Raw genomic sequence first — 223,738 nt, forward strand, 5'->3', positions numbered from 1 at the left:
GGCCGCCGGAGAGTTCCGAGGGGCGGTGGTGGAGTCGGTCGCGGAGGCCGACGATGTCGATGAGCTCGTCGATCCAGTCGTGATCGCCTCTGGCTCCGGAGAGGTCGAGGGGGAGGGTGATGTTCTCGGCGACGGTCAGGGTCGGGATCAGGTTGAAGGCCTGGAAGACGAAGCCGACGCGGTCTCGGCGCAGGAGGGTGAGGCGCCGGTCGTCGAGGGAGCCGAGTTCCGTGTCGCCGATGTGGGCGGTGCCGGAGGTGAGGGTGTCGAGTCCGGCCGCACAGTGCATCAAGGTCGATTTGCCGGAACCCGAAGGGCCCATGATCGCGGTGAAGCGGCCGGCCGGGAAGTCGACGCTCACCCCGTCCAGGGCGCGTACGGCGGTGTCGCCGACGCCGTAGACCTTCACGGCGTCGACGACCCGCGCGGCCGTGCGGGTGGTGGTCGCGGTGGTCATGCCGGGCCGCCTCCCTTGCCGACCCGGCCGAACTGCTCGTCCAGGACGGACAGGCGGCGCCAGTACTCGTCCTCGTCGATCTCGCCGGAGGCGAAGCGGCGGCCGAGGACGGCCAGTGGGGAGTCACCGGTGGGGCGGGGGTCGGCCATCGCGGGCCACGGTCCGCCGCGCCCGCGTCCGCGCCAGGCGGTGCGGCGCAGGACCGTCACCACGCCGATCACCACGGCCGCCCAGATCAGCGGGAAGAACAGGATCCACGGGCCGGGGCCGCCGCCGTTCCAGTTCGCCAGAGTCTGCATGTCGATTCATCTCCAAGGAGCCTTGAGCCCTCGATGGGCTTTCTCGCCGCGCTGTCCTGCTGTGACGTCTTGTTGTGACGTCTTGCTGTGATGTACCGAGACTGGCTCCGAGGAGGGGCGCGGGTCGTCGTACGGCCAGCGGCAGTGTGTGTACCTCCCGGGGAGTACGAGGGGTCGTTCCGGCTGCTCCCTGCGCCCTCGACTTCTGTAACTACTAGTATGTACAGTGGCCGCATGAGCACCCCGGAGCGACTGATCGAGTCCACTCGCGAGCTGTTGTGGGAGCGCGGCTACGTCGGCACCAGCCCCAAGGCGATCCTGGAGCGGGCGGGCGCCGGGCAGGGCAGCATGTACCACCACTTCAAGGGCAAGCCGGAGCTGGCCCTTGCGGCGATCCGGCGGACGGCCGAGGAGTTGGCGGCCACCGCCGTGGGGGTGCTCGACGGGCCGGGAACGCCGTACGAGCGGATCGAGGCGTATCTGCGGCGCGAGCGCGATGTGTTGCGCGGGTGTCCGGTCGGGCGGCTGACGATGGATCCGGACGTGATCGCGAGCGCCGAGCTGCGCGAGCCGGTGGACGCGGCGCTCGACGCGATCCGTGAGCGGCTCGCCGGAATCGTCGAAGAGGGCAAGGAACAGGGCCAGTTCGGGCCGGAGCTGGACGGCGAGGAGATCGCCGCGACGATCCTCGCGACCGTGCAGGGCGGTTATGTGCTGGCCCGCGCTTCCGGGTCACCGGGCGCCTTCGACGCGGGCGTCCGGGGACTGCTCACCCTCCTCTCCCCCATGTCTCCCACCTCTCCCATGTCTTCCATGTCCTCCCGATAGGAGTCCAGGTTCGTGCGGATCACCAGGAAACACCCCGACACCCGGCAGGGTCCGGCGGAGAACTTCACCGGCACGGTGTGGCTCGACGAGCTCGCCGCGCCCGAACCGCCTTCCCGGATACGGGTGTTCAGCGTGCACTTCACGCCGGGCGCGCACACGGCATGGCACACGCACCCGCACGGCCAGGTCCTGCATGTGACCGAGGGCGAGGGGCTGGTGCAGCGCAAAGGGGGTGCCGTCGAGTCGATCCGGGCGGGCGACACCGTGTGGATAGAACCGGACGAGTGGCACTGGCACGGTGCCGCGCCGCGCACGTTCATGACACACCTCGCGGTCGTCGAGGCCGCCGAGGACGGCACCACCGCCTGCTGGTACGAGCATGTCGACCCCGCGAACTACCCGTCCTGAGGAGGCACTTGATGCACGCCATGCAGTACGGACTGACCCTGCCCGGCGATTACGACATGGACGTCATCCGGGGCCGGGTCGCGCGGGTCGGGCATCTGCTCGACGACTGGGACGGGCTCGGCTTCAAGGTGTATCTGCTGCGTGAGCGCGGGGTGCACGGTTCGCCGGTCAACCAGTACGCGCCGTTCTATCTGTGGAACACGGTGGAGGGCATGAACCGCTTCCTCTGGGGCGGCGCCTTCCAGCGGCTCGTCGACGACTTCGGGCGGCCCGAGGTGGCGCAGTGGACGGGCCTTGCCTACGAGGAGGGCGGCAGTGCCGGTTCGCCCGCCGCCTCTGTCGCCGTACGCCGGCGTCAACGGATCCCGGAGGGTGGGGAGTTGAGCGCGGTCATGGAGGAGGCGGTGGACGAGACCCGGCGGCTGGCCGGGGAGGATGGTGCGGTGTTCGCGGCGGCGGCCGTCGATCCGCACAGGTGGGAGCTGGTCCACTTCTCGCTCTGGGAGCACGATGCGCCCAAGGCCGACGGAGATGTCTTCCAGGTGCTGCATGTCTCGGCGCCGGGGCGGGACGCGTTGCCGCGCGGTCGGCAGTGGTGAGTGGCGTCGGCGTCGTCCGTACGGTGCTGGGGGATGTGGACCCCGGGGAGCTGGGGGTGTGCGACGCGCACGACCATCTCTTCCTCCGCAGCCCTCGACTCCCGGGCCAGGAACTGGAGGACGCCTCGGCCGCGCGGGCCGAGCTGGCCGCGTTCCGGGCCGTGGGCGGGGGCAGCGTCATGCAGTGGACGCCGTACGGGATGGGGCGGCGGGTCGCTGATCTGCCGTCGCTGTCCCGCTCCACGGGGGTGCATGTGGTCTGCGCGACCGGGTTGCACCAAGCGGCGCACTACAGCCCGGAGTTGCTGGCGAGCCTGCGGGGCGGGCTGGCCGGGACCTTCGTCGCCGAACTCACGGAAGGCGTCGGCCCGTCCGGGGTACGCGCCGGTTTCATCAAGGTCGCGGGCGGCTTCCACGGCCTCGACGCCCATGCCCGCTGGACGATGACCGCCGCGGCCGAGGCCCACCGCGCGACGGGCGCGCCGATCGCCGTCCATCTGGAGCTGGGCACGGGCGCGCTCGACGTACTCGACCTGCTCTGCGGTGAGTTGGGAGTCGAACCGCACCGGGTGATCCTCGGCCACCTCAACCGCTCCCCCGATCCCGTGGTCCACCGACAGGCAGCCGTGGCGGGCGCCTACCTGGCCTTCGACGGCCCGTCCCGCGCCCACCACGCCACGGACTGGCACATGCCGGACGCGGTCCGCGCCCTTGCCGACGCGGACTTCGGCGACCGCCTGCTGCTCGGCGGCGACACGGTGGTCGCCGGCGCGCGCTCGGTGGACGGCGGCCCGGGAATGCCGTATCTGCTGCGACGGGTGGGGCCACGGCTCGCGGTGGAGCTGGGCGAGGAGCTGGTGGGGCGCGTGTTCAGGGAGAACCCGGCGCGGGCGTTCGCCGTGGAGTGGCGTTGAGGGCAGTCGTCGGAAAGGCCTGCTCCCCTGTGTCGAAGTGACCCACCGCACTCGCTCCCCGGAGCCGGTCGCCGAAGGCTGACGGGAGCCCGATATGTTCGACGCGGACATCGAACATGTGGAGCTCGTGTGCAGACGACAGTGGAGCCGCCCAGAGCGGCGGAGGCGGACGTCGTGGCGGCCGGGTGGCCCAGGTCGTGGCCGCTGCTGTTGCTGGGGGCGGCTGTCGTTCCCGGGCTCCTGCTCTTCTCCGTCGGGCGGTGGCTGGACTCGCCGGCCGTGCAGGCGTGGCGGACCGTGTGTCTCGCCATCACCACGCAGGCGCTGCCCTTCCTGCTGTTGGGTACCGCGCTGTCGGGCGCGATCAACGCGTTCGTCCCGGCGCGGGTGTTCACGAAGGTGCTGCCCAAGCGGGCCGCGTTCGCCGTGCCGGTCGCCGGGATGGCGGGAGTCGTGCTGCCGGGCTGCGAGTGCGCGTCGGTGCCGGTCGCGAACAGTCTGATCGGGCGTGGGGTCACCCCGGCCGCCGCGTTCGCGTTCCTGCTCTCCGCGCCTGCGATCAACCCCGTCGTCCTCACCGCCACCGCGATCGCGTTTCCCGCCAGCCCGATCATGGTGCTGGCCCGGCTGCTCGCCTCGCTCGCGACCGCCGTGGTGATGGGCTGGCTGTGGCTCTGGCTGGGGCGTGAGGAGTGGCTGCGGCCGGTCGCGCGCCACACCGGACACGAGCCGGGGCACAGCCGCTTCACGGAGTTCCGCACCGGCTTCCAGCACGACTTCCTGCACGCGGGTGGGTTTCTGGTCGTCGGGGCCATGGCGGCGGCGACCTTCAACGTCGCCGTACCGCGCTCCATACTCGACACCTTCGCCGGTTCGCCCTGGCTCTCCGTGCTGTTCCTGGCCGCGCTCGCGATCATCCTCGCGGTCTGCTCCGAGGCCGACGCCTTCGTGGCGTCCTCGCTCACGGGCTTCTCCCCCACCGCACGGCTCGCTTTCATGGTGGTCGGCCCCATGGTGGACCTGAAGCTGATCGCCCTCCAGGCGGGCACGTTCGGCAGGGCCTTCGCGGCCCGCTTCTCCGCCGCCACGACGGTCGTCGCGGTGCTGTCCAGCGCGCTGATCGGAGCCGTACTGCTGTGAGACGCCCTCTCCAGGTGACCCTGCTCGTCCTCAGCGGCCTGGGCCTGCTGCACGCCTCGCTCTTCACCGACCTGTGCCTGCGCTACGTCAAGGCGAGCATGCGCCCGATGCTCGTCGTCTCCGGGTTCCTGCTGATCCTGCTCGGCATCGCGGAGGCATGGTCACGGTCACGGCAGCACCCGGGCGCGGACGACGACCACATGGACCACCACCACATGGACCCCGGCCACATGGACCCCGGCCACACAGGTCACGACCACACCGAACCCGCCGAAGAACACGTGGGCCACAACCACTCCAAGGTGCCCCGCGTCGCCTGGCTGCTCTTCCTCCCCGCCCTCAGCCTCCTCTTCTACGCCCCACCCGCCCTCGGCGCCTACACCGCCTCCCGCGCCGCCCCCAAGGCCGTCGCCCAGCAGGACTCCTTCGACCCGCTGCCCGCGACCTCACCGCTGCCGATGACCCTCACCGACTTCACCACGCGCGTGCAGCAGGACCGCAAGGGGGTGATCAAGGGCCGCACCGTCCAGATGACCGGGTTCGTCACGCCCGACAAGGGCACCACCTACTGGGATCTGACCCGGATCATGATCTCGTGCTGCGCTGCGGACGCCCAGTCCATCAAGGTGCGGGTGTACGGCATCCCCGCCCTGGCCGCCAACACCTGGGTGACGATCACCGGGACCTGGCACGCGAGCGGAACCCTGGGCACGAGTTCCGCCACGGCCGCGCTCGACGGCGTCACCGTCGAGAAGGTCGCCAAGCCGGTGAACGCCTACCAGGACGCCCTGCCGTTCCCGACCTCGCGCTGAGCCTGAGCCTGAGCCGGTCAACGGGTTCGTCAGACCACCGAGATGTCCACGGACGGCCGCAGTTTCGCCGCCGCGGCCAGGGCCTCGTGCATGGGGTGGGTGTCGAAGGCCGCCAACAGGGCCTCGTTCGAAGGGAGTTCGGAGGCCGGGTAGGCGATCTGCTCGTAGGCCGCCTGGAATCGCGGTCCCCAACGGCGGGCGCCCAGACGGGCCGTGCGGGAGCAGTTGTCGACCATGTAGGCCACGTCCCGTGCGTGCATGTAGGGCAGCAGGGAGTCGACCGCCTCGATGACGGACTCGTTGACGATCTCCGACCAGGGGTGGCCGCGCTCGGCGAACTCGTCGATCTGCGCGGTCATCGTCGCCACGAACACTCCGGCGGTGAACGGCTCGACGGGCAGGGCCCGTTCGGCCCGGCGCGCCCGCACCTCCGCTCCCGCTGCCCACATCGGCGAACCGCCGATCCCGCTCATCTCCCGTGCGCCGAGCCGCCGTTCGGCCAGGACGACGCTGCGCAGCTCGGTGCCGTCGGCGACCTCGTCGTAGATCTCGGCGACGATCTCGCGGGCGGGGCCGTAGGTCGCCGAGTACGCGCGGTCGAAGACCTCCCGTCCGGCCGGGTCCAACTCCTCGCGGACGGCGCGGAGTCCGGCCTGGGAGATGGTGCGGGCGATGGGTCCGGTGACGTTCTCGCAGGAGCGCTCGTACGCGGTCACCGCGTCGTCGCCGGCCAGCCGGTGGCGCGTGTAGAGGCTCTCGACGATGCCGTGGACGGCACCGAGCAGGATGGCGCGTTCGCCGACGATGTCGGAGCGGTACTCGCTCTCCAGGGTGGTACGGAAGGTGTACGGCGAGCCGAGCGCGACCGACCAGCCGAGCGCACGGTCCGTGGCGTGTCCGTCGGGGTCGGCGTGGACGGCGTAACTGCTGTTGATCCCTGCGCCGTTGATCTCCGCGCCCTGCTCGTAGAGCCGGCGCACGGAGTCGCCCATGCCCTTGGGGCAGACGGCGATGACGCCGTGTCCGGGCGGGAACTCCCCACCCGTTTCCCGGAGATGGCCGAGCAGGAAGCCGTGCGAGAGACCGATGGTGGCGCCGGGCCCGAGGGCCGCGAAGATCTCCTCGTGGTGGGCTGCGAGGGCCGCGTCGGCGATGAGGAGGATCACCAGGTCGCTGTCGGCGGTGACGGCGAGCCAGTCGCCCAGCGTGCCGTCCTCCTCGGTGAAGCCGTGGGAGCGGGCGTCGGCCGCGGACGCCGAGCCGGGGCGCAGGCCGACGCTCACCCGGATGTCCGTACCGGCGAGGGAGTCGCGCAGGTTGCGGGCCTGGGCGCGGCCCTGCGGTCCCCAGCCGATGACGCAGATGCGGCGGACGCCGGCGAAGGCCTGCGGGAGCAGCGGGAAGAGGTGCCGGCCGCCGCGCAGGATGGTCTCCGTGCCGCCGGGCACGTCCATCGTTTCGAGGGCGAAGACGGCGGAGGTGTACGTGGTCGAGGTCATGGTGGAGTTGTAGGCTCCGGGCGGGTGTTGCGGCAAGCGCAACCTTCGCAGCGGCCTGTTGCGTGAGCTGAAAGGGCCAGGTCACGGTATGCGGGACGACCACCGGGAGCTACGACTCTTCCTGCATCTGGCGCAGACGCTGAACTTCGGGCGGACGAGTCTCGACTGCCATGTCAGTCCGGCGACGCTCACCCGGACCGTGCAGCGGCTGGAGGCCGACCTCGGTCACCGGCTGTTCGACCGCGGCGCGCGCGGGGTGTCCCTGACGGCGGAGGGGCACCGTTTCCGTGAATACGCCACCCAGGCACTGGAGTTGTGGCGTGCCTACCGCGAGGAGCATCCCGACCCGGCCGAACTCACCGGCAGGCTGGCCCTGTTCGCCACGGTGACCGCCTGCCAGGCGCTGCTGCCCGACCTGTTGGCGCCCTTCAGGGCCGCGCATCCGCAGGTACGGCTCGATCTGCGCACCGGCGACGCGGCGGCGGCGCTGGCCCGCCTCGACGAGGGCGAGGTGGACGTGGCGGTCGCGGGCATCCCGGCCCGGCTGCCGGAGCCGCTGGTGAGCCGGACGGTCGCGGTGACCGAACTGGTCCTGGTCACCGCCCGCGACCGCCCCGACCCGGGTCTCGACGGCCCGTTCGTCCTCCCGCACCGCGGCCTGGTCCGCGAGGCGGCCGACCGCTGGTTCCGCACCCGGGGCACGACACCGCACGTGGCCTGTGAACCGGACGGCCACGAGGGCCTGTTGACCCTGGTCGCCCTCGGCTGCGGAACGGGCGTGGTCCCCCGCCTGGTCCTGGACAACAGCGCCGTACGGGAACGCCTGACGGTGATCCCGGCAACCCCGACACCGGACCCGTTCCCGATCGGCCTGTGCGTACGACGGTCGGACCTACGCCGCCCCCTGGTGGCAGCCCTGTGGAGCCTGACGGCGCGCGTAGCGCCCTGAAGGGGCGCGGGGCTGTATTCGATTTGCGGCTACCGCCGCGCGGGCGCGCCCAGCCACGACGGCGCCGCACCAACCCGACAACGCACACCAACGCAGTCAAACGAAACGCTCAGTCGAGGTCCACAGGCCCATCGTTCTTCTTGTCGTCCTTCTTGGCCTGAAGCTGGAGCAGGTTCTTGACCTCCTCGCCGGGCCGACGCCCGTCGGGGTCCGCCCCGCTCAGGTTCCCGCGCACCGAGTCCAGGATCGTCAGCCCCTGCGAGACCAAGCCTGCCGCGATCTCGCCGAGGCCGTCCGCACCGTTGAGGACATTGACGTTGGCCCCCGCCAGACCCCCCGCCGCTTCCTTCACGATCTGCGGAAGCTGGTCGATCAGCATCCGGTCGAGCGCGACCCGGTCGTAGGACGCCGCCGCCTCGGCCTGGATCTTCATGCGCTCCGCCTCGGCGATGGCGAGCAGCTTGATCCGCTGGGCCTCGGCCTCGGCCGGCTTGACGATCTCGGCGACCAGCTGCTGCTGGCGCAACTCGGCCTGGCGCTGGGCCAGTTCGGTCTGCGCGGCCAGCACCTCCTGCTGGGCGTGCGCCTGCGCCAGCGGTCCGGCCTGCGCGGCCTGCGCCTGCGCGCGGTCCACCTCGGCGGAGTACTCCGCCTTGACGACGGCGGTCTGCCGGGCGTACTCGGCCTGGTTGCGGGCCGCGACCTGCTCCGCCTCGACGGAGGCCTGGGTGGCCTGGGCCTGGGCGATCTGGGCCTGCCGCTGGATGGCCGCCTTGTGCGGCGCGGACATGGCCTCGATGTAGCCGACCTCGCCGTCGTCGATCGACTGGATCTGCAGCGAGTCCACGATCAGACCGATCTTGGCCATCTCGACCTTTGACGTGTCCAGGACCTCGGCGGCGAGCTTCTGCCGCTCCGTGACGATCTCCTCGACCGTCATCGAACCGATGATGGACCGCAGGTGACCGGCGAAGATCCGGCCGGTCAGCACCGACATCTGGTCCTGGTCGGAGAGGAACCGCTGGCCCGCGTTGATGATGCTCTCGGTGTCGTTGCCGACCTTGAACGCGATCACGGCGCGGACGTGCAGCGCGATGCCCTGCCGGGTCACACAGGTCTCGGTGACCTCGGCCTCGCACATCGACAGCGTGAGGAAACGGGTCTTGCGGAAGACCGGGAGCACGAACTTTCCGTGCCCCGTGACCACTCGGAACGGCGCGCCCCCCAGTCCCCGCCTGCCACCCGAGATCAGCATCGCCTCATCGGGGGCGGGAACGCGGTAACCGAACATTGGTACTCCTCACTCAGCGCCGGCGGGGTCCCCGCCCAGCGCGTCCAATGGATCCACCCACTCGATGACGTGCACTTCACGCCGTCCACGCGACTCGATGACGAGCACCGTGGCCCCCGTGGGCAGAGGATCGTCCGACCAGGCGAGAAAGGTCTCGGAGCCGCCCCGGACGCTCACCAGGATCTCGCCGGGGCCCGCGCTCCCGCGGGTTCCGATGATCACCTTCCCCGTGCATCCGATCACGGCCTCGTCCTGCGGCATCACCGGCCGCCCTCCATCCTCTGGCCTTAGGTTTCCGACGATAGACCCACTTGTGCCGAGGTCCCAACGGGCTCGTCGATTCCGTCCGCCGGGCGTCACCGGCCAGGTCAGGAAAGGGCCGCCAGCGGATCGTCGAGCACCGGCTGCCACGCCAACTCGGCGGCGCCCACCAGGCTGTTGTGGTCGAGGGTGCAGGCGAGGATCGGAACGCCCCCGCTCTGCCCCCACAGGCTCCGGTCCGCGACGACCGCGCGCAGCCTCTCGGGGTCGGCGTCGAGGAGGGTGCGGTGGAGTCCGCCGAGGATGATCCGGTCGGGGTTGAGGATGTTGACCAGCCCGGCGAGGCCCAGCCCGAGCCGGTCGATGAGGGCTTCGGCGGCCTGCCGGACGGTCGGGTCGTCGTAGTGGTTGCGGATCAGGTCGTTGGCCTGCTGGAGCAGGGACACCTCGGGGCCGGGCTCGCGCCCGGCGGCGGTGAGGAAGGCGAGCGGGTCGGCCTCGACGTCCAGGCAGCCGCGGCTGCCGCAGTAGCAGGGGCGCCCCTCGGGGTTGACGGTGAGGTGCCCGACCTCCAGCGCGAGCCCCGAACTCCCCGTGTGCAGACGGCCGTCGAGGACGAGCGCGCCGCCCACACCCCGGTGTCCGGTCGCCACGCACAGCAGGTCGCGGGCGCCGCGGCCCGCGCCGTGCCGGTGCTCGGCGAGCGCGGCGAGGTTGACGTCGTTGCCCGCGAACGCGGGTCCGGCGATGCCGGCCGCGCGCACGCACTCGGCGAAGATCCGCCGCACCGGCGCGCCCGCGGGCCAGGCCAGGTGCAGGGGGTTCAGGGCCAGTCCCTCGGGCTCGGCGACGGCGGACGGCACGGCGAGCCCGGCGCCCACACAGCGCCGGCCCGTCTCGCGCAGCAGATCCGCGCCCGCCTCGACGACCGAGCCCAGCACCTTCGCCGGGTCGGCGTCCACGGTCTCGCAGCCGGGCGCGGTCGCCACGATCCGGCCGCCGAGGCCGACGAGCGCGGCGCGGAAGCCGTCGGCGTGGACCTGGGCGGCGAGAACGACGGGGCCGTCCTCGGCCAGTGCGAGCCGGTGCGAGGGGCGGCCCTGCGAGCCGGCTGCGGCACCGGGGCGTGCGTCGACCCTGATCAGGCCGAGGGCCTCCAGCTCGGCGGCTACCGCGCCGGCCGTCGCCCGGGTCACGCCCAGTTCTGCGGTCAGCACGGCTCGGGTGGGGGCGCGGCCGGTGTGCACGAGCTCCAACGCGGGGCCAAGCGCTCCGCGGCCCCGGTCCAGTCTTGCCCTTGAGGTTGTCCCTTCGCCGCTCATGAGGGGGAGTCTCCCATGATCCGTAGAGAGAGCCATTGGGGGTTGTGTTCACAGTGGCGGCCGGTGGGGGCTTGTCGCGCCCACGCGGCGGAGCCGCATATCGATACAGCCCCGCGCCCCTTCGAGACGCGCCCCCCGTTTAGAAGCCACTGACCCTCAGCGTCACGTTCAGTCTGCCCCTCAGACCCAACTTCTCCGGCCCTGTGCCCTCGTACACCCTCGGCACCCCGTGATACGCCGGCCTCGACGGGCCCCCGAACACGAACAGGTCCCCGCTCCTCAACTCCACGTCCGTGTAAGGCTTCGTACGGGTCTCGGTGTTGCCGAAGCGGAAGACGCAGGTGTCGCCGAGGCTGAGTGAGACGACGGGCGCATCGGACTTCTCGTCGCTGTCGCGGTGCATGCCCATGCGGGCGTCGCCGTCGTAGAAATTGATCAGGGCGATGTCGTACGACGCCGTCGGCGTCCCCAGTGCGTCGGTGACCGCCCGTCTGCCCAGGTCGTCGAGCCAGGCCGGGAAGGGTTTCACGGGGGTGCCGTCGCCGTCGGTCGTCGTGCGGGAGTAGGCGTACGGGTACCAGTGCCAGCCCAGGCACACCTGTCGGGCGGTCATCGTGCCGCCGCCCGGTGTGCGGACCGTGCGCAGACCGGCGGGCGGGCGGGCCCACTCGCGGCAGGCCGTCAGGAGGTCGCGCTGGCGGTCCGGGTCGAGCCAGTCCGGCAGGTGCACCGCGCCCGGCGCGACCTCCGTGCGGGCCCTCGGAAACAGCTCGGCGTCCATGGGTCCATCCTGCCCCGACCGGCCATGAGCTGGCACTCGGTTAGCCTTGGCGCACGATGGACGACCATATCGACCGAATGACGACTCCGTGGGGCGAGCACGCCCTGGCCCGCTTCCCCGAGGACCCGCGCGATCAACTGCGCGCCTGGGACGCCTCCGACGAATACCTTCTGCGACATCTCGCGGAACAGGACACCCCGCTGTCCGGCACGGTCGTGATCGTGGGCGACCGCTGGGGCGCCCTGGCCACGGCGCTCGCGGAGCACGGTCCGGTGCAGATCACGGACTCCTTCCTCACCCAGGAGGCGACGAAGGCGAACCTCGCGCGGGGCGAGGTCCTCTCCGACTCCGTACGGCTGCTCACCACCCAGGACCCGCCGCCCGAGCGCGTCGACGTGCTGCTGGTGCGGGTGCCCAAGAGCCTCGCGCTGCTGGAGGACCAGTTGCTGCGGCTGGCGCCCGCGGTGCACGCGGACACCGTCGTCGTGGGCACCGGCATGGTGAAGGAGATCCACACCTCGACGCTGAAGCTGTTCGAGCGGATCCTCGGCCCGACCCGGACCTCCCTGGCCGAGAAGAAGGCCCGGCTGATCCACTGCACGCCACGGTCGTCGGGGGCGCGTGCCGCAAACCCCTGGCCGCACAGCTACGCCCTGCCCGACGGCATCGGTGCGGTGTCGGGGCGGACCGTGGTCAATCACGCGGGGGTGTTCTGTGCCGAGCGCCTCGACATCGGCACTCGTTTCCTCCTCCAGCATCTGCCCTCAAGTCGTGGTCTGCGCCGGGTCGTCGACCTCGGGTGCGGCAACGGTGTCGTCGGTACGGCGGTGTCGCTGGCCGATCCGGAGGCCGAAGTCCTGTTCGTGGACGAGTCGTTCCAGGCCGTGGCGTCGGCCGAGGCCACGTACAAGGCCAACGGGGTACCGGGGCATGCCGAGTTCAGGGTCGGGGACGGGCTGGCCGGGGTCCCGGCCGACAGCGTGGACCTCGTGCTGAACAATCCGCCGTTCCACTCCCATCAGGCGACGACCGACGCGACGGCCTGGCGGATGTTCTCGGACGCGCGGCGGGCACTGCGTCCGGGCGGCGAGCTTCACGTGATCGGCAATCGCCATCTCGCCTACCACGTGAAGCTGAAACGGCTGTTCGGCAACAGTCAACTGGTCGCCAGTGACTCGAAGTTCGTGGTGCTGAAGGCCGTCAAGCGGTAGCCGGACGCCTTCCGTCGAGCACGGCGATGATGCGGGCCACCGCCTCCGCCATCGCCTCCCGTCCCGCGCTCAGGTAGGTGCGGGAGTCGACCGCCTCGGGGTGCTCGGCGAGGAAGGCGCGGATCGCGCCGGTCATCGCGAGGTTGAGGGCCGTGCCCACGTTGACCTTGGTGATGCCGCCGGCGACGGCCGCGGTCAGTTCGTCGTCGGGGACTCCTGAGGAGCCGTGCAGGACGAGGGGGACGTCCAGGGTGGCGGTGAGCCGCTCGAGGAGGTCGTGGTCGAGGGTGGCGGTACGGGTCGTCATGGCGTGTGAGCTGCCGATGGCTACGGCGAGTGCGTCCACGCCGGAGTCGGCGACGAAGGCGCGGGCCTGGGCGGGGTCGGTGCGGGCGCCGGGTGCGTGGGCGTCCAGGGGCGGCTCGCCGTTCTTGCCGCCGACCTCTCCCAACTCGGCCTCGATCCACAGCCCTTGGGCGTGTGCCCAGTCGACGGCGGCGCGGGTCGCGGCGAGGTTCTCGGCGTAGGGCAGACGGGCCGCGTCGTACATGACGGAGCTGAAACCGGCGGCCTGTGCCTGGCGTAGCAGGTCGTCGCTCTGGACGTGGTCGAGGTGCAACGCGACGGGTACGGCGGCCCGTTCGGCGGCGGCGACGGCCGCGCGGGCGAGCGGGAGGAGGCGGCCGTGGCGGAACTTGACGGCGTTCTCGCTGACTTGGAGGACGACGGGCGCGCCGGCGGACTCGGCGCCGCCGACGACGGCCTCGATGTGTTCCAGCGTGATGATGTTGAAGGCGGCTACGGCGGAGCGGGCCTCGGCGGCTCGGGTGACGAGTTCGCCGGTGGTGACGAGGGGCACGGCCTGTCCTTCCTGGAGTCTGGGGTGCCGGGCTTCAGGGGGCGAGGATCACCGAGCGGGTGAGGTGGCGCGGGCGGTCGGGGTCGAGGTCGCGGTGCGCGGCGACGGCTACCGCGAGGCGCTGGGCGCGGACGAGTTCGGCGAGCGGGTCCAGGCCGCCGTCGATCCACAACCCGCCGGTGGCGTCCACCTGTTGGGCGAGTCCCTCGGGTGCCTCGCCGAGCATCCAGGTGGCGGTGCCGCGCGTGGTGATGCTGATCGGGCCGTGCCGGTACTCCATCGCCGGGTAGGCCTCGGTCCAGGACAGTGAGGCCTCGCGCATCTTGAGCCCGGCCTCGTTGGCCAGGCCGACCGTCCAGCCCCGGCCGAGGAAGGTGAACTGGGTGCAGGCGACGAGCTGTTGCGGCAGTTCGGCGGCGAGCGCGGTGCGGGCGTCGGCGACCACGGTGTCGGTGTGCAGGCCCAGGTGGGCGCGGAGCAGGGTGACCGCGGTGGTCGCGAACCGGGTCTGCACGACGGACCGTTCGTCGGCGAAGTCGAGGACCACTGTCCGGTCGGCGGCCGTCATGACGGGGGTGTGCGGGTCGGCGGTGATCGCGGTGGTGCGGGTGCGGTCCTTCAACTGCCGCAGGAGTTCCAGCACTTCGGTGGTGGTGCCGGAGCGGGTGAGGGCGAGGACCCGGTCGTAGGAGCGGCCGTACGGGAACTCGGAGGCGGCGAAGGCGTCGGTCTCGCCCTGGCCCGATCCCTCGCGCAGGGCGGCGATCGCCTGGGCCATGAAGTACGAGGTGCCGCAGCCGACGATCGCGACCCGCTCCCCCGGCGCCGGCAGCGCGTCCCGGTGTTCCGGTGCCTGGGCCGCCGCGCGCGTCCAGCACTCGGGCTGACTGATCAGTTCGTCCTCGACATAGGTCATGCCGTACCCCTCCCCAAAGATGCTCGTTCATGCAAGATATAGCGAGCTTTCGAGCATAATCAAGCAATTCGGTGCGGGTGGGGTGCGTTAAGGCCACCGGAGAATCGAGGAACGGAGGGTGCGGATGTCGCGCGACGCCCGCTGGAAGGCGCTGCTGGAGCTGCTCGTGGAGCGCGGGCGGCTCGACGTCGAGGAGGCCGCGGCCGACCTCGCGGTGTCGGCCGCGACGATCCGCCGTGACTTCGACCAACTCGCCGAGCAGCAGATGCTGGTGCGCACCCGGGGCGGCGCCGTGGTGCACGGGGTGTCGTACGAACTGCCGTTGCGCTACAAGACCGCCCGGCACGCCTCCGAGAAGCAGCGCATCGCCAAGGCGGTCGCCGAACTCGTCGCACCCGGCGAGGCGGTGGGCCTGACCGGCGGCACGACGACCACGGAGGTGGCCCGCGCCCTGGCCGTGCGCGGCGATCTCATGAACGGAACTCCCGGGCCGACCGTCGTGACGAACGCGCTCAACATCGCCAACGAGCTTGCCGTACGGCCCCAGTTCAAGATCGTGCTGACCGGCGGGGTCGCGCGCCCGCAGTCGTACGAACTCGTCGGGCCGCTCGCGGACGGCGTGCTCTCGCAGATCACCGTCGATGTGGCGGTGCTCGGTGTGGTCGCCTTCGACGTGACGCACGGCGCGGCGGCCCACGACGAGGCGGAGGCCGCGATCAACCGGCTGCTGTGCGAGCGCGCCGAGCGGGTGGTCGTCGCGGCCGACTCCAGCAAGCTCGGCCGGCGGGCGTTCGCCCGGATCTGCTCGGCGGAGTCGGTGGACACGCTGGTGACGGACACGGCGGTGGGACCGGAGACGGTGCGGCGGTTCGAGGAGACGGGGGGCCGGGTCGTCGCGGTGTGACGTCCGGGCCGCCTCGCCCGCGCACCCGGCTCCGAGTCCGACGCCTTCTGTCAGTGCCCCCGCATAGCGTGGCCGCGTGACATCACTCTTACAGTCGTACAGCTACCTGCACCCGTCGGCCGTGCGCGAGTCCGCGGCGGGGCGCACCCTCGCGCTGGAGACCTCCGGCGGTGCCACGCCGGCCGGCGAGGCGGCCCATCCCCGGTTCTTCAGCGGCTTTCTGACCGCGCCGACCGCCGCGGCGGCGGCACTGCTGGCGGTCGCCGACGTGGCGGCCACCCGGTACCACCGGCCGACCGCGTCGGCCTCGTTGGACCCGGTGGTGACGGCCGACGGCGACCGGCTGCGGATGGAGTCCTTCTCCGGCTGCTGCGGCGTCTACGCCCGCTTCGACGTGCTCGCCCCCGGCCTCGACGGTGACGACGTCGGCCACGGCACCACGAACGTCGACATCAACCTCCCGCTGAGGCGGGCGCTCGCCGGACTCGGCGGTCTGGATCCGCTGCAACTGACCGTCGGGCCGGAGGAGTTGGAGGTCAGCACCTTCGACGGCCGGTTCGTGGAGAAACGGGTCCCCCTGCCGGAGCGGTGGCTGCGCGGTTTCGCCGAGGCCCAGGTCCTCGCGGCGGGTTTCGCCCTGCGCGCCGAGGTTCCGGCGGCGGAGGCGGCGACGGTACTGCGCGCGCTGCCGCGGCCGGGAGCCGCCGGCCGGACGACGCGCTGGCTGGTGCCCGCGGGCCGCACTCTGCGCCCGGCGAGCAGGCCGGTACCCGGAGCCGTATGCCTGCCCGGTCCCGACCGGCTGTCGGCGCTGCGTCAGGTGCTGCGGCACGCCACGACCCTGCGGATCTACGCCCCGGACCTCGCGGAGGGGCACGTCACGGCCAGCGCATGGGAGTTGGGGCTGCCGGGCATGCGGCTGACGCTGTTGCTCTCCCAGGACGCGGCACGGGGGTTCTCCGGCGAGGGCGGCGTGCTGTACGACCTCGCGGGCGGTCCGGCGGCGGACGACGCGAACCTCGTCTCGGTACTGCTGGCCTGGGAGCCGAGGATCGAGGTGTCCGAGCTGTCCCGGCTGGCCGATCTGCCTCCCGAGCGGGTCCGGGCCGCGCTGACGGTGCTGGGAACGTCCGGTCAGATCGGCTACGACCTCGCGGAGGAGGCGTACTTCCATCGCCGACTGCCCTACTCCGCGGGCGCCGTGGAGACACGCAACCCCCGGCTGCGCGGAGCGCGGGCCCTGGTCGCCGACGGGGCGGTCCGGGTCGACGGCGCCTTGACCCGGGTCGGACGAGGCGATCGGGTCCACCTGGTCCGCGCCGACGACACGGGCGGGCTCAGCTGCACATGCCTGTGGTGGGCGAAATACCGGGGCGGACGCGGCCCCTGCACACATGTGCTCGCGGCCCGCATGGTCCGGGACGAGACGGCGGAGGCCGCACTGTGAAACTGCTGGAACTCGTGGAGACCGGCGACATCGCCGCCGTGGTCGGGGAACTGCGCACGCTGACTCCGGAGGAGCGCGCCGCGTACGCCGAGGACACGGCGGCTCTTCGGGAGGCGATACAGGCGACCCGGTACGAGCGGCCAGAGGACGAGGTCGCCGCCCGGTACGTCGCGGACCTGGGGTGCCAGGTCACTCCTGACGCGGCGGCCGGCTGGCTCACGCGGCACGGGCACGCGATCAGGCCCGACGCCTGGGCGGTCGACGTCCTGGAGCTGTCGCCCGTCACCTGGCGGGCCGAACTGGTCGCGCGGCTCGTCGGCAAGGAGCCGGCCCTGCCCGTCGGCTGGCTCAGGATCGTGGAACACGTCGTACGCACCACGGGCTGCGCGGTCCCGACGACGGATCCGTTCCTCTTCTACTGGCTGCCCAACCGCTCCGGCGACCATGGCGAGCAGCCCGCGTACCTGCGGGGTGGCGCAGCGGGAGCGAGCCTGGCGGAGCGGCTGCGCGCCGATGACTTCACCCTGGTGCTGCTGCCCCTGATCGTGGCGCACCCGGGGCGTTTCGTCACCGGCCGGCTGTACTGGCTGCACATGCTGACCGCTCTGGCCACCGAGGGCCTGGTCGACCGCGAGGAGCTCGTCCGCAATCTCTTCGCGGACCTGGTCGATGCTCCGCTGCACCCGCACCACGGCTGGGAGATCCTGGAGTCGCTCGCCCTCACACCGCCCGAACACGCCCTGGTCGCCGCCGAACGCGCCGCACTCGTGGAGTCCCTGCTCGGCCGTCTCCTCCAGGACGGCACGCGCATGGTGGTGGCATCGCCCCTCGCTTTCCTGCGGGCCCTGGCGCCCACACCGGCCGAGAGCGCGTCCTTCGTCCGGGACCATGTGGCCCTGCTGGACGGGTCGTTGCCGGTGGCCGGCTACGCCCAGGAGATCCTGGCCGAGGTGAGCGACGCGGGGCTGTTGGAGCCGGACGTCCTCAGCGAGGTCTGCGAACGGGTCCTGCTGCGGCCGGAGAAGAAGCTCGTCCGTGCCCAACTGTCCTGGCTCGACCGGGAGATCAAGCGGGACCCCACGCGCGCCGCCCGCGTCCTGGCCGACGTGGCGATGACCTTCGGCCACCGGGACGCGTCCTTGCAGGAGCGCGCCCTCAACGTGGTCGCCCGACACCTCAAGAGCGCCGGGGGCCCCGTGTTGCCGGAGCTGCGGACGGCCGCCGGGCGGCTCGGCCCGGGCCTCGCGGAACGAGCCGCCGACCTGCTCGGCACACCCCGGGAATCCATCGTCGTCGAGCGGGTCGCCGACGTGCTGCCCGTCCTGACCGGCCCCCGACCGGTGCCCGGGCCCATCGAGACGGCCGTCGAGGTCGCACAGGAGGTCGCGGCGGTCGTCGCGAACGACTGGGACGTGGTGCCGTTCGAACGCGCCCTGGACGGGCTGGTCCGCCACGCCCACCGCGACCGGGGCGCACTGTCCGAAGCACTGGGTCCGGTCGTGCGCAGAACACCGCGCGAGAGGTACGACTGCACCCAGTCCGACCTCTACGACGTGGCGCGGGCGGTTCGAGGCGACGAGCCGAGGGAGAACGCCGTCCAACGGCGCGGGGGCAGCCCGTACGCCCGCGTCCCCTCCCTCGCCGGAGCCATGCTCACGGCGCGGCTGACCGAGGCGATGGACGTCATCGAGTCCGGCAAGCAGCCCTTCCTGCTGTCCGTGCCGACCCTCGACTCCGGCGGCCTGGATGCCGCCGAACTGGTGGCGCGGATCGGGGAGTTGGAGGATCTCGGCGTCACCCCCGCCCCGGTCGACCTGGCGCAGGCCCTGCTGCGAGTGACCCCCGACCCGGGCGAGGAGGTGCTGCGCTCGGCCGAGAAGCTGCGCTCGGACGCCGGACAGCGGCTGGCGCGGTGGCTGCGCGAGGGTGGTCTGCCGCGGCAGAGTTCGCATCGGGAGAGGTGGCGGGAGAGGAAGCCGGTCAGCTCGTGGGAGATGTGGTGCACGCCCATCCGCCTGGGGGTGAGCGTCGACCCCCCGTTCCCGCCCGCCGCGGCAGGCCTGTTCGGGCCGTATCAGCAGCGGAGGACCACGCTCGGGGAACCGGCCGCGCCCTTCTGGGTGGCTCAACTTCCGTACCACCGCGATGAGTTGATGGCACGTGATTACATGGAGTCGCCTCAGTCCGGACGGGGCAGGACCGGGATCCTGCCGCTCGTGGCGGAGTCCGGGGGTCCCGCCGAATACGCGGTGCACCTCGCGTTGGCGGCCGACATGGGGATGGATCCGGACGCGGTGGTGGACGCCCTGCTGGTGCTCGCCGCGCGGGGCCAGTTGGACAGTGGACTGCTCGGAGAACAGATCGAGGTGCTGATACGCGCCCAATGGGTGGAGTCGAACCGCGCGCACGACGCACTGCGCACCGCCGCCGACACAGGCGCCTACGCCACCGTGTGGTCCGTCCTCTCGGCCGCCCTACCGGGTCTGCTGCGGGACAAGCCGGTCCGGGGCGCGGGGGCGTTCCTCTCGCTCGGCGTCACATGCGCCTCGCACTGCGGCGCCAAGGGGGAGATCCCCGAGGTCTCGGTGGTGGCCGAGCGCACCGGATCGAGTCAACTGGTGAAGAACGCCCGGCTGTTGCGCGAGCTCTTGCGCTGACGGAGCAGGAGGCGGGCGGTCCGGAGAGCACGGATTCGGAGGGTGAACCACCTCTGCCGGGGCACGAGTTGCGGGACGCCGAGGCCGGCGTCCCGCATCCCGGGCCCGCTTGACGGTGTGTCAGCCGAAGACCTTGACGGCCTGGTAGTACGTCCACGCCGTGCTGGTGCAGGCGGTCGCGGTGGCACCGCTGTAGCTGTTGCAGACGCGCTTGAGGTCCTCGTAGAAGGCGCTGTCGAGCCGCGACTTGTTGGCGTCGAAGGCGCCGGCGGCCTTGTAGTTGCGATAGCCGAAGTCGTGGCGGGCACAGGACGTGGCGAAGGGGAAGCCGAAGGGGTTGTCGGGCGAGTCGGAGCAGTAGTCGGTGGACCAGTCGAACTCGTAGGCGGACCAGGCGGTTTGGTTGGCGCGGGCCGCGGCCCAGAGGTTGTAGCTCGACGCGCTGGTCTGGGTCCAGCCCGAAAGGATCTGGGGCTTGTCGGCGGGAGCGGCGGCGGCGGCTGTCGCGGTGGCGACGACGGCGACCAGGGCCAGAGTCGAGGCGGCGAGACCGGTGGCGAGTCTGCGGTGCATCCAACACCTCCATGAGACCGCGATCCGCCCGTCGGATCGCAGGTCCATGACAAGATGATTTACGCGTTGACCCCCTCTTCACACCGCATGTGCCCCAATGACCCGTTAACTCTCGGACATGCCAGGCGATCGGGACATGAACCCGACGGGACGAACCGAGTTAAGGACCGGCAGCGGGACGCCCGACATCCCTGCTGCCGGCCGGAGTTCGCGTGCTCAGGACGGGGTGAGGGGCAGGTCGTCCGTGAAGGCGTTGACGGGCTGGGCGATGTTCCGGGTGGCGTGGACGTCGAGGGCCGCCGCCGCGGTTCCGGTGCCGAGCGCACCTTGTGCGTGCCAGGTTCCGGTGACGGCCAGCCAGGTGTTGGCGGGCGGGGCCTGGGTGCCGTACATGTGGACCTTGACCGTCTGGGCGTCCGCCGCGCAGCAGGTGAAGACGATCCGGGTCAGGTCCCAGCCGCCGCCCCTGGCCGGCGTGGCGAACCCGGTCATCTCGACGCTGCGGCCCTTGATGGCCAGCTCCTTGTCCTGCTGGACCCGGGTGGTGAAGTCCGTCAGGGTCATCGGCAGGGGCGAGGTCGCGGGCAGTGCGGCGAACCCCTTCCGCTGCTTCACGGTCTCGCTGCCGGCGTGGGAGGCGGTGTAGGCGCCGAGGGCGGGTGGGGCGTAGAAGAGGAGGCTGAGGGCGGGGAGGAAGAGCAGCCAGGCGATGCGGGGGGCGGCGGAGTGGTCATGGCCGTGGTCGTGACCGTGGTCGTGTTCCTCCTCGCCTGCGGAGCGGTTGCGGTCGAGTGCCGCGTGGGCCAGGCCCAGCAGCAGGAGGAGGGCGCCGGAGATGATCAGGAGCGGGCACAGGCCCTCCTTGACGTAGCGCAGATAGAGGTCGGTGAAGAGGGCCGTGTGCAGGAGGCCCAGGCCGGTCAGGATCAGGAGCGTCACTTGCGCGGTGCGCTTCACAGGAGCGCGCCTCCGATCAGGACGCTGGCGGCCACGGCCACGACGGTGGTCGCGGTGGAGAAGCGCACCGCGAACGCCCGGCCGAAGGTGCCGGCCTGAAGGGCGATCAGCTTGAGGTCCACCATGGGGCCGACCACCATGAAAGCCAGCCGCGCTGTGGGTGAGAAGCCGGTGAGCGAGGCGGCGACGAACGCGTCGGCCTCGGAGCAGACCGCGAGGACGACGGCGAGCCCGGCCAGGAACAGCACGGACAGCCAGGGCGAGCCGGAGAAGGTGTCGAGCACGGAGCGCGGCACGGTCACGTTGAAGGTGGCCGCGGCCATCGCACCCAGCACGAGGAAGCCGCCGGCGTGCAGGAAGTCGTGCTGGAAGCCGAGCCGGAACTCCGTGAAGCGGCTGTGGCCCGACCGGTGTCCGGTGTGCCGGACGACCGGGCGCAGCCATTCCTCGCGGCCGAAGAACAGCCACAGCCAGCCCATCACGGCCGCGGTGGCGAGCGAGGCGAGCAGCCGGGCCAGCACCATGGCCGGGCTGCCCGGGAAGGCGACGGCCGTGGCGGTCAGCACGATCGGGTTGATCGCGGGCGCCGAGAGCAGGAACGCGAACGCGGCGGCCGGGGTGACGCCCCGGCGGATCAGGCTGTTCGCGACGGGCACGGACGCGCATTCGCAGCCCGGCAGGACCACGCCCGCGATGCCCGCGACGGGCACGGCGAGCGCGGCGCGCTTGGGCAGCACCTTGGTGAACAGGTCTGCCGGGACGAAGGCGTTGATGGCCCCGGACAGGGCGGTGCCCAGGAGGAGGAAGGGCAGCGCCTGCACGGTGATGGCCAGGCAGACGGTGCGCCAGGCCGCCACGGCGGGGCCGTTCAGCCATGGCGTGCCCGACAGCACGAGGACGGCTGCCGCCAGGCCGAGCGCGAGGACGAACACGGTGGGCGGGGGTCTGCGAAGTGCGCGGCGCCGTCGCTCGGGTGGATGGACGGCGGCCGGGATCGCCGTCTCCGTCACATCAAGCAGCTCATCCGTTTTTGGCATATTTGCTCCGAATGTCTGATGTTGCGACGAACATAGTACGGTTCTCGTGTGATCAGCCGACTGTCCGTCAGCATCGTCCGCGCGTGTCTGCGCGAGGGCACCGGCGGGAGTCCCACCGCGGTGCTGGACGAGACGCCGTTGAGCGACGACGAACGGTGCCGGGTGCCGGTCCTCGCGGGGACCTCGCACGCCGCGTTCGTGGCCGTGCACGGGTCCGAGGTGTCGCTCCGCTTCTTCACCGCCGGGGGCGAACTGCCCGCGTGCGGCCACAGCACGGTCGCCGCCCTGGCCTTCCTCGCGGCGCGCGCCGGAGGCTCGGAGTACCGGGGCGCTCTGCGTGCCGCCGGGCGTTCCTTCGCGGGCCGGGCCGTACGGGAGGGTACGCGGTTCCGTGCCGTCTTCGAGCCCGGCCCCGTCACGTTGCGCGACCCGTCGCCGGACGAATGCGCGCTCGTCCTGCCCACGCTCGGCATCTCCCCGGGCACGCTCGTTCCGGGTGCCCGCGTGGCCTCGGCGGGGCGGGCGCGGCTGCTCGTCCCGATCGCCTCGCGCTCCGAACTCGCCGCGCTCGCCCCGGACTTCGAGGCACTGCGCGCGGCCTGCGACCGCTTCGGACTCCTCGGTTGCCACGTCTACTCGGTGCCCACGTCCGCGGGCCGGATCGCGGCGCGGATGTTCGCGCCGTCGATCGGCGTCCTGGAGGACATCGCGAACGCCAACAGCACCGCGTGTCTCGCCGCCGACCTGGCCGGCCGGGGCGTCACCGGGATCGCCGTCGACATGGGCGACTCGCTGGGCAGCCCGGCCACCATCACGGCGACGGCGCGGCCCGTGGTGCGGGTGGGCGGTGTCGCCGAAGTCCCCGGTGCCGTACTGGAGTTGACCGGCTAGCGGGCCCGGACCCGTTCCAGTACGTCACGGATCAGGTCGGCGCTGATCGTGAAGTGGCCCCGGGCGATCTCCTCGGCGCGCTCGGGCTCGCCCCCGGCGATGGCCTCGTACAGGGCCTTGTGGTCCTCGCCGCCCCGGTGGAAGTGGGTCTGTTCACCCTTGCCCCAGGGCTCGACCGGGAAGCCGAGGCTGATGCGGGCCAGCAGGTCCTGGCTGAGCATGACGATCTGAGGGTTGCCGGTGGCGGCGCGGACGGCCTGGTGGAAGGCGCTGTCGGCGGTGTGCGCGTCGCGCTGGGTGCTCGCGGAGAGGTAGGCGGTGAGGGCGTCCCGCATGGGTTCGAGGTCCTTGGCGCTACGGCGCCTGGCGGCCGTGGCGGCGACCATGCCCTCGACCAGTCCCCGCAGGTCGAAGAGCTGCTCGAACTCCTCCCAGCGGGGCAGCAGGGTGTGCCGGACCGCGGCCGCCGTCGACTCGGTCCAGCTGTCGCGGACGTAGGTCCCGCCGTTGCGGCCGCGACGGATCTCGACCACGCCGACGGCCTGGAGGCGGGCGACCGCCTCGCGCACGGTGGGGCGGCTGACGTGCAGCAGCCCGGTGAGTTCGCGCTCGGCCGGCAGCCGCTCGCCGGGCAGGAAGTCGCCGACGGCGATCGCGGTGAGCAGCCGGTCGGACACCTCGTCGACCGCCGAGGCGACCCGCACCGGACGCAGCGCGGAGGACGGTGAGCCGCCACCGAGGAGGACGCGGTCGAGCACGCGGGAGAACTCGTCGCCCGCTTCGGATGCCTCAGGTACGGATGTCAGTTGTCCTCCCCCTTCAATGCCGCCGCTGTAAACGCGGACGGGCCGTGTGAACTCGCCGTTACGTCTTGCCCAGCCCCGCCTAAAAGGTCTTGTGCACTGACCTTTTACCCAATCACTATCGCAGCCATCCGTCACTTCCTTTTCCGTTTCAGCCGGCGGTCGGCTCGCGTCCGGCCCTACTGGGAGGCCCTCGCGTGGCGATTCCCGCACCACAGCACACCGGCACCGTCGACTTCGACGGCCGTTCCACCTGGTACCGGATCACCGGTGAGCCCGGCAGGACTCCCCTGGTCGTCCTGCACGGCGGACCCGGCGCCGGTCACAACTACACCCTCAGCATCGCGGGCATCGCCGAGCAGGGACGCCAGGTGGTGCACTACGACCAGCTCGGCACCGGGTTGTCCACCCATCTGCCCGACAAGGGCGCCGACTTCTGGACCGTCCAGCTCTTCCTCGACGAACTCGACAATCTGCTCAAGGAGTTGGGCATCGCCGATGCCTATCACCTGCTCGGCCAGTCCTGGGGCGGCATGCTCGCCGCCGAGCACGCGGTACGGCGGCCGGCCGGGCTGCGCGGTCTGGTCATCGCCAACTCCCCCGCGTCCATGGAGCTGTGGCTCGCGGCGGCGGCCGAACTGCGCGGCCAGCTCCCGCGCGAGGTCCAGCGCGCCCTGCTCGACCACGAGGCGGCCGGGACCACCGACCACCCCGACTACCTCGCCGCCGAGCAGGTCTTCAACGAGCGCCATGTGTGCCGGCTGAACCCCAACCCACCCGAGGTGCAGGCCACTTGGGAGAACATCGCGGCCGATCCGACCGTGTACCACACGATGAACGGGCCGAACGAGTTCCATGTCGTCGGCACGCTCAAGGACTGGTCCGTGATCGACCGGCTGCATCTGGTCGAGGCACCGACCCTGCTGGTGTCCGGCCGGTACGACGAGGCGACGCCCGAGACGCTGCGCCCTTTCGCGGACCACATCCCCGACGTGCGCTGGCACATGTTCGAGCGGTCCAGCCATATGCCGCACGTCGAGGAGGAAGAGCTCTACCTCCGGGTCGTGGGCACGTTCCTCGACTCCACCGACTGATCACCCGGCCCATCCCCCGGCCGACCCAACAGCCCTTCCTCCGACGGGAGTTCCCTGGATGTCCCGCAGTACGAGACGGAGCGCGTTCGCCGCCGCCACCGTCGCCCTCGCCCTGACCACCGCCGCCTGTTCGTCCTCCGACGACAGCTCTTCGTCCAGCCCGACCACATCCTCGTCCACGGCCGGCTCCACGGCCTTCCTGCCGCAGCACAAGGGCGGCACGCTGAAGCTGGTCGCCCACGCGGCCGCCGGCAGCTTCGATCCGCAGGTCAACTACACGCTCCAGTACTGGCAGTTGTACCAGTCGATGTACGACGGGCTGCTGTCGTTCAAGAAGGTCGGCGGCCAGTCGTCGTTCACGGTCGTCCCGGACCTGGCCTCGGCGATGCCCAAGGTCACCAACGGCGGGAAGACGTACACCTTCACGCTCCGCAAGGGCATCACCTTCTCCAACGGCAAGGCGCTGACCACCGACGACGTGGTGGCGTCCTTCCAGCGCGTCTTCAAGGTCTCCAGCCCCACCGCGGGCACCTTCTACAACGGCATCGTCGGCGCCACCGCCTGCCTGAAGACACCCGCGTCCTGCACGCTCAAGGGCGGTGTGACCGGCGACACCACGGCGAACACAGTCACGATCAACCTCACCGCACCGGACTCGGAGTTCCCGTACAAGCTGGCCGTCCCGCACGCCAGCATCGTGCCCAAGGACTCGCCGACGAAGGACGCGGGCACCAAGCCGCTGCCGACGACCGGCCCCTACATGGCGACCTCGTACGACCCGAACCGTGAGCTGAAGCTGGTGCGCAACCCGCACTTCAAGGAGTGGTCGCGGGAGGCCGAGCCGCAGGGCTATCCGGACGAGATCGACTACACCTTCGGGCAGACCGTCGAGTCCGAGGTCACCGCCGTCGAGAACGGCCAGGCGGACTGGATGTTCGACCCGCCGCCCGCCGACCGGCTCAACGAGATCGGCACCAAGTACACCGCCCAGGCACATGTGAACCCGCTGACCGCGTTCTGGTACGCGACGCTGAACGTCAACTCGGCCCCGTTCAACAACAAGTTGGCGCGCCAGGCGATCAACTACGCGGTCGACCGGTCGGCCGTGGTGCGGCTCTACGGCGGCACCAACCTCGCCTCCCCCGCGTGCACGATCCTGCCGCCGGGCTTCCCCGGGCACGTCGACTCCTGCGACTACACGAAGGGCGGCGGCAAGACCTGGACGGCCGCGGACCTGGCCAAGGCCAAGGCGCTGGTGAAGCAGTCCGGTACGGCGGGGCAGGAGGTCGGCATCGTCGTGCAGGACGACGACGTCAACAAGTCGATCGGGCAGTACCTCCAGAGCCTGCTCACCCAGCTCGGCTACAAGGCGACGCTGAAGCCGCTGTCGGCGAACATCCAGTTCACCTACATCCAGAACACCAAGAACAAGGTCCAACTCGCCCTGACCTCTTGGTACCAGGACTATCCGGCGGCCTCGGACTTCCTCAACGTGCTGCTGTCCTGCGCCGCGTTCCACCCCGGCAGCGACTCCAGCATCAACATCTCGGGCTTCTGCGACAAGGGCATCGACGCGAGGATGCGGACCGCGCTGACGACCGCGCAGACCGACCCGACGGCCGCCAACACCCAGTGGGGCGCGATCGATCAGGCGATCATGCAGCAGTCGCCGGTCGTCCCGCTGATCAACCCGAAGATCATCGACTTCACGTCGAAGCGCCTGGGCAACTACCAGTTCAGCAAGCAGTTCTACATGCTCGTCGGCCAGACGTGGGTCAAGTGAGCACCGCCGCACCCGAGTTGGCCACCGCGGAGGCCCGGCGCTCGCCGGGCCCCTGGCGGACGGCCAGCGCCGACCTGTTGCACAACAGGTCGGCGCTCGCCGCGGCCGTCGTCCTCTTCCTCGTTGTCCTGGCGACCCTGTGCGCACCGCTGTACGCACACCACATCGCGCACACCGACCCCTTCCAGTCCCATGTCTCCGGCTCCACGGTCGTCGACGGAAAGACCGTGCCGGTGCTCACCCCGAGCAGCACCGGCCTCGGCCTCGGCGTCACCCCGATCGGCCCGACCTGGGACCCCGCCCACTACTTCCTCGGCGCCGACAACCAAGGGCGAGACGTCATGGCCCGGCTGCTCTACGGCGGCCGGACGAGCCTGTTCATCGGGTTCACGGCGGCGCTGCTCACCTGCGCCCTCGGTACGGTCGTCGGAGTGGTCGCCGGGTACGCGGGCGGTGTCGTGGACGCCGTCATCTCCCGTGTCCTGGACGTCATTTGGGCGTTCCCGGTGTACCTGCTGGCGATCTGCCTCTCGGTCGTCCTGCTCACCGACGGGCTGCATCTCGGCCCGCTCACCGTCGAGGCGGGGAGTCTCTGGCTGCCCGTGGCGATCATCGCGGCGATCTATGTGCCGTACATCGCACGGCCGTTGCGCGGTCAGGTGCTGGTGCTGCGCAACAAGGAGTACATCCAGGCGGCCGTGGGCTCGGGGGCGCCGACCGTGCGCATCCTGCGCCGCGAGGTACTGCCGAACGTGCTGCCGACCGCGATCGTGTTCGTCCCTCTTATGACCGCGCTGGCGATGCTGACCGAGTCGGCGCTGTCCTTCCTGTCGGTCGGTGTCCAGCCGCCGGACGCCAGTTGGGGCACGATCATCGAGGACGGACTCGGGCTGCTCTACACCCGGCCCGCCGTGACGATCGCGCCCGGCCTGCTGATCGCGCTGACCACGGCGGCCCTCAACGTCCTCGGCGACGGCGTGCGCGACGCGCTCGACCCGGGCGCGCGGCTGCGCGGAGGGGTGTGAGAGCCGTGCTCCGGTTCATCGTCAAACGCTTCGCGTCCGCCCTGCTGGTGATGTTCGCGATCAGTGTGCTGGTCTTCCTGATCTTCTTCGCCACACCGGGAGTCGACCCCGCCGCGCGCATCGCCGGGCGCAACGCCGACCCCGCCACGCTCGCCCAGGTGCGGCACTCCTTCGGCCTCGACCGGCCCGTGCCCGTCCGCTACTTGCTGATGATGCGGCACCTGTTGATCGACCGCGACCTGGAGTCGTTCGTCAACCGCGGCTCCCGCGTGATCCCGCAGATCGTGCAGGCCACCCCGGTGACCCTGTCGCTCGTCATCGGCGCCGCGCTGATCTGGATGACGGCCGGCATCGTCATGGGCACCGCCGCGGCGGCCCTGCGCGGCAAGGCGGCCGACCCGCTGATCATGCTCGTCGGCGTGGTCGGGGTCTCGCTGCCGGCCTACTGGCTCGGCGAGGTCGTCAACCTCATCACCCAGAAGCAGCTGCACAGTTCGGTGTTCTCCTGGGTGCCACCACCGGGCTACGTCGACCTGAGCCACGACCCCGGCCAGTGGGCCCTGCACCTCCTCTTCCCCTGGCTGACCCTCGCGCTGCTGTACGCCGGGATCTACGCCCGGCTGCTGCGCGGCGAGGTCGTCACCGCCCTGAACGAGGACTACGTCCGCACCGCCCGCGCCAAGGGCCTCTCCGAGCGGCGCATCCTGATCCGGCACGCCCTGCGCTGCTCGCTGATCCCGATCGTGTCGCTGTTCGGCCTGGACTTCGGCGCGTTGGTCGGCGGGGCCGCGCTGCTGACCGAGGTGGTCTTCGGCCTCCCCGGCATCGGCAAGCTCACCTTCGACGCCCTGCAGAACCTGGACCTGCCCGTGATCATGGGCACCGTCCTGTACGCGGCGTTCTTCGTGGTCCTCGCCAACGCGCTGGTGGACATCCTGTACGCCCGACTCGACCCGAGGGCCCGCCATGCCTGACCAACCCCTGCTGGACGTACGCGACTTGAGGGTGTCCTTCCGCACCCGCCGAGGCTCCGTCACCGTCGTGGACGGCCTGTCCTTCTCCGTGGCCCCGGGCGAAATCCTGGGCGTGGTGGGCGAGTCGGGCTCGGGCAAGAGCGTCTCGATGCTGGCCGTGCTGCGCCTGCTGACGAGTCCCAATGTGACCGTCGAGGGCCAAGTCCACTTCCGTGGCCGGGACTTGCTCACGCTCCCCGACAAGGAGATGCGGGCGGTACGGGGCCGGGAGATCGCCATGGTCTTCCAGGACCCGATGACCGCGCTCACGCCCGTGTACACGGTGGGCTGGCAGATCGCCGAGCAGATCCGGGCGCACGAGAAGATCTCCCGCAAGGAGGCGCACGAGCGTGCCGTCCGGCTGCTCTCCGATGTCGGCATCCCGGACGCGGCCTCCCGGGCGAACGCGTACCCGCACGAGTTCTCCGGCGGTATGCGCCAGCGCGCGGTCATCGCGATGGCCCTCTCCTGCGGCCCCGCCCTGCTGATCGCCGACGAGCCGACCACGGCGCTGGACGTCACCGTCCAGGCCCAGATACTTGACCTGATGCGGGAGTTGAACACGGAGGGCTCGGCGGTCGTCCTCATCACGCACGACATGGGCGTCATCTCGCAGATCGCCGACCGGGTCCTCGTCATGTACGGCGGCCGGGCGGCCGAGGAGGGTCCGCGCCGGGCGGTGTTCCACGGACCGCGCCACCCGTACACCTGGGGGCTGCTCGACTCGGTGCCCCGGGTGGGCGGGCCCCGGCTGCGGCGGCTGCCCACCATCGCGGGGATGCCGGTCGCGCCGGGGAGCCTGCCGGAGGGGTGCGCGTTCGCGCCCCGGTGCCGGCTGCGGCACGAACGGTGCGAGGAGCGGCCGGTGTTGAGGGACTCCGGCGACGGCGCGCACCGCGATGCCTGCTGGCTGCCCGAGGACGAGCGCGGCTCGCTGCGCCTGACGGCACGAGCCGCGGCGACGGACGTACCGGACCTGCAACGAGAGGCGACAGCGTGAGCGCGCGACCGACGACGGCAGAGGTGCTGCTGCGCGCCTCGGACGTCACCAAGCACTACCCCTTGCGTGCGGACGGGCTCTCCACGCGCCGCAGAGTACTCCGTGCCGTGGACGGGGTGTCGCTGGAGGTGCGCGGCGGTGAGACGCTCGGCATCGTCGGCGAGTCGGGGTGCGGCAAGTCCACGCTCGGCCGCTGTCTGGTCCGGCTCACCGAACTCACCGGCGGCCGGGTCGAGTTCGACGGCCAGGACATCAGCACGCTGTCCACACGCCGACTGCGTCCCGTACGGCCGGGCATGCAACTGGTGTTCCAGGACCCGCAGGCCTCACTGAACCCGCGCCGTCGCGCCGGGGACATCGTGGCGGAACCACTGCTCGTGCACCGCTACGGCGACGGGGCCGCCGTGCGCCGTCGGGTCGCCGAGCTCTTCGACGTCGTAGGACTGGCGGCGGCCCATCTGGACCGATATCCGCACGAGTTCTCCGGTGGTCAGCGGCAACGCATCGGAATCGCGCGGGCGTTGGCGACGACCCCGAAGCTGATCGTCGCGGACGAGCCGGTGTCCGCGCTCGATGTGTCCATCCAGGCGCAGGTGTTGAACCTGTTCGCGGATCTGCAGGAGGAGTTCGCGCTCACGTACGTCTTCATCGCGCACGACCTCGGGGTGGTCCGTCATGTGTCGGACCGGATCGCGGTCATGTATCTCGGGGAGATCGTCGAACTCGCCGAGACGGAGGCTCTGTACAAGGAGCCCGCGCACCCTTACACGCAGGCGTTGTTGTCGGCGGTGCCGGACATCGACGACGGCACGCTCACCGACGAGGCGCCCCGGGAACGCATCGTGCTCACCGGCGAGGTGCCCAACCCGGTCGACAAGCCGACGGGGTGCCCGTTCCGCACCCGTTGCCCGTACGCGCGTGAGCTCTGCGCCACGGAGCGGCCCCGGCTGACGGTGACGGCCTCCGGTCGGCACACCGCCTGCCACTTCCCCCTGATCGACTGAGGGTACGGAGGGCGGACCCGGCATGATGGCCCGCATGCACCTCCGCATCGACGCCGTCGACCTGCCCGGCCGTACCTTCCCCGCCCCCGCCGACAAGCCCGTCGCGACGTACGACGACGTACACGTCGCCGTGCAGCGCAAGGACCGGCCGGCCGAACTCCTCGACCCGCAGCCGGGGGACGCCGCGTCCGCGACCTGGACGCTGGAGTGCACGACGGAGGCCACGCCGGACGGCATCGTGGTCACGGGTCCTTATGTGCAGCACCGGATGGGCCTGCGGTTCGTCTATCTGTCCTGGGGGACGGTCGACGCGGCCGGGCTCTTCACCATGTTCCGGCGCGCCAAGCTCATGCTGGACTCCGTGCCCGACGACGTCCTGGCCGCCGCCGCGCCCGACGGTCTGCTGGTCGGCCGGCTCGGGCTGACCGACGCGAACGGCGGCCCGCTGTGCGCGCGGGTCGATCCCCCGCACATCACCTGGACCGCCGCCGCCCGCTAGCTGTCGGTCAGGACGCCGAGTCCTTCTTGTTCGTCGCCTGCCTGTACGCCTGGGTCGGGGTCATCGGGACGCCGTTGAGACTGACCGTCTTGAAGGTGCTGACCTCGGCGCACTTCGACTGGTCGGCGGTCGCGGCCTTGGCATTGCTGGTGGCCGCCTTGGTGTCGGCGGGGGCCGGGGACGAGGTGGCGCCGGGGTAGGTCGTGCCGCTGGGCCAGTCCGTGCCGATCACCAGGGTCAGGCCGGTGCCGGTGCCCTGCTTGAGGTGCGAGGACGAGAGGCCGAGCGCGGAGGCCACCGTCTGGGCCTCGGCCTTCTGGTCCGGGCCGTAGGTGAGCTTGGTCGTGGTCGCGCTGACGGAGGCGTTGCCGGTCGTGGTGCCGGAACTGAAGCCGCCGTCTATCAAGGAGGTGGCGACCGTGGAGGCGCGCCCGCTGATGCTGGTGCCGTTCTCCACCGTCACCGCGATCTGCACGGCGGGTACGGCGACGGCCGTGGCGGTCGCGGTGGCCGCCGTGGACTTCTTGCCGGAGGAGGTGGTCAGCGACTGGTCGTTGGCGATGGTCGCGAACAGGCTCTTCGCCGCGGTGGCGGGGACGACCCGGTCGGCGTTGTTCGGGTCGGCGCCGGTCTGCATCGTGGTGAACGTCATGCGCTTGGTGGGGACCTTGTCCAGGTCCGCGGCGAGCCCGATGAGTTTCTTGACGGTGCCGAGGCCCGTGTCCACGGTGAGCGCCTTGGTGGCGGCGTCGGCGAGGTTGTAGACCGCCGTGGGGTTGGTGAGGGTGCCGGCGCTCTTGAACTTGCGGATCATCGCGCTCAGGAAGATGTGCTGGGAGACGGTACGGCCCAGGTCGCTGCCGTCGCCGAAGCCGTGCCGGGAGCGGACGAACTCGAGCGCCGCGTTGCCCTTGAGGGTGTGGGTGCCCTTGGCGAGCTTCAGGTGCGAGTAGGTGTCGTAGACGTCGGCGTCGACGCACACCGAGACGCCGCCGACCGCGTCGGACATCTTCACGACGCCGGAGAAGTCCATCTGCACGAAGTGGTCGATGGTGATGCCGGTGAGCTGGTGCACGGTCTTGACCTGGCACTCCTGGCCGTACTGAAGCGCGCTGTTGATCTGGCCGTAGTAACCGGCCGTCGACTGGCTGCTGTCCGGGTCCTTGCAGGCGGGGACCTGGGTCATGGTGTCGCGCGGGATGCTCATCACGGTGGCGTTGGAGCGGTCGGCGGAGATGTGGACCACCATCTCCACGTCCGCGTTGCCGTTCCCGGACTGCACGCCGGTGGTCGAGCAGCCGCCGCCGAGCTTGCAGTCCGTGGCGCTGGAGCGGGCGTCGCTGCCCATCACCAGGAGGTTGATCGGTGTGCGGCCGAAGGCGTCGGCCTTCTCCTTGCCGCCCGCGCCGTCGTCGATCGCGACGCTGTTGATGTTGCCGTTCAGGTGCTCGTAGAACCACCAGCCGACACCGGCGGTCGCCAGGATCATGACCGACAGGGATATCGCGCTGATCTTCAGCACCCGCTTGCCGCGCGGGGTCTCCTTGACGCGGCGGCGCGAGGCGGCGCGACCGCCGTGCGCGCGGGATCCGCCGCGCGGGGCCTGCCGGGCCGCGGCGCGGGCGGCTGCCCGGCCGCCGGTGGGCAGCGGCTCGTCGGCCTCACCCGCTCTCGGCCTGGGCACCCCTCGTGTGCGGCTGCGCGTGGCGTGGCCCACGGGGCCGTCCCCGAGGTCGGTCATCTGGCACTCCCACATAACGGTCGGGCCGTTCAGGCCGTTCGATGCTGCGGCCAGGGGCGCGCGGCCGTGTCGGGTCGAGTGAGGCGGGGTTCCCGTCTCTCTTGTGTGGTTGCGCAATATAACAATCTCAGATGAGAACCTCGCAGGCCCTTTCTCATTTACGGGATATCCTTTTACGTCAAACTCGGTCAACTGATCGGAATCCGTGCGGTGGTGATGGTCATCGGGGTACCGGTGACGGCGATGAGATAGAAGTGCGGATGCGAGCCTCCCGGCGCCCGCCGGACACCGCCAGGCGGTGTCACGACGTACGTCGTGGAGGCGTGCGGGGCGAGGGACGCGGGGCCGCCGGAGGCCGTCCACCAGTCGGAGGCGCCCTGTCCGAGACGGCTGGCGAAGTGCGGGGTGAGCCGGGTGCCGGTGATGTTGACGACCCGGACCACGAGACGGGTGATGTCCCGATGGCCGGACCGCTCCGCGAAGCTCGGTGTGACATTCATCCGCAGCGGCGGCGCACTGGCCGCGGCGACCGTCGCGCACACCACGGCGGGCGCGACGAGCCCCGCCGCGAGGACGGCCTTGGCGCGGTGTCCGGTCAGGTGCGGGACGCGGGGCTGCCAGGCCGAGGCGAACGCGGCGGCGGGGACGGTGGCGGCTGCCGCGAGCCACAGCGGGGTCATCATCAGGAAGTAACCGTCCTGGGACCTGGTCGCCAGGTAGAAGCTCAGCCAGGGCAGCACGGTGATCGCCGGGCCGAGCCGCCGTACGAAGAGCAGCGTGGCGGCGAGCAGGCCGAGCAGGAGCAGGATGCTGCCGTAGGAGTAGTAGTCGAGGTGTCGGCTGCCCGCGGTGAAGTAGTACGAGATCCCCATCAGGCCCTGGCCGTGCAGGATCGCCTTCTGGGTGAGCGGGAGCAGCAGACCGTGCAGCCAGGTGGGGAAGTCCTGGGTGGCGAAGTAGGCGTTGATCGCGGCCCAGGTGAGAGCGGCGGTGCCGGTGTAGCGGGCGACGACGCCCAGGGCGAGCCGGGGACCCAGGTCGCCGCGCCGGACGGCGTAGAGGCCGACGAGGAGGAACGGCGTGAGGAACCAGGCGAGTTGCTGGGTGGCGCAGGCCGCGCCGAGGCAGAGGGCCTGGAGCACTCCGGGGAGTCCGAGCCGGCCGCCGGCTCCGGTGTCGGGCCAGCGGACCACGACGGGGATGAGCAGGACGAGGGCGAGGACGGCGGGGTAGCCGGAGTAGGCGTAGCCGGGCAGGAAGCCGAAGCCGAGGCACACTGCGGTGGCGCCGGAGCGCCAGGGGGCCGGGAGCAGCCACCACAGCAGGACGGCGCCCGCGAGCAGCGCGCCGGTGGTGACGAGGGTGGCGGCGGCCGTCGAGTGGATCACGGCGTGGACGGGGGCGGCGAGCAGCGCGGTCAGGGGTGGATAGCCGTAGGTGTAGTCGGCGCCGCCCGACATGGTCTTGGTGATGCCGACCGACGATCTGTCGAACAGCCAGGGCCAGGGCTGGCCGTAGACGGGGTGTCCGTGCAGGATCTGGGTCGCGGCCTGTGCGGTGAGCACGCCCTCGTCGGTGCCGGCGTGGTTGAGCCAGTAGCCGCACAGGACCAGTGCGACGGCGAGCGCCAGGACGCCCGCGTCCACCCGGGTCAGGGAGCGCCGGGTGCGGGTGGTGAGGGCCAGGACGCCCGCGAGGAGGATCCCGGCGTAGCAGACGGAGATGACCGCGGCGACGGGCGGATGCGATGTCATCGCCCTGGTCCAGGCGTCTCGGGTGCCGATGAACAGGCTGATCGCGGCGATCAGCGTCATCCCCCGGTGCAGTTGCTGCGGCGCGGCCGGCTCGGTCGCGGGCGGCCGGGCCCACCGCGGTCCGGTTACGGAGGGCGGCGCGTCGCGCTGCCTCAGCGGGAGCGCAGCGCCGCCCCGGGGACCGTCGTCCATGCTGTCCTTCTCCTCGCTCCGTCCCCGCCGGTCGGCTGTTCGCGCCGGGGCAACCTCCACTCCATGTCGTAGAGGTGAAAGGAGCCGGTGAGGTTCACCAGGGGAAGGGAAGAACCGGGAAAGAAACCTCCTCCCGGCACCTCGGATGAACAGGGCGATGATTCCAGCCATCGCGGACGCACCGGAACTCCCCGACCTCTTCACACCGTTGACGACGGGCGGCGTCAACTCCCCTGCCCACAAGCCGTCTTGCAGGGCAAACTTTCCGGCCTCCGGAGACAACAGTCGTGCCAACTCTGCGTTTCCGGCATGTTGCGGGATGCGGCAAATAGGTCCTATGCCGCGTAAGCGAGCCCCGATTCCTTCATAGGAATCACCAGAGAACCGTTTCAGCAGGCCAGGTCGGGCGTCTGACGTGACGTGATTACGTCGCATTAAGGATGGTGGCGTAGGGTGGCTGACCGTTAACTGTCGCATTCCTTAACGGACTTGACGGTTAGTGAGCGCTGCGCGCCGTGTGTCCCACCCGGTTGATCGAGAGGACTCCGATGCCCGAAATCCCCTCCTATGCTGTGCCCTCGGAGCCCGATCGAACGACGGGATCGGGCTCCGCGCGAAACAGACACGCCCGGACCGTCCAGGACGGACCGTCGGATTCGGCCACTCGGTCGCGCACGGTCCGGCTCGCCGTACTGCCCGCCGCCGCGATGGCGATCCTCGCCGCCGCCGTCGTCCTGATCGTGCTGCGCACACAGAGCGGGTTCGCCGACGGGACGACCTGGACGGTGCTCGCCGCCGCCGCCGTCCTCGGCTGCGGCATCCTGGTCGCCGGCCTCCGGCTCGGGCGCTCCGAGGCCGCGGGGATCTCCCGGCAGTACGCGTCGCTGCGCCACACGGTCGCCACCGGACAGTCCGATCTGCAGGACGTGTTGCAGCGCCTGGAGCGGGGCGAGCCGGTGGAGCAGGTGCCGTTCACGCACCAGCCGCCGTCGCAGAACGACCCGCTCGGCCGGCTCACGTACGAGATAGGCGTGGGCCTGTGGCAGGCCCGTACCGTCGTCGCGCAGACCGCGCAGCTCGCCCGGGCCTCCGCGCCGGACAGCGAGGAGCGCGTCGAGGTCTTCGTCAACCTCGCCCGGCGTCTGCAGTCCCTGGTGCACCGCGCGATCAACATGCTCGACCAGCTGGAGAACGAGGTCGAGGACCCGGAGCTCCTCAAGGGCCTCTTCCACGTCGACCACCTCGCGACCCGTATCCGCCGCCACGCGGAGAACGTCGCCGTCCTCGGCGGCTCGGTGTCCCGCCGCCAGTGGACCCGCCCGGTGACGCTGACCGAGGTGCTGCGTTCCTCGATCGCCGAGGTCGAGCACTACTCCCGGGTCAAGCTGGTCCCCCCGATCGAGGGCACGCTGCGCGGTCACGCCGTGGCCGACGTCATCCACCTGCTGGCCGAACTCGTCGAGAACGCCACGACGTTCTCCGAGCCGCAGACCCAGGTGCTGATGCGCGCCCAGCGCGTCACCGCCGGTCTCGCCGTCGAGGTCGAGGACCGCGGACTGGGCATGCCCGCGCAGGAGCAGGCCCGTATCAACACGCTGCTCGCCGAGCCGGACCGGATCGACATCAGCAAGCTGCTCGCGGACGGCCGCATCGGCCTCTACGTGGTGTCCGCGCTGGCCCGCCGACACGGCATCGCGGTGCGGCTGCAGAGCAACATCTACGGCGGCATCCAGGCGATCCTGGTCATCCCGCGCGGCCTGATGGGCGACGAGCCCGGCGAGATCACCGCCCAGGCGCAGTACCAGGAAATCGCCGACATGTCCCGGCCGGCCCAGACCGCCCCGCCCCACCACCAGGCCGTACAGGCGCCGCCGGCCCAGCCCGCCGTCCCACCGCCCACGTTCCGCCAGCCGCTGCCCCCGGCCCGCTCCGGGAACGCGCCGATGCCGGTCGTGCACCCGCACCCCCAGCAGCCACAGCAGCACCCCAGGACCGTGGAGCCGTCGGCGCCCCGTGAGCGCGGGTCCGTGCCGTACAGCAGGGAGACCCGGGACGAGCGGCCGCGGCTGCCCCAGCGGCACGCCCAGGAGCACCTCGTACCGGAACTGCGGGAGGGTCCGGCCCCGCGCAAGACCGAGGGGCAAGAGGTCGAGCACGATCCGGGACTGATGGCCATGTTCCGGCGCGGAGTCAGCCTCGCCGACAACGAACCCGACGAGCCTCCCACTGACAGCGCTCGCTGACCGCAGGCTCCGTTACTCGCACGAAGGAGAAGAACGCCACCGTGAGCGACATGCACGCCGGCCAGCAGAACCTCGACTGGCTCCTGGCGGGACTCGTCCAGAGGGTCCCCTATACCCGCAGCGCAGTGCTGCTGAGCACGGACGGCCTCGCGAAGGCCGCCGACGGGCTGGATACGGCTGCCGAGGCCGAGCATCTGGCCGCCCTGGCGTCCGGTCTGCACTCGCTCGCCCGTAGCGCGGGCGCGCAGTTCGCCCAGGGCGCCGATGTACGGCAGGTGGTCGTGGAGCTGGACAGCGCCCTGCTGTTCGTCTGCGCCGCGGGCTCCGGCGCCTGTCTTGCCGTGCTGGCCGACCGGGAGGCCGACGCGGCCGTTCTCGGTTACGAGATGGCCATGCTGGTCAAGAGCGTCCGCCCGTACCTCGCCACGCCGGTCCGACAGCAGGGGGCCGGCTCGTCGATGGATCCGAGGCGCTGACCATGTCGGACATGGAGGACGGGTCGTGGCTCGACGACGAAGCAGGGCGGTTAGTACGGCCGTACACGGTCAGTAACGGTCGTACCCGGCCCTCTGCGCACTTCGACCTGCTCACCCTGGTGATGGCCACCGGTACCCGGCCACAGAGCTATCTGGGACCCGACTACGACCAGGTCCTCACCCTGTGCGACGCACCCATCTCGGTCGCCGAGGTGGCCGCGCATCTGCGGCTGCCCGCCGTGATCACCAAAGTTCTGCTCTCCGACCTCGTGACGCACCAGGCGCTCTCGCTGCGCTCACCGCGTGCCGTCGAGGCGGCCTCCCCGACCGATCGAAACCTCCTGGAGGCGGTGCTGCATGGACTACGTAAGCGGCTCTGACCCCTTTCCCACCGCCCTGAAGATCCTGATCGCCGGGGGCTTCGGGGTCGGCAAGACCACGTTCGTCGGAGCGGTCAGCGAGATCGAGCCGCTGAGCACCGAAGAACTCCTGACCTCCGTCAGTGCCCGCACCGACAGCCTGGTGGGCATCGAGGACAAGTCGACCACCACCGTGGCGATGGACTTCGGCCGGATGTCCCTGGACAAGGAGCACGTCCTCTATCTGTTCGGTACGCCCGGGCAGGAGCGGTTCTGGTTCATGTGGGACGAGTTGTCCAACGGGGCCCTGGGCGCCGTGGTGCTCGCGGACACCCGAAGACTGGACCACTGCTTCGCCGCCGTCGACTTCTTCGAACGGCGGGGCATCGGCTTCATCGTGGCCGTCAACGAGTTCGACGGCTCGTACCACTACGAGTCCGACGAGATCCGCGCGGCCCTCGACCTCAAGCCCGACGTACCCGTCGTGATGTGCGACGCGCGGCAGTGCAACTCCGGTACCCGCGTGTTGATCGCCCTCGTACAGCATCTGCTCGCCTCGACTCCCGGCACCCCGCCCGCGGAGCTTTACCCGTCGCGCTGAGCCCCGCTCGACGCGACCGAATGGAGCCTGCATGTCAGCCCCGGTTCCCTACTCCACCCAGAATTCGTACGACCCGACCAGCCATCTGCTGCTGACTCCCGAGGACCGCGAAGCGGCCGCCCGGGTGGCGCGGCTGCGTGAACTCGGCCTCGGGGACGCGCCGATCGCGGAGTTCGACGAGTTCGCCCGCAACCTGGCGCAGGTCACGGGCGCGCCCTTCTCGATGGTCAACTTCATCGACGAGAACCGTCAGTACTTCGCGGGTCTGTACGCCGGTGGCCGTCCGGGCGTCCAACTGGCGCCGGACGAGGTGCCGGAGGTCGGCCGGACGATGACGCGTGATCAGGGGTACTGCCCGCACGTCGTCGTGCGGAAGAAGGCACTGGTCCTCGAAGACGTCTGCGACTACCCGCGGTTCGCGGGGAACAGCGTCGTGGACGAGATAGGCATCCGCTCGTACATGGGCGCGCCGCTGATCGACTGGAAGACGGGCATGGCCCTGGGCACGATCTGCGTGGTCGACACGGACACCCATCCGTGGGGGCGCGAAGGGCTGGCGACGATCAAGTCGCTGGCGCAGCAGCTGGTCGACCGGCTCCACACGATGGAGACCCGGGGCGGGATCTGAGCCCGCGGCCTCAACGGACGGCGGGGCAGAGGAAGTTCGTACGGGAGCCGCGGGCACGACGCTGTGTCCGTGGCTCCCCGGTGTTCAGCCGACCTGACCGGCCGTCTCCAACTGCCCCAGACGGCGCTGGGGTTGGACGGTCCGCACCAGGTCGGCCAGTCGCTCGGACCACTGGCCCTTGGCGGTACCGAGGGCCACCTCGCCCAGCCTCAGCAGCTGGATGTCGGAGGTGCCGGCGGGGGCGTAGATGTGATGGGCGTCGCGCAGATAGCGCTCCACCGGGCGGTCGGTGAACAGACCGCTGGCGGCGTGGATCTCCATGCTGTCACGGGCGGAGTCGACGGCCGCCTCGACGTTGACGAGCTTGGCGTTCATCAACTCCGCGTCGCAGGACAGCCCTTGGTCGAGGAGATGGACGGCGTGGTAGGCGGCCAGCCGGGCCGTCATCAGCCGGGACTTCATTCTGCCCAGCTTGAGTTTGATGTTGGTGAGGTCGCCCAGCGGTGCCCCGAAGCGCTCGCGCTCGATGCACAGTGCCGTCGTCTCCTCGAAGGTGGCCTGGTGGATGCCGAGGGAGACGGCCGTGAGGTTGGGGCGGCCGTAGAGGATGCTCGACGAGTAGGCGACGGCCAGGCCCTTGCCCTCGCCGCCGAGCAGATTCGCCGCCGGTACCCGGCAGTTGTCGTAGATGATCTCGCCGAAGCTGAAGCCGTGCAGACCCATGGCGGGCTGCTGCTCGCCGAGCGAGAACCCGGGGCGGTCGGACTCGACGAGGAAGGCCGACAGTCCCTTCGATCCCTCGCCGGTCCGCACGACCACGCCGTGTACGTCGCCGACGTGGCTGTTGCCGACGAAGACCTTGCGGCCGTTGAGGATGTAGTCGTCACCGTCCCGGACGGCGGTGCTGCCCATCCCCAGCACATGGCCGCCGGACTCCGGTTCGGTGACGGCGATGGTCGGGAGGCACTCTCCGGCGGCGATGCGGGGCAGCCACTTCCGCTTCTGCTTCTCGCTCCCGAAGTGAATGATCTTGGCCACACCGAGCTGGGAGGCCTGAACCATGGCTCCCATGGCACCGCACACGCGGGCGAGTTCTTCGATGGTGATGGTCTTGGCCAGGTGTCCGGCGCCCATTCCGCCGTACTCTTTCCCAATGGTCACGCCGATCCAGCCCTGCCGGGCGATGAGCCTGGAGAGCTCGTGCGCCACGGTGCGCGAGGTCTCCATCTCCGCTATCCGCGGACGTACCTCGCGTTCGGCGAACTCGCGCACTCGTCGGCGCAGGTCCTCGTGCCACCCGCTGGTGAAATAGCGTTCCACAACCCCTCCTGCACGCTGCCTCCGTGTCCGGCTTGATCCGGAGGTCGTTCGTCGGGCAGTGGTTCGTCGCCCTTGGGCGCCTGCCCGAAATATTGTCTACTTGTCGATCCATCTCAGCCAAGATCACCTTACGAGGTTGACTGAAACCCGGCGCCTTGCAGGGACTCCCAAGTGTGCGATATGGGCCACGAGGTGGTCTCTTCCGGACACGTCACGAAGAGAAACCGACCAACGGCGAACAAGGCGCACCCAATACGGACAGAGGCCTGCCCATCAGGCACATGACGGTCGGGCGTAATACGGCTCACATCGACAATCAGTCACGTTCCGACTGACCGATAAGGGATCCCGCCCAGTTCGTTGACCTACGTTCAACCATCGAACATCAGCCACCGCCGCGGGCAGGAGTCGACGATTCCGCCGCAACAACCTGCGCTTACGTCACTCTGGCACCACGGATCACACCGGATCACTGGTAAGGGTCCGCGAGTTCGGACGCCGGAGAGGTCGGTCCTGGGCGGCAGCCGCGAGCATCTGTTCGGCGGATTGCCCCAGAACTTCCGTCAGGTCTGCTGCTCGTACCGGAGCTCCGTATACCGCCCGGCGGCCATGTCCTCCCGGGTGCCCACGATCAGGTTCATGGTGCACACCTTGTAGTCGACCGCCTGGCCGGCCAGTTGGGCGAAGAGCACGAGACCGCCCTCGTCCGGTGCCATGTCCCACGGGTCGGAGAAGCCACCGAGCTGCACGCACGCGCCGGGGCGACGCCCGCCGAAGGCCAGGTCGAGGAGGGCTTCCTCGAAGGCATCCAGTGAGTCCTCGGCCCCGTCGCCATCGCCGTCCAGGAACGCGTTGGTGTGCGGGCCCCCTTGCCAGTCGTTCTCGATGCTCAGTCCTGGCACGGGATAGAGGGTGCGTGGCTCATAGGTCCTCGTCTCCCAGGTCTCTCCTCTGCATGCGTACGTTGCGGAGCGCTCCGTGGTGCGTACCCCGGCGGGGACGTGCAGCACCGCGGACGACTCGGGCGGGTACGAGATCTCGGTGAAAACCAACAGGTGGCCGTCGGCGGGGAGTTCGATGTCCAGGACGTCGTGCGGCAGGGCCGCGCAGTCGACGCTCAGCACGAGCGGCTCGCGCCCTTCGGGCCAGTCCACGCCGTCCGGCAGTGCGGGGAGCCCGCCCGTTCGCGCGGCGGGGCGCAGGTGTTCCCGCAGGGACTCGGGCACTTCCTTGTCCTGCACCAGGTAGAGGCAGGGCCGACACCGGGCCAGCAACTCCCGTACGACGGGGCCGGGTACGCCGTGTTCGGCCGCTGCCTCAAGGAGGACCGCTTCGTCGATCGCTGTCATGCCCGGGATCGTCCCACGGGCCACTGACATGCCGTGGATCGTCGCCCTCGCCCCTCGTGGCAGCCGTCGCTTCAGCCGATGCGCGTTCCCGCGCCGCCGACCCGGACGCGAGAGTCGCCCGCGCGCAGCGTCACGGTGAGTTCGCCGGGGCGGCCCAGGTCCTCGCCCTGGTGGAGGGTGAGGACGGCGTCGTCGGGCACGAGGCCGAGTTCCCGCGCGTACGCGCCGAACGCGGCGGCCGCCGCCCCGGTCGCCGGGTCCTCGACGACGCCGCCGACGGGGAAGGGGTCACGGACATGGAAGACGGTCGCCGACTCCCGCCACACCAACTGGACGGTGGTCAGGTCCAGTTGGTGCATCAGGGCTTCGAGGCGGCCGAAGTCGTAGGCGAGATCCGCGAGTCGGGCACGCGTCCCCGCCGCGAGGACGAGATGGCGGGCACCGGCGAAGGCGATACGGGGCGGGAAGGCCGGGTCCAGATCGGCGCTCGGCCAACCGAGCGCCGCGAGCGCCTCGTCGAGGTCGGCACCGGTGATCTCGACGAGTTGCGGCTCGACGCTGGTGAGCGTGGCCCGGAGCGCCCCGCCCTCCTCGACCACCTCCACCGGCACGACACCCGCGCGCGTCGCGAACACCAACTCCCCCGGGCCCACCCGCTCGGCGAGCGCCACGGCGGTCGCGACGGTGGCGTGCCCGCAGAACGGCACCTCGGCCTTTGGGCTGAAGTAACGGATGCTGTAGGCCCGCCCCTCCTGACCACCGAGATCCTCCGGGGGCGTGGACAGGAACGCGCTCTCCGAGTACCCGAGTTCGGCGGCGATGGCCAGCATCTCGGCGTCGTCCAGGGCGGCGGCGTCCAGCACGACACCGGCGGGGTTTCCGCCGTCGGGGTCGCTGGAGAAGGCGGTGTATCGCAGAACCTCGGGCCGTGGCGCGTGCGTCGTCATACAGCACAGTGTTCCGGATGCGGCACGGTGATCCACCTCTGCCGGGCGAACGGCTCAGCGAGGCGTCTTGACGTAGGCGTACGGGGCGCAGACGTAGGTGTTGTGGTGATCGGCGGCACGCAGGGCGGCGGTGAGGCGCTCGCGCGGTTTGAGGCCGAGCTCGGCGGTGGCGTGCAGGGCGCCGAGAGCCACGTCGTCCCCGGAGCCCACAGCGGCGTATCCGTCGACGGGCTCACCGACTTGATAGTCGCCGTGGATCTCGAAGAGCCGGCCGTGTACGCCGACGAGGAAGACGCCCGCCTGCTCCTGCTCTGAGTCCTTGCGGGCCCATCCACCGTCCTTGAGGCAGGTGCGGACGGCGTTGATGAAACTCGTGGCCATGAATCGGTCGAGATCGCCCTCGGGCTGCGGCGCCGCGAACGCGTGATGCAGGAGCTGGCCCATACGGAACGACGAGGTGAACCCCAGTGCGTAGGGGCCGTTGGTGAAGACCTTCGGGTCGCGGCGGATGGTGAGCTGCGATCCGCTGCTGCCCGCGGAGTCTCCGGCGAGATGGACACGCCCGCGATGGACCAGACCGACGATGACGGTCAAGTCACCACCTCCAGAGGCTTGTTGGGTCCTTGGTCGTTCCGCATGGACCCGTTCTGCCCTCCGTCCGGGCGGAGTTACCCCTTCCGCATCGACAGCCCGCCGTCAGCCCGCCGCCAGCTCGGTCGCGGTGAAGCGCTCGAAACCCGCGTGGTAGGCCGTGCCCAGCGGGTCGGTCGCGCTGTAGTGGAAGGCCGCCACGCCGCAGCCCCGTGCGTGGAAGGCGGCGCCGGTGTACGAGGCCACCCGGGTGCCGTTGACGCCGAGCTCCACCTTGATCCGGCCCTGGCCGGCGGAGGAACAGGTCATCGTCATGTCGACCTGCTGCTGACTCCTCACCTTCAGGCCCATGTCCGCGAGGTTCACCTCGACGACCCGGTCGTGCTGGAACTTCCCCTTGAACCGGAACTCCCGCACGATCAGGGCTTCCTGGTCCGTGGTCAGGTAGGTCGCCCAGCGGGAGCCCTTCCAGTAGTTCCCCGAGCCGTTGCACCACAGCCCGACCCCGCCCTCGCCGCCGTACCACTCCGTCTGGGTGCTCAGCCGTACCGCGAACGAGGACGGTTCGAAGGGCGCCTGCGGCCACACCTCCAGCTCGGACCTGGGATCCACCAGCATGGTCCCGCCCTCGTGCGTGACCTTCGCCAGGGTCGGGTCCTTGTCCAGCCAGTCGCCCGAGTCGGTCAAGTCGTCGGTGTACGAGAGGAGTTGGGAGCCGGGGGTCTTCGGGCCGCCCTCCGTCGCCGATCCGCCCGAGGTGGTGCTGAGCACGACGGCGAGCAGCACGGCCACCGCGGCGCTACCGGCCGCGAACGCCCACAGCCGCAGTTGCCTGGCGCTGCGGCCGGAGCGCGTGCCGCCGCGCACGGGTCCGGGCGGCTGGGGTGGCGGTGCCGCCGACGTACCCGTCACCGTCCGCATGGCCTCCACCGCTTCCGATGCCCCGACCGCCCCCAACGCGCCTACCGCTCCCGCGAGTTGGGTGACGAGTTGGGCGGCGGTCGGACGTTGCGCCGGGTCCTTGCGCAGGCAGTCGGCGATGGCCGAACGGACCGGCTCAGGTACCTCCGTGAGATCCGCGTCGCGGGTGCACACGGCGACGAGCACCTCGTAGTCGCCCTCCCCCTCGAAGGGATGCCGTCCCGTGGCGGCGAAGTACAGCGTGCCGCCGAGGGAGAACACGTCGGAGGCACCGGTCACCGGGAGCGACTTGGCCTGCTCGGGCGACATGTACGCGGGCGAGCCGAGCACACCGCCCGGCGTGGTGAGCGCCGTCTCGCGCGAGCGTTCGTCGCGGGCGATTCCGAAGTCGATGATCCGCGGTCCGTCCGGGGAGAGCAGGATGTTGGACGGCTTGATGTCCCGGTGCACGACGCCCATCCGGTGCACCTGCGCCAGCGCGTGCGCGACGGCGAGTGCCAGGGACTGGAGCCGTCCGGAGGGCAGCGGGCCGTTGGTTCTCACATGCTCGTGGATCGTGGGGCCCGGGACGAACTCGCTGATGATGTACGGGTGTCGGCCGGACAGATCGGCGTCGAGGACCCGCGCCGTGGCCAGTTCACCGACCCGGCTCGCCGCGCCGAACTCCCGGCGTACGCGGGCGAGTGCGACCTCGTCGTACTCCTTGCCCGGCAGCAGGAACTTCACCACGGCCGGCCGGCCCGCCCCGTCCCGGGCGAACCACACCACACCTTGCCCGCCCCTGCCGAGCACCCGCTCACAGACGTATCCGCCCGCCGACAACCGCATCCGCGGATCCATGTCCCCGCCCCCAGCCCCGCCCCCGGTTCATGGCCGTATGTCAGCGTATCGGCATCGCCGGGCCGGGACAGGCCCCTTGACCAAAGCCACAAAGGGGGCGCCTTGGCCTCCGTCCAACTTCCCTTCCCCGCACACCACTTCACATTGATCGGCGTCCGGCAAAGGGCTGCCGATCAACTCCCGGCCTGGTGAACTCGGTGCTGTGGGGGGGAGGCCTTCCCGCGTTCTCCGGGGGGGGAGGGATCGCGGGACGTTCGGCCGGCCTCCGGTCGTGCGAGTGATGTGCCGGGGGCGGGAACGTCGGGGACGGGGGAGCCACGAGGCCGGCCGGGCGGGCCACGCGTCATCCAGACGCGTGGCCCCGTACGATCATCCAGTTTGCCGACGGACCGGAAATGCGGACCGGAAACAGGGAGAACGCACCGTGGGAAAGATCTCCGCAGCACAGGCCGACACGCTGCTCGACGGCGCCTGGTTCGACGGGTACACCAAAGTCGTCGACGTGTACGACGAGTTGGTCACCGTCGACGACTTCGACGCGGCGGCCCGGGCGGTCGCCCACGGCGGCACCGAGATGGTCCTCTTCGGCAACGGCCTCACCGTGCTCGGCACCCTCGATCTCAGCGACGGCGTCCATTCGATCTTCGCCGTTCAAGGCGTGCTCCGCGCAAGGCACTTGATCCTCGGGGACGCGCTCCTCGTCGTGCAGGGCACCGTGGAACTCGACGAGTGGCTGTTCGGCCCCGAGAGCGAAGGACTCTTCGCGGTCGGCAACCGGCAGATCGAGGGGGCGGACCAGGACGCCATGCTCGCGAACGTCCGAGCACCCGTGATCGCCCTGTTCGACCGCAACCGTCGTGAATTCGTGCTGCGCGAACATGGCGAACGACGCGAAACCGCGCAGCTGACACCCGAGTTGCTCGACGGCCTCGACCCCGACGAAAGCCCGGAACTGATCCTGGGCGACAGGCTGCGCGCACACCTCCTCGACGGACAACCGGTCTTCCGCTGAGCCGGGCCCGGTCCCCGTCCCTCCCAGCCCCAGCCCTTGCCGCTGCCCCTGCCCCTGCCCCTCCCTCTGCCGCTGCCCCTGCCTCTGCCCCTGCCTCCGCCTCTGCCCCTGCCCCTGCCCCTGCCTCTGCCTCTGCCTCTGCCCGGGACCTACTCCGGGCGGTACGGCCCCCACCACCCTCTGCGGCGATGAGCCACCTCAAGCCCAGGGCAACGCAACGCGTAGCGGCCCTCTTGCCCCCGCCCCGACCCCCACCTAGCCTCATTTTGTGCCGCAAATAAACAAACCCCGAACGCACAACGCCGTGCCGGGCACCTCCACCGACCTCACGCGCCTCCGGATCACCCTCACCGCGTTCTTCGCCCTCGACGGCTTCATCTTCGCCGGCTGGGTCGTCCGCATCCCCGCCATCAAGGAACAGACCGGCGCCTCCGCCAGCACCCTCGGCCTCGCCCTCCTCGGCGTCTCCGCCGGCGCCGTCATCACCATGATGCTCACCGGCCGCCTCTGCCACCGCTACGGCAACCACCAAGTCACCGTCGTCTGCGCCGTGTTGCTGTCCCTGAGCGTGTCCCTCCCCCCGCTCACCCACTCGCCGCTCGCCCTCGGCCTCGTCCTGCTGGTCTTCGGCGCCGCCTACGGCGGGATCAACGTCGCGTTCAACAGCGCGGCGGTCGACCTGGTCAGGGCCATGCGGCGGCCCATCATGCCCAGCTTCCACGCCGCGTTCAGCCTCGGCGGCATGGTCGGCGCCGGGCTCGGCGGACTGGTCGCCGGTGTCCTGACCCCGACCCAGCATCTGTTCGGCCTCACCGTGATCGGCCTGCTCGTCACCGCCGTGGTCGGCCGGAACCTCCTGCGCCTCAAGCCTCCGACACCGCCCGCACCACCAACATCACCTACGTCACCTACGTCACCTACGACACCCGCACCATCACGGAACTCGCCGCAGGACCCACCACAGAACTCCCCCAAGAACTCACCGCAGGAGAAGACCCCACCCCACCGCCTCAACCCCCGCACCCGCGGCCTCGTCCTCACCTTCGGCCTGATCGCCCTCTGCACCGCCTTCGGCGAAGGCGCCCTCGCCGACTGGAGCGCCCTGCACCTGGAGCAGGACCTCGACGCCACCGCCGGCGCCGCCGCGATCGGCTACTCCTGCTTCGCGCTCGCCATGACCGCCGGCCGGCTCACCGGCACCCGGCTCCTCGAACGCCTCGGCCGGACCCGCACCCTCGTCTCCGGCGGCACCACCGCCGCCCTCGGCATGCTGCTCGGCGCTCTCGCGCCCACCCTGTGGGCAGCCGTCCTCGGCTTCGTGATCACCGGGCTCGGCCTCGCCAACCTCTTTCCCGTCGCCGTGGAACGAGCCGGTACCCTCGCCGGCCCCGACGGAGTCGCGATCGCCTCCACCCTCGGCTACGGCGGCATGCTCCTGGGACCGCCCGCCATCGGCTTCATGGCGGACTGGTACTCCCTCCCCGCCGCGCTCACCAGCGTGGCCGTGCTGGCCGCCGTCGCGGCCGGCATCGGATTCCTCACCCGGCACGCGGCGGAGAACTGATCCCCGGCAGAGGACTGATTCCACGTCACCGACCGCAGCGAACAAGCCAACGAGCAGCCGTACAGGCGCAGTTGGGACCAAGGCGTCGCACGAGGCGAGCGGCGGAGGAATAACGTGGGAGTCCACGGCCGATCTTCGTCGGTTCCGTGGTTCTCACCGCGTACGCACAGGAGCGTCCATGACCGAAGCGGCAGACAACGAAGCGGCAGACAACTCCGAGCAGGATGCGCTCGCCAGGTTCGACACCACCGTGCCGCAGTCGGCCCGGATCTGGAACTACTGGCTGGGAGGCAAGGACAACTACGAAGTGGACCGTGTCGCCGGTGACGCGTTCCGCGAGATCTTCCCCGGCATCGAGACCGGCGCCCGTGCCGCCCGGTACTTCCTCGCCCGCGCCGTCCGTCATCTGGCCGCCGAGGAGGGCATCCGGCAGTTCCTGGACGTCGGCACCGGACTGCCCAGCGTGGACAACACCCACGAGATAGCCCAGCGCGTGGTCCCCGGGTCCCGCATCGTCTACGTCGACAACGACCCGCTGGTGCTGGCCCACGCCCGCGCGCTGCTCACCAGCTCCCCGGAGGGCGTCACCAACTACGTCGACGCCGACCTGCGCGACCCGGACACCATCGTGCGGGAGGCCGGCAAGACCCTCGACTTCGACAAGCCCGTCGCCCTCATGCTGATGGGCATCCTGGGCCACATCGAGGACTACGACGAGGCCCGCGCGATCGTGCGCCGGCTGGTGGACGCCCTGCCCGCCGGCAGCTACCTCGTGCAGTACGACAGCACCGACACCAGCGAGGCCTACGTCGACGCCATCCGCCAGTACAACGAGGGCGGTTCGATCCCGTACATCCTGCGCAGCCCCGAACAGATCGCGGGCTTCTTCGAGGGACTTGAGCTGCTCGAACCGGGCGTCGCGTCCTGCTCGCGCTGGCGCCCCGACGAGAGCGCCTGGGGGCTGCCCGCCGAGGTGCACCAGTACGGCGGTGTCGCCCTCAAACGCTAGGCCCCGCCCGGTGGTTCAGGTCTCCTGAAGGATGCGATGCAGGATCGTCGGAGTCTCCTCCGGCGATTCCGCCTCCACCACCAGGCGGTTCATGACGTCCCAGTAGCACTCGATCTCGGTCGGCCGGTCGGGATAGAGGGCGGTGACGCGCTGTTCGAGGTAGACCATGTCGGGCAGCCGGCCGCCGGGCAGCCGAAGGATGGTGACCGGACCGGCCTCCCCCGCGTGCCCGCCGGCGACGAACGGCATGACCTGGACGGTGACCTGCGGGAGCCGGCAGATCTCGATGAGATGCCTGAGCTGGGCGCGCATCGTGCCGGTGCCACCCACCGGGCGCCGCAGGGCCGCCTCGTCGATCACGGCCCAGAGCTGCGCGGCCGGCCGTCGGCGCAGGATCCGCTGCCGTGTCATCCGCAGCCTGACGCGACGGTCGAGTTCCGCCCCGTCGGCGCCCGTGTGGGCGAGCCGGAGAGAGGCGCGCGCGTAGTCGGGGGTCTGCAACAGGTGGGGAACGCGTTGGACCTCGAAGCAGCGGACGAGACTCGCCGCCTGTTCGGCCCCGAGGTAGGCCCGCGCCCAGGTGGGCACCACATCGTTGAAGTGCTGCCACCAGGCAGGGGAGTTGGCCTCCTCGGCAAGGGCCAGCAGGGTGGCGCGCTCGGCCTCCTCCGTGACGCCGTAGAGCGTGAGCAGGTCGGCCACGTCGCGCGGTTTGAAGCGGTGGCGGCCGGCCTCCAGTCGGCTGATCTTGGACCGGGAGGCGCGGATGGCCTCACCGGCGAACTGGCGGGCGATGTTCCGCTCCTCCCGCAGTTCGCGCAGCCGTGCGCCCAGCACCAGCCGCGGCACCACGGGGCCGGCCGACAGCCCGTCCAGCGGTGCGGTTAAGACGTCATCGGATCCCATGTGCAGTCTCCCTGCGGTGAACTTCCTTTGCACGCCCGCGAGTTGCCCCCACCACGACCTGCCCGCCCGCGAACGCCGAAGCCAGTCATCCTAGAGGGCCGCCGGGCGCGCGATCTTCGATTGGCGGGAATGATCTGCACCTTTACGGCCAGGCCGACACGCAGGCATTTCCTATACGATTTTGCGCACGGCCGGGCCAAGCAAGCCGCGAGAGCGCCGTCCTCCGGAGTCACAAACTCCCTACCCACCGCACCTGCTCGTGTCGAAAGCCTTGACGGGCCCAGGTTCCTCGCCCACGATCGCCGCATCGATTTCCTATCTGATTCCTCTCGGAATCCGCAGGGGTGGGTCATGCGCTTCCCAACCAGATCTGTCCTGCCCGGAGTTGTCGCGGTCGTGTTGCTGGCCTCGGGGACGGCGGCCTGTACCTACAAGAACTCCGGTGCCGAGTCCGGCGGTCAGGCCACGCCGGCCGCTCGCACCGGCGGCGGCGCCGAACTCGGGGATGCCTCCGGGACCAAGGTCGCCCTCGTGCCGGGTGGCGCCCATCCGTACTTCCAACCGTGGAAGACCGCGGGTGCCGCCGCGAAGAAGACGTACGGTCTCGGCGCCGTGGCCTTCGACGAGACGGCGGAGTGGGACCAGCAGAAGCAGAACAACCTGCTGTCCACGCTCGCGGCGCGCGGCTACAACGCGTTCGGGGTCTTCGGCGTCTCCCCCACCGACATCAACTCGACCTTCGCGGACCTGCGTTCGCAGGGATTCCCGGTGGCGTCGCTGGGGTCCTGCCCCGCCGGTGACAAGGACGACGCCGACTTCTGTCTCTCCACGGACGTCCTACTCGCCGCCTACAAGGCCGCGAAGGCGGCGATCGCGGCCATGGGCGGCAAGGGCACCCTGGTCCATCTGACCGGCAACAACGTCGACGCCAATACCCAGTTGAGGATCAAGGGCGTCGCCCAGGCCGTCAAGGAGTCGGGCGGCAAGGTGAAGCTCCTCCAGACCATCACCGACATCGACACGGACCTGCAGACCGCGCAGAAGGCGGTGTCCGACCTGATGGCGGCAAAGGGCAGTCAGATCACGGGCATTGTCGCCACCGCCTACAACCCGGCCGTCGCCGCGGCCGATGTCGTCAAGTCGTCCGGGTCGAAGGCGAAGGTCATCGCCATCGACGACGACGCCAAGATCCTGAGCGGCATCGAGCAGGGCACGGTCACGGCCACCGTGGTGCAGAACCCGGTCGGGCAGGCCGAGATCGGGACGTGGGCGCTGGCGCTGCTCCAGACGAAGCAGTGCACGGTGCGCTCGCCCGGGGTCGAGGTGGACTCCGGTTCGTTCGTCGTCACCAAGGCGAACGTCGCCGGCTACGACAAGGCGCGGCAGGCGAAGACCGCGCGGTTGAAGCAGGAGTTCGCCGACAAGGTCCTCTCTTGCGGCTGATCGCCGCCCCCCGACACTCACGACAGAAAACGGAATCGCTGGATGAGCAGCATCATCACGACCGCGACCGCCCGGCTGGTCGACATCGCCGTCGAGCAGGACCGTACAGACGCGGTGCAGTCCTTCGTCAAACAGGAGACGGTCCTGGTCGGCCTGGAGACGGCCGACGGCCTCGCGGGAACCGGCTACTCCTACACGATCGGCACCGGCGGCAGCTCCGTACTCGCCCTGCTGCGCGACCACTTGCTGCCCGCGCTCCTCGGGCAGGACGCCCGCAACGTCGAGGCGCTGTGGCAGCGGCTGTTCGCGCTGACCCGGGCGACCACCACCGGCGCCATCACCTCGCTCGCCCTCGCCGCCGTGGACACCGCCCTGTGGGACGTGCGGTGCAGGCGCGCGGGCGAGCCGCTGTGGCGGCTGGCCGGCGGCCACCACCGGGAGGTGCCGGTCTACGACACCGAGGGCGGCTGGCTCCATCTCGACACCGAGGAACTGGTCAAAGGCGCCCTGCGCGCCCAGGAGTTGGGCTGGGCGGGCGTCAAGATCAAGGTGGGCCGGCCGCATCCCGCCGAGGACGCGGAGCGGTTGCGCGCGGTCCGCGAGGCCGTCGGCCCCTCGCTGCACATCATGACCGACGCCAACCAGTCCCAGACGGCGTCCTCGGTCCTGCGGCTCGCGGCGGCGCTGGAGCCGTACGACCCGTACTGGCTGGAGGAGCCACTGCCCGCGGACGACATCAGCGGGCACGCCCGGCTCGCGGCGGCGACCCACATCCCCGTCGCCGTAGGCGAGTCGATGTACTCGCTCATGCAGTTCCGCAGCTACCTGGAGGCCGGCGCGGCCTCCGTCGTGCAGGTCGACGCGGCCCGGATCGGCGGCATCACACCCTGGTTGAAGGTCGCGCACCTGGCGGAGAGCCACAACGTGATGGTCTGCCCGCACTTCCTGATGGAACTGCACGTCAGCCTGGCCGCGGCCGTACCGAACGGCCAATACGTCGAGTACATCCCGCAGTTGAGGGCCGTGACCCGCACCGAACTGACTATCCGCGACGGCCTGGCGGTGGCCCCCGACACACCGGGCATCGGCATCGACTGGGACCCGGACGCGCTGGACGACCGGAGGGTGGCATGACGACCTCGATCAGCCCGCCGGACACCGTCCCGGAGGAGCGAACGGCACCGCACCGCCTGCCGTTCTGGGTCAACCAGCGGCTCGGCCTGCTGGTGCTGGTCATCGCGCTGAGCGTCCTGTTCGGGGTGCTGCGCCCCGCCTTCGTGGACCAGCGGCTGGTGCTCTTCCCGCTCCTGCGGGACATCGCCACCCTGACCGTCGTCGCGCTCGCGCAGATGGTCGCCCTGTCCGTGGGCCACATGAACCTCGCGGTCGGCCGGATGGCCGCCTTCGGCGCCCTGTTCGCGGGCCTCGGCTACGACCGTCTCGGCGTCCCGATGCAGGTCGGGCTGCTCATGTGTCTGACCGCCGGCGCGGCGATCGGCGCGGTCACCGGCTGGCTGATCGCCCGTACCGGAGTGAGTTCCTTCGTCGTCACCCTGGCCATGGACTTCGCCCTCCTGGGCCTCGTCTCCCTCCTCTACTCGGCCCTCACCGACGACGCCGCCTTCACCACCCACCCCGCCGGCATCGACGCCCTGCGCTCCTACTCCCTCGCCGACATCTGCGCGGGCCCGATCTGCGGCTCCCCCGCCGTCCCGCAGATAGCCCAGTTCACCGTCCTCGCGATGCTCGCCCTCGGTTTCCTCTACGGCGGTACGCGCATCGGCCGCGAACTGCTGCTCACCGGCGCCAATCCGGCCGCCGCGGAGCTGTCCGGCATTCCCACCGGCCGCCGGGTCCTGCTCGCGCACACGCTGTCGGGGCTGCTCGCCGCGCTGGCCGGGTTCATGGCGGCGGCCGGCACGGGCACGTTCCGCGCCTCCATCGGCGACGACTTCATGCTGCCGTCCTTCCTCGGCGCGGTGCTCGGCGGCACCCTCCTCACCGGCGGGGTGGTGTCCGTCCTGGGCACGCTGCTCGGCACCGCCCTGGTCGGTGTGATCCGCAAGGGCCTCGACCTGCTGGGCGTCGGTCTGGAGAGCCTGAACATCTATCTCGGCTGTGTCCTCCTGCTGGCCCTGTCGGCCGACCGGATCCGCACGGTGGTGTCCTATCGCAAGGTGGTGCGCTCGACATGAACCGCTTGAACACCCTCAGCGGGCAAGGGAGTTGGGTCATCGGCGGGCTGCGCCGGTTCTCCCGTTCCACGGCGGCGATGCTGCTGTGCGTGGTCATGGCGGGATACCTGGCACTGGGCATCGCCTCGTCCGGCTCGTTCTTCGAGGGTCCCTCGGTGCGGGTCTTCCTCCAGTATCTGGCCACTCCCATCCTCATCGGGCTGGCCCAGATGGTGGCGCTCTGCGTGGGCCAACTCAACCTCGCCGTAGGCGCGTTGGGCGGCTTCACCGCCTGCCTCATAGGCGTTCTCATGACCGATCACGGAATGCCCGCCGGACTGGCCGTGATCGTGGGCCTGTTGACGGCGACGGCCATCGGACTGGCGACCGGTGTCGCCATCGTCGCCACGCAGATCAACGGGTTCATCGTCACCCTCGCCACGATGACGATCCTGCTGGGCGCGCAGTACCGGCTCACCGGCACCCGTACCGTCGACGGCTACTCGCGCACACTGCGCGACTTCGGCTCGGCGGCGCCGCTGGACATCCCGCTGGTCTTCGTCACCGCGCTCGTCGCGGCGGCGCTGCTGGCCGCCTTCATGTACCGCACGGTCGCGGGCCGGCGGCTCCTCGCCGCGGGCGGCAACCCGCTGGCGGCCCGGCTGTCCGGTATCTCCACCGACCGGCAGATCGTGGCCGCGCACACCCTGTCCGGACTGCTGATCGGGGTGGCCGCGGTGACCGCCACGGCCTCGCTGCCCGGCGTCAACCGCAGCGTCGGCGGCGACTGGCTGCTGCCGAGCTTCGCCGCGCCGATCATCGGAGGCGTGGCGCTCACCGGCGGCTCGATCGCCGTGCTCGGAACGGTCCTCGCGGCCTTCGTGACGCGGCTGATCGACGCCGCGCGGGCGCAGTTCTCGCTGGACCCGAGCTGGGTGAACCTCCTCATCGGCCTGGTCGTCCTGGGTACGGTCGCCGGTGGCCGGCTGCACCAGACCCGCCTGGAGAAGTCCGGGACCCCCGACGGCGCCGTCCTGCCCCGGACTGGAGGTGCCCAGTGAGCGGCACGGTTCTTCTCGACTGCCACGACCTGGTCAAGGTCTTCCCCGGTGTCCGGGCCCTGGACGGCGTCGGACTGACGCTCACCGCCGGCACCGTGCACGCGCTGCTCGGTGAGAACGGCGCCGGCAAGTCCACCCTCATCAAGGTTCTCACCGGGGTGCACTCCCCCGACGGCGGCGAGCTGACCTGGTGCGGCCAACAGGTGCATCTGCGCTCGCCGTTGGAGGCGACCCGTACCGGCATCGGTGTCGTCCACCAGGAACGCAACCTGATCCCGGGCTTCTCGGTGGCGGAGAACATCACCCTGCAGAAGCCTCCTTCCCACCGAGGCCTGGTCGACCGCGAGGCGATGACCGCACCGGCCCTGGCCTGCCTCGCGGAACTCGGCGTCGAGCTCGATCCGCAGCGGCCGGTGCGTGAACTCTCCGTCGCCCAGCAGCAGTTGGTGGAGATAGCCAAGGCCCTCTACACCGAGAGCCGGGCCCTGCTGCTGGACGAACCCACCGCCTCCCTCTCGCCGCAGGAGACGGAGCGCCTCTTCGAGGTGATCCGGCGACTGTCCGCGCGCGGCGCCTGTGTCGTCTTCGTCAGCCACAAACTGGAGGAAGTCTTCGCGGTCTGCGACACGGTCACGGTCCTGCGCGACGGAAAGTCGGTCCTGGAGTCCTCTCCCCTGTCGGACCACACCCATGACGACATCGTCGGCCTCATGGTGGGCCGCGCCCACGCGGCGACCGAGATGCGCCCGCGCACGGTCGACCGCTCTGCCACCCCAACTCTCGTACTGGACAAGGTCTCCACGGCCGGCGGGCACCGTGACATCAGCCTGGAGGTACGGCCCGGGGAGATCGTCGGCCTGTACGGACTGGTCGGTGCCGGGCGCAGCGAGCTGGTGAAGGCGGTGCTCGGCCTCGACCGCGTCACCGGCGGCGAGATCCGGGTGCACGGCAGTCCGGTCCGCATCACCTCACCACGCCAGGCCCTGCACGAGTACGGCATCGGGTATGTCACCGAGAACCGCAAGGAGGAGGGCGTCTTCCTGGAGCAGCCCATCGTCCGCAACATCACGGTGACGGTGTGGAAGAGACTCGCCAAGGCACTCGGGTTCGTCTCGGCACGCGAGGAGCGGGACGTCGCGCAGGATCTCGTCGACCGGCTCGGCATCCGCGTCTCGGGGCTCGGGCAGAACGCCGGTGAACTCTCGGGCGGGAACCAGCAGAAGGTCAGCCTCGCCAAGTGGCTCGCCGCGGACACCCGGTTGCTCGTCATCGACGAACCGACGGTGGGCGTCGACGTCCGCACCAAGCGCGCCTTCCACGAACTGATCTGGGACCTCGCCCGTGACGGCCTGCCCATCCTCCTCATCACCAGCGACCTCGCGGAGATGGTCACCCTCGCGGACCGCGTCGTCGTCATGACGGACCACCGCATCCGCGGCGAGCTCGACAACGACCGCGACTACGACCGCATGAGCGGCCGGATCATCCGCCTGATCCACGACCGTGACGCGGTGCGCTCATGAGGCGCGTGGCTCAGGTCATCGCCGTACGCCCTGAAATGCTGGACGTGTACCGGGAGTTGCACCGCGAGGTGCCCGGGCCGGTGCTCGACCGCATCCGGCGCAGTCATATCTCCAACTACTCGATCCATCTGCTGGGCGACCGTCTGTTCAGCTATTTCGAGTACGACGGCGACGATCTCGCGGCGGACCTGGCGTCGATGGCCGAGGACGAGGCGACCCGGCGGTGGTGGGAGCTCACCGCCCCCTGTCAGGTGCGCGTGCCGGAGGCGGCGCCCGGCGAGTGGTGGGCCACGGCGGACCAGGTGTTCCTCATGGAGTGAGGGAACGGCCTCCAACTCCCGCCTCCGTGGGGGCCGTTCAGGAAGCGGGCTGCTCGCCGTCCTCGATCTGCCGTTCCAGGCTGCGCGTCAGGTGCTCCGTCATCGCCTCGGCCGCCCGCTCGGGGTTGCGGCGCAGCACCGCCCGGACGATCCGCTCGTGCTCGGCGACGGTCGGGCCCTCGGCGCCGACCACCTTGCTGAGCCGGAAGATGTGCAGATGCGCGTGGAGCCGTTCCACCGCGTCCGCCAGCAGCGGCCGGTGCGCGGCCTGTCCGATCGCCTCGTGGAAGCGCTGGTCGAGGGCGGCGAAGTCGCGGTAGGACGCGTACCGTTCGTTCGGGCTGGGGTGGGCCTGCATCTCCTCGACGATCCGCTCGAAGGCGTCGAGTTGGGTCTCGGTGGCGTTCACGGCGGCCAGCGCGGCGGCCCTGGGCTCCAACAGCAGGCGCATTTCGAAGAGTTCGTCGAGTCCCTGGCGGGTCAGCAGTTGTGTGGCCCGGTATCCGGAGAGCGCCCGCTTGACCACCAGGCCGTCGGACTCCAGCCGGGCCAGCGCCTCGCGGACGGGCGTCGGCGAGACCTTGAGGCCGCGGGCGAGCGCTTCGATGCCGACGCGGGCGCCGGGGGCGATCTCGTGGTCCATGACCATCGCCTTGATGCGCTCGTACACACTCTCCGAGAGCGCCTGCCGGACGGGCGGCCCGCTCCGCTCGTCGCCCGCGTCCGGAACCCCGGCCGCGGAAGGACTGTGCGGCGGCATCCCGGCTCCCCCTCAAGGCACTTGGCGTTCCCGACAGTTTACCCAGGTAGACGGGTTGAGGGACCCTCCCGCGGAACTTCCCTGGCCGATTCCGTCGGTCACCCCGCCTCGGCGGCGACCGTCGCCGTTCCCTCCCTCTCCTCGGTCAGGTCGAGGCTGCTGCGCAGGCTGACCGGCTTCAGCAGGATCGCGGCGACCACCGCGAGAACGGCAGCCCCGGCCGAGAGGAGGAAGATCTGCGCGGTGGCGTCGCCGTACGCGACACGGATGATCTCCTGTACGGCGGCGGGCTGCGCGCCGATGTCCGTGACCGCGCCCGTGGTCCGCAGTCCCGTCGAGGCGAGGCCGTGCGCGATCTGGTCCTGGACGTGCCGGGCCAGCACGGCGCCGAGGACGGAGACGCCGATCGTGCCGCCGAGGGAGCGGAAGAACGACACCGTGGAGCTGGCCGCGCCGATGTCCTTCAGGGGCACGGTGTTCTGCACGACAAGCACCAGGTTCTGCAGCGTCATGCCGACCCCCATCCCGACGCACAGCATCGCCACACCCAGCAGGAGCATGGACGTCCTGGAGTCGATGGTGCCGAGCAGGGCGAACCCGACCGTGAGGAGGACGGCGCCGGTGATGATGAACGGCTTGATCTTCCCGCTCCGGCTGATCATCCGCCCCGCGATCGTGGAGGCGATGAGAATGCCGACCATCATCGGGATCGTCAGCAAGCCCGCCTCGGTGGGACTGTGCCCACGGCTGAGCTGGAAGTACTGGCTGAGGAACACCGCGGCACCGAACATGGCCGTACCGACGGAGAGGCTGCCGACGATCGCGAGGGCGGTCGTACGCCGCTTCACGATGGCGAGCGGTACGACGGGTTCGGCGGCCCGCGACTCCACCCACACGGCCGCGCCGATCAGCACCAGCCCACCGCCCACCATGACCGCGGTCTGCCACGAGGCCCAGCCGAAGGAGTTGTCGACGAACGACACCCAGACCAGCAGCACGCTGACCCCCGAGGCGATGAGGGTCGCCCCCAAGTAGTCGATCTTGACGTTCTCACGCCGGAGGACGGGAAGGTTCAGCGTCCGCTGAAGCAGGAACAGCGCTACGGCCGCGATCGGTACGCCGACGAAGAAGCACCAGCGCCAGCCCAGCCACGAGGTGTCGACGATGACTCCGCCGAGCAGCGGCCCGCCGATGGTCGAGGTGGCCGTGACACTGCTCAAGTAGCCGCTGTAGCGGCCGCGTTCGCGGGGCGGGATCATCGCCGCGAGGGTGATCTGGACGAGCGCCTGCACCCCTCCCACACCGACACCCTGGAGGGCACGCGAGGCGATGAGCTGCCCGGCGGTCTGACTCACCCCGGACGCCACGGCACCCAGCACGAAGACGGCGATGGACACCTGCACGAGGGTCTTCTTGCTGAACAGGTCGGCGAGCTTGCCCCAGATCGGCGTGGTCGCCGTGGTGGTGAGCAGCGTCGCGGTGACCACCCACGTGTACTGCGTCTGCGATCCGTGCACCGCCCCGATGATCTTCGGCAGCGCGCTGGAGACGACCGTACTGCTGAGCGTCGACACGAACAGCGCGAGCAGCAGCCCACTGAGGGCCTTCAGCATTGTCCGGCTGACCGCGGGAGATATGTCCGACGGACCCGACTCATTCACTGCCGTGCTCATCAGAGGCACTCCAAGCCACCAGTTCGCTATACGCCATGTATAGCGACTTCGGCTCACCATACATGGCGTCCAGCGACAGGAAACAGTGCCGCCATGGCTGACCTGCCGGGACGCTCCGGTCCGGAGGAGGCGATGGCCGGCGTGCCGCGATGTCGGCAACGACACACACAGGCCACCGACGGAGACGTTCAGCGCCCGGGCGACGGTGGCCGGACCCAGGTCCGGGTCCCACAGCCGACTCGCGGCGTACGCGACGGCCGCCGCCCGCAGTGACTCACGACCCTCACAGCGGGCGGCACTTCGGGCTCCGACGCCTTCGAGCCGCGCGCGCGTCCGCTACGAGCAGCGAGATCTTCGACCATCCCCGCGTCCTCGGAAGAGGCACCCGCGTAACTCCCAAAACATATCCGTCGTTATGCGAGCGCACATCGCCAATCCGCCCAGAAACAAGGGGACTTGCTCCATGCCTCACGGCAGCGCACTGCGCAGCGCGATCGCCACGCCCCGCACCACGCCCCTGATCGGCGTGTACGACATGTACTCGGCTTCGATCGCGGCCCAGCACTACGACGGTTTCTTCGTCTCGGGATTCGGATTCGCGGCGTCCTACTACGGTCTTCCGGACATCGGCTTCATCGCCTGGCCGGACATCGTGGCCTTCACGGAACGGCTCCGCTGGGCCTTCCCCGACCACCACCTGCTGGTGGACATCGACGACGGCTACGGCGACCCGGAGGTGGCCTGTCATGTCGTACGGCGTCTGGAGCAGGCCGGTGCCTCGGGGGTGATCCTGGAGGACCAGAAGCGGCCGCGACGGTGCGGTCATGTGGCGGGAAAGCAGCTCCTGCCGCTCGACGAGTACCTCGACAAGCTCGAACGGGTACTGGACTGCCGGACCGACCTGACCGTCGTCGCGCGAACCGACGCCACCGACGACGCCGAGATCCTCACGCGCGCCAAGGCGCTCGCCGCCACCGACGCCGATGTGGTGCTGGTGGACGGCGTGCGTGACGTCGAGGCGATCCGCCGGATCCGCGACTCCATCGGCGACAAGCCCCTGCTGTTCAACCAGATCGCCGGAGGCCGCTCCCCCCGGTTGTCGCTGGGCGAGTTGGCGGAACTCGGGGTGGACGTGGCGATCTACAGCACCCCCTGCCTCTTCGCCGCGCACGAGGCGATGGACCGGGCCCTGACCGACCTCAAGGCGACGGACGGACGGCTCCCGGCCGGCGGCGACGACCGGATCGGTGTGCCCCAGTCCGTCGAGCTGCTCACCCGCAACCTCCGTACGGGAGCGCACGTCTGATATATCGCTGGTATGCGCACTGAATTCAACCCGGACCGGCTCGAACCCTTCGCGGTCTACCGTCTGCTCACCGCGACCGTCGTGCCACGCCCCATCGCCTGGGTCTCGACCGTCTCCGCCGACGGCGTCGACAATCTCGCTCCCCACTCCTTCTTCACCGTCTCCTCGGTCGCGCCGCCCGTCGTCCAGTTCACCTCGGTCGGCCGCAAGGACTCGCTGCGCAATGTCGAGGCCACCGGGCAGTTCGTGGTCAACCTCGCCCCGGAGTCGCTCATCGACGAGGTGAACAAGACCGCCACGGACTTCCCGGACGGCGTGAGCGAGTTCGACGCCGTGGGAGTGGAGCGCGAGGCCAGTGCGCGGGTGAAGGCACCGCGCGTGGCCCGTTCCCCCGTGGCGCTGGAGTGCGAACTGCACAGCACGCTACGGCTGGGCAACTCCACCGTGGTCTTCGGACGGGTGGTCCATCTCGCGATCGACGAGACGGTCCTGGTCGACGGCCACCCGGACGTCACCCGGCTGCGTCCCCTGGCCCGGCTGGGCAAGGACGAGTGGGGCACCCTCGGCGACGTCGTCGACCTGCGCCGCATCCGATACGCCGACTGGCCCCCGTCGAGTTGAGAGGGCGCTCGTAGACTCAACCCATGCAAGACACTGGGCCGATGGAGTCGACGCCCCGCAAGAACCTGCGCGAAGAACAGAAGATCCTCACGCATCGCCGACTGCTCGACGCGGCCGTCACGGTGTTCACCGAGAAGCCGTTCCTCGACGCACGGATGGAGGACATCGCCCAGGCCGCCGGGGTGACACGGGCCACGGTCTACGCCCACTTCCCCGGCAAGGCCGAGATCGTCGACGCCCTGGTGGAGCGGGTCTACGGCTTGATGGGCGAGGCCTACGCCGATCTGGCCGCGCTCCCGTGCTGGACCCGGGCCGACATCCGCACCTGGCTGGACGATGCCGCGGCCCGCTGGCGCGAGATGGCACCGATCCGCCGCGTCGCCAACGCGGCGGCCCCGGCGGCCCTTCGCAGCCTCGGTGAGGGCCGGGTGCAGTACGTCGAGGCGCACGAGCGGTATGTCGCGATGCTCGTCGCTCCCCCGGAGCGTTGGCAGGGCGTCGATCCCGCGGAGGCTCGGCAACGGGCGTTGATGGCCGTACTCCAGACCGAGTCGTTCTTCTCCGCCTGGATCGCCATCGAGTGGCCGCTCAGGACCGCCGACCCCCTGCACCTGCTGGCCGACTCCCTCTGTCATCTCCTCGCCCCCGCGCTGGAGAACGACAGCGCCCTCGACTGACCACACTCCCCAGGTCGACAACAGGACCTACCTCAAGGGCAGTTGTCCCTCGTCACTTGCGACCTGGAGGCAACTGCCCTTGAAACAACAGCCGTTGCTCAGCCGGTAACCGCCACCTCCGCCTCCTGCTCCACCTCGCCATGGGGCGCGCGTGCGCGGATGCCGATCGTGACGAAGGCGACGGCCGCGGCCACCAGCATGCCGATGCCGCCGAGCAGGGCGCAGGTGTGCAGCGCGTCGGTGAAGCTCGCGCCGTAGGCGGCCAGGGCCTGGCCCGTCGCCTCGCCGGTGCCCAGGTGGAGGAAGGCGCCCGCCTGGATGCCGGCGCCGTTGACCATGCCGATGACCTGGCCCTGGTCGGCCGGGGCGAGGCCGGACGCGGCGACGTGTGCGGGCAGGGTGTCCAGGGTGCGGTGGGTGAGAACGACGCCGAAGATGGCGGGGCCCAGGGCGCTGCCGATCTGCCGGAGGGCGCCGTTCGCGGCACCGGCGGTGCTGCCCAGTCGGCGCGGCAGGCTGTTCATCGCGATCGTGGTGACCGGGGCCATCGCCAGCGCGATGCCGATGCCCAACACCGCGATGACCAGGGCCGCTTCGCCGGTGCCGGTGGAGGCGTCGAAGAGGTTGACCAGCAGTGCCCCGATCCCGCCGACGAGCAGACCGGTCACCAGCACGAGGCCGGGCGAGAACCGGTGCATCAGCCGGCCGACCACCGGACCGAGGACGACGGTGAAGCCGTTGAGCGCGATCAGGCGCACTCCGATGTCCCAGGTGGAGGCGTGGTGGACGAGGCCGAAGTACTCGCTGAGCGAGAAGACCAGGCCGACCTGGGCGAACAGGGTGAGCGCCATGACGAACGCGGCCCCGGAGAACGCCGAGGACTTGAACAGCCGCATGTCCAACATCGGGCAGCGCGACCGCAGTTCGACCAGGACGAAGGCCGGCAGCGCGAGGGCGGCCACGACGAACGCGGTTACGACCTCCGCCGAGCCCCAGCCCGGAGCGCCGCCGCCCTCGATGACGCCGTAGACGAGGGCGGTGATGGTGACGACGGCGAGGAGTTGGCCGGGGAGGTCGAGGTGGCGTTCGCGGTCCGAGCGGGAGTCGACCAGGGTGAAGGCGCCGACCAGGACCGTGACGGCGCCGATGGCCAGGGTGGGCAGGAAGATCCAGCGCCAGCTCGCGTGCTCCACGATCACGCCGTTGAAGAGCGGGCCGAGGGTGAGACCGAGGCCGAGGGCGGCCGTCCACAGGGCTATCGCGGCGCCCCGCTTGCGATGGTCGGGGCAGACGTGGCTGATCAGGCCGAGGGTCGCGGGGAGGAGGGCGGCGGTGCCGACGCCGGTGAGTGCCTGGCCGACGCAGACCTGGACGACGCCGTGCGCGGTGAGCGCGACGAGACAGCCGAGACAGGACAGGGCGAGCCCGATCAGGTACATCTTCTTGCGGCCGAAGAGGTCACCGATGACACCGCAGGTCAGGAGCAGGGCCGCGGTCGGCAGGATGAAGGCGTCGGTGATCCACTGGAGCCCGGTGGTGGACGCGTCGAGCGCCTGCTGGATCACCGGCAGCGCGACCGACACACCGACGACCGGCAGGTAGGAGACGAAGACCCCCACACAGGCCAGCACGATGGTGGCGGTGGCGTTACGGGACGGGGCGTCCGGCTGCGGGGGCGGAGGCGAGACTTCGGAGACCAGGGTCGGCATGGCACCTCTAAACGTCGTCGTACAGGGGCGGGTTGACCAGGTGCGCACCGCGCGTGGCGGTGCGTGCGCGGCTACGGCGGGGGTGGCGGTGCCCCATTTCCTTTCCGGAAATCGCTTCGGACCGTATACCGGGGACCCGGTGCTGGAGATGCCGTTGGGACTGCAAACTAAGGTGAACAGCGGTGACGACACACTGCTCCGACAGCCATGAACGCGCAGGTGGCGGGGTGTTCAGCCGGCCGAGACGTTGGCGGTGATCAGCCGGAGGAGCTGCTTGGCCAGGGCGTCCTGATCGGGGGTCAGGCCCATGGCGTCACCGATGGCGAGGGGTACGGCGGCGGCCTGGTCGCGCATCCGGGCGCCGGCGTCGGTGAGGCGGATGGCGACCGAGCGTTCGTCGTCGCGCCGGCGTTCGCGGCGCAGCAGGCCGTTCGTCTCCAGCCGCTTCAGCAGCGGGGAGAGGGTGCTGGATTCGAGTTGCAGCGCGATGCCCAGATCCCGTACGGAGATCGAGTCCTGCTCCCAGAGGACGAGCATGACGAGGTACTGCGGGTAGGTCAGGCCGAGTTCTTCCAGCAGCGGGCGGTAGCGGGCGGTCACCGCGCGGGAGGCCGCGTACAGCGCGAAGCACAACTGGTCGTCGAGGAGCAACGATCCCTCGGCCGGTTCCGCGGCGGCTGGGCTCATGGTGCGACTCCTCGCTCCGGTGCTGCTCCGGGCGCTCTCTTCAGGGCAATCACCACCTTATCGTTCAGGTCCAGCCGATTCTATCGAGCACGCTTAAGTTGTGCACGACTTAGTAGCACGCTACTCTCCTTCTCGTGCCGCACCACCGGCCCGGAGCCGGGTCGGAGGCCGCCCAAATCGGCCTGCGGCACCCGTTCCACCTGCGGCATCCGTTCCGAAGGAGATCGTCATGACCGACAGCACCGCACCCCGTCCCGTCCTCGAACCCGCCGCCCAGGCGTTCGTCGAGGCGACCGCGAACCCGCCGTACCTCTTCGACCTCGCCCCGGCGGAGGGCCGCAAGGCCGTCGACGAGGTCCAGTCCGGCGACATCGCGAAGCCCGCGGTCGACGAGGAGTGGATCACCGTGTCCGGCGGGCCGACCGGACAGGTCAGGGCCCGTATCGTCCGCCCGGCCGGAGTGACCGGCACGCTTCCCGTGATCATCTACATCCACGGCGCCGGCTGGGTCTTCGGCAACGCCCACACCCACGACCGCCTGGTGCGCGAACTCGCCGTGGGCGCGCACGCCGCCGTGGTCTTCCCGGAGTACGACCTCTCCCCCGAGGTCCGCTACCCGGTCGCCATCGAGCAGAACTACACGGTCGCCCAGTGGGTCGTTTCGGAGGGCGCGAGCAAGGGCCTCGACGCCGACCGCATCGCCGTGGCCGGCGACTCGGTGGGCGGCAACATGAGCGCCGCGCTGACCCTCATGGCCAAGGAGCGGGGTGACGTGCCGCTGCTCCAGCAGGTGCTGTTCTACCCGGTCACCGACGCGAGCTTCGACACGGCGTCGTACGACCAGTTCGCCACCGGTTACTTCCTCCGCCGTGACGGCATGCAGTGGTTCTGGGACCAGTACACGACCGACGAGGCCGAGCGCGCGCAGATCACCGCGTCCCCGCTGCGCGCCACGACCGAGCAGCTCACCGGGCTGCCCCCGGCCCTCGTCATCACCGGCGAGGCCGACGTCCTGCGCGACGAGGGCGAGGCCTACGCCAACAAGCTCCGCGAGGCCGGCGTCCCCGTCACGGCCGTCCGCTTCCAGGGCATCATCCACGACTTCGTGATGCTCAACGCCCTGCGCGAGACCCACGCGGCCGAGGCCGCCATCACCCTGGCGACAGACACCCTGCGCAAGGCACTCGCGACCGGCTGATCCACGGCGAGCCCCTCTGCGCCTCGGATACGCGGGTCGGTGCTTGCGGGGGTTTGGGGCGCAGGGGGAAAAGGGCGCGACCGTTCGGCAGTTCGGCAGTTCGGCAGTTCGGCAGTTCGGCAGTTCGGCAGTTCGGGCCAACGTGCCGCTCCCTGCGAGCGCGACGCGCCCAACTGCGCACCGGCATCCGGGAGTTCGCGGCGGCCCGCCTCCCGGAGCGCGGGACGCGTGCCACGCCCCCGCAGGAGCACCGGGCACCTGGCGCCCCGCCCTCGACCACCTTCCGTACGGCACACTCGGCCCCATGGACACCGATACGTTCGTACGGACCCTCGACCGGGAGGGCGAGCTGCTGGCCTCGGCCGCCGAAGCGGCGGGGGTCGGGGCCGAGGTGCCGACCTGTCCGGGGTGGCGGGTGCGGGATCTGCTGCGGCACACGGGGATGGTGCACCGGTGGGCGGCCGGGTTCGTCGCCGAGGGGTACACCGCGTACCACCCCGACGGGGGTCTGCCGGATCTCGACGGGGCCGAGTTGGTGGCCTGGTTCCGGGCGGGGCACCGTTCGCTCGTGGACACCCTCGCCGCCGCCCCGCCCACCCTGGAGTGCTGGCATTTCCTGCCCGCGCCGTCGCCGCTCGCGTTCTGGGCCCGTCGGCAGGCGCACGAGACGACCGTGCACCGGATCGACGCCGAGGCGGCGCGTGGGGGCACGCCCAGCGAGTTCGCGGCGGACTTCGCGGCCGACGGCATCGACGAGTTGCTGCGCGGATTCCACGCCCGCCGCAAGAGCGGGGTCCGCAGCGAGGAGCCCCGGGTGCTGCGGGTGCGCGCGACGGACACGGACGACGCCGTGTGGACCGTACGACTGTCTCAGGAGCCGCCCGCCACCGAGCAGGGCGGCACAGCCGAAGCCGACTGCGAACTGGCCGGTCCCGCCGGGCAGTTGTATCTCGCCCTGTGGAACCGGGCGCCGTTCCCGACCGTCTCCGGTGACCCGTCGGTCGCCGCGCTGTGGCGGGAGAGATCCGCGGTCACCTGGAGCTGACGGGACGTCAGCCGCTCAGCATCTTCGTCAACACCGCGCGCTGCAAAGGGAGTACCTCGCCGTGCAGCGTGCGCCCCTTGTCCGTGAGGGTCACACGGACGCCCCGCCGATCCTCCGCGCACATGCCGCGCTCGACGAGACCGTCCTTCTCCAGCCGGGCGATCAGCCGCGACAGGGCACTCTGACTGAGGTGGACGCGCTCGGAGATCTCCTGGACGCGGAACGCGCAGGACTCGCCGGACAGCACGTCCAGCACCTCGAAGTCGCTGCCGCACAGGCCGTGTTGATGCAGAGCGCGGTCGAGTTCGCACTGTGTGCGGGCATGCAGCGCCAGCATCTCCCGCCACTGGTCCACGAGCGCCTGCTCGGCCTTCTTCGCCGCCATGACAGCGCACCGTAGCAGAGAAACGAGTTTGTTGCATCGGAATTAAATTCTCTTGCATTCGATGCATGTGCATGTAGTCTCTGCCGCATGACTTCTCCGCTCTCCCCTCCGGCGGCCCCCTCCTCGGCGGTCCGCTGGACTCCTCGGCTGTGGGGCACCCTGCTGGTGCTCTGCGCCGCGATGTTCCTGGACGCACTCGACGTGTCGATGGTCGGTGTCGCCCTGCCCTCCATCGGCTCCGAACTCGACCTCTCCACCTCGACGCTCCAATGGATCGTCAGCGGCTACATCCTGGGCTACGGCGGGCTGCTCCTCCTCGGCGGCCGGACCGCCGACCTGCTCGGCCGGCGGCAGGTCTTCCTGGTCGCCCTGGGTGTCTTCGCGGTGGCCTCGCTGCTCGGCGGCCTCGTCGACTCGGGCCCGCTGCTGATCGCCAGCCGCTTCATCAAGGGCCTCAGCGCGGCCTTCACCGCACCGGCCGGCCTGTCGATCATCACGACGACCTTCCCCGAGGGCCCGCTGCGCAACCGCGCCCTGTCCATCTACACCACCTGCGCGGCCACCGGCTTCTCGATGGGCCTGGTGCTCTCCGGCCTGCTCACGGAGGCCAGTTGGCGGCTGACCATGCTGCTGCCCGCGCCGATCGCCCTGTTCGCCCTCCTCGCCGGCCTGAAGCTGCTGCCGCGCAGCGAACGCGAGAAGGACCACAACGGCTACGACATCCCCGGCGCGATCCTCGGTACCGCGTCGATGCTGCTCCTGGTGTTCACCGTCGTACAGGCCCCGCAGGCCGGCTGGGCGTCGGCCCGAACTCTCCTGTCCTTCCTGGCGGTTGCCGTCCTGCTGACCGTCTTCGTCTACGTCGAGCGGCGCTCCGCGGGGCCGTTGATCCGGCTCGGTGTGCTGCGCTCCGGCAACCAGATCCGCGCCCAGCTCGGCGCGATGGCGTTCTTCGGGTCGTACGTCGGATTCCAGTTCCTCGTCACGTTGTACATGCAGTCGCTGCTCGGCTGGTCCGCGCTGCACACGGCGCTCGCCTTCCTGCCGGCCGGAGCGGTGGTGGCGGTGTCCTCCACGAAGGTGGGCTCGATCGTCGACCGCTTCGGCACACAGCGGCTGATCGCCACGGGCTTCGCGCTGATGGTCGTCGGGTACGCGCTGTTCCTGCGGGTCAGCCTCGATCCGGGGTACGCCGCGGTGATCCTGCCGTCGATGCTGCTGATCGGCGCGGCCTGCGCGCTGGTCTTCCCCTCGCTGAACATCCAGGCCACCAACGGGGTCGAGGACCACGAACAGGGCATGGTCTCCGGCCTGTTGAACACCTCGGTGCAGGTCGGCGGCGCGATCTTCCTGGCCGTCGTCACGGCCGTGGTCACCGCGCACGCGCCGACGGAAGCAACTCCGCAGGCGGTGCTGGACAGTTACCGGCCCGGGCTGGTCGTGGTGACGTTCATCGCGCTGGCCGGGCTGCTGATCACGCTGCCGGGGCTGCGCGGCCGTCGTGACCAACAGACCATCGTGGTCGCCAAGTCCACTGTGAAGGAGGCGGAAGCGGAGCGCGTGGCGGTCCGTGACTAGGGGGACGCCTCCCGCGTGTGCGCCCGGCGGAGCCGATTGCTCCGTCGGGGGCGCCCGTGTGAGACTTCCAGGATGAGCATGGCTGGGGGACGGCGCACGCAGGCCGAGCGGGACGCGACGACCGTGGAGATCGGGTACTCGCTGGTCAGCGCGGCGTTCGTGGCGGCGGTGCTCTTCGGGGCCGTCGCCGGACCGGCGCTGCTGTTCGAACTGCCGGGCCTTGTCGAGACGTTGCTGGTGCGCGGGGCACTCCTGCTCGTGCCGGTCGTGTTCCTCGTCCGGGTGGTGACGGTTCTCTACCGGTATCGGCAGGGAGCGAGTCAGCCCAGCCAGCCGGGGCGTACCAACCCCGACTCGTAGGCCAGCACGACCAGTTGGGCCCGGTCCCGGGCGCCGAGTTTCACCATCGTGCGGCTGACGTGGGTCTTCGCGGTCAGCGGGCTGACGACCAGGCGGCGGGCGATCTCGTCGTTGGAGAGGCCGATGCCGACCAGGGCCATCACCTCCCGTTCCCGCTCGGTGAGTTGGGTGAGCGCGTCGGCGGTCGCCGGTTCCTTGGAGCGCGCCGCGAACTCGGCGATCAGGCGGCGGGTCACCCCGGGCGAGAGCAGCGCGTCGCCCTCGACCACCGCCCTTACGGCGCGCAGGAGTTCGTCCGGTTCGGTGTCCTTGACCAGGAAGCCGGAGGCACCGGAGCGGATCGCCTCGAATACGTACTCGTCGAGTTCGAAGGTCGTCAGCATGACCACCTTCACGTCCTCAAGGCCGCCGTCCCCGGTGATCCGGCGGGTCGCGGCCAGGCCGTCGAGCAGCGGCATACGGATGTCCATCAGGACGACATCGGGGCGCAGTTCGCGCACCCTGCGCACGGCCTCCTCGCCGTCGGAGGCCTCGCCCGCCACCTCGATGTCCGGCTGTGCGTCCAGCAGCGCCTTGAAGCCGGCCCGGACCAGAGCCTGGTCGTCGGCGAGCAGTACCCGGATCACCGGTCGTCCTCCTTCGGCGTGACCTTCAACGGCAGTACGGCCAGCACCCGGAAGCCGCCGTCCGGGCGCGGGCCCGCCTCGATCGTGCCACCGAGCGCGGCGGCCCGCTCCCGCATCCCGGCCAGCCCGTTGCCGCTGCCGCCGGCGTCCGCGCCGGTCGCGGGACCGTCGTCGTCGACGCGCAGCCGTAGCGCACCGTCCTCGTGCCCGATGTGCACGCGCGCGTGCCGTGAACCGGAATGTCGTACGACATTGGTGAGGGCCTCCTGGACGACGCGGAAGGCGGCGAGGTCGGTGCCGGGCGACAGGCGGGGCGGTGTTCCGTCGACCGCGACCGCGAGGCCCGCGCTCGCCGCCTGCTGCACCAGTTCGGGCAGCCGGTCCAGGCCGGGGGCCGGGGCGCGCGGGGCGTCACCCGGGGCGCGCAGGCTGTCCAGCACCTGCCGGACCTCGCCGAGCGCCTCCTTGCTGGCGGCCTTGATGGTGGTGAGCGCCGTACGGGCCTGCTCGGGGTCGGAGTCGAGGAGGGCGAGGCCGACGCCCGCCTGGACGTTGATGACGGAGATGCTGTGCGCGAGGACGTCGTGCAGTTCGCGGGCCATCCGCAGCCGTTCCTCGTCGGCGCGGTGGCGGGCCGCCTGGGCGCGCTCCGCACGGTCCCGGACCCACTGATCGCGGCGGGTACGGGCCAGCTCGGAGATCGCCGCGACGGCCACCACCCAGGTGGCGACGGCCAGTTCACGACCCCATGGCATCGCGTGGTCGTGCTGCGGGGGCAGCCAGCGGTAGAGCCAGTGCGCGACCAGAAGGTGCGCCCCCCAGAGCACACCGAGCGCGGACCAGGCCGCCCACCGCCGTCCCGCGACGAGAGCGCTGAAGCAGGCCAGCGCCACGGGAAGGAAGACGGGTCCGTACGCGTACCCGGCGCCGAAGTAGAGCGCGGCGGCCAGCACGGTGCCGAAGGCCACCCCCACGGGATACCGGTGGCGCCACAGAAGCAGCACCGATCCCGCGACGAGCAGCACGCGCGCGTAGAGGTCCAGCGGGACCCGGTCGGGCTGACCGTGCGAGGCGAAGCTGCTGCCGACCAACACGAACAGGATCACCAGCAGCGTGGAGCGCCACGGCCAGCGGGTCGGGGCCGCCTCCCCACCCCACGGCGGCCCGTGGCGCCACCGTACGCGCTGCTCGTCCATACACGTCACGCTAGACGCAGGGCGGCGCCGGGGGCGTCAGCCGAGCGGGGTGATCACGAGTACTTCCCGGGGAGTACGAGCGGCCCCATGAACTCCGGCCCACCACAGCGCCCCTGAATGGGGCGCGGGGCTGTGTCAATATGCGGCTCCGCCGCGCGGGCGCGACCAGCCCCCACCGGGCCGCAGACAAAAAACCACTCACACATCCGCGAGCCCCACCCCCAGCGCAAGCCGTCGCACCGCATGCCGAAAGAACACCTCCCGATCCTCCACCACACGACGAAACTGACCGAACAGCTCAAAGCTGACCAGCCCATACAGCTCGGCCCACGCACCCACCAGGGCCACAGCCACCCCGGGAGGAAGGTCACCGGCAAAGTCCGCGACCATCCGCTCCGCCTCGGCGTGGAGATCGGTCGGCAACGGAGGCTCGGTCAGGGAGCCGCTGCGATGGGCGTCCCGCGCGATACCAATGAGGAGGAGAGCAACGCGGGCGGCCGGCGGGACGGTGGTCTCGGGGGCGACATACCCCGGAACCGGTGAGCCGTAGATCAGGGCGTACTCGTGCGGATGCGCCAGCGCCCACCCCCGTACCGCCTCGCACACGCTCGTCCAGCGCCGCAGCGGGCCCGCGTCGGCCACCTTGGCGTGGGCCGATTCCGCGCTCTCGCCGACTGAGTCGTACGCATCGATGATGAGAGCGGTCAACAGGTCGTCGCGGCTGGGGAAGTACCGGTACAGCGCGGAGGAGACCATTCCCAGCTCACGGGCCACGGCGCGCAGCGAAAGCTTCGCGGCGCCCTCGGCGGCGAGCTGTCTGCGTGCCTCGTCCTTGATGGCCGCGGTGACCTCGATCCTGGCCCGTGCGCGGGCGCCTTGTGTGGTGCTCATACAGGCGAGTGTCGCACGAATTCGGAGCGGTGCACACAAACGAGAGCAGCAGACAGAAAAGAGAGCATCGCTCTTGCACTGGCCCGCCGAGCCGATGCAGACTGTTCACGAGAGCGAGAGCAGTGCTCACAAATGGGAGCCGCGCTCTCCGCAACGAAACCCAGGAGTCGTCATGAGCACCCACGTCCAGAAGCCCGGCTGGTTCACCGTGAACGTCTTCAACCGCGCCGTCGCCTGGTTCACCCGCCGCGGACTCAGCGTCTGGGGTTCCCGGGTGCTGGCGGTCCGCGGCCGGAAGAGCGGCGAGTGGCGGACCACCCCGGTGAACCTGCTGACGGTGGACGGACAGCAGTACCTCGTCGCCCCGCGCGGGCACGTCCAGTGGACGCACAACATGCGCGCGGCGGGCGGCGGTGAGCTGCGGCTCGGCAAGAAGGTGGACACGTTCACCGCGACCGAGGTCACCGGCGACGACAAGGTGCCCCTGCTGCGCGCCTACCTCAAGCGCTGGAAGGCCGAGGTCGGGGTGTTCTTCGGAGGAGTCGGCCCGGACTCCTCCGACGACGAACTGCGCAAGATCGCCCCCGACCACCCCGTGTTCCACGTCACGGTCAGGAGCTGACCTCGCCCTCCTCGGGCTCCTCGGCCGCCACCACCGGTTCCGCGTTCCTGCGGTCGACCGCGGTCAGCGCGCGCTGCGCCATCGGATGGCTGCGGACCAGCTCGCCCAGTGTCGTCGAACCCCGGGTGATGTCCATGAAGGCCTTCCAGGCCGGCCGGAAGCCGGTGAGGGCGGCGTGGAACAGACCGGGGCGTCGCTCGAACATCGCCAGCATGGTCTTGCCGACGCTCATCTCGACGCCGAGTCCCGCCTTGATCGCGAACGCGTAGTTCAGCGCCTGGCGGCGGGTGTCCACGGCGTCGTGCGCCTCGGCGATCCGGACCGCCCACTCCCCCGCGAGCCGCCCCGACCGCAGCGCGAACGAGATGCCCTCGCGGGTCCACGGCTCCAGCAGGCCCGCCGCGTCCCCGCAGACCAGCACCCGGCCGCGCGACAGCGGCGAGTCGTCCGCCCGGCAGCGGGTCAAGTGCCCGGAGGAGATGCTCGGTTCGAAGCCGGCGAGACCGAGCCGGGCGATGAAGTCCTCCAAGTACCGCTTGGTGGCGGCGCCTTCACCGCGCGCGGAGATCACCCCGACCGTGAGCGTGTCCCCCTTGGGGAAGACCCAGCCGTAACTCCCGGGCATCGGGCCCCAGTCGATGAGGACCCGGCCCTTCCAGTCCTCGGCGACGGTCTCCGGCACCGGGATCTCCGCCTCCAGGCCCAGATCCACCTGGTCGGTCTTGACCCCGACGTGCGCCCCTATGCGGCTGGCACTGCCGTCGGCGCCGACGACGGCCCGCGCGAGGACCGTCTCGCCGCCGCTCAGCACCACGGCGACCGTACGCCGGTCCGGCACCGCGGAGCCGTGCTGCTCGACCCGGGTCACGGTGACGCCCGTACGCAGCTCGGCGCCCGCCTTCTGCGCGTGCTCGACGAGCTGCTGGTCGAACTCGGGCCGGTTGATCAGCCCGAACAGCATCTGCCGGGACCGACGGGTCCGGGTGAAACGCCCGTTGTTCGAGAACGTTATGGCGAACACCCGGTCCTTCAACGGCAGTTCGAAGCCGGGCGGAAGGGAGTCGCGCGAAGGTCCGATGATGCCGCCGCCGCATGTCTTGTAGCGGGGCAGCTCGGCTTTCTCCAGCAACAGCACGCGCCGTCCCGCGACCGCCGCCGCATAGGCGGCCGAAGCCCCCGCGGGTCCCGCGCCCACCACGACGACGTCCCACACCCGCTGTTCGTCGCCCGCCGAAGAGTTCTCGCTGCTCACGATGGTCTACTGCTCCCGATCAAGCCGCTGCCGCACCTGTCCCCCGCATCCTACGGCGGACATCGCCCCAGGCCGTTGTGGGAGGATCGACGGCATCATTCGTACAACGTCGCACCCACAAGGAGCGTGCCCATGTCGTCGAATCCGGTCGCCGAGACCGTCGCCTCGCTGATGCCCACGGCGAGGACCGAGCTCACCGAGCTCGTGGCTTTCCAATCGGTGGCGGACTTCGACCAGTTCCCCAAGAGCGAGAGCGAGGGCGCCGCGAACTGGGTCGCCGACGCGCTGCGCACCGAGGGTTTCCAGGACGTGGCCCTGCTCGACACCCCGGACGGCACCCAGTCGGTCTACGGCTGTCTGCCCGGCCCCGAGGGCGCGAAGACCGTGCTCCTGTACGCCCACTACGACGTGCAGCCGCCGCTGGACGAGGCCGGCTGGACGACTCCGCCGTTCGAACTGACCGAGCGCGACGGCCGCTGGTACGGGCGCGGTGCCGCCGACTGCAAGGGCGGCTTCATCATGCATCTGCTCGCGCTGCGGGCCCTCAAGGCCAACGGCGGGGTCCCGGTGCACGTCAAGGTGATCGCCGAGGGCTCGGAGGAGCAGGGCACCGGCGGCCTGGAGCGGTACGCCGAGGAACACCCCGAGCTCCTCGCGGCCGACACGATCGTGATCGGCGACACAGGCAACTTCCGGGTCGGTCTGCCCACGGTCACCTCGACCCTGCGTGGCATGACCATGGTGCGCGTGCGGATCGACACCCTCGAAGGCAACCTGCACTCGGGCCAGTTCGGCGGCGCCGCACCGGACGCGCTGGCCGCGCTGATCCGCGTACTGGACTCGCTGCGCGCCAAGGACGGCTCGACGGCGGTCGACGGGCTCGCGGCGCACGCCACCTGGGACGGACTGGCGTACGACGAGGAGCAGTTCCGCCAGGACGCGAAGGTGCTGGACGGCGTCGAGCTGATCGGTTCCGACGCGGTCGCCGACCGGCTCTGGGCGCGTCCGGCCGTCACGGTCCTCGGCATCGACTGCCCGCCGGTCGTCGGCGCCACCCCGTCCGTGCAGGCCGGTGCCCGCGCACTGGTCAGCCTCCGCGTGCCGCCGGGCGTCGACGCGGCCGAGGCGACCAAGCTGCTCCAGGCCCACCTGGAGGCCCACACCCCGTGGGGCGCCCGCGTCAGCACCGAGCAGATCGGCCAGGGCCAGCCCTTCAGCGCCGACACGACGAGCCCGGCGTACACGGCGATGGCCGACGCGATGGCGGTCGCCTACCCGGGCCAGGAGATGCAGTACGCCGGCCAGGGCGGCTCCATCCCGCTGTGCAACACTCTCGCGGCCCTCTACCCGCAGGCGGAGATCCTCCTCATCGGCCTCAGCGAGCCGGAGGCCCGGATCCACGCGGTCAACGAGAGTGTGTCGCCTGAGGAGTTGGAGCGGCTGTCGGTGGCGGAGGCGCTGTTCCTGCAGAACTACGCGGCCAACTGAGCGCGTTCTGAGGGGTGTTGGGGGGCACGTCATGCGGTTCGTCTTCACCGGCCGGGTGATCGAGTGGCGCGGCCCCTCGCCGTACTACTTCGTCCCCGTACCGGACGAGGAGTCGGCGGACATCCGTGAGGTCGCCACCATGGCCTCGTACGGCTGGGGAGTGATCCCCGTCGAGGCGCGGATCGGTGGGACGGTGTTCACGACGTCGCTCTTCCCCAAGGACGGCGGTTATCTGCTGCCGCTCAAGAACGCCGTGCGGACGCCGCAGGGGCTTGGCGCGGACGACACGGTGGTCGTGGAGATGACCGTCCGACTCGGCGCCGCCTGAACGAGGATGGGGGCATGTCCCGCACCGCGCGCGTCGCCGCCCACAGTGACATCGCCACCTCCCTCGCCCTCCTCTCGGACCACGAGCTCGCCGAACTGGTCGACGCCGGCACGCCGTTGGGGTCCGGTATCGGCGGTCGTTCGGCGCTGATCGAGGTGGACGGCAGAAAGGTGTTCGTGAAGCGGATGCCGCTCACGGACCTGGAGCGGCGAGCGGAGAACGTCCGGTCGACGGCCAACGTGTTCGGGGCGCCCGCCTACTGCCACTACGGCATCGGCGCCCTCCCCAGTCCCGGCTTCGGCGTCTGGCGTGAGCTGGCCGTCCACGAGATGACGACCAACTGGGTGCTGTCCGACCGCTTCTCGGGCTTCCCGCTGCTGCACCACTGGCGGGTCCTGCCCGACCCTGAGCAGCCGCTGCCCGACGAACTCGCCGACGCGGAACGGACCGTGGCCTACTGGGACGCCGGACGGGAGCACATCGAGGCCCTGCGCACGGCGTCCGCGAGCCTCACGCTGTTCATGGAACACCTGCCCCACACCGTCCACGACTGGCTCGCCGAACAGCTCCGCGCCGACGACCCCGACGCCGCCTGCGCCCTCGTCGAGCAAGGTCTCGACGCCGTCACCGGCTTCCTCCGCGAGCGGCAACTCCTGCACTTCGACGTCCACTTCAGGAACATCCTCACCGACGGGCAGCGGCTCTACCTCGCCGACTACGGCCTCGCACTCTCCCCGCGCTTCCGACTCGCGGCGGACGAACGCGACTTCTACGAACGCCACCTCCACTACGACCGCGCCTACGCCTTCTCCTACCTGGTGCACTGGCTCGTCGTGGACCGGTACGGATACGGACCGGACGAGCGCCTGGAGTTCATCCGCGCGTGCGCCGACGGCAAGCAGCCCGAGGGCATCCCCCGTGCGGCTGCCGCGCTCATCTCCCGGTACGCCCGACTCGGCGCGACGGTGGGCGACTTCAACCGACGGCTGAAGGACGAGAGCAGGCTGACTCCGTACCCGTCCGCCGAGGACCTCGGCCTCGACTACAGCAGCTCCACGCTCTCCGCGTAGTGACAGGCGACCGGGTTGCCGCCGCCCCGGTCGACGAGCGCCGGTACCTCCTCGACGCACGACGTCCGTTCGCTGTCGGTGAGTTGGTTCGCGAACTTCGGGCAGCGGGTGCGGAAGCGGCAGCCGCTGGGCGGGCGGACCGGGCTCGGGACGTCGCCCTGGATGGTGATCCGTTTCCGGGCGCGTTCCTTGCGCGGGTCGGGCAGCGGGATGGCGGAGACCAGGGCCTGGGTGTACGGATGTGCCGGGCGGGCGAAGAGCTGGCGGGCCGGGGCGATCTCCACCAGGCGGCCCAGGTACATGACGGCGACCCGGCCGGCCACGTGCCGCATCACCGACAGGTCGTGGGCGACGAAGAGAAAGGACAGGCCGAGTTCGCTCTGGAGGTCCATCAGCAGGTTGAGGACACCGGCCTGGATCGACACGTCGAGGGCCGACACCGGTTCGTCGAGGATGACGACCTTCGGGCGCAGGGCCAACGCCCTTGCTATGCCTATGCGTTGGCGCTGACCGCCGGAGAACTCGTGGGCGAAGCGGTTGCCGTGCTCGGGGTTGAGTCCGACCAGCCGCAGGAGTTCGCTCACCTCGCCGCCCGCCCCGGCCCCGTACCGGCCGTGGATGCGCAGCGGTTCGGCGACGATCTCGTGGACGGTCATCCGGGGGTCCAGGGAGGCGTACGGGTCCTGGAAGACGATCTGCAACTCGCGGCGCAGGGGCCGCATCTGACGTCTGCTCAGCTTCGTCAGATCGTGCTCCCCATAGCGGACCTGGCCCGCTGTGGCCCGTTCGAGGCCGAGGACGGTGCGGGAGATCGTGGTCTTGCCGGAGCCCGACTCCCCGACCAGGCCCAGGGTTTCGTTCTCGTAGAGGTCGAAGGAGACCCCGCACACGGCGTGCACGTCGCCGACACGGCGGCGGATGACTCCCTTGGACATGACCGGGAAGTGCTTGACCAAGTCCCTCACCTGGAGGACCGGTTGGCCGGTGCCGCCGTGGCCGGGCAGCGGCGGCAGGGGGGTGGCGGCCTGCGCGGGCGCGGTCATACGGGGTCCTCCTCGGGGTTCGTGGCGGGCGCCGCGTCGGCGAAGCGGGCCAGGGCCTCGGCGTCCGCGCCGACCGCGTCGAAGACCTGGTCGGCGCCGGTGTCGACGAGTTCGTCGGCGAAGTGGCAGGCGCTGAGGTGGAGGTCGCCGCCGGCCCTGCGCAGGGCGGGTTCGTCCGTGTCGCACACCTCGCGGCGCATGGGGCAGCGGGGTGAGAAGGGGCAGCCGGGTGGCAGGTTGAGCAGGCTCGGCGGTGATCCGGAGATGGGGGTGAGCCGTGCCTCCTCGCGGTCGAGGCGGGGCAGGGAGCCGAGCAGGCCCAGGGTGTAGGGCATGCGCGGGGTGTAGAAGATGTCCTCGACGGAACCGGTCTCCACGATCCGACCCGCGTACATGACGGCGACCCGGTCCGTGTGGCCGGCCACCACACCGAGGTCGTGGGTGATGAGGACGAGGGCCGCGCCGGTCTCGGCGCGGGCGGTCTCCAGGGCTTCGAGGATCTGTGCCTGCACGGTGACGTCGAGGGCGGTGGTCGGCTCGTCGGCGATGATCACGTCCGGGTCGTTGGCCATCGCGATGGCGATGACGACGCGCTGGCGCATCCCGCCGGACATCTCGTGCGGGTAGGTGTCGACGCGCCGCTCGGGGCTGGGGATGCCGACCGTGCCGAGCAGTTCGACGGCCCGTTTGCGGGCGGACTTGTGGGTCATCTCCGGGTTGTGGCGGAGCAGGGTCTCGCTGATCTGGTAGCCCACGTTGTAGACGGGGTTGAGGGAGGTCATCGGGTCCTGGAAGATCATCGCGATGCCGCTGCCGCGCAGGTCGGACAGGCGCGCGTCGGAGAGACCGAGGAGTTCCGTGCCCTCGAAGCGGACCGAGCCGCTCACCTTGGCGCCGGTCGGCAGCAGCCCCATCACGGCGAGGGCGGTCACCGACTTCCCGGACCCCGACTCGCCGACGATGCCCAGCGATTCGCCGCGGTCGAGCCGGTAGCCGACGCCGCGTACGGCCCGTACCGTGCCGTCCTCCGTGCCGAACTCCACGCTGAGGTCCTCGACTTCGAGCACGGCGGACGTCACGGGGACCTCGCGCACTCCATGACTCGTGGTCGTCACTGTCGCACCCTTTGCTGCCGGGGGTCGAAGGCGTCGCGCAGTCCGTCGCCGATGAAGTTGATGGTCAGGGCGATGGCGATGATGAACGCGCCGGGGATGTAGAAGAGCCAGGGCCGGGTGTCGACCGCCGTCTGCGCCTGGGAGACCAGCAACCCCAGGGAGGTGTCGGGGGGTTGGACGCCGAAGCCCAGGAAGGAGAGCGCGGTCTCGGTGAGGATGCCGGTCGCCACCAGGATCGTCGCGTTGACGATGATCGGGCCCAGCGCGTTCGGCAGCAGATGCCGGAAGATGATCCGGGTGTCCGAGGCGCCGAGCGCCCGCGCCGCCTCGATGAACTCCTTCTCGCGCAGCGACAGCACCGAGGAGCGCACCACACGCGCCACGTACGCCCAGGTCAGTCCGGCGATCACGATGGCGATCCAGTACCAGGAACCGCCGGTGCGGGAGGAGATGACCAGGGCGATCGCGAACAGGGGCAGCGTCAGCACCAGGTCCGCGATGCGCATCATGACGGCGTCGACGATGCCCCGGTAGAAGCCGGCGACGGCTCCCCAGATCGCGCCGAGCAGGGTGGAGCCGAGCGCGATCATGATGGCGATCTTCAGCGAGGTCTGGGTGCCGCGCATGACCTGGGCGTAGCCGTCGTAGCCCGAGGAGTCGGTGCCGAACGGGTGCTTCCAGGAAGGGGGTCTGGAGTTGTCCTCGGTGTACTTCGCGTACGAGTAGTGCCACAGGTGCGGGCCGATGAACGCCCACAGCAGGATCAGCACGAACACGACCAGGCTGACCATCGCGGCCCGGTGCCGCACGAAGCGGCGCAGCACCAGCTGGGTCTGGGTGCGCTGCCGTACGGTGAACTCGTGGTCTCCACGCGGTAGTTGAGTGCCCGCGGACCCCGGTGCCTCGATGTCAGTCATAGCGGATCCTCGGGTCGAGTACGGCGTAGAGCAGATCGGCGATGAGGTTGAACCCGATGACGACGACGGCGGAGAGCAACAGCCAGGCCATGGTGCGGTAGACGTCGAGCGTGGTCGCCGCCTGGACCAGCATCTCGCCCATGCCGTGCCACTGGAAGATCGTCTCCGTGATCACCGCGCCGCCCAGGATGATCGCGATGTCGAGCGCGGTGACGGTGGCCAGCGGGATGAGGGCGGTGCGCAGCGCGTGCCGTGTCATCACCTTGCCGCGTCTGAGGCCCTTGGCGCGGGCGAGCCGTACGTAGTCGCTGTTGAGGACCTCCAGCATGGAGGCGCGGGTGTAGCGGGTCCAGGACGCGAAGGAGACCAGCGCGAGGGTGATGGTGGGCAGGATGAGATGGCCCACGTGGTCGGTGAACTGGTTCCAGGTGGTGTCGACTTCGAGGTACGGCGACTTCTCGCCGATGGTGCCGAGGAACTGGCTGCCGGTCTTCTGGTTGAACCAGATTCCGGCCTGCTTGAGCAGGACCGCGAACCAGAACACGGGCATGGCGAGGAAGAGGAAGCCGAAGAAGGTGATGGTGTAGTCGGCGGCGGAGTACTGGCGGATGGCGCTGAACACGCCGAAGACGACGGCCATGATCAGCGCGAGGATCATCGCCGCGGCGACCAGGGTGATGGTCACCTTGAAGCGGGTGAACAGGTCGTGTCCGATGTTCAGGTTGGCCTGCACGGACGGGCCGAAGTCGCCGTGCAGGACGCCGGTGATCCAGTTCCAATAGCGTTCCATCACGGGCTCGTTGGCGTGGATGTGCCGGGCGAAGGCGGTCACCGCCGCCTTGCTGGGAGCGGGTTGCCGTGAGGTGGCGAAATTCGCCACCGGATCACCGGAGTTGATGACGACGAGGAACACGATGAACGTGGAGATGATGAGGACGGGGATGGAGACGAGGATGCGGCGCACGGTGTAGGCGAGCATGCGGTCTTCTCTCGGAGGCCGGCGGGTCGGTGATGCCGTCCGTGGTCGGGGCCCGGCCCCGGTGTTGCCGGGGCCGGGCTCGACGGGCGTGCCGGTGGAGCTGTTCCCTCGCGCGGTGGGGCTACTGCTTCAGGCCCCAGGCGCCGGTGTTGTAGGCCGGGCCCACGTTCGTGGCGTTGTTCCGCATGTTCACGAACCGCGTCTGCACGGCGAGGAACGTCGGCTTCTGGTACAGCGGCAGGACGTAGGCGTCGTTCACCATGAGCTGGTCGGCCTGGTTGAGGAGCGCGGCGGCCTTCGTCGCGTCGGTCTCGCCCACGGCCTGGGAGATCAGGGAGTCGGCCGTCTTGTCGCTGTAGCCGCCGAAGTTGCCGCCACCGCCGGTGAACCAGTTCTGCTGGGCGCCACTGCTCGGGAAGGGCGCCGCGACCCAGGCGAAGACGATGATGTCGTACTGGTGCCCGGAGAGGACCGTGCCGAGGTCGGCGGCGCCGATCGGCTTGATGGTGACCTTGATGCCGAGGCTCGCCAGGTTGCTCTGCAGGATCTGGCACTCGCTCTGCCGGATCTGGTTGCCGGTGGTGTAGCGGCAGTTGAAGGGTCCGACGGCCTTGCCGTCCGGAGTCTTCAACGCCGTGCCCACACCGGTGAACTTGGCGTCCGTGAGGTACTTCTTCGCCTTGGTCAGATCACCCGACCCCTGGCCGGTGCCGGTGACCAGGTCCTTGTAACCGGCCTGCCCGGGAACGAAGTTGTGGTTGCCCAGCGGCTTCACGGCCGGGTCGAACTGGCCGACCGTCTTGGCGATGATGTCCTTGATGTTGATCGCGGTGAACATCGCCTGCCGCAGCGCCAGATACTTGCCGATCACCGGGTTGTGCAGGTTGAGGTCGAAGTGCTCCCAGGTCAGCCCGTTGCCGATGGTGTAGGTGACACCGGGGATGTCCTTGACCTGGTTGACCAGGTCCACCTCGGGCTGCGGGTAGATGCCCTGAACCTCGTTGTTCTTCAGGGCCGTCGGCTCTTGCGTCGCGTCCGAGATCACCTTGAAGATCAGCCGCTGGAGGGTCGCCTTCTTCGCGCCGGTCCACTTGGGGTCGGGCACATAGGTGGCGTGGTCGTTGTCGACCCACTGCTGCATCTTGTAGGCGCCCGCGGTGGGGTACTTGGTGGGCGGCGTCTTCAGGAAGTACTGCCAGGCCTGCGCCATCTGCGTGGCCGTCATGGCGGCGGCGTCACCGGCCTTGGCGCCGGAGAGCTTCTCCGCGGTGTGGGCCGGGTAGAGCGGATAGCCCGCGCCGAACAGGGACTTCCAGTCCGAGAAGGGCTTCGACATCACCATGGTGACGGTCTTGCCGTTGTCGGAGGGGGTGAGGGACTTGATCCGGTCGTAGCCCGCGGTGCTCTGCGGCAGACAGCCCTTGGTCTGCGTGGAGTCGCTGGCGGGCGGCGGCGGGCAGTCCTTGCCGTTGTTGGTGCGCCAGTAGTAGGTGAAGTCGTCGGCGGTGATGGGCGTCCCGTCGTTCCACGCCGCCTTCGGGTTGATCTTGTAGACGATGGTCTGCGGGCTGGTGCTGGTCTGCGTCGCCGAGGTCACCAGGTCGGTGTTGAGGGCGACGGTGAAGTCCGGCTGGGGTATGAACACCTGCGGCAGGACGACCTCCAGGGCCTCCCCGTTCTCGAAGGTGTTGCCGTTGACGTCCTGGACGTTCCACTGCTGGATGTTCTTCTCCAGCACATAGGTGAACGTTCCGCCGGACTTGGTGGTGGCCGAGTTGCAGGTGTTGGCCTTGCCCACGGTGTTGCAGGACGTGAGCCCGGCCGAGCTGCTCTTGCCGGAGCCGCCGCCTCCGCCGCCACTGCTGCAGGCGGTGAGCACCAGGGCGAGCCCGGCGGCGAGTGTGAGGGCCCGGGTGAGGGCCGAGGATGGCACGCGCATGTTCCTCTCCTTCGACCGGCGAAATGTCCGGTCCCGTAGAGGCGGCCGGCGGCCGCGAGAGAACTGAGCTGCGCAAAGACGTTAGAGCTCCGATGTACCTTCTTCACGTTCTTGTTCATACCGGGAAGGCGACAATTCACCCTCGCTTTGTTATCGGAATGACCCACACCCCGCAAAGTCCCCAGGTGGTGTCCCCGAAAAGGCAAAGTCGCTTCCAACATCGTTGATCAGAGCGCAAATTGACAGGTCGTCAGCCGAGCGGTACGCCTGCCTCCAGATAGAGCGCCGCGCCACGCTCCCGGGCCCGGAGCGCCCACCGCAGCCGCTCGTAGCGGACCGGCGGCAACAGGTCGGCGGCCTCCTGCTCGCTGGCGAAGCACCAGCCGCGCAACTCCGGTCCGGGCAGCAGCAGTCGGTCGGCCACGGCGGCGTCCAGCCGGCCGCCGTCGAAGAGGAGGCGCAGCCCGCCGTAGCCGGGTGGTGCGGGCTGTTCCCAGTCGACGACGAGCAGTCGGGGTACGTCGTCGAGGACGATGCCGGTCTCCTCGGTGACCTCGCGCATGCCGGCCCGGGCGGGCGCCTCGCCGGGTTCGACGACACCGCCGGGGAACTCCCAGCCGGCCTTGTAGGTGGGGTCGACGAGCAGTACGCGGTCCTGTTCGTCGAAGAGGAGCACGCCGGCCGCGAGGGTCTCGGAGGTGGGCTCCGGGGTCTGCACGATGTCGCACACGGGCACGGCACCGCTGCCGACGGCCTCGGCGATCCGGCAGGCCGTCTCGTACGGGGTGAGGGCACTGGTGTCGACGAGATGCGCGTCGGCGGTGAGCCAGGAGGCGAGCGCGGTGCGGTACGGCTCGATGTGGTCGTACGCCCATTGCCGCATCCGGATCTCGCCGTCGGGGAGGTCGGGTGGGACCTCCCGGCCGGCTATTCGCTCGCGCAGGATCGTTTCCGCCGGGGCGAGGAGCACATGCCGGACCGTGACCCGGCGGGCCGCGAGACCGCCGAAGATCTCGTCGCGGTACTCCTGGCGCAGCAGGGTCATCGGTACGACGAGGGTCCCGCCGAGCTCGGCGAGCATGGCGGCCGCCGTGTCGATCACGAGCCGCCGCCAGATCGGCAGGTCCTGGAAGTCGCCGACCTCCGCGAGGCGCTTGGGCGGGAGCAGGTTCGGGAGTGCCCCGCCGATGATCTCGGGGTCGAAGAACGTGCTGTTCGGGATCAGGTCGATCAGTTCCCGTGCGGTGGTGGTCTTGCCTGCACCGAACGCGCCGTTGATCCAGACGATCACGGACAGTTCCCCCTCTTCTATTGGCCCCCTGAGGCTTGCCCGTTCCACCCTGCCACGGAAACCAGCCGCAGTTGAGGGCGTGCATACGACGGCGCCGGTGCCCCCTCCGACGGGGCACCGGCGCCGAGCTTTTGAGACCGGTATCAGCCGTTCTGCCCCAGGGCGTTCTCGTCGACGGCGAAGCTGCCGTCGCTGACGAGGTGATCCATGGAGCCCACGGTGTCCTTGACGTTCAGATCGCCGAGTACGTCGTGGTCGTGCGAGTGCGACGGGGAGATCGCGGCGACGACGAACCCGGTGGCGAGGGAGGCGATGGCCAGCATGCTGCGCTTCTTCATGCCCCGTTCAACTGACGAAGCGCGCCGGGGTCACGCCCGGACCGGCCGCCGGGTGGAACCCACCCCGTTCCGGGCCCGCCGCACGAGGTCGACGGCCGCTTCCGGCCACTGCGGATGGTTGAAGGTGAACCCTTCGGCCAGCAGCCGTCCCGGGACGACCCGTCGGCTCTTCAGGAGGAGTTCGGTGTCCGAGCGCAGCGCGAGGGCGCCCAGTTCCGCCATCCATTTCGTGGCGGGCAGTCCGACGGGGACACCTCGGGCGGCGCGCAGGACACGCATGAAGGCGCGCTGCGGAAGCGGTCCGGGGGCGGCGAGGTTCACCGGTCCGGCGATGTCGTCGCGGTCGAGCAGGAACTCGACCGCGCGGACGAAGTCCTGGTCGTGGATCCAGGAGATGTACTGGGCGCCGCCCGCGACCGGACCGCCGAGGCCGAGCCGGACCATCCCCGACAGGACGTCGAAGACGCCACCCCGGTCGGGGCTCATCACCATGGCGGCCCGCAGGGCGACCTTGCGGGTGTGCGGGGTGTCGGCCCGCTCCTGCTCGCGTTCCCAGTTCTTGGCGATCTCCACGCTGTAGGACCAGTAGTCCGGTACGTCGGGTTCGGCGCCGCCGATCACGCCGGTGGCCTCGTCGTTGGGGGCGTCGTAGCGGTGGGCGTAGACGGTGGCGGTGCTCATCTGCAGCCAGACGCGCGGTGGTTGGGCGGCGATGGCGATCGCCTCGCCGACCACTCGGGCGGAGTGCACGCGCGAGTCCATCATGGCCTTCAGGTTGGCCGGGGTGTAGCGGCAACTGACGCTGCGGCCCGCCAGGTTGATCACGGCGTCGCTGCCGTCGATCTCCCGGGTCCAGGAGCCCGGGGACTCGCCGTCCCACCACACCTCGCGGTCGCGCGTCGGCCGCCTGGTCAGGACGACGACCTCGTGGCCGGCCTCGGTCAGGGCGCGATCGAGGATCGCGCCCACCTGTCCCGTGCCGCCGGGAATGACGATCTTCACGGGGCTCCCCCTTCCGTTCGGACTGCTCGGGAGTGAGCCTAGCGCAGAAAGTTGAACGTGTTCAAAACTTGCCCGGTGGAAAGTCGAACAATAAATACGCAACTCTTCCAACAGAGTTCGACACGTCCTAACGTAATCGCGCACATGGCATGCACAGGAAGTGATCCCATCTCTCGCGAGTCCGGAGGAGCGTCACCATGCGTCACCCCCACACCCGCACGACCCGCCGAAGAGCGCTAGGAGCCCTTGCGGCAGGGCTGTTGTGCACGGCGGGCCTCGCCGTGCCCGCCGTCGCCACCCCCGCACAAGCCCCCGCCGCCCCCGCCCTGGCCGACGGTCAGGCGCTCACACCTCCGATGGGTTTCAACAACTGGAACTCCACCCACTGCCGCACCGAGTTCAACGAGTCCATGGTCGAGGGAATCGCGGACATCTTCGTCAACAAGGGCCTCAAGGCCGCCGGTTACCAGTACGTCAACCTCGACGACTGCTGGGCCCTGCCGTCCCGGGACGCCGACGGCAAGCTCGTCCCCGATCCGGTCCGCTTCCCGCACGGCATCAAGGCCGTCGCGGACTATGTGCACTCCAAGGGGCTCAAGCTCGGCATCTACACCAGCGCGGGCACCAAGACCTGCAACGACGCGGGGTTCCCGGGCGCCCTGGGGCACGAGTACAGCGACGCCCAGCAGTTCGCCGACTGGGGCGTGGACTACCTGAAGTACGACAACTGCAACAACCAAGGCGTGGACGCCAAGTTGCGCTACACCACCATGCGCGACGCGCTGAAGGCGACCGGCCGGCCCATCGTCTTCAGCATCTGCGAATGGGGCGAGAACAAGCCCTGGGAGTGGGCCGCGGACGTCGGACACCTGTGGCGCACGACCGGCGACATCAGCGACAACTGGGGCTCGATGCTGTCGATCCTCAAGCAGAACCTGCCGCTCGCGCCGTACGCAGGACCCGGGCACTGGAACGACCCCGACATGCTGGAGGTCGGCAACGGCGGCATGACGGACACCGAGTACCGCTCGCACTTCTCACTGTGGTCGATCATGGCCGCGCCTCTCCTCATCGGCTCCGACCTCCGTACCGCGACCGCCGCGACCTTCGACATCCTCGACAACAAGGAGGTCATCGCGGTCGACCAGGACCCGCTGGGCAAGCAGGGCAACGTTGTCACGTCCGAGGGCGGACGCTGGGTCGTCGCCAAGCCGATGCAGGACGGCAGCCGTGCCGTCGCGCTCTTCAACGAGTCCGGCAGCGCCCAGCGCATCGCCACGACCGCTGCGGCCGTCGGCCTCCCGAACGCCAAGGCGTACACCCTGCGCGACCTGTGGCAGCACCAGAGCTACAACACCGCGGGCACGATCTCCGCGACCGTACCGGCCCACGGCACGGTCCTCGTACGGGTCTCCGCCGACCGGCACGCGCTCAAGAACCCGCCCGCCGTCGAACTCGGCCTGGACAGCGCCCCGTTGGTCCAGGCGGCCAAGCCGACCGCGCTCACGACGACGGTCACCGACCTCGGCCGTACGACCGCCGAGCACGTCTCGGTGAGCCTGACCGGGCCCGCGGGCTGGAAGGTGCGCGCCAAGTCGTCGACGACCGCCAAGGCCGTAGCCACCGGCCGGTCGTTGCGCACCAAGTGGACGGTCACCGCTCCGGCGGGGACGCCGACGGGGTCGTACGACCTGACGCTGAAGGCGAGTTACCGTTCGCCGAGCGGTGCGCGCGTCACCCGTACCCTGCCGTTCGGCGCGTCCGTGGTGGTGGCACCGCCTGCGGGGGCCTCGTATCTCGGCGATCTGCCGTGGATGTCAACGGCCAACGGATACGGGCCTGTTGAGCGCAACACCAGCAACGGGGAGAGTGCCGCCGGGGACGGTCATCCGATCACCCTGGGCGGGGTGGTGTACGCCAAGGGGCTCGGCGCACACGCCGCGAGCGACATCGAGTACTACACCGGGAAGACGTGCGAGAAGGTCACCGCGGCCGTCGGTGTGGACGACGAGAAGGGCGCCAACGGGACCGTCGCCTTCGAGATCTGGGCGGACGGTACGAAGGTCGCCTCGACCGGCGTCCTCACCAACGCGATGCCCGCCCAGCCGATCACGGCGGACGTGACCGGCGCCCAGGTGGTCCGACTCGTGGTCACCGACGGCGGCGACGGGATCGACTCGGACCACGCGGACTGGGCGGACGCTCAACTCACGTGCTGATCCGGGACATTGGCCGCTGAACGAACGTTTCGGCCGGTCGGTTCCTCACACCACACCGGCCGCGGTCGTGCTCGCCTGTCCGGCGAGCGCGGCCGCGGCCGCTCCCACCAGCCCGGCGTCCGTGCCCATTTGGGCCGGTGTCACCGTCAGGCGCCGTACGAAGGACAGCGTCGCGTAGTCGCTCAACGCCTTGCGCAGTGGCGTGAACAGCACGTCGCCCGCCTTGCCCACGCCCCCGCCGATCACGGCGATGTCGATCTCGACCAGGGTCGCGGTGGCCGCGATTCCGGCGGCGAGGGCCTGCGCGGCCCGCTCGAAGGAGGCCACGGCGATCGGGTCGCCCGCGCGGGCGGCGGCGGCCACCGCGGCGGCCGAGGCGTCGCCGTCCGGGCCCGGCCGCCAGCCGCCCTCGACCGCCCGTCGGGCGATGTTGGGACCGCTGGCGATCCGCTCGACACAGCCGCGCGAACCGCACGGGCAGGCGTCGCCGTCCAGGTCCACGCTGATGTGGCCGATGTGACCCGCGTTGCCGGTGGGCCCGGGGTGCAACTGCCCGTTGAGGACGAGGCCGCCACCAACTCCCGTGGAAACAACCATGCACAGCGCGTTGGCGTGCCCGCGGGCGGCGCCCTGCCAGTGCTCGGCCGCGGTGATCGCCACGCCGTCGCCGATCAGCTCGACGGGCAGGCCCCCGGTCGCCGCGCGCACCCGCTCGACGAGCGGATAGTCGCGCCAGCCGGGCACGTTGACCGGGCTCACGGTGCCGGCGGAGGCGTCCACGGGACCCGCGCTGCCGATGCCGAGGGCGCTCGCGCGGGACCACGAGGGCGATGCGGTGAGCTCGGCGAGCACCTCCTCCACGGCTCGCATCACGGTGTCGCCGTCGTCCTGCGAGGGCGTCGGGCGCTGCGCGCGCACCAGGATCTTGCCGTGGCCGTCCACCAGCGCCCCGGCGATCTTGGTGCCGCCGATGTCGAGCGCGGCCACGAGGTCGGTGTGCATCACAGTGTCAGATCTCCCCGTCAAACATTTGAGAACCACCAGAAGGTGAGTTGGGCCGGTCTCGCGGTGGGGGCGCAGGCCGGAGATATCGGTGGACAGTCTCTCTCGCACATGACAACGTTGTCCAGGCTCTATGCTCGACGCCACATCCTCATACAAACCCATGGACCTATGCATCCCCCGTGGACGACAGGACAGGACAGCGCATCGTGCCAGAGACCGCCCGCCGCCCCGAGAACCGCTACGGCAACCGTCCGACCATGAAGGACGTGGCCGCTCGCGCCGGTGTCGGCCTGAAAACGGTGTCGCGCGTGGTCAACGGCGAACCGGGCGTGACTCCCGACACCGAGCGCCGGGTCCAGGAGGCGATCGACGCCCTCGGCTTCCGACGGAACGACAGCGCCCGCGTCCTGCGCAAGGGCCGCACGGCCAGCATCGGCCTCGTCCTGGAGGACCTCGCCGACCCGTTCTACGGCCCGCTCAGCCGCGCCGTCGAAGAGGTCGCCCGCGCTCACGGCGCCCTGCTCATCAACGGTTCCAGCGCCGAAGACCCGGACCGCGAGCAGGAGTTGGTGCTGGCGCTGTGCGCGCGGCGCGTGGACGGGCTGGTGGTGATCCCGGCCGGGGACGACCACCGCTATCTGGAACCGGAGATCAAGGCGGGCGTCGCGACGGTCTTCGTGGACCGCCCGGCCGGCCAGATCGACGCGGACGTCGTCCTGTCCGACAGCTACGGCGGCGCGCGGGACGGCGTCACCCATCTCATCTCCCACGGCCACCGGCGCATCGGCTTCATCGGTGACATGCCCCGTATCCACACGGCTGTCGAGCGACTGCGCGGTTACCGGGCCGCCATGGAGGACGCGGGGATACCGGTCGAGGACGCCTGGATGTCCCTCGGTGTGACCGACCCCGTGCGGGTGCGCCGGGCGGCGGAGGAGATGCTGACCGGCCCCTCCCCCGTGACCGCGATCTTCGCCGGCAACAACCGTGTGACGGTCACCGTCGTCCGGGTCCTCGCCGAACAGGCCCGCCGGGTCGCCCTGGTGGGCTTCGACGACTTCGAACTCGCCGATCTGCTCCAGCCGGGCGTGACCGTCGTCGCCCAGGACTCGGCGACCCTCGGCCGCACCGCCGCGGACCGTCTCTTCCGCCAGCTGGACGGCACCCTCATCGCCCCGGAACGCATCGAGTTGCCGACCCGGCTGATCACCCGGGGCTCGGGCGAGCTGCCGCCGTCGGACTGAGCGGCGGGTGAACGACCCTGTGGGCGAGCGTGCGGTGGGTGCGGTGCGTACGGTGCGTACGGTGGAGAAGCTGGGGCTGGCGCGGGCGCCGCGCGAGGATCCGCTCAGCTACCCGGGTGCGTGGCCCGTCACGTCCGGACTCCTCGTCGGGGACCGGCTGTTGCCCCTCGACGAGCGCGTCACGTACGAGGACCGCACCCCGGTACTCGCCATCGGCTCCAACGCCAGCCCCGGCCAACTGCGGCACAAGCTGGCGGAGTTCGGGATCACGTCTCCCGTCCCGATGGTGAAGGTACGGGTCACGGGCATCGACGTCGGTGTCTCGGCGCATGTGAGCCGCGTGGGGTATGTGTCGGCGTCGCCGGTCAATCGTCCTGGTGTCGTACGGGAGTTGTTCGTGACGTGGTTCGACGTGCGGCAGCTTGCCGTGGTGGACGCGAGTGAAGGGGCTTATGACCGGGCGTGGTTGGGCCCGGCCGAGTTCCCTGTCGCGCTTGGTTCAGGGGAGTTGCTGCGGGGCGCGTACGTCTACGTCAACCGGCATGGTGTCCTGCATGACGGCACGGGTGTGCCGCGTCGGCATCCGGGCGAGCGGGCGCTGCTCACCGAACTGCTGGGTGGCTCGGCGGAGTTGAGGATGCTGTTCGGGCGGACGCCAGAGGAGTTCTGTGCGCGGGTGCGCGGCGATCGGGGGTTGTGTGAGCGGGGTACGCGGTTGTTCCGGGAGGAGGGGCTGGTGACGGTGTCGGGGCTGGAAGGCTTTGTTGGGCCTCAACTGCCTTGATGTCCGGATGCCTTGATGCCTCCTGATGCCTTGATTCCTAGTGCCTTGATGCCTGATGCCTGATGCCCTGACGGCTTTAGCAGACCGGCAGACCCGGGACCGGATCGTCGTTGCCGCCGCCCTTGATGTAGACGTCGCTGACATAGACGTCGGTGTTGCCGCTGTCGTCGTCCGTCTTGGCCCACCAGACGTTGGTCCACTGGCCGTACGTCTCGCGGCGGCCCATGTTCTGTTGGCAGAAGAAGTAGTTGGTACCGGCGCCGAGGACACCGACTTCCGTGCCGGACGCGGTGTAGGACTTGGCGCTGCGCCACACCTGGCAGTTGTACTTGCCGCTGCCGATGGGCTGGCAGGCGGGGGTGGGGCTGGAGCTGGGACTGGGGGTGGCTCCGCCGGTCGTGGGGTCACTGCCGCTGCCGCCGCCGGCTTCGGGCTTGGTCGGGGCGGCGCTGGAATCCTGTCCCCCTGTCGCGTCCGCCCCCTTGCCCGTGTGCTGCTGGGTCGGCGCCTGGGCCCCGTCGTCGCCCTGACCTGTGGGCTTGGCGTCGGCCGAGCGGTGGGCGTCCGTGTGCCCGGTGGGCGAGGGGGGACCGACCACGTCACCGGCCGGGGCGGAGGGGCTGGGCCGCGAAGTGACCGTGCTGTCCCCGGAGTTACCCATCCGAGCGACGAACACTCCGGCACCGGCGAGGACGGCCGCGACTCCTGCGGCGGCTATCAGGATGCGGGCGTTGCGGCGGGGCGCGGCTGGTGGGCGGGTCATGGGGCCGGTCGGGTGGGTTACAGGGGTGAGGGGCGGGCCGAAGCCTTGGGGTGCGGAGGGGGGAAAGGGCGTGGACGCGGAGGTGTGAGCAGAGGCGGGAGCGGACGTGGAGTTGGGAGCGGTGGCGGAGTTGGGAGCGGTGGCGCGAGTGGATGGGAGGGCGTTGGAAGCTAGTCGCCCTGAAAGATCGGGGCGGTCCTGTCCTCCCGGTCCGGGCGCGCTTGCCTCGCCTGATCCGTACGGCGTTGCCCCAGCCCGCTCCGAAGAACCAAAGCCCAGCTCACCCGCTCCGGACGGGTCCGCCGCACCCGGTCCGTAAGGCGTTGCTTCAACCCGCCCCGGTGCCCCAAAGCCCCGCTCACCCGATCCGGGCCCGTCTACCGCACCCGCCCCGTACACCCTCGCCCCGGCCCGCCCCGAAGAACCAAGGCCCAGCTCACCCGCGCCGGGCATGCTTGCCGCACCTGATCCGTACACCGGCGCCTCAGCCCGCCCCGGCGACCCAAGGGTCTGCCCACCCGGTCCAGGCGCGCCTGCCGCACCCGATCCATACGCCACGGCTTCAAGTCGCCCTGGTGCCCCGGGTATTGGCTCTCCCGATCCGCGCAGCCCCGAGGTGGCGGCCACGGCGTTCTCCGATCCCGCCGCCTCGGGCGTACCGCCGGTTGCCGGTCCGCCGCCGTCACCGGCCGGCTCGACGGCACCAAAGCCATGCCCGGCCGGGGCTACGCGCTCCGTACCTCCGAGCCTCTGCCCGGCTGAAGCCACTCTCTGCGCACCCCCGATCCCCAGCCCCGCCGAACCCCCGCTCGCCGCACCCCCGATCCCCAGCCCCGCCGAAGCCACACCCCCCGCACCCCCGAGCCTCCGCCCAGCCGAAGCCACACCCCCCGCACCCCCGAGCCTCCGCCCAGCCGAAGCCTCAGCCCCCGTCGCCCCGATCCCCTGCCCGGTCTCCGCCGCCTCAGCGACACCCGCTTCCTCGGCTCCAGCTCCAGCATCGGCCCCCGCATTCGCATCGACACCGGCCTCGGCACCGGCACCGGCACCGGCACCGGCACCGGCCAGCGCCGCCCCCGATCCCCCAACCCCCGCTCCCCGAGCCCCCGTTACCCCCTCCGCTTCCGAACTCCCCGCCCCCGCGCTCCCCTTCGGCTCCACCGCTCCGAACCCCGGCGTCAGCCCAGGAGTCCTCCCACCGCTCGCCCGCAACATGGCCGTCGGCGCATCCACCCCCGCCGCCCCCGCCACCGCTTCCAGCAACTCCCGCGCCAAATCCGCCCCGGGTCGCAACTCCGGCCGCTTGTCCATCAGTTGGCGGAGGACCGGTCCCAGATGACCCGCCCGGTGGGGTTCCGGGAACGGCTCGGAGACGATCGCCGTAAGGGTGGAGTACGTCGAGGTGCGGCGGAACGGTGACGTGCCCTCGACCGCCGCGTACAGCGTGGCGCCCAGGGCCCAGACGTCGGAGGCCGGGCCGGGGTCGGCGCCCTGGGCCCGCTCGGGGGCCAAGTAGTCCAGGGAGCCGATGAGTTCGCCGCTCCGGGTGAGGTGCGTGGCGGAGCCGTCGCCCGGGTCGTCCATCGTCGCTATGCCGAAGTCCGTGAGGACGACGCGGCCCGTGCGGTCCAGGAGGATGTTGCCCGGCTTCACATCGCGGTGCAGGACGCCCACGGAGTGCGCCGCGGCCAGCGCCTCCATCACCTTCGCGCCGATCCCGGCCGCCTCGCGCGGGTCGATCGGGCCGCGCTCCCCCAGGATGTCGTCGAGGGACGGCCCGTCGATCAACTCCATGACGATCAGCGGGCGTCCGTCGACCTCGGCGATGTCGTGCACCACGACGACACCGGGATGGCGGACCCGCGCCGCCGCCCGTGCCTCGCGCTGCATCCGCAGCCGCAGGTCGGCCAGTTCGGGCGCGTGGGCGTCGGTGAAGGTGCGCAGTTCCTTGACGGCGACCTCACGGCCGAGGACCTCGTCGACGGCCCGCCAGACCACACCCATGCCGCCGCGCCCGAGTCGGGACACGACCCGATAGCGCCCCGCCAGCAGTCGGTCGACCCCGTCCACGCGTCCGCTCTCCCCCGAAGCCGAAGACACCGCCGCCGCCCCGTTCCTGTGGCTCTCCCCTGAACGCCGTACAGCCTACGGGGCGGCAGTGACAACAGAACCCGGCGCCAACACCTGTGACAGGTCCGCTACTTGGCGGACGCCGTGAGGTCACCGCGCCGGGGCGCGGCGAAGCCCTCCAGGTCCGTCCTGGTCAGCCCGGTCGCCCCGGCCACCTCGGCGAGGTCGAGCGCGCCGCAGTCCAGGCCGCGCAGCAGATAGCCGCTGAGGGCCTTGGCGGTGGCGGGCTCGTCCATGACGTCGCCGCCGGCGTGGTTGGCGTAGCGGGCGAGGCGGGCGGCGGCCTGCTCGAAGCCTTCGCGGTAGAAGGCGAAGACGGCCGCGTAGCGGGTGGGGATGTGCCCGGGGTGCATGTCCCAGCCCTGGTAGTACGCGCGGGACAACGCCCGCCGGGTGAGGCCGTAGTGCAGCCGCCACGCGTCGTGGACCTGTGCGGTGGGGCCGACCGGGAGGACGTTCGTAGAGCCGTCCGACACGCGTACGCCCGTCCCCGCCGCCGCGACCTGCATGATCGCCTTGGCGTGGTCGGCGGCGGGGTGGTCGCTGGCCTGGTAGGCGGCGGAGACGCCGAGGCAGGCGCTGTAGTCGAAGGTGCCGTAGTGCAGGCCGGTGGCGCGGCCCTCGGCGGCCTGGATCATGCGGGCGACGGTGGCGGTGCCGTCGGTGGCGAGGATGGACTGGCTGGTCTCGATCTGGATCTCGAAGCCGATCCGGCCCGGCTCCAGCCCGCGCGCCTCCTCGAAGGCCTCCAGGAGGCGCACCATCGCGGTGACCTGCTCGGCGTAGGTGACTTTGGGAAGCGTCAGGACCAGGCCGTCCGGCAGCCCGCCGGCCTCCATGAGCCCGGTCAGGAAGATGTCGAGGGTGCGGATGCCCCGGTCGCGGACGGGCGCCTCCATGCACTTCATACGGATGCCCATGTACGGCGCCGCCGTGCCCTTCTCGTACGCCTCGGCGATCAGGCGTGCCGCGCGGGCGGCGGCCTCGTCCTCCTCGGCGTCGGGGCGGGGGCCGTAGCCGTCCTCGAAGTCGACGCGCAGGTCCTCGATGGGCTCGCGCTCCAACTTGGCCCGCACGCGCGCGTGGACGGGTTCGGCGAGTTCGTCGGAGAGGCCGAGGACGGCGGCGAAGGAGGCCGCGTCGGGGGCGTGTTCGTCGAGGGCCGCGAGGGCGCGGTCGCCCCAGGAGCGGATCGTGTCGGCGGCGAAGACGTCACCGGGGACGTAGACCGTGTGGACGGGCTGGCGGGTGCCCGGGTCGCCGGGGTAGCGGCGCTCCAGTTCGGCGTCGACCGGTGCCAGGGAGGCGCTGATCTCCTCGCTGATCGCGCCCGCGAGGCTCGTCGCCACCTTCTCCTGCTCGCCCTGACCCATCCCACACCCTCCAGTTTTCCGCTCTACGGAATCAACAATCCGTAGAGCGAAGTTATCCATGGAGCTTCCCGCCGGTCAACACCCTGTCCACGCCGTGAACCCATGGCGTTCACTGCCGCCCCGAGGCCCTCTTCCGCCCAGCGCCCCGCACCTTCATCCTGACTCCCAAGGGGAGGGGACGCATATGCCGACTGTCGGAAAGATGACCCGCCGCGCGGGGCTGAGCACGCTGGTGGCGGCCGCCATCGCCCTGCCACTGATCGGAACCGTACGCTCCGGATCCGTCCGGCACGAGACCCGCCTGCTCGACGTGATGACGTTCAACCTGCGCTACGCGAGCACCGACGAGCCCAACAGCTGGAAGGTCCGCCGCCCGGTGATGCGCGACCTGCTGCTCCGCGCGGCCCCCGACATCATCGGCACCCAGGAGGGCCTCTACGCACAGCTTCAGGACATCAAGCAGGACCTAGCGCCGCACTACGACTGGATCGGCGGCGGCCGCAAGGGCGGCAGCTTCGACGAGGAGACGGCGATCTTCTACGACACCCGCCGCCTCGTCCCGGTCGAGTACGACCAGTTCTGGCTCTCCGACACGCCCAACGTGATCGGATCGAACACCTGGGGCGGCGCCCACGCGCGCATCGCCACCTGGATCCGTTTCCGCGATCTCGGCGACGAGGAACGGCAGTTCTACGTCCTCAACACCCACCTGGACAACGCGAGTCAGTACGCGCGCGAGCAGGCCGCCACCCTCATCGCCGAACGCCTCGCCCGTCTCGACCGCTCCCTGCCGATGGTGGTGCTGGGCGACTTCAACACCGCCGCGTACACCACCTCGGTCTACTCCACGATGCTGGGCGCCGGCCTCAGGGACACCTGGGACGCGGCGGCGGCGCGCGGGCAGCTCTACGGCAGCTTCCACGGCTACCGCACGCTCGTGCCGGGCGGTCCCCGCATCGACTGGATCCTGGTCTCCCCGGGCGTCACCGTGCGCCGGACGGCCCTCGACACCTTCTCCGAGAACAGCCAGTTCCCGAGCGACCATCTGCCCGTGACGTCCACGATCAGCCTGGGATGAACAGCCGAAGACGCGCGAAGGCCCCCGCGACCACGGGTCGCGGGGGCCTGATGACGCTCCGGAGGATCAGCCCTTGCGGGTGTTGATCTCCTCGGTGAGCTGCGGGACGACGTCGAAGAGGTCGCCGACCACGCCGTAGTCGACGAGGTCGAAGATCGGGGCCTCGGCGTCCTTGTTGACGGCCACGATCGTCTTCGAGGTCTGCATGCCGGCGCGGTGCTGGATCGCGCCGGAGATGCCGTTGGCGATGTAGAGCTGCGGGGAGACGCTCTTGCCGGTCTGGCCGACCTGGTTGGAGTGCGGGTACCAGCCGGCGTCGACGGCGGCGCGCGAGGCGCCGACGGCCGCGCCGAGGGAGTCGGCGAGGGCCTCGATGATCGCGAAGTTGTCCGCGCCGTTCACACCACGACCACCGGAGACGACGATCGCGGCCTCGGTCAGCTCCGGGCGGCCGGTCGACTCGCGCGGGGTGCGCGCGGTGACCTTGGTGCCGGTGGCCTTGTCCGAGAAGGTGACCGCGAGCGCCTCGACGGTGCCGGCGGCCGGGGCGGCCTCCACGGCGGCCGAGTTGGGCTTCACGGTGATGACCGGGGTGCCCTTGGAGACCCGGGTCTTGGTGGTGAAGGAGGCGGCGAACACCGACTGCGTCGCGACCGGGCCCTCGTCACCGGCCTCCAGGTCGGTGGCGTCGGTGATGATGCCGGAGCCGATGCGCACCGCGAGGCGGGCGGCGATCTCCTTGCCCTCGGCGGAGGACGGCACCAGGACGGCGGCCGGGGAGACGGCGTCGTAGGCGGTCTGGAGGGCGTCCACCTTCGGTACGACGAGGTAGTCGGTGTACTCGGCGGCGTCGTGCGTGAGCACCTTCACCGCGCCGTGCTCGGCGAGCGCGGCTGCGGTGTTCTCGGCACCGGCACCGAGGGCGACCGCGACGGGCTCGCCGATACGGCGGGCCAGGGTCAGCAGCTCCAGGGTGGGCTTGCGGACGGCGCCGTCCACGTGGTCGACGTAGACGAGAACTTCAGCCATGAGGTTGGTCTCCTGCGTGCGTGCGAAGTCTGAGGGGAGGTAAGCGAGTTGGGCCTTGAACCCTGGGGGCTCAGATGAACTTCTGGCCCGCGAGGAACTCGGCGAGCTGCTTGCCGCCCTCGCCCTCGTCCTTGACGATCGTGCCGGCGGTGCGCGCGGGGCGCTGGGCCGCGGAGTCGACAGCAGTCCAGGAGCCTTCGAGGCCGACCTCGTCGGTGTCGATCTCCAGGTCGGAGAGGTCCCAGGCCTGAACCGGCTTCTTCTTGGCGGCCATGATGCCCTTGAAGGACGGGTAACGCGCCTCGCCCGACTGGTCGGTGACGGACACGACGGCCGGCAGGGAGGCCTCGAGCTGCTCGGAGGCGCTGTCGCCGTCACGGCGGCCCTTGACGACACCGTCCTCGACGGAGACCTCGGAGAGCAGCGTGACCTGCGGAACGCCCAGTCGCTCGGCCAGCAGGGCGGGGATCACACCGGCGGTGCCGTCGGTGGAGGCCATGCCGGAGACGACCAGGTCGAAGCCGGCCTTCTCGATCGCCTTGGCCAGGACCAGGGAGGTGCCGATGGCGTCGGTGCCGTGCAGGTCGTCGTCCTCGACGTGGATCGCCTTGTCGGCACCCATGGACAGCGCCTTGCGCAGGGCGTCCTTGGCGTCCTCGGGGCCCACGGTCAGGACGGTGATCTCCACGTCGTCGCCTGCTTCTTGTCGTGCTTCGGAGATCTGCAGCGCCTGCTCGACCGCGTACTCGTCCAGCTCGGAGAGCAGACCGTCCACATCGTCACGGTCGACGGTCAGGTCATCGGCGAAGTGCCGGTCGCCAGTGGCGTCGGGCACGTACTTCACAGTGACAACGATCCTCAAGCTCACGCCGGCTCTCCTACTGCATCGTCATTTTCGGCTGCCTACTTCCAGGCAGCATAGGCGCCCTGAACGGCCGTTCCCGGTGGGGGCGACCGGTGCTCCGAGCGAAATATTACTCGCCAGTACGCACCACTACGCTCCCCCAAGGGGTGCCCGCTAAGCAAGCGCTTTGAACTGTGACCTGTGCAACGCAGCGTAATCGGAACTCGACGCTTCCGCAGGGTGGCCCGTCACCCACCGGGAGTGGTCTCAGTCACGCAGCCCGTTGAAGCGGCCCTGGTGGTAGAGGAGCGGGCGGCCGGAGCCGGCGTGCTCACCGAGGACGACCTCGGCCAGCACGATGCGGTGGTCCCCGGCCGGCACGCGCGCGGCGACCCGGCACACCAGCCAGGCGAGCACGCCGTCGAGGACCGGCACGCCCTCGGGGCCCTCGCGCCAGACGGTGGGCGCCCCGAAACGGTCGGCGCCGCTGCGGGCGAAGGTGGCCGCCAACTGCTCCTGGTGCTCGCCGAGTATGTGCACGCCGACATGGCCGGCCCCGGATATCGCGGGCCAGCTGGACGCGCCGGTGCTGATCCCGAAGGACAGCATCGGGGGCTGCGCCGAGACGGAACTGAGGGAGGTGGCGGTGAAGCCGACCGGGCCGTTCTCACCGCGCGCGGTGATCACCGCCACACCGGCCGCGTGCTGCCGGAAGACGGAACGCAGCAGGTCGGGAGAGGCGTGCTGAGGAGTACGGGTGCCGAGGTCGGGCGTGGCCGTCATGGACGTGTCCTTCTACGGAGGGGACGAACAGGGTCCGTTGCTGCTCAGCAGCCCGGACAGCGCGCGCTCGCGGTGCGGGCGAGGTCGACGTGCACCCGCCCGAAGAGAAGGAGTTCCGTAGGCATACGGTCAGGTTGACGATAGGTGATGCGCGCAGTCAAGTACGTTCCGGCATATGGGAGATGCCTCACCGAAGTCGTCACCAATGGCGTCACAACCGTCAGACCGCCTCCCCCAGAGCCGCGATGACATCCGCCTTGCGGGGGAGGCCGGTGGCACGCCGTACGACCCGTCCGTCGGCGTCGAGGACCAGCACGGTGGGGGTCTTCAGGATGTCGAGTTCCCGCACGAGGGCCAGATGGTCCTCGGCGTCGATCTCGATGTGCCGGACGCCCGGGACCATGTCGGCCACCTCGCCCAGCACCCGGCGCGTGGCGCGGCAGGGTGCGCAGAAGGCGCTGGAGAACTGCACCAGGGTGGCCTTCTCGCCGAGGTCGCCGCCCAACTCGGCGGCGCCGAGCCGTTTTCCGCCGTCGCGCCCGCGCACGCGTACTCTCCCGCTCCGCCGCCGATGCAGCACTCCGTAGGCACTCGCCGCCGCGAGCACCACCACGCACACCACAAGTCCGGTCATCGAATCCTCCAGCGTTCACGAGACTGCAAAGATTCCCGGTGCTCGGAATCCTTTCCGCTGCGGAATCCTTGATTCATGGACATCGACGTGAGAGGGCCGCGTTTCGGCGCGGCCTTGACGACCGTAGTACTGGCGGTCGTGCTGATCACCGGCAGCTTCTGGCTGCTGGCCTGGCAGACCCTGGCGTTCGCGCTGGGCGCGGCCGGCGGCGTGGGCCGCTCGCCGTACGGCTGGCTGTTCCGCAAGGCCGTACGGCCCCGGATCGGGCCGCCGACCGAGTTCGAGGCACCGGAGCCGCCGCGGTTCGCGCAGGCGGTCGGACTGGTCTTCGCCGGGGTGGGGCTGATCGGTTTCGGCCTGGGTCCCGACTGGCTGGGACTCGCGGCGACCGGGGCCGCGCTCGCCGCCGCGTTCCTCAATGCCGCGTTCGGGTACTGCCTGGGGTGCGAGATGTACCTGGTCGTGCGTCGAGTGACGGTACGCGCGTAGTAAAGGCGGCGTAAAAGGCCGAGGTGGATCAAGCGATGGACGTGACGAGGATCTCGCCGTTCTGCGGCACGAGGACTGGCCAGTCGTTCGTTCTTGGGGCACGATCTGCGCAATGCCGTAAACCTACGGCTGCGTAACTTTCCCGCCCGAAGAACCCCTTCAGGCAGAGAGAAGGGTCCACCCCGTCCATGGCTGAGCTTGTCTACCGCCCCGTCGTCGGTCTCGCCCAAACGTTGTTCAAGGCCTGGGACCTCAAGATCGACTGCAAGGGAACGGAGAACATTCCGCGCTCGGGCGGCGCCGTGCTGGTGAGCAACCACATCAGCTACCTGGACTTCATCTTCGACGGCCTGGCCGCCCTGCCCCAGAAGCGCCTCGTGCGCTTCATGGCCAAGGAGTCGGTGTTCCGGCACAAGATCTCGGGTCCGCTGATGCGCGGCATGAAGCACATCCCGGTGGACCGCAAGCAGGGCGAGACGGCCTACCAGCACGCGCTGGACTCGCTGCGGTCCGGCGAGATCGTCGGCGTCTTCCCCGAGGCGACGATCTCGCAGTCGTTCACCCTGAAGAGCTTCAAGTCCGGTGCGGCGCGCATGGCCCAGGAGGCCGGTGTCCCGCTGATCCCGATGGCTCTGTGGGGCACCCAGCGCCTGTGGACCAAGGGGCACCCGAAGAACTTCAAGCGCAGCCACACCCCGATCACCATCCGGGTCGGCGAGCCGGTGGAGGCCCCGCAGGACCAGTACGCGGGAGCGATCACCCGCCGTCTGCGCGAGCGCGTCCAGGAGCTGCTGGAAGCCGCCCAACGCGCCTATCCGGTACGACCCAAGGGTCCGGACGACACATGGTGGATGCCGGCCCATCTCGGCGGCACGGCCCCGACCGCCGAAGAGGTCAAGGCCGCCGAGGCCCGCTGAATCGTCACGCCGGGGCGTGGACGGTGATCCGCGCCCCGGGGCTGAACTTCTCGATGAGCTCGGCGAGTTCGGCACCGGCGCCGCTACGTCGGCCACCGCCATCGGCGCCAGACTCTCCAGCAGGAAGACGGCGGAGGTCGTTTGCTCCGTGAGCCTGGTCCGCGGCCCCTGCCGCCAGTTCCAGCGGCGGCAGGTGACACCCACCGCGTCCCGCCACACCACCTCGCCCGCGTCGGGGTGTTCGACGACCTCCTCGCCGCCCGCCACGGTGACGAACTCCTCGTCCCCCACGGCCCGTTCGAGGACCATCCCGCCCTGGATGCGGTCGGTGTCCTCACCGCCCACGGGGATCAAGTGGGCGACGCTGACGGCGTTGTAGAGGTCGACCAGCACATTGATCCGGGGCAGCCCAACATCCGAGAGCGCCCTCTTGGCCAGCGCCTCCGCCGAGTTGCGGGTCCGCGACGGCTTCGAACCGAACGCCGTGTACACCTCGCGCCAGGCCACCATGTGCGGGTCCTCGTGCGGGGCACGCCCGTCCAGTCGTACGGCGAGACGGCGTGCCGCGTCGTCGAGGAGCGCCGAACTCGCTTCGGTGCTGGGCCCGTTGACCAGTCCGTGGGCCTCGATCGCGACATGGGTGAACCCGGGGGCGAGGGCGCGGACTTCGTCGGACACGGTCAGGGTGAGGGTCATGGTCTGCCTCAGAGTGCGGTCGGGAGCGTCTTCCAGAGGTGCGGGCGGTCGGGGGCGGCCTTGAGGGCGCCCAGCACGACCGAATGCGGTTCAGCGTACAGGACCGGGTAGTCCAGCTCATTGAACTCTGGATCGGGTACGAAGGCCAGCCGCTCGCCGTCGAGGGAGAACTGCGCGTCCACACCCGGCTTGTTGCCGCGCGGATCCTGCCGGTGCCAGGCCCCGTTGAACCGCACGGCGACCAACCCGTGCAGCACGTCGAACTTCTGGTAGCAGAACGCCGTGGGGATGTCCTCGGCCCGCAGCAGCGCGGCCAGCGCGTGCGCCTTGGCGTAGCAGATGCCGGTGCCCTGCTCCAGGACGTCGGAGGCCCGCCACGCCACGCGCGGATCACCGGAGTCCTGCGAGTGCGAGATCTCGTCCCGCACGAACTCGAAGGCCAGCCGCGCATACCCATACGAGTCCGCGGCGCCCTTGGCGAGACGCGCGGCCGTCTCCCGCACGAGGGGGTGGTCATGGTCGATGACCTCGTCGGCGGCCAAGTAGGCGGACAGCTCAGGGGTGTTCTGGATCAGCTCCATGCCTGGAGAGCATAGGAAAGCGATCACCCGAGAGTCAATGACTTTTCGGATGACCGCATACCTATGCACTGTTGCGACGGAGCCGGCTAGCGGGCCATCTCCTCCTTGAGCGCCGCCACGAACGCGTCCACGTCGTCCTCGGTCGTGTCGAAGCCGCACATCCAGCGGACGTCGCCCGCGGCCTCGTCCCAGAAGTAGAAGCGGAAGCGCTGCTGAAGGCGCGCGCTCACGTCGTGCGGGAGGCGGGCGAAGACGCCGTTGGCCTGCACCGGGTAGAGGATCTCCACGCCGTGCACCGCGCGCACGCCCTCGGCGAGGCGCTGGGCCATCTCGTTCGCGTGGCGGGCGTTGCGCAGCCACAGGTCCTTGGCGAGCAGCGCCTCCAACTGCACTGAAACAAAGCGCATCTTGGAGGCGAGCTGCATGGACAGCTTGCGCAGGTGCTTCATGTGGCTGACGGCGTCCTGGTTGATGACCACGACCGCCTCGCCGAAGATCGCGCCGTTCTTCGTCCCGCCCAGGGAGAGGATGTCGACGCCGACCGCGTTGGTGAACGTCCGCATCGGGACATCCAGGGAGGCGGCCGCGTTGGCTATCCGGGAGCCGTCGAGGTGGACCTTCATGCCCCGCGCGTGGGCGTGGTCGCAGATCGCGCGGATCTCGTCGGGCGTGTACAGAGTGCCGAGTTCGGTGCTCTGGGTGATCGAGACGACCTGCGGCATCGCGCGGTGCTCGTCGTCCCAGCCGTAGGCCTGCCGGTCGATCAGTTCGGGCGTGAGCTTGCCGTCCGGGGTGGGCACGGTGAGGAGTTTGAGGCCGCCCATGCGCTCGGGTGCGCCGCCCTCGTCGACGTTGATGTGGGCGCTCTCGGCGCAGATCACCGCGCCCCAGCGGTCGGTGACCGCCTGGAGGGCGACGACGTTGGCGCCGGTGCCGTTGAAGACCGGGAAGGCCTCGGCCGTAGCCCCGAAGTGGCCGCGGATGACGCCCTGGAGGTGGTCCGTGTAGTCGTCCTCCCCGTATGCGACCTGGTGGCCGCCGTTGGCGAGGGCCAGGGCGGCGAGCACCTCCGGGTGGGCGCCGGCGTAGTTGTCGCTGGCGAAGCCGCGGGTCTCCGGGTCGTGGTGGCGACGGGCCTGCGTAAAGGGAGCCTTCGGAGGGTTCACGGCTTCTCGGTCAGCCACAGACGGTTTCCGTTCACTTCGGTGGCGGGCTTGTCCCAGACGCCCGCGATGGCCTCGGCGAGGTCCTTGACGTCGGTGAAGCCCGCGAACTTCGCGTTCGGGCGCTCGGCACGCATCGCGTCGTGCACCAGCGCCTTCACCACCATGACGGCCGCCGCGGAGGTGGGGCCGTCCTCCCCGCCGGCCTTGCGGTAGCCGTCGGCCATCGCGAGGGTCCAGGCCTCGGCGGCGGCCTTCGACGCGGAGTACGCCGCGTTGCCCGCGGTGGGCTTGCTGGCACCGGCCGCGCTGATCAGCAGGTAGCGACCGCGGTCGCTGCGCTCCAGGCCGTCGTAGAAGGCCAGGGAGGTGTGCTGGACGGTGCGGATGAGCAGCTTCTCCAGGAGGTCCCAGTCGGCGAGGTCGGTGTCGGTGAAGGTGGCGCCGCCGCGCCAGCCGCCGACGAGGTGGACGAGGCCGTCGACGCGGCCGAAGTCCTTCTCGATGTGCTCGGCCCAGTCGCGGGTGGCCTGCGGGTCGAGCAGATCGACCGTGTCACCGACGACGGTGGCGCCGCCGTGCGCGTAGCGGGCCGCGTCCACGGCCTTAGCCAGGCGCTCGGGATGCGCGTCCGCGCCGATGACGGTCGCGCCCGCCTCGGCCAGCCGCAGCAGCACCGCGTGGCCCGCGGGCCCGCCCGCTCCGGCCACCGCGATCACCGCGCCGTTGAGCGCCCCGTTCCCCATGGTCCTCGCCTCCTGAGCCACTTCTGTCGTGCGGTCGCTCACGCGGCGACCTGCTCGGCGCTCTCCACGCGGATGCCCTTGGTCGAGGCGATCACGTTCTTGAGCTTCTTGGAGAGTGCCTCATAGAACATGCTCAGCGGAAACTCGTCCGGAAGCACGTCATCCACGAGTTTCCGCGGCGGCTGGGTCAGGTCCAGGGCGTCGGGGCCCTTGGCCCACTTGGAGCCCGGGTGCGGGGCGAGGTAGCCGGCGACCAGTTCGTAGGCCTTGAACCAGTGGACGAGCTTGGGGCGGTCGATGCCCGCGCGGTAGAGGTCCTCGATCTCGGCGCACAGCCGGTTGGTGACCTCGGGGGCGCGCTGCCAGTCGATGTGCAGCTTGTTGTCGGTCCAGCGGACGACGTCGTGCTTGTGCAGGTAGGCGAAGAGGAGCTGGCCGCCGAGTCCGTCGTAGTTGCGGACGCGCTCACCCGTGACCGGGAAGCGGAACATGCGGTCGCAGAGGACGGCGTACTGCACGTCACGGGCCTGCGGGACGCCGTCGGCCTCCAGCTTCACGGCCTCCTTGAAGGCGGTGAGGTCGCAGCGCAGCTCTTCGAGGCCGTACATCCAGAACGGCTGGCGCTGCTTGATCATGAACGGGTCGAAGGGCAGGTCGCCGTGGCTGTGGGTGCGGTCGTGGACCATGTCCCACAGGACGAAGGCCTCCTCGCAGCGCTTCTGGTCGTCGACCATCGTGGCGATGTCCTCGGGCAGTTCCATGCCCAGGATGTCCACGGCGGCCTCGGTCACCCGGCGGAAGCGGGCGGCCTCGCGGTCACAGAAGATGCCGCCCCAGGAGAATCGTTCCGGCGCCTGGCGTACGGCGATGGTCTCCGGGAAGAGCACGGCCGAGTTGGTGTCGTAGCCGGACGTGAAGTCCTCGAAGGTGATCCCGCAGAACAGCGGGTTGTCGTAGCGGGTCGCCTCCAGCTCGGCCAGCCAGTCGGGCCAGACCATGCGCAGGACGACCGCCTCGACATTGCGGTCCGGGTTGCCGTTCTGCGTGTACATCGGGAAGACCACCAGGTGCTGGAGTCCGTCCCGGCGGTTCGCGGCGGGCTGGAAGGCCAGCAGCGAGTCGAGGAAGTCGGGCACCTGGAAGCCGTCGTCGGCCCATCGCGTCAGATCCCTGACCAGCGCGGCGTGGTAGGCCGCATCGTGCGGGAGCAGCGGGGAGAGGTCCTCGACGGCGCCCGTCACCCGGCGCACCGCGTACTCGGCGTCCGCGCGGTCCGGGGCACCCTCGGCCGCGAAGTCGATCGACCCGTCCTTGGACTGCCATGGCCGGATCCGCTCCACGGCATCCTTGAGCACGGGCCATGCCGGATGCTCGACCACCCTGGTCACGGGAGCAAGCCGCTCCTCGGCACCCACCCGCACAAGAATTTCCGTCATGTCCCACCCTCCACAGGAGAACCTCGCGTATGGACAGCGTATGCGTTCATGGTTTCTCCCAGCAAGGGGAGCCTCCGCAATTTATCCTGCGCCTCTCGACCGTCACCGCTATTTTTCCTGCCGGACACAGAGTCGGCGATTACTTCCGCTGTGGCGGGGTAGGCGGGCGAGCCCCCTCTCCAGAGGGCCGGTTTCGGTCAACGCCCGCGGGACTCGCCCACGGCCGGGTGACGGCGTCACGCCGTAGGCGCGAAGCGCACCCCGAATCCGCCGTGTACGCGCGGGTACAACGCCGGGCCCGGCCATTAGGCTGCGGCTCTGCCGCGTGGACGCCGATGTCCGGCCGCGCCACGCGCGCGTGTGCCGAGCCGCCGTCGACGGAAGCGAGTCGAACCTTGAACTTCCTCACCATCGGTCACCGCGGAGTCATGGGTCTCGAACCCGAGAACACGCTCCGCTCCTTCGTCGCCGCCGAGCAGGCCGGCCTCGATGTCATCGAACTCGATCTGCATCTGAGCAGTGACGGCGCCCTCGTCGTCATGCACGACGCCGACGTGGACCGTACGACCGACGGGACCGGTCCGATCGCCGAGCGGACCCTCGACGAGCTGCGGACCCTGGACGCGGGCCGCGGCGAGCGCGTGCCCGTCTTCGAAGAGGTGCTGGACGCCGTCAGGTCGCCGATCCAGGCCGAGATCAAGGACCTGGCGGCGGCGCGGGCGCTGGCCGAGGTCATGCACCGGCGGAACCTCGTCGAGCGGGTCGAGGTGTCCTCGTTCCACGACGAGGCGATCGCCGAGATCGCCCGTCTGGTGCCCGGTGTCCGCACCGCGCTGATCGCCAGCCGCTTCGGCCCCGACGTGGTGGAGCGCGCCACCGAGGCCGGTGCCGAGACGGTCTGCCTCAACATCCGCCGGCTGACCCTGGAGGTCGTAGAGGCAGCCCGCAAGGCGGACTTGAGGATCATCGGCTGGGTGGTGAACACCCAGGACCAGCTACGGCTCGTCCGCGCCCTGGGCCTGGACGGCGCGACCACCGACTACCCGGAGATCAAACGCACGGGCCGCTTCACCGCGTGAGGACTACGCGAGTTCCTTGACCAGCAGCTCGAACTGCAGGTCGTCGCGCTGCGGAACACCGAACCGCTCGTCGCCGTACGGGAACGGAGTCATCCGGCCCGTACGGCGATAGCCGCGGCGCTCGTACCAGGCGATGAGGTCGTTCCGTACGGAGATCACGGTCATGTGCATCTCCGCCACTCCCCAGGTCTCCCGGGCCGCGCGCTCCGCCTCCGCGATGATGACCTTGCCGAGGCCGCCGCCCTGGAGCTGCGGACTCACCGCGAACATCCCGAAGTAGGCGTGGTCGCCCCGGTGTTCGAGCTGGCAGCACGCGACGACCTGACCCTCGCGTTCGACGACCAGCAGTCGGCTGTCGGGCGACTTGATGACCGCCAGCACACCCTCGGGATCGGTCCGCTGCCCTTCGAGGATGTCCGCCTCGGTGGTCCAACCCGCCCGGCTGGAATCCCCCCGGTAGGCCGACTCGATCAGCACGACGAGGGCGTCCGCATCGGCGTCGGTGGCGTCGCGGAAGGTCAGTCCGGTGGCGGCGGTGTCCATGGTGCACAACTCCGATCAGGGCGCGGCTCAGGCAGAGACGAGGGTAACCCGGCCCCGACGACTAGGCTCCGGCCGCATGGTGCACGTACTGAGCAGCCGTATCCTCCTCCACCCCACCGATCCCGACCGCTCCCGCGCCTTCTACGGCGACCAGTTGGGGCTCCCCGTCTACCGGGAGTTCGGCACAGGTCCGGAACGCGGCACCGTCTACTTCCTCGGCGGCGGCTTCCTGGAGGTCTCCGGCCGCTCCGCCACCCCGCCCTCCCCCGCCGTACAGCTCTGGTTGCAGGTCCCGGACGCGAGCGCCGCACACGACGAACTGCGCGCCAAGGGGGCCGAGATCGTCCGACCACCGCTGAAGGAGCCCTGGGGACTGGTCGAGATGTGGCTCGCGGACCCGGACAGGACAAGGATCGTGCTCGTGGAGGTACCGGCGGACCATCCGCTGCGGTACCGGCCGGGGAACTAGGTCTACGGCGGGCAGGGCGCCCTTCCTTGCCGGATGGCCGGGGTCGCGGCCCGGGCTTAGCGTGCTGGGAGGGGAGCTTTCTGCGGAAGGAACGTCATGAAGCTCGACAGGCCGGTGACCGGTGGGCCCTGCTGGACCGAGCTCGGGACCAGTGATCTGGAGGCGGCCAAGCGCTTCTACTCGGCCGTGTTCGGCTGGCGCCCGGAGACCGATCCCCGGCCGGAGGCGGGCGGCTACACGGTCGCGCACGTCGGGGACGCGGCGGTCGCGGCGCTGACTCCGCTGTTCCAGGAGTCGCAGCCGGTGGCGTGGAACGTGTCGTTCGCCGTGGCGGACTCCGACGCGACCGCGGAGAAGGTGCGCGGGGCCGGCGGGACCCTGCTGATGGAACCGGTCGACGTGTTCGACATCGGGCGCTTCGCGGTCGCCCTGGACCCGGGCGGCGCCGCGTTCCAGATGTGGCAGGCGCGGACCTTCCCGGGCGCCGGGCTGTTCAACGCGCCCGGCGCGCTGGGCTGGGTGGAGCTGCTGACGCGGGCGCCCGAGCGGGCGGAGAGCTTCTACACGACGGTGTTCGGCTGGACCGTCCGCCCCTCGGAGCACTACCCGCAATGGGGCGTCGACGGCGCCGACTTCGGCGGCATGATGACGATGGACGCGAAGTTCCCGCCGGAGGTGACCCCGCACTGGCTGCCGTACTTCGCCGTGACCGACGTCGACGCGACCGCCGCCGTGGTGACGGAGGCGGGCGGCACGGTCCTCATGGAGCCCACGTCCATCGCCGACGTACGGCGGATCGCGGTGCTGCGGGATCCGCAGGGAGCGGTGTTCGGGGTGTACGCGGCGGGCGAGGAGGGCTGAGCCGAGCCCTCCCCACCGCCGCTCTTTCACGCCAGCGGTGTCACCGTCACGCGGTCGACCACCGGTGCGTACGCGGAGCGTTGACCGAACTGGTTCCTCGACTGGCCGTCGTGGTCCGGGAGTTCGTCCGCGGTGAAGGTGAGGGTGTTGGTGCCCTGGTCGAGGGTGACCGGGACGGTGAGGTCGTGGAAGTTGTTGAAGTGGAAGGTCGTGGGGAACAACACGCGTTGCGGGGCGGCCCCGTTGACCGCGATGTCCGCGTGGCGGCAGACCGGGTCCGGGTTGTAGTGGGTCGCGGGTGCCTGCTCGCCGTTGGAGTAGCGGATCGTGAGCGCGTGACGACCGGCCCGCGCCGCCGTCACCGTGAGGGTGAGCGCGTTCGCGGGGCCGGCGCCGATGCCGTCGACCGCCTTGCCGCCCGTGGCGAAGGTGTGGGCGCCGGTGACCCGGGCGCTGCCGGTCGTGATGCCTTCCTCGGCGGGGTGCGTCGAGGTGGGGAGAAGGCCGCGTGACGGGCCTGCCTGGAGGCGGTCCAGGACGAGGCGGTCCGAGGTGCCGGTGACGGTGATCTTGTTGATTCCTGATGCGAGAAACACGGCAAGAGAGGATCGTTCAACAATCCCCACGTTCTCGCCGTTGACCGTCAACTCGCCCTCCCCGGGGCCGATCCGGTCGACGGTCACGGTCGCCTCCCCGTCCTGCGCCGCGTGCACCCAGAAGGTGGCGGTGCCACCCCGTGGCAGTACGACGACACCGGGACCGGAGGCTCCGGGCTGCCCGTAGTCGACGCGTGCGCCGCCGCCCAGGGCCGCGAACTCGGCGTCGTACAGCGCGGTCGCGGTCACCTGGTCGTCGCGCAGGGCGAGGTCGAGCCGGTCGACGACCGCGTCGCCCCGCGTGACACCGAGGTCGGGGTCCTGGGCGGCGAGGGTGATCGTGTGCGGCCCGGCGGTCAGCTCGACCCGGGTGTCGGTGTGGCCCCAGACCGCCCACTTGTAGCCGAGCGGCAGCCTGAGTTCCCGCGGCTGCCCGCCGTCCACGCGGAGGAAGACATTCGTGGGTCCCTGCTCGCGCACCGCGTCGGCCAGGTTGTACGAGTTGGCGAAGACACTCACGTCGTACGTCCCGTCCTGCGGAACCTCCACGGAGAAGACGATCACACCGTCGGAACCGGTACGGAGTCCGCCCACGTGATAGCCGGTCGAACCGGCGAACTTGTCGACGTCGGACGGGGATCCCTCGGGCCCGTTCAGGGAGTGGCCGTCGCCGATGTAGGCCGCGGCCTCCGCCTGGTACGAGCGCCGCCAGCCGACCGAGGGAGGCAGCGCCACGGCACCGTTGCCGCCCGGGGACAGGGTCACCTGGTAGGCCGACATCTCTTCCAGGTCCGTCAGACGCAGCGTCACTTTGCCGTCCACGACGGGGAGTTCGTGATCAGCCAGCCTCAACGGCTGGGCAGACGCGCCGACTTGGCCCGTCCAGGGGATCTCCAGGAGCCGCGTGTGGACGGTCGTACCGAAGACCTCGGGGTCGACGTGCGCGAAGACGACGTCCGCCGAACCGCCCGCGCCGCCGAGCAGCAGCCGCGCCTGCCGCTTGGCCGGGTCGAGCGCGGCGACGCCCTGGAGCGTGTACTGGACGTTGGGGTGGGGCGCGGTGACCTGGACGGTGTGGCCCGTGAACTGCCCGTAGGCGTTGAACAGCCACCACTGGCCGTTGCCCTTGTTGGCCTCCACGACCGAGTCGTTGAGGTTGCCGTCGATGTTCCAGTACGCCATGTCGGCGTCGACCTTGGACTCCTCGATCGCCGCGATCCACTGGATCATCTGGCCCGGGACGGACAAGTGGTAGTTGTGCGCGTACTCGTTGATGTTGACGGGCAGCGGACCGATGCCCAACTCGCGCTCCAGCGCACGGTACTTGGCGACGTTCGTGCGGATCTCGTCCGGCGAGGACAGCTCGTGCCAGGTGATGACGTCGGGCAGGACGTCCTCGGCCTTGGCGAACTCAAGGAAGTCCTTGACCTCGTCGTACAGCTCGCAGGTGTTGGGGCCGGCGATGCGCGCGCCCGGGTCGAGTTCCTTGATGAGGCGGTAGAGGTCCCGCCAGGCTGCGAAGTAGTGGGTCGGGTCGGTGCGCCAGGAGGTCCCGTCATGGCTCCACTCCTCCGTGCCGTACATGTTGCCCTCGGGCTCGTTGAACGGGACGTACACGACATGGGACCGGTACGCGCCGAACGTCAGCACCTGGTCGACCTGCCGGTGGACGCTTGCCGTGAAGTCGGCGAGGCGCTCGGCTCCGGTGGCACCGGGCCATTCGTAGGGGAAGCCGCGGTAGATGTCGGTCATGTAGACGTAGACGTCCTGGCCGCCCGCCTCGACGAAGGGGCGCAGGATCTCCAGGGCGTCGGCGCCCGGGTGCTGGACGCCGTCCTGGGCCTTGGTGGAGACCGTGCGGACGTACATGCCCTCCACGGCGTTGCGGCTGGGGACGCCGTCGCCGTAGAGGCCGTAGAGCGTGCCGCTCGCGCCTCCGTGGAAGGGGCCCGTGTCGGTGCCGAGGTCGACGGTGAGGTTCCCCGGAAGAGGAGCGGCGGAGGCTTCGGCTGCCACGGCATCAATCCCTTGTTCGACATTTCGTACGCCAGTCGACTTCCCGAACTGACCGGGTCGAACGTAGGGAGATCACGCGACTCACGTCAACGGCGTGTCCGTGCCGCGCACGACGGCCCACGGCGCCTCAGACGCGGAGCATGCCCAGCCGGCCTTCCAGTTGGACCAGCAACTCGCCGAGCAGGGAAGCCAGTTCGCCCTGTCCGGGGGTGTCAAGACCGGCGAGCACGGAGGTCTCGTAGGCGAGTTGCTCGGGCAGGACGGAGTCCACGAGATCACGGCCCGCGTCCGTCAGGCGGACATGGGCGACGCGGCGGTCCCGGGTGTCGCCGCGGCGCTCGACCAGGCCGCGTTCGGTCAGCAGCTTGAGGCGCTTGGTGACGGCGGCGCCCGAGGAGAAGGTCTCCCGGGTCAGCTCGCTCGGCGTCAGTTCGCGCCCGGTGCGACGGAGCGCGCCGAGCAGGTCGAACTCGGGGCGGCTGAGCCCGGCCCGGCGCAGCGGCGCGTCCTCGGCCTGCTGGAGCAGGGCGGCGCACCGGTTGATCCGGCCGATGATCTCCATCGGGCCGGTGTCGAGGTCGGGGTGCACGGCCTGCCACTGCCCGACGACGGCGGCGACCGTGTCGTGCCGGGCCGCGCTCGGTGCGGTGGGGCTGGCCGCGCCGTCCACCGGCCGTCCATTGGTTGCCGTCATCCCCGTACGCCCTCCGTCTTCCTGCCCGTGCGCCGATCCTCGGTCGGCCAGGAGTGCGACTCCCGGCGTCGTACCGTCGCGGCGAGCGTACGGTGTCCCGACTGTTCGGCGAGCACGACCCGCTCCTGCGGCAGGGCGCGCTGCCACCACTCGCCGGACGCGGCGTCGACGGTGCCACGCAGTTCGACCAGTGCGGCGGCGAGCGCGCGGTGCGCGGATTCCAGGGTCCCGCGCGCGGGGGTCGGCTCCGCGAGCAGTCGTGCGGCCCGCGCGCGGGCCCGTTCGACCGCGGTCAGCGCCTCCTCGATACGGTCGGTCGCTCGCCGGTTGGTGACGACGGCGGCGGCGAGCAGGCCCACCGAGGCTCCGACCAACGTGTCGACGACCCGCTCGGTGATCAGCTCACCGGGCTGCTGCGCCCGGGCGAACTCCGTGATCAGCAGCGCCATCGGGGTCACACAGACGCTGCCGAGCCAGTAGTTGCGCCCGATCAGCGCCTCGGCACCGAAGTTGAGCGCGAGACAGCACAGCACGAGGGCCGCCGGGTGGGCATGGGCGAGCGGGACCAGCGCGGCGAAGACGAGCACCCCGGCGAGATTCCCGACGACCCGCTGCACGCCCCGCCCCCAGGTGAGCGTGATGTTGGCCTGGTAGAGGGACGCGGCGGTGACGAGCGCCCAGTAGGGGCGGCCGACACCGAGCGCGAGGGAGGCGTATCCGGCCAGCGCACAGCCGAGCGCCGTACGCAGCACGAGGGGGGTGAGCGGGCCGATCCTGGTCCACAACGGGCTTGCGGGGGCGGCGAGTTCGGCGTCCACACCGAGGAGCTCGGCCACGGCACCGGCCGGGTTGTCGGTCTGCGGGACCGGCCCCCTGCCGCGCAGTTCGCGGGCCCACGCGCGCAGCCGCTCCGGGTCGGCGTCGGCGGGCGCGGCGAGCGCGACCTCGGCGCGGACGACGAGGCGTTCGAGGGCGCGGCGGGATTCGGTGCGAACGCCGGTGGCGAGAAGGGTCTGCCAGGCGGCGTGGACGGCGGCCGCTGCGGTGGCACGCGCGCGTGCGTGGCCGTCGCCGGTGCCGTGGGTGGCGGCGTACGTCGCCGTCGCGTTCAGGGCCTGGGCGACGGCCCGGCGTTCGGGGCCGTGGGGCCGGACGAGTGCGGGGGCCATGCCGACGAGCCATGCCCACGAGCCCGCGACGGCGGCCAGGGCGAGGTGCGCGGGTACCTGGCCGAGCGTCTGCGGCGCGAAGAGCGAGGCCGAGCTGATGAAGGTGAGGACCACGTTGCCGGGCGGGCCGATCCGGGTCGCGTCGCACAGGCCCTTCTGTACGGCGGCCAGGGCGGCGCCGACCGTGACCAGCACGATGGCGTTCGTGGCGAGGGAGGCGGTCACCAGTGCGACGGCGAGACCGGCGATCATCCCGAGGACCACCCCGAACAGGGCGCGGGCCCGGGCGGCGTAGGGCTTGTTGTGGGCGTAGAGGGCGCACAAGGAGCCGGCCATCGTGTACATCGCCAGGTCGAGGCGGCCGAGGGCCAGCAGGGTCAGGTTGGGCGGGGCGACCGAGGCGACCACGCTGAGCGCGGGCTTGAACCAGATGTCCGAGGGCCGGCCCAGGCGCAGCACGCCGACGAGCTGGAGGCGTCGGACGCGCGGGGTGGTGGGGGCGGGGGTCGCACTGCTCATGGACATAAGATTAGCAGGTGTTTTACTCGTGAAATATTTACCAGGAAACCTGCGGTATGCCGCCGCCATGCCGCTGACCTGCCACGCTCCGCCGAGTGCTCCCCGTGTACACCGTTGCGCTCGGTTGCGCCCCGCGCGGCACGGGCATCCTGTGACCGAACGTCCACGGAGAGCGATGTCCAGCGGCGGAACGGGGATACGCGTGCACGGACCGGCTTCGCCCGGCTGGCTCCTGGTCGCGTTGTGCGCGGCGACCGGGGCCTACTGCCTGCTACGGATGCGCAGCCCCGTCGAGGAACAGCGCCGGGCGGCGGGGGGCGAGGCGCTGATGGGCTTCGGCATGGCCGCGATGGCCGTACCCGCCGCGGTGTTCACCCCTCCGGCCTGGGCGTGGCCCGTCTACGCGGCGGTGTTCGGGGCGGCGGCACTGCGCGCCCTGTGGTCGGCGCGCAGGAGTCCGCACCATGTGCACCATCTGCTGGGCACCGCGGCCATGGTCTACATGGCGCTCGCGATGGCCGCCTCGCCCGGGCACCACCACGAGCACGGCGACTCCGGAATCCCGCTCCTGACCGGCGCGTTGCTCCTCTACTTCGCCGGATACGTGCTGCTGTCGGGCATCCGGCTGATGCCCGCGACCGGCACGGCCGGTGGCAGCGGGAGCGTCGGCTGGGGCGACCGGCCGGAGTTGGCGCGCGCGTGCCGGCTGTCGATGGGGATCGGCATGGTCGCGATGTTGCTGACGCTCTGATGTACCGAGGAGGCGAGCCGGGGCGGGGCTGTACGAAATCGTGGTCTGCGTCACTTTGCCGTAACAAGCCGTACCCCTGATCACCGCGCCGCTCATAGGGTGCTCCCATGATGGTCCCCGCGGCACTGTTGCTGCTCGGCGCCTTGGCCGCCGTTGTCGCCCCACGGCTGCTCGCCCGGGCCGGCTGGCCGGACCATGAGCCGGTGCTCGCGCTGTGGGTGTGGCAGTGCGTGGTCGCGGCCGTCCTCCTGTGCTGTGCCCTGTCGATGACGCTCAGCGCCGCCGCCGCGTGGCAGGCGGTGCGCGGCCATGTGTTCGCCAGTGCTCCGCACGGGGTCATGGACGCCTATCCCCTTGTGGCGAACGGGCCTTGGGCCGCCACCACCGCGGTGGCCCTCGCGTGCGGCGGGGCGTGGACCGCGGCGATGCTGGTCCGGGAAGTCGTACGGGCCCGGTCGCGACGCCGACTGCGCAGGGCCGAACTCCTCGTGCGCGCACCGGTGTTGCCCGGCGAGGAGCCCGGTGCCGAGCCGCTGGTCATCCTGGAGGCGGAACGGCCGGACGCCTGGTGGATGTCCGGTACCGCGCCCCAACTCGTCATCACCACAGCCGCGTTGAGGCGCCTCAAGGGGCGGCAGCTCGACTCGCTGCTCGCGCACGAACAGGGGCACGCACAGGCCCGGCACGACTGGCTGCTGCACTGCTCGGGCGCGCTCGCGAACGGGTTCCCGCAGGTACCGGTGTTCGACGCGTTCCGGGACGAGATGCACCGGCTGGTCGAACTCGCCGCCGACGACATGGCCTCCCGGCGCTTCGGCCGTCTGACGACCGCGCTCGCACTGGTCGAACTCAACGAGGACCGTGGGGTGTTCGGGCCGTGCCCCACTCCGCACGCCCATGTCCCGCAGCGGGTGAACAGGTTGCTCACCCCCCCGGACCGGCTCTCGACGACGCGCCGCCTGGGGTTCACCGCGACGGCGGCGCTGGTGCCGGTGGTGCCGGTGCTGGTGGCGTTCGTACCGGGGCTGCGGGCGCTCGGCTGAGCAGAGGTCGCGGGAGAGCAGCGGTTGGCTCCGCACCCCGCGAGTCGGCGAGGATCGTTCCATGTCCTACCCGCACCACCCGCCCCGCCCGACGCTCCGGCAGACCGGCAGCGCCCTCGCCCTGTGCTCCGCGCTGCTGCTCACCCTGGTCGCGATCGAGTGGCGCCCGCTGATCGACCTCGACGAACGGATCGCCCGGGCCACGCACCGGTGGGCGGTCGAGGACCACGGGATCACGCGCGCGTGCCGCATCCTGACGGACTGGGTCTGGGACCCACTCACCCTGCGCCTTGTGTGTGCGGTCACCATGGTGTGGCTGGTCTGGCGGCGCTCTGCCTGGTGGACGGCCCTATGGCTGGCGGCCACATGTGCGCTCGGCACACTCCTGCAACAGGGCCTGAAGGCGCTGGTCGGCCGTCCCCGCCCGGTCTGGCCCGACCCTGTCGACTCGGCCCACTACGCCGCCTTCCCCTCGGGACACGCCATGACCGCCACGGTCGTCTGCGGCCTGCTGCTGTGGCTGCTGCACGACTACGGCGCCGGACGCGCTGTGTGGCGTACGACCATGTCCCTGGCCGTGATCTCCGTGACGGGTGTGGGGCTCACCCGTGTGTGGCTGGGCGTGCACTGGCCGTCCGATGTGGTGGGCGGGTGGGTCCTGGGAGCGTTCGTGGTGACGGTGGCCGTCGGGGCGTACGAACGGTGGCGGGTGTGAGCGCGGCCGGGCGGCGTCATCCGTATGTCGGACCGGCGGAGCTGCTGACCGCCGCTCGGCCGGGTACAGAGGGCCGGGTCGTGCGGTCGGCCGAGGACTTGAACACCTGGCTGACCGGACGAGAGAAGGCCGAGCTTGCCGAGCCCTTCACTTTCGTCGTCGGACTGGACGGACTCCTGCGCCTGGCACCGCGTCGGAGTGAGCACGTGGCGTGTGCCGGGGGCGCCGATGTGCTGGGCGCGGGCGAGATGGGATTCGGGCGTGCGGGAGGGGCCTGGGCCGTCATCGAGGTCAGCAACCAGTCCACCGGCTACTGCCCGCACCTCGACTCCTGGGACGCGGTGGCACACGCCCTCGACCTGGCCGGCGTCGGCCGTCCCGCCGGCTTCACGCACGCCGTGGTGTTCCGGCGCTGTGAACAGTGCCGGGAGATCAGCATCGTGCGCGAGGGCGACTTCGTCTGCGTGTTCTGCGGAAGCGATCTTCCCGGCGAGTGGAACGTGGCTGCGTAGGATCACCGCATGGATGCCGTCCTCTTCGACTTCTCCGGAACCCTCTTCCGCATCGAGTCCACCGAGTCCTGGCTGCGCGCCGTGTTGCGGGACGCCGAAATCGCACTGCCCGAAAGGGAGTTGGCCGAAGCCGCGCGAGCGCTGGAGTCGGCGGGCGCGATGCCGGGCGGGCCGCAACCGGAGCGGTTGCCCGAGGAGTTCGCCGAGGTGTGGGCGATCCGGGACGAGAGTTCCGCGCTGCACCGGGCCGCGTACACCGGCGTCTCCCGCCAAGTCCCGCTCCCCGACCCGGCGTTGCACGACGCGCTGTACGACCGGCACATGACGCCGGCCGCGTGGACGCCGTACCCGGACACGGAGTTCGTGTTGCGGACCCTGCACGAGCGCGGGGTCAGTGTGGGTGTGGTCAGCAACATCGGCTGGGATCTGCGGCCGGTGTTCCGCGAGCACGGTCTCGATCCGTACGTGGACGCGTACGTCCTGTCGTACGAACACGGCGTCCAGAAGCCGGACCCACGGCTGTTCACGGTCGCCTGCGAGGCCCTCGGCGTCGACCCGAAGGACGTGCTGATGGTCGGTGACGACCGGCGGGCGGACGGCGGGGCGACGGCCCTCGGGTGCGAGGTGCACTTCGTGGACCACCGGCTCGTGACGGAGCGGCCGGACAGTCTGCGCCCGGTGCTCGAACTGGCCGGGCGCGGGAAACAATCGTCAATTACAGATTGACGATGAGGGATCGTCAATTTAAAGTTGACGCATGAGCCCACTCGACATCAGCCTCGCCGACCTGATCGCCCGCCTCGACGAGGAACTCCCCGACACCGACGAACTGGCCCGCATCAGCGAAGCCCGACTGCGCGCCCAGACCCTGTCCGACCTCGGCGACCAGCTCATCGACCACTACGTCAGCAAGGCCAAGCAGGTCGGCGCGTCCTGGACCGAGATCGGCGACGCCATCGGAGTGTCCAAGCAGGCCGCCCAACAACGCCACGCGCCCGGCCCGTTCGAGCGGTACACCAACCTCAACCGGCACAGCATCGTGCTCGCACAGGAGGCCGCCCGCACCCACAAGCACGACTCCATCGGCACCGAACACCTTCTGCTCGGCCTGCTCGGCGAACCGAAGGGCCTGGCGTACGAGGTGCTGGTGGCGAAGACGGAGTCGGAGCAGCGCGTCCGTGACGCGATCGAGGAAGCGTTGCCGCCGGCCGGCGAGAAGGCGCTGCGGGGACACATCGCGTTCCGGCCGGAGAGCAAGGAGGCCATCGAGCAGGCCCGCCGCGCGGCGGCCGACCTCGGCCACGACTGGGTCGGCACGGAACACACACTGCTGGGCCTGATCCGCGTCGAGGAGAGCCCGGCCGCGCGGATCCTGCGCGACCTCGGCTTCACGCCGGACGAGTTGCGGGAGACGGTCAGGACGGAGATCGCCACCAGGCTCGCCGCGCGCGGCGAGGGGTGAGCGATGACGGGTGACGGGTGACGGGTGTCGGGTGACGGGTGAGCGGTGACGAAATCCGTCACCTCACGCCACCGCGCGTCACCTCACCCCTGATACCCCTCGACCTCGGACTCCGGCCGCACCCGCGCCTCGTCCGGGTTCTCCCCGAACTCCACCTTGGCGCGGCGCTGGCGCAACAGGTCCCAGCACTGGTCGAGTTCGCGTTCCAGTTGCCCGAGGCGCTGATGCTCGGTGGTGCTGTCGATCGTGCCGGACGCGAGGGCCTCCCGGAGCTTGCGCTCGTCGTCGACCATCTCGTTGATCCGCGCGAAGATCTGCTGGTCCTGCTCCATGCCCGTGCGCCTCCTCGGCTCGACATCCGTGCCCACTCTAGGGACGGTTCACGTGCCGTGCGACAGATGTGCGAGAAGGCGGTGCCGGGCATCGGGTCAAAAGTCGCCCAGGGAAACCATTGGGCTGAAAAGGAGCCGCCCGCCTGAGACGATCCCCCGCGTCGCCCCAGACGGACGGCAGCATGAGCCAGGCCCCCTCGACGGGAGACCCGGACGCCCTGAGTATAGTTGGCTGATAGCCAGTCAACGCAGGAGTTACAGCATGTCCCCGCGAAGCGCCTCGGTCAATGAAGAGTTGCGACGGCGTTCCCGGGAGCGGCTGCTGCAAGCGGCCGTCGAGCTGGTGGGCGAGCGTGGCTACGAGGCCACGACCTTGGGCGACCTCGCGGACCGGGCAGGCTCGGCGCGCGGTCTGGTGTCGTACTACTTCCCCGGAAAACGCCAGCTCGTCCAGTCCGCCGTGCACCGTCTGATGCACCGCACGCTGGAGGAGGCCCTGGAGCGCGAGCCCCGGACCGACGACGGGCGGGAGCGGATGGCGCGGGCCATCGACGCGATCTTGGGCCTCGCCCACGACCGGCCCGTGCTGATGCGCCAGCACATGGCGGGACTCCTCCAGGGCGAGGGCTTCGTGCAGTGCCCCGAGCAGCGGCGCCTGGCCGAGCTGCTCGGCGAGACGATCGCGCGGTACGGATCGGGGAACCCCTCCGACTACCCCATGCTGCGCGCCCTGCTCATGGGCGCGGTCTACGCGGCACTCGTGCCCGGGGTCCCCATGTCGATCCCGGTGCTGCGCACCGAGTTGTTCCAACGGTACGGACTCGAATGGGAGTTGGGGATCCCGCCGGAGTCCGGCGCACCGGCCGGGACGGCCGACACGGACCTGTCGCGGTTCTTCGCGACAGACGAAAGGTCCACGCCCATACCAACTCCCCCTCCGAAAGCCGCACTCACACCTGAGGGCCCGGCCGACGACCGCCCGGCCGAGCCCTCCGACATGTAACAGCCGTACTCAGCGCCGGGCATGACGAGGCGTCAGGTAACCCGCGTCCCGCGCCTGTGAGATGAGCCGCAGAGACCGGCGCCGACTGTGTCCGGTCGCGCACATCACCGCGAGGACGGGATCGACACCCTCCTCCTGCGCGGCGCGGTACTCCTGGGCGATCAGCCAGCGCCCCTCGATGCCGCGCGGCCAGGCCGGCCGCGCCCGACGCGCGCCGCCCGACTCCGCCTCCTCCCCCGCCTCGCCCGTCTCCAGCCCGCAGGCCTCGAAGAGCGGCCCCTCGATCCAGTCGGCCAGTACCGTCAAGTCATCGAGAGAGAGGGCGGGTTGGGCCCGTACGTCCTCGACGGAGACCTGCCCCTCGGACACCACGGCGAGGGCGTCGACCCGGGCGCCGTCGGTGAAGGCCAGCCGGACGTGGAACCAGGAGGTGGCACCGTCGTGCTCCTGCACCTCCCACGCGGGCCACACGGACACCGCTCCGTCCGCCGGGCAACGATCGGAAAGATTAACAAAGGATGCTTCTAGCACATACGCAACGTAACCGCATCATCACATTCCATACGAACGGACACGCACGCCCCCGGCGCGTACGGGTGCGTTCGGCACCCTGTCAGCGGAGCGCGGGTGGTGCGATCCTGGACCTGTCAGTGATCTGGCGAATCAGCGATCTCCTGCGTGCCTGACGGGTGAGGAGTTCCGCGTGCTGCGTGTCGCCGTCGTCGGCTCCGGGCCGAGCGGGGTCTACACCGCCCAGAGTCTGGTCCAACTGGAGCCCGGGGTACTGGTCGACGTCCTGGACCGGCTGCCGTGCCCGTACGGTCTGGTGCGCTACGGCGTGGCACCGGACCACGAGAAGATCAAGTCGCTCCAGAACAATCTGCGGACGGTCCTGGAGCACGACCGGGTGCGGTTCCTCGGCGGAGTGCTCGTGGGACCCGGCGGACTGTCGGCCACCCGCCTGCGGGAGCTCTACGACGCGGTCGTGTACTGCGTGGGCGCCGCCACCGACCGTCGGCTGGGGATTCCCGGCGAGGACCTGCCGGGCAGTTGGTCGGCGACCGAGTTCGTGTCCTGGTACAGCGCCCACCCGGACTCCACGGCCGACGGTTTCGTGCTCGGGGCGCGGGCGGCCGTGGTCATCGGCGTGGGCAATGTCGCGGTGGACGTCACCCGGATCCTGGCGCGCGGCGCCGCCGAGCTGAGCCGCACCGACATGCCGCAGGCGGCGCTCACCGCGCTGGCCGCGAGCGGGGTGACGGACGTCCACATGGTCGGCCGGCGCGGCCCCTCGCAGGCCCGCTTCACCACCAAGGAACTGCGCGAACTGGGCGGCCTCCCCGACACCGAAGTGACCGTGGATCCGGGCGAGTTGGCGCTCGACCCGGGCTGTCTCGACCTCGCCGCCCTGCCCGGCGCCCAGCGCCGCAACGTGGAGGCGCTGCGCACCTTTGCCGCGCTCCCTCCCCGGGACACCCCCCGCCGTATCCACCTCCGTTTCTTCCTCCGTCCCGTCGAACTCCTCGCCGACGCGGGGCGCGTGGGCGCGGTGCGCTTCGAACGCACCGCGCCGGACGGACAGGGCGGAGTGGTCGGCACGGGTCAATTCGAGGAGATCGAGGCGCAGTTGGTGCTGCGCTCGGTGGGCTATCGCGGGGTGCCGCTGGACGGGCTGCCGTTCGACGCCGAGCACGGCACCGTGCCGCACCTCGCGGGCCGTGTCCTACGCGAGGGGCGGACCGTACCCGGCGAGTACGTGGCCGGCTGGATCAAGCGGGGCCCGACCGGCGTCATCGGCACCAACCGCCCGGACGCCAAGGAGACGGTGACGTCCCTGCTGGCGGACGCCTCCGCGCTCGTACGACAGGAAGCACCCGAAGACCCGCTCACCGCGCTGCGCGCCGAGGGGATCGAGCCGGTCGAGTGGGCCGGATGGGAGGCCATCGAGCGGGCCGAGGCGGAACTGGGGGCCTCTCTCGGGCGGGGCGGTGTGGTCAAACTCCCTGACTGGGATGCTCTGCGGGCCGCTGTACGTGGCGCGCACACATAACAGCACCGCACGACACACAGCGGCAACAACCCAGACATCAACAAACTGTTCAAGGCGCCTACGGTCTCGTCCTGTTCGAACTCTTCCCCCCTCCTTCGCTCAGGAGTGCCCATGGCCACGACCACACCCGTGCATCCCGTCGACGAGGTCCCACCCGTACAGCAACTGGCCGCCTTCGGGCTCCAGCACGTGCTCGCGATGTACGCGGGCGCGGTGGCCGTACCGCTGATCGTGGGCGGGGCGATGAAGCTGTCGGCCGCGGATCTGGCGTATCTGATCACCGCGGACCTGCTGGTGTGCGGTATAGCCACGCTCATCCAGTGCATAGGTTTCTGGCGGTTCGGCGTGCGGCTGCCGATCATGCAGGGCTGTACGTTCGCCGCGGTGTCGCCGATGGTGCTGATCGGCACGACGGGCGGCGGACTGCCCGCGATCTACGGGTCCGTGATCATCGCGGGGCTCGCCATCGCGCTGCTGGCTCCCGTCTTCGGCAGGCTGCTGCGCTTCTTCCCGCCGCTGGTCACCGGCACGGTGATCCTGATCATCGGTCTGTCGCTGCTGCCCGCGGCGGGCAACTGGGCGGCGGGCGGGCAGGGTTCGAAGGACTTCGGTGAGCCGAAGAACATCGCCCTCGCCGCGTTCGTCCTCGCGGTCGTCCTCGGTGTGCAGCGGTTCGCGCCGGCCTTCCTCAGCCGGATCGCGGTGCTGATCGGCATGGCCGTGGGGCTCGTGGCCGCCGTGGTGTTCGGGTTCACGGACTTCGGCGGGGTCGGGGACGCGGACTGGGTCGGCATCAGCACGCCGTTCCACTTCGGTACTCCCATAGATAAGTTGGGACATGCAGACTGCTAGGCATGCCGATAGCCACAGCAGAGCTGGACGACCGCCTGGACGTCGACTACGCCCGGGTCAGCGACGACGACCGTGGGGCCGCCGAGGGCGTCGAATCCCAGCACGAGGAGAACACAGAATTCGGCGAGGGTATCGGGCGACCGGTCGTCGCCAGCTACATCGACAACTCTCTCAGCGCGTTCACCGGCCGGGTCAGGCCTGAGTTCCAGCGGCTCATGGCGGACGCCGCCCTGGACCGGATCGCCTGCGTCATCGTCTGGCATGCAGACCGCCTGACGCGTGATGTCGGCGAGGCCCTCCAGATCATCGACCTGTTCCGCAAGCACAAGGTGCGCTTGTTCTCCGCCCAGAAGGGCGGCGAGTACCTCCTGAACCGCGCCTCGGGCCGGGCCGAATTCATTGCCGACATCAACACCGCGGCGCGGGAGTCCGGCCACAAGGGCGAACGCATCAGCCTGGCCCGCAAGCGACAGGCCCGCACAGGTGCCCACGGCGGCGGCATCCGGCCCTTCGGCTGGGGCGCACCCACGGGCCGTGTCCGTAGCAAGTGCATCAACCCCAAGGCACCGTTGGACGAACGCGAGTACGTCGACGTGCCCGTACTCGACGTGGGTGCGCACCGCGAGGACGAGGCGGAGGAGATCCGCCGCTGGGCACGGGAGCTGCTCGCCACGAAGGGCAACGTGACCCAGCTGCTCGCAAGCATCCGGGAGCGTGGCGTGCCGACCGTGAGCGAGTCCAGCCAGCGCACCGTCAAGTACCGGGGGAAGCCGGCAGCGCACGCCGGTTGGAGAAGCGTCACCATACGGAAGATCCTCACATCGCCTCGCGTGTCCGGACACTCCGTGAACCAGGGCGGCATCATCAAGTGGAATGCGTGGCCGGCGATTCTTCCGGAGGAAACCAGGCAGGCGCTGATCACGCTGCTGGAAGACCCGTCTCGGATCACCAGTCCGGGCAACACCCCGAAGTGGCTGGTATCGCATTCGCGCGGCGCGACGTGCGGGCAATGCGATGCAGACGGCATCGTCACTGTGCGACACAACTCCAAGGGGGCGATCTACCGGTGTGACGTCTGCGGCCGCGGCAACCAACTCGCCGAAGAGGTCGACGAGTACGTGGCGGCGGTCGCCTGTGAGCGGCTGTCGCGCCCGGACCTGACGGAGCTCATCGCACCGCCGCGTCCGGGCATCGACGTGGCCGCATTGCGCGACGAGATCGCCGCCCTCCAGCAGCAGAAGACCGAAGCGAGTCTGGCCTACGCCCGCCGCTCGATCGACCTGTCGATGCTGGAGACCGTGAAGGCGGAGTGCGACAGGCAGATCTCGACGATCCGCACCCAGCTTGCCGAGGCCGTCTCGGACAGTCCCCTCGCCGCCTTCCTCGACGCCGGCACCGTGGAGGCCGCCGTCAAGCTGTGGAAGGCCAAGAGCATCGGTCAACGCCGCGAGATCGCGCGGCTCCTGATGGACATCGTCATCCTCAAGGGCGATCCTCACCGCCTCGACCCCAACACGCTGCTGATCACGCCGAGACGCACGGCCGAGGACATCAGTCGCGCCTGACTGGGCGATGCGTCCGCGCCACGGTGTCTGGCCGGTCCCCCAGAGGCCGGCACGCCTCGCTCGCCGGGACCGAGAGGGAACGTTTCCTCCCCGATCTCGGCGGGCGCGACACAAGCGTCAAGTGCGCTTTCGATCGCTTGACCTCGACCTCCGAGGTGGAATCGCGATCCGTCTCCTGGGCGAGTAAGGCGAAGCGGGCTGACGCCAGCCGGGCGACCTCCTCGACGGGATCCGGGTCGTCTCGCGCCGCAGGTTCTGGCTCCGACGGCTCATCGGCCCGGCTGTCCCCCCGACGCCCCTGTCTCAGGCGGTGCACCTCGACCGCCAGGAGTGCCGTGACCGGCAGCATCGCCCCCACCGCGATCGCCGCGACCACCTGCGCAAGGCTGATCATCATCTATGAACCCCCCAGTTCATGTCGATGACATATGCACGCATGTGCATGGAGTGATCAGCCTGTTACGCAAGCGATTACTTTGGCCGGAATATGGCCATCCGTAATCCAATCGTGACTAGCTGGCGCGCCCTGGATGGGCCTCGCCACCGCCACTCACTCGCGAAGCCCGACGTTCCTTCACCAGCTGGCGCGCCCGGGCGTAGGCCTCGTCCAACTGCTCGGGGGTCAGATCGAAACCCTCTGCCGCAGAGGCAACCATCTCGGCCAGCATTTGCTGCTCGCGTGTCGTGAGCACCTCGGGGCTCACAGATTCTTCGCCCTCGCCTCGCAGGATCTCCCGAAGGATCGCCGCGGCGTCGTCACGGCCGGCCTCAGTGAGCCTCTCTGGGGTTGCGCCGACCGTGTGCGCCATGTGAGCGAGGGTGAGCGCTGGTGCGAACGAGCGCTTGGGTGGGCTCTTCCGGTCGTAGCCGCTCTCGATCTGCCTCCAGCGGCCGCCCTTGATCTGGACCGGAGTCAAGTCCGCAGCAACTTCCGGGCTCATCCCTCGCGCTTGTCGCGCGAGCTTGATGAGCGCGCCCTCTGGCGTCGGTTGCAACTCATTGGCACCGCTCACGCCCTGGTCTCCGATCACTGAATACCACTGGACATCACTGAACTTTAGCGAATATCAGCGCAGGTCACAGCCGGGGCGCCACTGTCCCACGTTGGGTCACACTGCAACGCTGAGCATCAATGGATTGCAATGACTATCAATCTGTTCTAACGTTCGGGCATGAAGTCCTCGCCAAATCAGGACCCCTACCTCGTGCGGCGTCGGCGGGTACAGGCCGGTCTGACACAGGGAGAACTCGCAGTTCAAGCCGAGATCTCGCAGTCCTACATGTCGATGCTGGAGCGCGGGCACGCCAGCGCTTCTGCGCCAGTTTTGAAACGGCTCGCCGATGTCCTCAGGTGTGAGATCGCCGAGCTGATGCCGCCGCTGTCCGCCCCGCGCGTTGTCGGGGCTGCGGCGTGATTCGCCCGGAGTGGCAGGAGCGCATCCGACGGATGGTCGACGGCTGGCCGCCGGTCACGCCTGAGGCCTACGCCCAGCTCGCGCTGCTGCTGGCCCCGGAGTCGGGCCCGGTCTCCTCGCCCACCGAGCGCGAGCAGCAGGCCCGTCCGATGGCCGCCTGACCACATGAGAACGGGGCCGCTTCGGGATGGACCCCGGAACGACCCCTCGGCACAGCCCACCCCCGCACCTACTGAAGGAGTGGAAGACCGTGACCACATCATCCCAGACCCCGGGGCCCATGCCCCCCGAGACCGTGCCGGCCGCGACGCCGGCGCAGGCCGCCGTCGTGTTCGCCGCGTACGGCCAGGTCCTGCCCGGTCAGGTCGGCACGACGTATGCCGATCCGTGGGAGGGCAGCGACGTCCCGTACGCCCTGCGCTCGCCGTTCCCTGAGCCGCTGTCGGAGGGCCCGCAGTGCTGCATGTGCGGGGTGCCGGCGGGTGTCGAGGAGACGAGGCTGCGGCCGGACCCGAAGGGGCGGCGGTACCCGTCCGGTGCGCAGGTCTTCTACTGCCTGCCGCACCTTCCCCAGACCACGTCGGTGCGGGCGGCCGCGGGTGTGATCGCCGCGGCGATGACCCACGGTGCGGCGACCGCGCGGGAGTTGGCGCAGGCCGAGGCCGATGCCGGGCTGCTCTTCGACCCGCAGCGCGCCGAGGAGATCGCGGCCGCGGCCGCGCAGCAGGCGTACGCCGAGGACGACGAGGAGATGACTGAGCGCGGCCGCCGGCTCGCCGAGATGGCGGGCGCCCAGCGCCAGGTGGACGCGGTGGGCCGTCTGATCGAGGGCCGCCCCGGCTGGCATCTGCTGCCGGTCGCCGAGATCGCGGCGGCCGTCGAGTACGCCAAGACCGCGCACGACGGCAGCCCTCCGATGACGCTGACCTGGTCGGGCAGCGCCGAGGTGCCGGACGCGCACGCGGCCCACAAGCAGGTCGTCGTCGAGTGCATCTCCTCCTACGGCGGCCGCGCCGACCTCGTCGTCGACGGCGTGCAGCGGGCGGCCCTGGCGAGCCTGGTCGACGACGAGGTCCGCGACATCCACGCGAAGTGCCCGACGCCGGGCTGCGGGGAGGCGGCCGAGGCCGAAGCATCGGACCTGTTCGGCTGGTCCCGGCTGGAGATCGCCAGCCTCAACCTCGGGCCGCGCTGGTACTGCTGCGACGTGTGCGTGGTCGACGCCCTGGCCCGCGCCGGACACGAGATCGCGGCTGCGGACCGGGCCGCCGCCGTCGACCCCGGCGAGCAGGCGTACGACGAGGCTTCCTACCTCGACGGCCAGTACGGCCAGGGTGCGTCCGACGAGCACGCGCTGCAGCAGGCCGAGGCGACCGCGGCCGGGTTCGCGGACGAGCGCGGCGACGCCGACGAGGAGCGTGCGCTGTGAGCGGGGCGACCCAGGACAGGCCGCTGGCCGCGGTCCAGACGCTGGAGTCCACCGTGTTCCGCCTGGGCCAGCTGGCGCGCCGTCTGCTCGCCGAGTACCCGGACGCGGGGCTGATCGTGGACACCTGCCACGTGTTCGGGCACGACGACGGGGAGAGTTCGAGTCAGCTGGAGCTGAGGGCGCCCGACGTCGACGCAGTCCGGGCGGTGTGCGCGGCTCTGGGAGCCGAGGCGCACACCAAGACCGTCGACCACCACATCGTCATGGAGCACGTCCGCGGTGAGACCACGCTGGACGGCGTCTGTGTGAAGGTCCGCGCGTTCCGGCACTTCTCGTCCGAGGAGTCTGCCGTGTGGCGGGCCGAGCAGGACCAGGCGGCCACCGCGAGCGCTCAGGCGCCGGGCGGTGCGGAGTGAGCGCCAGAGACTACGACGAGATCGCCACGATCGTCGAGGAGACGAGCGCGGCGGCCGAGGCCAGGAAGAGCACCCACGACGGCAGCCGGCCGTCCGTGGGCGACGCCACCCGGGCCCTGATGGGCGTCCCTCAACTCCCGTACGCGGACGCCGTGCACGCCGAGCTCCTCGCGCAGTGCATGCCCCCGGCCGCCGTCGAGACCGGGGTGCGCGATAACCGGAGCGGCGCGCCGGAGTTGTTCCTGCGGGCGGTGTGGCCGGCGGGCACGGCGTTCCTCGGCGGCCTGGTTCGTGACCGTGGGCTGACGCTCGCGTGGTCGCACGTGACGGGCTGGAGTGCGCACGACGCCTACGGCGTGTGCCGCCTCCTGGACGTCGACGCGCTCGCCGATCCCCGGCTGATCGCCCACGCGGCCGTGCACCTGGCCAGGGAGCCTCTCGACGAGGGCGCGCTGTGGGCGCCGCTGCCCGGGCTGGGGCGCTGGTCCGAGGCCGTCTACCTGGACATCGCCCTCGCCCACTACGACGAGCGGGAGAACGACCGGTGAACGGCCCGATCCTGATCATCGGCGCGTCGCTGGTCATGCTGGCCCTGTTCGTGGTGGCCGGTGTGATCGACGACCTCGGTGAGCGGCAGCCGCCCGCCCGTGTCGTGCAGCCCCGGCGCAAGGTGCCGCTGCTGCCCCCGCCCCGTGACCGGCAGCCGGGACAGGCCGCGGCCGCGCTGACCCGCGGCCGCCACATCCGCGCGGCCCGCGCCCAGGCCCGGGCGCGTGATGCCGAGCTGGGCCGTCCACGGCCCGCGCCCCGGGACGCCGCCGTGCCCGCTGTCCCGCGCCGTCCCGGCGTCTGACCTCACCCTCTCCGGCCGGGCACGGCGTGCCCTGACAACCCCCGTGCCCGGCCGGGCACCAACCACCGAACGGAACACAGCATGCGCCGTACCGAGGCGTTGAAGATCATCACTCGTGTGCTCAGGCAGCCCGTCGAGGACGTGCCTGCGGCCGACCTGATCTACGGCCGCGCGCTGCCCCACATCGAGGCCCCCGGCCCGGACGCTCCGAAGCCGTGGGCCATGGAAGTCGGCGCCCTCGCGCTGCGGATCGTCGCGCAGCTGCCCCTGACCGACGACGAGCAGCTCAGCCCGCTCGCCCGGGCCGAGGACGCCAAGCGCGCCCGGGACCTGGTCGGGGAGGTCGGCATCCTGATGTCGGCCGGCGCCGACCTCGAGTCCGCGCCCTGGCAGCCGGTGCGCCCCGGCGACCTGGTCCACGTCCACTACGAGACAGCCGGGACGGCCGCCACGTTCGGCGAGACCTACATCATCGCCGCGGGCAAGCACGGCTTCCTGTCGATGCAGCTGCTCGCCCACACCCTGCCCGAGGACACCGAGTTCCTTGACGGCCTGGTCGGCAACTTCGCCGTCGAGGACGACCCCGACCCGCTGATGGAGCTGTGGTTCGAGGCGGGCCCGCACCGGCTGACGATCGTCCGCGACGGCCGCCCCGTCCACGTCGGCGGTGCCCAGTGACGCCGGCGGACGCGCGGGCCCTGCGCCGCCGCAAGGTGGCCGAACTGCGGACGGCCGAACCGGACCTGAGTCTGCGGCAGATGGGCGAGCGGCTGGGTCTGTCGCGCGACACCGTCACCCGGGACCTGGACGAGATCAGGCGCCGGGCGGCCGAGTCTGCGCCGGTGGCCTACACGGTGGCCGAGTCTGCGCCACCGGCCGGACGGCCTGGTGCGGCCGTGGCCGGGGTGGCGGCAGAAACTGCGCCGCCGCTGCCGGTGCGTGCGCCTGACCTGCTGGCCGGGATCGACGTGAGCGGGTCGCGTGCGCTGCGCCGGGATCTCGCGATCCTCACGCAGTCGGGCGCTCGGGCCGAGGCGCTGGTGCACCAGGCGGTGGTGGCGCTGGCGCACCAGTACCGGCAGGACCTGGCGGCCGGGCGGCTCAAGCCCGGCCAGCGGTTCCTCGTCCGGTCGGTCGACCTTCGGCCGGCGCGCCCGGCCGCTGCCCGCACGGCGGCCGACGAGCCGCCCGCGGCGGGCGCCTGAAAACCGGGTCCGGCCGCCCGGCCGCTCACCCCTCCCCCTGGGGCGGCCGGACCCACCCCCATCCCGAACACCCGTGCGGAAGAGGTTGCTGTGTACCGCTGGTGGCTCCTGCTCTCCGTGGCGCTCCTGCTCGCGGTCCTCGGCTGCAACCCCGCCTCCGGCCCCGTGCCGACGCCGAGCCCGGCCGCTGCACCCGGGGCCGTCCGATGACCGGGCCGTCCGCCCCGCCCCCCGCCCGGGGCGGACGGCCCTTCCCCGGCCGCCGACGTCGGCGCAGGCGCCGGCGGCCGGGTGAGTGCGGCGTTCTCCTGTGCCCGCACGACCTGACCTACGCCCGCCTGTACCCGTGCGGCTGGCGGTGCGACCGGCACAGCCCATCAGCACTGCCCGCCCTGCTCCAGTCCCTTCAGTGAGGAAACGATGCAGACGAGATCCACACCCACCCCCTCCGACCTCGTCGAGCGCCAGGCCGAGCCCGACGTCGTCGACCACCAGGCCGAGCCCGATGCCCCCTCATCTGCCCGGTCAGCCGCTCTGCCGTACGACCGGCGGCTGTGGGAGCAGGCCGTGCTCGCCAGCGACCTGTACGTCCCGACGCGGCTGATCGCCCTGGTGCTCGCCCATCACGCGGATGCGTCCGGGCACATCCCGGCCGGCGGCCCGCAGTCCGCAGGCAGCATGGCCCGGGAATGCGCCGTCGAGCCGAAGACCGCGCAGCGGGCCCTGGTCAAGCTGGAGAACGACGGTTACCTGACGCGGCCGGACATCCGCACGTGGACCCCGCGCTACATCCGCCCCATCACCCTCACCCTGCCGACCGCGGCCGCCCGTACGGAGCCTCCGCATACCGGCGAGGTACCCGAGTGAGCGCGCCTGAGCGGCAGTTAGCGCTGCTGCCCGACGACCCGCCCGCCTACGGCGGCCCCGCCGCCGCGCAGGTCGAGCCGATCCGTACGCAGGGCCGCACCGAGTACGCCGTGCACTGCGACGGCCCGGGCGGCTGCGGCTCGATGCACCGCCACATCTTCCCGGGCGTCCGCCAGGGCCCGTGCGGCGCCACCTACACCGTCCCCTCCGGCGACGGACCGCCTGACGACACCAGCTAGGACCCCGTGACCCACGTCCGCACGCCCGCCCCCGAGCCCCGCCGCACCTGCGGCGGGGCCGGTGGTGCTGTCTGCGGGCCGGACGGGCCGTCGTGGGTGCGGCAGAAGGTCAAGGTGCCCAGGCGGGTGTGGGGCAGCGGCCGGTACAGCGCCGGCGCGGTCGCCTACCACGCGCAGATCACCGCGCTCGCCCAGCGCCCGGACGGCTGCCGCGCCGGCGTGCTCACCCTCGCCGGGTACATGGGCGACGCCAAGCGCACCGCGGAACGTTTCCTCGCCGAGCTGTCCGCGCCCGGGCCGGACGGCATCCCCGAGCTGACCACGGTCCGCCGTACGGACGGCGCCGGCGACGGCGAGACCGCCGAGCGCCGCACCCGCGGACTCACCTCCCGCACCGAGCACTTCGCGTTCGTGGCCGTCCTCGCGGCCAAGGTCCTGAGGCACTCCCTGTTCGTCCTGTACTGCGCCCTCGCGCACGCCGTAGCGACCAGGACCGCGGTCACGGCCGCCGAACTCGGCGACCTCCTGGGCGTCACCAAGCGCTCGGCCCGCCGCATGACCGACGAACTCGAAGGCCTCGGCTGGATCACCGTCCACCGGCGCACCGGGGACCACGGCCGCCACGAGTACGACGTCCACGATCACCCGCTCCACCTCGTCACCGACGAGCCCCTGCCACCGGACACAGATGGCGGATCGGGTGCGGACACGACTGGCGGATCCCTCGCGTCTAAGGAAGACCCAGAACTGACTGACGAGAGAACCACGCAGGTGGGTGGGGCTTTCCGCCGTAGGCGAGATGACCGTAAGTGGGCCGGCGCCCCTGTGGACAACTCACCGCGGACGCCTGCGAGTTCAGCCGCCGCGACGTTCCAGCCCGCGCCTGTGCGCCCCGTAGAGCGCCCCGCGTACGCCGGACCCCAGCTCACCCTCAGCCCCCGCGTCTGGGCCGTCCTGGAGCCCGTAGCGGATCTCCTGCCCCGCACCACGACGTTCGCCGTGCGCCGCATCGCCCGGGAGGTCGGACGCCAGCTCGATTCCGGGACCTGGCCCGCCGAGATCCGCGACCAGCTCGCCCGCCTCCGCCGCTGGACACCCGACCGCGAGATCCGCGACCCCGCCCGCTGGCTCATCGGTGCCGTGCTGCCCCCGCGCTCCGACTGCGGGATGGCCGGCTGCCACTGGGGATTCCTCGCCCACACCGGCATGCCCTGCAAGGCCTGCGCCGAGATCCACACCGCCAAGACCACCCGGCGCCAGCGCTCCGCCCACCCACCCCATCCAGGCCACCGCTGCGACCACTGCCACCGCCCCGCCTGACCGGAAGGACACCCACCTGCCATGTACCCGAGCCCCACCCCACGCCGCACCACCACCGGCTACGGCAGATGCGACGACTGCGGCCGCAGCGTCCTCTACGCCCTCACCACGGCGCACCGGAAGATCATCGCCATAGACCCGGCCGAAGACCCCAAAGGCAACCAGGCCACCTCCATCCGGGACACCATCCACTGGACACGCCAGCTCAGCAGCGAGCGCCCCGCCGCCGAAGAACGCGAAGTCCTCCGCAAGCCGCACGTCTCCTCCTGCCCCATCGCCCTCGCCCGCGCGGCCGCCGCCAAACGCGCCAAAGCCGCCACCGCACGGCGCACCACCGGCCGCGCCCACACCGGCGTACGCCCCACCCCCTGGCGCACCCGATGAACCGCCGCCAGCAGCTCGACAACCAGATCGCCGCCATGCTCCGCGCCGGCGACACCCACCAGCACATCGTCAACACCCTCAACGTCGGCAACACCCGCGTCTGCCGCGTCCGCGACGAACACCACATCCCCCTGCCACCCGACCGGAGACGGCCCACCCCCGACGAAGTACGCGACCGCGAGGCACGAGCCGTCACCATGCTCCGCGCCCACGCCACCTGCCAGCAGATCCGCGCCACCACCCACGTCCAGTTCGACCGCATCAGCGAGCTACGCAAACAACACCGCATCCCCCTCCCCGACCGCACACCGAACCGGCACCCCGGAGCCACCCCATGACCCACCACGCACCACTGCCCGCCACCCCCAAGGAGGCGATCGCCGCAGCCCTCGACGCCTACTGGATCACCACCCCGCCCGGCGAGGACATCTACTGGACCATCGCCGCCGACCAGGTCGACGACTACCTCACCGCAAGCGGCTGGACCATCACCACCACGGCGGCCGCCGCACACCGCTGCACCTGCCCACCCCCCAGCCGCGCCAGCACCGCCTTCACCGGACTGCTCGCCCTCGCCTGCCTCCTCGCAGGCATCTTCTGCCTCGCGCACGGCGAACGGACCGGGGCCAGCCTCGCCTTCATCGGCGCCGGCCTCCTGGCCAACGAGACCGCCGTCGGCATCCACCACGGCCGGACTCACAGATGAGCACCGGCACCCTCTTCATCGAGGCCCTCACCACCCTCGCCATCCTCATCCACGCCTACTGGGCATGGGCCATCGCCATCATCGCCACCCTCACCGTGCTGCTCCTCGCCCTCGTCGGCGCCCTCAACCTGCTCTACGACCACCTCACCCGCACCCGGAAGGACCAGCCCGTGACCATCACCGAGTTCACCGGCGAGTACGGCACCGCCCACCGCGTCCCCGCGTCGAACTACCAGGCGGTCAGCCCCGCCGCCCTCGACAGCTGGATCATCACCGCCCCCTGCTGGCACCCGCTGTGGACGCAGTACGCCCTTGCCCTCGTCTCCCTCGTCCACCTCCCCGACGTCCCCGCGGCGCAGCTCCACCGGCCCGGCATGACCCACGAGATCAGCGTCATGGCCCTCAACCCCGAGCACGGCCCCTACGACGCCCGCACCCTCAGCGCCGGCCGCCTCCGCTACCTCACCCCCGCCAACGTGGCCGAGCAGTTCACCACCACCGACGAGCGGGCCCGCAACCTCACCCAGCTCTGCGCCCAAGGGGTCGTCGACGGCCGCCTCTGCCCCGAGACCGCCGACGCCCCCGAACGCATCCGCACCTACTGGCGCCAGACCATCCGCGACACCCTCGGCCACGACAACGACCCCCACCACGGCCACCTCACCTGACCCACGCCTCGCGCGCGCACGCGCCTGCGTTTCGCGCGCGCGAACGCAGGCGCGCGCGAGACCCGACCGTCATTACCAACCAGTAGCCATGGCCGCACGCCCCGGGCCGGAAAGAATGATCATGATCAAGGCCGCACTCCGCGACTCACTCGGCCGGCCCGTCATCCTCCTCGGCCTCTCCGGCGAGAACGTGACCCGCCTCATGGCCGACGAGCCAATCAAGATCAACCTCGTTGAACTCGGCCTGCCACCCCTGCAGATCGCCCTCGTCGGCGGGCGCACCGAGGCCCACATCGTCCAGCAACTCGAAGAGCACTACGGCCCGTTGCCCTTCCTGTGCCCACGCTGCCACCGCAGCTCCCACCACCCCGACGACAAGCGCTACGGCTACTGCGCCCACTGCCACACCTACACCGGAGCACCCTCATGACCGACCACGCCTGGGTCCGGTCGACCGTCGACCCCGTCACCCGCAAGGCCGCCTGCCTCCTGCGCTGGGGCCCGATCGAGGCCCTGATGACCCCCGAGGACACCCTCGCCACCGCCCAGGACCTCACGGCGGCCGCCGCACACGCCGAGACGGACATCGCCCTCCTCGCCTGGTGCCGCGACAAGCTCAAGGCCGACGCCACCACCGCCGGGCACATGGTCCTCGACATCCGCACGATGAGGACCCCGCCGTCCGGACCCGGGCGCAGCGCCCTGCGCATCGAGGCCGTCGCCGGAACCAAGACCGGCAAGCCCTACGTCAACATCGCCCGCGGCTCCATGAAGGGCCAACTCACCCCCGACGAGGCCCGCGAGATGGCCGGCCACTGGACCCAGGTCGCAGTCGCCGCACAGATCGACGTCCGCCTCCGCTACGCCCTGGGCGAGCACCCCGGCATCACCCCCGACGACGTCGAGCAGATCTTCGCCCGCCTCCAGGCCCTGCAACGATGACCGCCTGCGGCATCTGCCCCCGCACCGCGCCCGATCACCACCACCTGTGTCTGGTCCACGCCGGCGAGCTCCGCGGCTGGCTCACCGAGATCCCCGCACAGGCACTGCTGCTCGCCGAGGAGTTCGTCGCCCGCTCCGCGCGCCCCGCCCAGGGACGCGTGGGCGGCACCGGCCAGGCCATCGCACCCGTGCCCGTCGACCTCCGCGTCCTCGCGCTCCTCGGACCAGGCCGCTACGACCCCGTACCCGGCACCGACGACGACGGCCAGCCCCCCATCACCGCCGCCCTCGGCGCCTGGGCCGGCCACATCGCCTACCACCACCCCGCCACCCACCGCGACGACCACGGCACCGCCCACACCCAACCCTGCGAACAAGCCTCACCCCGCCACGGCGAAACCATCACCGGCTGGTGCACCTGGCTCACCGCCTACCTCCCCTACGCCCTCACACTCCCCCTCGCCCCCGGCCTCCACGACGCCCTCGACACCCTCGTCCGCCACCTCCGCAACCTCACCCACAGCCAGCCCCAGCAACACCCCCGCGCCGCACCCTGCCCCGCCTGCGACCTCTGCACCCTCGTCCGCACCGACGGCCGCTGGCACATCCACTGCCTCAACTGCGGCCACCAGACGACGCCTCGCCAATATGACGAATACGCCGCCCGATATCTCGCCGAGCACATCCAAGTCACTCCTAATGGCCAGGAAGTCTGACTAACGTCCGAAAATCATAGGAACACATTTTCGATATCCCGCCTGATCGGGTGAACATCGGTGTCTTTCCCCCTAAGGGCGCAGTTAGTCAGAGCACAATCGCCAGGCGAGCGATAAGTGCCCTTTGGCTCTGCGTGAGCCTTGCCTGAAGCAGGGTCCGCAAGGGTAGACATGAATTACCGGGTACCCGGTAATCGGAAATATCCCGTACCGGGTGGGCCCGGTACGGGGCTTGGAATCGAATGGAGGCGCGGCTATGAATTACTGGTGTCGGAACAGTTGCAGGCGCCTCCTTGCGGCCACACTTGCGTACAAGATGACTACCGCCGCGACTACAGCCGCAACGTGGGCAGTGAGCTGGTTGAGGTATCCGTGCGCGACCAGTGCATCCGTGACCTCCGGCAGTTCAAGCGCAAGAACTGTCGATACGATGGTCGCCAAATCACAAGATCCGCGATCCTGGGTGCAGGCCATGCAGATGCACCTTGCGGGGTCGCTCGAAGCGCGGTCGGCACTGTTGTGCTGACCGTTAGGGGTGCTGTCCATTGCATCCTTATTGAGGTGGTGCGGCATCGCCGCAATCACACAAATGCCCTGCTCGGCATTTGTTGCGGCGATGTCGCGCTGCTACGTGAACTCGTACATATCAACGGCATGGCCCGCCCGAAAGTCACCCGCCTCACGCTAACGAGTTCCGTGCGCTAATTCCGTGAGGCTTGATTCGAACGACAGCGCACCTGCGGAAGAAGATTTAGCCGCAGACCCCCGAGGCAGCCAAGGGCTCAGATCGCACCGTGGTGCCAGATGGTGCCCACCTCGACGCATCGCGGCCTCGATGCCGTATCCGAGGGCCCGGGCAAGCCGTCCCCGGATTCCGCGTGCCTGCGTGCCTGCGCGTCGCCCTGGCCCGGCTTGACGGGTAGGCGGCTGACAGCGCAGCCGTCGCCGCCTACCTCCAACTGCAGGGCATCGTCGTTGAGTTGCACCTCGGTGACTGAGAGGTCGCCGACCGTGCCGCCGACCTCTGAGATGACGACGAGGGCTACATCGCGTCACCCAATGGCCTCACCCCGTGTGCGATCTACTGCCCAATCTTCGTACTGGGGTTCGGCAAATACCCGGCGAGCGCGTTCCTGCTGGACAAAGATCGCTCCGTAGCGTGAACATGGAGCCAGTAGCACACCTGTGCCCATGACTACCCGTTGATGATCACCAGCGCCGCAACCGCCGGACCTCGCGCACCGGCCCGCAGCCCCGGACCACCCAGGCCCGGGGCTGCGGCACATCCCCGGGAGGTGCACGCGTGTCCCACGGCCTCTACACCGGCACCCAGGCCGCCGCCCTCGCCACCCGATGGCGCCGCACCCTCAGCGCCGACGCCGCCACCGTCACACTCCCCGCCATCTGCAACTGGCGCAGACGCGGCCACCTCCCCGTCGCAGGCCTCGACGAACACCACCGACCCCTCTACACCCTCACCGACCTCGCCCAGGCCGAGAAGAAGACACGCCCCCGCGCCCTGCGCCTCGTCGGCATCGGCGCCCCCTGACTCCCGCTGCCCGGCGAGGCGGCCGGAGCCCCCACGGGCGCCCCAACGCCCGAAGCGTGGGCCCGGAGCCGGGCAGCGGGACAGACGTCACGGAACGGCCACACGCTCATCACGCACCGCGTACGCCACGGCATGATGCCCCTCAGCCGATCGTCCTTGGGGGGACACCATGAGCAACTACAGAGACGTCCAGAGCGCCGTGCGCGTCGAGAAGTTCAGAGTCTGGTGCGCCTGGCTGTCCGGCAACATCATCATGCTGATCATCGCGGGCGCCACCCGCAGCATCGACGTCGTCAGCACCATCACGCAGATCCTCTTCACGATCTCCTTCTTCCTGCTCACCGTCACCGCCGTGCGGATGAGCAACGCCCTCGACCGCAAGGCCACCACCGCCCGCCGCCAGGTCCTCGGCGACGACCTGTAACCGCAGGAGGCGCCCGTGGCCGGCAACCCACGCAACGGGCGCCCCGCGCACTGCGCCTCGTCGGCATCGGTACGCCGTAGACCTGAGACCGGCCGGCGGGCGCACAAGCGAGTCAGGCCGACTCCGCCTTCGCCGCGGCCTGGCGGGCCAGCAGCTGCGCCTCGGGAAGTGCATCCGGCGTAGTCAGCGGCAGACGCACCGCATGCGCGTTGTCCTGCTGGACGTTGCGAGCGACCGCAAAGCGGCAACCGTCCGCCGCCTCGCCAGGAAGACGGAAGTCCAGATACGTGCGGTCCGGCCGCACGTAGCAGTAGGCGCCGACCCTGCGCGGCCCGGGAACGTACAGCTTCACGTAGCTGGTCTTCTCGGTACCGAGCTCCGCGACCGCCCCGTGATCGCGGACCTCGCCTTCCACGAACGCGATGAACAGGTCGGCATGCTGGGAAGGCGCCCGCGTGCGCAGCAGATCGAGCACATCGCGCTCCAGCACCGGCTCGGTCCGCACCTCGGCCGCCGGTGAGGTGCTGTGCAGACTGAAGTCCGCCCCGTGAGCGGCCAACACATCGATCAGCGCGGGCAGTTCCTCGCGGCTCGCATGAATGCTCACCTTGATCATTCGGATCAACTCCATCATCGAGTAGGGATGTCCTGCGGCTTCCGCCAGGGAACAGTATGCCATCAGTAGGCGGTCTGCTGCTAACAGTTCACGGAAAGCTTTTCGCCTTCTGTTCGATCCTGCCGTAACCGTGCACTCATGGCCGCCCCCTGCGCCTCGCCGGTACCAGTCCGGTCTGAGGGTCGCCACAGTCTCGTCACAAGCCCTTCACGACCGTGCGCCCCCGCCGCACCATGACCCCCACCGTCACGCACCCAGGGGGGAACCATGGGCTTCATCAACAACGCCAAGGCAGGTAAGGCCACCGACGAGGCACAGAAGGCCTACACCGAAGGACGCCAGGTCCTCGTCTACAAGATCATCGAGGCGAACAAGACCAGCATGGCCACCGCGCCCATGGCGGGCGTCGGCGAACAGATCGAAGCCGTCGAAGCCGTGGGCTGGCAGCTGTACAACATGGCGGCCGCGGAGAGTAAGACCCTCGGCGGGGAGCGCGTCGCCCTCGTGTGCCTCTTCCGCCGACGCTGACTCACACCCACCCACACGCGGCCCCGTACCCACCAGGTGCGGGGCCGCACCCATACCCGCCCGAGGTGCGCCGGGCGGTGAGGAGCGGCTGCCCGGGCGGCCTGAACGCCCGGGCAGCCCCCGCACGCAAGAGGGGGCGGACCATGGCGGACCGGTCCGAACTCACCGAGTACGAGTACCGCAAGATCCGCGCCCGCATCCTGGCCGCCTCCGACATCTGCATCATGTGCGGCCACGGCGCCGCCGACGCCGTCGACCACGTCATCCCCGCCGCCCGCGGCGGCGCCCGCAAGGACCCCGCCAACCTCGCCCCCATCCACGGCGTCGACGGCTGCCCCGTCTGCGGCCGCAAGTGCAACAACGACAAGGGCGACAAACTCCTGTCCGAGGTCAAGCGCCTCGTCACCTCGGTCGACTGGTACGCCGGCCCCTGACCCCACGGAGCACCATGACCACCGCCGAGGAGACCGCGGCCGCCGAACTCGCCGCCCGCCACGAGGACGCCCGCCAGAAGGCGTACGCCTGGGCCCTGCGAGCCACGACCGAGTACGCCCAGGCCGTCCGGCACGAGGACGACGCCCGCGCCCGCCAGAACCACGACAGCGTCTGGCAGCGCGACCGCATGGCCGAGGACCGCCGCCTCGCCGACTTCCACGGCGTACGGTCCACCGAGGCCCTCAAGCTCGCCGAGATGTGGGCCCGCGTCGCCGCCGTCCTCATCCCCCCGCTCGAACCCCTCTGGGCGGAAGTGGAGAACACCCATGGCTGATGCCCGCCTCGCCATCCGTTACTGCTTCGACTTCGGCGACATGATCCGCCAGCTGCGCGAGGCCGCGGACCGACTGGAAGACCTCCAGAACACCCACGCCTCCTCCTCGACCGATGCGCGGCCCACCCTCGACGACGTACCCGAGGCGACACCGCACCTCGTCAAGATCGACGGTTTCCTCAACGACGCCGACGCCGGCACCGCGCGCGAAGCGCTGCGCCAGATGAGCGCGGACCCGTACGGCATCAAGTCCGGCCAGGTAGTCCAGCCGTACACCGACCACGGCGAGCGCAAGTGGGTGTTCCGCTGCTGGGGCGCAGACAAGGAATGCGACGGGCTGCTCTCCCTCGGCCATTCCACCGAGTCCTCGGCCGAGGCGGCACGTGAACGCCACCGCGCAGAGTCCCACCCGCAGATGGCCCACCAGACCGCGGAAGGGACGCCATGACCATCAAGCTCGGCCCCGTCTCCGGCCTGAGGATCAACGGCGAGGACGTGACCCACTGCCTATCCAGCCTCGGCTTCACCGGGATCGACCCGTCAGCCGCCACGCCGCCACCGTGCGACTGGGACACGCTGACCGAGGTCTACACACGGATCGTCCGTGACGAGCTGGGCGAACCCGCACGCCGCGGTCCGCACGTCATCGACCAGGACGGCAACCAGGTCCGTCCGCCGAGCGGTCGGCTGCGCAACCTCGGATGGGGCTGACGTCGTGCCCGAGATCACCACTGAGCAGACCACCACCCACACGCTCACGCTCACCGACGCCGAGCTGACCCAGTGGCGCGAGGCCGCGCGCTGCGCCCTCGACCTCGGCGGTGACAACGACGAGCACACCGCCACCTGGCGCACCATCTCCCGCCTCGGCCTCCCGCCCACCAGGAGCACGCCGAGCAGCAGCGCCAGGGGAGCGGACTGGACCGCCGGCTACGCAGCAGCGCAAGCGGACCGTACGGGCAACGTGGCCGGACTGGCAGCGGAGCACACACCCACCCGCGCGGCAGATGGCGCGTGACCCGCTGCGGTTTGTCCGCCTGCTCTGCACATGGTGGGCGCGAGGCCAAACCGTACGCACGCCGCCGGAGTCGCAAGCCTTTGACCTGCATAAACGTGCAACTCCGGCGCAGGCCTCCGAGCGTCGGGCCGTGCCGGACCTGGTCGATCTGCTGACCGACCCCAGCCTGATAGGCACTGAACGCCGCTGACCTGCGACGATGCAGCGGGCTGCGTAAACGTGCAGGTCAGGGCACTGTCACTCCAGTGCGGACGGCATGATTTGCCCGGCGCCAGGCATCCGCTGCGGCCGGTACCAAACAGGACCCCCGGCATCCGGCATGCAAGCCTCTGACCTGCGCATATGTGCAGTTGCCGGTAAACGTACAGGTCAGCGGCCTGCGTCGTGGGGCTGCGGCCACCGCGCCGCGCCCACCCGGGCGGCCAGGCCCCTGACCTGCGACGATGCGGCGAACTACATAAAGGTGCAGGTCAGGGGGGTGTGACCCGCGCGCGACACGCACGATTTGCCACCGCCCCAGTAGATGCAGGCGCGCCCGCCAAATCGAGGGCCCCGCACGGCAGTCGCAACCCCCTGACCTGCACGTATGTACAGTCCCGCACAAACGCCCAGGTCGGAGGCGTGACGGCTGCCGGCCGACGCGCGGCACCAGGCTCGGCCGACACCGCAGGCCGCTGACCTGCACCTATGCGGGTAACTGTGCAAACGTGCAGGTCGGGGCGTTGCGACTCCCGTGAAGCGTGCGCGATTTGGTGACCACCTCGGTACATGCAGGCACGCCCGCCAAATCGTGACCCGTGCACGACAGTCGCAGGCTCCTGACCTGCGCATACGTGCAACTCCCGGCAAAGGTGCAGGTCAGGGGCGCGGCCAGTCCGGTCCGGCCGGAGCGCCCGCCCAGGCCGAGGTGATACCGCACCGCGCTGACCTGCGACGATGCAGCAGACTGCGTAGACATGCAGGTCAGACGGCTGTGGCCCGAGTGCGGCACGCATGGTTTGCCCACCGCCCCGGCACATGCAGGCGCGGCCGCCGAACCGGGGCGGCCGGCCCCGGCGCCCGACGCTGTGACCAGGCGCGATGCGCAACATGCGCGAGGCGGGCCATGAACTGTAAACATGCAGGTCAAAGGCGTGTGTACATGATCGATCCGAGATGATCATTTCGATTTGGCGCGGAGCTCCGGCCGATTTTTAGGGAAGATCGTCTTCTCAACCCCGCGACCAGCTTTCATTTTTCTCCCCGAGGTCTCCTGGACCCGCCGCGATCATGGCGGACCGGCCTTCGGCGTATAGGGGAGGCGATCATGGCGGCTCGGGCGATCCAGATCGGCGAGGCCGGCGAGCACGTGGCGGCCGCCGTCACGAAGCACCGCCAGCGCCGCGGCTGGGACCAGCGCTACCTGGCCGAGCTGGTCACCGCCGCCGGGCGGCCCATGAGCGCGTCGGTCCTCGGGAAGATCGAGTCCGGGGCCCGGCGCGTCGACGTCGGCGACCTGGTGGCGATCGCCGCAGCCCTCGACGTTCCGCCGGCCCGGCTCCTGCCCGGCGACGACACCGCGGAGTCCGATCCGTTCGCGGCGGCCGGCGCCCCGGGCCCGGTGCGTACCCAGGTCCTCGACGACATCGCGGCGCTCGGCGACCTTGAGGTCCTCGACGTCACCGCGCCCACGCTGGCCGCGATCGCCGTACGGCTCGCCACGGAGGTCGACGCGCCCGTCTCGCTCGGCTCCTCGCTGCAGGGACTGTCCAAGGAGCTGCGCCAGGTCCTCGCCGAGCTGCGCTCCCTCTCGCCGGAGGAGCCGGACGATGACGACGACCTCGACGATCTGGCGTCCCCCGACTGAGTTCGCCGAGGACCTGCGCGAGCGGTACGGGCTCACCTGCCCGCCGGTGTGGGGCACACCGCGCCGCCCGGACTTCCCCACGCTCGGCGGCAAGGTCGCCAAGGTCATGGAGCGCCTGGGCTACACGCCGATGCCATGGCAGCGGTACGTGTGGGACGTCTCCATGGAGCTCGACCCGGCCACCATGCGGTTCTGGTACCGGCACGTCGGCCTGTCCGTCCCCCGCCAGCAGGGCAAGACCCAGGGCCTGCTGGCCGTCAAGGTCCACCGGGCGCAGGCCTTCAAGCGGCAGCGGATCATCTACGCCGCGCAGAACCGCAGCATGGCGCGGGAGCGGTGGGAGGACGAGTTCTGGGCGACGATCGAGGTGTCCCGCCTCGCGCGCCGGTTCGTCATCCGCAAGGCCAACGGGCACGAGGCGATCATCAGCCGGGCGACCCGCTCGCGGATCGCCATCACGTCCAACACGGAGAAGGCCGGCCACGGCCCGCCGCTGGACCTCGGTGTCATGGACGAGCTGTTCGCGGCCGAGGACGACCGCCTGGAGCAGGCGTTCTCTCCGGCGATGCTCACGCGCCCGATGGCGCAGCTGTGGTGGGCGTCCGCCGGCGGCACCGAGAAGTCCGTGCCGCTGAACAAGAAGCGCCAGGCCGGGCGCGAGCTCATCGAGGAGCTGTGGCGCGCGGGCCTGCGGCAGCACGACTTCCCGCACACGGCGTACTTCGAGTGGTTCGCGCCCGAGGACCTCGACCGGACCGACCCGGCGACCTGGTACGCGACGCTGCCGGCGCTCGGCTTCACCGTCACCGAGGACGTCATCCAGCACGAGCTGGACACCATGGACCCCGCCGAGTTCGACCGGGCCTACCTCAACCGGACCCGCAAGAAAGTGCCGCCGCCGGACACGAACGTGCCCGCCGCGGCGTGGCCCGCTCTGGCCGAGGCGGAGTCGGTGCCGAACCGGGAGCTCCTCGCGTTCGCGGTCGACGTCTCGCAGGACCGCGCCTACTCCTCGATCGGCGCGGCCTCGCAGCGCGAGGACGGGCTCATGCACCTGGAGCTCGTCGACCGGCGCCCGGGCACGGACTGGGTGGTCCCCGCCCTGGTCCGGCTGTGCGCACTGTGGGACCCGCTGGTCGTGGCGATCGGGTCGACCGGGACACCGGCCGGCTCGCTCATCGACGACCTGGTCGCCGCCGGCATCACCACGCCGGAGGACAAGGACGAACCGCACCGCGGGCACCTGGCGGCGGTACGGACGAACGACTTCGTCGAGGCCTGCGGGCAGATGGCCGACGCCCTGAACCAGGCCACCGCGCGCCACCGCGACCAGGCCGACCTGACCGCCGCGGTGAGCGGTGCCCGCTCGCGGCGCGTCGGCGACGCGTGGGTCCTGGACCGCACGGCCTCGCTGACGGACGTCAGCCCGTTCGTCACCGTGACGCTCGCCCGCTGGGCGCTGGTGGCCAAGGGGCCGCACGTGCTCGACGACTACGACCCACTCGACTCGATCTACTGAAGGGGGCGCAGTGCGCGAGCGGATGACAACCGCGCTCGACACCGCCGGCCTGCTGCTCATCGCGGCCGGCGCGGGCGCCGGAGCGTACCGGTGGCTGGGGTGGGCGGCCGCGGCCGTCAGTGGCGCGGTGGTTCTGGCCGGTTCCTGGCTGGCCGCAGGACCCGGGAGGAAGGGCGGCAGGACGTGAGTCTCTTCCGACGCGACTACGCGGGCGCGAGCGCCGACCAGCTCATCCCGCCACGGCCCGCCACCGGCGGGGGTGCCGCGCTCGTCACGAACGAGACCGCGCTGCGCAACAGCGCGGTGTGGGCTTGCCTGCGGCTGCGCGCCAACCTCATCAGCACGATGCCCGTCGACCTGTTCCGCAAGGTCGACGGCATCCAGGTCGAGGTACCCAAGCCCACCGTCCTGGTCACCCCGGGCGGGGCCGAGGTCGAGATGCCCGAGTGGATGTACTCCAGCCAGTTCGACCTCGACCGGTCGGGCAACGGGGTGGGGCTGATCACCGCCAAGGACGGGCTGAACCTGCCGGCACGCATCGAGCTGGTGCCGTGCAGCGACGTCACGGTCCGGATGCGCAAGGGCAAGAAGACGTACCGCATCGCCGGCACGATCTACCAGCCGGAAGAGGTCTGGCACGAGAAGCAGTACACCGTCCCCGGCCTGCCGGTCGGCCTTTCACCGGTGGCGTACGCGGCGTGGTCGATCAGCGAATACCTGTCCATCCAGCAGTTCGCGATGGACTGGTTCCGCAACGGGGCCGTTCCCTCGGCGCACCTGAAGAACACGGCGAAGACGATCACGCCGGGGGCGGCCGACGAGGCGAAGGTGCGGTTCAAGGCGGCCGTGGCGGGCCGGGATCTGTTCGTCACCGGCAACGACTGGGACTACGAGATGATCCAGGCCGAGCAGGCGGGCGCCGACTGGATCGCCGCCAAGTCGTTCGGTATCGGCGACATCGCCCGGTTCTTCGACTGCCCGTCCGACCTGATCGACGCGTCGGTGTCCGGCAGCTCCGTGACCTACGCGAACATGACGCAGCGCAACCTGCAGTTCCTGGTCATGTCCCTGGGCCCGGCCGTCAGCCGCCGCGAGAACGCGCTCAGCCGCCTGTCCTCGCGGCCGCGGTTCGTGAAGCTGAACCGCAACGCGCTGCTCGCGATGGACCCGCAGACCCAGGCCAGCGTGATCAGCACGCGCATCACCTCGCGCACCCTCGCCCCGTCCGAGGCCCGCGCCCTCTACGACCAGCCGCCGTTCACCGAGCAGCAGATGGCGGAGTTCGACCGGCTGTTCGGCAAGGGCACCACCCCGACGCCCACCACCGCGACCCCGCAAGCAGGAGGCACACCCTCATGACCGACATGGCGACCCTGCGGCAGCAGGCTGCCCAGGCCCGCGCCGGCGCGGCGGGCTCGACGGCGATGTCCGTACCCCGCGACCGGCCCGAGACACCCGAGGTGCGGTTCAGCTCCCAGCTGCGCGCGAAGAAGGTGCAGCGCGACGACGGGATGGAGTGGTACCAGGTCGAGGGCTACGCGTCCGCCTTCGAGCAGGGCTACGAGATGTACGACTTCTACGGCCCGTACACCGAGATCGTGTCGACGGGGGCCGCCGACCGGACGCTCGGCGCGGACCCGGAGGTCGTGTTCCGCTTCAACCACGCGGGTACCCCGATGGCCAGCACCCGCAACAGCAGGCTGGAGCTGTGGGCCGATGCGCAGGGCCTCGGCGAGCGCGCCTACCTCAACCCGAAGCGGTCGGACGTGCAGCTGCTCGTCCAGGCCATCGAGGACCAGGACGTGCGCGAGCAGTCGTTCATGTTCCGCATCACCTCGGGCCAGTGGTCCCCGGACTACACCGAGTACCGGATCATGGAGTTCGACCTGGAGCGCGGCGACGTCGGCCCCGTCACCTACGGCGCGAACCCGCACACCTCCATCGCGGCCCGCTCCGGCGAGTTCCTCGACCTCATCCCCAGCCTGCCGCCCCTGCTGGCACGCGAGGCCCTCAGCCGCCTCACGCAGCGCGGCGACCTGAGCCTGCCCCCCGTCCCGCCCGCGCCGCAGATGCCCGCGCGCGCGGCGGCCGCGGCCGCCTCCGGTCGGTCGGTCTCCATGCTCCGCACTCGGCTCCTCGTCGGCCTCGACGAGGACTGAGTCTTTCCAGACACAGCGCGCTGTCCGGCAGATGCCCGGACGCGCAGCCCTGTGCCGCCCGGCAGATGACCCGGGTTGGGCCGTGGCCCCGCTGTAGCTGCACCCAACAACCCCATCTGCACGGAGGGAACACACCCATGCCCGGAACCATCGACGACCTGATCGCGAGCATCGAGGTCGAGCAGGAGGCCGCCCAGAAGCGGCTGAAGAAGTGCGGCGCCGAGGTCACGCTCATCCTCGACAAGGCGCAGCAGGAAGGCCGCTCCAACCTGAGCGCCGAGGAGGACGCGCGGGTCGCCGAGCTGTTCGCCGCGCGCGACCAGGCCCGCAACGACATCGCCGGCATCGAGAACAAGCTGGCCAACGCCAACAAGATCAAGACCGAGGAGATGGAGCGGGAGGCGAAGCAGAAGGAGGTCCGCGAGACGCAGACCCGCACGCCGTCCTACGACCAGGTCGCCCGGGTGGGCCGCGAGGAGCGGACCTACCGCAGCGACGAGGACCCGTATGGCAAGGGCTTCCTGATGGACGTCTCGCGCCAGTTCCTCTACCAGGACGTCGAGGCCTCCCACCGGCTCGCGCAGCACATGCGGGAGGAGCGCGTCGAGCGCGCCGAGTACATGCAGCGCGCGGTCGGCACCGGGGCGTTCGCGGGCCTGACGGTCCCGCAGTACCTCACCGACATGTACGCCCCGGCGACCGCGAACCTGCGGCCGTTCGCGGACGCCTGCAACCAGCACCCGCTGCCGGAGTCCGGCATGTCGGTGAACATCTCCCGCATCACCACGCCGTCCAGCGCCGCGCTGCAGGCGTCGGAGAACGCGGCCGTCTCCGAGACCGACATGGACGACACCCTGCTGACCGTCCCCGTGCAGACCGCGGCGGGCCAGCAGACCGTGTCCCGGCAGGCCATCGACCGCGGTACGGGCATCGAGGACGTCACGATGCAGGACCTGTTCAACCGGGTCGCCACCGTCCTGGACTCGACGCTGATCAACCAGGCCACCACCGGCCTGTCGGCGATCGCGCAGGCCGTCGCCTACACCGACGCCTCCCCGACCGGCGCCGAGCTGTACCCGAAGATCCTGGGCGCGGCCGCGGGCGTCGAGGCGAACCTCCTCGCGATGGGCCGCCCGTCGCACGCGGTCATGCACTCGCGGCGCTGGTACTGGCTGTCCAGCCAGATGCAGTCCGTGTGGCCGATGATCAACTGGACGAACCTGCCGGTGCAGGCCGCGGGCAAGGCCGACGCGGCCAGCTCCTACAACTCCGGCCCGCGCGGTGTCCTGCCGTGCGGCCTGGAGGTCATCGTCGACAACAACATCCCCACCGGCCTGGGTGGTGGCACCAACGAGGACGAGCTGTACGTCGTCCCGCAGTCGGAGTGCCACCTGTGGGAGGACGCCAACGCGCCGATGTTCATCCGCGCCGAGCAGGCCAAGGCCGCCTCGCTGGGCGTGCTGCTGGTCGCGTACTCGTACTTCGCCTACACCTTCGGCCGCTACGCCAACGGCATGCAGAAGGTCGGCGGCACGGGCATGGCCCAGCCGACGTTCTGACCCCGTCCGGGCCCGGCAGTCCCCTGCCGGGCCCGGCTGCGTCACACACCGAAGGAGATGGGCCGTGGGGCTCAGGAACGTACAGGCCGACGTCGCGCTGGTGTCCGCCTCGCGCGGTGCCGGCACCGTCACGAGCGGACCGGTCGCCGCAGCGGGCGGGGCCGCCGACGTCGTACTCACCGTGCACTGCACGGCGGTCACCGGCACCCCGACGCTCGACGCGTCGCTGGAGGAGTCGGCGGACGGCAGCAGCTGGACGGCGATCACGGGCAGCGCCATCACGCAGCTGACCGCCGCAGGCAACAGGGTCGCCTACGCGGCCGTCACGAAGAACTACGTCCGCGTCACGTCCACCGTGGCGGGCACCACGCCGACCGCCACCTACCGGGCGTCCGTCTGGATCCGCCCCGAGTAACAGGAGGAACCGCAGTAATGGCACGAGACGAGAACATGATCGCCGCACTGAAGCGGGAACGCGCCGTGTACGTCAGCCGGGGCGACGAGGACCGCGTCAGCCAGGTCGACGAGTCCCTCGCGCACTACGGCTACGGCACGGAGCCGGATGAGGCGGACGGTCCGCAGGGTCGCACGGCAGCGCCGCAGCAGACCGCCGACCAGGGCAAGGCGCCGACGGCGAGGAAGCCGTCCACCAGGAAGGCGACGGCGCCGGCCACGCCCCCGCCGTCGGACCCCTCGACCGGGGACCAGACCGAGTCGCCGGCCGGGTGATCTGAGGTGGCCCACGAGTACGGCACGGTGGCCGACCTGAAGGAGCGGCTGGGTATCGAGGCCATCGACACCAGCCGGGACGCCCAGCTCACCCGGGCGCTCGGGGCCGCCACACGGAGCATCAACAAGACGTGCGGGCGCCGGTTCTGGCTCGACGACACCCCGACCGCGCGGGTGTTCCGCCTCGCCGGGAAGGTCGCGTGCGAGCCGGACGGCGACCTGCTCCTGGTCGACGACATCGGCGACGTCACCGACATGGTGGTGGAGACCGGCAACGGTTCGACCTGGACGGCCCTGAGCGACTACGAGACGCAGCCCGACAATGCGCTGGCCGACGGCAACCCGGTCACCGGCCTGCTCCGCAACGGGAGCTGGGGCATCTATACCAGCCGCGTACGGATCACCGCCCGGTTCGGCTGGCCGGCCGTCCCCGACGACATCGGCGAGGCCACGGCGATCCAGGCCTCCCGGCTCTTCAAGCGCAAGGACAGTCCGGAGGGCGTCATGGGCTCCGCCGAGTGGGGCGTGGTGCGGCTCTCGCGCCGTGACCCGGACGTGTGGAACCTGATCGAGCCCTACCTGCTGCCGGGCTTCGGATAAGGGGGGCGGCCGTGCAGATCTCACCAGTCCGTGACGCCATCGCGGTCGCGGCCGCCGCGGTGGTGCTGCCCGAGGGAATCGGCAGGCTGACGTGCTCCGGCTTCACCCCCGACGCGATCGTGGCCCCGCACTTCTTCGTCGCCGAGTACACGCAGGACTACGACAAGGCCATGCGCCGCTCGCTGGATGAGCTGGAGTTCACGTGCCGCGTGCTGGTCTCCCGAGCGGACGACCGGGCCGCACAGCGGATCCTCGACTCGATGCTGTCCGGCTCCGGCCCGGCCTCGCTCAAGGAAGCGATCGAGGCGGCCCGCGGCGCCCCGGGCGAGTACGCCCTCGGCGGCCTGGCCCACGACCTGCACGTGATGCGCGTGCAGGGCTACCGCTGGTACGAGCACGAAGGCACGCAGTACGTGGGCGCCGAGCTGATGGTCAAGGTCATCGGAGAGGGGAGCAGCTGATGCGCATCCGCATGCTGGTGCAGATGCCGCCCGGCGGCCTGCGCAACGGGCAGCCGTGGCCGGACGAGGGCGAGGAGACCGAGATCCCGACCGGGGAGGCCCTGCACCTGGTCGCCGCCGGCATCGCCGAGGAGATCGCCGAGCAGAGCGCGGCCCCGTCGCGGCGCCGGCCCAAGAAGACGACGGAGGGCGCCGGATGACCAAGTTCGTCCTGACCAACGTGCGGCTGTTCACCGTGGGCGTCGACCTCACCTCGGCGAGCAACAAGGTCGAACTGACCGCGAAGGTCGAGGAGAAGGAGACCACCAACTACGGCAGCCAGGCCTACAAGGAGCTCATCGGCGGCCTGGCGTCCGCCGAGTTCGCCTCCGAGGGCCAGTGGGAGGCCGGAGACCCGGGCAAGGTCGACGACGCCGCATGGGCGCAGCTCGGCGGGGTGGGGGCCTGGTCGGTCGGCCCGGTGGGCGCCGCGGTCGGGAACCTCGCCTACCTCACCAAGGTGCTGCGCTGCGACTACAAGCTCGGGGACGCGGTCGGTGAGGTCGCCCCCTGGACGAGCAGCGGCAAGGGATCGTGGCCGCTGGCCCGGGGCCAGTTCGCCCACCCGCCCGGCACCGCCAGGACGGCCACCGGCACCGGCACCGGACTGCAGCTCGGCGCGGTCGCCGCCGGCAAGCGAATGTACGCGGCGCTGCACGTCCTGTCGGTCGCCGGCACCGCCACGCCGACCGTCACCGCCCGCGTCGAGTCGTCCGTGGACAACACGTTCGCCTCGCCGACGACCCGGCTCACGCACACCGCGGCGACCGCGGCGGCCGGCGAGATCCTGCGCACCGACGGCACCGCCATCACCGATACCTGGTGGCGCACCGCCTGGACCATCACGGGCACCACGCCCTCTTTCATGTTCGCGACAACCCTAGGGATCTGGTGATCACCCATGCCCAAGATGGTCCTGCTCGCCGAGTACGTGGCGATCAACGGAACCGACCTGTCCACCTACAACAAGAAGGCCGAGCTCACGACGAAGGTCGAGGAGAAGGACGTCACGACCTACGGGAGCCTCGGCTGGAAGGAACTGCTCGGCGGTCTGAAGTCCGGTGAGCTCGCTCTGGACTTCCTCCAGGACGTCGCCGCCGCGGCCCTCGACTCGATCATGTGGCCGCTGCTGGGCACCGTGGTGACCTTCGAGGTCAGGGCGAGCAACGCCGTGGTCGGCACGTCGAACCCGAAGTACACCGGGAGCATCCTGATCAACGGCTGGAACCCGATCCAGGGCTCGGTCGGCGACGAGGCCTCGGTGGGCGTCAGCTACCCGACGTCGGGGGCCGTGCTCCGGGCCACGGCCTGATGGCCGGCGGCCCGCCGTTCGAGCTGCGGGCCACCCACGAGGGCCTCGACGCCCTGGCCCGGGCCCTGAAGGCCGAGGCCGACGGCAAGCAGCTGCGCAAGGAACTCGCCCAGAATCTCCGTGAGGCCCTCAAGCCCGGCGCCGACCAGGCCAAAGGGGCGATCATGGGCATGATCTCCCTCAACGGATCGCAGCCCGCGCTGCGCTCCGCCATCGCCAAGAAGATCCGGCCCGAGGTCAAGCTCGGCGGCCGCTGGACCGGCGCCCGGGTGAAGGCCTTCAAGACCAAGAACATCCGGGGATTCCCCAACGCGCCCAAGCGCACCAACTCCGCCCGCGGCTGGCGCCACCCCGTGTTCGGCAACACGAACGTCTGGGTGCAGCAGCGCGGCAAGTTGGAGTGGTTCGACAAGGCCTTCCGCGGCCGCGAGGGCATCTACAAGCAGGCCGTCCACGAGGCCATGGAAGACATGGCCCGGCGCATCGCCGACCGGGCCGGGAACGGGAACTGACCGTGTATCTGATCTACCAGCCCGAGGGCACCGAGGAACCGCAGAAGTTCCTGTACAAGCCGCAGAAACTCATGTCGCCCGAGCGCGAGGCACTGGAGCGGCGCTCCCGGCAGGACTTCGCCGACTTCACCAAGGCCGTCCTCAACGGCAACGCGCTCTGCCGGCGCGCTCTGCTGTGGGTGATGCTCAAGCGGCAGCACCCCACGCTGAAGTTCGAGGACGTCGACTTCGCCTGGGACGAGCTGAAGCTGGAGTACTCCAAGCAGGAGTACGAGCTGATGCGCGCCCAGATGCTCGCCAAGGGCAACGTCGACCCCGAGCAGCTGGAGCAGCTCGACGCGGAGATCGCCACCGCCGTCGACGAGCAGGCCACCGAGGGAAAAGCGCTGCCGCCGATCGCCGTCTGAGGCACCTGGGCAACGCCGCTCACCTCCTGGGCGTGCGGCCCTGGGAGTGGGACCTCATGACGGTCGAGCAGGCCGACCGGCTCCTCGACTGGCTGGACGACTACAAGCAGCAGCTCGACGACGCCGAGGCCAAGGCCCGCGGCTGAGACGACAACTGAACATCGGGGAGGTGATCCGCTGTGTCCTCGGACACCTCTCTCGTGTTCAACCTGGTGGCCCGCGACCAGACCAGCGAGGAACTCGGCTCACTCAAGGAGAAGTTCAGCTCCGCCGGTACGGCGATCGGCGCGGCCCTGGGCGTGGGCATGGGGGCCTCGCTCGTCTCGTCCCTCGACGTCGACGCCGCCAACGACAAGCTGGCGGCGCAGCTGGGCGTGGGCCAGGCCGAGGCCGCCAGGCTCGCGAAGGTCTCGGCGAACGTCTACAAGAACGCGTGGGGCGAGTCCACCGAGGACGTCAACGAGTCCATCCGCGGCGTGTATCAGAACATCGGTGACACCTCGAAGGCCGAGGGCGGCCTGGAGGGCGTCACGACCAAGGTGATCGCCCTGCGCGACACGTTCGACCAGGAGTCGGGCGGGATCACGGCGGCCGCCGGGCAGATGCTCAAGACCGGTCTGGCAGGCAACGTCGACGAGGCCATGGACATCATCACGGTCGGCTTCCAGAAGGGCATCGACAAGTCGGGCGACTTCCTGGACACGCTGAACGAGTACGGCGTGCAGTTCCACAGCCTGGGCCTGAGCGGGCAGATGGCCACCGGCCTGCTCTCCCAGGGCCTCAAGGGCGGCGCGAGAGACGCGGACCTGGTCGCCGACAGCCTCAAGGAATTCAACCTGCGGGCACGGGACCTCACGAGCACCGCACCGGCCGGATTCCAGGCCCTGGGCCTGAACGCCAAGCAGATGGCCGCCGACGTCGCCGAGGGCGGCCCCAAGGCCACCGCCGCGCTCCAGGCCACCCTCGACGCGCTGCGCAAGTACCCCGACGACTCGAAGAAGGCCTCGATCGCGGCGAACATCTTCGGGACCCAGTCCGAGGACATGCAGAAGGCGCTGGCCTCCCTCGACCCCGCGCACGCCGTGCAGGCCCTCGGCAAGGTGGGGGGCGCCGCCGACAAGATGGCGAAGACCGTGGGCGACAACCCCAAGGCGGCGCTGGAGTCCTTCCAGCGCACGGTGACGATGGCGACCACCCAGGCCGCCGGCCACTTCATCGACTTCGCGATGAAGAACCAGGCCCTGTTCAAGCCGCTCGCCGGGATCCTCGCCGGCGTCGCCGTGGCCGTCCTGGCGGTGTCCGTCGCCCAGAAGGTGTACGCCACCTACACGGCGATCGCCTCGGCCGCACAGACCGTGTGGAACGCCGAGATCTGGGCGTCGACGGCGGCCCTGCTGGCCAACCCCATGACGTGGATCGTGATCGGGATCATCGCCCTGATCGCCGTGATCGTGCTGGTCGCGACCAAGACCCACTTCTTCCAGGACGCGTGGGCGGCCATGTCGCACTACGTGTCCGTGGCCTGGAACTGGGCCGTCGGCATGATCAAGCAGGGGTGGGACCTGCTGGTCACGCTGTTCATGAACTTCACCCTGGTCGGGCTGATCATCGGGCACTGGACGCAGATCAAGGACGGCACGGTCGCCGTCTGGCACGCGGTGACCGGCTTCGTCATGGGCATCCCCGGCATGCTCGTCAGCTTCTTCCTGAACTGGACGCTGCCCGGGCTGATCATCAGCCACTGGACCAGCATCAAGAACGGCACCGTCAGCGTCGCCACCTCCATGGTCAACTGGGTGCGAGGCCTGCCCGGGCGCACGATCGACGCCCTGGCGGGATTCGGCGGCCGCCTCTCCTCCGCCGGCAGCTCCGCCTTCAACAGCTTCAAGAACGCCATCGTCAGCCGGGGCACCTCGGCGATCGACTGGGTCCGCGGCGTGCCCGCCCGTGCCCGCAACGCCCTGGGCAACCTGGGCGGCTACCTCTACAACAGCGGCCGCTCCCTGGTGAGCGGCTTCGTCAACGGCATCCGCTCCCTGGCCAGCGCGCCCGCCGACGCCGTCCACAGCATGCTGTCCAAGGCCCGCAACCTGCTGCCGTTCTCCCCGGCGAAGGAAGGCCCCTTCTCCGGCAAGGGCTGGACGCTGTACTCGGGGCAGAGCGTGATGACCGCGTTCGCCGAGGGCATCCAGGACCGGGCCGCCCTCGCCCAGGCGGCGCTCGCCGACGCGGTCGGCACCACGGCCGCCGGAGGCCTGCAGGCCATGACCACCGCGGCGGGCCGTCCCGCGCAGGCCGCGCCGATCATCACCGGCGGCGGCCGCCGCCCCGAGGTCCGGATCGTGTTCGAGGGCCGCGAGCCGTTCATGGACTGGCTCAAGGAACGCATCCGTATCCAGTACGGCGGCGACGTCACCAACCTCAACGAAGGGCGGTGACCGATGCCCACCCTGCCCCCGCCCCTGTGGGCCGACCTGTACCTGAACGGGGCCTGGACGTCGATCACCAACGACGTCTCCACCGAGGCCGCCGTCACTGTCACCCGCGGCCGCAGCAGCGAGCGGGACTCCGCCGGCCCCGCACAGGGCAACCTCCCGATCATCAACACGGCTGCCAAGTACTCCCGCCGCAACCCGAATTCGGCCCTGTTCGGGGACGTGGGACTCAACACCCCTGTCCGCTACGGGGTCACCGCGGGCTCTCCGTGGGTCCTGTGCGAGGGCACCGGTGTCACCGGTTCCTACCTGTCCACCCCGTCCGGCACCGGTCTGAACATCACCGGAGACCTCGAACTCCGCTGGGAACTGTCGTTCGACGACCCCAACCCCAACCAGTCCTTCGGGGCCCGCTGGGGTGCGTCGGGCAGCTGGTCGTGGATCGCCGGGCTGAACTCCAGCAGCACCAGGGACGGCCGGCCGTTCCTGGTGTGGTCACCGGACGGCACGACCAACCTCGGATTCCTGGCCACCGCGCCCCTTCCGGCGATGCCCGGGCAGCGGCTGGCGCTGCGCATTGTCCTGGACGTCGACAACGGCGCCGGCGGCAACACCCTGTCCTTCTACACCGCCAAGAGCATCGACGCACCCGACGAGTACTGGCAGATGCTCGGGACGCCCATCGTCACCCCGGGCACCACCGCGGTGTTCAACCCGGCCAGCCAGGACCTGTGGGTGGGCCGCGGGCAGGCCGGCGGCTGGAACTGCCTCGACGGCCGCCTGTTCCGCTTCCGGATGTACAGCGGCGGCACGCTCAAGGCCGACCTGGACGCGTCGACCGCGACTGTCGGCGGCAGCTCGTTCACCGACTCCAAGGGCCTCACCTGGACCCTGAACGGGGCTTGCTCGCTGACCAACAAGCAGCGGCTGTTCTACGGCGAGATCCCCTCCTGGAACCCTTCGGTGGACAAGTCCGGCCGTGAGCGGCGCATGGCCACCACACCGGCCGGCATCATGCAGCGGCTCGGCTCGGGCAACAAACTGCTGCGCTCCCCGCTGTTTAGGGAGATGACCAACGCGGGACGGTCGGGCATCGTCGCGTACTGGTCGTGCGAGGAGGTGTCCGGCTCCACGGTCGTCTCCTCCGGACTCGGCCAGGACCCGATGGCGATCTCCGGCACCGGCGTGCCCAGCTTCGGCAGCTACAGCGGCCTCGCCGGGTCTGATCCGCTGCCGGACATGGCCACCTCGACGTTCACCGCGAACGTGGCCGCGTACACCGTCACCGGCGGCACGTCGCTGCGCGCCTGGATCGCGGTCCCCTCCGGCGGAGTCGGCGCGCAGGCCAACCTGCTGCGGCTCACCACCACCGGCACCGCCGCCGTGTGGGAACTGCTGCTGGAGACCGACGGCGACCTGACCATCAACTGCCGCGACGGGGGCGGCACTTCGCTGCTCGGCACCCGGGTCGACTTCAACACGAACGGGCAACTGATCGCCGTGGTGCTGGAGATGGCCCAGGACGGCGCCGACGTCGACTGGACGCTGCGCGTGGAGAACTACACCGGCGCCACCAGCATCAACGACACCATCCCCGGCTCGTCCACCTCCGGCACGATCACCTCGCGGACGGCCGGCCGCGTCACCCGGATCGTGGCCGGCACCGGCGGAGGCCTGTCCGGAGTCGCGCTCGGGCACCTGACACTGGCCAGCGCCCTGGCCGCCTACTCCCAGACCGCCAACGCGGCCCTGGGATGGCGCGGCGAGGGCGCCCGTGCACGCTTCAACCGGCTGTGCCGCGAGCAGAACGTGGCCGGAGGCGCCGGCATCGACACAACTACCCAGCCCTACATGGGCGCCCAGAAGAGCGGGAAGTTTCTCGACCTGCTGCGCGAGGTCGAGACCACCGACGGGGGGATCCTCGCCGAACGCCCCGACGGCCTGGGCCTGGGCCTCCGGGGCGCCTCCACGATGGGGGGCCAGCAGCCCGCCCTCGTCCTCAACTGGACGGCCGGCCTGATCGACGCCGTCACCCCCAAGGACGACGACAAGGCGGCCTTCAACGAGGTCACCGCCCGTCGGATCGACGGGAGCGAGTACACGTACACGTTGGACACCGGCGTCAACTCCGTCGCGGACATCGGCCTGTACGACACCTCGGTGGACCTGTCCCTGTACTCGGACACCGCGCTGCCCTCGCAGGCCTACCGGCGCGTGCAGCTCGCCACCGTCGACGAGATGCGCTGGCCGCTGATCTCGCTGTCCCTGGCCAACCCGCGGGTGTTCGCGATGATCGACAAGATCTACGGCGTGGACGTCGGCGACCTGATCCGCCTCACGAATCTGCCCGCGGACTACGGGGCCGGGTACGTCGACCTCATCGTCGTAGGCATCCAGGACGCCGAGGGGCCCCAGGACTGGTCCCGCAGCTTTGTGTGCGTGCCGGGGGAACCGTGGAACGCCCGCAACGCCGCCTGGGCGACCGTGGTGTACGAGGACTTCGAGGACACCACCTACGCGGTCACGATCACCAACGGCGGCACGCTGCCGTGGACGCGGACGGGCGTCCACTTCAACACCGGCGCCTGGTCGCTGCGTTCGGGGGCGATCAGCAACAACCAGACGAGCGTCGCCACGGTCACGGTCCCGTCCGGCGCGGTGTCGCTGACGTTCTGGTACCGCACCTCGTCCGAGGCCGCGGGCTCCGGGTTCCTCGGCGACCGGCTCACCGTCACCGTCGACGGGGTCCAGGTCCTCCTCGCCCAGGGCGAGACCGACTGGACACCGCTCACCGTGGACGTCACCGGCAAGGCCGCCGTGGCCTTCACCTACACGAAGGACAACTCGTCCGCCTCCGGCGAGGACGCCGTCAACATCGACGACCTCACCTTCGTCCTCACCACTGCGCTGGCTGCCGTGGCCCGCGCGGACACCGGCGGCTGCCACCTCGCCGCCGACCTCACCACCACGCAGACCTCGGTATCCGTCCTGACCACGGGCGTGTGCAGGTGGGTGGACTTCGCCGGCTTCCCCACCGACTTCCCCTTCGACGTCGAGGTGGGGGGCGAGGTCATGCGGGTCATCTACTGCACCGGCACGACCCTCACCCAGACGTTCACCGTGACCCGCAGCATCAACGGCGTCGTCAAATCCCACAGCACGGGCGACGGCGTCGGCCTGGCCCATCCCAGCTACGCCGCATAGGAGGCACCGATGGCCTGGTACGCCGGGATGAAGATCACCGCGGACCGCCTCAAGTACGGGTCCCCGTTCGTCGTCGCACAGGCGGCACTGACCTCGAACAGTGGCAACATCACCAGCGCGACCGAGGTCACGGTCCTCACCACCCCGTCCGCGACGTTCGAGGTGGGCCGCGCCTACCGAATCGAGTACCACGGACTGCTCCAGCACGGCACCGTGTCGATCACCGACCTCTGCTATCTGCGCTTCCGCCGCACCACCGGATCCGCTCTCATCCGCAACATCCAGGCGGTGCCCATCACCAACAAAACCACCGCCAGCCGCAACAACCCCGTCGACGTCGCGACCATCGTCACCCCCGCCACCGCGATCACCGACACCATCTACATGACCGGCTCCTACGACACCGGCAGCACCGCCACGTTCATGTTCGCCGGAACCTCCGGAACCCCCGGACTGCTCACCGTCTACGACGTCGGAGCCGCCTCCGACTACCCCGGCATCGCGACGTTCTCCTGAGCCCCGTTCCCGCCCGTCCCGTACGCCCCGAGCCGACCGGCCCGGGGCTCTGTCATGTCAGGAGTCCCTATGGCCATGCCCACCACCCTGGAATTCGCCGAGACCGCCTACACCGCCTACGGCGAATCGACGGGTCTGCGCACCCACGACGGCGGACCCATGCCCGACTGGGACGAGCTCACCGACCGAACCCGTCTCGCGTGGACGCAGGCCGCGGGCGCCGTCGCCCTGGCCGCGGTCGCCGGCCTGACCGGTGTGCCGACGGGCGGCACCGGGCCGGATGTCGGTGACGTCGTCCTGGTCCCGGTCGTCCCCGACGAGAACAACGGGGCCGCCGTGGCGCCGGCGATCGTCACCCGCGTCTGGAGCAGGAGCACCGTCAACGTCCGCGTCCTGGGAGACGGCAACGCCATCACGTGGCGGACCTCCCTCACCTACGTCGAGAGCCTCGACAGCGCGCTGCCGGGTGCCGCGGTGTGGACCTGGACGGGAGGCGAGAGCTGATGGCGACTTCCCGCGGCATGGACGTGTCCGCCTACCAGCCCGCCCAGGACTGGACCGCCCTGCGCAATGACGGCCTGGTCTTCGCGTTCGCCAAAGCGTCCGAGGGCCAGCACTCCCGCGACGCGAAATTCGACGTCCACATCGCCGGCATCACCAAGGCCGGCCTGATCCCGGGCGCGTACCACTTCGCGTGGCCCAACCAGTCCGTCGCGGCCGAGGCAGCAAACTACATCTCGGCCGTCAAGCCGTACGCCAAAGCCGGGTTCACGCACTGGCTCGACCTTGAGCGGTACTCCGACGGCCGCAACTACAGCGGACGGACCGCCGCTCAGATCAAGGCCTGGGCCACGGCGTGGATCGCCGCGGTGAAGACCGCGTTCCCCGGCCAGGCCGTCGGCATCTACACCAGCGCCTCCGACCTAGCGGCCGGGCACGTGCCCGACGGCGTCCCGCTCTGGTACCCCGCCTACCCCTGGGGCCCGGCCGCCTACAGCAAGGCCGAGGCCGCCACGCAGCCCAAGCCCAGCGGGCGTACCCCGCTGATCTGGCAGTTCACCAGCCAGCCCGTTGACCGCTCCATCGCCTACCTGTCCGAGGCCGCGCTCCGCGCCTGGGCGGGGAGCGACACCACCGAGGAGGACGACATGGACCTACAGGACAAGATCCTTCTGGGGGACTGGATCCCCAAGACGTGGCCCAAGGACACGGGCCTCGCCGACAAGCAGATCACCGTCAACACCGCGATCGGCTCCGGCTACGCCCACGCCCGCCGCGCCGCCGACAACACCACCGCGATCCTCGCGCAGCTCGGCGCGCAGCAGGCCACCATCGCCAAGCTCGTCGACGCCATCGGATCGGGCGGCGGGCTCACCGCCGCCGAGGTCCAGGCCGCCGCCGAGGCCGGCGCCAAGGCCGCACTCGCCACCCTCGGCGACAAGCTGCAGGAGGACTGAGCCGTGAAGGACACCACGAAGCGCACGCTGCGTACGGTCCTGCAGACCACGGTCGGTGTCGCCGTCGTACTGCCCGGGATCGTCGACGCCTCCGGCATCCCCGCATCCCTGCCGTGGGTGGCGGGCGCGCTCGCGGTCGCCGGCGGACTCTCCCGCGTCATGGCCCTGCCGAGCGTCCAGGCCCTACTCCCGGGCTGGCTGCGGACCGACACCACGGCGAGCAGGCAATGACCGTCCCCGAGGCCTCCGCCACGGTCGCGGTCGAGCTGGAGCGGCTCCGCGGCACGGTCGCGACCGGGTTCGCCCGCGTCGAGGGCTCGCTGTCCGTCCTCGTCGAGCGGTCGGACCGCAACGAGCGGGATGTCCAGCAGTTGCGTATGGACACCGCGCAGGACCTCGGCGAACTCCGCGCCGATGTCGAGTCCTTGAAGCGGGCCCGGTGGCCACTGCCCGCGATCGGCGCCCTCACCGGCATCGCCGGGGCGGCCGCGGGCTTCCTGGCTCTGTTCGCCCGCTAGCCTGTCGGCCGATTCCCGCCAAGAGGAAGTGATCCATCATGCCCACCACGGTTACCGGGCTTCTGCTGCTTGTGGTCCTGCTTCTGCCCGGCCTGGCCTACGCGGTGGTCCGGGAGCGGCAGGGCACCGAACGCGGGGTGTCGTCATTCAGGGAAACAGGTGCCGTCGTCTTCGCCAGCATCATCAGCGAGATCGTGGTTCTCGGTTTCTTCGCCATGGTACGAAGCCTGTGGCCCCGGGCGACGCCCGATATCGGCCGCCTGATCCGTGAGGGCAGCACCTACGCGAGGGCGCACTACGCCTCGCTGGCACTGTGGTCCGTGGCGTTGCTGCTGCTCGCCACCGCTCTTGCCGGTCTGGCCGCGTGCGCACCGGCTCTCGCGGCACGGGTCCGGCGGCCACGGTGGCTTGCGGCGTGGATCGCGGGACGGGCACCCGGATGGCGCCACCCCTCGACCACGTCGGCATGGTGGGTCATGTTCGAGAGGTGGTATCCCGGCGAGAATGCCCATGTGGGCTGCGTCCTTGAGGACGGCTCCTACGTGGAGGGTCGCCAGGCGTCTTTCAATATCAACGCCGATGATTCACCCGACCGGGATCTCATCTTGATCGAGCCCCTCCGGTACCGGCCGCCAGGGGCGGCCGCCGCCGCACCCTACCCGGCGGGCGCTGTCTGTATCTCCGCCCGCCGGATAGTGGCGATGTTCGTCAGCTATCCCCCTGCTGGGGCGGGGCCGGGGGCGGCGGCGGGACAGGGACCCGGTTCGGCTGCAACGTAGTCTTCTGGCCCCGCTTTTCCAGGTCCGCTGTCATCACAACCTCGATGCGGGAGCGCTGCTCCCCGCCAGAGTTTGTAGACTCGGCCACGTCGGTCTCCTCTTCAGGCCGTCCGCGCCCCGAGATCATGTCAGTGATCGTCGGGGCCTTACGCTGCGTCAGCCTACCCGCCGCCGCCTCGCACGCTGATACGACGATGCCCTCCTGTACGGCCCAACACGGGCCGTACAGGAGGGCATCGTCGCGCGTCCTGGGGTCGGTAGCCTCATGGCATGGCTGACTACTTGACCGTCTCCACCGCTACCGAGACCCGCGAGCAGGCCGTCGCACTCGCCCAGTCCGCGGTTCGGGCCCGGCTCGCAGCCGGGGCCCAGATCATTGGGCCGGTGACGTCTGTGTTCTGGCATGCCGGAGAGTTCGGCACCAGTGAGGAATACCAGTTGCTCCTCAAGACGAGCGGCCGCCGATACCCCGAACTGGAGGCACACCTCGTCGAGCATCACCCGTGGGGAAGCCCCGAGGTGTGCGCCACCGAGATCGTCCATGGAGCCGCCTCATGCCTGGACTGGATTGATCGCTCGACCGCCGACTAGGCCGTCCGCTCCACCGGCCGCCACGAGCCGTGCTGGGGGCATCTCGCGTGCGCCCGGGCGCTCAGCCGTCGAGCGGCTCCGCTCCGTGCGCTGCAGCGATGGCGTCGATACGGCGTGCGAGGTCGAAGTCCGCCTCGGTCAGTTTGTGGCCGGCATCGTGGGTGGTGATCCCGAACCGGACCTTCCCCCAACGCAGATCGATGTCCGCGTGGTGACTGATCAGCCGCTCAACATCAGCCACGTGCACGATCATCGCCACACCACCGTGATACCGGATGCCGAACGCGCGAGTGATCTCGTCTCCCTCGCGGCGCCACCCCGGCACGCCTTCCAGCGCGATCACGATCTCGTCCTCGGTCAACGGCACCGGTGCGTTTGCCACGCGTCAGCTCTCCTCGGTCACGGGCGGCCAGGACCCCGACGAGGTCCCTGCCGGACCGGGCTTCTGCCACGGCCATCGCCCGCTGTATAGCCCACCACGGACCGTACAGGGGGCATCGTCGTGTCTGGGGTCAGTGCAGTGACTCGATGGCCCTGATGATCAGCTCACGCGCCCCGGCGCCGTACACGGCCATGCTCCGTAGTTCCTCGAACGCCTTGATGTAGAGGGCGATCTCGGACGGCTGCGTGAGCTGAACGCGGGCCGCCAGGAGCTCCACCGAGACGAGGGATTCGTCGTACACGTGGAACACCTCTTGCGGCCACATGGGGCGCTCCGGAACGGCGCTGGGGATGATGCCTAGTGATACTTGCGGCAGTGCCCCAGCGGTCAGCAGATAGCCAAGCTGAGCCGCCATCGCGTCCGCGTCCCCCAACTGGTAGCGGAGCACCGGCTCTTCGATGACCATCGTGAACTGATGCCCGGGCTCGTGGATGATCCGAGACCGTTCGAGCCGCGCGGCGACCGCTTCCGTCACGTCATTGGGGATATCCCGGAAGCGGCTGATCGTGGTCATCAGCCCGCGCGCGTACCCGTCGGTCTGCAGGAGCCCCGGCACCATCGTGGGCGAGTAGACCCGGAACACCTGCGTCGACTTGAACAGCGGCACGTAGCTGTTCTGCAGCTGCTTCAGCCCGGTACGGGCCTTGCGCCGCCACTCCACGTACATGGACTCGGCGGTGCGGGACTGGGCGATGATGTCGTCCGCTTGGCCGGCCGCCCCGCAGGCTTCGCACCAGCGGCGGATGTCGTCGGCTGAGGGCGGTGTGCGAGCGCCCTCGATCCTGTACGTCTTCGGGTGGGACCAGCCACAGCGTGTGGCCAGCTCAGGCCCGGAGATCCCAGCATCGGCACGGAGTTCCTTCAGGCGGTGCGCGACGGCTGCGCGCGCGGCCTGCGCCGACGAGGACGGGGAGATGGGCATGAGCTGGCCGTGCACCTTCCGTGCTAGCTGATCTTGTAGTTGTCGTGGGAGAGGCCGCGATCCCACACCGCTTCGAAGGCATCGGCACACAGCTTCGCCACGGCCGGATCCTCGCTGATCTCCCCGCCTGCCGAGGCGCCGTCTCCGGTGAAGTGGTTCCACCGGATCAGACGGCCGTCGATCAGCCAGAAGTCGTTGCCGGGCAGCGAGATGTCCGAGGCCTGCCGACGGGGTAGCCAGCGGACCTGTTCGCCCGCGGCAACGTTGGTGAAGGTAGAGCTGTGCAGGAAGCGGGTGTACTCGCTGACCGGTTCGGACACGATGCGGGCCCGGCGCACGACGACGCCGCGGCCCACGGTCCCTTGGACCAGGTCGAGCCACGGCCTCCACCAGGACGCCCGGTCCGCCGGGTCATGGCGGAACCCCGCCCTCCAATCGGCGAATGGGCCCCTCTCGTAGTCGACGGCGTAGCTGTCCCGCATCTCAAGGTGGACGGCCGTACTCGTTGCGGAGCCGAGGAGTTCAGGAAACGTCGGCACGCTCGACGGCATCGCAAGCCTCCCTGATCATCGACACCATTCTGACGGGGATACGGATCACACCCTCGTGCTCCGGGATGCCCACCGCGTGGCCGGGAATCTCGAACCGTGCGCACTCCGCTTCGAGCTCGGGGCCCGGCTTCCATCCTTGGAGCACGAGTTCCTTCGCCTCTTGGTCGACCCACACGGTGGGGCTTTCGCCGTCGCCTGTGTTGGGGTCGATCCCGATGAACTGTAGGTCCACGGTTGTCTCCACTGCTCGTTGTGTTCAGGGATGTACACCACCGTCGTGCGGCATTGTCGGCAGGTCAAGACCGCAAACAAGACGTGTGTTCATTGGTGCACATTCCTGGCAGCGGCTCTGTTCACGCTCCTAGCGTCGGGAGATGCGACGAAACCCCGGCGAGGCGGTGGAGCCTCCCGGGGCATGGCCAACGCTGCTGAGGAGCGCGACGTGCACGAGACTACGCAGACCGACACTGCTCCGCCTACCCCCGCCGTAGGCGCGGTGGGGACCACCGACACCAGTCGGCCGGTACTGCGTGCCGTGGAGCCCGCAGCCGTCCACAGCAGCGCCGAAAGGCGGTTGGCGGTCGAGCAGTGGCTTCTCTCGTCGGTTCCGGGGGGTCGTGACCGGGCTCGGATGGAGTGGCAGGAACACGCGGTGACGATGCTGCCGCCGGGCACTCTGTTCTCAGCTGTCCGGCTGCCGGGAGACTTGGTGCTCGCTGCGGCCTGCAGCAGCTGGAACCCGGAGGTGATTGACCCGTTCCTCGACGAGACGCTCGAGGGCGGTCCGGTCATCTGCGATCTGCACCAACGCCGGTACTACGTCCTCGTCCCCGCCAGCATGCCGGCCACGTGGACGCAGGCGGCCGAGGAATGGCGCCCGCTGGGCGTCGAGTGCCTGGGCCGCGGAACCATCATCGGCGTGCCCCGGGTGGACGTCACCGAGTCCACGGTCCAGGGGATCGAGTCGTATTGGTCGGTGCCGATGTCCTCGGCCGCGATGCTGTGCTCACCCCTGCACGTCGCCCGGCTGATCGCGGCCGGCGTGCAACGGCTGGGCATCGGCGGTGAGGTGTGACCGCGCACCCCGACCGCACGGACGAGTCCGGCGGCGCCGTCGCCGGCAGTGCCGAGCACTGGCTGCTGGCCGCCCTCGACGCGAAGGACCGCGACGCCGCCCGTACGCGGTGGCGGACCGGCGAGTGCGTCCTGATGCCGCTCGGGCGTCTGTTCAGCGCCGTACGACTGCCTCAGGAACTGGTCCTCGGTCACATCGGCAGCCAGTGGGACCCGGCCGCCGCCGACCAGATCGTTGCCCAGGCGTTCGATGGCGGCCCGGTCATCTGTGACCCGTGCCGGATCGCCCGCTGGTACGCCCTGGTCCCCGCCGCGACGGCGGTGTGGCACACGGACCATGACGACTGGCGCGCCGCAGGTGTCTTCACTCTGGGCCTCGGGAACTACATCAGCGTCCCGCCCGTGGACGCGACCTCGTACGACCCGCGCACGGAGGCGCCGTACTGGTCGATGCCGGTGACGCTGCCTGGTGCTCTGTGCGAGCCCGGACACGTCGACCGGCTGATCACCACCACCCCCGACCGCCTCGCCCGCGCGGCACAGTCATGACCGGCGCCGACGTCCTGCTGTTGCCGGGCGAGCCGGACCCCAGCGTCGTGCGACTGATGATCTTCGAGGTGCCCGCCGCGCGTGCCCTGACCCGGCGGCAGAACAATGGCGACGAGTGCGTCTGGTGCAGTGCCGCCGAGGGCCTGCCGCCCCTCTGCGGCCCCTCCGCCTGGAGGCCGCACGGGTGCGCGCCCTGCCGGCAGATCCGGGTCACGTACCTGCGCGCCTACCTGGCCTGGAAGGGACACGCGCAGGACTGCGAGCCGTGCCGCACCGAGTGGTGCCCGGATGGCTGGGGGCTGGCCCTCGCGCACGGAATCGCCTACGAGGTCGCTGGGAAGGAGGAGCCGGTCTACTGCGCATGCGGGTGCCCTCTCTCGCGCACGTCGCGCAGGCTCCGGCCCTACGTCACGGACTGTCTCACCGGCCCGCGCTACAGCCACACCGGCCCCTGCACCAACCCCGGAGCGCCGGCCTCAGCCGACGAGGGGACACGTCGGTGACCAGACGCGAACGCGGAAAGATCATCTTGTACGTCGCCGTGCTCCTCGTGCTGCTGGCTGCGGTGGCCTGGGGAATCGCCGAGTCCGGGACGTCGTGCTGAACTATGTCTCAAATCATCTATGGGGACGCCCACCTTCCACGCCTCGGCGATCGTGTCGATGCTGGTGGTGGCGCTGGTGACCGTGTGTGTTCGGTTACACCATGATCCCTAAAAATTATCCGCTTGCCGCCTGACCAGCACGAACTTCAAGGCCCCTGCCCCCGGCGGAGGGCTTCGTCATGGGAGAAACCATGTCCGAGCGCGCCTGGACGGCCGATCTGCGCGGAACCTTGGAGGCCGTCACCGAGCGAGCCGCGGTCAGCGGCGCCAGCCTCACCGAGGCCGGGATGGATCTCGTCCTGGTCCACATTGAGGCCGCCTACCAGCGCGGCCTCATGGCCGGGCGCAGCCAGTCCGGCTACGCCGCCCGCCGCACGACGACGGAGGAGGGCTGATGGTCTGCCCGTTCTGCAAGAGGGCCTATCCCTGCATCCGTCCTCCCCGGAGGAGGCCGTGGACCTGCCGATCGCACACAAGGTGATCATCCTGGCCGCCCTCGTGGCGGCCTTCGTCATGAACGGAGTGCCGCATTGGCGGATCCGATCAAGTGCCTCAAGAAGGCGCTCCCGAGCCGTGGTCGGCTTCCGGCCCCAGGAACCGACCCATACGGGAACTTCCCGACCTCCTGCCGCCAGTGCTCCATCGCGCGCGCGGATCGCCTGAGCCCCTCCGGGCGTGGCGGCGACGTCGTACTCCCGGGCCGCAACGGTACGCAGGGTGCCGGTCTCGTACGGGGCGAGGGTCTGGTCGAGATTGCCGACGGTGTCCTCGATATCCGGCGCGGTGCCTGAGAGGTCGACGAACAGCCAGCCGCCCCAGCGGGCGCAGCGCACCGGGACGAGGCCAAGGTCGTCCGGGTCGGCGGAGTCGAAGCGGGGTGCGTTGCGCAGTGATCCGTCGAGACGGTAGACCCACGCGTGGTAGGCGCACCAGATGGTGCTCCTGCGGACCTCGCACCCGGGTTGGACGAGCTCGTGCCCGCGGTGACGGCAGGAATTGAGGAAGGCCCGTGGCTCTCCGGTGGCGTCCCTCACCAACAGGACTCCGACGCCAGCCACCTGCTCGGTGCGCTGGGAGCCCGGCTCGGCCAGCCGGCTTTCCCTACCGACACATACCCAGTCGGCTCGCCACAGTCTGCGTCCTTCCCACGCGAAGACCGAGTGACTCGTATACGCCTCGCCCGGAAGTCCACGGTCGTCCCCGCACGACAGCATGACCGGCTTGCTGGCGACCTCGATGCCACCATCATCACGTCCGCGTCCAAGAAGACCGGGGCAGCGGTCACCTTCAAAAAGACGTTCGGGTTTCATCCGCTGGCCCGCGCGTGCGCGAACACCACCGAATCACTGTCGATGCTCCTGCGTCCGGGGAATGCCGGAGCAAACACGGTGGCCGACCACATCACGGTGCTCACCGACGCCCTCGTCCAGATCCCCGGCTCCTCGGCCGCGAAGATCCTCGTCCGGGTGGACGGGGCCGGGGCCACCCACGGACTGCTCGAACACCTCGAAGCGCTGAACACGACGCGGCGCACGGTCCGTTACACGGTCGGCTGGAAGATCACCGAAGAGGACGAGAAGGCCATCGCAAAGCTGCCCGAGGCCGCCTGGGAGACCTCCATGGTGGACCGGCGCAGCCATCGGCTGTCGGATCCCCTGGCTGGGGCGGATCCAAGGTTGATCGACGCGATCGTCGCCCAGTACAACGTGACCGAGGCGGAAGACTCGACCGGCAGTCTGAACCGGCTGCGTCGCCGAGTGGAGCGCCGCCTGGTCGACACCAATGGGTCGGGCGCGGTGAAAATGCCGGCGTCCAAGACGTTCAACCGGTACGTCGCCGCTCTCCTGCCCGGCCGCTACACCACTGGGCCGGCCACGACACGGCAGTCGGTGGCGAACCGGCCGGGCGGCCACTACCAGCCGATCACCGCCGGCCGTCCCGGTGAACTGGTGATGATCGACACCAGCTGGCTGGACGTACGTGCTTATGACCCGGTTGAGGACGTCGTCTTTTCGGCGGATCTCAACATCGCGATCGACGTGTGCACCCGCAGCCTGCTGGGATGGCGTCTGGTGCCCAAGGGAACGAAGGGCGTGGATGCGGGACTGGTGATCGCGGATGCCATGATGCCGGAACCGATGCGTCCCGGATGGCCGGACGGGCTGCGCCACCGCATGCTGCGCCTGCCGTGCGAGCCCAAGCTCGCGCAGGACGAGCGGTTCGCGGCTGCTGCGGCCCGTCCTGTGGTGTTTCCCGAGAAGATCGTGATCGACCACGGCAAGGCGTTCGCCTCTCAGGCGGTGAAAAACGTGTGCCGCCGCTACGGGATCACCATCCAGGACACCCGGAAGTACCGGCCCACCGACAAGCCGCAGGTCGAGTCCGCTTTCAAGACCATCAGAACCCAGTTCTCCGAGCACATCGCCGGCTACAAGGGCAACCACGTGGTGCACCGCGGCCGGGATGTCGACTCGACCGCCCGGTGGACGATCGAGGAACTGGAAGAGTTCTTCGCGGAGTACGTCGTCTCCGTCTACCAGCGCCGCCGCCACACAGGGCTGGTGCTGCCAGGGTTCCCGGAGATCACCCTGTCGCCGAACGACGCCTACCGGCTGGCGGTGCACCGCTGCGGCTTCATCGCCGCCCCGCGCGATCCCAACCTGTTCCTGGAGCTACTGCCGATCCACTGGTGCGGCATTCACAACCGCCGTATCCAGAAGGACTACCTGTACTACAGCGCGCCCATCACGGGCACCTACAACGGGTCCAAGTCCCCCTACGCGCACGCCACGGGCGCCTGGCCTGTCCGCTATGACCCACGGGACATGACACAGGTGTACCTCCATGACCCCTATACCGGTGTCTGGCACACGCTGCGGTGGACCCACGCGCTGACCGGGCTCGAGCCGTTCACGGACATCACCCTGCGCCAGGTCAAGCAGGAACTGCGTGAACGAGGCCGCGACCCACAGGACCAGGAAGGCGTCCTGGACGCGTTGTTGGACCTGCAGAACCGCACGGATGCCGCCGAGGCGTCCACCGCCCGCTCCCGCCGGGCCCGGGCCCGGGACGCCGAGCGAGCCAGGGCTGCGGCGCGGGACAAATCTCGCACCGAACTGGTCGATTCCGCCGCCGATGTTCCGGTCAGGGATTCCCACCTGCGGGCCGTGCCAGCGCTGCCCGCGGACGACGAGGAAGAGGTCTCGATCGACTTCGATGCCCTGCCATCGTACGAAGTGTGGGGCGGTCGTCCAGACAAGGACGACGCACCGTGACGGCCCCACGACCGGAGGAGTCCGAAAGCCTGCACCCGGGCCTGGCCGAACCGCGCACCAAGGAGGACTGGTTCAACTACGTCTTCTACGAACCGCCACCCTGCCCCCGCCTCCCCCCGTACGACACCTACATGGCGATGGACAAAGAGGATCCTGAACGGCGTCGCCTGATCCACAGCCGCAACCGGTATCACAGCGCCTTGGTCCTGGCCTGGACCCCTGCCGTCAAATACTTCGAATCGGAGATCACGGAACTGCTGGCTGCCAATGAGATGGCTCCGCCCGGCGCCCGGCTCTCACTGCTAATCGACGGTCCGCCCACGGTCGGCAAGTCCACTCTGGCCAAGATGATCGGCCGGAAGGTCGAACAGGCTCTTCGCAAGGACTTCCCCGAACGGTTTGCCCCAGGGCGGGCGGGGGCTTACGTCCCTGTCGTCTACATCTCCCTCACGGACCAGGTCACCCCCAAGCAGATCTCCCTCGCGATCGCCCGCTACCTGAACGTCTCGATCAGCGGCTCCAAGGATGTCGTCGACGATCGCGTCCTGACCGCGCTCACGGCGTGCGGTACGCAGTTGCTCATCTTCGACGACCTCCATTTCCTGGACTGCTCCCACAAGGAGGGGCGGGCCTCCAACGACCACATCAAGTTCCTCGCCAACCACGCCGCCTGCACGATCATCGGCACCGGCGTCGACCTGGAGGAGAGCCCTCTGCTCAGCGAGGGACGTCCTACCGGACCCGTCAAGCGGAACACCCGCGTCAAGTCTCCGCCACGCAACGGCCCCAGGACCCAGACAGCCGGCCGGTTCAGCCGCCAGGAACTCACGCTCTTCACCCTGGACAGCGAAACCGAAATCCTGCAATGGGTCGGCGTCGTCAACTCCCTGGAGAACGCGCTGTGCTTGTACCGGCACGAAAAGGACAGCCTGACCCGTCGGCACTGGCGCTACCTTCACGATCGCACCAACGGCAGCATCGCCGGTCTCCACGCTCTCCTACGCCGCAGCCCTCTCTGTCATTCTTGGGTGAGTCAGGCATATTGGATGATTCGATGTATTGAGGGTGGAGAAGGAGTAGTGCCCAAGTGGCCAGCACCAACGACCACGGGACCCCTGATCCGCAGGTAGAGCCCCGTTCAGGCGGTCCGCGCCGGTATTCCGCGGAGTACAAGGCGAGGATCCTCGCCGAGTACGAGACGCTCGACAAGAAGGGCAAGGGAGCCCTCCTGCGCCGGGAGGGCTTGTACTCGTCGCTGATCGCGAACTGGCGGGAGCAGCGGGACGCGGGCGCGAAGGCCGCGCTGACCGCGCCGGCGGGGCGGCCGAAGGCCGATCCGCGGGACAAGGAGATCGCCCGTCTGGAGGCGAAGGTCACCCGGCTGGAGAACGAACTGGGCAAGGCCCAGACGGTGATCGAGGTCCAGTCAAAACTCTCGGCACTGCTGGACCAGTTCGCCACTGGCAGTGCGGCGAGCACGGGCGAGTCGAAGTAGCCATCTCCGGCAATGAGTTGGACCCGTCGCCGGACACCGAGGCGACGGCCGGCCAAGATCCTGTCGAAGTCGAAGTCGAAGTCGAAGTCGAAGCCGAAGCCGAGGAGGTGCGGGCCGGGTTCGAGCGGGCCCGGGTGGTGGCGCTGGAGGCGCTGGCAGGCGTGGTCGGCCGGGTGCGGGCATGCGCCGCGCTCGGGGTGAGCCGGGCGACGTACTACCGGCATCACCGTCAGTCCCCGGCGCCGCTGCGGCCGCACGGCGAGCGGCGTCCGCACCCGCGTTCGCTGTCGGCGGCCGAGCGGAAAAAGGTCTTGGATGTGCTGCACAGTGAGGAGTTCGCGGACACGGCTCCCGGCGAGATCTACGCGGTCCTGCTGGACCGGGGCACCTACCTGTGCTCGGAGTCGACGATGTACCGGCTGCTGCGCGAGCACGGTGAGGTCCGCGAACGGCGTCGGCAGGCCACCCACCCGCCGCGCAGGAAACCGGAGTTGGTCGCCGAGGGCCCGAACCGGGTCTGGTCGTGGGACATATCGAAGCTGAAGGGCCCGGTCAAGGGCAGCTACTACTGCCTCTACACGATCGTGGACATCTACAGCCGCTACACCGTCGGCTGGATGCTCGCCGGCCACGAGAACAAGGAACTGGCCGAGCAGTTCCTGTCCTCCACCATCGCCAAATACGTCATTGAACAAGGGCAGTTGACGATCCACTCCGACCGCGGCTCGCCCATGGTCGCCGAGAACGTCGCCCAGATGATGTCCAACCTCGGCGTCACCAAGTCGCACTCGCGCCCGAAAACCTCGAACGACAACCCCTTCAGCGAAAGCCAGTACAAAACCCTCAAATACCGCCATGACTATCCGGACCGGTTCGGGTGCATCGAGGACGCCCGCGCCTGGTGCGAGGACTTCTTCGACTGGTACAACCTGGCGCACCGGCACTCCGGGATAGCCATGCACACGCCCTTCGACGTCCACTTCGGCCTCGCCGACCAGCTCCGCGAGATGCGCGCCGACGTCCTGGCCTCCGTCTACGACCGGCACCCCGAACGCTTCGTCCGCAAGGCCCCCGAACCCCCGAAACTCCCCGGCACCGTCTGGATCAACAAGCCGACCGACCCGCGTCACCCCGACGCAGAGATCCCAGCTCAGGGATAGCCACAAGATCCTGACTCACCAAAATTGACAGGTTCCGATCGGCGGTGGCACGGCCACGGCGGTGTCTTGTCGTATCTGGACGATCCTCTACTCACCGCGGCCCTCATCAAGATCGCCACAGTGGGTGGTCTCGCCGCCTCTCAAGAGGTCTGCGCGCAGGTGGACATGGCCTCGTGGTCGACCGACGGCTTCCCTCGGACCACCGGCGTATCGCCGGTCAACCGCTTCGGTGGAACGTGCCGCGCCATCGCCTGCCTAGCCTGGGTACCACCCGGACAGGGCGTCGTAGCACATACAAAGGGCGGACCGTTGGTTCTGTGCCCCACGCACATCGATCACGCCACGTCGGACAGTTACCGCTCCCTGCCGCCTCCCGTCGCCGAGATACTCTCCCCACGGCCGTGACTCGCTAAAGTCCAATCCGCGTCGTACCAGTTCACTGTTCCGTCGACCAGGGGCACGGAGGCCGAGTCGTCCGACAGCACGGTGCCGGGCGGCGATGCATACGACGGCGGAGAGCGCGGCCGGCGACCCGCGTTCCAGCGTCCCCGCCGGCGGGGAATCGAAAGGCGGCCCTTGGATCTCGTGCACGGCGCGCGCGACGCTGCTCTCCGTCCTGTCGAGCATGCCGCCCATCGTCTCCCGTCTCACAGCGTCCTGGACAATCCCAGACGTGTCCCGCAGCAGGTCGCGTGACCCTGCATTGTGTGAGGCGTCTGCGGGTGTGAGTAGAGTGGAGACACGTCGCTGGATATGGACGGCATCCTCGTCCTTTGCAGGGATTGCTGGGATATCCGGCATCCGGAACCGACACACTTCGGCACGGTCTGACGACAGAAGTCGAGTGCCTCCGGCGGCGAACGTGCTCACCTGCTGGCGCTACGGCACTGAGCCTCACCGACCCGCCAGGTCCCGTCAGGCGTTGAAGCGGTACGACCCCGCCCGTGCCCGGTACACCTTGTAGGCGGCGCTGCCGGAGGTGTCGTCACGGATGTAGGCCACACCCCGGGGGGCGGTGACGGGCTTGTCCTGGGTGGGCACCCAGATCTCGGCCTCGGTGTTGTACGGAACCCTCACAGCGAGCTCGATCCTCCCGTCCGTACGCCGCCGCCACTCCGAAGAGACTGTGCCCCGTACCGTGTCGATCGAGGCGCCGACGTGGTCGAGAGTGGCGGGTGACAGGTCGGTGTCGTCGACGCTCGTCGGGACCTGGCTGTTGACCGCGACCGAGGGGACGTACGGGCGGATCCGCAGCGTCTCGTAGGCGGTTGAGGTCGGCCTGATGCCGGCCAGGCTCTGGTAGAACCAGGTCGCCACGTTGGAGCGGTAGTGGTGGTCGACCGAGAGGCGGTCGGTCCACTGTTCCCACAGCGAGGTGGCGCCCTTGGCGATCTGGTAGACGTAGCCGGGCACGCCGGTCTGGGTGACGGCCTTCAGCGCGATGTCCGTGTAGCCGTACTCGCTGAGGATGTTGAACTCGTATCGCGAGCCGTACATGTCGTTCTGGATGTGCTGGTCGGCGGCCGTGATGCGGTCGGCGAGCAGCTTCGCGAGCGCCTTCTTGTTCTGCGTGAGTGTCTTCGTGCCGGACAGGTAGCGGGGGTCGTCGCGGTTCAGGTCCGAGCCGGGTACCAGGTCGAAGGCGATGGCGAGCGTGTTCTCGCTGGAGATGCTGCCCTGCGTGAACCAACCCGAGGAGGCGTCCCAGTAGTCGGCGATGAACGCCTTGCGCAGGGTGCGCGCCAACTGGGCGTAGTGGACAGCCCGTTCGGTACGGCCCAGCCTCCGGCCCACCTCGTCCATGTAGTCACAGAAGTGGATGTAGAAGGCGAGACTGATGACGGCGTTGCTGCCGGGGGCCTCGGCACCGGAGTAGGCGCCGAGCGAGGCCTCGAACTTGTAGTCGTTCTCGGCGCTGAACAGCGTCTCGTAGTACTTCAGCAGCGTGTCCTGGTGGTCGTACAGCTCGGCGAAGAGGCTGCTGTTGCCGTAGTACGTGTACAGCTCCCTGGGGATGACGAAGTACGCCGAGTCCCAGGCCGGGACCGCCTTCCATGTGGCGTTCCAGCCGGGGGTGTGGTCGTAGCCGTATCCGCCCTTGGCGATCGGGACGAACATGGGCAGCTGGCCGGTGGAGATCTGGGTGTCCGGGAAGTGACGCAGGTAGTTGGTGAGAACCCCGTTGACGTCCCAGGTGAGGGATTCGGACTCGGAGCTGGCCATGGCGTCGCCGGTCCAGCCGTTTTTCTCGCGGGACGGGGTGTCCGTGGGCTTCTGCACGAGGTTGTTCTGCTCGGCCCACTCCAGGTTGCGCTGGAGACGGTTGAGGAGGGCGTTGTCGGTGGTGAAGGTGCCGGTGCGGGCGAAGCCGGAGCGGGCGACGCCGACGGTCAGGACGTCCGCGTCCCGGGTGAGGTCGAGGGGTCGGCCGAGAACGGCCTCGAGGTTCATGACCTCCAGGTAGCGGAAGCCGAAGTGGCTGAACTGCTGTTCCCAGGTCTGCGTCGACCGGCGGCCCAACGTGTAGTAATGCGTCTGGAGATTGGCGTCGTGCTGGAAGTTCTCCTCCTCCACGGAGAAGGGGGAGGCGGCCGTGCCGTCGCCGCCGGTGACGCGGTTGCCACCCCGGATACGGAGGGTGAGGCCCTCCTTGTCGGAGCGGACGCCGGTGAGGGACAACCGGACGAGGCCGGTCATGATCTGGCCGTAGTCCAGGACCCAGACGCCCGAGCCGGGTGCCGTCTCGGTGAGCGATATCGGGCGCAGGGTCTGGTTGACCAGCACCGGTTCCGCCTCGTGGGCACGTACGGCTGCCGGGCGGAAGCCGTCGGGGACCGTCGTGGCGGGGAGTGCGCCGTGGTACTCGGGGTTCGGTCCGGAGCAACTGCCCGGCGGGATCAGCACGGTGGCCGGACGCCAGTCGCGGCCGGTGCGGTGGCCGGCCGAGCGCCAGTCCCCCAAGTCGTCGACGCGGCGGGCGTCGTACTTCTCGCCCGAGTAGACCGAGTCGAAGGTCGTGGGCCCGTCCGTGGTGAGCCAGTCCTTGTCGGTGACGAGGGTGGTGGCGGAGCCGTCGGCGTACGTCACGACGAGCTTCGCGCGCAGGCGGGGCGCGCCGATGTAGGGGGCGAGCTGCCAGTACCACTCCTGAGGGGTCGTCACCCCGTACCAGCCACGGCCGAGTTCGGCGGCGACGACGTTCTCGCGGCCGTTCCGGAGCAGTGCGGTGACGTCGAAGGTGTCGTACAGGACGGTGCGGTCGTAGGTGCTCTGGTCCGTCAGAAGGCGGGGCACGTTGGTGCGGTCCTGGGTCGCCCGTTCGCCGTCGACGGTGATGGGGTCACCGTTGACGGTGAAGGTGACGTTGCCGGCGGCGCTCAGGTGCAGGCGGGCCTTGGAGACACGACGGCCGCGGGGCAGGGTGAAGGCGCGACGCAGCAGGGGTGCCGGGTTGGCGATGGGGAGAATCGCGTTCTTAGCGGGGATGAAAGGGTTCTTCGGCGGGAAGGTCAGACCGGAGAGCGTGCCGATACCGGACTCGAACGGATTGGCCCCGGTGGTGAGGTCGACGGCGAAGTCGGGGGCGCCGGTGCCGGCCACCTTGACGTTGCGGATGGTGGCGCTGGTGCCCCCGGCGAAGCCGAAACTTCCGTGGCGGCGGATCTGGTCGCCGGTGAGAACGCGACTGTCGACCTCGACGCCGTTGACCGTGGTGGTGACGGTGAGGCCCACGGCCTTGACCTCGACGGTGTGGTCGCGGGTGGCCCAGGTGTCCTTGGTCAGGCCGGTCGAGGCGGGGAGAGCAACCGTCGCGACGGGGACGGTGCGGGTGCCCGAGACGATGGGGTTGGTCTCGCTCTGGCGGTCGTAGTGGTTCACGCCCCACTCCGGCTCGGAGGTGCCGTCGTCGATCCAGGTGTTGCCGGCGTAGTGGCGGGTCGCCATGACGAGCTGCATGTCGTCACCGCTCTGCCTGAGGGTCCAGTTCAGGCCTTCGCCCCAGGTCTTGCCGATGGGCTCGGCGCGCAACAGCAGAGCCAGGCCGGCGGTGGGATCTGCGCCGCCACGGAAGACGACCGTCGCGGTGAGGTCCCGCCAGTCGTGGTCCTGGGGCTGGCGCCCGCCGATCCACCGCGCACCGGACCAGTCCTTCTCGCCCTTCAGTAGCCCGGTCTCCCACCTCGCGGGCTCACTCCACCGGCCGGGGGTGCCCTTCTCGTCCCAGGTCCGCACCCGCCAGAAATACGCCCGCTCTGACGTCAGAGCCCCGCCCCCGTAGGCGACTCCGGTACTGGTGGGGCTCGCCACCTTGCCGCTGCGCCAGACGTCCGCGCTGCCGGGGCCGGTGCCGACCTGGATCTCGTACGCGCTCTGCCTGGCGACCGGGGGCACCCAACTGAAGGCTGGCTCGGTCTCGGCGCCCAGCGGCTCGGTGCGGGAGTTGACCTGCAGCCCGGCCGGTGCCGCCACCCGTCCGCCCGCCGCCTGGGCATGCGGCGCGGCGGCGAGCGGGAGGGAGGCTCCGGCCGCCGCCGCGGTCATGATGTCGATCATGTGCCGACGGCTCAGGGCACTTCTGTTGTCCTCGTCCACGGATCGTTCCTTTCGTGAGCAGAAAGCACTGAAACGATTCAATACCTTCCAAGTGGAAAGCTTACGAATGGCGCGGGCGAAGCACAATGGTTTGTTTCAGTCCGGTTTCGAGAGTCACGTCCGCGACCATTCCGATCCCTTCCGGCCTCCACTACGGCGAGGGCCGCGTGGTAGCCGCGCTGTGCGAGGTCGTGCGCGCCGACTCGGTGAAGCCCCAGTGGTGCTTCGGTCTGTCGGCGCGGGCGGTCCTGGCCTCTGCGGTCTTCGGTGACGCACCGCTGGGCCTGGCGCTTCATCCGGGCAGCGGAGCCTCGATGTTCACTGGATGGACAGTGACGTTGTGCGGGCAGGGACGGCCTTCGGATACTCGCGTCTGACTGCTTGCCGTGGGTCGGCAGCCGACCGTTACGAGGGGACGCCGACGTGATCATCCAGGACGAATCCCAGCTCACTGCGGCGGTGCTTGCCGAGACGGAGCGGGCCGGCGACCCTCGTGTCAAGGAAATCACCCAGGCCCTGGTGCGCCATCTGCACGAGTTCGCCCGCGAAGTACGCCTGAGCGAGAGGGAGTTCGACACCGCCCTCAACATCGTGACCCGGCTGGGCCGGCTCACCACGGCCAGCCACAACGAGGTCAGGCTGATGGCGGGCACGCTGGGCCTGTCGACGCTGGTGTCCCTGATGAACAACGGCACCGAGGACAGGCCGACCTCGGCGAACCTTCTCGGCCCGTTCTGGCGCCAGGGCAGCCCGACGATGAACAACGGCGAATCGATCATCCGCTCACCCACCGAGGGACCACCGCTGTTCTTCACCGGCCGGATCGTCGACACCGAGGGAAACGCAGTCGCCGCAGCGGAGGTCGACGTCTGGCACGCGTCACCGGCCGGCCTGTATGAGAACCAGGACCCCGAGCAGGCCGAGTGGAATCTGCGCGGCAAGTTCTCCAGCGACGAGGAAGGTGTGTTCGCCTTCCGCAGCATCAGGCCTTCCGGTTACCCGATACCGATGGACGGGCCCGTGGGCGACCTCCTGACCGCGCTCAATCGTCACCCCTTCCGGCCTGCGCATCTCCACGCGCTGATCCACAAACCGGGATACAAGACGATCGCCTCCCAGCTCTACAGCCACGACGACCCCATCCTGGAGACCGACGCCCAGTTCGGCGTCGTACAGAATCTCGTCGGCATCTATACGCGCCACGAGAACGAGCCGGCACCGGACCCGGACGTGGCCGAGGCCTGGTTCAGCCTCGAGTTCACCTTCGTCGTCGAGCCGGGTGAGGCCTGGCTGCCGACGCCGCCCGTGTCGGCCAAACGCGACACGACGCCGGACAGGGCCTGATGTGACCGTGCCATCTCCCGCCCGGTGCGTGCCCTGCTCCACCCGAACGCCGCGCGAAGACAGTCCGTACCTCAGAGAGGAAACCGGTGATCACCGAAGCAGAACGTCACGCAGCCGCGGCTGCCCTCATGCAGGCCGACCGTGAGCGTCGACCGATCACCCAGCTCAGCCTGACCTATCCCGATCTCGAGATCGAAGATGCCTACGCCATACAGCAACTCTGGGCGGCGGAGCGTGTGGCGGCGGGAGCTCGGCTCGTCGGGCACAAGATCGGACTGACGTCCCGCGCCATGCAGATGGCCTCGCAGATGAAGGAGCCCGACTACGGTTTCCTCACGGACGACATGGTCGTCAACGACGGCGCCTGGCTCGACGTGAGCCGCTACACGAAGCCCAGACTGGAGGTCGAGCTCGCGTTCGTGCTCGGCGCGGACCTGCATGGGCCGAACCTGCGCGTCCACGACGTCCTGCGGGCGACGGAGTATGTCGTCCCCGCGCTCGAGGTCATCGACTACCGCACCGAGGTGCCGCGCTCGATCACCGACACCATCGCGGACAACGCGGCCGCCGCGGCGATGGTCGTCGGTGGGCGGGTCGTGCGCCCGATGGACGTCGATGTCCGGTGGGTGGCCGCGACGTTGTCGAAGAACGGTGTGATCGAGGAGTCCGGGGTCTCGGCCGCCGTCATGGGACACCCGGCGGCCGGCATCGCCTGGCTCGGGAACAAGCTCGCCGCGGTCGGCCGGCACCTCGAAGCCGGCCAGCTGCTGCTGTCGGGCTCGTTCACCCGACCCGTCTCGGTCGAAGCGAACACCGTCATCCACGTCGATTTCGGCCCGTTGGGCTCGATCGGAGTGGCGTTCCGGTGACCGTGCACAACCCGCCGGCCGGCGCATCGCGGCCCGCACCGGGACAGTGGTCCCTGCCGACGAACGCGTTCAAAGCGGCGCTCGCCCGAGGTGAGCAGATGATCGGCATGTGGTGCTCGCTGGCAGACCCGTACCCCGCCGAGATCATCGCCGGCGCCGGGTTCGACTGGCTGCTTCTCGACACCGAACACTCGCACGCCGATATCGCGACCGTGCTCTCACAACTCCAGGCGGTCGCCCCTTACCCCTGCTCGGCGGTGGTACGTCCTCCGGTCAATGACCCCGTCGTGATCAAGCGGCTTCTGGACGTCGGCGCGCAGTCGCTGCTGATTCCGCAGGTCGAGTCGGCCGAGGAGGCGCGTGCCGCGGTCACCGCCACCCGTTACGCCCCCATCGGCGTCCGCGGCGTGTCGGCACTGACCAGGGCCACCCGGTTCGGCCGCGTCAAGGACTACGCCACACTGGCGCACACCGAACTGTGCGTGCTCGTCCAGGTCGAATCCCGGACAGCGCTGGAGCAGATCGAGGAGATCGCTTCCGTCAATGGTGTGGACGGGATCTTCATCGGCCCCGGCGACCTGGCCGCCAGCCTCGGTCACCCCGGAGACCTGAACGCACCTGGCGTCATCGAGGCAGTGGAGGAGGCGATCGGACGCGTGCGCGCGGCGGGCAAACCGGCAGGCATCCTCACGACCAACCCCACGTTCGCGCGACGGTGCATCGATCTCGGGACCACGTTCACCGGCGTCGGGGTGGACGTAGGTCTGCTGGCACGCGGCGCCGACGCCGTCGCCCAGTCCTTCCGGCAACAGGCCGCGATGGCTGCCGCGCCTGCCACCGCGAGCGGGGCCTCGGATGCCCCATGAGGGTGGAGCCGCAGCGCCACCTGCGGCCCGCCTTCGCCGACCACCGGTCGCAGTTTCCATGCCTCCCGTCGCGTGCTCGGACGCCGTACGCCTCGTTACGTCCGTCGAGTGGGACGCGGTCGGCACCTGGACGCCTGTCCGCGGGCCGGGTTCCGGCCTCACGGACAGGCGTCCAGGTGCCTCAGTCGGCCTGGAGGAAGGGGTAGTCGGTGTAGCCCTCGGGGCCGTGGGCGTAGAACAGCTCGGGGCGCGGCTCGTTCTCGGGGTGGCCGCCCTGCCAACGCTCGACCAGGTCGGGGTTGGCGATGAGTCCCCGGCCAATGGCCACGGCATCGACGTGAGCGGCCTCGATCAACTGAGCCGCTTCCTCGTGTGAGGTGACCGTGGCGAAGCCGGTGTTGGCGATCAGGTTGCCGGCGAAGCGACCGTGCAGCTCTTGGACGAGGTCGCCGGCCGGCTCGTGGTGCAGCACCGACAGGTAGGCCAGGCCCAGCGGGCGCAGCTGGTCCAGAAGGGAGCCGTAGGTGGCCAGCACGTCGCCCCTGTCGCGCTCGAAGGCGTCCTGGATGTTGTGCTGGGGTGAGATCCGCAGGCCGACCCGCAGCGGGCCGACGGCCTCGGCGACGGCCTTGACCACCTCGACGACAAAGCGGGCGCGGTTGTCGGGGGAGCCACCGTACTGGTCGGTGCGCTGGTTGGACGCCGGAGAGAGGAACTGGTGGAGCAGGTAGCCGTTGGCGGCGTGGATCTCCACGCCGTCCAGGCCCGCGTCGGTGGCCCGGCGGGCCGAGGCGACGAAGTCGGCCAGGGCGTCCTGTGTGTCCTGGACGGTCATCTCCTGCGGCACAGGATAGGTCTGCTTGCCTGTGCCGGTGTGCAACTCACCCTCGACGGCTATCGCGCTGGGGGCGACGACGCGCCGGCCGCCGTTGACGCCGGGGTGAGCGGTTCGGCCACCGTGCATGATCTGGAGCACGATGCTTCCGCCACGAGCGTGCACCGACTCGGCCACCCGCGCCCAGCCTGCCGCCTGCTCGTCGGTGGCGATGCCAGGCTGACCGAGGTACGCCTGCGACTCGTGGCTGGGGTAGGTGCCCTCGGTGATGATCAGCCCGGCGCTCGCCCGCTGCCCGTAGTGCTCGGCCATCAGCTCGCCGGGAATGCCGACGGAGCCGCTGCGCATCCGGGTCAGCGGGGCCATGACTACGCGGTTGGCGAGCTCGATCTTCCCGAAGGAAGCGGGGGAGAAAAGCGATGAAGCGTGTGAAAGTGAAGGATTAGTGACAGACATGGGTTTCCTTCTGAAGGGAGAAATGCGGGATGTCCCCCTCTCCCGCATCACCACTGTAAATCATGTACGCGCTAATGCGTACATCTTCCAGTGGCCCAGTATGCTCGACCCCATGGCCAGCCGCTCCGCGTCACCGCTCGTCCATCCGGACACACAGGACTTCGACCTCATCAAGATCATGAGTGCGCTCACCGATCCGATCCGGCTCAGCATCGTCCTCACTCTCGCCGCACGCCCCGGCCTGGCCTGCAGCGGCTTCCGTCAGGACCTCACACCGTCCGTGCTCACCCGCCACTTCCGCGTCCTGCGGGAGGGCGGCGTCATCCGGCAGCATGACGAGGGCAACCGCCGCATCAACACCCTCCGCAAGGCAGAACTCGACACACGCTTTCCCGGGCTGATCGACATGGTTCTGAGGGAAAAGGCGGACCAGGTCACGCCGCCGGGAGACGCTGACTGCGCCTGACGCCCCGGGGCCCGACAGGCGGCCACCTCCGATCGTCAGGCAGCCCCGGTCTACGAAGAACCGCTCCGGCCGGTCGCTGGAGCTACAGACAGCCATCCCGCCGGTGCCGGCGGTGGCGAAGCCGGAGGACGTGGATGCTGGACCAACTGACGCAGGTCACGCCGTCGCAGTCGACCGCAGCGGGCGCAGGGCCTCGGTGACCCGGACGAGTTCGTCGAGCATCGCCGTCGCGGAACTGGCCATCACCTCGTTCGGCACTAGGCCCTCCTCCTCGTCAATCAGCTGGTGCACGAAGGGAATCGACACCGACTCGACGACCGGTGTCATCTTCAGAGTGGTCACAACCTGCTTGATCATCTGCGCGGCCCGGGTGCCGGCCGAGACACCGCCGTAGCTGACCAGGCCGACCGGCTTGTACTGCCACTCGCTGTGCAGGTAGTCGATGGCGTTCTTCAACTCGGCGTTGTAGCCGAAGTTGTACTCCGGCATCACGAACACGAAGGCGTCCGCCTCCGCGACTTTGGCGCTCCAGTCACGGGTGTGCTGGTGAGTGTACGTACCCAGGCGCGGGTGGTGCGGCTCGTTCATGAACGGCAGGTCGACCTCGGCCAGGTCCACCAGCTCGATGTCGTCGAATCCGCCGCGTTCCTTGGAGTGGCTCTCGAACCACTCACCGATGGTGAGGCCGATCCGGCCCGGCCGCGTGCTCGCGACGATGATCTTCAGTTTGGCCATGGGAGGTTCTCGACTCTGTTCTGGGCGGAGATCCGCCTGACTTCGGCTCTGGAGCGGTGGGTGTGTATCGAGATGCGATCGCGCTAGTACGCCGCCGGGACCACCTCGGACAGCTCGCTCAGCCGATGCCAGGTCCGGTGGTGGTAAACCAGCGGACCTGACGCGTCACTTGGGGCGTCGGCGCCCGTCGGCGCGTGGTGGGCGTGGGTGGCGTTGACGACGACGAGCGTCGAAGCCCCGGCTGTGAAGGTGGCGGCGATCGTGCCCCGGATGCTTACCGGAGCCGCGACGAAATGGGGCTCACCGGTCGGCAGCCTTGTCCAAGCAGCGGTGTCCGCGAAGCGGTCCGCTCCGCTCGTCGCGCAAAGACGCGCGAGGTCGACCTGACCGGCTCCGAGCAGGTGTACGACCACGGACGACGACTCCAGGATCGTCGGCGTCGTCGAAGAGAGGGTCGAGGCGGAGAACACGAGGAGAGGGGGAGTCGCGCTCACCGATATAACCGATGTCGCGGTCAGGGCGACCGGGCCTCGGCCGGCGTCAGCGGTCACGACCGCGACGCCGCCCGCATGGTTGCGGAACGCCTCGCGGAAACCGTCAGGCGACAGCCCCGGCTCCAGAGAAAGTTCGTCGATCAGCGCGAAGTGCTGTCGCACCTGCTGGTGATCAATGTGATCAATGAGTTCGGACATCGGCGGCGTCTCCAGTCAACATCGACGAAACGATGTATTCATGGAACCCGAAGGGCCGACCTGCTCTCTTGCCCGATCTCACCAAATTGTCCTTTGCCGATTGCGCCGACGAACCAAGGTCTCGCCGGGCGACTCGTTGCGTAGGTCGGCGCGGGTCGCGTCTGTGCCGATGACGGTCGCGAGCCGCAGCACGACGCCCAGTTCGAGCTGCCGGGTCCTGATGTCTGGTTGGCCGAGCAGTTCCACCGCGCGGCTGGCTCGGTGGATGACGGTGTTTTCGCCACGACCAAGCCGCGAGCCCCTGTCCTGCGGTCGGCAGTCGGGACGGCAAGTACACCCGCAACGTCTCGCGCAGCACACGCAGTGTCTCTCCGCTTCCGCCCAACTTGTCTCACGGTGTCGGGATCGCTCTCGCCAGGCTGGACCGGTTCCTCCCCCTCCGCGAGGGTGATACGGCTCGCCGTCGTGGGCAGCGAGCCGAAGTTCCGGGTGGACTTGTCGAAGGCGAGGTTTCCGTGCCGGGTCGCCGCGGCATCTCCACTTCGAGCTCATCGGCCAGGGACTGGCGGGAGCTACGGCCCTTTGGGACGTGGGACAGCTGCTTCGGTTCGAGAGCCCCCGCAGGCCACCACAGCGGCAACCGGCGGCCCGCGTGACACCTTGACGCCAGTCTTCCTCCTGGTATGGCCGTAGCCAGACGAACGCGACCGGCGAGACGGGCAGCGGCTGGCTCTGCGGGGTCCTCCTTGCTGACCGACTGCTGCCGAGGGCGGCGTTCAGCGGGCGACTGGTGAGCAGTTCGTCAGCCCCGGCTCCAGTGGACACTCAGGCCGCGGGCAGGTCCCTGTCCTGGCTGCACTTCAACGTGGCGAACAGTGCGCTGGACATCGCATCCGGGATGCGGACGCGGGACTCGGCCGTGTCCTCGCCCTGCTTCACCCAACAGCAGGAACCAGGCTCCCGCACCGCTGGTGACCACGACAGGGACGACCGCTCTTGGGACCGAACCCGTTTCGACATCGTCATCGCCCCCCACAGACATGTGACGTCAGCCGTAGGCCGCGTCCGGAACGACGTCGATGTCCAGGACCAGCGGACTGGTTCTCTGAGCGAGGGACGGCAGGCTCTCACCAAGGACCGCAGTGAGCTCCTCATACGTCGTCACTCGCCGGGCCGGACAGCCGAGGCCTTGTGCCACCTCGGAAATCCGGACCTCGGTGAACGCGGGCCAAGGGGCCTTGCCCAGCCCGGACTGCTCTGCGAGCCGGTCCATGATCGCGTAACTTCCGTTGGCCAGCACGACGAAGAGCACGCCGACTTGGTAGTGTGCGGCGCTCCAGAGGCCTTGGATCCCGTAGAGGGAAGAACCGTCGCCGAGGACGGCGACGACGGGGCGGCGCGGCGCACCGAGTTTCAGCCCGATCGCGGCAGGCAGTCCGAAGCCGAGGCCACCTGCGGCCGCACTCACGAAGCCCAGTGGGACGCGTGCCGGAACCCGGCGGTGGAGTTCGGGACGGCTGGACGGTGACTCCTCGATGAGGATGGTGTCGTGGGGGAGATTCTGCGCGAGCAGGTCGAAGACATGGGCCGGCCGCAGTGGCTGTCCCGGTTCCGTCGGCGTTTGCGCCTTTCGTGGCTCCGGGCGTGCACCATCCCGCGCCCGGACGCGTTCGGCGAGCCGTCGGCAGATGTGGGCGGGGTCGGCGATCAGCGCTATGTCGGCCACGCTGTTGTGGGCCTCGTCCGCGTGCTGGGTGACCTGCAGGACCGTTGTACCGTCCGGCACGAGTTCGCCGGGTTCCCACGGATACTGGCGCAGGACCGGTGCACCGACGACGAATAGGACGTCGTGACCGGCCAGCGCGGCGCGGACACCGGCCCGCCCGGGTGGAAGGTGACCCGCGAACGAGGGGTGATCCTGGGGGAAACCGGCGCGGGCCCCGAAGGGTTCCTGCCACACCGGTACGCCGAGACGTTCGACGAGTTCGACGAGCGCGGCCCAGGAGGACTCGTCATCGGCCCCCGCCCCGACTACTATCACCGGATTGCTGGCCTGGTCGAGGATTTCGGCGAGGTCGGCGACGTCGTCCGTCGCGGGCGCCCTCCGAATCTGCGACGGTGCCGCACCGCGGAGCGGCTCAGCGGGCTTTTCCCAGTCGTCCATGGGGACCACGACGAGCGCGGGCCCAGCCGCGGTGACCGCTTCGTGGTGCGCTCGTGCGATGGCCGCCGGCACGTCCTGCGGCCGGGCGGGCTGGTTCGTCCACACGGGATACTCGCCGATGAGGCCTTCGAGTCGCCCCGCGAGGAACGGGTCGTGCGCGAGGTGACGCCGGTCCTGCTGCCCTACGACGACCACGAGAGGCACGCGGTTGGTACGTGCGGTGGCCAGCGCTCCCGCGGCATTGGCCAGCCCCGCCGTGGTGTGCAGATTCACGAACGCTGGGCGGCGCCGGGCCATCGCCCAGCCTGTCGCCATGCCGACCACCGACCCCTCATGCAGGGCCAGCCGGAACTCGATGTCATCGGGCAAGCCGGTCAGGAAGGAAATCTCGGTCGACCCTGGGTTGGCGAAGATGGTGGTCAGCTTGAACTGACGGAGTACCTGGAAGACGGCGTCACGAACGGTGGTCATGGGAGTGTGCTCCACTCTCAGCTTGTCGGATCGGGTGGTGGCGCTCGCCGGACTGGATCGTGACCCGGCGCAGCTCGGTGAACTCCTCGATCGCCGCCCGGGATCCGAAGCGCCCCCAGCCGCTTGCGCCGACACCTCCCAAAGGCATCTGCGGCTCGTCCTGCACGGTGGCGCAGTTGACATTCGTGGGGAGAGGCGACTCGATCGCCGTTGTTAGGACTATTCCGGCGACGATGTCTGCGAGAACGAGACACGACGCGTCGGCGGAGGTCACGACGGCCGCTCCGTCCGCGCGGCGTTGCCCCGCTCGATCGCGGCCAGCGTGGCCTCGATGGACCGTCGCACCAGCAGCGCCACCAGTTCGCCGTCGCGCCGCTGGAACGCCTCCAGGACCAGTTCCGCGAAATGGAGGCTTTCGGCGAGCCGCCCCGGCTGCGACAGCTTGCGCCTTTGCGAGAGAGTGCGCAGGAACAGGGAATTCAGAATTTCCCGTGCTGTGTCATTGCCGGAAATCTCGACAATGACATCGAAGAACCTGAAGTGGGCCACGCGATAGTGGTCGTCGTCGTTCTCCGCGGCGTACTTGCGCAGCGAGTCGACGATCGAGCCGAGTCGGACCAGCTCGTCGTCGGTGGCCCGCTCGACCGCGAGCCTCGCGAGCGATGACATCAGTTGCGCGCGCAGGAAGAACACTTCCCGGACCTCGTTCAGGCTGAACGCGGCCATCCGCGGCCGCTTGCGGGCCCTCATCTCGACCAGGCCCTGCGACTCGAGCAGCGCCAGCGCTTCGCGTACCGGAGTCCTGCTGGTACCGACACTGTTGGCCAGCTCGACGCTGTTCAGATCCTGTCCCGGGCTGAGCCGTCCTTCCATCATGCCGCGCACCACCCAGACGACGATGTCGACGACAGCGGGCTCACGACGGTCCGAAAGATTGAGAAGCTCGATCAGCTCGTCGGGCGCATCCATAGATCGCGCCGTGCTTTCATCCATCGCTTCTCATCCCTTCGCCGAGGGCGATGAGGCGTGATTCCTCCATCGACCGCCGGGCCGCGTCGATGACCTTCATGGTTGCGATTCCTTCCTCCGCGCGCACCGGCGGGCCTCCGCCGGCGGCTGCCCAGTTGACCACAGCGTCGTAGAAGGCCTGCCAGCGTCCTCGCTCCCCGCGGACCGCTAGCGGCGGCTCGGATCCGTGCTGGATCGACCAGTCGGAGGTGTCAGGTATCCCCCAGCCGTCGTCCGCAGGGGCCATGCCCTGCGCGAGTTGCTGCTGCTGGGGATCGGCGGCCCCCAACACGATCCGGGTGTCCGCGGTGGTGACCTCGAAGCGAGGCAGACGGGCGTTGCCGACCGGCCCCATGGACAGGTGCGACCGGCTGCCGTCGCCGTGCCGCAGTGCGAGGAACACGTCGTCCTCGGCGACGGCGTCACGTCGGCGGACGTCGAGTTCGGCGTACACGGCCGTGACTGGACCGAGCAGCACGATCGCCTGATCGATGAGGTGCGAACCGACCTCCAGCAGGATCCCGCCACCCTCCGGCCGGTTCCGCCAGCCGTCACGCACGGTGGGCTGCCACCACTGGAGTCGCGACACCAGACGCGCGGGTTCCGGCCGCGTCGCTTCCGTCCACAGCCGCTGGAGAGTCAGGAAGTCGCTGTCCCAGCGACGGTTCTGGAACACCGTCAGGCGGTCCGAGTCCGACAGAATCGCCGCCTCGTCCGTGTTCGCGGCCATCGGCTTCTCGACCACCACGCGGGCTCCGAGTCCAAGGAGCTGCCCGACGGTCCCCGCGCGGTACGCCGGGGGGACCGCCACCACAACCAGCGCGCAGTCGCCGGCCGCGGTGAGGTCGCTCGTGACGTGCGCGTCGGGACAGCGCGACCGCGCCTCCCGGACGTGCTCAGGGCTCCTCGCCACGATCACGTCGAGGCTCAGCCGCGGATGCGCGGCGATCAGCGGCAGGTGAATACCTGCCCCCGATCCGCCGAATCCGACCAGCGCGACCGGCAGCCGATCACCGTGCCGCCTAGACATCGGCACCCGCCGAAATCATGCGACGGTGTGCGAGGAGCTGGCCGAAGGTATCGGGAGAGTCGTCCCAGAGGTGTCCCTCGTACTCGGTCATGAGACAGCCGTCGAACTGCGTTCGCGCGAGCGTCGCGAGCACGTCCGGGTACGCGATCGCAGGTTCGTGGCCGGACTCCATTTCGTAGAACTTGCCATGGACGATCCTCGTGAACGGGAGAAGGTCCGGCAGCCAGCCGGGATCCGACCGCCGGAACAGCCGGTACGCCCGCCGAGTCACCTCCATCGTCTCGTCACTCACGGTCCTCCCCGCCAGTTCGGCTTCCAACGCCGGCAGGGGAATGCCGTCGCTCCAGGCGTCCTCGACAAGCCGCGCGACGTCTGGCGCCGCGCCGGTCCCGGTCAGCAGACGCGTGAATCCCCGCGGGAGGGCCCGCATCACGCACGACAGATCCACGATCAGCCCCAGCCGCGGGGAGCGCAGCTCGTCCAGCAGGCCCAGCAGCGTCTGCACGCTCGCGTCCTGGGGCGTCTGCGCGTGCAGTTCGGTCAGCACCACGAGCCCATGACGCTCGGCGGACTCCGCCAGTCGCTCGAACAGCGACCGGCGGAGCGGCACGTTGAGCCGGACGTAGGTACTGCCCAGCGCTGACGCGAGCGCGAGCTCCGTCTCGGCCCACCGCAGCACATCGGCGTCACCGGTCGTACGGTCCGCCGAACGCCCCGGGTCGAGGAAGCCGTCGTAGCACAGCGGTACCAGGCCGGTCTCGCGCAGCATGTCCGAGAACCTTTCCAGCCACTGCGGTGCCGGTGCCGGGTAGCCCTCGATCACCTGGGCGCCGAGCAGTTCGACGGCCGTGAACCCGCCCAGCGCCGCCACCTCGTCCAGGCATGACCGCAGCGAGCGGCCACGCCTCAGCTCCCCGGCGAAACTGAAGGTACACACGCCCTGCGCCCACGGTGACTCCTCGGCTCCGGCCAGCCGCGCCGAGGCACGCGTCGTCCGCCGTGGCCATTCGCCATCGGCGCCCGCGCCCTCCGGCATCCGGAGGGTCAGCTCGACGCCGACCTCGGTTCCGGCAACCGGCACCGGTCCGCCGTGTCCGACGCCGATCTGCAGGGATTCCTCGATCGACCAGTAGCGGTCGCGCATCGCCTGGAGGCCGGACAGGGACAGGAGTTGCCCGTCGACGTGGAAGAGCACGTCCTCTTCGGCGACAGGTTCGCCTCCCGCCGACAGCAGGACCCGCTCCACACACGACACCGGCAGCGCGCGGAACCACGGGAGGCGGGCGCGGACGGACCACGCGAAGACGTCGGAGTCACGAGAGCGACGCAGCGCTGCCGACAGGCGCAAGGTGTAGGGGTCAGTGGTCACTTGATACCGCCCGCGAAACCCTTCACGAGCTTGCGCTGCGTGAGTACGAAGAAGGCCAGCACTGGCAGCACGGAGAGGACGACGCCGGCGAACACATAGTTCCACTGCGTGGTGAACTCCCCGACGAATCCGTAGATCGCGACCGGGAGGGTCTGGTTGTCGGTACCGCCGAGGAAGACGAGCTGGGTGAAGAAGTCGTTCCAGACGAAAAGCGCCGTGACCACCGCGACCGTGGCCGTGACGGGGGCCAGCAGTGGAAACACGACTCGCCAGAAGATCCGCAGCGGGGTCGCGCCGTCGACGAGCGCCGCTTCCTCGTACTCCGTGGGCAGCGCCCGGATGAAACCGGCGTAGAGGAAGATCGCGGTCGGCATCTCCAGCCCCGTGTAGAGCACGATCATGCCGAGGTAGGTGCCGACGAGCCCCATCTCCCGCAGGGCGACGAAGGCCGGGATGAGCCCGAGCTGATAGGGCATCACAATGCCGAGCACGAACGTCACGTAGAGGCCGTTGTTGAGCCGGCCGGAGTGCCGCGCGATGGCGTAGGCGCCGAGCGACGCGAGGACGACGATCACCGCGACGCTGCCGACGGTGATGACCAGGCTGGACAGCATGCCGTGCTCCATCCCGTTGACGGGGTCGGACCAGGCGTTGCTGAAGTTGCTGAACTCCGGATGTGTCAGCGGCAGTTTCAGTGACCGGTGGGAGACCTCGTCACTGTCCTGGAAGGACAGCGCGACGATCAGGTAGAAGGGCACCCACCAGATCGCGGCGGCCACCAGCATGAGGATCTCTCGCCCGAAGGTCCTCGGGCGATAGCGGAGGCGGCTCATCGGGTCTCCTTGTCGCCGCGGAGGAGAAAGATCTGCAGGAGAGCTACGACCGAGATCAGCAGGGTCAGCACGAGTGCGATCGCCGCACCGTAGCCGTAGTTGCCGCTGGCGAACGACTGGCGGTAGACCTGGGTGGCCAGCGTCTCCGTGGCCTGCGCGGGGCCGCCGTTGGTCAGGCCGATCACTTGGTCGAACACCCGCAGTGTCATGATCGTCGGGAGGGCGACGGCGACGGTGAGTGCCGGTTTGAGCATCGGCAGCAGGATGTGGCGGAACCGCGCAAAGTGGCCCGCGCCGTCGAGTTCGCTCGCTTCGAAGATCTCCTCGGAGATCCCCTGCAGACCGGACAGGTAGATGATCATGCAGAGGCCGGTCAGCTGCCAGACGAGGACGATCAGGATCGTCCAGATGGCCGTATCGGGATCGGCGGTCCACACGTGCCGCCAGCCGGACAGGCCGACCCAGCCCAAGGCCCGGTTGAGGAGCCCGTCGTAGTCGAAGATGTAGGCCCAGACGTACGACACGGCCAGGGGCGTGATGGCGAACGGCGCGAAGAACATGGACCGCAGCAGATGACGGGTTTTCAGCAAACGGTTGAGCCCCAGCGCCAGCAGCAAGCCGAGGGCATTGGACAGGATGACACCCAGGCCGGCCAGGATGAGCGTGTTCCACAGTGCTTTGCGGGCCACATCGTCGGAGAAGAGCCGCTCGAAGTTCGCGAAGCCCACCCAGGTCGCGTTGACGCTGACGCCGTCCCAGCTCGTGAAGGCGTAGTAGGCACCGACGGCTACGGCCAGATACCGGAACACGGCGACCGGCAGGAGTGCCGGCAGCACCCACAGCCTGGACAGGCGGAGACCCGGGATCTGCGCGCGCCGGCCACGTCCGGTCGGCCTTGCCGGACCGTCAGGCCTGCTCGGTGGCCTGGCAGCGGTGAGTTGATCGTTGCGGACACTCACTTCGAGGCGCCGTCCCATGCCCGGTCAGCGTCCTTGAGGACCTGCTGAGCCGACTTCTGGCCGGTGAACAGCCCCTGGGCGCTGGTCGCCAACTCCTGGGCGACACTGGCCGCCGGCCAGAAGAGGTAGTTGAGGGTCTGCGCCCGCTCCGTCGTCAGGTACGGCTTCAGCGGAGTCAGGGCGTCGGTGTAGACATCGCTCCCGTCGGCGCCGGCTCCCGGCGCGATGGTGCCGGCGGTTCGGGCGTAACTCGCCCGCTGCTTCGGCTCACTCAGGAAGTCGATGAGCTTCCGGGCCAGTGGGGCGTTGGCGGCCTTGGCATTGACCACCAGCGCGATACCGCTGGCCGCTGACACCTTGGTCTGCGCGCTGGTGTCGGCGGGGAAGGCGAACGACGAGAATCGGAAGGACTTCGGTGCGGAGGCGCGAACCTGCACGATCGCCTGGGCGGGCATGACCTCCATCGCGGCCTGCCCGGTCGCGAACCGCTGGATGTGGACGGGTGCCTTGACCCCTGCGACATCCTTGGAGAAGCACTTGGCGTCCGTCATCTTCTGCAGGTCCGAAACAACCTTCCGCCAGCCCGGACTGGACGCGAACGTGGTCTTCTTGTCCGCCCGTTCACTGTTCCAGTTCGCGTCGGGGCCGAACACGTTATTGGCGGCCAGGGTCTGAAGCAGAATGCTGACGTTCTGGAAGGAGGCCCCGGCGAGACTGATCGGCGTGACACCGGTCGCGGCAAGCGTGGAGCACGCTGCCGTGAGCTCGGCGAACGTGGTCGGGACCGAAACACCTGCCCGGGTGAAGATCTCGGGGTTGTACGCCACGAACAGTGGCGCCAGGTCGGTCGGATATGCGTAGACCTTGCCGTTGAGCGTGACGATCTTCTTGGTGCTGGCAGGTAGCGACGAGATCCAGGAGCTGTTGGTCAGATCCGCGACCTGGCCGCCCGCGGCGAGGGTCAGCGCGGCGAGGCCACCGCCGGTTCCGGGTGTCGTCTGGATCACATCGGAGGCTTGGCCCGCCTGGAGCCGCGTCTGGATGAGCTGCGGGTAGGAGTCGTTCGGCGTGTACCGGGCGTCGATCTTGACCCCGGGGTTGGCTTTCTCGAACGCTTTGAAGAGCGGCTGCCAGATGCCCTGCTCGGACGTCTGACCGCTGAAGGTGATGGTCTTGGCGCTGTCACCGCCGGACGAGCAGGCGGTCAGGAGGCCGGCGGCCACTGTGGCCGCCACTCCGAGGCAAATACGGCTTCTCTTGATCATGTCCAGTCCGACCTCATCGTCGTGCTGAGCGCCTGCAGGGGACCCTGCGGCAGCGTATTTTCGGCCACCTTAGAAGTCCGACCCTCTAGTGTCTACACTTGCGACCGACTTTTCGATTCTTTGCCCACTCTCTTCCCGCCGTAAGGGGCTAAGTGTATAACCTTAGTTCGTCGACGTCGCTTACGAGATCGATGCCCGAGATGAGGAAAGCCGTGTTCCCAGAACGTCTGATCGAAGCGGAAACCCTGCGCCCGACCGAGCAGGGTTTCTGCACCAACCTGCGCCTGACCTGGTACCGCGCGCTGCCACTGTCGTGCGTGGAGCGCATCACGGTGACGGTCGACGGGACTCCGGTCCCCGATGAAGCAATCACCCTGGAGCTCGATTCGACCGGCCCTCTGTCTCTTTCGGTACTACCCTCACTGACCGACACCTGGTGGTACGTACTCGACTCGGCGCTGTTGACGGTGGACACCGCCACGGCGGTCGAACCGGGGGACCACGAGGTGACCGTCGTGCTGGGCCTGTACATCCCCTACCTGCCGGTGGGCGGCTCTCCGCTGGTCAACCTCGATACCGGCTCGGCGCAGTTGAAGGTGGCAGCCTGATGACGAACAAGTCCACGAACCGCGGCCCCAAGCTGGGCACCACGCTGTACAGCCTCACCCGTGACTTCCACGGCCGCCGCATCACCCTCGAGGACGCGGTCCGGCGCGTCGCCGAACTGGGGCTCGGCCCCGGACTTGAGGTCGTCGGCTTCCAGAGCTTTCGCGGGTGGCCCCGGCTGACGGACGAGCAGATCCACGGGTTCCGTTCGCTGATCGACGAAACCGGGCTCGTGCCGGCCTGTATCGGAGGAAACGCGGACGCCGGGATCCGACGGGACCGACTGCTCACTCCCGACGAACTCGTCAGCTACATGGAGGCGCAGATCGTCGCGGCACGACAACTGAACTTCCCCGTTGTCCGGGTCCAGTACTCCGTGACACCGGACGACATGGAACGGCTGCTTCCGATCGCCGAACGGGAAGACGTCAAGCTGGGCCTGGAGATCCACGCCCACCACTCACCCCGCCACCCACTCGTGCTCGCCCTCCTCGAACGCTACGAGCAGCTCGGCTCTCCGCACCTGGGCTTCATTCCAGACTGGGGCTCCTCGATGCGCCGGCTGCCGCCGAGCCGGCTCGAGGCCGGCCGGCGCAGCGGACTGCCGGACTCATACATCCGACGCATCGAGGAGAGCTGGCTGGCACAGCACGAACTCGGGCCGATCCTCGACGATGAAGCACTGCCTGAGATGTACCGTGCCGCCTATCAGATCCTCGAAGAGGAGGGCGTCGGCGCCGAGGGCCAGCCCCTCGCCCGCAACTCCATCGGCCTGTTCGGCCATGCGAGCCCGTCCGACTGGGAGCTGCTCGCGCCCTGGACCGTGCACATGCACGGGAAGTTCTTCGACATCGACGAGACCGGCGACGAACCTTCGGTGCCCGTCCGCGACATCCTTCGCGTCTTTGCCGAAAGCGGCTACGACGGCTACATCTCCAGTGAGTGGGAGGGCTGGCACTGGAACCTGACCGCCGATCCCTGGGACATGGTGGCCCGTCACCAGAAGCTGGAACAGCGCGTTCTCGACGATCTGTTCGCAGAGAACGCGAATGCCGGGAGTAAGGCCTCGTCAGGTGACCACTGATCCCGTCGGAGCCGCTCCGCGCCTGCCGCCGCGGGTCGATGTCCTCATCGTCGGCAGCGGACCCGTCGGTGCCGCCTTCGCCAGAGAACTCCACGAAGCGGCGCCGCGTCTGACGGTCCTCATGGTCGAAGCCGGACCACACCTCACCGAGGTCCCGGGTGCCAACGTGCGCAACCTCGACCCGCGGGACCGGCGCCGCGCCCAGGATCTCGCGACCGGCTGGACCGGCCGGCAGACCTCAGACACGGGCCGCATCGACGGCCGGCTCGTGTCCCGCCCTGGCACCGTCCTGGTGAGCGAAGCCGACACCACCGAAGACGACCAGACCGGGATGCCGGCAGCCGCACTGTCCGCGAACGTCGGAGGGATGGGCGCGCACTGGACCTGCGCCTGCCCGAAACCTGGAGATTCGGAAAGAATCGGTTTCCTCGGGGATGCGTTCGACGAAGCGTTCGACCGCGCTCACGAGTTGCTCGGCGTGACCACCGAGGCCTTCCCGGCCACCGAGGCTAGCCGGGAGTTGCACCGCACGTTGTCGAAGCTGTTCGACGCCGGACGTCCCTCCGATCGGCGAGTACAGCCGATGCCCCTGGCCTGCGCACCGACGGGGAATCCGCTGCCCCACTGGTCCGGAACGGATACGGTCCTGGGCCCTCTCGCACACGCCGGACAGGGGCATTTCGCCATCGCCGCCGAGACGGTCTGCCGTCGGCTCCTGCACACGTCCGGCCGTGTGTCGGACGCGGTGCTGGCCGATCGCCGTACCGGCCGGACGCACGTCGTAGGGGTTCAGGCCGTGGTGGTCGCGGCTGACGCGCTCCGCACACCACAGCTGCTGTGGGCTTCGGGCGTCCGTCCACGCGCGCTCGGCAGGTACCTCAACGACCAGCCGCAGATCGTGGGCGCGCTCGCGCTGCGTACCACATCCACGATCACGTCGACGGCAAAGGAGGATCGACGCGAGCTGCTGACCGGCGTGCTGTGGATCCCCTTCCACGAGCCGGACTTCCCTTTCCACACCCAGGTGATGCAGGCCGGGACCACGCCGATCGACATTCCGGGCGCCGCCCCGCAGAACCGACCGGTGGTGACCTGGGGCCGGTTCACCACCAAAGACGTCCGCGCGGAGGACCGGGTCGAGTTCTCCGACTCCGAGGTCGACGACTTCGGCCTGCCCAGGATGACGATCCACTACGGACTGAGCGACCGGGACCTGGACACCATCGCCCGGGCCGAGCGGGAGATGGTGGAACAGGCCGAGAGTATCGGAGACTTCTTCCCCGGAAGCCGGCCGCGTCTGCTTCCGGCGGGCAGTTCGCTGCATTACCAGGGCACGGTGCGCATGGGGGAAGCCGATGACAGCACTTCCGTCTGTGACCGGAACAGCCTGGTATGGGGATTCGAGAATCTCTACGTGGGCGGCAACGGGGTGATCCCCACAGCGACCGCGTGCAATCCCACGGCCACGTCGACGGCGTTGGCGGTCCTCGCGTCACGTCACCTGGTCCGCCGAGCGGTTCAGCAGTCGAGCACCGGGAGTACCAGATGAACGAACTACGCGTCGGCATGGTGGGGCACGCGTTCATGGGTGCCGCTCATTCACAGGCGTGGCGGGCGGTGAACCGGTTCTTCGACCTGCCGCTCCGAGCACACATGACAGCCCTGTGCGGCCGGGACGCGAACCGCGCCGCCGCCGCGGCCGAGAAGCTCGGCTGGGCGTCGTACGAGACCGACTGGCGGGTTCTGGTCGAGCGCGATGACATCGACCTCGTGGACATCTGCACTCCGGGCGACACCCACGCCGAGATCGCCATCGCCGCGCTGCGCAACGGCAAGCATGTCCTGTGTGAGAAGCCGCTGGCGAACACCGTCGCCGAGGCTGAGGCGATGGCCGAGGCCGCAGCGTCGGCTCCGGGCGTCCGGAGCATGTGCGGCTACACCTACCGGCGTGTACCCGCCGTCGCTCTGCTGGCCCGGCTCGTAGCCGAGGGGCGGGTGGGGCGCGTCCACCACGTCCGGGCGGCGTATCTGCAGGACTGGCTGGTCGATCCGGCCACACCGATGTCCTGGCGGCTTTCGGCCGAGCGCGCCGGGCTCGGCGCGCTCGGCGACATCGGCTCACACATCGTCGATATCGTCCAGCACCTGACCGGCGAACGGATCACCGGCGTCAGCGGCCTGACCGAGACCCTCGTACCGGAGCGCCCGACCGTCGACGGCGGCACCGGGCAGGTGACAGTCGACGACGCGGCGATCTTCCTCGCCCGGCTGACCGGCGGGGCACTTGCCACGTTCGAGGCGACCCGGTTCGCCACCGGACGCAAGAACGCCCTGCGCGTCGAGATCAACGGCTCCGCGGGCTCGCTGGCTTTCGACCTGGAACGTCTCAACGAGCTTGAGTACTACGACGCCTCACGGCCCTCCGGCGAAAACGGTTTCACCCGCATCCTCGTCACGGAACCCGACCACCCCTATCTCGCCGCATGGTGGCCACCCGGCCATCTGCTCGGCTACGAACACGGCTTCACCCACCAGGCGCGCGACCTCATCGAGGCGATCGCCACCGGCGTCCAGCCCCGCCCGTCGTTCGCCGACGCCCTCGACGTCCAGCTCGTCCTCGACGCCGTCGCTCGTTCTCACGGCGAATGGATTCCCATCCCGGAACGGAGACCATGAGCCATGCCACGACCGATCACCCTGTTCACCGGGCAATGGGCCGACCTGCCCTTCGAGGAGGTCTGCCGACTGGCGTCCGGATGGGGTTACGACGGGCTGGAGATCGCGTGCTGGGGCGACCACTTCGAGGTCGACAAGGCACTGGCCGACGAGTCCTACGTGGAGGGTCGCCGGGAGATCCTGGCCCGTCACGGACTGAAGGTGTTCGCACTGTCCAACCACCTCGTCGGCCAGGCGGTGTGCGACCACCTGATCGACGAACGGCACCGGGCGATCCTGCCGGCCGACGTCTGGGGCGACGGCTCACCCGAGGGCGTGCGGCGCCGGGCCGCACAACGGATGGCCGACACCGCGCGAGCCGCGGTGAAGCTGGGCGTCCACACCGTCGTCGGATTCACCGGCTCCGCCATCTGGCACACGCTCGCGATGTTCCCACCCGTTCCTGACACCGTGATCGACGACGGGTACGCCGACTTCGCCGAGCGCTGGAACCCGATCCTCGACGTGTTCGACGAATCCGGCGTTCGCTTCGCCCACGAGGTCCACCCCAGCGAGATCGCCTACGACTACTGGAGCACCGTACGGACCCTCGAAGCGATCGGGCACCGCTCCGCGTTCGGCCTCAACTTCGACCCCTCGCACTTCGTCTGGCAGGACCTCGACCCGGCGATGTTCCTGTGGGACTTCCGCGACCGCATTTACCACGTCGATTGCAAGGACGTGAAGAAACAGCTCAACGGACGCAACACCAGGCTCGGCTCGCACCTGCCGTGGGGAGACCCCCGCCGCGGCTGGGACTTCGTTTCCACCGGCCACGGGGACGTCCCCTGGGAGGCCTGCTTCCGGATGCTCAACGCCATCGGCTACGACGGCCCGATCTCCATCGAATGGGAGGACGCCGGCATGGACCGGCTCACCGGGGCTCCGGACGCACTCGCCTACGTACGGCGGATGACCACCATCGAGCCCTCCGCCAGGTCCTTCGACAACGCCTTCATCTCACGAGAGAGATGACCGGAAGCCAAGCGTCCGAGCTGGGCCGGCTAGTTACGATGGTGGCCACCGTCGGCAAAGCCATGGTCCTGGAGACCTACGGCGTCAGCGCCCACGAGCTCGCGGAGCGACTCGGGACCGAGTGTCATGGGGTGAGCATCGCACCGTTCCACGGCAGGGGACGGGAACCGGCACGATCGGAACCACCGGCTCCTGCTCTGCCCGGCCGGTCAGGCGCCGTCGCTCTGCGGGATGAGCACCCGCAGCTCCGTGATCAGTCCGTCCGCGTCGACGGTCACGTGCTCGGTGCCGCTCTGGGACCCGAGTTGGCCGTCGGCGGTGCGCCACGCCGTGATGAAGCGGACTTCGATTGTTCCTTCGTCGAGCACCGCGGTGGTCCACACGTGCTTGCTGTCGGCCATGTCCGCGTAGAGGGTTCGGTAGAACCCCGTGATGTCGGCCAGGCCGGTCACCGGAGGGAGTTCGCCGAACAGCACGGTGGCCTTCGGCGCGAACACCGCCTCGAACTCCTTCAGTGCTTCGGGCTCGTGCACCGCACGGTCGACGAGCGTCATGTAGCGATCGATCACGGTCTCGGTCGTCCGAGTCATTGCGTTTCCTCTTCCTGCTGAGGTGTCAGCCCATTAGGGCTTTGCCGAGCTTGGCGCCGACCAGGGGGAGGCGGCGCGGATCAAGGTGTTGCGGGCGATGCGGCTGAAGCGGTTGGCGGCATGAAGGAGTGCCGTATGCGCAGGGCTTCCGCCTGGTGGCTGGCGACGAACAGGGGCGCGGCGGCCCCTACGGCGAGGCTCATCCGCGTACGCGTGCCGGGCTCAGGAACTCCTACAGACGCGGCAGTTCGTGCCGGTCGGCGCGGTGGACCCGGATCCGCCCCCGCCGTCGGTCGCGTGCACCCCTCGCCGGCTGTGGCGAGGCTGTCCTGGTCGAAACGAGTGTGGGTGACCCATCCGCAGGTGGGTGAGGCTGCACAGGACCCGGCGTCCGACGTTCGGACGCCGCCGAAACTGCCTGGTGAGCACACGCAAGGCAGAGTCGGACACGTCGAGCCTGGTGGCTGTCCTGCCTTGCCGTGGGCGCAAGTTGGAAAGACGCGTCACCCTAAACGGTGTTCAGGTCCAGCCCGAAGTGGGCCCTTGCGGTCGTCACAGTGATGACAGGCACGTGCTCCGCGATCTGCGCCTTCGACATCTGCGTCACCAGGAAGTAGTCCTGCAGCGGCAGCCCCTTCCGCGCCACCGAGGAGCCCACCGAGCGGAACAGCAGTTCGGTGGCCTCGTGCGACAGCCGGCACGACGTGTACAGCACATTGCCGAGGGCGACCCAGTCCTCGAAGGACGGGAGGTCACCGCTCGCCCAACGCTCGCCCAGGCGCTCGTAGTCGCGGGCCGCCGTGAGAAGTACCGCCTGCGCGGCGTCGATCGTCGCCCGCGCCTGGCCCCAGATCCGCTGGCCCTCTTCGTGCTTGTACCGCTCGACCATCGGCGGGTACAGGCGCTTCTTGGTCAGGATGGTCTCTTCATAGGCGTCGAGTGCCGCCCACGCCGCACCGACCTGGACAGCCGCGAGCGAGGCCGGATACAGCGGCTGGATCTGGCCCAGGTACAAGGGGTTACCGGTGGAACGGGTGCCGTGCGTGCCTTCGGGAAGGGTCGAGTATCCCCAGTCGAACAGGGGAGAGACGTTGTCGGCCGGAACGAAGACGTCCTCCACGACGACCGTGTTCGACCCGCTCGCGCCGAGGGCCATCGTGGCGTGCCCTCCCCAGTCGTCCCGTACGGTGTAGTCGCTGCGAGGCAGCAGCACCACGGCCGGGACGGGGTCGCTTCCCTCGGCCAGGATGACCGTGCTCACCATCGCGTGGGTCGAGTACGGGACACCGGACGAGTACGGCCACACCCCCGTGAGGCGGAATCCGCCTTCCGTGGGAACGAGCGCGCCTCGGGGGTTGGCGGAGTGCGGCGCGACGAAGACGCCGTCCTCGCCGAAGGCTTCCCGTACGACGTCCTCCGGGAAGTGTGCGACCAGGGGGATCGTGTGGCCCGTCCCCAGGGTCAGGCACCAACCGATGCCGGGGTCTCCGCGCGAGATCTCGATCATCGTCCGGTAGTACGTCTCCAGGCCGAACTCGTAGCCGCCGTACTTCCGCGGTTGCACGAGACGGTAGAAGCCGGCGTCCTGGAACGCCTGGTGGATGTCGGCGGAGTACTTGCCCTCCTCCGCTGCCTTCACGCGATTCTCGCGGAGTGTCGGGCGCATCGCCGCGGCGCGGGCGATCACCTCCTGCGGGGTGAGGTCCGGCTCCGGTATCCGTAGATCGCCGATCACAGCGGTCGTGTCGTTCGACGACATCGTCGTTCCCTTCGTCCGCTCCCTCTCGCCCGGCCTCGTTGCCGTGGGATGAGGAGTGGATCGAGTCAAACCCCCCGCACCCGCGTGTCGCTTGCCCCGATCCGCCAAATCCGGCCCAGCGGATTGCCCCAGGGAGGCAAGCGAAATCGGCGGGCGCCGCACGAGCATGAGATGCGGCTGCTCGACGAACGGCAGTCATACGACGAGACAACGGAAGAGTTGGTGACGATGGTCGACGAAGACTTCTCGTACCCACGGGCGGATCGGGCGCCGAGCCTGTGCGAGCTGGCCGAAGAAGGGGGCTTCTGATGGCGAGTGTCCAGCATCTGGCCGTACGCGTCTCGGACATCGAGCGCTCCACGAAGTTCTACGTCGAGACGTTCGGCGGTAGGGAAGTCCTTCACCCGTACCACACCGGCAAGCAGATGACCGAGATCATCTTCGGCCTGAAGGACACCGACTACCGGATCGCTTTCATCGAGCTGCCCGACGGCTTCGGCCTCGAACTGTTCCAGTTCCTCCCCGACCGCAACCCCACGATCGGCGTGCCTCAGCCGGAGGCGTCGTTCATGCACTTCGCCATCTCCGTCGACGACGTCCAGGGCACGGTGGCGCGTGCAGTGGCGAACGGCGGGGAGAGCTTCGGCGACCCGGCCGGGTGGGCTCCGGGCGACCCCGCGAAATACGCCTATGTCAAGGACCCCGACGGGAACATCCTCGAGGTGAACGACACCACGTGGGAGCGCATCCTGCACTCCGCGATCGAGCTGTACCCCGAGGCCAAGCGGTAACATCGGCTGGACCGAAGGGCGGGCGGGAGCACCGGGCCCGCCCCTCCCGCCGCCTCGCCCCTTCAGCGGGATACGCCCATACAGTGTGCTGCCATCAGGCCCGGCCACGTCGGGCGCTCGCGACGATGCGAGAGGGGATGCGGATGTCCGCCACCGGGTCCTGGGTGTGCCGGCTACACCCGAGCGCTCCCCCTGATGAGCTCGAGCCGACCTGCCTCCCGGAGACCTGGAACCGGACCGTTGCCGGCATCGGAATCGGGGCGTCTTCGTGGGCCGTCGAATTCTGTCGCGAGCTCGCGGCGCTCTCGGTCGACCCCGATATCCCTGCCGCCCGCCGCGCAGAGGCCACCGAGGAGCTACGCCCCACCGCCGAGGCGGTCGTGATGGAAGCCCTGGTGGCTCTCTGCCTCGGCCGGGCGGTCCCCACGACGGTCCCCCCGGAGACGACCCGCCAGATCGCCCGAGCGGTGAGACAACGGATTTCACTCGAGCGCATACTCGCGTTCCAGCGAGCCTCCCATGCTCGTTTCAGCGGCGCCCTTGTCTCCGAGTTCCGTCGCCTTGTACCGGCCGATCAACAGTCGGAGGGGCTCTCCGACCTGTCACGCTTTCTGGTCGACCTCGTGAGTTCCTTCTCGCTCGCCTGCAGCGCCGCCTACGCGGCCGAGGAGCAAGCGTGGCTCACGAGCGTCGACGGTTCGCGCGGGGAGCTGGTCAGGACTCTGCTGCGTGGCGACCACACGGTCCTGGACCCCGCGAAGGCGCTGCGGTACGAGCTCGCGAACCGGACCCATGTCAGCCTGATCCTGCGACGCGACGCGCACGACGACCACGCGGAGTCAGAGGGACTCGATCGGGTTGCCGCCAGGCTTTTGACGGTCGTCGGCGCGACCGCACACCTGGTGATCCCGTCGGACGATCGCGAGGTGTGGGCATGGGGCGCGTTCACCGACCCACGGAGTGCGGCAGTCCACTCGATCCCCCTGGTGCCGGGTGCCCTGGTCGCGGTCGGTCGCCCGGCGCGCGGCCTCGACGGCTTTCGGGCCACGCACGAAGAGGCGATGGCGGCAGTCCGCGTCACGCTGTACTCGGCCGCCCGCTCACGCGGTCGCACGGTCTTCTTCGAGGACGTCCGACTCGCGGCGTTGCTCACCTCTGACCCCGAGCGGGCACAAAGCTTTGTCCGGGACGAGCTCGGGGCCCTGGGACATCCTCGAGAGTCACTGCTCCGGGAGAGCGTGCGCGTCTACCTCGAATGCAACTGCAGCCCCGCGCAAGCCGCCACGCGGCTCGACGTGGTGAAGAACACCGTCGTGTACCGCATCCGACGCGCTGAAGCGATGCTGGGACGGAGCGTCAAGGAACAGCAGGGCATTCTGTGGGCGGCGCTCCATCTCGTCGACGTCGTCGACCCCGTGGAGTCGCAGTATTCGGCCTGACGTCGGGTCGCATACGGGCTGATGACCACGCGCCCGCCACGAGGCTCGGCACTGCCGCTCGAACCGCTTGATCATCGGGCGCTGCGGCGTACTGCCTGCGACGGTGAGCACAACAGACACCGCAGGTGGTCAACCTGTCCGACAAGGCCGCCGGTAAGGTCGTCCATGTGACAGGGGAAGAGACGACATCGGGGAAGTCGGGAGCGGCGTCCGGCAGGCAGCAGCGCCGGAGGCACCCCGGTGATCCCGGTCGTCAGCGTGACCCGGTAGGAACCCGGCGGGCCATTCTGACCGCCGCCAGCGCGGAGTTCGCGGCCCACGGATTCGACGGAGCCCGGGTCGTACGGATCGCGGAGTCGGCCGGCGTCAGCCATCAGCTGATCACGTACTACTTCGGGGGCAAACGCGGGCTGTACGAGGCGCTGAGCGATCAGTGGCTCGAGGAGTCCATGCGCGTCAGCCAGACCCGCACCTTCGCGGATGCCGTGCGGCGCTACGTCCACTGGGCGCACGAGGACCCCGCGTGGGTGCACACGCTGACCCGCGAAGAGCCCGGCAGGCGCCCGCCCGCCGAGGACGAGCGGGCCGCCGAACTGTTCAAGCACGTCGAGGAACTCCGCGAGCGGCAGGCGCGCGGTGAATTCCGGAGCGACCTCGACGTGGGGGCCGTGGCCCTCGTCTTCTTCGCCGCCTCGGTCGCTCCGGTGGCCATCCCGTGGATCGCCCGTGAACTCGGCCAACAGGACCCGGACTCACCGGAGTTCATCGACCACTACGCGGAGCAGGTGGGCCTCATGATCTCCGCGCTCGCCGAAGCGAAGACGGCGGCACCGGCGACACAGGACGAGGGCTCGCCGGTGGACGGCGAGCCCCAGGACTGACGACGACCGGACCCCCGGGTTCCGGGAGTCCGTACGCCGCTCAGCCGGGCGGCAGCCGCCGGGCCATCTGAAGGTGCGCCAGCTGCCAGCCACCCGACGGGGAGCGCGTCCAGACCCGGGTGACGGCGGCCTGGATGACGAACGGGGCCAGCTCGGGCACGAAGGCGACCCACATCTCCTGGAGACAGCTGACCACGGCCGTGGTGCCGAAATGCTGGACGGTCACGTCATGGGTGTCCACCTGACTGGTGTGACCCAGGCGTGCTGCGTACCGCAGCCAGTCGTCCACGCCGTGGATGTGGCCCACCGCCGAGTGCACGATCACGCAGCTGGGATGCAGCAGGGCGCGGAGCGCCGGTTCCGGTTCCGGGAGGGTCTGCGCGGCGAGCCAGGCGGCCTCGGCCTCCTCGACCGTGGCGGGAGCGGATGTGGAGACGGGGGCAGCCGCGGAGGCAGCGGCGGCGGGGCCTTTCGCCCCGGTAGACGAGTTGGTCACAGCTCCAGCTCCAGGACCGGGGACTTCGACCGGGACGAGCACGGGGTGAACAGACCCTCCCCGCGCTCCTCATCGGTCAGGACCTCGTCCCGATGGTCGGGCTCACCGGCGCGCACCCGCACGACGCATTCGCCGCAGATGCCCTGTCCGCACGAGTTGGGCGCCTCGACACCGTTCGCCAGCAGGACGTCCAGGACGCTCTGGTCCTCGGGGACGAGGTACTCCGCTCCCGAGGAGGACAGGCGCACGGTGAATCCACCCTCCCCTCCCCCGCCGGGCTCGGCCGCGGCCGGGGGCGAGGCGCTGAAGCGCTCCTTGTGCAGGGCGGACGCGGGCCATCCGAGCTCGGCCGCCCGCCCCAGCGCGTAGTCCATGAACCCGCCGGGACCGCAGACGTAGACCGCGGTACCGGGAGCGGGGTCCCCCAAGTCGCGTCCGAGATCGAGAAGTTGCTCCGGTTGCTCGTCGTCGAAGTGGAGGGTGACCCGCGGATGGTTCTCCAGGTCGGCGAGGAAGGCGGCCTCGCTCCGGCTGCGGGCGCAGTAGTGCAGCCGGTAGTCGCCCCCGGTGGCGTCGAGGCTCTGGGCCATCGACAGCAGCGGGGTGATGCCGATGCCGCCCGCGAGCAGCACGTGCCGGCGCGCGGACGTCAGGCCGAAGCGGTTGCGCGGTGCGGCGATGCGCAGCGTGTCGCCCTCGGCGAGGGCGTGCATGGCGCGTGAACCCCCGCGCGAGGCGGGCTCGTCGAGGACCGCGAGCCGGTACTGCTTGCGGATGTCCGGATGGCCGCACAGGGAGTACTGCCGGATCAGTCCCGCCGTACCAAGCTGTACGTCGATGTGGGCACCGGGCTCGTACTCCCACAGCTCATCGCCGTCGGCCCGGGCGAGGTCGAAGACCGCGATTCTCGGCGTGGCGTCGTACCGGGCCACGACGACCGCGTCCGTCCAAGTGGTGCTCACGCTTCGGTCACGCCCCCGCCGCCGTGGGCACGGCCGCCCGGTCCGTTCCTGTGGAGTCCTTCGGCCGGGTGGAGAGGCCTGCTTCCACGCGGCGGACCGGCTCACCGGGGGCGGCGACGCAGAGCGGGGTGCGTCCGGCCTCGACGTCGTCCAGCATCGTGCGCAGCATGCGCCGGAGCATGACGACACCCTTGTCGGACGACGCCAGGGTCTCCTCGGAGTGCTGGGTGATGGTGCCCTGCGACCACTGGGCCTCGTAGTCGCCGGGGAAGCGCTGCTTCTCCTCCTCGCTCAGCTGCCAGCCGTCCTGGCCGTTCTGCTTGATGCCGAACATGAAGGACGTGGCCCGCTCGGCGTCGGCGGAGCGGATGGAGAACACCAGCCGGTGGTGGGTGTCGTCGGCGGGGACCACCCAGATCAGCATGTCGTTGCGGACGTCGGGGGTCGAGCGGATGAAGTCGGGCAGGGCGATGATGTTGGGCAGCATGCACTCCACGGACCACTCCAGGTCGACGGGTGCGCCCGCGTCGCCCTTGCTGTCCTGGTAGCGCCAGATGTACCTCACGCCGTTGTCGGTGCGGTGGTAGGTGGTGCGCTCGGCGGCGGTGCGGTGGTCGTAGTAGTGCTCGGGGAAGCCGGTCGTGCCGGTGCCCTGGAACTGGAACCCGCTGTGGTTGGAGTGCAGCCACGCCGCGTGCACGGGGTCGACGGCGTTCTCGAACAGCTGGAGCCAGTTGTAGTCCTGCTCCAGGCCGATGACCTCGGCGCCGGGCACCATCCAGCTGGTGTGGTAGCTCTCGCCCTCGCCCAGGGGTTCGAGGCTGTCGTAGCGCGGCAGCGGGGGCTTGAGCTCGGGCGGACCCATGTAGACGAAGACCAGGCCGTAGGCCTCCTCCACCGGATACCACGGCTGACGTGCGAGATCGCGGCGCTTGCCGCCGTCAAGTTCGCAGGCCTGGTCCAGGCAGTGGCCCTGCACGTCGAATTTCCAGCCGTGGTAGCAGCAGCGGATGCCGTCCGCCTCGACGCGGCCGTAGAAGAGGCTGCTGCCGCGGTGCGCGCATCGCTCGAAGACGACGCCGGGGCGGCCCTGTCCGTCCCGGAAGACGATCAGGTTCTCGCCCAGCAGGCGTACGCGGTGCGGAACGTCGCTGGTCAGGGCGGTGGAGCTGGCGATCGGCTGCCAGTGGCGGCGCAGCGCCTCGCCCATCGGGGTGCCGGGGCCGACCTCGGTCAGGCGGGCGTCGTGGGAGGAGGGCTTACGGCCGTAGCCGGTTCCCGTGTCGGGCACGGTCGTGTCGGTCATGTGGACCATCTCCTCGGCGTTGAGGCAGTGGGGACGCGTGGACGAGGGCCGTTCGAAGGGGTCGGCAGCCCGCGGTCGAGGTTTTCTCTCGCTGTCGCGAGGTGTCACGGCACGAGCGTGCGGCGGCTCTTCCGGCACTCTCGGACAGGGACGGACAGGCACGGCGAGCGGTGTGTACCTATGAGGCGTTCATGCCGTTGTACGGCTCTGATGAAAAACTGTCAATGCCCCCGACCTGCTTTGATGAATTACTTGCAGACCCCTGTCGGATCGCTGGACACCCTTGTTACGGTGACCCGGCACCGAGGTGACGACCCGCTCGCGGACTCCGCCGCACCTCGCGACAACACCTGAGAACGTGCCGAGCCGGCGACCGCCTCCCCCGCGATTTTCCGCAGCTCCTCCAGCGCGCGTTCCCTCCAGAGCCGAAGGAGACGAGATGTCCGGACACTCCGCAGGACCCTCCGCATGAGCGCCGGGCACGGCTCCACGTACGACTACGTCGTCGTCGGTGCGGGTACGGCCGGCTGCGTCCTCGCCGCGCGCCTGTCCGCGGACCCCGAAACACGGGTGCTGCTGATCGAGGCCGGCCCGCCTGCGGACCGCGATCTGCTCGTTCAGCTGCCCCTCGGGGTCGGGCTGCTGTCGGGACGCGAGGACATCGGCTGGGGCTACGAGTCGGAGCCCGAGCCGGGCCTGAACGGCAGGCGCATCCCGGTCCCGCGTGGCCGACTGGTCGGCGGCACCGGATCGATCAACGGCTCGACCCACGTCCGCGCGCACCGCCTCGACTACGACGACTGGGTCAAGTCCGGTGCCACGGGCTGGGGTTGGGACGACCTGCTGCCGTACTTCCGCCGTTCGGAGAGCAGCTGGCGCGGGGACACCGAGCACCACGGCGGGTACGGACCCGTCACCGTGTCGACCACGGTCCGCCGAGGTACCTTCGGCCGCCGTCTGGACCGCGCAGCCCGATCGCTGGGCATCGAGTTCCCCGACGACACCCAGAGTGGTGACCCCACCGGAGCGGGCCAGGTCGAGAACGCCATCCACCGCGGGCGACGGCACAGCACGGCCGCCGCGTACCTGCGCCCCGCGCTGCGGCAGCGCCCGAACCTCGCCCTGCTCACCGGGGTGCTGGTGGACACGCTGGTGCTCGACCAGGGACGCGTGACGGGCGTCCGTGTCGTGAAGGGCGGACAGAGCCGGGTGATCCGGGCCGCCCGCGAGGTCGTGGTCTGCGCCGGTGTCTACAACTCGCCGCAGCTGCTGATGCGTTCGGGCATCGGACCGGCGGATCAGCTGCGCGAGCACGGCATCGAACCGGTGGCGGATCTGGCCGGCGTCGGCGCCAACCTCCAGGACCACCCGGCGGCTCCCGTGCTGTTCGACGTCAAGGATCCGGTGACCTTCCACGAGCACCTGCGCCTCGACCGCGCGGCGGTGGGCGCGCTCCGCTGGCTCCTCACGGGGGACGGTCCGCTGGCCGGGATGCCCGAGTTCCTCTCCGCGTACATTCGCACCCGCCCCGACCTGGACCGTCCCGACGGGTTCCTCGGCATCCTGGGCGGCGGTTTCGACGCCCGGCCGTGGTTCCCCGGCATACGGCCGCTCAAGGACCGGCACTGCGTGGCGCTCAACGCCGTCGCGACCCCCCGCAGCCGCGGCGAGGTCAGGCTGGGCTCCGCCGACCCGGCCGCCCCGCCTCGGATCACGTTCAACCTGCTCACCGAGCCGGAGGACGTCGCCGCGCTGCGGGAGACCGTGCGCACCACGCTGGCCGTCCTGCGCAGCCCGGACGTCTCGCCGATGATCCGGGCGGAGCTCGCACCAGGCCTCGACGTGCGCACCGACGCCGACTTCGAGCGCTATCTGCGCGAGACCGGTTACACCGCCAACCACGCCTGCGGCACGTGCGCCATCGGAACCTCCGAGACCGCGGTCGTCGACCCCGAGCTGCGGGTGCGCGGCGTCGACGGGCTGCGTGTCGTCGACGCGTCGGTCCTGCCGACCGTGCCCGGCGCGAACATCAACGCCACCGTCATCGCCGTGGCGGAGAAGGCCTCGGACCTGATCCGCGGGATCCCGGCAGCCTCCGCTGCCCCGCTCCATAAGAGGACCGCGGGATGAGGGAACCACTGTCGTACGCCATCGCGTACAGGGCGGCCGAGGCCGCGCTGGAGGCGGCCCGGGCAGAGGGGGCGCGGATCTGCGTGGCGGTCGTCAACCGCAGCGGCATCACCAAGGTCCTGCTCAGCGACGACGGCGTCGGCCCCATCGGGATCGAGACCGCGCGCCGCAAGGCCTACACCGCCGCCGTCACCGGCCTGCCGACCTCGAAGTTCGCCGCCCTCGCCGCGTCACCCGCGATGGCGGTCGCGCCCGTGCACCTCGTCGACGCCGCCCTCCTCGCCGTACCGGGCGGGGTGCCCATCACCGTGGACGACGGCGAGGTCATCGGTGCCGTCGGCGTCGGCGGAGCCGACGCCGAGACCGACGAACGACTCGCCTCCCGCGCCCTGGAAGGCCTTAAGGACCTGATCACGTGAGCGCCCCCGCAACCCGTGACACCAAAGGAGAACGACCATGATCGAGGACTTCCTCGTCGTCGAGGGCGTGGCCCACAACTACAACTTCCGGCCCGAGAACTGCGTCAACCCGCACATCGGGGCGGCCATCGGCGAGCACCTCTACGGCCTGCACAAGCGGGTCAGCGGCCCCGAGTACACCCTCGAACGCTCCACCTACATGCAGGGCGCGGGCGCGGACATCATCGGCCGGGCCCTGCTCGCCGAGAGCCAGACCGACGTGATCGCCTACCACGAGACACCCATCTACGGCCACTTCCGGGACGGAGGATCGGCGCTGGGCTTCGGCCTGGAGATGCGCGAGAAGTGGCCGGAGCGCGTGCTGATCTACGGCGCGGTGTCCCCGCTGCGTCCCGGCGCCCTGGACCGGGTGGACGAGCTGGTGGAGAAGCACCGGGTCAACGCCCTCAAGCTCTATCCGATCGACGTCGTCGAGGGCCGGGTGACCGCGCTGGACATGGGTGACCCGGAGATCTGCTTCCCACTGTTCGAGCGGGCCCGGCAGCACGGTCTGAAGGTCGTGGCCATCCACAAGGCCCTCCCGGTCGGGCCCGGGCCGACCTCCGCCCTCGGGATGAGCGACGTGGAAGCCGCCGCGCTGGCCTTCCCCGACCTCACCTTCGAAGTCGTCCACGGAGGCATGGCCTTCGTCGAGGAGACGGCCCTTCAGCTGGAGTCCTTCCGCAACATATGGGTCAACCTGGAGGCCACGTCGTTCATGGCGGTCTACGCGCCCCGCCGCTTCGCCCAGGCGATGGGCGCCTTCCTGCAGGCCGGTGCCGCCGAGCGGATCATCTGGGCGACCGGCTGTGACGCCGTCCACCCCCGGCCGGCGATCGAGGCCTTCTGGAACTTCGAGATGCCCCGTGACCTGATCGAGGAGTACGGGCTGCCCGAGCTCACCAAGGAGATCAAGGCCGACATTCTCGGCCGTAACTTCCTGCGGATGCACGGCATCGACGAGAAGGACCTCCGCGCGCGCATCCGCGGCGACGAGTTCGACACCACCGAACTCCAGGAGCCGTGGGGCGGACGGGTCGCCCCGGTCGACGACGTGTTGGCCGGTGCACGATGACGGTCACAGAAACCCAGGTCCGCGCGACGCTCAACGAGATCGTCGATCCGTGCAGCATCACCGCGGGAGTCCCCGCCGGACTCGACGACATGGGACTCGTCGGTGACATCCGCGTACAGGACGACGGCGCCGGCGGTCAGCGCATCGCGGTCACCGTCGGCGTGACCGAGCCGAGCTGCGTGCTCATCGGCTCGTTCGCGACCGAGGCCCAGATCCGGCTCACGGCTCTGACCGGTGTGTCCGCGGTCGACGTGCGGCTGGCGGACGACTTCGACTGGACCCCGGACAGGCTCGCACCGCACTACCGGCAGCGGCTCGACGAACACCGTGCACACAAGCGTCGCACCCTCCCCCTTCTCGCCCTGACCAGGACAGGACCAACCGGTGACCAGTGAGGCCCGACAGCAGCCGCACGCCTCGGACCCGACGACCGTGACGGCGAACAACGCCGCCGTCATGGGCCGCTTCATGGAAGGGCTCAGCCGGGCACCGCTCCCGCCCGAGAGCGTCGATCCGACTCCCGTGCGGGTGGTTCGCGACATCGCATACGGCGCGGCACCGGGCACGGATCTGCGCATGGACCTGTACCTGCCGACGGGCGCGACGTCACCCACCCCCGTGATCGTGTGGCTGCCCGGCGGCGGCTGGCGCCATCAACGCCGGGGCTACGGGCCGCACTTGCCCCGGCTCTTCGCCGAACGCGGATACGCCATGGCGGACATCGAGTACCGCTCCTCCGAGGTCGCCGTCTGGCCCGCGCAACTGCACGACGTCCAGGCCGCGTTGGACCACCTGCACGGCCTCGCGGACACCCACAACCTGGACCCGGCGTCGATCGGTCTGTGGGGCAGCTCGTCCGGTGCGCACCTCGCACTGCTCACGGCCTTCGCCACCGACGCCGACGGCTCCCCCGCGGCGCCCGGCGTACGCGCGGTGGTGGCGGGCTATCCCCCGACCGATCTGCTCCGGCTCAACGAGGACGCGCTGCCCGGAGGAATGCTGGGCGTGGATCCCACCGATCCGGCCTGGGGTCTGCTTGGCGGCCGGCCGTCGGACCGGGCCGCCGCCGCGGTCGAGGCCAGCCCGGTCCGGCAGGCCCATCCGGGAGTGCCGCCCGTGCTCATCCTGCACGGCGACGCCGACCTGCTCATCGGCCCGGCCCAGAGCCGCCGCCTCCACGACACCCTGGTCGCCGCGGACGCCGAGTCCCATCTGCTACTGGTGCACGGCGCCGACCACGGCCTCCTCAACACCGGCGCCTGGGACCTTAACCCCATGACGGCCACAGTGCGGTCCTCACACTCCCCGGATGCCGAGAGCTCCGTACAGCTGACCCCCGCGCTGATCGAGCGCTTCTTCGACCGCCACCTGCGAGCGGACCCCTGGAACACCTGACACACCACGGCGCTACGACGGCATCGGGCGTATCTCCTGTCCCGTCGCGCTGTGTAGACGCGCACAGGCAGGGCCGCCCACGAGGCAGGGTGATGCGGGGGTGACGGTGCGGTGTGCCGATGAGTTCCACGCGCCCGCCGTGTCGGCCGACGCGGTCAACAGCGCCCAGCGGCAACGGTCTTCACGCCGGTGAGCCGCACCGACCGGCTCGGTACGGAATCGCCGTCGTTCGGACTCCGAGGAGAATTCCGGCAGCCCCTGGGCTCTGGCGAGGCAGACTGCTTCGTCCGTCGATCTTCACGCGGAGTCCAGGTGAGCAGAGTCCAGGTCACTCGTCACAGAACGGCCGGGGACACCTTGTCCGCGTTCCCGAAGCGCCGTCAGCTGGGGATCACTCGTCTAGAGTTCGGGCATGCCCGCAAGCACGCCGTCGACCGTCCGAAGTGAGTCGCGCATCCTGAAGGCCGCTCTCGGTCTGTTCGCGGAGCAGGGATATCACGGCACCACCATCCGCGAGATCGCCCGCGACGCGGGCTTGTCGGTCCCGGGTGTGTATCACCACTACCGGTCGAAGCAGGATGTGCTCGTCGACCTGATGGTCACCGTGCTGGGCGAGTTGCTGACGCGCACCCGGTCGGCTGTCGACGCGGTGGACGAGGCCGATGTCTCCGCACGGTTCGACGCTCTGGTGAGTGAGCTGGTGCGGTTCCACGCCGAGCGGCGGGAAGAGGCGTTCGTGGCCTCGACCGAGCTGCGCGGTCTCGATCCCGACAACCGCCGACGTGTGGTGGCGTTGCGGGACGAGCAGCAGGCGATGCTCGAGGCGTGCATCGCGTCGGGGTGTGATCGCGGCGTGTTCGCCACGCCGTACCCGCGGGAGGCGGCGCGTGCGGTCGCGGTGCTGTGCGTCGGCGTCGCTTCCTGGTACCGGCCTGGCGGTGGCGACGCGATCAGTGCACTGGTGCGTGGGCAGCTCGGTCTATGCCGCGCGCTGGTCGAGGCTCGCTGAGCTTTGACCGGTGGAGCAACATATGGCACCGTCTATACGACCGAGCGAGCGCTCGGTCGGTCGGTGAGGAGGCGTCCGATGTCCGAGATCGAGAAGCTGGTCGCTGCCGTCGAAGAGCTGGTGGAGAAACATGTGCTGCCTGTCGACGATGAACACGACGGCGACATCGACGCGGCTGGTGGTGAGGCACTGCGTACCCGGCTGCAGGCCCTGGCCCGTGCGCGCGGCCTGCTGACGCCCCACGGACCGCGGGATCTCGGTGGCCTGGGCCTCGGCATGATCGACCGGATCCCCGTGTTCGAGGCCGCGGGCCGGTCGCTGTTCGGGCCGATGGCCCTCAACATCAACGCCCCTGATGAGGGCAACGTCCACCTGCTCGACGAGGTCGCGACATCCGCGCAGCGGGAGCGGTACCTGGGTCCGCTCGTTCGCGCAGAGGTGCGGTCCGCCTTCGCCATGACCGAGCCGGCGCCGGGCGCCGGGGCGGACCCGACGATGCTGAGGACGGCGGCGGCGAAGGTCGACGGCGGCTGGGTGGTCAACGGTCGCAAGTGGTTCATCACCGGTGCCGACGGTGCCGGGTTCTTCATCATCATGGCCCGCACCAGCGGCGAGCCCGGCGGGCCGGGCGGGGCGACCATGCTTCTCGCGCCGGCCGACCGCGAAGGCATCGAGGTCACACGCCACATCGGAACGGTGGACCGCTCGATGCTCGGCGGCCACTGTGAGCTGACCTTCACCGACGTGTTCGTGCCCGACGAGGACGTCCTCGGTGGCGTGGACGAGGGATTCCGGTACGCCCAGGTGCGGCTCGGTCCGGCCCGGATGACACATGTGATGCGGTGGTCGGGCGCCGCCCGCCGGGCTCACGAGACGGCGGTCGCGCACGTCGCAGGACGCGAGGCGTTCGGATCACGCCTCGCCGACCTCGGGATGATGCAGCAGTTGATCGCCGACAACGAGATCGATCTGGCCGCCACGCGCGCGCTGCTGCTTGAGGCCTGCCGTCAGCTGGATGCCGGTGGCCGGGCGTCCGAGAGCACCTCGATCGCCAAGACCTTCGCCGGCGAAGCGCTGCACCGGGTCGCCGACCGAGCGGTCCAGATGTGTGGTGGGCTCGGCGTCTCGCGTGACCTGCCCGTCGCGAAGATCGCGCGCGAGATCCGCGCGTTTCGGATCTACGACGGACCGTCCGAGACCCATCGCTGGTCCATCGCGAAGCGCGCCGTACGACGAATCGTGGCAGCCGGATGACCGGCGCGACGGTACAGCCGACGCCCGCCGAGTTGGCGGGCGTCGCGCGCGTCATGGCAGCGGCAGGAGCGGAACCCGCTGACGTACTGACTTCATCGCTGCTGTCGGGCGGCCGGTCCAACCTGACCTACGTCCTTACCGATGGGCGGACCCGGTGGGTGCTGCGAACTCCTCCCCGCGTGGGGCGCACGCCGTCGGCGCATGACGTGGCCCGCGAGCACCGGGTGACGGCCGCACTCGCCTGCACTGCGGTGCCGGTCGCCCAGGCAGTGCTGCTCCACGAGGATGAGACCCTGCTCAGCGTTCCGTTCACGGTCAGCCGCTTCGTCGAGGGTCGGTCGTACCGCACCCGGTCGGACCTGTCGGCTCTGGGCGACGACGGTCTGGCCGCCGTTGTCGACCACATCGTCGCGTCGCTCGCGGCGTTGCACCGGGTTGACCACGTCGCTGTCGGCCTCGGAACCTTCGGGCGCCCCGACAACTATGCCGCCCGCCAGTTGCGACGCTGGCGCGGGCAGTGGGAGATCGTCGGATCGGCGGAACCGGCGGCGATCGCCTCCGAGATCGTCCAGGCGTTGGAACACAACCTCCCCGAGCAGCGGCGGACCTCGATCGTCCACGGCGACTACCGCATCGACAACACGCTCGTCACCGGGGGCGGTGAACATGCTCGCGTGGCTGCCATCGTCGACTGGGAACTCTCCACGATCGGGGATCCCGTCGCCGACGTCGCCATGATGTGCGCCTACCGCGATCCGGCCTTCGACCCCATCGTGGGCGTGCCGAGTGCCTGGACCAGCAGCCGTCTGCCCGGGCCTGCCGAGCTGGCGGAGAGATATGTGGCGGCGAGTGGTCACGACCTCGAACACTGGGACTTCCACCGCGCCCTCGCGTACTTCAAGGTCGCCGTCATCGCAGCTGGCATCGACCACCGACGCCGCGCGGGAGCGGGCGTAGGCACTGGCTTCGACACCGCCGCAGAGTCCGTGCCACGGTTCTTGGAGCTCGCCCACCAGATCACCACCCGCTTCTGAGCCATCGACAAAACGGAGCACTCATGCCGACAGCGTCCGTCCTCGACCTCTTCCGCCTCGACGGCAAGGTCGCGATTGTCACCGGGGCCTCGAGCGGTCTGGGAGTCGCGTTCGCACAGGCTCTCGCGGAGTCCGGAGCCGATGTCGTCCTCGGAGCGCGTCGTGCCGACCGGCTCGGCGACACCGCCCGACTTGTGGAGCAGGCCGGGGGCCGAGCGCTTGCCGTCGCCACCGACGTCGCCGACCCTGCCTCCTGCGACAGCCTCGTCGCCCATGCCATGGCACAGTTCGGTCGGGTCGACGTCCTGGTCAACAACGCGGGTGTCGGTACCGCCGTGCCTGCGGTCAGGGAAAGTCCCGGAGAGTTCCGCCACGTGATCGACGTGAACCTCAACGGCTGCTACTGGATGGCGCAGGCCTGTGGCAGAACGATGCAGCCCGGGTCGAGCATCATCAACATCTCCTCCGTCCTCGGCCTCACGACGGCAGGGCTCCCGCAGGCCGCGTACGCGGCGTCCAAAGCGGGTCTCATCGGGATGACCCGTGACCTCGCGCAGCAGTGGACCGGCCGCAAGGGCATCAGGGTCAACGCCCTCGCCCCCGGCTTCTTCGCAAGCGAGATGACGGACCAGTACCCGCCTGGCTACCTGGACGCCCAGATGTCCCGGATCCCCAGCGGCCGAAAGGGAGACCCGCGAGAACTCGCCGCAGCGCTGGTGTTCTTTGCCAGTGACGCCAGTGGCTATGTCACCGGCCAGACGCTCGCGGTCGACGGCGGGATGACAATCGCCTGAGGTCCGGTCCGCGACAGTGGGCCGAGCTCACGTCGCCGGGCACGCGCGTCCGCGTGGTGACGTGATTCCCTGCGAAACGAACCGGCCGGCGGCCACGCGCCGACCCCAGACCTGGTGGCCGTGCGGATCGGCAGGCCGCCAGGTGGCCGTGCGCACCCACCCGGTCGCCGGAAGGTGCTCGGTCACATGTGGGGAGGGCATGCGGACGCCGGCCTCGACGAGGCCGGCGTCCGCTGCGCCACGGCAGTGCCTCGCAGCCCCGACAGCCGCTCGTCCGTTGTTGCCGGACCCTCTGTTGACTGTCTTACATGGAGGACTTAGCGTCCTCTATAGGGGATATGAAAGATGGGTTGGCGATGAAGCTTTCTTCTCAGTTCGACGTACCCGCAACGCCCGACAAGGTCGTTTCGCTGTTCTTCGATCCGGCCACGATGCGTGAGTGTCTGCCCGGTTGCGAGGAGCTCGAGCAGGTCGATGACAAGACGTTCCGCGGCACGCTCACCAACGAGATCGCGCACGTGAAGTTCAAGGCCGGCTTCACCGCCGAGATCGCCTCGGTCGAGAACCTGGCCGAGCAGCCCGGCGGCTCCACGGTGACCGCCGTCCTCAAGGGCGAGGACCGACGGTTGGGCAGCACGATCAAGGTCGACGCTCGCATGACCATCGCGCCGCTCGGCGACGCCTCGCGGGTCACCTACGAGCTCGAGATGGCGATGTGGGGCAAGCTCGGACGTCTCGGGGAGCCGGTCATCCGTCGGCGCAGCGTAGAGGTCGAGAGGCAGTTCTCCGAGGCGCTCGCGGCAGTGTGCACCGGTCAGCCGATCCCGCATCGCCAGGGCACGAAGGCAACGACCAACACCGGCGGCACGGTGGCAACGCACGTCATGGCCGGCGTCCCGCATGAAGTCAGTGCCGACGGGACGACACTCAGCGCCGTGCCGGTGCCGACGGGACCGGTCGACCGGAAGCAGGACCTTCCGTTCCTGATCGCCGTCGCGGCCGCCGCGTTCGCCTTCGGCGTGATCTTGGGTGGCCGGGAGCGTCGCAGCTGATGTCCACCTTCCATGTACCGCAGACGCTGGCAGAGGCAGTGGGCCTCCTCGCCGAACTCGACGACACGATGGTGTACGGCGGCGGGACCGCGATCCAGATCCTGCTCAAGCAGGGCATCCTCTTCACGGACCACTTCGTCGACATCGGCCGGATCCCGGGCCTGGGCGACATCGTGGACGAGGGTGAGGTGATCAAGGTCGGCCCTCTGGTCTCGCTGCGTCAGATGGAGACCGACCCCCGCGTTCGTTCCCAGCTGCCGCTGGCGTCCCAGACGTATGCGAAGGTGGCCAACCCCCGGGTCCGGAACACCGCGAGCGCCGGCGGCAACCTCGCGCACGGCGACTACCGTCTCGACCCGCCCACCGCGCTCGTGGTCCTTGACGCCATGGTCGAGCTGACCTCTACGAGTGGTACGCGCGAGGTGTCCGTCCGCGAGTTCTTCGTCGACTTCCAGGTCACCGACCTTCGAGCTGACGAGATGATCACCGCGATCCGGATCCCGAAACAGGGCAAGGACTCTCGCGGCACCTTCGTCAAGTACAGCAGCCTGGCCGCCAACGACTGGCCCTGCGCCTCGGTCGCGGTGCTCGCCGTTCCCGGAGAGCTGACCGAGCTTCGCCTCGGCCTGGGCGCGCTCGCCCCCACCACTCGGTACCTGGCCCTGGACATCGACCAGGACATGTCGGAGCAAGAGGTCGTCGACGCCGCCCTCGAGATCGCCGACACCGCGATCGACCCGATCGAGGACGTGCGCGGCTCGGTCGGCTACAAGGCTCACCTGGGCCGCATCGCCGTCGAGGAAGGCGTTCGATCAGTGATGAAGGAGCTCGCCCATGCCTGAGGTGGATGAGAAGCAGCCGGCGTCGACGGACTCCACGACGGCCACAGCGTGCGAAGACGCACCGGCACGGCCGACGGACCCGGGCCCGCTGTGGGGTGTGGGCGAACGACGCATGCGGTTCGATGCCCTCGGCCGGGTGCGTGGCACCATCAAGTACGTCGGAGACGAGCCTGTCGCGACCGACACCGCGCATGTCGCGATCTGTCGCAGCACCCGGCCGCACGCCGTCATCACGAGGATCAACACGGACGCGGCCGCAGCCGTCGACGGCGTGATCGCCGTCGTCACCGGCCGAGACCTCTTCGCCGAGTACGGCGAACGGCTGTACACGGGCCCGGCGTTCGCGGACCAGCCGGCGCTGGCGGTCGACAAGGTGCGGCACGTCGGTGAGCCGGTGGCCGCCGTCCTGGCGCACGACGAGCCGACGGCGCGCGCGGCCGCCGACCTGGTCCACGTCGAGTACGAGGATCTCGACGCGGTCTACGACATCGACGCCGCACTTGAGGGCACCGGCTTCGTGCACGCCGAGCTTCGCCCGTCCTCGGTCTTCGCCGACCTCGCCCATCTCTCCGGTGTTCGCGACACCAACGTCAACTACGAGTACCGGCAGATCAAGGGCGATGCCGCCAAGGCACGCGCACAGGCCGCGACCACCGTCGAGGCCACCACCTGGGCACCCCCCACCCACCACGTCACCATCGAACTCCCGGTCACCACGGCCTGGGTCGACAGCGGACGGCTCGAGATCCTCACCACCACGCAGACACCCTCCTACGTGCGCCAGACCGCCTCGGACCTGCTCGGCCTCCCGCTGGCCAGGGTCCGGGTCCGGACCCGCGCGCTCGGGGGCGGGTTCGGCGCCAAGATGTACGACCGCCTCGAACCGCTGGCGGCAGCGCTGGCGTGGAAGCTCCAGCGCCGGGTCCGCATCGCGACCACCCGCGAGGAGGCGTTCCTCCTGACCACGCGGCACGGCGCGCAGGTCGTCGGGTCCCTCTCCGCGGACAGCGACGGGAACCTGGTCGCATCAACCGCCGACGTCCGCTACGACACCGGCGCGTTCGCTGACGTCGGGCCCCGCATCGCCGCGAAGTCAGGAATGGTCGTCCCCGGTCCGTACCGGATCGAGAACGTCGGCGTCCGGTCACGGTGCATCTACACCAACAAGGTCTCCGCAGGCCCGTTCCGGGGCTTCGGCGTGCCTCAGGTGACCTGGTCCCACGAGACACTCATCGACGAACTGGCCCATGAGCTGGGCGAGGACCCGTACCGGTTTCGCAAGCGCCATCTTCTTCGCGAAGGCGACATCGCGACGATGGGAACGAAGATGCACAGCGCCGACTTCGTGTCCTGTCTGGACGCTGTCGCCGAGGCCATCGAGTGGGACGCCCCGACACCGGCCGACGACGGACCGATCCGGTACGGCAAGGGCATCGCGGTCGGCATGAAGGCCGTGCTCACCCCGACCGTTGCCAACGCCACCCTGAACTTCAACCAGGACGGATCGGCGACCCTGCTGATCAGCACCGTCGAGATGGGGCAAGGCGCCGACACCATCATGGCGCAGGTCGCCGCCGAGGTCCTCCGGATCGACTCCACCCTGATCCACGTCGTCCAGGCCGACACCGACGCCACCCCCTACGACACGATCACCGCCGGCAGCCGATCCACCTACCACACCGGCAACGCCGTACGCCTGGTCGCCGAGCGCATGCGTGACCGGTTGATCGAAATCACCGCGGAGCAGACCGGCGCATCACCCGAAGTGATCTCGCTGACGTCCAGAGGCATCAGCATCGACGGACAGCTCACCATGACGCTGCCCGAACTCGTCCACCGCACGTTCGGTGCCCGGGGCGCGACCCTGACCACCACGTCGAACTTCAACAGCTGGTGGCACCCCTACGACAAGGCCACCGGCCTGTCGGAGAAGGTCACCGAGCACTGGTTCGCGAGCGCCGTCGCAGTGCGCATCGGCGTCGACACCAGGACCGGCCGGATCCGGACCCAGCACCTCGCGGTCGCCGCCGACGTGGGGAAGGCGCTCAACCCGACTCTTGTCGAGCAGCAGCTGACCGGCGCCGCCGTCATGGGCATCGGACACGCGCTCTTCGACCAGCTCGTGTTCGACCACGGACAGATGATCAACGCGACCCTCCTCGACTACCAGCTGCCCTCCATGCGGGACATGCCCGAGAAGATGACCCCGATCGTCGTCGAGGCTCCCCACCGTGACGGCCCCTTCGGAGCCAAGGGAGTCGGCGAGAGCGGAATCCTGGGGGTCGCGCCCGCCTACGCCAACGCGCTGCGAGACGCGTGCGGCATCCGGCTCACCAGACTGCCGCTGACCCCGGAATCCGTACTGGCAGGTATCGAGGAGAACGCCCGGTGAAGGCCATCAAGCTCAACGTGAACGGCGACTCGCACCCCATACAGGTGCGCGACGACGAGGTCCTCCTCGACTCGCTGCGCAACCGGGTGGGCGTGACCTCGGCACGCGAGGGCTGCGGCGTCGGGGCATGCGGTGCGTGCACCGTGCTCGCCGACGGCCGGAGTGTCTCCGCGTGCCTGGCGAACTCCCGGCGCTACGACGGGGTGGCGATCACGACCGCGGACGGGCTGGCCGAGGACGACGTCGTCGTGGCCGCCTTCGTCGAGAGCAACGCGATGCAGTGCGGCTACTGCATTCCCGGGTTCGTGCTCATGACCAAGGAACTGCTGAAGGACAACCCGAACCCCTCGGACCACGAGATCGCCGAGCATCTCGAGGGAAACATCTGCCGGTGTGGGACCTACCCAGAACTCATGAAGGCTGTGCGTCTCGCAGCGGAACGGAGCCGATGATGAGTCTGCGGACCTCCTGGGGTGAGCAGACCTGGGTAGAGGAAGGCAAGGGGCCGCTCGTCCTGCTGCTCCATCCCCTTGCGCTTGCCGGCGAGTTCTGGCGACCTCTGATGCGGGAGTTCTCCTCCGGTTTCCGCGTCGTGGCACCGGACGCCCGCGGACACGGCGGCTCGGCCTGGGACGGAACCGACTTCTCGGTCGAGGACATGGCCGCCGACAACGCCGCGCTGCTCGAGCACCTGGGGGCGCCGGCCGCGGTGCTCGGCCTCTCCATGGGCGGCTGCGCCGCAACCGCGTTGGCCGTGCGTCGCCCCGACCTGGTCACCAGCCTCGTACTCGCGGACACGACCGCCGACTACGGCCCCGGCAAGGAGGCCGCCTGGGAAGGGCGCGCCGTGAACGTTGTGGAGACCCCGCGAGAGCGGCAGCTGAAGTTCCAGCACGACCGCTGGTTCTCGCCGGCCTTCCTGCAGTCGGACCCTGCCGAGGTCGATCGCATCTCGGCGATCTTCGTCGACACCGACTCCACCGCGCACGCCGCTGCCTGCCGTGCCCTGGGCCGCTACGACGACAGCGGACGCCTGGGTGACATCACGGCACCCACTCTGGTGCTCGTCGGGGACGAGGACTACGCGACCCCGCCCCCGATGGCGCAGGCGCTTCACCGCGGGATCCGGGACTCCCGGCTCATCGTCCTCGACCGGACACGGCACATGAGTCTCATCCAGAACCGCGAGATCTGGCCGACCGTGCTCACCCACCTGCGGACAGCCGCAGAGGGCTCACCGGCCTCGGAGTCCTGACAGTCCTGAACACAGCCCTGGGACGGCGGGGACGTCGGAGTTCGTCGCGGACGGCTCGAGGCGCACGGACCCGCCCGGGAGTACTCGGGGAAGGGCCTGGGGCAACCGCGTTGGAGAGTCCTCCTGCAGCTGCCGGCCGCTGCTCATGCCGGTGCGGCATCCTGCTGTTCGTGAATGCTCTGGAGGCTTCCCTTGTGGCCCGTCTCTGTGGGTTCCCCGGGTACACGGCCGCCAAGCCGCTCGGTCACGCGCAGGCCACCCGCGGCCAGGAGCCGCCCGACAGCCTCGACGTTGTCCCGGCGAAGCTCGGAGGAGAACGCCAGACAGCACAAGACCATCGCGACCTGTCCGTGCCGGTCGAAGACGGGCGCCGCCACCCCGCTCTGCGCGACGTCGTACTGCTGGAGACTGACGCTGAAACCGCGCCCGCGAGTCTGCTCGGCCTCGGCAAGGATCGCGGCGCGTTCGGTGAGCGTGTTCGGCGTGAACGCGTTGACGCCCACACGGGCGATTTCGTCGCTGAACGTCTCGGGGTCCGACCAGGAGTGAAAGGCGTACATGAGCGCGGGAGCCGAGAACTGGAAGTACTCGCCGACGCCCACCGTGACCCGGATCCCACGCCGGTGCTCGGCACGCGCCACCACCACGTACCCGCCGGACCCGTCCGGTTCCGCGGCGAAGACGACGAAACCGAGCCGCCGGGCCGACTGGTCGATCTCCTCACGGACGATCGCCGACGCCACGTCGTCGGTGACTCCGGTGAGTGTCAGGAGCCGTGGTCCCAGCGTCCAGCCGGCACGATCCCCGAGGGAACGAACCCACCCCGCGTCCTGGAGGGTCGCCAGGATGTTGTAGCAGGTGCTCCGGTTCATGTTCAGCTCGGAAACGAGCACCCGCGGCGAGACGGGCTCGGGCCAGTCCGCGGCGATCCGCTCGATGATGCGGGCGGTCGAAGCCACCGCAGGGACGCGGGCCGTCATGAATCGCTCCTAGGGATGGGGTCGGATCCGGCGCTCGCGCCTCTCGGCCCGCCGGGGCCGGTGAGCCGCAAGTAGCCTGCCGACCGTCGCCAGCCGACTCTGACCACTCGACATCCCACTGTACCGATCCTCCCAGGAGGATCAACAGACCTCAGGACGGGACCTGAGGGTGGCGTGAGTGCGGGTAAGCATGCGTCGGTCCGCGTTCGGCTGATGACCGACTCACGGCACGAACGCCGCCCGGCCGGTGTTTGCCACGGTTCAGGCAGCTGGTCACGACGCCGTCGGCGACTCGTCCGTCGCCCGGCATCGGGTGCCGACGCGTCACTGCGCGTGGAGGCGGTGTGGCTGCCCGGGAAGGGTGCGGCGGCGCCACGACGATTCACGCACGGCCATGGCGGCGACACCGGCGCCGCAGTGAAGGGGAACGTCCGGTCGGGCCGTCACCCGGTGCCGGCGGGCCGCCTCAGCGGATCCGGTGCTCCTGGTCCACCCATGCCCTCTCACGCAGGACGAACTTCTGGATCTTGCCGGTGGAGGTCTTGGGAAGCTCACCGAAGATGACCGTCTTCGGTGCCTTGAACCGTGCGAGCCGAGCGCGTACGTATTCGCGGATCTCTTCCTCGGTCGCCGACGCCCCCTCCTTCAGCGTCACGTACGCGGCGGGGACCTCGCCCCAGCGCTCGTCCGGCATCGCGATCACCGCTACCTCGAGGACCGCGGGATGATCCATGATCACCTGCTCGACCTCCACCGACGCGATGTTCTCCCCGCCGGAGATGATCACGTCCTTGGACCGGTCACGTAGCTCGATGTAGCCGTCGGGGTGCAGCACGCCGATGTCGCCGGTGCGGAACCAGCCGTCCGGCACGGCAGCGGCCGTGGCTTCGGGATCGTCGAGGTAGCCGAGCATGAGGTTGTTGCCGCGCAAGGCGATCTGGCCGGTGGTGAGGCCGTCAGGAGGCACGTCCGTGCCGTCGTCGGCGATCACCCGTGGCACGCAGGAGATCATGTTCCCCACGCCCTGGCGGGCCTTGAGTCGTGCCTGGGCGGTGGCATCGAGGGTGTCCCACTCCGGGCGCCAGTCGCACAGCATCGCCGGACCATAGGTTTCGGTCAGCCCGTACAAGTGGGTGATCTCGAAGCCGAGCTCAGCCATCCGTCGCAGGATCGCCGGCGAGGGGGGCGCACCGCCCGTGGCGATCCGAACAGGCTGTCCTTCCAGCGGTGCCGCGTCGGATGCGTAGGCAAGCATCGACAACACGGTCGGAGCGCCGTTGAGGTGCGTGACACCCTCGGCCCGGATCAGACGCCACACCTCGGCCGGGTCGACCTTGGGCAGACACACATGGGTCGCGGCCGCCGCCGTGACCGCCCACGGGAAGCACCAGCCATTGCAGTGGAACATCGGCAGCGTCCACAGGTGCACACTCGAGGGCGTCATACCCGTGTGCCCCACCATGGCCAAGGCCTGCAGGAACGCACCGCGGTGGTGGTACATCACACCCTTGGGGCGCCCGGTGGTCCCCGAGGTGTAGTTGATCGACAACACCGACAGCTCATCGGACGGCGTCAGGTGAAGCGGCTCGGCCGAGGCCAACAGGTCCTCGTACTCCTGGCCGGCCCGGATGCGGCGAACGGGTTCGGTCAGCCGGGCAAGAACCTCCTCGACCAGCGGGTCGAAGGACGGGTCGTGGACCAACACAGCGGCGTTGGAGTGCTCCAGGATGTAGACGATCTCCGAGGCCGAGAGCCGTGTGTTCACCGCGACCAACGGCACCCCGGCCCACGGAACCCCGAAGTTCGCCTCGAGCAGGACGTGCGTGTTCGGGACGAGCACCGCGACCGGTCGTCCCCCCGCAAGGGGCGCCAGGCCCCCGGCCAGACGCATACACCGCTCACGCATCTGGGTGTAGGTGAACGTACGGTCCCCGTCGACCACCCCGATCCGGTCCCCGTGCGCAGCCGCCGCCCGGTCCAGGAACGAGGTCGGCGTCAGCGGCTCGAAGGACAGACCGACCGATGCCTGGCCCGGAACCCGCCCGAGCGACGCCCCCGCCGCGTCCCCGGCGCGAGTCGCCTCGCTCGGCTCGCCGGCCGCGGTCGCGGGGGCCGGGTTCTGGGCGGACGCGGCGTCGGTGAAGGCGGTCATCGCTGCTCCAGGGTGTCGGTGCTCGAGTGCCCGGTGTGCATCGCGGTCACTGCGGCGAAGGCGCCTGCAGGGCTGCCGATATCTCCTCGACGGAGGCGACCTCACCGAGCAACTGGAAGGTCTCCAGGGTGGCCTGGTGGGCCTGGTCGGATGCGGTGGAACAGGCGTCGGAGGCGATCACGGTGCGGTAGCCGAGGTTGACGGCCTCGCGGGCGGTGCCCTCGACCGCGATGTTGGTGGCGACACCGCACGCGACGACGGTCGTGATGCCACGTGCCCGCAGCAGGACGTCGAGCTGGGTTCCGAAGAAGCCGGTCAGGCGCTGGTGATCGATGACCGGCTCGCCGTCCTGCGGAGTGAGCTCGGGGACGATCTCGGCGCCCGGCTTGCCGTCCTCGAGCGCCCCCATCTGGGCGGCCATCCCGAGCAGCGGACAGTTCGCGACCAGGTCCGGGTAGCCGGGTTTGAACACGACGCGGAGGTAGACGGGGGTGGCGCCGCCCGCGCGAGCCGTGGACAGCAGCCGGCCGACCTGGGGCACGACCTGCTGGCGTTCGACGCCCTCGGCGAAGATCTGACCGAATGCTCCTTCTCGGGTGACGATGTCACGCATCATGTGAACCACGAGGACCGCGGTCTTTGCGGGGTCGAGCTCCATCAGAAGGCCTCTCATTCCAGTTGTCCGAGATTCTGGGTCTGTGCCGGGAGTCACCGCACCGGGTTACGCCGTGCTCGAGCCGTTGGCAGCAGGCCGCCGGTCTCCCGATCCTCTGTCGCGTCAACCCGCTTGCAGCAGCGTGGCGATGCGGCGTGTTCCTGGGACGGCGCTCAACAGGGTCGCCGGTCAGACACCGCTGGGGACCGTTCGGGCCGGTGAGCCCTCGCTGCCGGCCGGCGCAGGGTCGTTCGGGCCGATGGCGAGGATCTGCCGCACCACCTCGGTCAGCCGTTCTGCGGGAACGGCGTCCATTTCCTGACTTCGCCAGGCAACCATCCCGTCGGGACGGACAAGGACTGCTCCGCTCTTCCCGACTCCGCTCACTTCGAGCCACCGTCGTTCCGCGTCTATGCAGGCGTCGACGCCGACGCGGATCGCGGTGATCTCAACGGGAAGCTGGTCCTTGAGGGCTGAGGCGGCATCGCACCAGCCCTTCCCCATTTCGTTCGCGATCAGGAGGAACTGCCCCTGCTGCCCGAGGAAGTCGTGTGTCGAAACCCGTTGGCCGTCGACGTCGAGCCACGCGTGCGGCAGGCGGTGGCCCGGGCGCGTCGAGGGCGTGTGCTCGAAGCCCATCGGGTCGCGCGGCGGGCACTCGGTGCCATCCGCGACCAGCGCTCCCGCTTCGTAGACGAATCCGATCTCGACGTCGTGTGCCTGAAGTTCCTGCCGCTGGGTCGAGAACATGTCACGCAGCCGAGCTCGTCGCATCCGGCCATCGGGTGTGTCTGCCAGGAGGGCCGCGATCGCGGTGCTCGCACCGTCGTTCTCGTGTCGAGCGGGCGGGTGCGTCGCGTAGATCGAGTCCTCGACCGCGCGGCGGTTGAAGAACGTGGACAGGGCCCAGTCCACGTTGAACGCGCACACGGGTCGACGCTCGAGCTCGTAGGTGTCGAGAAGGGTGTCGGACGCCTGTCCCTGGAGTACCGCGGCAAGCTTCCAGGCGAGGTTGTGAGCATCCTGGATGCCGGAATTCAGGCCCAGTCCGGTCGTGGGCGGGTGCCGGTGCGCGGCGTCGCCGATGAAGAGGACCCGGCCGATGCGGAAGTGCTCGGCCAGGACACCTTCGATGGTCCACTTGTTGTAGGTGACGACCTCGAGCTTCAGGTCCTCGGGCAGGTTGAGGAGCTCCTTGAGCCAGCGCGCGACTGTGGCGTGGTCCGCCGCCGCCATGTCGTCGGGCGTCATGTGGACGTGCGACATGAACTCGCCGCTGTGTCGTCCCCACGGCGCTGACAGCGGCATCACCGAGCAGCGCACGAAACCCGATCCGCCCTCGGTCGAGCGTCGGACGGGGTGGAGGAACATGTTCAGCAGGGCGCGGTCGTCGAGCCAGTACTTCGACAGGTCGGCCTTGAAGTGGACGGTCGTGCTCTGCGCGAGGTTCTTCTCCCCGGACAGGGTGTTCCCGGTCCGGGGACCGATCGTGCGTCCTCCGTCGGCAGCGACCAGGTAGTCGGCGTGGATCTTCAGCATCTCGCCGTCCGACACGTTCTTGACGGTGGCGACGATCCCGTCGGCGCCGTCGTCCAGGTCGACCACCTCGAACCCGTAGAAGACGCGATCGCTCGCGCGGTCCAGCAGCCGACGGGCCAGCACCGGTTCGAGGTCGCGCTGAGGCAGGTTGGTCGCGGGAGTCGGACTGTCGCGCTCGTAGAGGTGCCGCAGCGACTCGCCGCCGCCAGGGCCGTCGGCTCCATGGATGAGCTGCCGGTCCAGGGGGCCCTCCCCACCCATCGTGGTCCACACCGCGAAGCGCGACATCTTCTCCGGCGGCGCACCCAGTCGGTAGACCTCGTCAGCGATGCCGTGCTGACGGAAGATCTCCATGGTCCGCTGGTTCAAGTAGTGCGCCTTCGGCAGACCTGTCGAGGCGGCTCGGCGTTCGAAGGTCAGGAAGTCCACCCCGAGGTCGGTCAGCAGGTTCGAGATGGTCAGGCCGGCGCCACCCGCTCCGACGACCAGCACGCCCGTACGCATTTCCTTCACGGCTCCCTCTTTCCTTTCCAAGTCCGCCGAGGCTGCAGGCCGGGTCGGAACCTGTGCCTGGCGTGCAGGGCCCGCCTCGGACCTGTCCCTGAGTCGATGTGGCGGGCCCGCGTACATCGGTCTCAGACCGCCTGAGCTGCTGGCGCCTGCACGTCGTTGCGCGCTTGGGCTGCTTCGTAGAAGGCGCGCAGCTCTCGCTCGATGCCCGGTCCGCCCGGCTGGTACAGAACGCCGGCGGCGCCGGATGCCTCCAGGTACCGCAGCGTGTTGGCGACCTCGGCGGCCGTGCCCGTGGCGGTACCGCGGCCGATGACTGTGGCGTTGAGGAAGCGTCGGTCGATCTCGGTGGGCTCCATCAGGTGGCCGCGGTGGTGTTCGAGGTGGCGCCGCGATTCGTCGAACTCCGCGATCGCGGCCTCGAAG

230 protein-coding genes and 5 pseudogenes (2 of these 235 cut by a window edge) are annotated in these 223,738 nt (G+C 69.9%); 150 read left to right on the forward strand and 85 right to left on the reverse strand.

The features are described from left to right. Together ACIRRY_RS12975 and ACIRRY_RS12980 are read right to left on the reverse strand one after the other, a co-directional pair. Positions 1-457: the 5' portion of an ABC transporter ATP-binding protein gene (locus ACIRRY_RS12975; protein ID WP_403971454.1), read on the reverse strand. Its footprint begins 293 nt before the window's first position; the window shows 457 of its 750 coding nt (coding positions 1-457); it begins with the start codon at positions 455-457; the stop codon falls past the left edge of the window. Beyond that, entirely contained in the window at positions 454-756 is a 303-nt protein-coding gene (locus tag ACIRRY_RS12980) for an SHOCT domain-containing protein (RefSeq protein ID WP_403971456.1), read from the reverse strand. Before ACIRRY_RS12980 ends, ACIRRY_RS12975 begins: the two co-directional genes overlap by 4 nt. Before the next feature lie 234 nt (positions 757-990). Here ACIRRY_RS12980 and ACIRRY_RS12985 point away from each other — a divergent pair, with 234 nt between their 5' ends. From ACIRRY_RS12985 to ACIRRY_RS13010, 6 genes are all read left to right on the forward strand, one after another. Next, positions 991-1,584: a TetR/AcrR family transcriptional regulator gene (locus tag ACIRRY_RS12985; RefSeq protein WP_403971458.1), complete on the forward strand. Its 594-nt coding sequence runs from the start codon at positions 991-993 to the stop codon at positions 1,582-1,584. Between the two features lie 12 nt (positions 1,585-1,596). Then, the gene (locus ACIRRY_RS12990; RefSeq protein WP_403971460.1) at positions 1,597-1,992 is read left to right on the forward strand and encodes a cupin domain-containing protein; all 396 of its coding nucleotides are present in this window, start codon (positions 1,597-1,599) and stop codon (positions 1,990-1,992) included. Positions 1,993-2,003: 11 nt separating this feature from the next. Further along, positions 2,004-2,591: a DUF4865 family protein gene (locus tag ACIRRY_RS12995; RefSeq protein ID WP_403971462.1), complete on the forward strand. Its 588-nt coding sequence runs from the start codon at positions 2,004-2,006 to the stop codon at positions 2,589-2,591. Further along, complete coding sequence (locus tag ACIRRY_RS13000; protein WP_403971464.1) at positions 2,588-3,505, forward strand: phosphotriesterase; 918 nt, start codon at positions 2,588-2,590, stop codon at positions 3,503-3,505. Before ACIRRY_RS12995 ends, ACIRRY_RS13000 begins: the two co-directional genes overlap by 4 nt. A gap of 129 nt (positions 3,506-3,634) precedes the next feature. Continuing rightward, positions 3,635-4,645 (forward strand): permease, encoded by a 1,011-nt coding sequence (locus ACIRRY_RS13005; protein ID WP_403971466.1) that lies wholly within the window; start codon positions 3,635-3,637, stop codon positions 4,643-4,645. Further along, positions 4,642-5,457, forward strand: coding sequence for a TIGR03943 family putative permease subunit (locus ACIRRY_RS13010; RefSeq protein ID WP_403971468.1), 816 nt, complete (start codon positions 4,642-4,644; stop codon positions 5,455-5,457). The genes ACIRRY_RS13005 and ACIRRY_RS13010 overlap by 4 nt, the downstream gene beginning before the upstream one ends. 29 nt (positions 5,458-5,486) lie before the next feature. On the opposite strand, the gene ACIRRY_RS13015 is transcribed toward ACIRRY_RS13010, so the two are convergent. Then, positions 5,487-6,956, reverse strand: a complete 1,470-nt coding sequence (locus ACIRRY_RS13015) for a ketol-acid reductoisomerase (protein WP_403971470.1) — start codon at positions 6,954-6,956, stop codon at positions 5,487-5,489. 88 nt (positions 6,957-7,044) lie between these two features. Between ACIRRY_RS13015 and ilvY the strand changes: the two genes are divergently transcribed. Next, positions 7,045-7,905 carry an HTH-type transcriptional activator IlvY gene (gene ilvY, locus ACIRRY_RS13020; RefSeq protein WP_403971472.1) on the forward strand — a complete coding sequence of 287 codons (861 nt, stop codon included), beginning with the start codon at positions 7,045-7,047 and terminating at the stop codon, positions 7,903-7,905. A 109-nt stretch (positions 7,906-8,014) separates the two neighbouring features. On the opposite strand, the gene ACIRRY_RS13025 is transcribed toward ilvY, so the two are convergent. The 4 genes from ACIRRY_RS13025 to ACIRRY_RS13040 form a co-directional block, all read right to left on the reverse strand. After that, positions 8,015-9,196, reverse strand: a complete 1,182-nt coding sequence (locus ACIRRY_RS13025) for an SPFH domain-containing protein (RefSeq protein WP_403971474.1) — start codon at positions 9,194-9,196, stop codon at positions 8,015-8,017. A gap of 9 nt (positions 9,197-9,205) precedes the next feature. Beyond that, positions 9,206-9,457, reverse strand: coding sequence for a hypothetical protein (locus ACIRRY_RS13030; protein ID WP_200691361.1), 252 nt, complete (start codon positions 9,455-9,457; stop codon positions 9,206-9,208). A gap of 107 nt (positions 9,458-9,564) precedes the next feature. After that, positions 9,565-10,815 (reverse strand): ROK family protein, encoded by a 1,251-nt coding sequence (locus ACIRRY_RS13035; protein ID WP_403971476.1) that lies wholly within the window; start codon positions 10,813-10,815, stop codon positions 9,565-9,567. A 103-nt stretch (positions 10,816-10,918) separates the two neighbouring features. Continuing rightward, positions 10,919-11,560: an alpha-ketoglutarate-dependent dioxygenase AlkB family protein gene (locus ACIRRY_RS13040; RefSeq protein WP_403971478.1), complete on the reverse strand. Its 642-nt coding sequence runs from the start codon at positions 11,558-11,560 to the stop codon at positions 10,919-10,921. 77 nt (positions 11,561-11,637) lie between these two features. Here ACIRRY_RS13040 and ACIRRY_RS13045 point away from each other — a divergent pair, with 77 nt between their 5' ends. Next, positions 11,638-12,771 (forward strand): methyltransferase, encoded by a 1,134-nt coding sequence (locus tag ACIRRY_RS13045; protein WP_403971480.1) that lies wholly within the window; start codon positions 11,638-11,640, stop codon positions 12,769-12,771. On the opposite strand, the gene ACIRRY_RS13050 is transcribed toward ACIRRY_RS13045, so the two are convergent. Continuing rightward, on the reverse strand, positions 12,761-13,630 hold the full coding sequence (locus ACIRRY_RS13050) for a ketose-bisphosphate aldolase (protein WP_403971482.1): 870 nt from the start codon (positions 13,628-13,630) through the stop codon (positions 12,761-12,763). The genes ACIRRY_RS13045 and ACIRRY_RS13050 overlap by 11 nt on opposite strands. 34 nt (positions 13,631-13,664) lie before the next feature. Next, complete coding sequence (locus ACIRRY_RS13055) at positions 13,665-14,546, reverse strand: SIS domain-containing protein (RefSeq protein ID WP_403971484.1); 882 nt, start codon at positions 14,544-14,546, stop codon at positions 13,665-13,667. Between the two features lie 124 nt (positions 14,547-14,670). On the opposite strand from ACIRRY_RS13055, the gene ACIRRY_RS13060 reads away from it, so the two are divergent. The 3 genes from ACIRRY_RS13060 (at position 14,671) to ACIRRY_RS13070 (ending at position 19,554) form a co-directional block, all read left to right on the forward strand. Continuing rightward, complete coding sequence (locus ACIRRY_RS13060) at positions 14,671-15,450, forward strand: DeoR/GlpR family DNA-binding transcription regulator (protein ID WP_403971486.1); 780 nt, start codon at positions 14,671-14,673, stop codon at positions 15,448-15,450. 76 nt (positions 15,451-15,526) lie between these two features. Then, complete coding sequence (locus ACIRRY_RS13065) at positions 15,527-16,897, forward strand: SWIM zinc finger family protein (protein ID WP_403971488.1); 1,371 nt, start codon at positions 15,527-15,529, stop codon at positions 16,895-16,897. After that, positions 16,894-19,554 (forward strand): DUF6493 family protein, encoded by a 2,661-nt coding sequence (locus ACIRRY_RS13070; protein WP_403971490.1) that lies wholly within the window; start codon positions 16,894-16,896, stop codon positions 19,552-19,554. The genes ACIRRY_RS13065 and ACIRRY_RS13070 overlap by 4 nt, the downstream gene beginning before the upstream one ends. 120 nt (positions 19,555-19,674) lie before the next feature. Here ACIRRY_RS13070 and ACIRRY_RS13075 read toward each other — a convergent pair whose 3' ends face one another. The 3 genes from ACIRRY_RS13075 to ACIRRY_RS13085 all read right to left on the reverse strand — a co-directional run bounded on the left by ACIRRY_RS13075 (position 19,675) and on the right by ACIRRY_RS13085 (position 22,121). Then, positions 19,675-20,127 carry a phospholipase gene (locus tag ACIRRY_RS13075; protein ID WP_403971492.1) on the reverse strand — a complete coding sequence of 151 codons (453 nt, stop codon included), beginning with the start codon at positions 20,125-20,127 and terminating at the stop codon, positions 19,675-19,677. A 216-nt stretch (positions 20,128-20,343) separates the two neighbouring features. Further along, a complete protein-coding gene (locus ACIRRY_RS13080; RefSeq protein WP_403971494.1) occupies positions 20,344-21,084 on the reverse strand; it encodes a TIGR03943 family putative permease subunit in 741 nt (246 codons plus the stop codon). Then, positions 21,081-22,121: a permease gene (locus ACIRRY_RS13085; RefSeq protein WP_403971496.1), complete on the reverse strand. Its 1,041-nt coding sequence runs from the start codon at positions 22,119-22,121 to the stop codon at positions 21,081-21,083. Before ACIRRY_RS13085 ends, ACIRRY_RS13080 begins: the two co-directional genes overlap by 4 nt. Positions 22,122-22,169: 48 nt before the next feature. Here ACIRRY_RS13085 and ACIRRY_RS13090 point away from each other — a divergent pair, with 48 nt between their 5' ends. Beyond that, the gene (locus ACIRRY_RS13090; protein WP_403971498.1) at positions 22,170-23,012 is read left to right on the forward strand and encodes a PhzF family phenazine biosynthesis protein; all 843 of its coding nucleotides are present in this window, start codon (positions 22,170-22,172) and stop codon (positions 23,010-23,012) included. On the opposite strand, the gene ACIRRY_RS13095 is transcribed toward ACIRRY_RS13090, so the two are convergent. Continuing rightward, positions 23,009-23,770: a FadR/GntR family transcriptional regulator gene (locus ACIRRY_RS13095; protein ID WP_403971500.1), complete on the reverse strand. Its 762-nt coding sequence runs from the start codon at positions 23,768-23,770 to the stop codon at positions 23,009-23,011. The two genes, ACIRRY_RS13090 and ACIRRY_RS13095, sit on opposite strands and share 4 nt — an antisense overlap. Positions 23,771-24,012: 242 nt before the next feature. Between ACIRRY_RS13095 and ACIRRY_RS13100 the strand changes: the two genes are divergently transcribed. The 7 genes from ACIRRY_RS13100 to ACIRRY_RS13130 are packed head-to-tail and all read left to right on the forward strand — an operon-like array spanning position 24,013 to position 31,233. Then, positions 24,013-24,909: a proline iminopeptidase-family hydrolase gene (locus tag ACIRRY_RS13100; protein ID WP_403971502.1), complete on the forward strand. Its 897-nt coding sequence runs from the start codon at positions 24,013-24,015 to the stop codon at positions 24,907-24,909. Positions 24,910-24,967: 58 nt separating this feature from the next. Continuing rightward, positions 24,968-26,692, forward strand: a complete 1,725-nt coding sequence (locus ACIRRY_RS13105; protein WP_403971504.1) for an ABC transporter substrate-binding protein — start codon at positions 24,968-24,970, stop codon at positions 26,690-26,692. After that, a complete protein-coding gene (locus ACIRRY_RS13110; RefSeq protein ID WP_403971506.1) occupies positions 26,689-27,717 on the forward strand; it encodes an ABC transporter permease in 1,029 nt (342 codons plus the stop codon). Before ACIRRY_RS13105 ends, ACIRRY_RS13110 begins: the two co-directional genes overlap by 4 nt. Before the next feature lie 5 nt (positions 27,718-27,722). After that, a complete protein-coding gene (locus tag ACIRRY_RS13115) occupies positions 27,723-28,691 on the forward strand; it encodes an ABC transporter permease (protein ID WP_403972262.1) in 969 nt (322 codons plus the stop codon). Continuing rightward, positions 28,684-29,730, forward strand: coding sequence for an ABC transporter ATP-binding protein (locus tag ACIRRY_RS13120; RefSeq protein ID WP_403971508.1), 1,047 nt, complete (start codon positions 28,684-28,686; stop codon positions 29,728-29,730). The genes ACIRRY_RS13115 and ACIRRY_RS13120 overlap by 8 nt, the downstream gene beginning before the upstream one ends. Before the next feature lie 23 nt (positions 29,731-29,753). After that, a complete protein-coding gene (locus ACIRRY_RS13125; RefSeq protein ID WP_403972264.1) occupies positions 29,754-30,734 on the forward strand; it encodes an ABC transporter ATP-binding protein in 981 nt (326 codons plus the stop codon). A 34-nt stretch (positions 30,735-30,768) separates the two neighbouring features. Next, a complete protein-coding gene (locus tag ACIRRY_RS13130) occupies positions 30,769-31,233 on the forward strand; it encodes a DUF5990 family protein (RefSeq protein ID WP_403971510.1) in 465 nt (154 codons plus the stop codon). A 7-nt stretch (positions 31,234-31,240) separates the two neighbouring features. Here ACIRRY_RS13130 and ACIRRY_RS13135 read toward each other — a convergent pair whose 3' ends face one another. Both ACIRRY_RS13135 and ACIRRY_RS13140 read right to left on the reverse strand, forming a co-directional pair. Next, positions 31,241-32,974 (reverse strand): LCP family protein, encoded by a 1,734-nt coding sequence (locus ACIRRY_RS13135; protein ID WP_403971512.1) that lies wholly within the window; start codon positions 32,972-32,974, stop codon positions 31,241-31,243. Positions 32,975-33,162: 188 nt separating this feature from the next. Further along, positions 33,163-34,920: a hypothetical protein gene (locus ACIRRY_RS13140; RefSeq protein WP_403971514.1), complete on the reverse strand. Its 1,758-nt coding sequence runs from the start codon at positions 34,918-34,920 to the stop codon at positions 33,163-33,165. Positions 34,921-35,627: 707 nt separating this feature from the next. Between ACIRRY_RS13140 and ACIRRY_RS13145 the strand changes: the two genes are divergently transcribed. Genes ACIRRY_RS13145 through ACIRRY_RS13165 form a run of 5 tightly spaced genes read left to right on the forward strand, consistent with a single transcriptional unit; the run spans position 35,628 to position 39,227 of the window. Continuing rightward, positions 35,628-37,163, forward strand: coding sequence for a sensor histidine kinase (locus ACIRRY_RS13145; protein WP_403971516.1), 1,536 nt, complete (start codon positions 35,628-35,630; stop codon positions 37,161-37,163). 50 nt (positions 37,164-37,213) lie between these two features. Next, the gene (locus ACIRRY_RS13150; RefSeq protein ID WP_327407380.1) at positions 37,214-37,639 is read left to right on the forward strand and encodes a roadblock/LC7 domain-containing protein; all 426 of its coding nucleotides are present in this window, start codon (positions 37,214-37,216) and stop codon (positions 37,637-37,639) included. A gap of 11 nt (positions 37,640-37,650) precedes the next feature. Then, the gene (locus ACIRRY_RS13155; RefSeq protein ID WP_403972265.1) at positions 37,651-38,019 is read left to right on the forward strand and encodes a DUF742 domain-containing protein; all 369 of its coding nucleotides are present in this window, start codon (positions 37,651-37,653) and stop codon (positions 38,017-38,019) included. Then, positions 37,997-38,599 (forward strand): ATP/GTP-binding protein, encoded by a 603-nt coding sequence (locus ACIRRY_RS13160; protein ID WP_043677399.1) that lies wholly within the window; start codon positions 37,997-37,999, stop codon positions 38,597-38,599. Before ACIRRY_RS13155 ends, ACIRRY_RS13160 begins: the two co-directional genes overlap by 23 nt. 31 nt (positions 38,600-38,630) lie before the next feature. Next, the gene (locus tag ACIRRY_RS13165) at positions 38,631-39,227 is read left to right on the forward strand and encodes a GAF domain-containing protein (RefSeq protein WP_200684676.1); all 597 of its coding nucleotides are present in this window, start codon (positions 38,631-38,633) and stop codon (positions 39,225-39,227) included. A gap of 84 nt (positions 39,228-39,311) precedes the next feature. Here the strand turns inward: ACIRRY_RS13165 and ACIRRY_RS13170 are convergent, their stop codons facing one another. From ACIRRY_RS13170 to ACIRRY_RS13190, 5 genes are all read right to left on the reverse strand, one after another. Continuing rightward, complete coding sequence (locus ACIRRY_RS13170; RefSeq protein WP_403971518.1) at positions 39,312-40,547, reverse strand: acyl-CoA dehydrogenase family protein; 1,236 nt, start codon at positions 40,545-40,547, stop codon at positions 39,312-39,314. A gap of 563 nt (positions 40,548-41,110) precedes the next feature. Further along, the gene (locus ACIRRY_RS13175; RefSeq protein WP_403971520.1) at positions 41,111-41,896 is read right to left on the reverse strand and encodes a DUF1963 domain-containing protein; all 786 of its coding nucleotides are present in this window, start codon (positions 41,894-41,896) and stop codon (positions 41,111-41,113) included. A 71-nt stretch (positions 41,897-41,967) separates the two neighbouring features. Further along, positions 41,968-42,843, reverse strand: a complete 876-nt coding sequence (locus ACIRRY_RS13180; protein WP_403971522.1) for a PhzF family phenazine biosynthesis protein — start codon at positions 42,841-42,843, stop codon at positions 41,968-41,970. A gap of 54 nt (positions 42,844-42,897) precedes the next feature. Next, positions 42,898-43,437, reverse strand: a complete 540-nt coding sequence (locus ACIRRY_RS13185) for a hypothetical protein (protein ID WP_403971524.1) — start codon at positions 43,435-43,437, stop codon at positions 42,898-42,900. Positions 43,438-43,539: 102 nt separating this feature from the next. Then, positions 43,540-45,195 (reverse strand): serine/threonine-protein kinase, encoded by a 1,656-nt coding sequence (locus ACIRRY_RS13190; protein ID WP_403971526.1) that lies wholly within the window; start codon positions 45,193-45,195, stop codon positions 43,540-43,542. Between the two features lie 424 nt (positions 45,196-45,619). On the opposite strand from ACIRRY_RS13190, the gene ACIRRY_RS13195 reads away from it, so the two are divergent. From ACIRRY_RS13195 to ACIRRY_RS13205, 3 genes are all read left to right on the forward strand, one after another. Beyond that, positions 45,620-46,207 (forward strand): hypothetical protein, encoded by a 588-nt coding sequence (locus ACIRRY_RS13195; RefSeq protein WP_403971528.1) that lies wholly within the window; start codon positions 45,620-45,622, stop codon positions 46,205-46,207. Positions 46,208-46,511: 304 nt separating this feature from the next. Then, positions 46,512-47,771, forward strand: coding sequence for an MFS transporter (locus ACIRRY_RS13200; protein ID WP_403971530.1), 1,260 nt, complete (start codon positions 46,512-46,514; stop codon positions 47,769-47,771). A gap of 178 nt (positions 47,772-47,949) precedes the next feature. Further along, complete coding sequence (locus ACIRRY_RS13205) at positions 47,950-48,780, forward strand: SAM-dependent methyltransferase (protein WP_403971532.1); 831 nt, start codon at positions 47,950-47,952, stop codon at positions 48,778-48,780. A 15-nt stretch (positions 48,781-48,795) separates the two neighbouring features. Here ACIRRY_RS13205 and ACIRRY_RS13210 read toward each other — a convergent pair whose 3' ends face one another. Continuing rightward, positions 48,796-49,686, reverse strand: coding sequence for a helix-turn-helix domain-containing protein (locus ACIRRY_RS13210; protein WP_403971534.1), 891 nt, complete (start codon positions 49,684-49,686; stop codon positions 48,796-48,798). Positions 49,687-50,037: 351 nt separating this feature from the next. Between ACIRRY_RS13210 and ACIRRY_RS13215 the strand changes: the two genes are divergently transcribed. The 6 genes from ACIRRY_RS13215 to ACIRRY_RS13240 are packed head-to-tail and all read left to right on the forward strand — an operon-like array spanning position 50,038 to position 56,207. Beyond that, the gene (locus ACIRRY_RS13215; protein ID WP_403971536.1) at positions 50,038-51,129 is read left to right on the forward strand and encodes a sugar ABC transporter substrate-binding protein; all 1,092 of its coding nucleotides are present in this window, start codon (positions 50,038-50,040) and stop codon (positions 51,127-51,129) included. 42 nt (positions 51,130-51,171) lie between these two features. Then, positions 51,172-52,263 (forward strand): mandelate racemase/muconate lactonizing enzyme family protein, encoded by a 1,092-nt coding sequence (locus ACIRRY_RS13220; protein ID WP_403971538.1) that lies wholly within the window; start codon positions 51,172-51,174, stop codon positions 52,261-52,263. Beyond that, complete coding sequence (locus ACIRRY_RS13225; protein ID WP_403971540.1) at positions 52,260-53,324, forward strand: ABC transporter permease; 1,065 nt, start codon at positions 52,260-52,262, stop codon at positions 53,322-53,324. The genes ACIRRY_RS13220 and ACIRRY_RS13225 overlap by 4 nt, the downstream gene beginning before the upstream one ends. After that, positions 53,321-54,364, forward strand: coding sequence for an ABC transporter permease (locus ACIRRY_RS13230; protein ID WP_403971542.1), 1,044 nt, complete (start codon positions 53,321-53,323; stop codon positions 54,362-54,364). Before ACIRRY_RS13225 ends, ACIRRY_RS13230 begins: the two co-directional genes overlap by 4 nt. Then, positions 54,361-55,887, forward strand: coding sequence for a sugar ABC transporter ATP-binding protein (locus ACIRRY_RS13235; protein ID WP_403971544.1), 1,527 nt, complete (start codon positions 54,361-54,363; stop codon positions 55,885-55,887). The genes ACIRRY_RS13230 and ACIRRY_RS13235 overlap by 4 nt, the downstream gene beginning before the upstream one ends. After that, positions 55,884-56,207, forward strand: a complete 324-nt coding sequence (locus ACIRRY_RS13240; RefSeq protein WP_403971546.1) for an L-rhamnose mutarotase — start codon at positions 55,884-55,886, stop codon at positions 56,205-56,207. Before ACIRRY_RS13235 ends, ACIRRY_RS13240 begins: the two co-directional genes overlap by 4 nt. A gap of 37 nt (positions 56,208-56,244) precedes the next feature. Here the strand turns inward: ACIRRY_RS13240 and ACIRRY_RS13245 are convergent, their stop codons facing one another. Then, positions 56,245-56,967: a GntR family transcriptional regulator gene (locus ACIRRY_RS13245; RefSeq protein WP_403971548.1), complete on the reverse strand. Its 723-nt coding sequence runs from the start codon at positions 56,965-56,967 to the stop codon at positions 56,245-56,247. Positions 56,968-57,065: 98 nt separating this feature from the next. After that, the gene (locus ACIRRY_RS13250; RefSeq protein ID WP_403971550.1) at positions 57,066-58,640 is read right to left on the reverse strand and encodes an MFS transporter; all 1,575 of its coding nucleotides are present in this window, start codon (positions 58,638-58,640) and stop codon (positions 57,066-57,068) included. 463 nt (positions 58,641-59,103) lie between these two features. Here ACIRRY_RS13250 and ACIRRY_RS13255 point away from each other — a divergent pair, with 463 nt between their 5' ends. From ACIRRY_RS13255 to ACIRRY_RS13265, 3 genes are read left to right on the forward strand one after another with little or no spacing between them, the layout of a single operon-like run. After that, positions 59,104-59,946 (forward strand): oxaloacetate decarboxylase, encoded by an 843-nt coding sequence (locus tag ACIRRY_RS13255; protein WP_403971552.1) that lies wholly within the window; start codon positions 59,104-59,106, stop codon positions 59,944-59,946. Positions 59,947-59,958: 12 nt separating this feature from the next. Continuing rightward, positions 59,959-60,567 (forward strand): flavin reductase family protein, encoded by a 609-nt coding sequence (locus ACIRRY_RS13260; RefSeq protein ID WP_403971554.1) that lies wholly within the window; start codon positions 59,959-59,961, stop codon positions 60,565-60,567. A gap of 23 nt (positions 60,568-60,590) precedes the next feature. Beyond that, positions 60,591-61,244: a TetR/AcrR family transcriptional regulator gene (locus ACIRRY_RS13265; protein WP_403971556.1), complete on the forward strand. Its 654-nt coding sequence runs from the start codon at positions 60,591-60,593 to the stop codon at positions 61,242-61,244. A 98-nt stretch (positions 61,245-61,342) separates the two neighbouring features. On the opposite strand, the gene ACIRRY_RS13270 is transcribed toward ACIRRY_RS13265, so the two are convergent. Together ACIRRY_RS13270 and ACIRRY_RS13275 are read right to left on the reverse strand one after the other, a co-directional pair. Then, positions 61,343-62,953: an MFS transporter gene (locus tag ACIRRY_RS13270; RefSeq protein WP_403971558.1), complete on the reverse strand. Its 1,611-nt coding sequence runs from the start codon at positions 62,951-62,953 to the stop codon at positions 61,343-61,345. 231 nt (positions 62,954-63,184) lie between these two features. Beyond that, positions 63,185-63,640 (reverse strand): MarR family winged helix-turn-helix transcriptional regulator, encoded by a 456-nt coding sequence (locus ACIRRY_RS13275; RefSeq protein ID WP_403971560.1) that lies wholly within the window; start codon positions 63,638-63,640, stop codon positions 63,185-63,187. 229 nt (positions 63,641-63,869) lie between these two features. On the opposite strand from ACIRRY_RS13275, the gene ACIRRY_RS13280 reads away from it, so the two are divergent. Together ACIRRY_RS13280 and ACIRRY_RS13285 are read left to right on the forward strand one after the other, a co-directional pair. Then, complete coding sequence (locus tag ACIRRY_RS13280; RefSeq protein WP_403971562.1) at positions 63,870-64,838, forward strand: alpha/beta hydrolase; 969 nt, start codon at positions 63,870-63,872, stop codon at positions 64,836-64,838. A 304-nt stretch (positions 64,839-65,142) separates the two neighbouring features. Next, the gene (locus tag ACIRRY_RS13285; RefSeq protein ID WP_403971564.1) at positions 65,143-65,883 is read left to right on the forward strand and encodes a maleylpyruvate isomerase family mycothiol-dependent enzyme; all 741 of its coding nucleotides are present in this window, start codon (positions 65,143-65,145) and stop codon (positions 65,881-65,883) included. 7 nt (positions 65,884-65,890) lie between these two features. On the opposite strand, the gene ACIRRY_RS13290 is transcribed toward ACIRRY_RS13285, so the two are convergent. Beyond that, on the reverse strand, positions 65,891-66,268 hold the full coding sequence (locus ACIRRY_RS13290) for a MarR family winged helix-turn-helix transcriptional regulator (protein WP_403971566.1): 378 nt from the start codon (positions 66,266-66,268) through the stop codon (positions 65,891-65,893). Positions 66,269-66,355: 87 nt separating this feature from the next. Between ACIRRY_RS13290 and ACIRRY_RS13295 the strand changes: the two genes are divergently transcribed. Next, positions 66,356-67,846 (forward strand): MFS transporter, encoded by a 1,491-nt coding sequence (locus ACIRRY_RS13295; protein ID WP_403971568.1) that lies wholly within the window; start codon positions 66,356-66,358, stop codon positions 67,844-67,846. A gap of 72 nt (positions 67,847-67,918) precedes the next feature. Next, entirely contained in the window at positions 67,919-68,206 is a 288-nt protein-coding gene (locus ACIRRY_RS13300) for a DUF6332 family protein (protein ID WP_403971570.1), read from the forward strand. Here the strand turns inward: ACIRRY_RS13300 and ACIRRY_RS13305 are convergent. The 3 genes from ACIRRY_RS13305 to ACIRRY_RS13315 form a co-directional block, all read right to left on the reverse strand. Further along, positions 68,167-68,832 carry a response regulator gene (locus ACIRRY_RS13305; protein ID WP_403971572.1) on the reverse strand — a complete coding sequence of 222 codons (666 nt, stop codon included), beginning with the start codon at positions 68,830-68,832 and terminating at the stop codon, positions 68,167-68,169. The two genes, ACIRRY_RS13300 and ACIRRY_RS13305, sit on opposite strands and share 40 nt — an antisense overlap. After that, positions 68,829-70,028 carry a sensor histidine kinase gene (locus tag ACIRRY_RS13310; RefSeq protein ID WP_403971574.1) on the reverse strand — a complete coding sequence of 400 codons (1,200 nt, stop codon included), beginning with the start codon at positions 70,026-70,028 and terminating at the stop codon, positions 68,829-68,831. Before ACIRRY_RS13310 ends, ACIRRY_RS13305 begins: the two co-directional genes overlap by 4 nt. Before the next feature lie 198 nt (positions 70,029-70,226). Continuing rightward, a complete protein-coding gene (locus tag ACIRRY_RS13315; protein ID WP_403971576.1) occupies positions 70,227-70,919 on the reverse strand; it encodes a TetR/AcrR family transcriptional regulator in 693 nt (230 codons plus the stop codon). 172 nt (positions 70,920-71,091) lie between these two features. Between ACIRRY_RS13315 and ACIRRY_RS13320 the strand changes: the two genes are divergently transcribed. Further along, the gene (locus tag ACIRRY_RS13320; protein ID WP_403971578.1) at positions 71,092-71,541 is read left to right on the forward strand and encodes a nitroreductase family deazaflavin-dependent oxidoreductase; all 450 of its coding nucleotides are present in this window, start codon (positions 71,092-71,094) and stop codon (positions 71,539-71,541) included. Here ACIRRY_RS13320 and ACIRRY_RS13325 read toward each other — a convergent pair. After that, complete coding sequence (locus ACIRRY_RS13325) at positions 71,531-72,793, reverse strand: geranylgeranyl reductase family protein (protein ID WP_403971580.1); 1,263 nt, start codon at positions 72,791-72,793, stop codon at positions 71,531-71,533. The genes ACIRRY_RS13320 and ACIRRY_RS13325 overlap by 11 nt on opposite strands. A gap of 132 nt (positions 72,794-72,925) precedes the next feature. Between ACIRRY_RS13325 and ACIRRY_RS13330 the strand changes: the two genes are divergently transcribed. Genes ACIRRY_RS13330 through ACIRRY_RS13340 form a run of 3 tightly spaced genes read left to right on the forward strand, consistent with a single transcriptional unit; the run spans position 72,926 to position 75,679 of the window. Beyond that, positions 72,926-74,281, forward strand: coding sequence for a dipeptidase (locus tag ACIRRY_RS13330; RefSeq protein ID WP_403971582.1), 1,356 nt, complete (start codon positions 72,926-72,928; stop codon positions 74,279-74,281). A gap of 31 nt (positions 74,282-74,312) precedes the next feature. Beyond that, positions 74,313-74,609 carry a DUF1905 domain-containing protein gene (locus ACIRRY_RS13335; RefSeq protein WP_403971584.1) on the forward strand — a complete coding sequence of 99 codons (297 nt, stop codon included), beginning with the start codon at positions 74,313-74,315 and terminating at the stop codon, positions 74,607-74,609. A 14-nt stretch (positions 74,610-74,623) separates the two neighbouring features. Next, a complete protein-coding gene (locus ACIRRY_RS13340; RefSeq protein WP_403971586.1) occupies positions 74,624-75,679 on the forward strand; it encodes a protein kinase family protein in 1,056 nt (351 codons plus the stop codon). Here the strand turns inward: ACIRRY_RS13340 and ACIRRY_RS13345 are convergent. The 8 genes from ACIRRY_RS13345 to ACIRRY_RS13380 all read right to left on the reverse strand — a co-directional run bounded on the left by ACIRRY_RS13345 (position 75,652) and on the right by ACIRRY_RS13380 (position 84,303). Then, positions 75,652-76,722 carry an ABC transporter ATP-binding protein gene (locus ACIRRY_RS13345; RefSeq protein ID WP_403971588.1) on the reverse strand — a complete coding sequence of 357 codons (1,071 nt, stop codon included), beginning with the start codon at positions 76,720-76,722 and terminating at the stop codon, positions 75,652-75,654. The two genes, ACIRRY_RS13340 and ACIRRY_RS13345, sit on opposite strands and share 28 nt — an antisense overlap. Continuing rightward, positions 76,719-77,816: an ABC transporter ATP-binding protein gene (locus tag ACIRRY_RS13350; protein WP_403972267.1), complete on the reverse strand. Its 1,098-nt coding sequence runs from the start codon at positions 77,814-77,816 to the stop codon at positions 76,719-76,721. The genes ACIRRY_RS13345 and ACIRRY_RS13350 overlap by 4 nt, the downstream gene beginning before the upstream one ends. Positions 77,817-77,833: 17 nt before the next feature. After that, a complete protein-coding gene (locus ACIRRY_RS13355) occupies positions 77,834-78,754 on the reverse strand; it encodes an ABC transporter permease (RefSeq protein ID WP_403971590.1) in 921 nt (306 codons plus the stop codon). Then, the gene (locus tag ACIRRY_RS13360; RefSeq protein WP_403971592.1) at positions 78,747-79,733 is read right to left on the reverse strand and encodes an ABC transporter permease; all 987 of its coding nucleotides are present in this window, start codon (positions 79,731-79,733) and stop codon (positions 78,747-78,749) included. Before ACIRRY_RS13360 ends, ACIRRY_RS13355 begins: the two co-directional genes overlap by 8 nt. Positions 79,734-79,854: 121 nt before the next feature. Beyond that, a complete protein-coding gene (locus ACIRRY_RS13365; protein WP_403971594.1) occupies positions 79,855-81,672 on the reverse strand; it encodes an ABC transporter family substrate-binding protein in 1,818 nt (605 codons plus the stop codon). A 250-nt stretch (positions 81,673-81,922) separates the two neighbouring features. Then, entirely contained in the window at positions 81,923-82,963 is a 1,041-nt protein-coding gene (locus ACIRRY_RS13370; protein ID WP_403971596.1) for an NUDIX domain-containing protein, read from the reverse strand. 143 nt (positions 82,964-83,106) lie between these two features. Beyond that, positions 83,107-83,301 carry a hypothetical protein gene (locus ACIRRY_RS13375; protein WP_403971598.1) on the reverse strand — a complete coding sequence of 65 codons (195 nt, stop codon included), beginning with the start codon at positions 83,299-83,301 and terminating at the stop codon, positions 83,107-83,109. Positions 83,302-83,331: 30 nt separating this feature from the next. After that, positions 83,332-84,303 (reverse strand): TIGR01777 family oxidoreductase, encoded by a 972-nt coding sequence (locus ACIRRY_RS13380; protein WP_403971600.1) that lies wholly within the window; start codon positions 84,301-84,303, stop codon positions 83,332-83,334. Positions 84,304-84,500: 197 nt separating this feature from the next. Between ACIRRY_RS13380 and ACIRRY_RS13385 the strand changes: the two genes are divergently transcribed. Next, on the forward strand, positions 84,501-86,522 hold the full coding sequence (locus tag ACIRRY_RS13385; protein ID WP_403971602.1) for an NPCBM/NEW2 domain-containing protein: 2,022 nt from the start codon (positions 84,501-84,503) through the stop codon (positions 86,520-86,522). 45 nt (positions 86,523-86,567) lie between these two features. On the opposite strand, the gene ACIRRY_RS13390 is transcribed toward ACIRRY_RS13385, so the two are convergent. After that, positions 86,568-87,524, reverse strand: a complete 957-nt coding sequence (locus ACIRRY_RS13390; RefSeq protein ID WP_403971604.1) for an ROK family protein — start codon at positions 87,522-87,524, stop codon at positions 86,568-86,570. Positions 87,525-87,733: 209 nt separating this feature from the next. On the opposite strand from ACIRRY_RS13390, the gene ACIRRY_RS13395 reads away from it, so the two are divergent. Together ACIRRY_RS13395 and ACIRRY_RS13400 are read left to right on the forward strand one after the other, a co-directional pair. Continuing rightward, the gene (locus ACIRRY_RS13395) at positions 87,734-88,771 is read left to right on the forward strand and encodes a LacI family DNA-binding transcriptional regulator (protein WP_403971606.1); all 1,038 of its coding nucleotides are present in this window, start codon (positions 87,734-87,736) and stop codon (positions 88,769-88,771) included. Between the two features lie 7 nt (positions 88,772-88,778). Then, positions 88,779-89,555: a hypothetical protein gene (locus ACIRRY_RS13400; protein ID WP_403971608.1), complete on the forward strand. Its 777-nt coding sequence runs from the start codon at positions 88,779-88,781 to the stop codon at positions 89,553-89,555. 1,654 nt (positions 89,556-91,209) lie between these two features. Here the strand turns inward: ACIRRY_RS13400 and ACIRRY_RS13405 are convergent. Further along, a pseudogene (locus ACIRRY_RS13405) lies at positions 91,210-92,346 on the reverse strand (serine/threonine-protein kinase); the annotation flags it as partial. 170 nt (positions 92,347-92,516) lie between these two features. Next, the gene (locus ACIRRY_RS13410; RefSeq protein ID WP_403971610.1) at positions 92,517-93,821 is read right to left on the reverse strand and encodes a DUF6986 family protein; all 1,305 of its coding nucleotides are present in this window, start codon (positions 93,819-93,821) and stop codon (positions 92,517-92,519) included. A 184-nt stretch (positions 93,822-94,005) separates the two neighbouring features. Between ACIRRY_RS13410 and ACIRRY_RS13415 the strand changes: the two genes are divergently transcribed. Beyond that, positions 94,006-94,899 (forward strand): endonuclease/exonuclease/phosphatase family protein, encoded by an 894-nt coding sequence (locus ACIRRY_RS13415; protein ID WP_403971612.1) that lies wholly within the window; start codon positions 94,006-94,008, stop codon positions 94,897-94,899. 66 nt (positions 94,900-94,965) lie between these two features. On the opposite strand, the gene ACIRRY_RS13420 is transcribed toward ACIRRY_RS13415, so the two are convergent. The 4 genes from ACIRRY_RS13420 to ACIRRY_RS13435 form a co-directional block, all read right to left on the reverse strand. Then, positions 94,966-95,928: an electron transfer flavoprotein subunit alpha/FixB family protein gene (locus ACIRRY_RS13420; RefSeq protein WP_403971614.1), complete on the reverse strand. Its 963-nt coding sequence runs from the start codon at positions 95,926-95,928 to the stop codon at positions 94,966-94,968. A gap of 70 nt (positions 95,929-95,998) precedes the next feature. Continuing rightward, positions 95,999-96,796, reverse strand: coding sequence for an electron transfer flavoprotein subunit beta/FixA family protein (locus ACIRRY_RS13425; RefSeq protein WP_403971616.1), 798 nt, complete (start codon positions 96,794-96,796; stop codon positions 95,999-96,001). A 243-nt stretch (positions 96,797-97,039) separates the two neighbouring features. Further along, positions 97,040-97,555 carry a flavin reductase family protein gene (locus ACIRRY_RS13430; protein ID WP_403971618.1) on the reverse strand — a complete coding sequence of 172 codons (516 nt, stop codon included), beginning with the start codon at positions 97,553-97,555 and terminating at the stop codon, positions 97,040-97,042. Between the two features lie 220 nt (positions 97,556-97,775). Beyond that, positions 97,776-98,189, reverse strand: a complete 414-nt coding sequence (locus tag ACIRRY_RS13435) for a TlpA family protein disulfide reductase (protein ID WP_403971620.1) — start codon at positions 98,187-98,189, stop codon at positions 97,776-97,778. 75 nt (positions 98,190-98,264) lie between these two features. Between ACIRRY_RS13435 and ACIRRY_RS13440 the strand changes: the two genes are divergently transcribed. Both ACIRRY_RS13440 and ACIRRY_RS13445 read left to right on the forward strand, forming a co-directional pair. After that, the gene (locus ACIRRY_RS13440; RefSeq protein WP_403971622.1) at positions 98,265-98,678 is read left to right on the forward strand and encodes a DUF4395 domain-containing protein; all 414 of its coding nucleotides are present in this window, start codon (positions 98,265-98,267) and stop codon (positions 98,676-98,678) included. 188 nt (positions 98,679-98,866) lie between these two features. Further along, entirely contained in the window at positions 98,867-99,595 is a 729-nt protein-coding gene (locus ACIRRY_RS13445) for a lysophospholipid acyltransferase family protein (protein WP_403971624.1), read from the forward strand. A 4-nt stretch (positions 99,596-99,599) separates the two neighbouring features. Here the strand turns inward: ACIRRY_RS13445 and ACIRRY_RS13450 are convergent. From ACIRRY_RS13450 to ACIRRY_RS13470, 5 genes and pseudogenes are all read right to left on the reverse strand, one after another. Then, a pseudogene (locus ACIRRY_RS13450) lies at positions 99,600-100,291 on the reverse strand (B3/4 domain-containing protein). An 8-nt stretch (positions 100,292-100,299) separates the two neighbouring features. Then, positions 100,300-100,872: a transglutaminase domain-containing protein gene (locus tag ACIRRY_RS13455; RefSeq protein WP_403971626.1), complete on the reverse strand. Its 573-nt coding sequence runs from the start codon at positions 100,870-100,872 to the stop codon at positions 100,300-100,302. Between the two features lie 86 nt (positions 100,873-100,958). Next, positions 100,959-102,038: a threonine aldolase family protein gene (locus tag ACIRRY_RS13460; protein ID WP_403971628.1), complete on the reverse strand. Its 1,080-nt coding sequence runs from the start codon at positions 102,036-102,038 to the stop codon at positions 100,959-100,961. Further along, positions 102,035-102,781: an SDR family NAD(P)-dependent oxidoreductase gene (locus ACIRRY_RS13465; RefSeq protein WP_403971630.1), complete on the reverse strand. Its 747-nt coding sequence runs from the start codon at positions 102,779-102,781 to the stop codon at positions 102,035-102,037. Before ACIRRY_RS13465 ends, ACIRRY_RS13460 begins: the two co-directional genes overlap by 4 nt. Positions 102,782-102,819: 38 nt before the next feature. Then, positions 102,820-104,217: a DUF6421 family protein gene (locus tag ACIRRY_RS13470; protein WP_403971632.1), complete on the reverse strand. Its 1,398-nt coding sequence runs from the start codon at positions 104,215-104,217 to the stop codon at positions 102,820-102,822. Positions 104,218-104,612: 395 nt separating this feature from the next. On the opposite strand from ACIRRY_RS13470, the gene ACIRRY_RS13475 reads away from it, so the two are divergent. Continuing rightward, a complete protein-coding gene (locus tag ACIRRY_RS13475; protein ID WP_403971634.1) occupies positions 104,613-105,296 on the forward strand; it encodes a glycerophosphodiester phosphodiesterase in 684 nt (227 codons plus the stop codon). Positions 105,297-105,299: 3 nt separating this feature from the next. On the opposite strand, the gene ACIRRY_RS13480 is transcribed toward ACIRRY_RS13475, so the two are convergent. Next, on the reverse strand, positions 105,300-105,839 hold the full coding sequence (locus ACIRRY_RS13480; RefSeq protein ID WP_403971636.1) for a GNAT family N-acetyltransferase: 540 nt from the start codon (positions 105,837-105,839) through the stop codon (positions 105,300-105,302). A 76-nt stretch (positions 105,840-105,915) separates the two neighbouring features. Here ACIRRY_RS13480 and ACIRRY_RS13485 point away from each other — a divergent pair, with 76 nt between their 5' ends. After that, on the forward strand, positions 105,916-106,308 hold the full coding sequence (locus ACIRRY_RS13485) for a VOC family protein (RefSeq protein WP_403971638.1): 393 nt from the start codon (positions 105,916-105,918) through the stop codon (positions 106,306-106,308). A 96-nt stretch (positions 106,309-106,404) separates the two neighbouring features. After that, the gene (locus ACIRRY_RS13490) at positions 106,405-107,169 is read left to right on the forward strand and encodes a VOC family protein (RefSeq protein ID WP_403971640.1); all 765 of its coding nucleotides are present in this window, start codon (positions 106,405-106,407) and stop codon (positions 107,167-107,169) included. A gap of 26 nt (positions 107,170-107,195) precedes the next feature. Here the strand turns inward: ACIRRY_RS13490 and ACIRRY_RS13495 are convergent, their stop codons facing one another. The 3 genes from ACIRRY_RS13495 to ACIRRY_RS13505 form a co-directional block, all read right to left on the reverse strand. After that, on the reverse strand, positions 107,196-109,781 hold the full coding sequence (locus ACIRRY_RS13495) for a cellulosome protein (RefSeq protein WP_403971642.1): 2,586 nt from the start codon (positions 109,779-109,781) through the stop codon (positions 107,196-107,198). Positions 109,782-109,908: 127 nt separating this feature from the next. Further along, positions 109,909-110,475, reverse strand: a complete 567-nt coding sequence (locus ACIRRY_RS13500) for a MarR family winged helix-turn-helix transcriptional regulator (RefSeq protein ID WP_403971644.1) — start codon at positions 110,473-110,475, stop codon at positions 109,909-109,911. After that, positions 110,472-112,163: an FUSC family protein gene (locus ACIRRY_RS13505; protein WP_403971646.1), complete on the reverse strand. Its 1,692-nt coding sequence runs from the start codon at positions 112,161-112,163 to the stop codon at positions 110,472-110,474. The genes ACIRRY_RS13500 and ACIRRY_RS13505 overlap by 4 nt, the downstream gene beginning before the upstream one ends. A gap of 202 nt (positions 112,164-112,365) precedes the next feature. On the opposite strand from ACIRRY_RS13505, the gene ACIRRY_RS13510 reads away from it, so the two are divergent. The 6 genes from ACIRRY_RS13510 to ACIRRY_RS13535 all read left to right on the forward strand — a co-directional run bounded on the left by ACIRRY_RS13510 (position 112,366) and on the right by ACIRRY_RS13535 (position 116,646). Then, complete coding sequence (locus ACIRRY_RS13510) at positions 112,366-112,914, forward strand: DUF5134 domain-containing protein (protein ID WP_403972269.1); 549 nt, start codon at positions 112,366-112,368, stop codon at positions 112,912-112,914. Positions 112,915-113,021: 107 nt separating this feature from the next. Continuing rightward, the gene (locus ACIRRY_RS13515; RefSeq protein ID WP_403971648.1) at positions 113,022-113,957 is read left to right on the forward strand and encodes a M56 family metallopeptidase; all 936 of its coding nucleotides are present in this window, start codon (positions 113,022-113,024) and stop codon (positions 113,955-113,957) included. A 61-nt stretch (positions 113,958-114,018) separates the two neighbouring features. Beyond that, positions 114,019-114,672 carry a phosphatase PAP2 family protein gene (locus tag ACIRRY_RS13520; RefSeq protein ID WP_403971650.1) on the forward strand — a complete coding sequence of 218 codons (654 nt, stop codon included), beginning with the start codon at positions 114,019-114,021 and terminating at the stop codon, positions 114,670-114,672. Then, a complete protein-coding gene (locus ACIRRY_RS13525; protein ID WP_403971652.1) occupies positions 114,669-115,184 on the forward strand; it encodes a hypothetical protein in 516 nt (171 codons plus the stop codon). Before ACIRRY_RS13520 ends, ACIRRY_RS13525 begins: the two co-directional genes overlap by 4 nt. Before the next feature lie 9 nt (positions 115,185-115,193). After that, on the forward strand, positions 115,194-115,910 hold the full coding sequence (locus ACIRRY_RS13530; RefSeq protein WP_403971654.1) for an HAD family hydrolase: 717 nt from the start codon (positions 115,194-115,196) through the stop codon (positions 115,908-115,910). Positions 115,911-115,941: 31 nt separating this feature from the next. Continuing rightward, positions 115,942-116,646, forward strand: coding sequence for a Clp protease N-terminal domain-containing protein (locus ACIRRY_RS13535; protein ID WP_403971656.1), 705 nt, complete (start codon positions 115,942-115,944; stop codon positions 116,644-116,646). Between the two features lie 83 nt (positions 116,647-116,729). On the opposite strand, the gene ACIRRY_RS13540 is transcribed toward ACIRRY_RS13535, so the two are convergent. Next, positions 116,730-116,978: a DUF2630 family protein gene (locus tag ACIRRY_RS13540; protein ID WP_043668925.1), complete on the reverse strand. Its 249-nt coding sequence runs from the start codon at positions 116,976-116,978 to the stop codon at positions 116,730-116,732. 262 nt (positions 116,979-117,240) lie between these two features. On the opposite strand from ACIRRY_RS13540, the gene ACIRRY_RS13545 reads away from it, so the two are divergent. Next, on the forward strand, positions 117,241-117,981 hold the full coding sequence (locus tag ACIRRY_RS13545; protein WP_403971658.1) for a TetR/AcrR family transcriptional regulator: 741 nt from the start codon (positions 117,241-117,243) through the stop codon (positions 117,979-117,981). A gap of 9 nt (positions 117,982-117,990) precedes the next feature. On the opposite strand, the gene ACIRRY_RS13550 is transcribed toward ACIRRY_RS13545, so the two are convergent. Continuing rightward, entirely contained in the window at positions 117,991-118,458 is a 468-nt protein-coding gene (locus ACIRRY_RS13550) for a DUF6214 family protein (RefSeq protein WP_403971660.1), read from the reverse strand. Between the two features lie 226 nt (positions 118,459-118,684). Here ACIRRY_RS13550 and ACIRRY_RS13555 point away from each other — a divergent pair, with 226 nt between their 5' ends. The 4 genes and pseudogenes from ACIRRY_RS13555 (at position 118,685) to ACIRRY_RS13570 (ending at position 122,448) form a co-directional block, all read left to right on the forward strand. Next, positions 118,685-120,031 carry an FAD-dependent oxidoreductase gene (locus ACIRRY_RS13555; protein WP_403971662.1) on the forward strand — a complete coding sequence of 449 codons (1,347 nt, stop codon included), beginning with the start codon at positions 118,685-118,687 and terminating at the stop codon, positions 120,029-120,031. 111 nt (positions 120,032-120,142) lie between these two features. Further along, positions 120,143-120,856 (forward strand): annotated as a pseudogene (locus ACIRRY_RS13560) (solute carrier family 23 protein); the annotation flags it as partial. Between the two features lie 131 nt (positions 120,857-120,987). After that, positions 120,988-121,311, forward strand: a pseudogene (locus tag ACIRRY_RS13565) (recombinase family protein); the annotation flags it as partial. Positions 121,312-121,491: 180 nt separating this feature from the next. Further along, positions 121,492-122,448, forward strand: coding sequence for a recombinase family protein (locus ACIRRY_RS13570; RefSeq protein WP_403972271.1), 957 nt, complete (start codon positions 121,492-121,494; stop codon positions 122,446-122,448). A gap of 512 nt (positions 122,449-122,960) precedes the next feature. Here the strand turns inward: ACIRRY_RS13570 and ACIRRY_RS13575 are convergent. Then, positions 122,961-123,461: a hypothetical protein gene (locus tag ACIRRY_RS13575; RefSeq protein ID WP_403971664.1), complete on the reverse strand. Its 501-nt coding sequence runs from the start codon at positions 123,459-123,461 to the stop codon at positions 122,961-122,963. A gap of 159 nt (positions 123,462-123,620) precedes the next feature. Here ACIRRY_RS13575 and ACIRRY_RS13580 point away from each other — a divergent pair, with 159 nt between their 5' ends. From ACIRRY_RS13580 to ACIRRY_RS13680, 21 genes are all read left to right on the forward strand, one after another. After that, a complete protein-coding gene (locus ACIRRY_RS13580; protein ID WP_403971666.1) occupies positions 123,621-123,863 on the forward strand; it encodes a helix-turn-helix domain-containing protein in 243 nt (80 codons plus the stop codon). Beyond that, positions 123,860-124,024 (forward strand): hypothetical protein, encoded by a 165-nt coding sequence (locus ACIRRY_RS13585; protein WP_403971668.1) that lies wholly within the window; start codon positions 123,860-123,862, stop codon positions 124,022-124,024. The genes ACIRRY_RS13580 and ACIRRY_RS13585 overlap by 4 nt, the downstream gene beginning before the upstream one ends. An 89-nt stretch (positions 124,025-124,113) precedes the next feature. After that, the gene (locus ACIRRY_RS13590; RefSeq protein ID WP_403971670.1) at positions 124,114-125,292 is read left to right on the forward strand and encodes a hypothetical protein; all 1,179 of its coding nucleotides are present in this window, start codon (positions 124,114-124,116) and stop codon (positions 125,290-125,292) included. After that, the gene (locus ACIRRY_RS13595; RefSeq protein ID WP_403971672.1) at positions 125,289-125,708 is read left to right on the forward strand and encodes a hypothetical protein; all 420 of its coding nucleotides are present in this window, start codon (positions 125,289-125,291) and stop codon (positions 125,706-125,708) included. The genes ACIRRY_RS13590 and ACIRRY_RS13595 overlap by 4 nt, the downstream gene beginning before the upstream one ends. Next, positions 125,705-126,256 (forward strand): hypothetical protein, encoded by a 552-nt coding sequence (locus ACIRRY_RS13600; RefSeq protein WP_403971674.1) that lies wholly within the window; start codon positions 125,705-125,707, stop codon positions 126,254-126,256. The genes ACIRRY_RS13595 and ACIRRY_RS13600 overlap by 4 nt, the downstream gene beginning before the upstream one ends. After that, on the forward strand, positions 126,253-126,561 hold the full coding sequence (locus tag ACIRRY_RS13605) for a hypothetical protein (protein ID WP_403971676.1): 309 nt from the start codon (positions 126,253-126,255) through the stop codon (positions 126,559-126,561). Before ACIRRY_RS13600 ends, ACIRRY_RS13605 begins: the two co-directional genes overlap by 4 nt. 81 nt (positions 126,562-126,642) lie before the next feature. Then, positions 126,643-127,239 carry a hypothetical protein gene (locus ACIRRY_RS13610; RefSeq protein WP_403971678.1) on the forward strand — a complete coding sequence of 199 codons (597 nt, stop codon included), beginning with the start codon at positions 126,643-126,645 and terminating at the stop codon, positions 127,237-127,239. After that, on the forward strand, positions 127,236-127,766 hold the full coding sequence (locus ACIRRY_RS13615) for a hypothetical protein (protein WP_403971680.1): 531 nt from the start codon (positions 127,236-127,238) through the stop codon (positions 127,764-127,766). Before ACIRRY_RS13610 ends, ACIRRY_RS13615 begins: the two co-directional genes overlap by 4 nt. Positions 127,767-128,186: 420 nt before the next feature. Further along, positions 128,187-128,633 (forward strand): hypothetical protein, encoded by a 447-nt coding sequence (locus ACIRRY_RS13620; protein WP_403971682.1) that lies wholly within the window; start codon positions 128,187-128,189, stop codon positions 128,631-128,633. Further along, positions 128,630-128,872 (forward strand): hypothetical protein, encoded by a 243-nt coding sequence (locus ACIRRY_RS13625; protein WP_403971684.1) that lies wholly within the window; start codon positions 128,630-128,632, stop codon positions 128,870-128,872. The genes ACIRRY_RS13620 and ACIRRY_RS13625 overlap by 4 nt, the downstream gene beginning before the upstream one ends. A gap of 6 nt (positions 128,873-128,878) precedes the next feature. Beyond that, positions 128,879-130,192, forward strand: a complete 1,314-nt coding sequence (locus ACIRRY_RS13630; protein WP_403971686.1) for a MarR family transcriptional regulator — start codon at positions 128,879-128,881, stop codon at positions 130,190-130,192. 21 nt (positions 130,193-130,213) lie between these two features. Continuing rightward, positions 130,214-130,576, forward strand: a complete 363-nt coding sequence (locus tag ACIRRY_RS13635) for a hypothetical protein (RefSeq protein WP_403971688.1) — start codon at positions 130,214-130,216, stop codon at positions 130,574-130,576. Then, positions 130,573-130,914: a hypothetical protein gene (locus tag ACIRRY_RS13640; protein WP_403971690.1), complete on the forward strand. Its 342-nt coding sequence runs from the start codon at positions 130,573-130,575 to the stop codon at positions 130,912-130,914. Before ACIRRY_RS13635 ends, ACIRRY_RS13640 begins: the two co-directional genes overlap by 4 nt. Then, a complete protein-coding gene (locus ACIRRY_RS13645) occupies positions 130,911-131,282 on the forward strand; it encodes a hypothetical protein (RefSeq protein ID WP_403971692.1) in 372 nt (123 codons plus the stop codon). Before ACIRRY_RS13640 ends, ACIRRY_RS13645 begins: the two co-directional genes overlap by 4 nt. Continuing rightward, positions 131,279-131,950 (forward strand): hypothetical protein, encoded by a 672-nt coding sequence (locus ACIRRY_RS13650; protein WP_403971694.1) that lies wholly within the window; start codon positions 131,279-131,281, stop codon positions 131,948-131,950. Before ACIRRY_RS13645 ends, ACIRRY_RS13650 begins: the two co-directional genes overlap by 4 nt. 121 nt (positions 131,951-132,071) lie before the next feature. After that, complete coding sequence (locus tag ACIRRY_RS13655) at positions 132,072-132,380, forward strand: hypothetical protein (protein ID WP_403971696.1); 309 nt, start codon at positions 132,072-132,074, stop codon at positions 132,378-132,380. Beyond that, positions 132,377-132,892 carry a hypothetical protein gene (locus tag ACIRRY_RS13660; RefSeq protein WP_403971698.1) on the forward strand — a complete coding sequence of 172 codons (516 nt, stop codon included), beginning with the start codon at positions 132,377-132,379 and terminating at the stop codon, positions 132,890-132,892. Before ACIRRY_RS13655 ends, ACIRRY_RS13660 begins: the two co-directional genes overlap by 4 nt. Then, positions 132,889-133,608: a hypothetical protein gene (locus ACIRRY_RS13665; RefSeq protein WP_403971700.1), complete on the forward strand. Its 720-nt coding sequence runs from the start codon at positions 132,889-132,891 to the stop codon at positions 133,606-133,608. Before ACIRRY_RS13660 ends, ACIRRY_RS13665 begins: the two co-directional genes overlap by 4 nt. A 345-nt stretch (positions 133,609-133,953) precedes the next feature. Further along, positions 133,954-134,313: a hypothetical protein gene (locus tag ACIRRY_RS13670; protein ID WP_403971702.1), complete on the forward strand. Its 360-nt coding sequence runs from the start codon at positions 133,954-133,956 to the stop codon at positions 134,311-134,313. Positions 134,314-134,911: 598 nt separating this feature from the next. After that, positions 134,912-135,157 (forward strand): MerR family transcriptional regulator, encoded by a 246-nt coding sequence (locus tag ACIRRY_RS13675; protein WP_403971704.1) that lies wholly within the window; start codon positions 134,912-134,914, stop codon positions 135,155-135,157. A gap of 169 nt (positions 135,158-135,326) precedes the next feature. Continuing rightward, positions 135,327-135,581: a hypothetical protein gene (locus ACIRRY_RS13680; protein WP_403971706.1), complete on the forward strand. Its 255-nt coding sequence runs from the start codon at positions 135,327-135,329 to the stop codon at positions 135,579-135,581. Positions 135,582-135,693: 112 nt separating this feature from the next. Here ACIRRY_RS13680 and ACIRRY_RS13685 read toward each other — a convergent pair whose 3' ends face one another. Continuing rightward, positions 135,694-136,197 (reverse strand): hypothetical protein, encoded by a 504-nt coding sequence (locus tag ACIRRY_RS13685; RefSeq protein WP_403971708.1) that lies wholly within the window; start codon positions 136,195-136,197, stop codon positions 135,694-135,696. A 267-nt stretch (positions 136,198-136,464) separates the two neighbouring features. Between ACIRRY_RS13685 and ACIRRY_RS13690 the strand changes: the two genes are divergently transcribed. The 30 genes from ACIRRY_RS13690 (at position 136,465) to cutA (ending at position 159,155) form a co-directional block, all read left to right on the forward strand. Then, complete coding sequence (locus ACIRRY_RS13690) at positions 136,465-136,725, forward strand: hypothetical protein (protein WP_403971710.1); 261 nt, start codon at positions 136,465-136,467, stop codon at positions 136,723-136,725. A gap of 143 nt (positions 136,726-136,868) precedes the next feature. Beyond that, a complete protein-coding gene (locus ACIRRY_RS13695; protein ID WP_403971712.1) occupies positions 136,869-137,159 on the forward strand; it encodes an HNH endonuclease in 291 nt (96 codons plus the stop codon). 14 nt (positions 137,160-137,173) lie between these two features. Beyond that, positions 137,174-137,494 carry a hypothetical protein gene (locus ACIRRY_RS13700; RefSeq protein WP_403971714.1) on the forward strand — a complete coding sequence of 107 codons (321 nt, stop codon included), beginning with the start codon at positions 137,174-137,176 and terminating at the stop codon, positions 137,492-137,494. After that, positions 137,487-137,942: a hypothetical protein gene (locus ACIRRY_RS13705; protein WP_403971716.1), complete on the forward strand. Its 456-nt coding sequence runs from the start codon at positions 137,487-137,489 to the stop codon at positions 137,940-137,942. The genes ACIRRY_RS13700 and ACIRRY_RS13705 overlap by 8 nt, the downstream gene beginning before the upstream one ends. Continuing rightward, positions 137,939-138,205, forward strand: a complete 267-nt coding sequence (locus tag ACIRRY_RS13710; RefSeq protein WP_403971718.1) for a hypothetical protein — start codon at positions 137,939-137,941, stop codon at positions 138,203-138,205. Before ACIRRY_RS13705 ends, ACIRRY_RS13710 begins: the two co-directional genes overlap by 4 nt. Before the next feature lie 4 nt (positions 138,206-138,209). Next, positions 138,210-138,512 carry a hypothetical protein gene (locus tag ACIRRY_RS13715; protein WP_403971719.1) on the forward strand — a complete coding sequence of 101 codons (303 nt, stop codon included), beginning with the start codon at positions 138,210-138,212 and terminating at the stop codon, positions 138,510-138,512. A gap of 1,306 nt (positions 138,513-139,818) precedes the next feature. Beyond that, positions 139,819-140,358, forward strand: coding sequence for a helix-turn-helix domain-containing protein (locus ACIRRY_RS13720; RefSeq protein ID WP_403971720.1), 540 nt, complete (start codon positions 139,819-139,821; stop codon positions 140,356-140,358). After that, entirely contained in the window at positions 140,321-141,877 is a 1,557-nt protein-coding gene (locus ACIRRY_RS13725) for a terminase (protein WP_403971722.1), read from the forward strand. The genes ACIRRY_RS13720 and ACIRRY_RS13725 overlap by 38 nt, the downstream gene beginning before the upstream one ends. Before the next feature lie 10 nt (positions 141,878-141,887). Next, positions 141,888-142,064: a hypothetical protein gene (locus ACIRRY_RS13730; RefSeq protein ID WP_403971724.1), complete on the forward strand. Its 177-nt coding sequence runs from the start codon at positions 141,888-141,890 to the stop codon at positions 142,062-142,064. Next, positions 142,061-143,236 (forward strand): phage portal protein, encoded by a 1,176-nt coding sequence (locus ACIRRY_RS13735; protein WP_403971726.1) that lies wholly within the window; start codon positions 142,061-142,063, stop codon positions 143,234-143,236. The genes ACIRRY_RS13730 and ACIRRY_RS13735 overlap by 4 nt, the downstream gene beginning before the upstream one ends. Further along, the gene (locus tag ACIRRY_RS13740) at positions 143,233-144,036 is read left to right on the forward strand and encodes an HK97 family phage prohead protease (RefSeq protein WP_403971728.1); all 804 of its coding nucleotides are present in this window, start codon (positions 143,233-143,235) and stop codon (positions 144,034-144,036) included. The genes ACIRRY_RS13735 and ACIRRY_RS13740 overlap by 4 nt, the downstream gene beginning before the upstream one ends. Before the next feature lie 137 nt (positions 144,037-144,173). After that, positions 144,174-145,595, forward strand: coding sequence for a hypothetical protein (locus ACIRRY_RS13745; protein ID WP_403971730.1), 1,422 nt, complete (start codon positions 144,174-144,176; stop codon positions 145,593-145,595). 64 nt (positions 145,596-145,659) lie between these two features. Further along, positions 145,660-146,010 (forward strand): hypothetical protein, encoded by a 351-nt coding sequence (locus ACIRRY_RS13750; protein WP_403971732.1) that lies wholly within the window; start codon positions 145,660-145,662, stop codon positions 146,008-146,010. Between the two features lie 17 nt (positions 146,011-146,027). After that, a complete protein-coding gene (locus ACIRRY_RS13755; protein ID WP_403971734.1) occupies positions 146,028-146,324 on the forward strand; it encodes a hypothetical protein in 297 nt (98 codons plus the stop codon). Between the two features lie 6 nt (positions 146,325-146,330). Further along, a complete protein-coding gene (locus tag ACIRRY_RS13760; protein ID WP_403971736.1) occupies positions 146,331-146,924 on the forward strand; it encodes a phage gp6-like head-tail connector protein in 594 nt (197 codons plus the stop codon). 11 nt (positions 146,925-146,935) lie between these two features. Next, positions 146,936-147,385, forward strand: a complete 450-nt coding sequence (locus ACIRRY_RS13765; RefSeq protein WP_403971738.1) for a hypothetical protein — start codon at positions 146,936-146,938, stop codon at positions 147,383-147,385. Beyond that, entirely contained in the window at positions 147,385-147,585 is a 201-nt protein-coding gene (locus ACIRRY_RS13770) for a hypothetical protein (protein WP_403971740.1), read from the forward strand. The genes ACIRRY_RS13765 and ACIRRY_RS13770 overlap by 1 nt, the downstream gene beginning before the upstream one ends. Then, positions 147,582-148,319 (forward strand): hypothetical protein, encoded by a 738-nt coding sequence (locus tag ACIRRY_RS13775; RefSeq protein ID WP_403971742.1) that lies wholly within the window; start codon positions 147,582-147,584, stop codon positions 148,317-148,319. Before ACIRRY_RS13770 ends, ACIRRY_RS13775 begins: the two co-directional genes overlap by 4 nt. Before the next feature lie 6 nt (positions 148,320-148,325). Next, entirely contained in the window at positions 148,326-148,736 is a 411-nt protein-coding gene (locus ACIRRY_RS13780) for a hypothetical protein (protein ID WP_403971744.1), read from the forward strand. Continuing rightward, positions 148,736-149,248 carry a hypothetical protein gene (locus tag ACIRRY_RS13785; protein WP_403971746.1) on the forward strand — a complete coding sequence of 171 codons (513 nt, stop codon included), beginning with the start codon at positions 148,736-148,738 and terminating at the stop codon, positions 149,246-149,248. The genes ACIRRY_RS13780 and ACIRRY_RS13785 overlap by 1 nt, the downstream gene beginning before the upstream one ends. Positions 149,249-149,250: 2 nt before the next feature. Further along, positions 149,251-149,655 carry a hypothetical protein gene (locus ACIRRY_RS13790; protein WP_403971748.1) on the forward strand — a complete coding sequence of 135 codons (405 nt, stop codon included), beginning with the start codon at positions 149,251-149,253 and terminating at the stop codon, positions 149,653-149,655. A gap of 179 nt (positions 149,656-149,834) precedes the next feature. After that, entirely contained in the window at positions 149,835-152,093 is a 2,259-nt protein-coding gene (locus tag ACIRRY_RS13795) for a phage tail tape measure protein (RefSeq protein ID WP_403971750.1), read from the forward strand. Positions 152,094-152,096: 3 nt separating this feature from the next. Next, complete coding sequence (locus tag ACIRRY_RS13800; protein WP_403971752.1) at positions 152,097-155,294, forward strand: hypothetical protein; 3,198 nt, start codon at positions 152,097-152,099, stop codon at positions 155,292-155,294. 9 nt (positions 155,295-155,303) lie between these two features. Continuing rightward, complete coding sequence (locus ACIRRY_RS13805) at positions 155,304-155,810, forward strand: hypothetical protein (RefSeq protein WP_403971754.1); 507 nt, start codon at positions 155,304-155,306, stop codon at positions 155,808-155,810. A gap of 75 nt (positions 155,811-155,885) precedes the next feature. Then, positions 155,886-156,314: a hypothetical protein gene (locus ACIRRY_RS13810; protein WP_403971756.1), complete on the forward strand. Its 429-nt coding sequence runs from the start codon at positions 155,886-155,888 to the stop codon at positions 156,312-156,314. After that, entirely contained in the window at positions 156,314-157,267 is a 954-nt protein-coding gene (locus ACIRRY_RS13815) for a glycoside hydrolase family 25 protein (protein WP_403971758.1), read from the forward strand. The genes ACIRRY_RS13810 and ACIRRY_RS13815 overlap by 1 nt, the downstream gene beginning before the upstream one ends. Positions 157,268-157,270: 3 nt before the next feature. Next, positions 157,271-157,498, forward strand: coding sequence for a hypothetical protein (locus tag ACIRRY_RS13820; RefSeq protein WP_403971760.1), 228 nt, complete (start codon positions 157,271-157,273; stop codon positions 157,496-157,498). Then, positions 157,495-157,785: a hypothetical protein gene (locus tag ACIRRY_RS13825; RefSeq protein WP_403971762.1), complete on the forward strand. Its 291-nt coding sequence runs from the start codon at positions 157,495-157,497 to the stop codon at positions 157,783-157,785. Before ACIRRY_RS13820 ends, ACIRRY_RS13825 begins: the two co-directional genes overlap by 4 nt. Before the next feature lie 38 nt (positions 157,786-157,823). Then, on the forward strand, positions 157,824-158,564 hold the full coding sequence (locus ACIRRY_RS13830; protein ID WP_403971763.1) for a DUF6338 family protein: 741 nt from the start codon (positions 157,824-157,826) through the stop codon (positions 158,562-158,564). Between the two features lie 270 nt (positions 158,565-158,834). Next, positions 158,835-159,155, forward strand: coding sequence for a divalent-cation tolerance protein CutA (gene cutA, locus ACIRRY_RS13835; RefSeq protein ID WP_403971765.1), 321 nt, complete (start codon positions 158,835-158,837; stop codon positions 159,153-159,155). 61 nt (positions 159,156-159,216) lie between these two features. On the opposite strand, the gene ACIRRY_RS13840 is transcribed toward cutA, so the two are convergent. The 4 genes from ACIRRY_RS13840 to ACIRRY_RS13855 form a co-directional block, all read right to left on the reverse strand. Continuing rightward, the gene (locus ACIRRY_RS13840) at positions 159,217-159,522 is read right to left on the reverse strand and encodes a 4a-hydroxytetrahydrobiopterin dehydratase (protein WP_403972273.1); all 306 of its coding nucleotides are present in this window, start codon (positions 159,520-159,522) and stop codon (positions 159,217-159,219) included. Positions 159,523-159,667: 145 nt separating this feature from the next. After that, entirely contained in the window at positions 159,668-160,519 is an 852-nt protein-coding gene (locus ACIRRY_RS13845) for a helix-turn-helix domain-containing protein (protein ID WP_403971767.1), read from the reverse strand. A 23-nt stretch (positions 160,520-160,542) separates the two neighbouring features. Beyond that, on the reverse strand, positions 160,543-161,070 hold the full coding sequence (locus tag ACIRRY_RS13850; RefSeq protein ID WP_403971769.1) for a DUF6879 family protein: 528 nt from the start codon (positions 161,068-161,070) through the stop codon (positions 160,543-160,545). After that, positions 161,042-161,302: a hypothetical protein gene (locus ACIRRY_RS13855; protein WP_403971771.1), complete on the reverse strand. Its 261-nt coding sequence runs from the start codon at positions 161,300-161,302 to the stop codon at positions 161,042-161,044. Before ACIRRY_RS13855 ends, ACIRRY_RS13850 begins: the two co-directional genes overlap by 29 nt. A gap of 183 nt (positions 161,303-161,485) precedes the next feature. On the opposite strand from ACIRRY_RS13855, the gene ACIRRY_RS13860 reads away from it, so the two are divergent. The 4 genes from ACIRRY_RS13860 to ACIRRY_RS13875 all read left to right on the forward strand — a co-directional run bounded on the left by ACIRRY_RS13860 (position 161,486) and on the right by ACIRRY_RS13875 (position 163,692). After that, complete coding sequence (locus tag ACIRRY_RS13860) at positions 161,486-162,145, forward strand: hypothetical protein (protein WP_403971773.1); 660 nt, start codon at positions 161,486-161,488, stop codon at positions 162,143-162,145. After that, positions 162,142-162,693, forward strand: a complete 552-nt coding sequence (locus ACIRRY_RS13865) for a hypothetical protein (RefSeq protein WP_403971775.1) — start codon at positions 162,142-162,144, stop codon at positions 162,691-162,693. Before ACIRRY_RS13860 ends, ACIRRY_RS13865 begins: the two co-directional genes overlap by 4 nt. After that, positions 162,690-163,196: a hypothetical protein gene (locus tag ACIRRY_RS13870; protein ID WP_403971777.1), complete on the forward strand. Its 507-nt coding sequence runs from the start codon at positions 162,690-162,692 to the stop codon at positions 163,194-163,196. Before ACIRRY_RS13865 ends, ACIRRY_RS13870 begins: the two co-directional genes overlap by 4 nt. Positions 163,197-163,488: 292 nt before the next feature. Beyond that, complete coding sequence (locus ACIRRY_RS13875) at positions 163,489-163,692, forward strand: hypothetical protein (RefSeq protein ID WP_403972293.1); 204 nt, start codon at positions 163,489-163,491, stop codon at positions 163,690-163,692. 531 nt (positions 163,693-164,223) lie between these two features. On the opposite strand, the pseudogene ACIRRY_RS13880 reads toward ACIRRY_RS13875, so the two are convergent. Further along, positions 164,224-164,358: pseudogene (locus tag ACIRRY_RS13880) on the reverse strand (Rieske 2Fe-2S domain-containing protein); the annotation flags it as partial. Between ACIRRY_RS13880 and ACIRRY_RS13885 the strand changes: the two are divergent. Genes ACIRRY_RS13885 through ACIRRY_RS13900 form a run of 4 tightly spaced genes read left to right on the forward strand, consistent with a single transcriptional unit; the run spans position 164,293 to position 169,227 of the window. Further along, a complete protein-coding gene (locus ACIRRY_RS13885) occupies positions 164,293-166,572 on the forward strand; it encodes a transposase (RefSeq protein WP_403972275.1) in 2,280 nt (759 codons plus the stop codon). The pseudogene ACIRRY_RS13880 and the gene ACIRRY_RS13885 sit on opposite strands and share 66 nt — an antisense overlap. Next, positions 166,569-167,702, forward strand: a complete 1,134-nt coding sequence (locus tag ACIRRY_RS13890) for a TniB family NTP-binding protein (protein WP_403971779.1) — start codon at positions 166,569-166,571, stop codon at positions 167,700-167,702. The genes ACIRRY_RS13885 and ACIRRY_RS13890 overlap by 4 nt, the downstream gene beginning before the upstream one ends. Then, a complete protein-coding gene (locus tag ACIRRY_RS13895; RefSeq protein WP_403971781.1) occupies positions 167,660-168,067 on the forward strand; it encodes a transposase in 408 nt (135 codons plus the stop codon). Before ACIRRY_RS13890 ends, ACIRRY_RS13895 begins: the two co-directional genes overlap by 43 nt. A gap of 17 nt (positions 168,068-168,084) precedes the next feature. Then, positions 168,085-169,227 (forward strand): IS3 family transposase, encoded by a 1,143-nt coding sequence (locus ACIRRY_RS13900; protein WP_403971783.1) that lies wholly within the window; start codon positions 168,085-168,087, stop codon positions 169,225-169,227. A 915-nt stretch (positions 169,228-170,142) separates the two neighbouring features. Here the strand turns inward: ACIRRY_RS13900 and ACIRRY_RS13905 are convergent. Beyond that, positions 170,143-173,820, reverse strand: a complete 3,678-nt coding sequence (locus ACIRRY_RS13905; RefSeq protein ID WP_403971785.1) for a family 78 glycoside hydrolase catalytic domain — start codon at positions 173,818-173,820, stop codon at positions 170,143-170,145. A gap of 423 nt (positions 173,821-174,243) precedes the next feature. Between ACIRRY_RS13905 and ACIRRY_RS13910 the strand changes: the two genes are divergently transcribed. The 3 genes from ACIRRY_RS13910 (at position 174,244) to ACIRRY_RS13920 (ending at position 176,899) form a co-directional block, all read left to right on the forward strand. Next, positions 174,244-175,164, forward strand: a complete 921-nt coding sequence (locus ACIRRY_RS13910; protein WP_403971787.1) for a dioxygenase — start codon at positions 174,244-174,246, stop codon at positions 175,162-175,164. An 86-nt stretch (positions 175,165-175,250) separates the two neighbouring features. After that, positions 175,251-176,033 (forward strand): 2-oxo-hept-4-ene-1,7-dioate hydratase, encoded by a 783-nt coding sequence (gene hpaH / locus ACIRRY_RS13915; protein ID WP_403971789.1) that lies wholly within the window; start codon positions 175,251-175,253, stop codon positions 176,031-176,033. Continuing rightward, positions 176,030-176,899, forward strand: coding sequence for an aldolase/citrate lyase family protein (locus tag ACIRRY_RS13920; protein WP_403971791.1), 870 nt, complete (start codon positions 176,030-176,032; stop codon positions 176,897-176,899). The genes hpaH and ACIRRY_RS13920 overlap by 4 nt, the downstream gene beginning before the upstream one ends. 181 nt (positions 176,900-177,080) lie before the next feature. On the opposite strand, the gene ACIRRY_RS13925 is transcribed toward ACIRRY_RS13920, so the two are convergent. After that, positions 177,081-178,190: an alkene reductase gene (locus ACIRRY_RS13925; protein ID WP_403971793.1), complete on the reverse strand. Its 1,110-nt coding sequence runs from the start codon at positions 178,188-178,190 to the stop codon at positions 177,081-177,083. Between ACIRRY_RS13925 and ACIRRY_RS13930 the strand changes: the two genes are divergently transcribed. Then, on the forward strand, positions 178,111-178,656 hold the full coding sequence (locus ACIRRY_RS13930) for an ArsR/SmtB family transcription factor (protein ID WP_403972295.1): 546 nt from the start codon (positions 178,111-178,113) through the stop codon (positions 178,654-178,656). The genes ACIRRY_RS13925 and ACIRRY_RS13930 overlap by 80 nt on opposite strands. A 156-nt stretch (positions 178,657-178,812) precedes the next feature. On the opposite strand, the gene ACIRRY_RS13935 is transcribed toward ACIRRY_RS13930, so the two are convergent. The 10 genes from ACIRRY_RS13935 to ACIRRY_RS13980 form a co-directional block, all read right to left on the reverse strand. Next, on the reverse strand, positions 178,813-179,391 hold the full coding sequence (locus ACIRRY_RS13935; RefSeq protein ID WP_403971795.1) for an NADPH-dependent FMN reductase: 579 nt from the start codon (positions 179,389-179,391) through the stop codon (positions 178,813-178,815). An 83-nt stretch (positions 179,392-179,474) separates the two neighbouring features. After that, positions 179,475-180,083 carry a flavin reductase family protein gene (locus ACIRRY_RS13940; protein ID WP_403971797.1) on the reverse strand — a complete coding sequence of 203 codons (609 nt, stop codon included), beginning with the start codon at positions 180,081-180,083 and terminating at the stop codon, positions 179,475-179,477. Positions 180,084-181,131: 1,048 nt separating this feature from the next. Then, entirely contained in the window at positions 181,132-182,718 is a 1,587-nt protein-coding gene (gene mdlC / locus ACIRRY_RS13945; protein WP_403971799.1) for a benzoylformate decarboxylase, read from the reverse strand. Further along, complete coding sequence (locus tag ACIRRY_RS13950) at positions 182,702-182,992, reverse strand: aldehyde dehydrogenase family protein (RefSeq protein ID WP_403971801.1); 291 nt, start codon at positions 182,990-182,992, stop codon at positions 182,702-182,704. The genes mdlC and ACIRRY_RS13950 overlap by 17 nt, the downstream gene beginning before the upstream one ends. Further along, a complete protein-coding gene (locus ACIRRY_RS13955; RefSeq protein WP_403971803.1) occupies positions 182,989-183,711 on the reverse strand; it encodes a GntR family transcriptional regulator in 723 nt (240 codons plus the stop codon). The genes ACIRRY_RS13950 and ACIRRY_RS13955 overlap by 4 nt, the downstream gene beginning before the upstream one ends. Beyond that, on the reverse strand, positions 183,704-184,756 hold the full coding sequence (locus ACIRRY_RS13960) for a Gfo/Idh/MocA family oxidoreductase (RefSeq protein ID WP_403971805.1): 1,053 nt from the start codon (positions 184,754-184,756) through the stop codon (positions 183,704-183,706). The genes ACIRRY_RS13955 and ACIRRY_RS13960 overlap by 8 nt, the downstream gene beginning before the upstream one ends. After that, complete coding sequence (locus ACIRRY_RS13965) at positions 184,749-186,125, reverse strand: TIM barrel protein (RefSeq protein ID WP_403971807.1); 1,377 nt, start codon at positions 186,123-186,125, stop codon at positions 184,749-184,751. The genes ACIRRY_RS13960 and ACIRRY_RS13965 overlap by 8 nt, the downstream gene beginning before the upstream one ends. Further along, positions 186,122-186,958: a carbohydrate ABC transporter permease gene (locus ACIRRY_RS13970; RefSeq protein WP_403971809.1), complete on the reverse strand. Its 837-nt coding sequence runs from the start codon at positions 186,956-186,958 to the stop codon at positions 186,122-186,124. Before ACIRRY_RS13970 ends, ACIRRY_RS13965 begins: the two co-directional genes overlap by 4 nt. Then, a complete protein-coding gene (locus ACIRRY_RS13975) occupies positions 186,955-187,794 on the reverse strand; it encodes a carbohydrate ABC transporter permease (RefSeq protein ID WP_403971811.1) in 840 nt (279 codons plus the stop codon). The genes ACIRRY_RS13970 and ACIRRY_RS13975 overlap by 4 nt, the downstream gene beginning before the upstream one ends. Positions 187,795-187,913: 119 nt before the next feature. Next, the gene (locus tag ACIRRY_RS13980; RefSeq protein WP_403971813.1) at positions 187,914-189,182 is read right to left on the reverse strand and encodes an ABC transporter substrate-binding protein; all 1,269 of its coding nucleotides are present in this window, start codon (positions 189,180-189,182) and stop codon (positions 187,914-187,916) included. 200 nt (positions 189,183-189,382) lie between these two features. Here ACIRRY_RS13980 and ACIRRY_RS13985 point away from each other — a divergent pair, with 200 nt between their 5' ends. The 5 genes from ACIRRY_RS13985 to ACIRRY_RS14005 are packed head-to-tail and all read left to right on the forward strand — an operon-like array spanning position 189,383 to position 194,562. Beyond that, entirely contained in the window at positions 189,383-189,790 is a 408-nt protein-coding gene (locus ACIRRY_RS13985; RefSeq protein ID WP_403971815.1) for a DUF6379 domain-containing protein, read from the forward strand. Then, a complete protein-coding gene (locus ACIRRY_RS13990; RefSeq protein ID WP_403971817.1) occupies positions 189,790-190,872 on the forward strand; it encodes a sugar phosphate isomerase/epimerase family protein in 1,083 nt (360 codons plus the stop codon). Before ACIRRY_RS13985 ends, ACIRRY_RS13990 begins: the two co-directional genes overlap by 1 nt. After that, positions 190,862-192,421, forward strand: a complete 1,560-nt coding sequence (locus tag ACIRRY_RS13995) for a GMC oxidoreductase (RefSeq protein ID WP_403971818.1) — start codon at positions 190,862-190,864, stop codon at positions 192,419-192,421. The genes ACIRRY_RS13990 and ACIRRY_RS13995 overlap by 11 nt, the downstream gene beginning before the upstream one ends. Further along, a complete protein-coding gene (locus ACIRRY_RS14000; protein ID WP_403971819.1) occupies positions 192,418-193,548 on the forward strand; it encodes a Gfo/Idh/MocA family protein in 1,131 nt (376 codons plus the stop codon). Before ACIRRY_RS13995 ends, ACIRRY_RS14000 begins: the two co-directional genes overlap by 4 nt. A gap of 3 nt (positions 193,549-193,551) precedes the next feature. Further along, positions 193,552-194,562: a sugar phosphate isomerase/epimerase family protein gene (locus ACIRRY_RS14005; protein WP_403971820.1), complete on the forward strand. Its 1,011-nt coding sequence runs from the start codon at positions 193,552-193,554 to the stop codon at positions 194,560-194,562. A gap of 209 nt (positions 194,563-194,771) precedes the next feature. Here ACIRRY_RS14005 and ACIRRY_RS14010 read toward each other — a convergent pair whose 3' ends face one another. Together ACIRRY_RS14010 and ACIRRY_RS14015 are read right to left on the reverse strand one after the other, a co-directional pair. Further along, the gene (locus ACIRRY_RS14010) at positions 194,772-195,152 is read right to left on the reverse strand and encodes a nuclear transport factor 2 family protein (protein ID WP_403971821.1); all 381 of its coding nucleotides are present in this window, start codon (positions 195,150-195,152) and stop codon (positions 194,772-194,774) included. Between the two features lie 508 nt (positions 195,153-195,660). Then, the gene (locus ACIRRY_RS14015) at positions 195,661-196,911 is read right to left on the reverse strand and encodes an acyl-CoA dehydrogenase family protein (protein ID WP_403971822.1); all 1,251 of its coding nucleotides are present in this window, start codon (positions 196,909-196,911) and stop codon (positions 195,661-195,663) included. Between the two features lie 171 nt (positions 196,912-197,082). Between ACIRRY_RS14015 and ACIRRY_RS14020 the strand changes: the two genes are divergently transcribed. The 4 genes from ACIRRY_RS14020 to ACIRRY_RS14035 all read left to right on the forward strand — a co-directional run bounded on the left by ACIRRY_RS14020 (position 197,083) and on the right by ACIRRY_RS14035 (position 200,022). Beyond that, on the forward strand, positions 197,083-197,220 hold the full coding sequence (locus ACIRRY_RS14020; protein ID WP_403971823.1) for a hypothetical protein: 138 nt from the start codon (positions 197,083-197,085) through the stop codon (positions 197,218-197,220). Beyond that, a complete protein-coding gene (locus ACIRRY_RS14025; RefSeq protein ID WP_403971824.1) occupies positions 197,220-197,702 on the forward strand; it encodes a VOC family protein in 483 nt (160 codons plus the stop codon). Before ACIRRY_RS14020 ends, ACIRRY_RS14025 begins: the two co-directional genes overlap by 1 nt. Before the next feature lie 143 nt (positions 197,703-197,845). Then, complete coding sequence (locus tag ACIRRY_RS14030) at positions 197,846-199,141, forward strand: PucR family transcriptional regulator (RefSeq protein ID WP_403971825.1); 1,296 nt, start codon at positions 197,846-197,848, stop codon at positions 199,139-199,141. A 167-nt stretch (positions 199,142-199,308) separates the two neighbouring features. Continuing rightward, positions 199,309-200,022, forward strand: coding sequence for a TetR/AcrR family transcriptional regulator (locus ACIRRY_RS14035; protein WP_403971826.1), 714 nt, complete (start codon positions 199,309-199,311; stop codon positions 200,020-200,022). Between the two features lie 40 nt (positions 200,023-200,062). Here ACIRRY_RS14035 and ACIRRY_RS14040 read toward each other — a convergent pair whose 3' ends face one another. From ACIRRY_RS14040 to ACIRRY_RS14050, 3 genes are read right to left on the reverse strand one after another with little or no spacing between them, the layout of a single operon-like run. Continuing rightward, positions 200,063-200,518 (reverse strand): nuclear transport factor 2 family protein, encoded by a 456-nt coding sequence (locus tag ACIRRY_RS14040; protein WP_403971827.1) that lies wholly within the window; start codon positions 200,516-200,518, stop codon positions 200,063-200,065. Next, complete coding sequence (locus ACIRRY_RS14045; RefSeq protein ID WP_403971828.1) at positions 200,515-201,480, reverse strand: PDR/VanB family oxidoreductase; 966 nt, start codon at positions 201,478-201,480, stop codon at positions 200,515-200,517. The genes ACIRRY_RS14040 and ACIRRY_RS14045 overlap by 4 nt, the downstream gene beginning before the upstream one ends. Positions 201,481-201,487: 7 nt before the next feature. After that, the gene (locus ACIRRY_RS14050) at positions 201,488-202,786 is read right to left on the reverse strand and encodes a Rieske 2Fe-2S domain-containing protein (RefSeq protein ID WP_403971829.1); all 1,299 of its coding nucleotides are present in this window, start codon (positions 202,784-202,786) and stop codon (positions 201,488-201,490) included. 468 nt (positions 202,787-203,254) lie between these two features. On the opposite strand from ACIRRY_RS14050, the gene ACIRRY_RS14055 reads away from it, so the two are divergent. From ACIRRY_RS14055 to ACIRRY_RS14120, 14 genes are all read left to right on the forward strand, one after another. Further along, positions 203,255-204,916 carry a GMC family oxidoreductase gene (locus ACIRRY_RS14055; protein WP_403971831.1) on the forward strand — a complete coding sequence of 554 codons (1,662 nt, stop codon included), beginning with the start codon at positions 203,255-203,257 and terminating at the stop codon, positions 204,914-204,916. Beyond that, positions 204,913-205,335 carry a heme-binding protein gene (locus ACIRRY_RS14060; RefSeq protein ID WP_403971833.1) on the forward strand — a complete coding sequence of 141 codons (423 nt, stop codon included), beginning with the start codon at positions 204,913-204,915 and terminating at the stop codon, positions 205,333-205,335. The genes ACIRRY_RS14055 and ACIRRY_RS14060 overlap by 4 nt, the downstream gene beginning before the upstream one ends. A gap of 37 nt (positions 205,336-205,372) precedes the next feature. Then, a complete protein-coding gene (locus tag ACIRRY_RS14065) occupies positions 205,373-206,449 on the forward strand; it encodes an amidohydrolase family protein (RefSeq protein WP_403971835.1) in 1,077 nt (358 codons plus the stop codon). Continuing rightward, positions 206,446-206,844: a metal-sulfur cluster assembly factor gene (locus ACIRRY_RS14070; protein ID WP_403971837.1), complete on the forward strand. Its 399-nt coding sequence runs from the start codon at positions 206,446-206,448 to the stop codon at positions 206,842-206,844. Before ACIRRY_RS14065 ends, ACIRRY_RS14070 begins: the two co-directional genes overlap by 4 nt. After that, complete coding sequence (locus ACIRRY_RS14075) at positions 206,834-207,844, forward strand: alpha/beta hydrolase fold domain-containing protein (protein ID WP_403971839.1); 1,011 nt, start codon at positions 206,834-206,836, stop codon at positions 207,842-207,844. The genes ACIRRY_RS14070 and ACIRRY_RS14075 overlap by 11 nt, the downstream gene beginning before the upstream one ends. A 412-nt stretch (positions 207,845-208,256) precedes the next feature. After that, positions 208,257-208,853 carry a TetR/AcrR family transcriptional regulator gene (locus ACIRRY_RS14080; RefSeq protein ID WP_403971841.1) on the forward strand — a complete coding sequence of 199 codons (597 nt, stop codon included), beginning with the start codon at positions 208,257-208,259 and terminating at the stop codon, positions 208,851-208,853. 78 nt (positions 208,854-208,931) lie between these two features. Continuing rightward, positions 208,932-210,107, forward strand: a complete 1,176-nt coding sequence (locus ACIRRY_RS14085) for an acyl-CoA dehydrogenase family protein (protein ID WP_403971843.1) — start codon at positions 208,932-208,934, stop codon at positions 210,105-210,107. Then, positions 210,104-211,141 (forward strand): phosphotransferase family protein, encoded by a 1,038-nt coding sequence (locus ACIRRY_RS14090; protein WP_403971845.1) that lies wholly within the window; start codon positions 210,104-210,106, stop codon positions 211,139-211,141. The genes ACIRRY_RS14085 and ACIRRY_RS14090 overlap by 4 nt, the downstream gene beginning before the upstream one ends. A gap of 23 nt (positions 211,142-211,164) precedes the next feature. Further along, positions 211,165-211,935 (forward strand): SDR family NAD(P)-dependent oxidoreductase, encoded by a 771-nt coding sequence (locus ACIRRY_RS14095; RefSeq protein ID WP_403971847.1) that lies wholly within the window; start codon positions 211,165-211,167, stop codon positions 211,933-211,935. Positions 211,936-212,291: 356 nt separating this feature from the next. Next, positions 212,292-212,987 carry a CoxG family protein gene (locus ACIRRY_RS14100; RefSeq protein ID WP_403972277.1) on the forward strand — a complete coding sequence of 232 codons (696 nt, stop codon included), beginning with the start codon at positions 212,292-212,294 and terminating at the stop codon, positions 212,985-212,987. Further along, positions 212,987-213,829: an FAD binding domain-containing protein gene (locus tag ACIRRY_RS14105; RefSeq protein ID WP_403971849.1), complete on the forward strand. Its 843-nt coding sequence runs from the start codon at positions 212,987-212,989 to the stop codon at positions 213,827-213,829. The genes ACIRRY_RS14100 and ACIRRY_RS14105 overlap by 1 nt, the downstream gene beginning before the upstream one ends. Continuing rightward, on the forward strand, positions 213,822-216,221 hold the full coding sequence (locus ACIRRY_RS14110; protein ID WP_403971851.1) for a xanthine dehydrogenase family protein molybdopterin-binding subunit: 2,400 nt from the start codon (positions 213,822-213,824) through the stop codon (positions 216,219-216,221). Before ACIRRY_RS14105 ends, ACIRRY_RS14110 begins: the two co-directional genes overlap by 8 nt. Beyond that, positions 216,218-216,673: a (2Fe-2S)-binding protein gene (locus tag ACIRRY_RS14115; protein WP_403971853.1), complete on the forward strand. Its 456-nt coding sequence runs from the start codon at positions 216,218-216,220 to the stop codon at positions 216,671-216,673. Before ACIRRY_RS14110 ends, ACIRRY_RS14115 begins: the two co-directional genes overlap by 4 nt. Then, a complete protein-coding gene (locus ACIRRY_RS14120; protein WP_403971855.1) occupies positions 216,673-217,476 on the forward strand; it encodes an alpha/beta fold hydrolase in 804 nt (267 codons plus the stop codon). The genes ACIRRY_RS14115 and ACIRRY_RS14120 overlap by 1 nt, the downstream gene beginning before the upstream one ends. A 143-nt stretch (positions 217,477-217,619) precedes the next feature. Here ACIRRY_RS14120 and ACIRRY_RS14125 read toward each other — a convergent pair whose 3' ends face one another. The 5 genes from ACIRRY_RS14125 to ACIRRY_RS14145 all read right to left on the reverse strand — a co-directional run. Beyond that, on the reverse strand, positions 217,620-218,456 hold the full coding sequence (locus ACIRRY_RS14125; protein WP_403971857.1) for an IclR family transcriptional regulator: 837 nt from the start codon (positions 218,454-218,456) through the stop codon (positions 217,620-217,622). A 466-nt stretch (positions 218,457-218,922) separates the two neighbouring features. After that, complete coding sequence (locus ACIRRY_RS14130) at positions 218,923-220,608, reverse strand: AMP-binding protein (protein WP_403971859.1); 1,686 nt, start codon at positions 220,606-220,608, stop codon at positions 218,923-218,925. 46 nt (positions 220,609-220,654) lie between these two features. Then, the gene (locus ACIRRY_RS14135) at positions 220,655-221,266 is read right to left on the reverse strand and encodes a cysteine hydrolase (RefSeq protein ID WP_403971861.1); all 612 of its coding nucleotides are present in this window, start codon (positions 221,264-221,266) and stop codon (positions 220,655-220,657) included. A 186-nt stretch (positions 221,267-221,452) separates the two neighbouring features. Further along, positions 221,453-223,306 (reverse strand): FAD-dependent monooxygenase, encoded by a 1,854-nt coding sequence (locus ACIRRY_RS14140; RefSeq protein WP_403972279.1) that lies wholly within the window; start codon positions 223,304-223,306, stop codon positions 221,453-221,455. 131 nt (positions 223,307-223,437) lie between these two features. Next, on the reverse strand, positions 223,438-223,738 hold the 3' end of the coding sequence (locus ACIRRY_RS14145) for an LLM class flavin-dependent oxidoreductase (RefSeq protein ID WP_403971863.1). It continues 710 nt past the right edge of the window; 301 of the gene's 1,011 nt are visible here — the last part of the coding sequence; its start codon lies off the right edge, out of view; it ends in the stop codon at positions 223,438-223,440.

Source organism: Streptomyces sp. NPDC101776, assembly GCF_044766845.1.
Lineage (GTDB): Bacteria > Actinomycetota > Actinomycetes > Streptomycetales > Streptomycetaceae > Streptomyces.

Bases quoted from the DNA above. Each gene is read 5' to 3' on its own strand.
- ACIRRY_RS13925 (WP_403971793.1), bottom strand. From the start codon at position 178,190: ATGTCTGTCACTAATCCTTCACTTTCACACGCTTCATCGCTTTTCTCC.
- ACIRRY_RS13705 (WP_403971716.1), top strand. From the start codon at position 137,487: ATGGCTGATGCCCGCCTCGCCATCCGTTACTGCTTCGACTTCGGCGAC.
- ACIRRY_RS14020 (WP_403971823.1), top strand. From the start codon at position 197,083: ATGCGGCTGCTCGACGAACGGCAGTCATACGACGAGACAACGGAAGAG.
- ACIRRY_RS13480 (WP_403971636.1), bottom strand. From the start codon at position 105,839: ATGGACACCGCCGCCACCGGACTGACCTTCCGCGACGCCACCGACGCC.
- ACIRRY_RS13155 (WP_403972265.1), top strand. From the start codon at position 37,651: ATGGAGGACGGGTCGTGGCTCGACGACGAAGCAGGGCGGTTAGTACGG.
- ACIRRY_RS13015 (WP_403971470.1), bottom strand. From the start codon at position 6,956: ATGACCTCGACCACGTACACCTCCGCCGTCTTCGCCCTCGAAACGATG.
- ACIRRY_RS13655 (WP_403971696.1), top strand. From the start codon at position 132,072: ATGATCAAGGCCGCACTCCGCGACTCACTCGGCCGGCCCGTCATCCTC.
- ACIRRY_RS14010 (WP_403971821.1), bottom strand. From the start codon at position 195,152: ATGACTCGGACGACCGAGACCGTGATCGATCGCTACATGACGCTCGTC.
- ACIRRY_RS13085 (WP_403971496.1), bottom strand. From the start codon at position 22,121: ATGCCAAAAACGGATGAGCTGCTTGATGTGACGGAGACGGCGATCCCG.
- ACIRRY_RS13280 (WP_403971562.1), top strand. From the start codon at position 63,870: ATGACCGACAGCACCGCACCCCGTCCCGTCCTCGAACCCGCCGCCCAG.
- ACIRRY_RS13075 (WP_403971492.1), bottom strand. From the start codon at position 20,127: ATGCACCGCAGACTCGCCACCGGTCTCGCCGCCTCGACTCTGGCCCTG.
- ACIRRY_RS13140 (WP_403971514.1), bottom strand. From the start codon at position 34,920: ATGGACGACGGTCCCCGGGGCGGCGCTGCGCTCCCGCTGAGGCAGCGC.
- ACIRRY_RS13270 (WP_403971558.1), bottom strand. From the start codon at position 62,953: ATGCCGACCCTGGTCTCCGAAGTCTCGCCTCCGCCCCCGCAGCCGGAC.
- ACIRRY_RS13680 (WP_403971706.1), top strand. From the start codon at position 135,327: ATGAGCAACTACAGAGACGTCCAGAGCGCCGTGCGCGTCGAGAAGTTC.
- ACIRRY_RS13770 (WP_403971740.1), top strand. From the start codon at position 147,385: ATGCGCATCCGCATGCTGGTGCAGATGCCGCCCGGCGGCCTGCGCAAC.
- ACIRRY_RS13245 (WP_403971548.1), bottom strand. From the start codon at position 56,967: ATGCCGCCGCACAGTCCTTCCGCGGCCGGGGTTCCGGACGCGGGCGAC.
- ACIRRY_RS13175 (WP_403971520.1), bottom strand. From the start codon at position 41,896: ATGACAGCGATCGACGAAGCGGTCCTCCTTGAGGCAGCGGCCGAACAC.
- ilvY (WP_403971472.1), top strand. From the start codon at position 7,045: ATGCGGGACGACCACCGGGAGCTACGACTCTTCCTGCATCTGGCGCAG.
- ACIRRY_RS13690 (WP_403971710.1), top strand. From the start codon at position 136,465: ATGGGCTTCATCAACAACGCCAAGGCAGGTAAGGCCACCGACGAGGCA.
- ACIRRY_RS13860 (WP_403971773.1), top strand. From the start codon at position 161,486: ATGGCCAACGCTGCTGAGGAGCGCGACGTGCACGAGACTACGCAGACC.
- ACIRRY_RS13130 (WP_403971510.1), top strand. From the start codon at position 30,769: ATGCACCTCCGCATCGACGCCGTCGACCTGCCCGGCCGTACCTTCCCC.
- ACIRRY_RS13240 (WP_403971546.1), top strand. From the start codon at position 55,884: ATGAGGCGCGTGGCTCAGGTCATCGCCGTACGCCCTGAAATGCTGGAC.
- ACIRRY_RS13800 (WP_403971752.1), top strand. From the start codon at position 152,097: ATGCCCACCCTGCCCCCGCCCCTGTGGGCCGACCTGTACCTGAACGGG.
- ACIRRY_RS13985 (WP_403971815.1), top strand. From the start codon at position 189,383: ATGAGGAAAGCCGTGTTCCCAGAACGTCTGATCGAAGCGGAAACCCTG.
- ACIRRY_RS13205 (WP_403971532.1), top strand. From the start codon at position 47,950: ATGACCGAAGCGGCAGACAACGAAGCGGCAGACAACTCCGAGCAGGAT.
- ACIRRY_RS13695 (WP_403971712.1), top strand. From the start codon at position 136,869: ATGGCGGACCGGTCCGAACTCACCGAGTACGAGTACCGCAAGATCCGC.
- ACIRRY_RS13755 (WP_403971734.1), top strand. From the start codon at position 146,028: ATGGCACGAGACGAGAACATGATCGCCGCACTGAAGCGGGAACGCGCC.
- ACIRRY_RS13780 (WP_403971744.1), top strand. From the start codon at position 148,326: ATGCCCAAGATGGTCCTGCTCGCCGAGTACGTGGCGATCAACGGAACC.
- ACIRRY_RS13935 (WP_403971795.1), bottom strand. From the start codon at position 179,391: ATGGCCAAACTGAAGATCATCGTCGCGAGCACGCGGCCGGGCCGGATC.
- ACIRRY_RS13135 (WP_403971512.1), bottom strand. From the start codon at position 32,974: ATGACCGACCTCGGGGACGGCCCCGTGGGCCACGCCACGCGCAGCCGC.
- ACIRRY_RS13285 (WP_403971564.1), top strand. From the start codon at position 65,143: ATGGACACCGATACGTTCGTACGGACCCTCGACCGGGAGGGCGAGCTG.
- ACIRRY_RS13720 (WP_403971720.1), top strand. From the start codon at position 139,819: ATGGCGGCTCGGGCGATCCAGATCGGCGAGGCCGGCGAGCACGTGGCG.
- ACIRRY_RS14065 (WP_403971835.1), top strand. From the start codon at position 205,373: ATGATCGAGGACTTCCTCGTCGTCGAGGGCGTGGCCCACAACTACAAC.
- ACIRRY_RS12985 (WP_403971458.1), top strand. From the start codon at position 991: ATGAGCACCCCGGAGCGACTGATCGAGTCCACTCGCGAGCTGTTGTGG.
- ACIRRY_RS13775 (WP_403971742.1), top strand. From the start codon at position 147,582: ATGACCAAGTTCGTCCTGACCAACGTGCGGCTGTTCACCGTGGGCGTC.
- ACIRRY_RS13660 (WP_403971698.1), top strand. From the start codon at position 132,377: ATGACCGACCACGCCTGGGTCCGGTCGACCGTCGACCCCGTCACCCGC.
- ACIRRY_RS13850 (WP_403971769.1), bottom strand. From the start codon at position 161,070: ATGCCGTCGAGCGTGCCGACGTTTCCTGAACTCCTCGGCTCCGCAACG.
- ACIRRY_RS13815 (WP_403971758.1), top strand. From the start codon at position 156,314: ATGGCGACTTCCCGCGGCATGGACGTGTCCGCCTACCAGCCCGCCCAG.
- ACIRRY_RS13485 (WP_403971638.1), top strand. From the start codon at position 105,916: ATGGTGCACGTACTGAGCAGCCGTATCCTCCTCCACCCCACCGATCCC.
- ACIRRY_RS13105 (WP_403971504.1), top strand. From the start codon at position 24,968: ATGTCCCGCAGTACGAGACGGAGCGCGTTCGCCGCCGCCACCGTCGCC.
- ACIRRY_RS13335 (WP_403971584.1), top strand. From the start codon at position 74,313: ATGCGGTTCGTCTTCACCGGCCGGGTGATCGAGTGGCGCGGCCCCTCG.
- ACIRRY_RS13215 (WP_403971536.1), top strand. From the start codon at position 50,038: ATGCGCTTCCCAACCAGATCTGTCCTGCCCGGAGTTGTCGCGGTCGTG.
- ACIRRY_RS13725 (WP_403971722.1), top strand. From the start codon at position 140,321: ATGACGACGACCTCGACGATCTGGCGTCCCCCGACTGAGTTCGCCGAG.
- ACIRRY_RS13210 (WP_403971534.1), bottom strand. From the start codon at position 49,686: ATGGGATCCGATGACGTCTTAACCGCACCGCTGGACGGGCTGTCGGCC.
- ACIRRY_RS13250 (WP_403971550.1), bottom strand. From the start codon at position 58,640: ATGAGCACGGCAGTGAATGAGTCGGGTCCGTCGGACATATCTCCCGCG.
- ACIRRY_RS14000 (WP_403971819.1), top strand. From the start codon at position 192,418: ATGAACGAACTACGCGTCGGCATGGTGGGGCACGCGTTCATGGGTGCC.
- ACIRRY_RS14135 (WP_403971861.1), bottom strand. From the start codon at position 221,266: ATGGAGCTCGACCCCGCAAAGACCGCGGTCCTCGTGGTTCACATGATG.
- ACIRRY_RS13440 (WP_403971622.1), top strand. From the start codon at position 98,265: ATGGACATCGACGTGAGAGGGCCGCGTTTCGGCGCGGCCTTGACGACC.
- ACIRRY_RS13360 (WP_403971592.1), bottom strand. From the start codon at position 79,733: ATGCTCGCCTACACCGTGCGCCGCATCCTCGTCTCCATCCCCGTCCTC.
- ACIRRY_RS13785 (WP_403971746.1), top strand. From the start codon at position 148,736: ATGGCCGGCGGCCCGCCGTTCGAGCTGCGGGCCACCCACGAGGGCCTC.
- ACIRRY_RS13745 (WP_403971730.1), top strand. From the start codon at position 144,174: ATGCCCGGAACCATCGACGACCTGATCGCGAGCATCGAGGTCGAGCAG.
- ACIRRY_RS12995 (WP_403971462.1), top strand. From the start codon at position 2,004: ATGCACGCCATGCAGTACGGACTGACCCTGCCCGGCGATTACGACATG.
- ACIRRY_RS13415 (WP_403971612.1), top strand. From the start codon at position 94,006: ATGCCGACTGTCGGAAAGATGACCCGCCGCGCGGGGCTGAGCACGCTG.
- ACIRRY_RS14005 (WP_403971820.1), top strand. From the start codon at position 193,552: ATGCCACGACCGATCACCCTGTTCACCGGGCAATGGGCCGACCTGCCC.
- ACIRRY_RS13355 (WP_403971590.1), bottom strand. From the start codon at position 78,754: ATGACTGACATCGAGGCACCGGGGTCCGCGGGCACTCAACTACCGCGT.
- ACIRRY_RS13260 (WP_403971554.1), top strand. From the start codon at position 59,959: ATGCGCACTGAATTCAACCCGGACCGGCTCGAACCCTTCGCGGTCTAC.
- ACIRRY_RS14050 (WP_403971829.1), bottom strand. From the start codon at position 202,786: ATGACCGACACGACCGTGCCCGACACGGGAACCGGCTACGGCCGTAAG.
- ACIRRY_RS14060 (WP_403971833.1), top strand. From the start codon at position 204,913: ATGAGGGAACCACTGTCGTACGCCATCGCGTACAGGGCGGCCGAGGCC.
- ACIRRY_RS13430 (WP_403971618.1), bottom strand. From the start codon at position 97,555: ATGACGGCCACGCCCGACCTCGGCACCCGTACTCCTCAGCACGCCTCT.
- ACIRRY_RS13505 (WP_403971646.1), bottom strand. From the start codon at position 112,163: ATGAGCAGTGCGACCCCCGCCCCCACCACCCCGCGCGTCCGACGCCTC.
- ACIRRY_RS13825 (WP_403971762.1), top strand. From the start codon at position 157,495: ATGACCGTCCCCGAGGCCTCCGCCACGGTCGCGGTCGAGCTGGAGCGG.
- ACIRRY_RS13710 (WP_403971718.1), top strand. From the start codon at position 137,939: ATGACCATCAAGCTCGGCCCCGTCTCCGGCCTGAGGATCAACGGCGAG.
- ACIRRY_RS13385 (WP_403971602.1), top strand. From the start codon at position 84,501: ATGCGTCACCCCCACACCCGCACGACCCGCCGAAGAGCGCTAGGAGCC.
- ACIRRY_RS13700 (WP_403971714.1), top strand. From the start codon at position 137,174: ATGACCACCGCCGAGGAGACCGCGGCCGCCGAACTCGCCGCCCGCCAC.
- ACIRRY_RS13410 (WP_403971610.1), bottom strand. From the start codon at position 93,821: ATGGGTCAGGGCGAGCAGGAGAAGGTGGCGACGAGCCTCGCGGGCGCG.
- ACIRRY_RS13165 (WP_200684676.1), top strand. From the start codon at position 38,631: ATGTCAGCCCCGGTTCCCTACTCCACCCAGAATTCGTACGACCCGACC.
- ACIRRY_RS13540 (WP_043668925.1), bottom strand. From the start codon at position 116,978: ATGGAGCAGGACCAGCAGATCTTCGCGCGGATCAACGAGATGGTCGAC.
- ACIRRY_RS13955 (WP_403971803.1), bottom strand. From the start codon at position 183,711: ATGGATGAAAGCACGGCGCGATCTATGGATGCGCCCGACGAGCTGATC.
- ACIRRY_RS13375 (WP_403971598.1), bottom strand. From the start codon at position 83,301: ATGAAGAAGCGCAGCATGCTGGCCATCGCCTCCCTCGCCACCGGGTTC.
- ACIRRY_RS13025 (WP_403971474.1), bottom strand. From the start codon at position 9,196: ATGTTCGGTTACCGCGTTCCCGCCCCCGATGAGGCGATGCTGATCTCG.
- ACIRRY_RS14095 (WP_403971847.1), top strand. From the start codon at position 211,165: ATGCCGACAGCGTCCGTCCTCGACCTCTTCCGCCTCGACGGCAAGGTC.
- ACIRRY_RS14110 (WP_403971851.1), top strand. From the start codon at position 213,822: ATGCCTGAGGTGGATGAGAAGCAGCCGGCGTCGACGGACTCCACGACG.
- ACIRRY_RS13465 (WP_403971630.1), bottom strand. From the start codon at position 102,781: ATGGGGAACGGGGCGCTCAACGGCGCGGTGATCGCGGTGGCCGGAGCG.
- ACIRRY_RS13455 (WP_403971626.1), bottom strand. From the start codon at position 100,872: ATGGAGCTGATCCAGAACACCCCTGAGCTGTCCGCCTACTTGGCCGCC.
- ACIRRY_RS13160 (WP_043677399.1), top strand. From the start codon at position 37,997: ATGGACTACGTAAGCGGCTCTGACCCCTTTCCCACCGCCCTGAAGATC.
- ACIRRY_RS13535 (WP_403971656.1), top strand. From the start codon at position 115,942: ATGAGCCCACTCGACATCAGCCTCGCCGACCTGATCGCCCGCCTCGAC.
- ACIRRY_RS13970 (WP_403971809.1), bottom strand. From the start codon at position 186,958: ATGAGCCGCCTCCGCTATCGCCCGAGGACCTTCGGGCGAGAGATCCTC.
- ACIRRY_RS14030 (WP_403971825.1), top strand. From the start codon at position 197,846: ATGTCCGCCACCGGGTCCTGGGTGTGCCGGCTACACCCGAGCGCTCCC.
- ACIRRY_RS14015 (WP_403971822.1), bottom strand. From the start codon at position 196,911: ATGTCGTCGAACGACACGACCGCTGTGATCGGCGATCTACGGATACCG.
- ACIRRY_RS13490 (WP_403971640.1), top strand. From the start codon at position 106,405: ATGAAGCTCGACAGGCCGGTGACCGGTGGGCCCTGCTGGACCGAGCTC.
- ACIRRY_RS14085 (WP_403971843.1), top strand. From the start codon at position 208,932: ATGTCCGAGATCGAGAAGCTGGTCGCTGCCGTCGAAGAGCTGGTGGAG.
- ACIRRY_RS13030 (WP_200691361.1), bottom strand. From the start codon at position 9,457: ATGCCGCAGGACGAGGCCGTGATCGGATGCACGGGGAAGGTGATCATC.
- ACIRRY_RS13275 (WP_403971560.1), bottom strand. From the start codon at position 63,640: ATGAGCCCAGCCGCCGCGGAACCGGCCGAGGGATCGTTGCTCCTCGAC.
- ACIRRY_RS13665 (WP_403971700.1), top strand. From the start codon at position 132,889: ATGACCGCCTGCGGCATCTGCCCCCGCACCGCGCCCGATCACCACCAC.
- ACIRRY_RS13190 (WP_403971526.1), bottom strand. From the start codon at position 45,195: ATGGATCCGCGGATGCGGTTGTCGGCGGGCGGATACGTCTGTGAGCGG.
- ACIRRY_RS13055 (WP_403971484.1), bottom strand. From the start codon at position 14,546: ATGACCTATGTCGAGGACGAACTGATCAGTCAGCCCGAGTGCTGGACG.
- ACIRRY_RS13980 (WP_403971813.1), bottom strand. From the start codon at position 189,182: ATGATCAAGAGAAGCCGTATTTGCCTCGGAGTGGCGGCCACAGTGGCC.
- ACIRRY_RS13265 (WP_403971556.1), top strand. From the start codon at position 60,591: ATGCAAGACACTGGGCCGATGGAGTCGACGCCCCGCAAGAACCTGCGC.
- ACIRRY_RS13180 (WP_403971522.1), bottom strand. From the start codon at position 42,843: ATGACGACGCACGCGCCACGGCCCGAGGTTCTGCGATACACCGCCTTC.
- ACIRRY_RS13870 (WP_403971777.1), top strand. From the start codon at position 162,690: ATGACCGGCGCCGACGTCCTGCTGTTGCCGGGCGAGCCGGACCCCAGC.
- mdlC (WP_403971799.1), bottom strand. From the start codon at position 182,718: ATGACCACCGTTCGTGACGCCGTCTTCCAGGTACTCCGTCAGTTCAAG.
- ACIRRY_RS13515 (WP_403971648.1), top strand. From the start codon at position 113,022: ATGATGGTCCCCGCGGCACTGTTGCTGCTCGGCGCCTTGGCCGCCGTT.
- ACIRRY_RS13520 (WP_403971650.1), top strand. From the start codon at position 114,019: ATGTCCTACCCGCACCACCCGCCCCGCCCGACGCTCCGGCAGACCGGC.
- ACIRRY_RS13580 (WP_403971666.1), top strand. From the start codon at position 123,621: ATGAAGTCCTCGCCAAATCAGGACCCCTACCTCGTGCGGCGTCGGCGG.
- ACIRRY_RS13340 (WP_403971586.1), top strand. From the start codon at position 74,624: ATGTCCCGCACCGCGCGCGTCGCCGCCCACAGTGACATCGCCACCTCC.
- ACIRRY_RS13145 (WP_403971516.1), top strand. From the start codon at position 35,628: ATGGCGATCCTCGCCGCCGCCGTCGTCCTGATCGTGCTGCGCACACAG.
- ACIRRY_RS14025 (WP_403971824.1), top strand. From the start codon at position 197,220: ATGGCGAGTGTCCAGCATCTGGCCGTACGCGTCTCGGACATCGAGCGC.
- ACIRRY_RS14070 (WP_403971837.1), top strand. From the start codon at position 206,446: ATGACGGTCACAGAAACCCAGGTCCGCGCGACGCTCAACGAGATCGTC.
- ACIRRY_RS13445 (WP_403971624.1), top strand. From the start codon at position 98,867: ATGGCTGAGCTTGTCTACCGCCCCGTCGTCGGTCTCGCCCAAACGTTG.
- ACIRRY_RS13685 (WP_403971708.1), bottom strand. From the start codon at position 136,197: ATGATCAAGGTGAGCATTCATGCGAGCCGCGAGGAACTGCCCGCGCTG.
- cutA (WP_403971765.1), top strand. From the start codon at position 158,835: ATGGCTGACTACTTGACCGTCTCCACCGCTACCGAGACCCGCGAGCAG.
- ACIRRY_RS13230 (WP_403971542.1), top strand. From the start codon at position 53,321: ATGAACCGCTTGAACACCCTCAGCGGGCAAGGGAGTTGGGTCATCGGC.
- ACIRRY_RS13640 (WP_403971690.1), top strand. From the start codon at position 130,573: ATGAACCGCCGCCAGCAGCTCGACAACCAGATCGCCGCCATGCTCCGC.
- ACIRRY_RS13620 (WP_403971682.1), top strand. From the start codon at position 128,187: ATGCAGACGAGATCCACACCCACCCCCTCCGACCTCGTCGAGCGCCAG.
- ACIRRY_RS14105 (WP_403971849.1), top strand. From the start codon at position 212,987: ATGTCCACCTTCCATGTACCGCAGACGCTGGCAGAGGCAGTGGGCCTC.
- ACIRRY_RS13805 (WP_403971754.1), top strand. From the start codon at position 155,304: ATGGCCTGGTACGCCGGGATGAAGATCACCGCGGACCGCCTCAAGTAC.
- ACIRRY_RS13220 (WP_403971538.1), top strand. From the start codon at position 51,172: ATGAGCAGCATCATCACGACCGCGACCGCCCGGCTGGTCGACATCGCC.
- ACIRRY_RS13390 (WP_403971604.1), bottom strand. From the start codon at position 87,524: ATGCACACCGACCTCGTGGCCGCGCTCGACATCGGCGGCACCAAGATC.
- ACIRRY_RS13035 (WP_403971476.1), bottom strand. From the start codon at position 10,815: ATGGCTCTCTCTACGGATCATGGGAGACTCCCCCTCATGAGCGGCGAA.
- ACIRRY_RS13875 (WP_403972293.1), top strand. From the start codon at position 163,489: ATGTCCGAGCGCGCCTGGACGGCCGATCTGCGCGGAACCTTGGAGGCC.
- ACIRRY_RS13315 (WP_403971576.1), bottom strand. From the start codon at position 70,919: ATGAGCACCACACAAGGCGCCCGCGCACGGGCCAGGATCGAGGTCACC.
- ACIRRY_RS13635 (WP_403971688.1), top strand. From the start codon at position 130,214: ATGTACCCGAGCCCCACCCCACGCCGCACCACCACCGGCTACGGCAGA.
- ACIRRY_RS13960 (WP_403971805.1), bottom strand. From the start codon at position 184,756: ATGTCTAGGCGGCACGGTGATCGGCTGCCGGTCGCGCTGGTCGGATTC.
- ACIRRY_RS13345 (WP_403971588.1), bottom strand. From the start codon at position 76,722: ATGACCGCGCCCGCGCAGGCCGCCACCCCCCTGCCGCCGCTGCCCGGC.
- ACIRRY_RS13290 (WP_403971566.1), bottom strand. From the start codon at position 66,268: ATGGCGGCGAAGAAGGCCGAGCAGGCGCTCGTGGACCAGTGGCGGGAG.
- ACIRRY_RS14125 (WP_403971857.1), bottom strand. From the start codon at position 218,456: ATGACGGCCCGCGTCCCTGCGGTGGCTTCGACCGCCCGCATCATCGAG.
- ACIRRY_RS14100 (WP_403972277.1), top strand. From the start codon at position 212,292: ATGAAGCTTTCTTCTCAGTTCGACGTACCCGCAACGCCCGACAAGGTC.
- ACIRRY_RS13810 (WP_403971756.1), top strand. From the start codon at position 155,886: ATGCCCACCACCCTGGAATTCGCCGAGACCGCCTACACCGCCTACGGC.
- ACIRRY_RS13645 (WP_403971692.1), top strand. From the start codon at position 130,911: ATGACCCACCACGCACCACTGCCCGCCACCCCCAAGGAGGCGATCGCC.
- ACIRRY_RS13045 (WP_403971480.1), top strand. From the start codon at position 11,638: ATGACGACTCCGTGGGGCGAGCACGCCCTGGCCCGCTTCCCCGAGGAC.
- ACIRRY_RS14090 (WP_403971845.1), top strand. From the start codon at position 210,104: ATGACCGGCGCGACGGTACAGCCGACGCCCGCCGAGTTGGCGGGCGTC.
- ACIRRY_RS13830 (WP_403971763.1), top strand. From the start codon at position 157,824: ATGCCCACCACGGTTACCGGGCTTCTGCTGCTTGTGGTCCTGCTTCTG.
- ACIRRY_RS13330 (WP_403971582.1), top strand. From the start codon at position 72,926: ATGTCGTCGAATCCGGTCGCCGAGACCGTCGCCTCGCTGATGCCCACG.
- ACIRRY_RS14120 (WP_403971855.1), top strand. From the start codon at position 216,673: ATGAGTCTGCGGACCTCCTGGGGTGAGCAGACCTGGGTAGAGGAAGGC.
- ACIRRY_RS13740 (WP_403971728.1), top strand. From the start codon at position 143,233: ATGACCGACATGGCGACCCTGCGGCAGCAGGCTGCCCAGGCCCGCGCC.
- ACIRRY_RS14130 (WP_403971859.1), bottom strand. From the start codon at position 220,608: ATGACCGCCTTCACCGACGCCGCGTCCGCCCAGAACCCGGCCCCCGCG.
- ACIRRY_RS13500 (WP_403971644.1), bottom strand. From the start codon at position 110,475: ATGACGGCAACCAATGGACGGCCGGTGGACGGCGCGGCCAGCCCCACC.
- ACIRRY_RS13120 (WP_403971508.1), top strand. From the start codon at position 28,684: ATGCCTGACCAACCCCTGCTGGACGTACGCGACTTGAGGGTGTCCTTC.
- ACIRRY_RS13530 (WP_403971654.1), top strand. From the start codon at position 115,194: ATGGATGCCGTCCTCTTCGACTTCTCCGGAACCCTCTTCCGCATCGAG.
- ACIRRY_RS13060 (WP_403971486.1), top strand. From the start codon at position 14,671: ATGTCGCGCGACGCCCGCTGGAAGGCGCTGCTGGAGCTGCTCGTGGAG.
- ACIRRY_RS12980 (WP_403971456.1), bottom strand. From the start codon at position 756: ATGCAGACTCTGGCGAACTGGAACGGCGGCGGCCCCGGCCCGTGGATC.
- ACIRRY_RS13150 (WP_327407380.1), top strand. From the start codon at position 37,214: ATGCACGCCGGCCAGCAGAACCTCGACTGGCTCCTGGCGGGACTCGTC.
- ACIRRY_RS13255 (WP_403971552.1), top strand. From the start codon at position 59,104: ATGCCTCACGGCAGCGCACTGCGCAGCGCGATCGCCACGCCCCGCACC.
- ACIRRY_RS13650 (WP_403971694.1), top strand. From the start codon at position 131,279: ATGAGCACCGGCACCCTCTTCATCGAGGCCCTCACCACCCTCGCCATC.
- ACIRRY_RS13545 (WP_403971658.1), top strand. From the start codon at position 117,241: ATGTCCCCGCGAAGCGCCTCGGTCAATGAAGAGTTGCGACGGCGTTCC.
- ACIRRY_RS14055 (WP_403971831.1), top strand. From the start codon at position 203,255: ATGAGCGCCGGGCACGGCTCCACGTACGACTACGTCGTCGTCGGTGCG.
- ACIRRY_RS13300 (WP_403971570.1), top strand. From the start codon at position 67,919: ATGAGCATGGCTGGGGGACGGCGCACGCAGGCCGAGCGGGACGCGACG.
- ACIRRY_RS13845 (WP_403971767.1), bottom strand. From the start codon at position 160,519: ATGCCCATCTCCCCGTCCTCGTCGGCGCAGGCCGCGCGCGCAGCCGTC.
- ACIRRY_RS13420 (WP_403971614.1), bottom strand. From the start codon at position 95,928: ATGGCTGAAGTTCTCGTCTACGTCGACCACGTGGACGGCGCCGTCCGC.
- ACIRRY_RS14080 (WP_403971841.1), top strand. From the start codon at position 208,257: ATGCCCGCAAGCACGCCGTCGACCGTCCGAAGTGAGTCGCGCATCCTG.
- ACIRRY_RS13990 (WP_403971817.1), top strand. From the start codon at position 189,790: ATGACGAACAAGTCCACGAACCGCGGCCCCAAGCTGGGCACCACGCTG.
- ACIRRY_RS13940 (WP_403971797.1), bottom strand. From the start codon at position 180,083: ATGTCCGAACTCATTGATCACATTGATCACCAGCAGGTGCGACAGCAC.
- ACIRRY_RS13310 (WP_403971574.1), bottom strand. From the start codon at position 70,028: ATGGACGAGCAGCGCGTACGGTGGCGCCACGGGCCGCCGTGGGGTGGG.
- ACIRRY_RS13610 (WP_403971678.1), top strand. From the start codon at position 126,643: ATGCGCCGTACCGAGGCGTTGAAGATCATCACTCGTGTGCTCAGGCAG.
- ACIRRY_RS13365 (WP_403971594.1), bottom strand. From the start codon at position 81,672: ATGCGCGTGCCATCCTCGGCCCTCACCCGGGCCCTCACACTCGCCGCC.
- ACIRRY_RS13295 (WP_403971568.1), top strand. From the start codon at position 66,356: ATGACTTCTCCGCTCTCCCCTCCGGCGGCCCCCTCCTCGGCGGTCCGC.
- ACIRRY_RS14140 (WP_403972279.1), bottom strand. From the start codon at position 223,306: ATGCGTACGGGCGTGCTGGTCGTCGGAGCGGGTGGCGCCGGCCTGACC.
- ACIRRY_RS13435 (WP_403971620.1), bottom strand. From the start codon at position 98,189: ATGACCGGACTTGTGGTGTGCGTGGTGGTGCTCGCGGCGGCGAGTGCC.
- ACIRRY_RS13225 (WP_403971540.1), top strand. From the start codon at position 52,260: ATGACGACCTCGATCAGCCCGCCGGACACCGTCCCGGAGGAGCGAACG.
- ACIRRY_RS13320 (WP_403971578.1), top strand. From the start codon at position 71,092: ATGAGCACCCACGTCCAGAAGCCCGGCTGGTTCACCGTGAACGTCTTC.
- ACIRRY_RS13470 (WP_403971632.1), bottom strand. From the start codon at position 104,217: ATGACGGAAATTCTTGTGCGGGTGGGTGCCGAGGAGCGGCTTGCTCCC.
- ACIRRY_RS13040 (WP_403971478.1), bottom strand. From the start codon at position 11,560: ATGGACGCCGAGCTGTTTCCGAGGGCCCGCACGGAGGTCGCGCCGGGC.